The organism is Lysobacter sp. K5869, assembly GCF_018847975.1.
Lineage (GTDB): Bacteria > Pseudomonadota > Gammaproteobacteria > Xanthomonadales > Xanthomonadaceae > Lysobacter.
On record NZ_CP072597.1, the window covers coordinates 3,351,466 to 3,575,743 of the forward strand.

Annotated in this window: 202 protein-coding genes, 12 tRNA genes and 4 pseudogenes (2 of these 218 running past the window's edge); 116 read left to right on the forward strand and 102 right to left on the reverse strand. The window is 69.3% G+C overall.

Going from position 1 to position 224,278, the window contains the following annotated elements:
* From J5226_RS14500 to J5226_RS14515, 4 genes are all read right to left on the reverse strand, one after another.
* A protein-coding gene (locus tag J5226_RS14500) for an NAD-dependent protein deacetylase (RefSeq protein WP_215835181.1) crosses the window boundary here: on the reverse strand, positions 1-254 show its start. 586 nt of this gene lie to the left of the window's left edge; the window shows 254 of its 840 coding nt (coding positions 1-254); it begins with the start codon at positions 252-254; the stop codon falls past the left edge of the window.
* Positions 255-521: 267 nt separating this feature from the next.
* On the reverse strand, positions 522-3,857 hold the full coding sequence (locus tag J5226_RS14505) for a YadA family autotransporter adhesin (protein ID WP_215835182.1): 3,336 nt from the start codon (positions 3,855-3,857) through the stop codon (positions 522-524).
* Between the two features lie 332 nt (positions 3,858-4,189).
* Positions 4,190-4,957, reverse strand: a complete 768-nt coding sequence (locus J5226_RS14510) for a winged helix-turn-helix domain-containing protein (RefSeq protein ID WP_215835183.1) — start codon at positions 4,955-4,957, stop codon at positions 4,190-4,192.
* A gap of 390 nt (positions 4,958-5,347) precedes the next feature.
* Positions 5,348-7,579, reverse strand: coding sequence for a M3 family metallopeptidase (locus tag J5226_RS14515; protein ID WP_215835184.1), 2,232 nt, complete (start codon positions 7,577-7,579; stop codon positions 5,348-5,350).
* Between the two features lie 193 nt (positions 7,580-7,772).
* Between J5226_RS14515 and J5226_RS14520 the strand changes: the two genes are divergently transcribed.
* From J5226_RS14520 to J5226_RS14535, 4 genes are all read left to right on the forward strand, one after another.
* Complete coding sequence (locus J5226_RS14520) at positions 7,773-8,162, forward strand: VOC family protein (RefSeq protein ID WP_215835185.1); 390 nt, start codon at positions 7,773-7,775, stop codon at positions 8,160-8,162.
* Positions 8,163-8,235: 73 nt separating this feature from the next.
* Positions 8,236-10,290 carry an amidohydrolase family protein gene (locus tag J5226_RS14525; RefSeq protein ID WP_215835186.1) on the forward strand — a complete coding sequence of 685 codons (2,055 nt, stop codon included), beginning with the start codon at positions 8,236-8,238 and terminating at the stop codon, positions 10,288-10,290.
* Positions 10,291-10,745: 455 nt separating this feature from the next.
* A complete protein-coding gene (locus J5226_RS14530) occupies positions 10,746-12,887 on the forward strand; it encodes a TonB-dependent receptor (RefSeq protein ID WP_255323115.1) in 2,142 nt (713 codons plus the stop codon).
* Between the two features lie 215 nt (positions 12,888-13,102).
* The gene (locus tag J5226_RS14535) at positions 13,103-13,588 is read left to right on the forward strand and encodes a glutathione peroxidase (protein WP_215835188.1); all 486 of its coding nucleotides are present in this window, start codon (positions 13,103-13,105) and stop codon (positions 13,586-13,588) included.
* A 111-nt stretch (positions 13,589-13,699) separates the two neighbouring features.
* Here the strand turns inward: J5226_RS14535 and J5226_RS14540 are convergent, their stop codons facing one another.
* Entirely contained in the window at positions 13,700-14,893 is a 1,194-nt protein-coding gene (locus J5226_RS14540) for an acyltransferase family protein (RefSeq protein ID WP_215835189.1), read from the reverse strand.
* A 154-nt stretch (positions 14,894-15,047) separates the two neighbouring features.
* On the opposite strand from J5226_RS14540, the gene J5226_RS14545 reads away from it, so the two are divergent.
* Positions 15,048-15,965, forward strand: a complete 918-nt coding sequence (locus tag J5226_RS14545; RefSeq protein ID WP_215835190.1) for a LytTR family DNA-binding domain-containing protein — start codon at positions 15,048-15,050, stop codon at positions 15,963-15,965.
* Positions 15,966-15,990: 25 nt separating this feature from the next.
* Here J5226_RS14545 and J5226_RS14550 read toward each other — a convergent pair whose 3' ends face one another.
* On the reverse strand, positions 15,991-16,581 hold the full coding sequence (locus J5226_RS14550; protein ID WP_215835191.1) for a TlpA disulfide reductase family protein: 591 nt from the start codon (positions 16,579-16,581) through the stop codon (positions 15,991-15,993).
* A gap of 4 nt (positions 16,582-16,585) precedes the next feature.
* Positions 16,586-17,395, reverse strand: coding sequence for a ferredoxin--NADP reductase (locus J5226_RS14555; RefSeq protein ID WP_215835192.1), 810 nt, complete (start codon positions 17,393-17,395; stop codon positions 16,586-16,588).
* 334 nt (positions 17,396-17,729) lie between these two features.
* On the opposite strand from J5226_RS14555, the pseudogene J5226_RS14560 reads away from it, so the two are divergent.
* Positions 17,730-19,919: pseudogene (locus J5226_RS14560) on the forward strand (Tex family protein); the annotation flags it as partial.
* Between the two features lie 270 nt (positions 19,920-20,189).
* On the opposite strand, the gene J5226_RS14565 reads toward J5226_RS14560, so the two are convergent.
* The 4 genes from J5226_RS14565 to J5226_RS14580 all read right to left on the reverse strand — a co-directional run bounded on the left by J5226_RS14565 (position 20,190) and on the right by J5226_RS14580 (position 24,386).
* Positions 20,190-20,582, reverse strand: coding sequence for a GFA family protein (locus J5226_RS14565; protein ID WP_215835194.1), 393 nt, complete (start codon positions 20,580-20,582; stop codon positions 20,190-20,192).
* Positions 20,583-20,654: 72 nt separating this feature from the next.
* Complete coding sequence (locus J5226_RS14570; RefSeq protein ID WP_215835195.1) at positions 20,655-21,845, reverse strand: PQQ-dependent sugar dehydrogenase; 1,191 nt, start codon at positions 21,843-21,845, stop codon at positions 20,655-20,657.
* A 195-nt stretch (positions 21,846-22,040) separates the two neighbouring features.
* Positions 22,041-23,927 (reverse strand): ABC transporter ATP-binding protein, encoded by a 1,887-nt coding sequence (locus J5226_RS14575; protein ID WP_215835196.1) that lies wholly within the window; start codon positions 23,925-23,927, stop codon positions 22,041-22,043.
* Between the two features lie 72 nt (positions 23,928-23,999).
* Positions 24,000-24,386, reverse strand: coding sequence for a RidA family protein (locus tag J5226_RS14580; protein ID WP_215835197.1), 387 nt, complete (start codon positions 24,384-24,386; stop codon positions 24,000-24,002).
* Positions 24,387-24,685: 299 nt separating this feature from the next.
* Here J5226_RS14580 and J5226_RS14585 point away from each other — a divergent pair, with 299 nt between their 5' ends.
* Together J5226_RS14585 and J5226_RS14590 are read left to right on the forward strand one after the other, a co-directional pair.
* Positions 24,686-25,117, forward strand: coding sequence for a hypothetical protein (locus J5226_RS14585; protein ID WP_215835198.1), 432 nt, complete (start codon positions 24,686-24,688; stop codon positions 25,115-25,117).
* A gap of 143 nt (positions 25,118-25,260) precedes the next feature.
* Positions 25,261-26,829, forward strand: a complete 1,569-nt coding sequence (locus tag J5226_RS14590; RefSeq protein WP_255322796.1) for a fumarate hydratase — start codon at positions 25,261-25,263, stop codon at positions 26,827-26,829.
* Between the two features lie 240 nt (positions 26,830-27,069).
* On the opposite strand, the gene J5226_RS14595 is transcribed toward J5226_RS14590, so the two are convergent.
* From J5226_RS14595 to J5226_RS14605, 3 genes are all read right to left on the reverse strand, one after another.
* On the reverse strand, positions 27,070-28,044 hold the full coding sequence (locus tag J5226_RS14595; protein WP_215835199.1) for a patatin-like phospholipase family protein: 975 nt from the start codon (positions 28,042-28,044) through the stop codon (positions 27,070-27,072).
* A gap of 210 nt (positions 28,045-28,254) precedes the next feature.
* Positions 28,255-29,412, reverse strand: a complete 1,158-nt coding sequence (locus tag J5226_RS14600) for a phospholipase A (protein ID WP_215835200.1) — start codon at positions 29,410-29,412, stop codon at positions 28,255-28,257.
* A 146-nt stretch (positions 29,413-29,558) separates the two neighbouring features.
* Positions 29,559-30,044 carry a DUF456 domain-containing protein gene (locus J5226_RS14605; protein WP_215835201.1) on the reverse strand — a complete coding sequence of 162 codons (486 nt, stop codon included), beginning with the start codon at positions 30,042-30,044 and terminating at the stop codon, positions 29,559-29,561.
* 215 nt (positions 30,045-30,259) lie between these two features.
* Here J5226_RS14605 and J5226_RS14610 point away from each other — a divergent pair, with 215 nt between their 5' ends.
* Positions 30,260-30,472: a cold-shock protein gene (locus tag J5226_RS14610; RefSeq protein WP_215835202.1), complete on the forward strand. Its 213-nt coding sequence runs from the start codon at positions 30,260-30,262 to the stop codon at positions 30,470-30,472.
* A 603-nt stretch (positions 30,473-31,075) separates the two neighbouring features.
* On the opposite strand, the gene J5226_RS14615 is transcribed toward J5226_RS14610, so the two are convergent.
* The 3 genes from J5226_RS14615 to J5226_RS14625 all read right to left on the reverse strand — a co-directional run bounded on the left by J5226_RS14615 (position 31,076) and on the right by J5226_RS14625 (position 33,610).
* Positions 31,076-32,185, reverse strand: a complete 1,110-nt coding sequence (locus J5226_RS14615) for a M35 family metallo-endopeptidase (RefSeq protein WP_215835203.1) — start codon at positions 32,183-32,185, stop codon at positions 31,076-31,078.
* Between the two features lie 221 nt (positions 32,186-32,406).
* Positions 32,407-32,913 (reverse strand): glycine zipper 2TM domain-containing protein, encoded by a 507-nt coding sequence (locus J5226_RS14620; RefSeq protein ID WP_215835204.1) that lies wholly within the window; start codon positions 32,911-32,913, stop codon positions 32,407-32,409.
* A gap of 244 nt (positions 32,914-33,157) precedes the next feature.
* Positions 33,158-33,610 (reverse strand): cytochrome c, encoded by a 453-nt coding sequence (locus J5226_RS14625; protein ID WP_215835205.1) that lies wholly within the window; start codon positions 33,608-33,610, stop codon positions 33,158-33,160.
* Positions 33,611-33,881: 271 nt separating this feature from the next.
* Between J5226_RS14625 and J5226_RS14630 the strand changes: the two genes are divergently transcribed.
* A complete protein-coding gene (locus tag J5226_RS14630) occupies positions 33,882-34,724 on the forward strand; it encodes a tRNA threonylcarbamoyladenosine dehydratase (protein WP_215835206.1) in 843 nt (280 codons plus the stop codon).
* 108 nt (positions 34,725-34,832) lie between these two features.
* Here J5226_RS14630 and J5226_RS14635 read toward each other — a convergent pair whose 3' ends face one another.
* A complete protein-coding gene (locus J5226_RS14635) occupies positions 34,833-35,594 on the reverse strand; it encodes a TatD family hydrolase (RefSeq protein WP_215840435.1) in 762 nt (253 codons plus the stop codon).
* 4 nt (positions 35,595-35,598) lie between these two features.
* Positions 35,599-35,823, reverse strand: a complete 225-nt coding sequence (locus J5226_RS14640) for a DUF6116 family protein (RefSeq protein WP_215835207.1) — start codon at positions 35,821-35,823, stop codon at positions 35,599-35,601.
* Positions 35,824-36,036: 213 nt separating this feature from the next.
* On the opposite strand from J5226_RS14640, the gene J5226_RS14645 reads away from it, so the two are divergent.
* From J5226_RS14645 to asnB, 6 genes are all read left to right on the forward strand, one after another.
* Positions 36,037-36,867, forward strand: a complete 831-nt coding sequence (locus J5226_RS14645; protein WP_304414051.1) for a glycine zipper 2TM domain-containing protein — start codon at positions 36,037-36,039, stop codon at positions 36,865-36,867.
* Between the two features lie 381 nt (positions 36,868-37,248).
* Positions 37,249-38,412 (forward strand): acyl-CoA dehydrogenase family protein, encoded by a 1,164-nt coding sequence (locus tag J5226_RS14650; RefSeq protein ID WP_215835208.1) that lies wholly within the window; start codon positions 37,249-37,251, stop codon positions 38,410-38,412.
* 174 nt (positions 38,413-38,586) lie between these two features.
* Positions 38,587-39,147: a GNAT family N-acetyltransferase gene (locus tag J5226_RS14655; protein ID WP_215835209.1), complete on the forward strand. Its 561-nt coding sequence runs from the start codon at positions 38,587-38,589 to the stop codon at positions 39,145-39,147.
* The gene (locus J5226_RS14660) at positions 39,144-39,794 is read left to right on the forward strand and encodes a glutathione S-transferase family protein (protein WP_215835210.1); all 651 of its coding nucleotides are present in this window, start codon (positions 39,144-39,146) and stop codon (positions 39,792-39,794) included. The genes J5226_RS14655 and J5226_RS14660 overlap by 4 nt, the downstream gene beginning before the upstream one ends.
* A gap of 81 nt (positions 39,795-39,875) precedes the next feature.
* A complete protein-coding gene (locus J5226_RS14665; protein ID WP_215840437.1) occupies positions 39,876-42,155 on the forward strand; it encodes a thiamine pyrophosphate-dependent enzyme in 2,280 nt (759 codons plus the stop codon).
* Between the two features lie 5 nt (positions 42,156-42,160).
* Positions 42,161-44,140 carry an asparagine synthase (glutamine-hydrolyzing) gene (gene asnB, locus J5226_RS14670; protein WP_215835211.1) on the forward strand — a complete coding sequence of 660 codons (1,980 nt, stop codon included), beginning with the start codon at positions 42,161-42,163 and terminating at the stop codon, positions 44,138-44,140.
* Between the two features lie 176 nt (positions 44,141-44,316).
* On the opposite strand, the gene J5226_RS14675 is transcribed toward asnB, so the two are convergent.
* On the reverse strand, positions 44,317-45,192 hold the full coding sequence (locus J5226_RS14675; RefSeq protein WP_215835212.1) for a folate-binding protein: 876 nt from the start codon (positions 45,190-45,192) through the stop codon (positions 44,317-44,319).
* 30 nt (positions 45,193-45,222) lie between these two features.
* On the opposite strand from J5226_RS14675, the gene J5226_RS14680 reads away from it, so the two are divergent.
* The 25 genes and pseudogenes from J5226_RS14680 to J5226_RS14800 all read left to right on the forward strand — a co-directional run bounded on the left by J5226_RS14680 (position 45,223) and on the right by J5226_RS14800 (position 65,682).
* Positions 45,223-45,441 carry a DUF1674 domain-containing protein gene (locus tag J5226_RS14680; protein ID WP_215835213.1) on the forward strand — a complete coding sequence of 73 codons (219 nt, stop codon included), beginning with the start codon at positions 45,223-45,225 and terminating at the stop codon, positions 45,439-45,441.
* Between the two features lie 103 nt (positions 45,442-45,544).
* Positions 45,545-45,940, forward strand: a complete 396-nt coding sequence (gene sdhC, locus J5226_RS14685) for a succinate dehydrogenase, cytochrome b556 subunit (protein WP_215835214.1) — start codon at positions 45,545-45,547, stop codon at positions 45,938-45,940.
* On the forward strand, positions 45,937-46,335 hold the full coding sequence (gene sdhD, locus J5226_RS14690; protein WP_215835215.1) for a succinate dehydrogenase, hydrophobic membrane anchor protein: 399 nt from the start codon (positions 45,937-45,939) through the stop codon (positions 46,333-46,335). The genes sdhC and sdhD overlap by 4 nt, the downstream gene beginning before the upstream one ends.
* Before the next feature lie 42 nt (positions 46,336-46,377).
* A complete protein-coding gene (sdhA, locus tag J5226_RS14695) occupies positions 46,378-48,132 on the forward strand; it encodes a succinate dehydrogenase flavoprotein subunit (RefSeq protein WP_218044348.1) in 1,755 nt (584 codons plus the stop codon).
* Positions 48,133-48,147: 15 nt separating this feature from the next.
* A complete protein-coding gene (locus tag J5226_RS14700) occupies positions 48,148-48,936 on the forward strand; it encodes a succinate dehydrogenase iron-sulfur subunit (protein WP_215835217.1) in 789 nt (262 codons plus the stop codon).
* Positions 48,937-49,141: 205 nt separating this feature from the next.
* The gene (locus J5226_RS14705) at positions 49,142-49,564 is read left to right on the forward strand and encodes an MAPEG family protein (protein WP_215835218.1); all 423 of its coding nucleotides are present in this window, start codon (positions 49,142-49,144) and stop codon (positions 49,562-49,564) included.
* Between the two features lie 32 nt (positions 49,565-49,596).
* Positions 49,597-49,869, forward strand: a complete 273-nt coding sequence (locus tag J5226_RS14710) for a succinate dehydrogenase assembly factor 2 (RefSeq protein WP_215835219.1) — start codon at positions 49,597-49,599, stop codon at positions 49,867-49,869.
* 178 nt (positions 49,870-50,047) lie between these two features.
* Positions 50,048-50,527 carry a hypothetical protein gene (locus J5226_RS14715; protein WP_215835220.1) on the forward strand — a complete coding sequence of 160 codons (480 nt, stop codon included), beginning with the start codon at positions 50,048-50,050 and terminating at the stop codon, positions 50,525-50,527.
* A 102-nt stretch (positions 50,528-50,629) separates the two neighbouring features.
* Complete coding sequence (locus J5226_RS14720; RefSeq protein ID WP_215835221.1) at positions 50,630-51,874, forward strand: lipoprotein-releasing ABC transporter permease subunit; 1,245 nt, start codon at positions 50,630-50,632, stop codon at positions 51,872-51,874.
* The gene (gene lolD, locus J5226_RS14725; protein WP_215835222.1) at positions 51,867-52,613 is read left to right on the forward strand and encodes a lipoprotein-releasing ABC transporter ATP-binding protein LolD; all 747 of its coding nucleotides are present in this window, start codon (positions 51,867-51,869) and stop codon (positions 52,611-52,613) included. Before J5226_RS14720 ends, lolD begins: the two co-directional genes overlap by 8 nt.
* A 328-nt stretch (positions 52,614-52,941) precedes the next feature.
* Positions 52,942-55,341, forward strand: coding sequence for a ComEC/Rec2 family competence protein (locus J5226_RS14730; RefSeq protein ID WP_215835223.1), 2,400 nt, complete (start codon positions 52,942-52,944; stop codon positions 55,339-55,341).
* Between the two features lie 27 nt (positions 55,342-55,368).
* Positions 55,369-56,028, forward strand: a complete 660-nt coding sequence (locus J5226_RS14735; RefSeq protein WP_215835224.1) for a MotA/TolQ/ExbB proton channel family protein — start codon at positions 55,369-55,371, stop codon at positions 56,026-56,028.
* 11 nt (positions 56,029-56,039) lie between these two features.
* Positions 56,040-56,507, forward strand: coding sequence for a biopolymer transporter ExbD (locus J5226_RS14740; protein ID WP_215835225.1), 468 nt, complete (start codon positions 56,040-56,042; stop codon positions 56,505-56,507).
* Positions 56,504-58,258 carry a lipid A export permease/ATP-binding protein MsbA gene (gene msbA / locus J5226_RS14745; RefSeq protein WP_215835226.1) on the forward strand — a complete coding sequence of 585 codons (1,755 nt, stop codon included), beginning with the start codon at positions 56,504-56,506 and terminating at the stop codon, positions 58,256-58,258. Before J5226_RS14740 ends, msbA begins: the two co-directional genes overlap by 4 nt.
* Before the next feature lie 238 nt (positions 58,259-58,496).
* Positions 58,497-59,534: a tetraacyldisaccharide 4'-kinase gene (gene lpxK, locus J5226_RS14750; RefSeq protein ID WP_215835227.1), complete on the forward strand. Its 1,038-nt coding sequence runs from the start codon at positions 58,497-58,499 to the stop codon at positions 59,532-59,534.
* 245 nt (positions 59,535-59,779) lie between these two features.
* Positions 59,780-60,556, forward strand: a complete 777-nt coding sequence (gene kdsB, locus J5226_RS14755) for a 3-deoxy-manno-octulosonate cytidylyltransferase (protein WP_215835228.1) — start codon at positions 59,780-59,782, stop codon at positions 60,554-60,556.
* A 3-nt stretch (positions 60,557-60,559) separates the two neighbouring features.
* Positions 60,560-61,036: a low molecular weight protein-tyrosine-phosphatase gene (locus J5226_RS14760; protein WP_215835229.1), complete on the forward strand. Its 477-nt coding sequence runs from the start codon at positions 60,560-60,562 to the stop codon at positions 61,034-61,036.
* A gap of 65 nt (positions 61,037-61,101) precedes the next feature.
* Positions 61,102-61,353 carry a hypothetical protein gene (locus J5226_RS14765; protein WP_215835230.1) on the forward strand — a complete coding sequence of 84 codons (252 nt, stop codon included), beginning with the start codon at positions 61,102-61,104 and terminating at the stop codon, positions 61,351-61,353.
* 449 nt (positions 61,354-61,802) lie between these two features.
* Positions 61,803-63,653 (forward strand): annotated as a pseudogene (uvrC, locus tag J5226_RS14770) (excinuclease ABC subunit UvrC); the annotation flags it as partial.
* 110 nt (positions 63,654-63,763) lie between these two features.
* Positions 63,764-64,336 carry a CDP-diacylglycerol--glycerol-3-phosphate 3-phosphatidyltransferase gene (pgsA, locus tag J5226_RS14775; protein ID WP_215835232.1) on the forward strand — a complete coding sequence of 191 codons (573 nt, stop codon included), beginning with the start codon at positions 63,764-63,766 and terminating at the stop codon, positions 64,334-64,336.
* Between the two features lie 140 nt (positions 64,337-64,476).
* Positions 64,477-64,552: transfer RNA gene (locus J5226_RS14780), tRNA-Gly, on the forward strand.
* 144 nt (positions 64,553-64,696) lie between these two features.
* Positions 64,697-64,770 (forward strand) — tRNA-Cys (locus J5226_RS14785).
* A 50-nt stretch (positions 64,771-64,820) separates the two neighbouring features.
* A tRNA-Gly gene (locus tag J5226_RS14790) sits at positions 64,821-64,896 on the forward strand.
* Between the two features lie 114 nt (positions 64,897-65,010).
* Positions 65,011-65,086, forward strand: a tRNA-Gly gene (locus tag J5226_RS14795).
* 257 nt (positions 65,087-65,343) lie between these two features.
* Positions 65,344-65,682, forward strand: a complete 339-nt coding sequence (locus tag J5226_RS14800) for a DUF5713 family protein (RefSeq protein ID WP_215835233.1) — start codon at positions 65,344-65,346, stop codon at positions 65,680-65,682.
* Between the two features lie 46 nt (positions 65,683-65,728).
* Here J5226_RS14800 and J5226_RS14805 read toward each other — a convergent pair whose 3' ends face one another.
* The 3 genes from J5226_RS14805 to J5226_RS14815 all read right to left on the reverse strand — a co-directional run bounded on the left by J5226_RS14805 (position 65,729) and on the right by J5226_RS14815 (position 68,025).
* Positions 65,729-66,412 carry an alpha/beta hydrolase gene (locus J5226_RS14805; RefSeq protein WP_255322797.1) on the reverse strand — a complete coding sequence of 228 codons (684 nt, stop codon included), beginning with the start codon at positions 66,410-66,412 and terminating at the stop codon, positions 65,729-65,731.
* Between the two features lie 235 nt (positions 66,413-66,647).
* Positions 66,648-66,734, reverse strand: a tRNA-Leu gene (locus J5226_RS14810).
* Positions 66,735-67,020: 286 nt separating this feature from the next.
* Complete coding sequence (locus J5226_RS14815) at positions 67,021-68,025, reverse strand: VOC family protein (RefSeq protein ID WP_215835234.1); 1,005 nt, start codon at positions 68,023-68,025, stop codon at positions 67,021-67,023.
* A 288-nt stretch (positions 68,026-68,313) separates the two neighbouring features.
* Between J5226_RS14815 and J5226_RS14820 the strand changes: the two genes are divergently transcribed.
* The gene (locus J5226_RS14820; protein ID WP_215835235.1) at positions 68,314-69,192 is read left to right on the forward strand and encodes an AraC family transcriptional regulator; all 879 of its coding nucleotides are present in this window, start codon (positions 68,314-68,316) and stop codon (positions 69,190-69,192) included.
* Positions 69,193-69,213: 21 nt separating this feature from the next.
* Here the strand turns inward: J5226_RS14820 and J5226_RS14825 are convergent, their stop codons facing one another.
* The 7 genes from J5226_RS14825 to J5226_RS14855 form a co-directional block, all read right to left on the reverse strand.
* Positions 69,214-69,675 carry a DNA-binding protein gene (locus tag J5226_RS14825; protein ID WP_215835236.1) on the reverse strand — a complete coding sequence of 154 codons (462 nt, stop codon included), beginning with the start codon at positions 69,673-69,675 and terminating at the stop codon, positions 69,214-69,216.
* Between the two features lie 10 nt (positions 69,676-69,685).
* Positions 69,686-70,348, reverse strand: coding sequence for a hypothetical protein (locus J5226_RS14830; RefSeq protein ID WP_215835237.1), 663 nt, complete (start codon positions 70,346-70,348; stop codon positions 69,686-69,688).
* Positions 70,348-71,967 (reverse strand): VWA domain-containing protein, encoded by a 1,620-nt coding sequence (locus J5226_RS14835; RefSeq protein WP_215835238.1) that lies wholly within the window; start codon positions 71,965-71,967, stop codon positions 70,348-70,350. The genes J5226_RS14830 and J5226_RS14835 overlap by 1 nt, the downstream gene beginning before the upstream one ends.
* A 385-nt stretch (positions 71,968-72,352) precedes the next feature.
* The gene (locus tag J5226_RS14840; protein WP_215835239.1) at positions 72,353-73,567 is read right to left on the reverse strand and encodes a toxic anion resistance protein; all 1,215 of its coding nucleotides are present in this window, start codon (positions 73,565-73,567) and stop codon (positions 72,353-72,355) included.
* 12 nt (positions 73,568-73,579) lie between these two features.
* Positions 73,580-74,707, reverse strand: coding sequence for a hypothetical protein (locus tag J5226_RS14845; protein ID WP_215835240.1), 1,128 nt, complete (start codon positions 74,705-74,707; stop codon positions 73,580-73,582).
* A 284-nt stretch (positions 74,708-74,991) separates the two neighbouring features.
* Positions 74,992-75,642, reverse strand: coding sequence for a response regulator transcription factor (locus tag J5226_RS14850; RefSeq protein ID WP_215835241.1), 651 nt, complete (start codon positions 75,640-75,642; stop codon positions 74,992-74,994).
* Positions 75,639-76,769, reverse strand: a complete 1,131-nt coding sequence (locus J5226_RS14855; protein WP_215835242.1) for a histidine kinase — start codon at positions 76,767-76,769, stop codon at positions 75,639-75,641. Before J5226_RS14855 ends, J5226_RS14850 begins: the two co-directional genes overlap by 4 nt.
* Before the next feature lie 157 nt (positions 76,770-76,926).
* Here J5226_RS14855 and J5226_RS14860 point away from each other — a divergent pair, with 157 nt between their 5' ends.
* The 6 genes from J5226_RS14860 (at position 76,927) to J5226_RS14885 (ending at position 81,799) form a co-directional block, all read left to right on the forward strand.
* Positions 76,927-78,036 carry a serine hydrolase gene (locus J5226_RS14860; protein ID WP_215835243.1) on the forward strand — a complete coding sequence of 370 codons (1,110 nt, stop codon included), beginning with the start codon at positions 76,927-76,929 and terminating at the stop codon, positions 78,034-78,036.
* The gene (locus J5226_RS14865; protein ID WP_215835244.1) at positions 78,033-78,629 is read left to right on the forward strand and encodes an HD domain-containing protein; all 597 of its coding nucleotides are present in this window, start codon (positions 78,033-78,035) and stop codon (positions 78,627-78,629) included. The genes J5226_RS14860 and J5226_RS14865 overlap by 4 nt, the downstream gene beginning before the upstream one ends.
* A 124-nt stretch (positions 78,630-78,753) precedes the next feature.
* Positions 78,754-79,737, forward strand: a complete 984-nt coding sequence (locus tag J5226_RS14870) for an NAD(P)-dependent oxidoreductase (protein WP_215835245.1) — start codon at positions 78,754-78,756, stop codon at positions 79,735-79,737.
* Positions 79,738-79,875: 138 nt separating this feature from the next.
* Positions 79,876-80,439: a 2-amino-4-hydroxy-6-hydroxymethyldihydropteridine diphosphokinase gene (locus tag J5226_RS14875; RefSeq protein ID WP_215835246.1), complete on the forward strand. Its 564-nt coding sequence runs from the start codon at positions 79,876-79,878 to the stop codon at positions 80,437-80,439.
* Positions 80,439-81,158 (forward strand): SDR family oxidoreductase, encoded by a 720-nt coding sequence (locus J5226_RS14880; protein WP_215835247.1) that lies wholly within the window; start codon positions 80,439-80,441, stop codon positions 81,156-81,158. Before J5226_RS14875 ends, J5226_RS14880 begins: the two co-directional genes overlap by 1 nt.
* 185 nt (positions 81,159-81,343) lie before the next feature.
* The gene (locus J5226_RS14885) at positions 81,344-81,799 is read left to right on the forward strand and encodes a macro domain-containing protein (protein WP_215835248.1); all 456 of its coding nucleotides are present in this window, start codon (positions 81,344-81,346) and stop codon (positions 81,797-81,799) included.
* A gap of 222 nt (positions 81,800-82,021) precedes the next feature.
* On the opposite strand, the gene J5226_RS14890 is transcribed toward J5226_RS14885, so the two are convergent.
* Together J5226_RS14890 and J5226_RS14895 are read right to left on the reverse strand one after the other, a co-directional pair.
* Complete coding sequence (locus tag J5226_RS14890) at positions 82,022-82,369, reverse strand: hypothetical protein (protein WP_215835249.1); 348 nt, start codon at positions 82,367-82,369, stop codon at positions 82,022-82,024.
* A gap of 207 nt (positions 82,370-82,576) precedes the next feature.
* Positions 82,577-84,079: a S8 family serine peptidase gene (locus J5226_RS14895; protein WP_215835250.1), complete on the reverse strand. Its 1,503-nt coding sequence runs from the start codon at positions 84,077-84,079 to the stop codon at positions 82,577-82,579.
* A gap of 405 nt (positions 84,080-84,484) precedes the next feature.
* Between J5226_RS14895 and J5226_RS14900 the strand changes: the two genes are divergently transcribed.
* The 4 genes from J5226_RS14900 to J5226_RS14915 all read left to right on the forward strand — a co-directional run bounded on the left by J5226_RS14900 (position 84,485) and on the right by J5226_RS14915 (position 89,190).
* The gene (locus J5226_RS14900; protein WP_215835251.1) at positions 84,485-85,552 is read left to right on the forward strand and encodes a diguanylate cyclase; all 1,068 of its coding nucleotides are present in this window, start codon (positions 84,485-84,487) and stop codon (positions 85,550-85,552) included.
* Entirely contained in the window at positions 85,549-85,860 is a 312-nt protein-coding gene (locus J5226_RS14905) for a hypothetical protein (protein ID WP_215835252.1), read from the forward strand. The genes J5226_RS14900 and J5226_RS14905 overlap by 4 nt, the downstream gene beginning before the upstream one ends.
* Before the next feature lie 94 nt (positions 85,861-85,954).
* A complete protein-coding gene (locus J5226_RS14910) occupies positions 85,955-87,244 on the forward strand; it encodes a nucleotide sugar dehydrogenase (RefSeq protein WP_215835253.1) in 1,290 nt (429 codons plus the stop codon).
* A 320-nt stretch (positions 87,245-87,564) separates the two neighbouring features.
* Positions 87,565-89,190 carry an FMN-binding glutamate synthase family protein gene (locus J5226_RS14915; RefSeq protein WP_215840439.1) on the forward strand — a complete coding sequence of 542 codons (1,626 nt, stop codon included), beginning with the start codon at positions 87,565-87,567 and terminating at the stop codon, positions 89,188-89,190.
* 243 nt (positions 89,191-89,433) lie between these two features.
* On the opposite strand, the gene arsC is transcribed toward J5226_RS14915, so the two are convergent.
* From arsC to J5226_RS14930, 3 genes are all read right to left on the reverse strand, one after another.
* A complete protein-coding gene (arsC, locus tag J5226_RS14920; RefSeq protein WP_215835254.1) occupies positions 89,434-89,799 on the reverse strand; it encodes an arsenate reductase (glutaredoxin) in 366 nt (121 codons plus the stop codon).
* Between the two features lie 160 nt (positions 89,800-89,959).
* Positions 89,960-90,034, reverse strand: a tRNA-Val gene (locus tag J5226_RS14925).
* 323 nt (positions 90,035-90,357) lie between these two features.
* On the reverse strand, positions 90,358-91,212 hold the full coding sequence (locus J5226_RS14930) for a hypothetical protein (protein ID WP_215835255.1): 855 nt from the start codon (positions 91,210-91,212) through the stop codon (positions 90,358-90,360).
* A gap of 171 nt (positions 91,213-91,383) precedes the next feature.
* Here J5226_RS14930 and J5226_RS14935 point away from each other — a divergent pair, with 171 nt between their 5' ends.
* Entirely contained in the window at positions 91,384-91,809 is a 426-nt protein-coding gene (locus J5226_RS14935; protein WP_215835256.1) for a hypothetical protein, read from the forward strand.
* An 87-nt stretch (positions 91,810-91,896) separates the two neighbouring features.
* On the opposite strand, the gene J5226_RS14940 is transcribed toward J5226_RS14935, so the two are convergent.
* Together J5226_RS14940 and J5226_RS14945 are read right to left on the reverse strand one after the other, a co-directional pair.
* Positions 91,897-92,523 carry a TetR/AcrR family transcriptional regulator gene (locus J5226_RS14940; RefSeq protein ID WP_078995832.1) on the reverse strand — a complete coding sequence of 209 codons (627 nt, stop codon included), beginning with the start codon at positions 92,521-92,523 and terminating at the stop codon, positions 91,897-91,899.
* A gap of 38 nt (positions 92,524-92,561) precedes the next feature.
* Positions 92,562-92,819, reverse strand: a complete 258-nt coding sequence (locus tag J5226_RS14945; protein WP_215835257.1) for an acyl-CoA-binding protein — start codon at positions 92,817-92,819, stop codon at positions 92,562-92,564.
* A 155-nt stretch (positions 92,820-92,974) separates the two neighbouring features.
* Between J5226_RS14945 and J5226_RS14950 the strand changes: the two genes are divergently transcribed.
* Complete coding sequence (locus J5226_RS14950; protein WP_215835258.1) at positions 92,975-94,963, forward strand: SDR family oxidoreductase; 1,989 nt, start codon at positions 92,975-92,977, stop codon at positions 94,961-94,963.
* A gap of 369 nt (positions 94,964-95,332) precedes the next feature.
* Here the strand turns inward: J5226_RS14950 and J5226_RS14955 are convergent, their stop codons facing one another.
* The 3 genes from J5226_RS14955 to J5226_RS14965 form a co-directional block, all read right to left on the reverse strand.
* Positions 95,333-96,397, reverse strand: a complete 1,065-nt coding sequence (locus tag J5226_RS14955; RefSeq protein ID WP_215835259.1) for a restriction endonuclease — start codon at positions 96,395-96,397, stop codon at positions 95,333-95,335.
* Between the two features lie 368 nt (positions 96,398-96,765).
* Complete coding sequence (locus J5226_RS14960) at positions 96,766-97,356, reverse strand: phasin family protein (RefSeq protein WP_215835260.1); 591 nt, start codon at positions 97,354-97,356, stop codon at positions 96,766-96,768.
* Positions 97,357-97,511: 155 nt separating this feature from the next.
* A complete protein-coding gene (locus tag J5226_RS14965) occupies positions 97,512-98,837 on the reverse strand; it encodes a patatin-like phospholipase family protein (protein ID WP_215835261.1) in 1,326 nt (441 codons plus the stop codon).
* 241 nt (positions 98,838-99,078) lie between these two features.
* Here J5226_RS14965 and J5226_RS14970 point away from each other — a divergent pair, with 241 nt between their 5' ends.
* Entirely contained in the window at positions 99,079-99,801 is a 723-nt protein-coding gene (locus tag J5226_RS14970) for a hypothetical protein (protein ID WP_215835262.1), read from the forward strand.
* A gap of 142 nt (positions 99,802-99,943) precedes the next feature.
* Here J5226_RS14970 and J5226_RS14975 read toward each other — a convergent pair whose 3' ends face one another.
* Both J5226_RS14975 and J5226_RS14980 read right to left on the reverse strand, forming a co-directional pair.
* Positions 99,944-100,252, reverse strand: coding sequence for a hypothetical protein (locus tag J5226_RS14975; RefSeq protein ID WP_215835263.1), 309 nt, complete (start codon positions 100,250-100,252; stop codon positions 99,944-99,946).
* 4 nt (positions 100,253-100,256) lie between these two features.
* Positions 100,257-100,532 carry a polyhydroxyalkanoic acid system family protein gene (locus J5226_RS14980; protein ID WP_215835264.1) on the reverse strand — a complete coding sequence of 92 codons (276 nt, stop codon included), beginning with the start codon at positions 100,530-100,532 and terminating at the stop codon, positions 100,257-100,259.
* Between the two features lie 154 nt (positions 100,533-100,686).
* Between J5226_RS14980 and J5226_RS14985 the strand changes: the two genes are divergently transcribed.
* Positions 100,687-101,490: an FHA domain-containing protein gene (locus tag J5226_RS14985; RefSeq protein ID WP_215835265.1), complete on the forward strand. Its 804-nt coding sequence runs from the start codon at positions 100,687-100,689 to the stop codon at positions 101,488-101,490.
* Between the two features lie 249 nt (positions 101,491-101,739).
* Here J5226_RS14985 and msrQ read toward each other — a convergent pair whose 3' ends face one another.
* Together msrQ and msrP are read right to left on the reverse strand one after the other, a co-directional pair.
* Positions 101,740-102,354 (reverse strand): protein-methionine-sulfoxide reductase heme-binding subunit MsrQ, encoded by a 615-nt coding sequence (msrQ, locus tag J5226_RS14990; RefSeq protein ID WP_255323116.1) that lies wholly within the window; start codon positions 102,352-102,354, stop codon positions 101,740-101,742.
* Positions 102,355-102,431: 77 nt separating this feature from the next.
* On the reverse strand, positions 102,432-103,403 hold the full coding sequence (gene msrP / locus J5226_RS14995) for a protein-methionine-sulfoxide reductase catalytic subunit MsrP (protein WP_215835267.1): 972 nt from the start codon (positions 103,401-103,403) through the stop codon (positions 102,432-102,434).
* 183 nt (positions 103,404-103,586) lie between these two features.
* Here msrP and serC point away from each other — a divergent pair, with 183 nt between their 5' ends.
* The 4 genes from serC to aroA all read left to right on the forward strand — a co-directional run bounded on the left by serC (position 103,587) and on the right by aroA (position 108,449).
* Positions 103,587-104,672 (forward strand): 3-phosphoserine/phosphohydroxythreonine transaminase, encoded by a 1,086-nt coding sequence (gene serC, locus J5226_RS15000; protein WP_215835268.1) that lies wholly within the window; start codon positions 103,587-103,589, stop codon positions 104,670-104,672.
* 65 nt (positions 104,673-104,737) lie between these two features.
* Positions 104,738-105,964 (forward strand): prephenate dehydratase, encoded by a 1,227-nt coding sequence (gene pheA, locus J5226_RS15005; RefSeq protein ID WP_215835269.1) that lies wholly within the window; start codon positions 104,738-104,740, stop codon positions 105,962-105,964.
* The gene (gene hisC / locus J5226_RS15010) at positions 105,961-107,130 is read left to right on the forward strand and encodes a histidinol-phosphate transaminase (RefSeq protein ID WP_215835270.1); all 1,170 of its coding nucleotides are present in this window, start codon (positions 105,961-105,963) and stop codon (positions 107,128-107,130) included. Before pheA ends, hisC begins: the two co-directional genes overlap by 4 nt.
* A complete protein-coding gene (gene aroA, locus J5226_RS15015; RefSeq protein ID WP_215835271.1) occupies positions 107,127-108,449 on the forward strand; it encodes a 3-phosphoshikimate 1-carboxyvinyltransferase in 1,323 nt (440 codons plus the stop codon). The genes hisC and aroA overlap by 4 nt, the downstream gene beginning before the upstream one ends.
* A gap of 153 nt (positions 108,450-108,602) precedes the next feature.
* Here the strand turns inward: aroA and J5226_RS15020 are convergent, their stop codons facing one another.
* Positions 108,603-109,196 (reverse strand): energy transducer TonB, encoded by a 594-nt coding sequence (locus J5226_RS15020; protein WP_215835272.1) that lies wholly within the window; start codon positions 109,194-109,196, stop codon positions 108,603-108,605.
* A 194-nt stretch (positions 109,197-109,390) separates the two neighbouring features.
* On the reverse strand, positions 109,391-110,053 hold the full coding sequence (locus J5226_RS15025; RefSeq protein WP_215835273.1) for an energy transducer TonB: 663 nt from the start codon (positions 110,051-110,053) through the stop codon (positions 109,391-109,393).
* A 176-nt stretch (positions 110,054-110,229) separates the two neighbouring features.
* Here J5226_RS15025 and serS point away from each other — a divergent pair, with 176 nt between their 5' ends.
* Complete coding sequence (serS, locus tag J5226_RS15030; RefSeq protein ID WP_215835274.1) at positions 110,230-111,522, forward strand: serine--tRNA ligase; 1,293 nt, start codon at positions 110,230-110,232, stop codon at positions 111,520-111,522.
* A 245-nt stretch (positions 111,523-111,767) separates the two neighbouring features.
* Positions 111,768-112,160 carry a hypothetical protein gene (locus J5226_RS15035; RefSeq protein ID WP_215835275.1) on the forward strand — a complete coding sequence of 131 codons (393 nt, stop codon included), beginning with the start codon at positions 111,768-111,770 and terminating at the stop codon, positions 112,158-112,160.
* Between the two features lie 174 nt (positions 112,161-112,334).
* Here the strand turns inward: J5226_RS15035 and J5226_RS15040 are convergent, their stop codons facing one another.
* Positions 112,335-112,913, reverse strand: a complete 579-nt coding sequence (locus J5226_RS15040; RefSeq protein ID WP_215840440.1) for an NAD(P)H-dependent oxidoreductase — start codon at positions 112,911-112,913, stop codon at positions 112,335-112,337.
* A 124-nt stretch (positions 112,914-113,037) separates the two neighbouring features.
* Here J5226_RS15040 and J5226_RS15045 point away from each other — a divergent pair.
* The 4 genes and pseudogenes from J5226_RS15045 to J5226_RS15060 form a co-directional block, all read left to right on the forward strand.
* A pseudogene (locus tag J5226_RS15045) lies at positions 113,038-113,916 on the forward strand (LysR family transcriptional regulator); the annotation flags it as partial.
* A 373-nt stretch (positions 113,917-114,289) separates the two neighbouring features.
* Positions 114,290-114,379, forward strand: a tRNA-Ser gene (locus J5226_RS15050).
* Positions 114,380-114,415: 36 nt separating this feature from the next.
* Entirely contained in the window at positions 114,416-115,321 is a 906-nt protein-coding gene (locus J5226_RS15055) for a trypsin-like peptidase domain-containing protein (protein WP_215835277.1), read from the forward strand.
* Positions 115,322-115,595: 274 nt separating this feature from the next.
* Positions 115,596-115,684 (forward strand) — tRNA-OTHER (locus J5226_RS15060).
* 145 nt (positions 115,685-115,829) lie between these two features.
* On the opposite strand, the gene J5226_RS15065 is transcribed toward J5226_RS15060, so the two are convergent.
* The 4 genes from J5226_RS15065 to J5226_RS15080 all read right to left on the reverse strand — a co-directional run bounded on the left by J5226_RS15065 (position 115,830) and on the right by J5226_RS15080 (position 120,839).
* Positions 115,830-117,230 carry a zeta toxin family protein gene (locus tag J5226_RS15065; protein WP_215835278.1) on the reverse strand — a complete coding sequence of 467 codons (1,401 nt, stop codon included), beginning with the start codon at positions 117,228-117,230 and terminating at the stop codon, positions 115,830-115,832.
* Entirely contained in the window at positions 117,227-117,574 is a 348-nt protein-coding gene (locus J5226_RS15070; protein WP_255322799.1) for a hypothetical protein, read from the reverse strand. The genes J5226_RS15065 and J5226_RS15070 overlap by 4 nt, the downstream gene beginning before the upstream one ends.
* 320 nt (positions 117,575-117,894) lie before the next feature.
* Positions 117,895-120,495 (reverse strand): zeta toxin family protein, encoded by a 2,601-nt coding sequence (locus tag J5226_RS15075; protein ID WP_215835279.1) that lies wholly within the window; start codon positions 120,493-120,495, stop codon positions 117,895-117,897.
* Entirely contained in the window at positions 120,492-120,839 is a 348-nt protein-coding gene (locus tag J5226_RS15080; RefSeq protein ID WP_215835280.1) for a hypothetical protein, read from the reverse strand. The genes J5226_RS15075 and J5226_RS15080 overlap by 4 nt, the downstream gene beginning before the upstream one ends.
* A gap of 177 nt (positions 120,840-121,016) precedes the next feature.
* On the opposite strand from J5226_RS15080, the gene J5226_RS15085 reads away from it, so the two are divergent.
* The gene (locus tag J5226_RS15085) at positions 121,017-122,045 is read left to right on the forward strand and encodes a saccharopine dehydrogenase NADP-binding domain-containing protein (RefSeq protein ID WP_215835281.1); all 1,029 of its coding nucleotides are present in this window, start codon (positions 121,017-121,019) and stop codon (positions 122,043-122,045) included.
* A gap of 13 nt (positions 122,046-122,058) precedes the next feature.
* On the opposite strand, the gene J5226_RS15090 is transcribed toward J5226_RS15085, so the two are convergent.
* The 11 genes from J5226_RS15090 to J5226_RS15140 form a co-directional block, all read right to left on the reverse strand.
* Positions 122,059-123,399 (reverse strand): HAMP domain-containing sensor histidine kinase, encoded by a 1,341-nt coding sequence (locus J5226_RS15090; RefSeq protein ID WP_215835282.1) that lies wholly within the window; start codon positions 123,397-123,399, stop codon positions 122,059-122,061.
* On the reverse strand, positions 123,396-124,136 hold the full coding sequence (locus J5226_RS15095) for a response regulator (protein ID WP_215835283.1): 741 nt from the start codon (positions 124,134-124,136) through the stop codon (positions 123,396-123,398). The genes J5226_RS15090 and J5226_RS15095 overlap by 4 nt, the downstream gene beginning before the upstream one ends.
* A gap of 441 nt (positions 124,137-124,577) precedes the next feature.
* The gene (locus J5226_RS15100) at positions 124,578-125,135 is read right to left on the reverse strand and encodes a thioredoxin family protein (protein WP_215835284.1); all 558 of its coding nucleotides are present in this window, start codon (positions 125,133-125,135) and stop codon (positions 124,578-124,580) included.
* A 31-nt stretch (positions 125,136-125,166) separates the two neighbouring features.
* On the reverse strand, positions 125,167-125,952 hold the full coding sequence (locus J5226_RS15105; protein ID WP_215835285.1) for an alpha/beta hydrolase: 786 nt from the start codon (positions 125,950-125,952) through the stop codon (positions 125,167-125,169).
* A gap of 31 nt (positions 125,953-125,983) precedes the next feature.
* On the reverse strand, positions 125,984-126,409 hold the full coding sequence (locus tag J5226_RS15110; RefSeq protein ID WP_215835286.1) for an organic hydroperoxide resistance protein: 426 nt from the start codon (positions 126,407-126,409) through the stop codon (positions 125,984-125,986).
* Between the two features lie 50 nt (positions 126,410-126,459).
* Positions 126,460-127,107: a ferric reductase-like transmembrane domain-containing protein gene (locus J5226_RS15115; RefSeq protein WP_255322800.1), complete on the reverse strand. Its 648-nt coding sequence runs from the start codon at positions 127,105-127,107 to the stop codon at positions 126,460-126,462.
* The gene (locus J5226_RS15120) at positions 127,104-127,889 is read right to left on the reverse strand and encodes a putative DNA-binding domain-containing protein (RefSeq protein ID WP_215835287.1); all 786 of its coding nucleotides are present in this window, start codon (positions 127,887-127,889) and stop codon (positions 127,104-127,106) included. The genes J5226_RS15115 and J5226_RS15120 overlap by 4 nt, the downstream gene beginning before the upstream one ends.
* Positions 127,882-128,739 (reverse strand): DUF692 domain-containing protein, encoded by an 858-nt coding sequence (locus J5226_RS15125; RefSeq protein ID WP_215835288.1) that lies wholly within the window; start codon positions 128,737-128,739, stop codon positions 127,882-127,884. The genes J5226_RS15120 and J5226_RS15125 overlap by 8 nt, the downstream gene beginning before the upstream one ends.
* Before the next feature lie 97 nt (positions 128,740-128,836).
* The gene (locus tag J5226_RS15130; protein WP_215835289.1) at positions 128,837-129,253 is read right to left on the reverse strand and encodes an EF-hand domain-containing protein; all 417 of its coding nucleotides are present in this window, start codon (positions 129,251-129,253) and stop codon (positions 128,837-128,839) included.
* A 107-nt stretch (positions 129,254-129,360) separates the two neighbouring features.
* Positions 129,361-130,047: a DoxX family protein gene (locus J5226_RS15135; protein ID WP_215835290.1), complete on the reverse strand. Its 687-nt coding sequence runs from the start codon at positions 130,045-130,047 to the stop codon at positions 129,361-129,363.
* Between the two features lie 291 nt (positions 130,048-130,338).
* Positions 130,339-130,956 carry a LysE family transporter gene (locus J5226_RS15140; protein WP_215835291.1) on the reverse strand — a complete coding sequence of 206 codons (618 nt, stop codon included), beginning with the start codon at positions 130,954-130,956 and terminating at the stop codon, positions 130,339-130,341.
* 65 nt (positions 130,957-131,021) lie between these two features.
* Here J5226_RS15140 and J5226_RS15145 point away from each other — a divergent pair, with 65 nt between their 5' ends.
* The 3 genes from J5226_RS15145 to J5226_RS15155 all read left to right on the forward strand — a co-directional run bounded on the left by J5226_RS15145 (position 131,022) and on the right by J5226_RS15155 (position 132,411).
* On the forward strand, positions 131,022-131,759 hold the full coding sequence (locus J5226_RS15145) for a LysR family transcriptional regulator (protein WP_215835292.1): 738 nt from the start codon (positions 131,022-131,024) through the stop codon (positions 131,757-131,759).
* A gap of 21 nt (positions 131,760-131,780) precedes the next feature.
* A complete protein-coding gene (locus J5226_RS15150; protein WP_215835293.1) occupies positions 131,781-131,951 on the forward strand; it encodes a hypothetical protein in 171 nt (56 codons plus the stop codon).
* A 67-nt stretch (positions 131,952-132,018) separates the two neighbouring features.
* Positions 132,019-132,411, forward strand: a complete 393-nt coding sequence (locus J5226_RS15155; RefSeq protein WP_215835294.1) for a DUF4180 domain-containing protein — start codon at positions 132,019-132,021, stop codon at positions 132,409-132,411.
* Positions 132,412-132,713: 302 nt separating this feature from the next.
* Here the strand turns inward: J5226_RS15155 and J5226_RS15160 are convergent, their stop codons facing one another.
* Positions 132,714-133,526, reverse strand: coding sequence for an isocitrate lyase/phosphoenolpyruvate mutase family protein (locus tag J5226_RS15160; protein ID WP_215835295.1), 813 nt, complete (start codon positions 133,524-133,526; stop codon positions 132,714-132,716).
* Between the two features lie 446 nt (positions 133,527-133,972).
* Between J5226_RS15160 and J5226_RS15165 the strand changes: the two genes are divergently transcribed.
* Positions 133,973-134,620 carry a response regulator gene (locus tag J5226_RS15165; RefSeq protein WP_207525036.1) on the forward strand — a complete coding sequence of 216 codons (648 nt, stop codon included), beginning with the start codon at positions 133,973-133,975 and terminating at the stop codon, positions 134,618-134,620.
* Positions 134,621-135,010: 390 nt separating this feature from the next.
* Here J5226_RS15165 and J5226_RS15170 read toward each other — a convergent pair whose 3' ends face one another.
* On the reverse strand, positions 135,011-138,781 hold the full coding sequence (locus J5226_RS15170) for an Rne/Rng family ribonuclease (protein ID WP_215840443.1): 3,771 nt from the start codon (positions 138,779-138,781) through the stop codon (positions 135,011-135,013).
* 508 nt (positions 138,782-139,289) lie between these two features.
* On the opposite strand from J5226_RS15170, the gene J5226_RS15175 reads away from it, so the two are divergent.
* Complete coding sequence (locus tag J5226_RS15175) at positions 139,290-140,249, forward strand: RluA family pseudouridine synthase (protein ID WP_215835296.1); 960 nt, start codon at positions 139,290-139,292, stop codon at positions 140,247-140,249.
* A 20-nt stretch (positions 140,250-140,269) separates the two neighbouring features.
* On the opposite strand, the gene J5226_RS15180 is transcribed toward J5226_RS15175, so the two are convergent.
* The 3 genes from J5226_RS15180 to J5226_RS15190 are packed head-to-tail and all read right to left on the reverse strand — an operon-like array spanning position 140,270 to position 141,609.
* Positions 140,270-140,830, reverse strand: coding sequence for a hypothetical protein (locus J5226_RS15180; protein WP_215835297.1), 561 nt, complete (start codon positions 140,828-140,830; stop codon positions 140,270-140,272).
* Positions 140,831-140,846: 16 nt separating this feature from the next.
* Positions 140,847-141,260: an energy transducer TonB gene (locus J5226_RS15185; protein ID WP_215835298.1), complete on the reverse strand. Its 414-nt coding sequence runs from the start codon at positions 141,258-141,260 to the stop codon at positions 140,847-140,849.
* Between the two features lie 7 nt (positions 141,261-141,267).
* A complete protein-coding gene (locus J5226_RS15190; RefSeq protein WP_215835299.1) occupies positions 141,268-141,609 on the reverse strand; it encodes a 4a-hydroxytetrahydrobiopterin dehydratase in 342 nt (113 codons plus the stop codon).
* A gap of 140 nt (positions 141,610-141,749) precedes the next feature.
* Between J5226_RS15190 and J5226_RS15195 the strand changes: the two genes are divergently transcribed.
* Both J5226_RS15195 and J5226_RS15200 read left to right on the forward strand, forming a co-directional pair.
* Positions 141,750-142,346, forward strand: a complete 597-nt coding sequence (locus J5226_RS15195; protein WP_215835300.1) for a NifU family protein — start codon at positions 141,750-141,752, stop codon at positions 142,344-142,346.
* A gap of 19 nt (positions 142,347-142,365) precedes the next feature.
* Complete coding sequence (locus J5226_RS15200) at positions 142,366-144,129, forward strand: hypothetical protein (protein ID WP_215835301.1); 1,764 nt, start codon at positions 142,366-142,368, stop codon at positions 144,127-144,129.
* Positions 144,130-144,639: 510 nt separating this feature from the next.
* Here J5226_RS15200 and J5226_RS15205 read toward each other — a convergent pair.
* The gene (locus tag J5226_RS15205) at positions 144,640-145,089 is read right to left on the reverse strand and encodes a cytochrome c (protein WP_215835302.1); all 450 of its coding nucleotides are present in this window, start codon (positions 145,087-145,089) and stop codon (positions 144,640-144,642) included.
* Between the two features lie 11 nt (positions 145,090-145,100).
* Positions 145,101-145,496, reverse strand: coding sequence for a cytochrome c (locus tag J5226_RS15210; RefSeq protein ID WP_215840444.1), 396 nt, complete (start codon positions 145,494-145,496; stop codon positions 145,101-145,103).
* Positions 145,497-145,877: 381 nt separating this feature from the next.
* Between J5226_RS15210 and J5226_RS15215 the strand changes: the two genes are divergently transcribed.
* The 3 genes and pseudogenes from J5226_RS15215 (at position 145,878) to J5226_RS15225 (ending at position 153,752) form a co-directional block, all read left to right on the forward strand.
* Complete coding sequence (locus J5226_RS15215) at positions 145,878-147,032, forward strand: efflux RND transporter periplasmic adaptor subunit (RefSeq protein ID WP_215835303.1); 1,155 nt, start codon at positions 145,878-145,880, stop codon at positions 147,030-147,032.
* 170 nt (positions 147,033-147,202) lie between these two features.
* Positions 147,203-150,661: pseudogene (locus J5226_RS15220) on the forward strand (efflux RND transporter permease subunit); the annotation flags it as partial.
* Between the two features lies 1 nt (position 150,662).
* Positions 150,663-153,752 carry an efflux RND transporter permease subunit gene (locus tag J5226_RS15225; protein ID WP_215835304.1) on the forward strand — a complete coding sequence of 1,030 codons (3,090 nt, stop codon included), beginning with the start codon at positions 150,663-150,665 and terminating at the stop codon, positions 153,750-153,752.
* A gap of 393 nt (positions 153,753-154,145) precedes the next feature.
* Here J5226_RS15225 and J5226_RS15230 read toward each other — a convergent pair whose 3' ends face one another.
* Both J5226_RS15230 and J5226_RS15235 read right to left on the reverse strand, forming a co-directional pair.
* Complete coding sequence (locus J5226_RS15230; RefSeq protein ID WP_215835305.1) at positions 154,146-155,357, reverse strand: TraB/GumN family protein; 1,212 nt, start codon at positions 155,355-155,357, stop codon at positions 154,146-154,148.
* Between the two features lie 94 nt (positions 155,358-155,451).
* Positions 155,452-156,054, reverse strand: coding sequence for a TetR/AcrR family transcriptional regulator (locus J5226_RS15235; protein ID WP_215835306.1), 603 nt, complete (start codon positions 156,052-156,054; stop codon positions 155,452-155,454).
* 129 nt (positions 156,055-156,183) lie between these two features.
* On the opposite strand from J5226_RS15235, the gene J5226_RS15240 reads away from it, so the two are divergent.
* Complete coding sequence (locus tag J5226_RS15240) at positions 156,184-156,828, forward strand: glutathione S-transferase family protein (RefSeq protein WP_255322802.1); 645 nt, start codon at positions 156,184-156,186, stop codon at positions 156,826-156,828.
* Between the two features lie 420 nt (positions 156,829-157,248).
* Here J5226_RS15240 and J5226_RS15245 read toward each other — a convergent pair whose 3' ends face one another.
* The 8 genes from J5226_RS15245 to ykgO all read right to left on the reverse strand — a co-directional run bounded on the left by J5226_RS15245 (position 157,249) and on the right by ykgO (position 163,060).
* Positions 157,249-158,175: an alpha/beta fold hydrolase gene (locus J5226_RS15245; protein ID WP_255322803.1), complete on the reverse strand. Its 927-nt coding sequence runs from the start codon at positions 158,173-158,175 to the stop codon at positions 157,249-157,251.
* Positions 158,176-158,215: 40 nt separating this feature from the next.
* Complete coding sequence (locus tag J5226_RS15250) at positions 158,216-158,833, reverse strand: TetR/AcrR family transcriptional regulator (protein ID WP_215835307.1); 618 nt, start codon at positions 158,831-158,833, stop codon at positions 158,216-158,218.
* A 544-nt stretch (positions 158,834-159,377) separates the two neighbouring features.
* Complete coding sequence (locus J5226_RS15255; RefSeq protein WP_215835308.1) at positions 159,378-159,950, reverse strand: GNAT family N-acetyltransferase; 573 nt, start codon at positions 159,948-159,950, stop codon at positions 159,378-159,380.
* Positions 159,950-160,837 (reverse strand): carbon-nitrogen hydrolase, encoded by an 888-nt coding sequence (locus tag J5226_RS15260; RefSeq protein WP_215835309.1) that lies wholly within the window; start codon positions 160,835-160,837, stop codon positions 159,950-159,952. The genes J5226_RS15255 and J5226_RS15260 overlap by 1 nt, the downstream gene beginning before the upstream one ends.
* Positions 160,838-161,014: 177 nt before the next feature.
* Complete coding sequence (locus J5226_RS15265) at positions 161,015-161,269, reverse strand: hypothetical protein (protein WP_215835310.1); 255 nt, start codon at positions 161,267-161,269, stop codon at positions 161,015-161,017.
* A gap of 86 nt (positions 161,270-161,355) precedes the next feature.
* The gene (locus J5226_RS15270; RefSeq protein WP_215835311.1) at positions 161,356-162,396 is read right to left on the reverse strand and encodes an agmatine deiminase family protein; all 1,041 of its coding nucleotides are present in this window, start codon (positions 162,394-162,396) and stop codon (positions 161,356-161,358) included.
* A 4-nt stretch (positions 162,397-162,400) separates the two neighbouring features.
* Positions 162,401-162,730 (reverse strand): hypothetical protein, encoded by a 330-nt coding sequence (locus J5226_RS15275; protein WP_215835312.1) that lies wholly within the window; start codon positions 162,728-162,730, stop codon positions 162,401-162,403.
* Positions 162,731-162,934: 204 nt separating this feature from the next.
* Positions 162,935-163,060, reverse strand: coding sequence for a type B 50S ribosomal protein L36 (ykgO, locus tag J5226_RS15280; protein WP_010342887.1), 126 nt, complete (start codon positions 163,058-163,060; stop codon positions 162,935-162,937).
* A 202-nt stretch (positions 163,061-163,262) separates the two neighbouring features.
* On the opposite strand from ykgO, the gene cmk reads away from it, so the two are divergent.
* The 8 genes from cmk (at position 163,263) to galU (ending at position 172,000) form a co-directional block, all read left to right on the forward strand.
* Positions 163,263-163,955 (forward strand): (d)CMP kinase, encoded by a 693-nt coding sequence (gene cmk / locus J5226_RS15285; protein ID WP_215835313.1) that lies wholly within the window; start codon positions 163,263-163,265, stop codon positions 163,953-163,955.
* Positions 163,956-164,159: 204 nt separating this feature from the next.
* Positions 164,160-165,848 carry a 30S ribosomal protein S1 gene (rpsA, locus tag J5226_RS15290; protein ID WP_215835314.1) on the forward strand — a complete coding sequence of 563 codons (1,689 nt, stop codon included), beginning with the start codon at positions 164,160-164,162 and terminating at the stop codon, positions 165,846-165,848.
* A gap of 333 nt (positions 165,849-166,181) precedes the next feature.
* Entirely contained in the window at positions 166,182-166,484 is a 303-nt protein-coding gene (locus J5226_RS15295) for an integration host factor subunit beta (RefSeq protein ID WP_057947915.1), read from the forward strand.
* A gap of 211 nt (positions 166,485-166,695) precedes the next feature.
* Positions 166,696-166,974 (forward strand): LapA family protein, encoded by a 279-nt coding sequence (locus J5226_RS15300; protein WP_215835315.1) that lies wholly within the window; start codon positions 166,696-166,698, stop codon positions 166,972-166,974.
* A gap of 4 nt (positions 166,975-166,978) precedes the next feature.
* Positions 166,979-168,157, forward strand: a complete 1,179-nt coding sequence (gene lapB, locus J5226_RS15305; protein WP_215835316.1) for a lipopolysaccharide assembly protein LapB — start codon at positions 166,979-166,981, stop codon at positions 168,155-168,157.
* A 3-nt stretch (positions 168,158-168,160) separates the two neighbouring features.
* Positions 168,161-169,129: a lipopolysaccharide biosynthesis protein gene (locus tag J5226_RS15310; RefSeq protein ID WP_215835317.1), complete on the forward strand. Its 969-nt coding sequence runs from the start codon at positions 168,161-168,163 to the stop codon at positions 169,127-169,129.
* 58 nt (positions 169,130-169,187) lie between these two features.
* Positions 169,188-171,098, forward strand: a complete 1,911-nt coding sequence (locus J5226_RS15315) for a nucleoside-diphosphate sugar epimerase/dehydratase (protein WP_215835318.1) — start codon at positions 169,188-169,190, stop codon at positions 171,096-171,098.
* The gene (gene galU, locus J5226_RS15320) at positions 171,098-172,000 is read left to right on the forward strand and encodes a UTP--glucose-1-phosphate uridylyltransferase GalU (protein ID WP_215835319.1); all 903 of its coding nucleotides are present in this window, start codon (positions 171,098-171,100) and stop codon (positions 171,998-172,000) included. The genes J5226_RS15315 and galU overlap by 1 nt, the downstream gene beginning before the upstream one ends.
* Positions 172,001-172,291: 291 nt before the next feature.
* Here galU and J5226_RS15325 read toward each other — a convergent pair whose 3' ends face one another.
* Positions 172,292-172,729 (reverse strand): hypothetical protein, encoded by a 438-nt coding sequence (locus J5226_RS15325; RefSeq protein ID WP_215835320.1) that lies wholly within the window; start codon positions 172,727-172,729, stop codon positions 172,292-172,294.
* Positions 172,730-172,830: 101 nt separating this feature from the next.
* On the opposite strand from J5226_RS15325, the gene J5226_RS15330 reads away from it, so the two are divergent.
* The 3 genes from J5226_RS15330 to J5226_RS15340 all read left to right on the forward strand — a co-directional run bounded on the left by J5226_RS15330 (position 172,831) and on the right by J5226_RS15340 (position 175,091).
* Positions 172,831-174,126 carry an FAD-binding oxidoreductase gene (locus J5226_RS15330; RefSeq protein ID WP_215835321.1) on the forward strand — a complete coding sequence of 432 codons (1,296 nt, stop codon included), beginning with the start codon at positions 172,831-172,833 and terminating at the stop codon, positions 174,124-174,126.
* Entirely contained in the window at positions 174,123-174,488 is a 366-nt protein-coding gene (locus J5226_RS15335) for a tRNA-binding protein (protein WP_215835322.1), read from the forward strand. The genes J5226_RS15330 and J5226_RS15335 overlap by 4 nt, the downstream gene beginning before the upstream one ends.
* Before the next feature lie 288 nt (positions 174,489-174,776).
* Positions 174,777-175,091 carry a hypothetical protein gene (locus tag J5226_RS15340; protein WP_215835323.1) on the forward strand — a complete coding sequence of 105 codons (315 nt, stop codon included), beginning with the start codon at positions 174,777-174,779 and terminating at the stop codon, positions 175,089-175,091.
* 382 nt (positions 175,092-175,473) lie between these two features.
* Here J5226_RS15340 and J5226_RS15345 read toward each other — a convergent pair whose 3' ends face one another.
* From J5226_RS15345 to J5226_RS15355, 3 genes are all read right to left on the reverse strand, one after another.
* Positions 175,474-176,679 carry an acetyl-CoA C-acyltransferase gene (locus J5226_RS15345; RefSeq protein ID WP_215835324.1) on the reverse strand — a complete coding sequence of 402 codons (1,206 nt, stop codon included), beginning with the start codon at positions 176,677-176,679 and terminating at the stop codon, positions 175,474-175,476.
* A 203-nt stretch (positions 176,680-176,882) separates the two neighbouring features.
* A complete protein-coding gene (locus J5226_RS15350) occupies positions 176,883-179,258 on the reverse strand; it encodes a 3-hydroxyacyl-CoA dehydrogenase/enoyl-CoA hydratase family protein (protein ID WP_215835325.1) in 2,376 nt (791 codons plus the stop codon).
* A gap of 166 nt (positions 179,259-179,424) precedes the next feature.
* Entirely contained in the window at positions 179,425-180,045 is a 621-nt protein-coding gene (locus J5226_RS15355; RefSeq protein ID WP_074869381.1) for a TetR family transcriptional regulator, read from the reverse strand.
* Positions 180,046-180,353: 308 nt separating this feature from the next.
* Here J5226_RS15355 and ndk point away from each other — a divergent pair, with 308 nt between their 5' ends.
* The 11 genes from ndk to aroQ all read left to right on the forward strand — a co-directional run bounded on the left by ndk (position 180,354) and on the right by aroQ (position 191,913).
* Positions 180,354-180,779: a nucleoside-diphosphate kinase gene (gene ndk, locus J5226_RS15360; protein WP_078995781.1), complete on the forward strand. Its 426-nt coding sequence runs from the start codon at positions 180,354-180,356 to the stop codon at positions 180,777-180,779.
* A 147-nt stretch (positions 180,780-180,926) separates the two neighbouring features.
* Positions 180,927-182,126, forward strand: a complete 1,200-nt coding sequence (gene rlmN / locus J5226_RS15365) for a 23S rRNA (adenine(2503)-C(2))-methyltransferase RlmN (protein ID WP_215840448.1) — start codon at positions 180,927-180,929, stop codon at positions 182,124-182,126.
* The gene (locus J5226_RS15370; protein WP_215835326.1) at positions 182,116-182,970 is read left to right on the forward strand and encodes a type IV pilus biogenesis/stability protein PilW; all 855 of its coding nucleotides are present in this window, start codon (positions 182,116-182,118) and stop codon (positions 182,968-182,970) included. Before rlmN ends, J5226_RS15370 begins: the two co-directional genes overlap by 11 nt.
* Positions 182,970-183,791: a RodZ domain-containing protein gene (locus J5226_RS15375; protein ID WP_215835327.1), complete on the forward strand. Its 822-nt coding sequence runs from the start codon at positions 182,970-182,972 to the stop codon at positions 183,789-183,791. Before J5226_RS15370 ends, J5226_RS15375 begins: the two co-directional genes overlap by 1 nt.
* A 142-nt stretch (positions 183,792-183,933) precedes the next feature.
* Complete coding sequence (locus J5226_RS15380) at positions 183,934-184,563, forward strand: tetratricopeptide repeat protein (RefSeq protein WP_215835328.1); 630 nt, start codon at positions 183,934-183,936, stop codon at positions 184,561-184,563.
* Positions 184,563-185,810, forward strand: coding sequence for an outer membrane protein assembly factor BamB (gene bamB / locus J5226_RS15385; protein WP_215835329.1), 1,248 nt, complete (start codon positions 184,563-184,565; stop codon positions 185,808-185,810). Before J5226_RS15380 ends, bamB begins: the two co-directional genes overlap by 1 nt.
* 306 nt (positions 185,811-186,116) lie before the next feature.
* Positions 186,117-187,517: a ribosome biogenesis GTPase Der gene (gene der, locus J5226_RS15390; protein ID WP_215835330.1), complete on the forward strand. Its 1,401-nt coding sequence runs from the start codon at positions 186,117-186,119 to the stop codon at positions 187,515-187,517.
* Positions 187,518-187,948: 431 nt separating this feature from the next.
* On the forward strand, positions 187,949-188,539 hold the full coding sequence (locus J5226_RS15395; protein WP_215835331.1) for a molybdenum cofactor guanylyltransferase: 591 nt from the start codon (positions 187,949-187,951) through the stop codon (positions 188,537-188,539).
* A gap of 49 nt (positions 188,540-188,588) precedes the next feature.
* The gene (glp, locus tag J5226_RS15400; protein WP_215835332.1) at positions 188,589-189,809 is read left to right on the forward strand and encodes a gephyrin-like molybdotransferase Glp; all 1,221 of its coding nucleotides are present in this window, start codon (positions 188,589-188,591) and stop codon (positions 189,807-189,809) included.
* A gap of 366 nt (positions 189,810-190,175) precedes the next feature.
* Positions 190,176-191,312 (forward strand): molybdopterin-synthase adenylyltransferase MoeB, encoded by a 1,137-nt coding sequence (gene moeB, locus J5226_RS15405; protein WP_215835333.1) that lies wholly within the window; start codon positions 190,176-190,178, stop codon positions 191,310-191,312.
* A gap of 31 nt (positions 191,313-191,343) precedes the next feature.
* A complete protein-coding gene (gene aroQ / locus J5226_RS15410; RefSeq protein ID WP_215835334.1) occupies positions 191,344-191,913 on the forward strand; it encodes a gamma subclass chorismate mutase AroQ in 570 nt (189 codons plus the stop codon).
* 88 nt (positions 191,914-192,001) lie between these two features.
* Here aroQ and J5226_RS15415 read toward each other — a convergent pair whose 3' ends face one another.
* Positions 192,002-192,382: a RidA family protein gene (locus J5226_RS15415; RefSeq protein WP_215835335.1), complete on the reverse strand. Its 381-nt coding sequence runs from the start codon at positions 192,380-192,382 to the stop codon at positions 192,002-192,004.
* Positions 192,383-192,462: 80 nt separating this feature from the next.
* Positions 192,463-193,260 carry an alpha/beta fold hydrolase gene (locus tag J5226_RS15420; protein ID WP_215835336.1) on the reverse strand — a complete coding sequence of 266 codons (798 nt, stop codon included), beginning with the start codon at positions 193,258-193,260 and terminating at the stop codon, positions 192,463-192,465.
* A 280-nt stretch (positions 193,261-193,540) separates the two neighbouring features.
* Here J5226_RS15420 and J5226_RS15425 point away from each other — a divergent pair, with 280 nt between their 5' ends.
* Positions 193,541-194,608 (forward strand): DUF2272 domain-containing protein, encoded by a 1,068-nt coding sequence (locus tag J5226_RS15425; protein WP_215835337.1) that lies wholly within the window; start codon positions 193,541-193,543, stop codon positions 194,606-194,608.
* A 51-nt stretch (positions 194,609-194,659) separates the two neighbouring features.
* Here the strand turns inward: J5226_RS15425 and J5226_RS15430 are convergent, their stop codons facing one another.
* Positions 194,660-194,950 (reverse strand): hypothetical protein, encoded by a 291-nt coding sequence (locus tag J5226_RS15430; RefSeq protein ID WP_215835338.1) that lies wholly within the window; start codon positions 194,948-194,950, stop codon positions 194,660-194,662.
* A 254-nt stretch (positions 194,951-195,204) separates the two neighbouring features.
* Positions 195,205-195,525: a DUF1244 domain-containing protein gene (locus J5226_RS15435; RefSeq protein WP_215835339.1), complete on the reverse strand. Its 321-nt coding sequence runs from the start codon at positions 195,523-195,525 to the stop codon at positions 195,205-195,207.
* A gap of 127 nt (positions 195,526-195,652) precedes the next feature.
* Here J5226_RS15435 and folD point away from each other — a divergent pair, with 127 nt between their 5' ends.
* The 5 genes from folD (at position 195,653) to J5226_RS15460 (ending at position 201,773) form a co-directional block, all read left to right on the forward strand.
* A complete protein-coding gene (gene folD / locus J5226_RS15440; protein WP_215835340.1) occupies positions 195,653-196,543 on the forward strand; it encodes a bifunctional methylenetetrahydrofolate dehydrogenase/methenyltetrahydrofolate cyclohydrolase FolD in 891 nt (296 codons plus the stop codon).
* A 436-nt stretch (positions 196,544-196,979) separates the two neighbouring features.
* Entirely contained in the window at positions 196,980-198,437 is a 1,458-nt protein-coding gene (gene guaB / locus J5226_RS15445; RefSeq protein ID WP_215835341.1) for an IMP dehydrogenase, read from the forward strand.
* A 167-nt stretch (positions 198,438-198,604) separates the two neighbouring features.
* The gene (gene guaA, locus J5226_RS15450; protein ID WP_215835342.1) at positions 198,605-200,173 is read left to right on the forward strand and encodes a glutamine-hydrolyzing GMP synthase; all 1,569 of its coding nucleotides are present in this window, start codon (positions 198,605-198,607) and stop codon (positions 200,171-200,173) included.
* 771 nt (positions 200,174-200,944) lie between these two features.
* Positions 200,945-201,103 (forward strand): hypothetical protein, encoded by a 159-nt coding sequence (locus tag J5226_RS15455; RefSeq protein ID WP_215835343.1) that lies wholly within the window; start codon positions 200,945-200,947, stop codon positions 201,101-201,103.
* A gap of 433 nt (positions 201,104-201,536) precedes the next feature.
* Complete coding sequence (locus J5226_RS15460; RefSeq protein ID WP_215835344.1) at positions 201,537-201,773, forward strand: hypothetical protein; 237 nt, start codon at positions 201,537-201,539, stop codon at positions 201,771-201,773.
* 79 nt (positions 201,774-201,852) lie between these two features.
* Here J5226_RS15460 and J5226_RS15465 read toward each other — a convergent pair whose 3' ends face one another.
* Positions 201,853-202,398: a TetR/AcrR family transcriptional regulator gene (locus J5226_RS15465; protein WP_215835345.1), complete on the reverse strand. Its 546-nt coding sequence runs from the start codon at positions 202,396-202,398 to the stop codon at positions 201,853-201,855.
* 273 nt (positions 202,399-202,671) lie between these two features.
* On the opposite strand from J5226_RS15465, the gene J5226_RS15470 reads away from it, so the two are divergent.
* Positions 202,672-203,181: a DUF1993 domain-containing protein gene (locus J5226_RS15470; RefSeq protein WP_215835346.1), complete on the forward strand. Its 510-nt coding sequence runs from the start codon at positions 202,672-202,674 to the stop codon at positions 203,179-203,181.
* A gap of 144 nt (positions 203,182-203,325) precedes the next feature.
* Positions 203,326-203,811 carry a tRNA adenosine(34) deaminase TadA gene (tadA, locus tag J5226_RS15475; RefSeq protein WP_255322804.1) on the forward strand — a complete coding sequence of 162 codons (486 nt, stop codon included), beginning with the start codon at positions 203,326-203,328 and terminating at the stop codon, positions 203,809-203,811.
* Between the two features lie 204 nt (positions 203,812-204,015).
* Here the strand turns inward: tadA and J5226_RS15480 are convergent, their stop codons facing one another.
* The 5 genes from J5226_RS15480 to J5226_RS15500 all read right to left on the reverse strand — a co-directional run bounded on the left by J5226_RS15480 (position 204,016) and on the right by J5226_RS15500 (position 207,777).
* A complete protein-coding gene (locus J5226_RS15480) occupies positions 204,016-204,630 on the reverse strand; it encodes a hypothetical protein (RefSeq protein ID WP_215835347.1) in 615 nt (204 codons plus the stop codon).
* A gap of 43 nt (positions 204,631-204,673) precedes the next feature.
* The gene (locus J5226_RS15485) at positions 204,674-205,810 is read right to left on the reverse strand and encodes a Cache 3/Cache 2 fusion domain-containing protein (protein WP_215835348.1); all 1,137 of its coding nucleotides are present in this window, start codon (positions 205,808-205,810) and stop codon (positions 204,674-204,676) included.
* 451 nt (positions 205,811-206,261) lie between these two features.
* The gene (locus J5226_RS15490; RefSeq protein ID WP_215835349.1) at positions 206,262-206,513 is read right to left on the reverse strand and encodes a hypothetical protein; all 252 of its coding nucleotides are present in this window, start codon (positions 206,511-206,513) and stop codon (positions 206,262-206,264) included.
* A 36-nt stretch (positions 206,514-206,549) separates the two neighbouring features.
* Positions 206,550-207,032 carry a DUF2721 domain-containing protein gene (locus J5226_RS15495; protein WP_255322805.1) on the reverse strand — a complete coding sequence of 161 codons (483 nt, stop codon included), beginning with the start codon at positions 207,030-207,032 and terminating at the stop codon, positions 206,550-206,552.
* A 256-nt stretch (positions 207,033-207,288) separates the two neighbouring features.
* Positions 207,289-207,777 carry a DUF2721 domain-containing protein gene (locus J5226_RS15500; protein ID WP_215835350.1) on the reverse strand — a complete coding sequence of 163 codons (489 nt, stop codon included), beginning with the start codon at positions 207,775-207,777 and terminating at the stop codon, positions 207,289-207,291.
* Between the two features lie 64 nt (positions 207,778-207,841).
* Here J5226_RS15500 and orn point away from each other — a divergent pair, with 64 nt between their 5' ends.
* A complete protein-coding gene (orn, locus tag J5226_RS15505; protein ID WP_215835351.1) occupies positions 207,842-208,426 on the forward strand; it encodes an oligoribonuclease in 585 nt (194 codons plus the stop codon).
* A gap of 280 nt (positions 208,427-208,706) precedes the next feature.
* Here orn and J5226_RS15510 read toward each other — a convergent pair whose 3' ends face one another.
* Both J5226_RS15510 and ppsA read right to left on the reverse strand, forming a co-directional pair.
* Positions 208,707-209,675: a mechanosensitive ion channel domain-containing protein gene (locus J5226_RS15510; RefSeq protein ID WP_215835352.1), complete on the reverse strand. Its 969-nt coding sequence runs from the start codon at positions 209,673-209,675 to the stop codon at positions 208,707-208,709.
* Between the two features lie 7 nt (positions 209,676-209,682).
* On the reverse strand, positions 209,683-212,061 hold the full coding sequence (gene ppsA / locus J5226_RS15515) for a phosphoenolpyruvate synthase (protein ID WP_215835353.1): 2,379 nt from the start codon (positions 212,059-212,061) through the stop codon (positions 209,683-209,685).
* 158 nt (positions 212,062-212,219) lie between these two features.
* Between ppsA and J5226_RS15520 the strand changes: the two genes are divergently transcribed.
* The 6 genes from J5226_RS15520 to J5226_RS15545 all read left to right on the forward strand — a co-directional run bounded on the left by J5226_RS15520 (position 212,220) and on the right by J5226_RS15545 (position 214,459).
* Entirely contained in the window at positions 212,220-213,041 is an 822-nt protein-coding gene (locus J5226_RS15520) for a pyruvate, water dikinase regulatory protein (protein ID WP_215835354.1), read from the forward strand.
* 320 nt (positions 213,042-213,361) lie between these two features.
* Positions 213,362-213,913, forward strand: a complete 552-nt coding sequence (locus tag J5226_RS15525) for a DUF1249 domain-containing protein (RefSeq protein ID WP_215835355.1) — start codon at positions 213,362-213,364, stop codon at positions 213,911-213,913.
* A 45-nt stretch (positions 213,914-213,958) separates the two neighbouring features.
* A tRNA-Ala gene (locus J5226_RS15530) sits at positions 213,959-214,034 on the forward strand.
* A 50-nt stretch (positions 214,035-214,084) separates the two neighbouring features.
* Positions 214,085-214,160 (forward strand) — tRNA-Glu (locus tag J5226_RS15535).
* Between the two features lie 89 nt (positions 214,161-214,249).
* Positions 214,250-214,325 (forward strand) — tRNA-Ala (locus tag J5226_RS15540).
* A gap of 58 nt (positions 214,326-214,383) precedes the next feature.
* Positions 214,384-214,459: transfer RNA gene (locus J5226_RS15545), tRNA-Glu, on the forward strand.
* Between the two features lie 296 nt (positions 214,460-214,755).
* Here J5226_RS15545 and J5226_RS15550 read toward each other — a convergent pair.
* The 7 genes from J5226_RS15550 to J5226_RS15580 all read right to left on the reverse strand — a co-directional run bounded on the left by J5226_RS15550 (position 214,756) and on the right by J5226_RS15580 (position 222,356).
* On the reverse strand, positions 214,756-215,493 hold the full coding sequence (locus J5226_RS15550; RefSeq protein ID WP_215835356.1) for a hypothetical protein: 738 nt from the start codon (positions 215,491-215,493) through the stop codon (positions 214,756-214,758).
* A gap of 93 nt (positions 215,494-215,586) precedes the next feature.
* Positions 215,587-216,438, reverse strand: a complete 852-nt coding sequence (locus J5226_RS15555) for an STM4011 family radical SAM protein (RefSeq protein WP_215835357.1) — start codon at positions 216,436-216,438, stop codon at positions 215,587-215,589.
* Between the two features lie 3 nt (positions 216,439-216,441).
* Entirely contained in the window at positions 216,442-217,818 is a 1,377-nt protein-coding gene (locus J5226_RS15560; RefSeq protein WP_215835358.1) for an STM4012 family radical SAM protein, read from the reverse strand.
* Positions 217,815-218,648 (reverse strand): STM4013/SEN3800 family hydrolase, encoded by an 834-nt coding sequence (locus J5226_RS15565; RefSeq protein ID WP_215835359.1) that lies wholly within the window; start codon positions 218,646-218,648, stop codon positions 217,815-217,817. The genes J5226_RS15560 and J5226_RS15565 overlap by 4 nt, the downstream gene beginning before the upstream one ends.
* On the reverse strand, positions 218,641-219,771 hold the full coding sequence (locus J5226_RS15570) for an STM4014 family protein (RefSeq protein WP_215840451.1): 1,131 nt from the start codon (positions 219,769-219,771) through the stop codon (positions 218,641-218,643). The genes J5226_RS15565 and J5226_RS15570 overlap by 8 nt, the downstream gene beginning before the upstream one ends.
* A gap of 25 nt (positions 219,772-219,796) precedes the next feature.
* Positions 219,797-220,708, reverse strand: a complete 912-nt coding sequence (locus tag J5226_RS15575) for an STM4015 family protein (RefSeq protein ID WP_215835360.1) — start codon at positions 220,706-220,708, stop codon at positions 219,797-219,799.
* Positions 220,709-220,958: 250 nt separating this feature from the next.
* Positions 220,959-222,356 carry a GntP family permease gene (locus tag J5226_RS15580; protein WP_215835361.1) on the reverse strand — a complete coding sequence of 466 codons (1,398 nt, stop codon included), beginning with the start codon at positions 222,354-222,356 and terminating at the stop codon, positions 220,959-220,961.
* 265 nt (positions 222,357-222,621) lie between these two features.
* On the opposite strand from J5226_RS15580, the gene J5226_RS15585 reads away from it, so the two are divergent.
* Positions 222,622-224,278: the 5' portion of a TonB-dependent receptor gene (locus tag J5226_RS15585; RefSeq protein WP_255322807.1), read on the forward strand. It continues 590 nt past the right edge of the window; the window shows 1,657 of its 2,247 coding nt (coding positions 1-1,657); it begins with the start codon at positions 222,622-222,624; its stop codon lies beyond the right edge, outside the window.

The window sequence follows — 224,278 nt, forward strand, 5'->3', positions numbered from 1 at the left end:
GCGCCGTCGAACGAAGGCCAACCGACGAAACTGCGCGCCCAGTAGCGCGACCGCGCGCGGGCGTCGCCGGTGAAGGCGCGGAAATCGATCGGCGGCTTGCGCTGCCACGCGCCGCTCTCGTCGCGGTAATGCGGAATCCCCGAGCCGGTGCTGATGCCCGCGCCGGTCAGCACGAACACGCGGCGGTGCGGGCGCAGCCAATCGCGCAGGCGTTGGGCGGCGTCGGAGTGGGACGGATCGGGCGTAGCGCTCATGACCACAGCATCGTTCAAAACTTCCGACTAAATAGCGACGCACCCCGCCTAAACCAAGCCCGCTCACGCCGCCTCACCGCCGCCGATCCGGGCATTCCGCGCGCTCGCCGTTCCCGACTCTCTCCATTTCGGCCTGCAAATAAAAAGCCGCCCGGATCGCTCCGGGCGGCTGGCTTCCCGCGGGCCGGGGGGCGGGCGGGTCGCCGGGGGGAGGTCCCAGTGTTCAGCGGCGAAGCCGCGTCGGCGCGCATCCGGCGGCCGGCGCGGTCACCACACGATGCCGGCGCCGACGGTCACGCCGACATCGCCCTTGGAGTTGCTGTTGCCCGAGAGCTTGTAGACATAGCGCCCGTCCTCGCTGATGGTGGAAATGCCGATGGCGAAGCCGCTTTCGCCGCGGAAACTGCTGGCCGCGACCGCCGCCATGCTCTTGCCGGGCATGTACGACTGCGGCAACCCGGCCACCGCCATCGCCGAGGCGACGCCGGCGCTGGCCTTGTCGTCGAGCCGGCCGATCTCGCGGCGCAGGCTGTTGCCCCAGTTGTCGGTGTACTGGTTCGAGGTGCTGATCGCGCGGTTCACGCCTTCGTTGAGCTGCTGCACGTTGACCGCGTCGGTGTTGGCGGTGCCGGCGCGGACGTTGCGGATCGTCACCGCCGCGCCGCCGTTGTTGAGCGTGACCTGGGTGTTGTTGACGCTGCCGTCGGGATTGCTGTCGTAGCGCACGGTGCCGCTCTGCGAGGCCTTGAGCTGGGCGACGTTGACCGCGTCGTTGTCCTGCGTGCCCGCGGCGACGTTGACCACTTGCCGCTTCTGCGTGGCGTTGCCCACCGACACCGTGTCGGCGCGGTCGGCCACCGCGCCCTGGCCGAGGGCGACCGCGCCGGACGCGCTGACGCTGGCGCTTTCGCCGACCGCGACCGCGTTGGTGGCGCCGGCGGCTACGGTGGAGTTCGCGCCCAAGGCGGTGCTGCCGTCGGCGTTGACCCGCGCATTGCCGCCGATCGCGGTGTCGTTGGCGCCGGCCGCGTAGCTGTCGCCGCCGATCGCGGTGGCATGGTCGCCGCCCGCGCTGGCGCTGGCGCCGACCGCGACGCCGCGCGAACCGTTGGCGACCGAGGCGTTGCCGGTGCCGTCGATGGCGATGCGCGGATCCGGCGTGGTCGCCGGCGGTAGATTGTCGATGCGGTTGTTGAGATTCGTGAGGCTGGCATCGACCGCGGCGAAGGCGGCGCCGATGTTGCTGTAGCTGCCGCCTTGCACGGTGTAGCTCGGCGCGCCGAACACGCCGCCGTTGAACAGCGAGCCGCCGCCGAAGATCGAGGCGATGGAATCGCCCATCGCGAAGATCTGCCCGCCGTTGATCGCTTGCAGGCTGCCGGCGGCGATTTGCCCGGCGGCGAGGTTGTCGAGCGTGGTGCCGGTGCCGGCCGGTCCGCGCAGGGTGATCGCCGCGTAGTTCGGATGGCCCGCGCCGTCGTCGTCGTACTGCACGGCGAAGGCGTTGCCGTTGCTCTGGCCGTTGTCGAGCGCGGTCAGCGCGGCGCCGACGTTGCTGTAGGTGTTGCCGCCGATGACGTAGCTCGGCGCGGTGAAGGTTCCGCCGGCGTTGAACACCGCGCCGCCGCCGAAGATGTTGGCGATGCCGGTGCCGAGGTTGAACAGCTGCCCGCCGTTGACCGCTTGCAGGCTGCCGGTGGCGATCTGCCCGGCGGCGAGGTTGTCGAGCGTGGTGCCGGTGCCGGCCGGTCCGCGCAGGGTGATTGCGGCGTAGTTGGGATGGCCGGCGCCGTCGTCGTCGTACTGCACCGCGAACGCGTTGCCGGCGTTGACGCCGTTGTCGAGCGCGCTCAGCGCGGCGCCGACGTTGGTGTAGGCGTTGCCGGCGATGACGTAGTTCGGCGCGGTGAACGTGCCGCCCGCGTTGAAGCCGGCGCCGCCGCCGAAAATGTTGGCGATGCCGGTGCCGAGGCCGAAGATCTGTCCGCCGTTGACCGCTTGCAGGCTGCCGGCGGCGATCTGCCCCGCGGCGAGATTGCCGAGCGTGGTGCCGGTGCCGGCCGGTCCGCGCAGGGTGATCGCGGCGTAGTTCGGGTTGCCGGCGCCGTCGTCGTCGTACTGCACCGCGAACGCGTCCAGGCTCTGCGCGTTGCCGTCGAGCGCGGCCAGCGCGGCGCCGACGTTGTTGTAGCCGTTGCCGGCGACGACATAGTTCGGCGCGGTCACCGTGCCGTCGGGCGCGACCGCCGCGCCGCCGCCCAAACGCTGCGCGTTGGACTGGCTGACCGCGAACAGTTGCGAGCCGTTGATCGCCTGCGTGCTGGCGGGATTGACCGCGCCGGCGCGCAGGTTGGACACCACGGTGCCGCCCGCGCCTTGCAGGGTGACGCTCTGCAAGTTCGGCGCGCCGCCGAGATCGTCGTACTTGACCGAGAACGGATCGCTCGCCGCGGTCGCCAACGCGCCCTGCAACTGGGCCAGATTGACCGCGTCGGTGCCGATGCTGCCGGGAGCGAGGTTGGTGAGCTTGCGCGGCGCGCCGGCCGCGCCGATCGAGACTTCGCCGGACGAGGTCTGCGGCGCGGCGAGGCCGAAGGCGGTGTATCCCGTCTGTGCGCCGACCTGGGTCGAGGAGCCGGCGCCGAGCGCGACGCTGTTGGCGTGGGTGGAGGTGGCGCCGAAACCGAGAATGGTCTGGCGGTCGGCGTTGCCGAAGCTGTTGTCGCCGATCAGCACCGAATTGCCCAAGCGCGCGGCGTAGTTGGTGTCCGGGCCGCCGGTGAAGCCGGCCGCGGCCGCGCTGATGGTCGGCAGCTGATGGCGCGCGTTGGTGCCCATGACGATGGTGTTGGAGCCGTTGGCGTAGCTGCCGTCGCCGATCAGCACCTGGTTGTTCTGCGCGGCGTTGGTGTGCCAGGTGCAGGCCAGGCCGATCACCACGCACGAAGCGTTGTTGTTGTTGCCGAAGTAGTTGCTGTCCTGGAATTGGATGTAGCTGTCGGATTGCACCGCGCCGATCAGGGTGAGGTGGTTGGCCGGCTGGTTGCCGTCCAGGTCGACCGCGTTGGGCGCTTGCACCAGATTGAGGATCAGCGAGAGGTAGGAGTAGTTGAAGTTGGCGCGGTCGATGGTCAGGCAGCCGGTGCCGAGCAAACCGCAGGCTTGGTAGTCGGCGCCGAGCAGCCAGTTGTTGAGGTACTGGACCAAGCCGGGCAGGGTGTTGTTGAGCGCCGGCGGCGGTTCGATGATGCTCATCGGCGAGACCATGCCGCCGTCGAATGCGCTGGCCGAACTCCAGGTGTCGGCGTTGGGCATGCCGTCGAGCACGAGCGGCAGCAACGGCGCGGGGCTGGCGAAGGGATCGGTGTCGCTGGCGGAGGGCGCGGCGGTGTCCTCGCTCGCCGTCGTCGCGGCGGTTTCGGCGGCGGCGAGTTCGGTCGCGGCGACATCGCCCGCCGCGGGTTCGGCGGCCGCGGCCGGACGCGCGAGCAAGGCCAGGGCCACGCAGGCGGCGAGCAGCGAGGCGCGCAGAGGGGTGAGGGAAAGGGATCGATCGGCGTGGGCGATGCGGGAGCGGACGTGACGCGGGTGGCGCTGGATCATGGCGGCCTCCGTCGGGTCGTGCGGATGTCGGGTGCGAGCCGATCGGCATCGCGGGCGCCAGGCGCGCGGCGCGGCCGCCTTGCGGCCGTGATCGAATGAGTCCTGATTCCCCCGGTGCCGGTGCCGTCCGGGTTCGCTGGCGCGAGCGGCGCATCGGCGAATGCAGGCTAGGCAGCGTTCGCTAACAAAGCACTCATGCTGCTTCACTCTCGCTCACTTGCGATCACCATCGCATTACGCATCGCCGCGTGCGACGGCGAAAAACGCAAACGGCGGCCGAAGCCGCCGTCGTTTCGCGTTCAAGCGCCGGGCTCACGCCGGCATCGCGCGCTTCAACCGTTCGCGCGCACGATCGTGCACAGGTAACCCATGCCGCGCACCGCGCGCAGCGGCAACGGCAGCGGGCTCATCAGCGCGACCTTCTTGCGCAGCCGGTAGATCAGCATTTCCAAACGATGCGGATCGAAGTCGTAGACGTCGTTGGTCAGCGAACCGATCAGGCTGTCGTGCGACACCGGATGGCCGCCGGCGCCGGTGTTGACCAGGCGCAGCAACACGCTGCGTTCGGGCGCGCTGAGGTCGATGCTGGCGCCGTCGGGCGTGCGCAGGGTCCAACCGTCCAACGCCAGCTCCCACTCGGGCTGGCCGCCGCCGGTGCGGGTGGGCAGGGCGCGCATGTGGTGCTGCAGGCTGTGCATCGCGGTGACGACGGTGGCCAGGCCGTCCAGGTCCACCGGCTTGCGGAAACAGGCGTCGGCGATCTCGTGGTAGGGGTCGGATTGGCCGCCGTAACCGGCGTCGGCATCGAGCACGATGATGCCGATGTCGGAATGCTGGCGCAGATGCAGGGCGACGTTGCGCGGGTTGTCATCGGGCAGGTCGCTGGCGATGACCGCGATGTCGCACGGCGCGCTCAGCAGGTTGCGGTACAACGCGGTGGCGTTGGCGCATTCGACGATGGCGAACTGGCGGCTGAGCAGGGAGTGCTGGATCTGCTGGCGCAGGTGGGGGTCGCGTTCGACGACGGCGACCCGGCGGCTGTTGCGGTGGTCGGCGCCGTTGGCGCCGGAGCCGGGGTGGACTGGTGAAATGGCGGCCATCCTGATGTCCCCTGTTGATCGAACTTCAAGCTGTTTTATGTGAGTAAAAACAGTGCCGTCGATATCCAATATCAGGTTAGTGGGGGTCCATTGGAATCTAATGTGACATAAATCTTTATTCGCCAAAAGTCCTCTAAAAACAGGCAATTAATGCTCAATATTTAGATCGTGATAACGGATCGAATGAGGTCCTTGTGCGCTCCAACGCAAGAAGGGCGGCGCACCGGACACGGTACGCCGCCCTTTTTGCGCCGGGCCGGCGGAAGCCGGTCCAGCGGGGTTTCAGCGGATATTTCGGCCGGCCCGCGAGGCCGGCGCGGAGCCGGCCCGGCGGGTGTTCGGCGCGCGGACCGGACCGGCGCGAGGCCGGCCCGGCGAGGCCGTCGGGACTTACTTGCCCTTGGCCGCGGGCTGGGTGGCCGGCGCGGTCAGGCCGCGGCGTTCCAGCAGCGGCTGGATCTGCGGCTCGTGGCCGGAGAAATCGCGGAACAGCTGCAGCGCGTCCTTGCTGCCGCCGCGCGAGAGCAGGGTGGCGCGGAAACGGTCGCCGTTCTCGCGGGTCAGGCCGCCGTGCTGCTTGATCCATTCCACGGTGTTGGCGTCGAGCACTTCCGACCAGATATACGCGTAATAACCGGCCGCATACCCGCCCATGATGTGGCTGAAATACGTGGTGCGGTAACGCGGCGGCACCGGCGGGTAGTAAATGCCGTCCTGCTTGAGCGCGGCGGTTTCGAACGCGATCACGTCCTTGGCCGCCGGCACTTTCGACAGGTCGCCGATCTGGTGGTAGTTCTGGTCCAGCATCGCCGCGCCGAGGTATTCGGTGGTGGCGAAACCCTGATTGAACTTCGACGCCGCCAGCACCTTGTCGAGCAATTCCTTCGGCATCGGCTGGCCGTTTTGGTAATGCTTGGCGTAGTTGGCCAGCACCGACGGCCAGTCGGCCCACATCTCGTTGACCTGCGAGGGGAACTCGACGAAGTCGCGCGGCACGCTGGTGCCGGAGAAGTAGGGGTACTTCACGTTCGAGAACATGCCGTGCAGGGCATGGCCGAACTCATGGAACATCGTGGTGACCTCGTCCCAGGTCATCAGCGTCGGCTTGCCGGCCGGCGGCTTGGGAATATTGAGATGGTTCGCGACCACCGGCAGGGTGCCGAACAGTTCGGACTGCTCGACGTAGGAGTTCATCCACGCGCCGCCGCGCTTGGAATCGCGCGCGTACATGTCGGCGATGAAGATCGCCAGCTGCTTGCCGTTGGCGTCGAACACGTCGTAGGCGCTGACGTCGTCGCGGTACAGCGGCAGGTCGGTGCGCTGCTTGAACTTCAGGCCGTAGAGCTGGCCGGCGGCGTAGAACACCCCGTTTTCCAGCACGTTCTTCATCTCGAAGTAGGGCTTGAGCTCGGCTTCGTCGAATGCGAACTTGTCCTTGCGCACCTTCTCGGCGTAGAACGCCCAGTCCCACGGCTCGAGCTGGAAGCTCTTCTCGCCCTTGGCGGCCTGTTCCTTGTCGATCATCGCCTGCAGGTCGGCGGCCTCGCGCTTGGCGTTGGCGACCGCGGCCGGAGCGAGCTGGCCGAGCATCTTGTTGACCGCCTCGGGCGACTTCGCGGTTTCGTCCTCGAGCACGTAGGCCGCGTAGTTCGGGTAGCCCATCATCTTCGCGCGCTCGGCGCGCAGGGCGACGACCTTGGAGACGATGGCGGTGTTGTCGTACTGGTTGCCGCGGCTGCCGCGGATCACCGAAGCCTTGTGCAGCTTCTCGCGCAGGGCGCGGTTGGTCAGGTCGGTTTCCGGCGGCTGGCCGGTGGTGTTGAGCAGGGTCAGCAGGTACTTGCCTTGCAGGCCGCGGCCCTTGGCGGCTTCGGCGGCGGCGGCGATGCGCTCGTCCGACAGGCCGTTCAATTCTTCCTTGGTGTCGACGACGATCGCCGAATCCTTGACCTCGGCCAGCACGTTGGTGCTGAACTTGGAACCCAGTTCGGCCAGCTCGGCGTTGATCGCCTTGAGCTTGGTCTTCTGCGCCTCGTCGAGGTTGGCGCCGGAGCGCACGAAATCGGAGTGGTAGCGCTCGATCAGGCGCACGCTCTCCGCGTCGAGGCCGAGCGAGGCGCGCTTGTCGAACAGGTCCTTGATGCGCGCGAACAGCTTCGGGTTCAGCGAGATCGCGTCGCGGTGCGCGGCCAGCTTGGGCGCGTAGGTCTGCTGCAGCTTCTCGCGGGTCGGGTTGGTGTCGGTGCCGGCGAGGTTGAAGAAGGTCGAGACGCTGCGGCTCAGGATCTGGCCCGAGCGCTCCAGCGCGACGATGGTGTTGTCGAAGGTGGCCGGCTCGGGGTTGTCGGCGATGGCCGCGACTTCCTTGAGCTGGTCGGCCATGCCGCGATCGAAGGCCGGGGCGAAATCGGCGTCCTTGATCTTGTCGAACTGCGGGAAGTGCAGCGGCAGCGGGCTGGGCTGGAAGAACGGATTCGCGCTCGTCTTGGCGTCGGCGGTCGATTTCTCGGTCTTGTCGGTCACGGTCTTATCGGTTTTGGCCTGGGCCTGGGCATTGTGGGCCAGGCCGGGGACGGTGGCGATCAGGGCCACGGCCAGCGCCACGGCGAGCGGGTGCTTCATGTGCTTCAACCTCGTCAAAGGGAACCTGGAAGCCTACCCGATGGCTCCCGGGCCAGCCCATGACGAAAGGCATAGGCCGCGCGCGGCGGGCGCCGCAGGGGAGAAACCGGCAGATCGCGCATGACCAACCGCCCGGGCGGGGGCCGGGCGGGGCGGTTTACACTCCGGCGACTTCACGCCGGGAGCCGCCAGGATGGGCCAGACCCCCAATGCGCAAGCCTTCGTGCCGATGGTGCACGTCGTCAGCGTCGCGCGCGCCGCCGAGTATTACGCCGTGCTCGGTTTCTTCATGGGCAACGTCCACCGCACGCCCGAATGCGGCGACGAGGTGGTGTGGGCCCGGATGCAAAACCCCGGCGGCGCCGAATTCATGCTGGTGCGCGCCGACGGTCCGATCGACGACGGCGTCCAGGGCGTGCTGTTCTACGTCTACTGCGACGACGTCGACGCCATGCGCGAGCGCGTGATCGCCGCCGGCTACGAAGCCGGCCCGATGGGCTACCCGTTCTACCGCCCCAAAGGCGAATTCCGCTCGCGCGACCCCGACGGTTATGTGCTGATGATTACCCACAGCCAAGACTGAGCCCCGACGCCCCGACTACGTTCCTCGTTCCTCTTCACTCGTTCCTCAACCCAACCCAGCGAGCCCAACCCCGATGACCTTCCCGCGTCCGAGCCTGCCGCGCCGCACCCTCGCCCTGACCCTGCTGCTGAGCCTCAGCGCCTCCGCGCTGGCGGCCGAAACCACGCGCTATCTGGCCCTGGTCGACGGCGGCAAGCAGGCCGGCCAGCAGGTGGTGACGCGCGCCGACGACGGCACCTACACCGTCGATTTCGTGTTCAAGGACAACGGCCGCGGCCCCGAGTTGAAGGAAACCTACACCCTGGCCGAGGACGGCACCTACCGCCGCTACGCGGTGCAGGGCACCTCGACCTTCGGCGCCAAGGTCGAGGAGAGCTTCGAGCGCGACGGCGACACCGCGCGCTGGAAGAGCAAGTCCGACCACGGCGAAATCAAGGTGTCCGGCACCGGCTTGTACTCGCCGCTGGGCGGCACCCCGGCCGGCATGTCGGTGGCGCTGGGCGCGCTGTCCAAGCGCGCCGACGGCAAGCTGCCGCTGCTGCCGGGCGGCAGCCTGAGCGCGCGCAAGCTCGGCGACGCCAAGGTGACCCGCGACGGCAAGAGCCAGACCGTGCAACTGCTGGCGCTGACCGGCCAGGGCTTCACCCCCAACTTCGTCTGGGCCACCAACGACGCCCAGCCGCGCGTGTTCGCGCTGATCTATCCCGGCTTCCTGCAGTTGATCGAGGAAGGCTGGCAGGCCAACGCCGGCGCGCTGGAAACCCAGCAGAAAGCCGCCGAAGGCGAGCTGCTGGTGGACCTGCGCAAGAAGCTCGGCCACGACTTCGCCGGCACCACGCTGATCCGCGACGTGCGCGTGTTCGACAGCGAGAAGGCGACGCTGGGCGCGGCCACCGACGTGCTGGTGCGCGACGGCAAGATCGTCTCGGTCGGCAAGGCGGGCAAGGACGTCAAGGCCGAGCGCACCGTCGACGGCAAGGGCAAGACGCTGCTGCCGGGCCTGTTCGACATGCACGGCCACGTCTCGCGCTGGGACGGCGGCCTCAACATCGCCGCCGGCGTGACCACGGTGCGCGACATGGGCAACGACAACGCCACGCTGCAGCAGATGATCGGCGAGATCAAGGGCGGCACGCTGATGTCGCCGAACGTGGTCCCGGCCGGCTTCATCGAGGGCGAGAGCAACTACTCCGCGCGCAACGGCTTCGTGATCAAGAACCTCGACGAAGCCAAGCAGGCGGTGGACTGGTATCACGAGCACGGCTACCCGCAGATCAAGATCTACAACTCCTTCCCCAAGGCGGTGCTGCGCGACACCGTCGCCTACGCGCACAGCAAGGGCATGCGCGTGAGCGGCCACGTGCCGGCGTTCCTGCGCGCGCAGGACGTGGTCGATCAGGGCTTCGACGAAATCCAGCACATCAACCAGCTGCTGCTGAACTTCTTCGTCGACGACAAGACCGACACGCGCACGCTGCAGCGCTTCTATCTGGTGGCCGAAAAGGCCGCCGACCTGGACCTGGATTCCAAGCCGGTGCAGGACTTCATCAACACCTTGGCGACGAAGAAGATCGCGATCGATCCGACCCTGGCGACGTTCGAATTCCTGCACCAGCGCGAAGGCGAACTGTCGCCGATCTTCGCCGCGGTCGACACGCACCTGCCGCCGGACGTGCAGCGCGGCCGCCGCGCGGCGGAGATGAACATTCCCGACGACGCCACCTGGCAGCGCTACAACAAGTCCTACGACAAGGCGGTGGAATTCGTCGGCCGCGCCTACAAGGCCGGCGTACCGCTGTTGGCCGGCACCGACGAGGTGCCCGGCTTCACCTTGCAGCACGAACTCGCGCTGTACGTGCGCGCCGGTCTGACCCCGGCGCAGGCGCTGCAGGTGGCGACCTGGAACGCGGCCAAGGTCGCGCGCGTGGACGCCGACCGCGGGTCGGTCGCGGCCGGCAAGCGTTCGGACCTGATCCTGATCGACGGCGATCCGACCCGCGACATCGGCGACCTGCGCAAGATTTCGCTGGTGCTGCAGGGCCAGACCGCGTACTACCCGAGCGAGGTGTACGCCGAGCTCGGGGTGAAGCCGTTCGCGCCGCCGGCGAAGGTGGTGTCGGCGAAGTAAGCGCGACGGGCGGGTAGCGCGTTCGTTTCCACACTGCCGCGCCGCCGCCCGGCCCAAGCGGCCGATCCGAATAGGGCCATCCCCAGCTTGCCCCCGTTCGAGTACAGGCTCTTTAATGATTTGGTAACATTCGCCGGTCAATGAGCCGACCACGGCGCGGGCCGATCCGCGTCAACGGCCGCCAAGGGGCGGTCCGATCGACCATCGCCGTCAGCCCGCGCCCCATCCCCCGTACGCCGGGAGCGCACGCCGCGGCGGTTTCCCAAGCACTGGCGCCGCGCGCGCCTCGTCCACCGAGAAACCCGACCATGTCCAAGCACCTTGGTGCTCCCCGTCGTCATGCCCTGGCCCTGGCCGTCGGCCTGACCTTCGTTTCCTCCGTCGCCTTCGCCCAGGACGCCCCGCCCGCCGCGGCCGCTCCCGCCGCCGGCGAAGCCAAGACCCTCGACGCGCTGATGGTGACCGCGCAGCGCAAGGTCGAACGCGCCAAGGACGTGCCGGTCGCGCTGACCACCGTGGACCGCGAAAAGCTGCACGTGCTCGGCTCCGGCGGCGGCGACATCCGCTTCCTGTCCGGCCGCCTGCCCAGCCTCAACATCGAATCCTCGTTCGGCCGCGCCTTCCCGCGCTTCTACATCCGCGGCCTGGGCAACACCGACTTCGATTTGAACGCCTCCCAGCCGGTGTCGCTGGTGTACGACGACATCGTGCTCGAGAACCCGCTGCTCAAGGGCTTCCCGGTGTTCGACCTGGAGAACGTCGAACTGCTGCGCGGCCCGCAGGGCACGCTGTTCGGCCGCAACACCCCGGCCGGCGTGGTCAAGTTCGAATCGGCCAAGCCGACCCGCGAGCTGGAAGGCTACGGCCAGATTTCCTACGGCACCTACGGCACCACCAACTTCGAAGGCGCGATCAGCGGCCCGCTCGGCCAGAACTGGTCCGGCCGCGCCTCGGCGCTGTTCCAGCGCCGCGACGATTGGGTCGACAACACCAACCCGAACGCGCGCACCAACAAGAAGCTGGAAGGCTACGACGAATCCGCGCTGCGCCTGCAGCTGCAGTACGACGGCAGCGACACCTTCCACGCGCTGTTCAACGTGCACGCGCGCCGGCTCAACGGCACCGCGCGCCTGTTCCGCGCGATGCTGTTCAAGAAGGGCACCAACGACCTGTTCGACGGCTTCGACGTCGACAAGGTCGGCATCGACGGCCGCAACTACCAGCGCCTGAAGACCTTCGGCGCCAGCGCCAAGCTGAGCTGGGACCTGTCGAACGAACTGACCCTGTACTCGATCACCGGCTACGAGACCGCCGATTCGATCAGCCGCGGCGACATCGACGGCGGCATCGGCGCGATGTTCCTGCCCGGCGGCAGCACCCCGGCCGGCATTCCGTTCACCGCCGAATCCGCCGACGGTCTGCCCGACCATCGCCAGATCACCCAGGAATTCCGCCTGGAATCCAACTACTCCGGCCCGTTCAACTGGCAGGCCGGCCTGTTCTACTTCGACGAAGACATCACCGTCGACAGCCTGAACTACGACACCCTGGGCGGCGGCGTGCAGGCCGGCCATGCGCAGCAGAAGCAGCGCAACAAGGCCTGGGCGGCGTTCGGTTCGGTCGAATACGCGGTGACCGAGCGCTTCAAGCTGCGCGGCGGCCTGCGCTACACCCAGGACAAGAAGGACTTCAGCGCCAGCGTGCTGCAGAGCGCGCCGTTCGGCGCGCCGGTGTCGGGCCCGTTCAAGGTCAACACCGATGTGGACGACGTCAGCTGGGACGTCAGCGGCGTGTTCCAGGCCACCGACGCGGTGAATCTGTACGCCCGCGTCGCCAAGGGCTTCCGCGCGCCCAGCATCCAGGGCCGCCTGCTGTTCCAGACCCCGCCGCGTCCGTCGGTGGCCGACGCCGAAAAGGTCATTTCGTACGAAGCCGGCGTCAAGGCCGACCTGTTCGACAAGCGCGCGCGCCTGGGCGTGGCGCTGTTCCGCTACAACGTCGACAACCAGCAGATCAACGCCGTCGGCGGCGCGCTCAACCAGACCATCCTGCTCAACGCCGACAAGACCGTCGGCCAGGGCGTGGAAGTCGACTTCGACGCGTACGTCACCGACAACCTGATGGTGACCTTCGGCGCCAGCTACAACGACACCGAGATCAAGGACGCCAATCTGTTCGTCGCTCCGTGCGGCGGCGGCTGCACCGTCACCGATCCGCTGGTGGTGCGCAACGGCCAGACCTTGGCGGCGATCGACGGCAACCCGTTGCCGCAGGCGCCGAAGTGGGTCTACAACCTGACCGCGCGCTACAGCCTGCCGCTGGCCAACGGCAACGAGTTCTACGTGTTCACCGATTGGTCCTACCGCAGCGAAGTGAACTTCTTCCTGTACGAGGCCAAGGAATTCCGCGGCAAGTCGCTGACCGAAGGCGGCCTGCGCGTGGGCTATATGTGGGACAACGGCCGTTACGACGTCGCCCTGTACGGCCGCAACATCCTCGATGAGGTGCGCGCGGTCGGCGGTATCGACTTCAACAACCTGGTCGGTTTCGTCAACGATCCGCGCATCGTCGGCGTCGAGTTCAAGGCGCAGTTCTGATCGCGTCGGCGTCCGCATGAATTGATTCGCGAACCTTCGCGAAAACGGCCCGCTTCGGCGGGCCGTTTTTTTTGCGCGGCGCCTCGCGCGCGGCGGCGGACCCGCGTCACCGAAGCGAAGCGTGACCGCCGTGGCCGTCCGCGCCGCGCGGCGGACAAAGCCCGCGCCGACGCGCTATCGTTCCGCCACCGCCCCTCCTCGCCGCGAGCGCCGCCATGACCACCGCCTACGATTTCTCCGCAACCGACATCGACGGCCACGACCAGTCGCTGGACCGCTACCGCGGCAAGGTGCTGCTGATCGTCAACGTCGCCTCCAAGTGCGGCTTCACCCCGCAGTACACCGGCCTGGAAAAATTGCAGCGCGACTTCCAGACCCGCGGCTTCGACGTGTTGGGGTTCCCCTGCGACCAGTTCGGCCATCAGGAGCCGGGCGACGAGGCGGAGATCAAGGAATTCTGTTCGCTGACCTACGACGTGACCTTCCCGATGTACGCCAAGGTCGACGTCAACGGCGACAAGGCGCATCCGCTGTGGAAGTGGCTGAAGGACGAGAAGGGCGGCTTCCTCGGCATCGATGCGATCAAGTGGAACTTCACCAAGTTCCTGGTCGGTCGCGACGGGCGCGTGCTCAAGCGTTACGCGCCGACGGACAAGCCCGAGTCGATCGTGGCGGATATCGAGAAAGCGCTGGCGGCTTGAGGCGGGCGGGGGCGCGCCGCAGGTGAAGCTCTGGATGCCCGCTTTCGCGGGCAGGACGGCAGGCGAGCGCGCCGCGCCTGCGTCGCGGCGCGCCAGGAACGACTTCGCGCTTCAAGCCGGTTCCGGCGCCACGGCCGGTCCGGCGCTCGCCGGCGCCGCCGCGCGCCCCTTGCGCGCCTTCAACCCGAAGCACGGCCGCAACAGCGGCACCCGCCGGATGATCTCGTGCAGCACGAAGCAGCCCGCCACGGTGCCGGTCAGCACGATCGCCGGTTCCGCCACCGGGCCGAACTTCAGCGGCAGCACCCAGTAGGCGATCAGCACGATCAGGCTCTGGTGCAGCACGTACCAGGGATAGACCGCCTCGGTCGCCCACGGCAGCCAGCGCAGCGGCCGGTTCAACAAGCGATGCGACCAGCCCAGGATCGCGCACAGCGCGGTCCAGATGTAGACGCTGCGCAAGGTCCAGATCAGGTACTGCACGCTGTCGGGCACGTCTTCCGGCAACAGCGTCAGCATCGCCACGTACACCGCGAACAGCAGCGGCGCCAAGGCCAGCGTGCGCCGGCGCAGGCGGGTCAGCTCGGCCCACAGGCCGGCGTCGTTGCCGAGCCAGTAGCCGTAGAGGAACACGGTGAAATAGATCGAGTGGCGGTACCCATCGTGGATGAGGTCGCCGGTGTCCTTGAAATGCGGCTGCAGCAGGATCGAGAACAGCGCCAGCGGCAACGCCGGCAAAAGCAGCAGCGCCCAACCGCGCAACGAGGCCAGCGCGGCTTGCAGGCGCTGGCCGGCGCGGCTGCGCAGCAGCGGCAGCAGCGCGGTCAGCGCCACCGTGTAGACCCACAGATAGACCAAGTACCACAGGTGGTTCCAGGTGAAGCCGTACTGCCAGCCGTCGAACGCGCCCTGCGGCCAAGGCTTGAATTGGTAGTAGCGCAGCAGGAACGCGCCGAAGCCCGGTTCGACCAGGCCGTTGGCCACGCCCTGGGCGTAGGGCTGGATCGGCACCACGAACAGGCAGCCGAAGGTCAGCGGCAGCAGCAGGCGCCAGCTGCGCTGGGCCAGGAAGCGGCCCGCGCCGGTGCCGCGCAGCAGGAAGTGCACCGACAGGCCGGAGATCAGGAAGATCAGGTCCATGCGCCAGCGGTTGACCAGCAGCATCGGCCACTGCAAGCCCTGCGACAGGTGCGGGCTCTTGAGGTGCCAGCCCCAGTCGGCGACGTAGAGCATGGCGCAGTGGTAGAGGATCAGCAGGCAGAAGGCGAGGGCGCGCAGGGCGTCGATGTCGTAGCGGCGTTGCATGGTCGGCTCGCGCTGGGAAGAGGAGCGAACCTTGCGCGTTCAAGCACTTGCGCGGCATCGCGGGGTGACCGGACGGGGCGAGGCGGGGACGGGACGCGGTCCGTGGGGACGGCCGGTTGCCGTCCCGGGCCGGTCGCGGGCGAGAATGCGCGGCATGAACGCCGAAGCGCCCGCGCCCCTCGCCGCCGTCCCGTCCGCCGCCGCGCCCGAGCGCAGCGCCTGGGACCGTTACCGGCCCTGGCGCCGGCCGGCCGAGATCGCCTTCTGGGTCGCGCTGTTCGCGGTCAACGCCGCTGCCGGCACCCTGACCGCGATCATCGACATCCACCGCTACGGCCTCCACATCCCCGACTGGGCGCCGCTGGTGTGGGAGACCAGCAGCTGCGCGACCGCGCTGGCGCTGGTGCCGGCGCTGGTCTGGTTCACCCGCGTGGTGCCGCTGCAGCTGGACGGCTGGCGCCGGGCGCTGGCCTTGCACTTGCTCGCCAGCGTGGCTTGGTCGGTGCTGCACGTGGTCGGCATGGTCGCGATCCGGCAGGCGGTCTACGCCAGCCTGGGCGAGCGCTACGAACTCGGCGGCTGGGGCCTCAATCTGGTCTACGAATACCTGAAGGACGCGCGGTCCTACGGCTACATGGTGCTGTGGATCGAGGGCTACCGGCTGCTGCTGCGGCGCTTGCAGGGCGAGGCCAGCGTGCTGGCGCCGCCCGACGATCTGCCCGCGCCGGCCCAGGCCGAGCGCCCGGAGCGCTTCTTGGTGCGCAAGCTCGGCAAAGAGTTTTTGGTCGCGGCCAACGAAGTGGAGTGGCTGCAGGCCTCGTCCAACTACGTCAACCTGCGCGTGCGCGGCCGCGACTACCCGCTGCGCAGCACGATGGCGGCGATCGAGGGCCAGCTCGATCCGGCCCGGTTCGCGCGCGTGCACCGCAGCTACATCGTCAACCTGGATTGCGTCGGCGAGATCGAACCGCTGGAGAGCGGCGACGCCCGCATCACCATGCGCGACGGCAGCCATGTGCCGTGCAGCCGGCGCTATCGCGGGGCGCTGCGGCGCGAGCGGCGGGCCGGGTAGGGCGCGGCGCGGTCGCCGCGCGGCGTCATGGGGCGGCTTTGCGCGCGGCTTGCGGCGGCAGCAGCGGCGCCAGTTCGCGCACGAACTGTTCGATCTTCTCAGGCGAATAGCCGCGGTGCGCCTGCACCAGTGTGCCGTCGCGGTCGACCACGAACAGGTTCGGCACCGTGCGCACGCCGTAGTAGCGCGCGGCGCTGCCGGGGTCGCGGACGAAGTTCAGGTCCAGCGACGGGTTGAGGCGCAGGAAGTCTTCGTAATCGCGCTTGGGTTCGTTGAGATTGACCGCGATCACCTGCAGATGCTCGCGGCCCACCGAGCGCTGCAGGGTCGAAAGCATCGGCAGTTCGCGCCGGCACGGCGCGCACCAGCCGGCCCAGAAGCTGATCACCACCGGCGTGCCGCGGTAATCGCTGACCTTGACCGGCTGGCCGCGGCGGTCGAGGCCCAGGAAATCCGGCGCGGGTTCGCCGAGCGCGGGCGCGGCGGACGCGGGACGGGCCGTCGTGGCAGGCGTCGCGGAAACGGCGCGGACCGAGGTCGCGGCCGTGGGCGCCTGCGCCCAGGCGGGCGCGCCCGCGAACGCGAGCATCAGGCCGGCGACGAGCGCGCGGCCCACGCGTTCACTTCTCGACGAACGCACGCTCGAACACATACTGCCCCGGCGTACCGATGCGCGGCGCGGCGGCGAAGCCGCGGCGGTCGAGCAGTTCGCGGAAGTCGGCCAGCATCTGCGGGCTGCCGCAGATCATCGCGCGGTCGTGCTCGGCGTCCAGCGGCGGCAGGCCGAGCTGTTCCATCATCCGGCCCGAATCCATCATCTGGGTCAGGCGGCCGCGCTGGTCGCGGCCGTCGAACACGAAGTCCTCGCGGCTCACCGCCGGGTAGTACTTGAGCTTGGCGGCGATCTGCTCGCCGAGGAACTCGTGCTGCGGCAGTTCGTGGACGATGTAGTCGCGGTACGCCAGATCCTGCTCGCTGCGCACGCCGTGGCAGAGCACCACGTGGTCGAAGCGCTCGTAAGTCTCGGGATCCTTGATCACCGACAGCCACGGCGCGAAGCCGGTGCCGGTGCCGAGCAAATACAGATTGCGGCCCGGATGCAGGTCGTGGATCAGCAAGGTGCCGGTGGGCTTGCGCCCGATCAGCACGCTGTCGCCGGGCTGGATCGACTTCAGGCGCGAGGTCAGCGGGCCGTTCGGCACCTTGATGCTGAAGAACTCGAGCTGCTCCTCCCAGTTGGCGCTGGCGATGGAATACGCGCGCAGCAGCGGCTTGACCACGCCGCTCTCGTTCGCGACCTGCAGCCCGATCATCACGAACTGGCCGTTCTCGAAGCGGAAACCGTCGTCGCGGGTGGTGGTGAAGCTGAAGTAGTCGTCGGTCCAGTGACGGACGTCCAGCACCGTCTCGGTGCCAAAGGCGGAGGACATTGCGCGGTGGGGTGGTGGAGCGGGGCGGCTAGTGTACTCGATGGGATGAGAGCGATTCTTATCTGGGGCAGGGGAAAGAAGGGAAAGAGGGGAACAGGGAAGGGCGGGGCGTCTCTGGATCGGGGGAAAGAGGGGAATGAAGGGAACGGGGAAGGGCGAGGACGTGGCGGCTCATAGGGCCCCCTTTCGACGATCCGCCCACAGCGCGGCGACCCCACCATTCCCTGTTCCCCTCATTCCCCCTTTCCCCTCTCCTGTCAACGGGTTCCCCATCCCCCCCAGCATTGCGACAATCCCCGCGCGCCCCGCGGTCGGGGCTAGACGATTGGAAACGATGCAAGACCAGAACGCGCAGTCCGCACAGATCGCCCGCAAGATCGCCCTGACCATCGCCGGCGAGATCGCCGCCCAGCCGTCGCAGGTCCAGGCCGCGGTCGGCCTGCTCGACGAGGGCGCGACGGTTCCCTTCATCGCCCGTTACCGCAAGGAAGTCACCGGCGGCCTCGACGACACCCAGCTGCGCGATCTGGAATCGCGCCTGCGCTACTTGCGCGAGCTGGAAGACCGTCGCGCCGCGGTGCTGGAAAGCATCGCCGAGCAGGGCAAGCTCAGCGACGAGCTGCGCGCCGACATCGAGGCCGCCGACAGCAAGGCGCGGCTGGAAGACTTGTACCTGCCGTACAAGCCCAAGCGCCGGACCAAGGCGCAGATCGCGCGCGAAGCCGGGCTGGAGCCGCTGGCCGACGCGCTGCTGGCCGATCCGATGCTCAAGCCGGAGGACTACGCCGCCGGTTTCGTCAGCGAAGAAAAGCAGGTCGCCGACGTCAAGGCCGCGCTCGACGGCGCCCGCGCGATCCTGATGGAGCGCTGGGCCGAAGACGCCAAGCTGGTCGGTGAATTGCGCGGCTGGCTGACCGAGGTCGGCGTGATCCGCGCGCGCGTGGCCGAGGGCAAGGAAAACGAAGGCGCCAAGTACCGCGATTACTTCGACCACGCCGAATCGCTGGCCAAGATCCCCTCGCATCGCCTGCTCGCGCTGTTCCGCGCGCGCCGCGAGGAAATCCTGTTCCTCGACCTCGACCCGGGCAGCGACGCCGAAGCCGGCCACCAGCAAGGCGAGGGCCGCGTCGCGGTCAACGCCGGCATCCGCGATCAGGGCCGTCCGGCCGACCGCTGGCTGCTCGATTGCTGCCGCCTGACCTGGCGCGCCAAGCTGCACCTGCACCTGTTGCTGGACCTGTTCGGTCAGGCGCGCGAGAAGGCCGAAGCCGAGGCCATCGACGTGTTCGGCGACAACCTCAAGGACCTGATGCTGGCCGCGCCGGCCGGTCCGCGCGCGGTGCTCGGCCTCGACCCGGGCCTGCGCACCGGCGTCAAGGTCGCCGTGGTCGACGCCACCGGCAAGTTCGTCGCCCACGACACCATCTACCCGCACGAGCCGCGCAAGCAGTGGGACCAGTCGCTGCACACGCTGCGCGCGCTGTGCCTCAAGCACGGCGTCGAGCTGATCGCGATCGGCAACGGCACCGCCTCGCGCGAGACCGACAAGCTCGCCGGCGACCTGATCAAGCTCATGGCCGAGGCCAAGCTGAGCAAGGCCGTGGTCAGCGAAGCCGGCGCGTCGGTGTATTCGGCGTCCGAATTCGCCTCGAAGGAGTTCCCGGACCTGGACGTGAGCATCCGCGGCGCGGTGTCGATCGCGCGGCGTCTGCAGGATCCGCTGGCCGAGCTGGTCAAGATCGAACCCAAGGCGATCGGCGTGGGCCAGTACCAGCACGACGTCGACCAATACCGCCTCGCCCGCGCGCTCGACGCGCGCGTGGAGGACTGCGTGAACGCGGTCGGCGTGCTGGTCAACACCGCGTCGGCGCCGCTGCTGGCGCGGGTCTCGGGCCTGTCCTCGACCGTGGCCGAGAACATCGTCCGCCACCGCGACGAGAACGGCCCGTTCAAGACCCGCAAGGAACTGCTCAAGGTGCCGCGCCTGGGCGAGAAGACCTTCGAGCAATGCGCCGGCTTCCTGCGCATCGTCGACGGCGACGAGCCGCTGGACGCCTCGGCCGTGCACCCGGAGGCGTATCCGGTGGTCGAGCGCATCGTCAAGCAGTGCGGCCGCGAGGTGAAGCAACTGCTCGGCGATCCGCAGTTCGTGCGCAGCCTGAAGCCGGAGCCTTACACCGACGAGAAGTTCGGCGTGCCGACCGTGCGCGACATCCTCAAGGAAATGGAAAAGCCCGGCCGCGATCCGCGCCCGGAGTTCAAGGCGGCCAAGTTCGCCGACGGCGTCGAGGACCTCAAGGACCTCAAGGTCGGCATGATCCTGGAAGGCGTGATCAGCAACGTCGCCGCGTTCGGCGCGTTCGTCGACATCGGCGTGCACCAGGACGGCCTGATCCACATCTCGGCGCTGTCGGACAAGTACGTCAAGGATCCGCGCGACGTGGTCAAGGCCGGCGACGTGGTCAAGGTGCGGGTGCTGGAAGTGGACATCCCGCGCAAGCGCATCGCCCTGACCCGGCGCCTGGACGACGCGGTGCCCGCGCCGCGCGCGCCGGGCGAACGCGGCGGCGGCAATGAGCCGCGCGGCAACGACCGCGGCCCGCGCGGCGGCGGCAACCGCCGCGATCAGCCGCAGCCGCGCGGCGGTTCGTTCGCGCCGCCGGGCAAGGGCTCGGCGCCGCTGGGCGGGGCGTTGGCCGACGCGTTCGCGCGGGCCAAGCAGAAGTCCTGAGCCGCGCGTTCGCGCACTGCGAAAAAGCCGCCTTTCGGGGCGGCTTTTTCGTTGCGGCGAGGTTTATTCCTCGGTGCGGCCGGTCGCTTCGCGATTGCGCTCGTAGCGCTTGGCGAGCGGAAACGGCGGCAGCCACGATTCGCGGCGGACCGTCCAGCTTTCGTAAGTCGGCCTCAGTTGGTCCGGCGCGTCGAGCGCGCCCAGATGCACCTCGATCTCGTCCCCGCACCGCGCGAACACCGAGGAACCGCAGCGCGCGCAGAAGTGGCGGTCCTGGTAGGCGCGGGTTTCGCCTTCGATGCGCACCGCGGTCTCGGCAAAGATCGCCGCCGCGTAGAACAGCGCGCCGTGATGCTTGCGGCAATCCAGGCAATGGCACAGCGCCACCCGGTACGGACGGCCGAAGGCCTCGAGGCGGACATCGCCGCACAGGCAACCGCCGGTGTATCGCTCCATCGCGCGTCTCCTTCGATGCCGCGCGGCGCGAACGGCGAGCTCAGGCCCGCGCGTTCGCGAACGCGCGCGGCGTCATTTCGCCTTCGGCGGCTCGATCCGCAGCAGCTTGCCGTCGTTCTCGTCGGTCAGCGCATACACCTGGCCGTCGGCCGACACGCGCACGTCGCGGATGCGCCAGCCCAGCGGTTTGAGCAGGCGCTCTTCCTCGACGATCTTGTCGCCGTCCAGACTCAGCCGGATCAAGCTGCCATCGGCGAGCGCGCCGAGGAACAGGCTGTCGTTCCAAGCCGAGCCCGCGTGCCCGGTGTAGAAAGCCATGCCGGACAGCGCCGGCGAGACTTCCCACACGTGATACGGCGATTCCATGCCGGGTTTTTCCTTGCCTTCGGCCTCGGCGATCTTGGAGCCGTTGTAGTCGATGCCGTACGTGACGATCGGCCAGCCGTAGTTCTTGCCCGGCTGCGGCCGGTTGATCTCGTCGCCGCCGCGCGGGCCGTGCTCGGCTTCCCACAGCGTGCCGGTGCGCGGATCCACCGCCAGCGACTGCATGTTGCGATGGCCGTAGCTCCAGATTTCCGGGCGCGCATCGCTACGACCCACAAACGGATTGTCGGCCGGCACGCTGCCGTCGAGATTGAGCCGCACCAGCTTGCCTTGCAGCTTGTCGAGCTGCTGCGCGGCCATGCGCTGCTGGCGCTCGCCCTGGGTGATGAACACGTGGCCCTGGCCGTCGAAGGCGATGCGCGAACCGAAGTGATTCGGGCCAACCAGCTTGGGCTGCTGCTGATAGATGCGTTCGACCTCGCTCAACGCGTCGGCGCCGAGCGTCGCCGACGCGACCGCGGTGCCGGCGCTGCCGTCCGCGCCGGGTTCGGCGTAGCTCAGATAGATGCGTCGGCTGCTCGCGAAATCCGGCGCCAGCACCACGTCGAGCAAGCCGCCCTGGCCCTGCGCCCAGACCTCGGGCACGTTCTTCAGCGGTGCGGAGACCGCGCCGTCGGCGCTTACGCGGCGCAGACGGCCCGGCCGTTCGGTGACCAGGAAGCCGCCGTCGGGCAGCAGCGCGACCGCCCACGGATGCTCGAAACCGCTGGCGACTTCGGTGATCCGCACGTCGCCCAGCTTGCTCGGCGAGGAATAGGTTTCGGCCTTCGCCGGCGCCGGTTTGGGCGCGGCGGCGTTGGCGTCGTTGCCGCGCTGGCAGGCGGCGAGGCTGAGCAGCAGCGCGGCGGCGAGGGCGGCGCGGGGTAGGGAGGCGGTCATGGATCGCTCCGAAACGGTGAGAACGTGGCCTCGACCATAGCCCGGCGCGGAGCACGGGACAATTCGACTTTGTTGGCGATTTGTGCGCTTGCGCGGTGGATGCGGTATGGCGGTCGCGGCTTGCGCCGCTCCTACAGGTGGCCCATGCAGGAGCGGCGCAAGCCGCGACCGCGAATCTTCACGCGCCGATGCGACTTACCGATACCCGGCCGCCTGCAACTCGAACAACTCCGCATACCGCCCGCCCTGCGCCAACAACGCCTCGTGCGTCCCGCTGGCCTCCAACCGCCCCTGCGCCAACACCAGAATCCGGTCGGCCATGCGCACGCTCGAGAACCGGTGCGAGATCAACACCGCGGTCTTCTCCTGCGACAACTCCTTGAACCGCTGAAACACCTCGAACTCGGCGCGCGCATCCAGCGCCGCGGTCGGTTCGTCGAGAATCATCACCTGCGCATCGCGCATGTAGGCGCGGGCGATGGCGATCTTCTGCCACTGCCCGCCCGACAGGTCCACGCCGGTCTTGAAGCGCCGCCCGATCGGCTGGTCGTAACCGCGCGGCAAGCCGTCGATGACCTCGTCGGCCATCGCGCGCCGCGCCGCCTCGCGGATGCGTTCGGCGTCGCCCATCGCATCGATCTGGCCGACGCCGATGTTTTCGCCGGCGGTGAGGTCGTAGCGGACGAAGTCCTGGAAGATCACGCCGATGCTCGCGCGCAGTTCGTCCAGGTCGTACTCGCGCAGGTCGCGGCCGTCGAGCAGGATGCGGCCTTCGTCCGGGTCGTACAGCCGCGCCAGCAGTTTGACCAAGGTGGTCTTGCCGGCGCCGTTCTCGCCGACCAGGGCCAGCACTTCGCCAGCGCGCAGCTCGAAACTGACTCCGCGCAGCGCCCAGCGTTCGGCGTCGGGATAGCGGAAGCCGACATTCTCGAACGCGAAGCCGCGCCGGATCGGCCGCGGCACTTGCGCGGGATCGGCAGGCGAGGCGATTTCCGGGCGGATGCGGAAGAACGAGAACAGATCGTCGAGGTACAGCGCTTGCCCGGCGACTTGCGAGAAACCGACCAACAGCCCTTCCAGCAATTGGCGCAGTCGACGAAAACTACCGGCCAAAAAGGTGAGGTCGCCGATGCTGAAATCGCCCTTCACCGTACGCCACGCGATATAGCCGTACGCGACGTAATAGCCCAACGTCCCCAACCCCGCCAACACCGTCCCCCACAGCGCGCGGCGGCGGGCGAGGGCGCGGTTGGCGGCGAAGAACTTGTCGGCCAACTGGCGATAGCGCGCGATCAGGAAACGATGAAGGTTGAAGATCTTCACCTCCTTCGCCGTTTCCACGCTCGCGCCCATCTGCCGCACGTATTCGAGCTGGCGCCGCTCCGGCGTCCAGGCGTAGTTGAGCGAATAGCTCAGCGCGTTGAAATGCGCTTCGCCGACGAAGGCCGGAATCAGCGCCACCGCCAGCAGCGCGATCAGCCACGGCGCGTAGACCAACAGGCCGACCGCGAAGCTGATCACGGTGATGGTGTCCTGCACCTGCCCGAACAACTGGCTCATCAGGCTCATGCGGCCGACGGTCTGGCGGCGCGCGCGGTCGAGGCGGTCTTGCAGGTCGGGGTCTTCGAAATCCTCCAGGTCCAGGGTCGCGGCGTGCTCCATCAAGCGCACGCTGGTGGCGTTGGTGAACAGCTCCGAGAGCATCTGGTCGCCGTAGCTGACCACGCGCCCGAGCAGGTCCGAGCCCACCGCCAGGCCGAATTCGAGCAGCAACAGCGCGGCCAGGGTGTCGAGCCGACCGCCGCTCCAGGCCTGGGCCAGCGAATCGACGTGCAGGCCGGAGGCGACCAGCCGCACCGCTTCGTCGATGATGAGCTTGCCGACGTACAAGGTCGCGATCGGCAGCAGCGCGCGGATCAGGCGCAGGCCGAGGGTGATCAGGGTCAGGGTCGGGCTGGTCGCCCAGATCTGCCTGAGGAACGGCGGCAGATTGCGCAGCGCGGCGAAGCGCTCGCGCAGGCTGGGCTTGCCGGCGTGGCTGTGCGGCGCGCGCGGCGCCGCGGTGTCGGCGGAGGAGGGCATGGCCGCGATTGTGCCGCCTGCGGCGTGAAGCGGCGAGGCGGCCGGCGCTCGCGGCGCGCCGTCCGTCCGCGCTCAGACCGCGGCCATCGCCTCCACTTCGAGCTTCCAGCGCGGATCGAGCAGGCGGCAGCACACGACCGTGGACGAGGGGCGGTGGCCGCCGAGGTACTTCAGCCGCAGTTGCACGTTGGCTTCGTCGTCGGCCGGGTCGGCCAGATACGTGCGCAGCGAGATCAGGTTGGCGTAGTCCATGCCGGCCGCGCGCAGCAGCGTGCCCAGGTGCTGCCAGATCAGCTCGCCCTGGGCTTCGAACGACTCGGGCATCGTCGCGCCGTCGGCGAGATAGCCGTTGAGCCCGCTGACGACGAGCAGGCGCGCCGGCCCGGCGACTTCGGTGGCGTGGCTGTAGCCGCGATAGGGCGGGAACAGTTCCGGCGGGTTGTGGCTGAGGATGGGCATGGCGGTTCCTGGAGGGCGAGGGCGGCGCGCGGATCGCGCCGATGCGGCGATCGCGGCCGATGGCGAGGGGTGGCGAGGCGCCGGACGTCGGGAGTCTGGCACGGGCGGATGACCGCGCGTTGTGCGGTGATTGCGGTGCGTGGCATCCGCGCTGCCGCTGGCGTAGGTTGGCGTCGGACCGGGATGCCGGACGCCGGGAACGGGCGGAAACGCCAGTTGCGCTTGTCGCATCCGAGTTCCCGTTGTGGCGCGCATCGTCGCGTCGTTTCCGGGGCGAACGACGAAGCAGGGAGGCGGGAATGGGTGACGCGTGGACGACGGGAAAGCGGGCGTGCGCTGCGGCGGTCGTCGCGATCGCGGTCGCACATCCCGAAGCCAGGGCCTCGGATTTTGCCAGCCTCTTCTACGCCATCGTGGTCGCCTTCTACCTCGGCTTCGCGGTGATCTATGCGTTGACCTGGTTTCTGGCGCGATTGATCCCGTCGCGCCCGTGGCGGCTGCTGCCGCATGCGCTGGTGTTGGCGACAATGTTCGCGCCCTCCGGGCGGGAGTGGTATCCGGCCGCGGTAATGATGGTCTTGGACGAGCAACGCCGGACGATCTGCCTGTTGAGCATCGGCGCGAGCGCGCTGATCGTCTGGCTGGTGCTGTGGGCGATGACCGGCCCGGCGAGCGACCGACTGGGGTTGCGGGGCGCAGCGGCCGACGAGGAAAAACCCGGCGGGGGTTGAGCAGATCGCGTGAGCGCGAGCCTTGGCTTTAGCCGCTGCAACGCGGCCGGCGCCTTCCCGATCAACAAGTTAGCGCCATCGTGGGGCAGCGGCCGGCCAGCCGGGTAGAATGGACGCCCCCACCGCCAGCCTTTACGCCCGCCGTGACCGCAACTCCGTCTTCGGCCGCCTCGCGCGGCCCCGTCGTCATCCGCCAGGACGACCTGATCCAGTCCGTCGCCGACGGCCTGCAGTACATCAGCTACTACCACCCGGTCGACTACATCAAGAACCTCGCCGCCGCTTACGAGCGCGAGGAGTCGCCGGCGGCCAAGGACGCCATCGCCCAGATCCTGATCAACTCGCGCATGTGCGCCGAGGGCCACCGGCCGATCTGCCAGGACACCGGCATCGTCACCGTGTTCTTGGAAATCGGCATGGACGTGCGCTGGAGCGGTGCCGATGGAGGCAGCGCGACCATGGGCGTGGAGGACATGGTCAACGAAGGCGTGCGCCGCGCCTACAACCACCCCGACAACAAGCTGCGCGCCAGCGTGCTGGCCGATCCGGCCGGCAAGCGCGCCAACACGAAAGACAACACGCCCGCGGTCGTCAACGTCAAGGTCGTGCCGGGCAATACCGTGGACGTGATCGTCGCGGCCAAGGGCGGCGGTTCGGAAGCGAAGTCGAAGTTCGCCATGCTCAACCCGTCCGATTCCATCGTCGACTGGGTGCTCAAGACCGTGCCGACCATGGGCGCGGGCTGGTGCCCGCCGGGCATGCTCGGCATCGGCATCGGCGGCACCGCCGAGAAGGCGATGCTGCTGGCCAAGGAATCGTTGATGGAGCCCATCGACATCACCGACCTGCAAGCGCGCGGCCCGAGCAATCGCGCCGAAGAGCTGCGCCTGGAGCTGTACGAGAAGGTCAACGCGCTCGGCATCGGCGCGCAGGGCCTGGGCGGCCTGACCACGGTGCTCGACATCAAGGTCAAGGATTACCCGACCCACGCGGCCAACCTGCCGGTGGCGATGATCCCGAACTGCGCCGCCACCCGCCATGCGCATTTCACCCTCGACGGCAGCGGCCCGGTCATGCTCGACCCGCCGTCGCTGGAAGATTGGCCGAAGCTGACCTACGACTCGTCCAAGGGCCGCCGCGTCGATCTCGACACCGTCACCGCCGAGGATGTCGCCAGCTGGAAGCCCGGCGAAGTGCTGCTGCTCAACGGCAAGCTGCTGACCGGCCGCGACGCCGCGCACAAGCGCATCGTCGACATGCTCAACAAGGGCGAGCCGCTGCCGGTCGACTTCAAGGGCCGCTTCATCTATTACGTCGGCCCGGTCGATCCGGTGCGCGACGAAGTCGTCGGCCCGGCCGGCCCGACCACGGCCACGCGCATGGACAAGTTCACCGAACAGGTGCTGGCGCAGACCGGCCTGCTCGGCATGGTCGGCAAGGCCGAACGCGGCCCGACCGCGATCGAGGCGATCCAGAAGCACAAGTCGGTCTACCTGATGGCGGTGGGCGGCGCGGCGTATCTGGTGTCGAAGGCGATCAAGGCCTCGCGCGTGGTCGGCTTCGCCGACCTCGGCATGGAAGCGATCTACGAATTCACCGTGCAGGACATGCCGGTGACGGTCGCGGTCGACAGCGCCGGCGAGTCGGTGCACAAGACCGGCCCGAAGGAATGGCAGTCGCGGATCGGCAAGATTCCGGTCGTGGTCGAGTAAGCCCGGCCACCGTGCGATACCCCCGACGCCCGGCACCCGCCGGGCGTCGTCGTTTCCGCGCGGCGTTCGTAGGAGCGGCGTGAGCCGCGACCGGAGCATCGCAACTGCGTCGAACGTTTCGCCGTAGCTGCGGATTCGCGGTCGCAGCTTGCGCAGCTCCTACATGGGCTACCTGTAGGAGCTGCGCAAGCTGCGACCACGCCAACACAACCACCGCGCAAGCTCGACCCGCCCCCGCACCTACAACTTCTTCACCAACTGCCCCAACAGCTTCTTCGTCGCCGGCCGGGTCAAATACTCCTTCGCCAACGTCTCCAACGCGAGCACGTTGGTCTCGCTGGTATCGTCCAGATCGTCCAACCCCACCAGCAGCTCCGCCTGCATCCGGTAATACCCGTCGCCGACCAATTGCCGGGCGATGTAATCCACCGAATCGGTATTGCCGTCGAACAGCACGTCGATGATCGGCACCGCCCACTCCAGCGCGCCCCAACTGCGCGCCGATTGCAGATCGATGCTGCGCGTGCGCTCGCCGGTGCCGACCGACAGCACCACCAGATCGCGGCTGTTGTCGACCCGCGCGTCCTTGCGCAGCGCCTCGGCGATCGCGCAGGCGGTGGGATTGTTGGCGACCACGCCGCCGTCGATCAGCGCGCAGTCCTTGTCCTCGACCCGCATCGGATGCGCCGGAAAATACGTCGGCGCGGCGGTGGACGCGCGGCAGACTTCCCACACCGGCAGATCGCGGTGCTTGGGATCGAAACTCTTGAAGATCACCGGCGTGCGCGAAATCGTGTCGTAGCTGGTCACCAGCACCGGCCGCTTGAGCTGGCCCAGCGTGGTCTTGCCGAACACCCGGCGCAGCACCTGCTCGATGCCCAGGCCGTCGTAGCGCGGCGCCGACATGCCGTCGCTGATCAAGCGATTGGCGCGCGACCACAGCCGCCCGGCGAGGTTGGGAAAAATCGTGTGGCGCTGATCGCGGTACAACTGCGCCAGCGTATCGGGGGTGAAGCCGGCGGCGAGCCCGCAGGCGACCAGCGCGCCGGTCGAGCTGCCGGCGAGCAGATCGAAATTGTCGAGCAGGCCGGTCTTGCTCCCGGCCGGGGTCTTTCCCGCTTTCGCCAGCGCGCTTTCCACGCCGGCCAGCCAATGGCAACTCACCAGCCCGCGGATGCCTCCGCCGTCCAGCGAGAGGATGCGCCGCATCTTCATCGGGGTCTCCGTTCGAGCGGGCCAGGGTAGCGCGGGCGCCGCGCGGGCCACGGCGGACGGCGTCGCAGTTTGCGGGTTCGAGTTCGCCGGCAGTTGCGCGCGCTACCTGTAGGAGCGGCGCGAGCCGCGACCGCGGCAACGCAGCTACGACGAAAATTACGGCGTGGTTGCGTTGCCGCGGTCGCGGCTCGCGCCGCTCCTACAAGGGCTTCAGTACCACTCGAGCAAGGAAATGCCCAAGCCGATGTAGGTGGCCTTGTGGTTGTAATCGATCAGGCTCTCGCCGTAACCGTCGAAGATCTGCAGATGTCCGCGCAGCTGATTGTGGATCGGAAACCCCCAATCGAACTGCAGCGCCCCGTGCGAACGGTCGCCGCCGCGCAGCGAATGCCGCGCCATCAGCGAGAACTCGTGGCCGCCGCGGCGATGGACCAAGGTCAGATCGCCCCGGCCCATGTAATCCTCGATGTCGGGATTGTCGTCGTCGTTGCCGTCGGAGATGCGGTACCACGGCCGCAGCATCAGCGCCCAGTTCTCGCGGTCCAGGCCGATGTTGAACATCACCCGGTTCCAACTGCGCGAGAACGGATCGGCGCGGCCGTTGGACTGATGGTTGAGCCCGACCGCGAACATGCGGCCCTTCCAATCGCCGATGCGGTAATTGTTGCGGAACACCAGCAACACTTCCGGCTCGTAATTGGTCTCGCGGAACGGACGCGAATCCTCGCCGTTGTAGACCTGCCAGCGCGAGGACTGGGTGTAGCCCATCCAAATGTCGCCGTTGTCGCCGAACAGATTCTCCACCGCCTTGGTCTTGAAGCTGATCTGGAACTTGGCCTCGACCTTGTCCAGCGACTGCGGCTCGGCGACCGTGTTGCGCGGATTGGGCGAGTGCGGCCGCACGTTCGGCGAATCGTTCCAGAACACCGGAAACAGGTACACCGGCTTGTAGGCGCGGAAATTGAACAGGCCGAGCTTGGAATCCTTGGCCAGCTCCCAGCGGCTGTCGAGCAGGCCGCCCTTGCCGGCGTTGGCGATGGCGTCGTTCAACGGCGCGTCGTGCGCGAACACGCTGCCGGCGGCGGCCTGCCGCGCGCGTTCGACCACGCCGGCCTTGGGCTTGCCGGCCAACTCGTCGCTGAGCTCCAGGTTCTGCTGGATCGCCTTGGCTTCCTTGGCCGCGATGTCGGCCTGACGCACGTCGCCGCCCTGGCGGCCGAGCGCGGCGTCGTAGCAGGCCAAACGGTCGGCGTCGACGGCGATCGCCAGACAGGCTTCGGGTGTGGCGGCTTTCGCCGCGGTCTGCGCGGCCGCCAGCCACGGCGTGGCGGCGAGCGCGGTCAACAGCAAGGTGCGGGCGTAGGGCATGGCGGAGTCCTGCGTCGGGGGCGCGTCCGTCGAACGAAGGCGCGGGACGGCAGCGGCACGGGCGGCTGCGCGAAGCGCCGCAGTCTTGCATCGCGGCGCGAATGGAGTGTGAACCTCGCGTGGCTCGGCGGTCCGGCCGCGCGGTCTCAGAAGAACCACGCGACCGCGAACACGCCGACCATCGCGAACGCGAGCCCGAGCTTGAACACCGTGCCCACGACGATGCCGACCCAGGTGCCGATGCCGACCTTGGTCGCTTGATCGAGCTGGCGGGTGTGGATCCATTCGCCGATCAGCGCGCCGAGGAACGGGCCGACGAACACGCCGATCAGGCCGAAGGCGAGGCCGGCGAAGGTGCCGATCACCGAGCCGACGATCGCCAGCTTGCTCGCTCCGACCCGTTTGGCCCCCATCGCCGTGGCGGCGAAGTCCACCACCATCGACAGCACGGTCAGCACGGCCAGGACCACGAGGGTGATCCAACCGACTTTCTCGAATCCGGACACCCAGGCCGCGAGCATCATCCCGCCGAACACCAGCGGCAGGCCGGGCAGCGCCGGCAGTATCGTTCCGACGATTCCGAGGATCACCAGCACCGCGGCCAAGATGTAATAAAACGTGTCCAGATTCATGCTTTCTCCCTGTCCGGACGGGCGGTCCGCAGTGGTTTGCATTTTGGCCGATGTCGGGGTACGTTGCGGGCGCTGCGTTTGCCAAGGGTCACCGTGAATCGTGGCCCGATGCGGTTGATCCACCGATCCGCTACATCGTTGCACCTCGCTTCCTCCTTGCAACCAGCACGCGCTAGTTCGCGCTAACAACACCACGTTTCAAGGAGAGAGTCGCGATGTCCGGTAATAAAGAGATCGGAACCGTCAAGTGGTTCAACGACGCCAAGGGTTTTGGCTTCATCAGCCGCGAAAATGGCGAGGATGTGTTCGTGCATTTCCGCGCGATCCAGACCCAGGGCTTCAAGAGCCTGAAGGAAGGGCAGAAGGTATCGTTCACCGTCGTCCAGGGCCAGAAGGGCCTGCAGGCCGACGCGGTCGAACCGATGTAATTCGCGTCAGGCTTTATGTTGCGGCGCCGCATATCCGGGCGGCCGCGAAGAAAAACCCGGCTCAGGCCGGGTTTTTCTTTACGTATACTTTCGATGGGTATCACAAATACGTTTTTCCGCGCGGCGCCGGTACCGATCCGGTCATGCGTCGATGCGCGCCGCCGTTCGCCGTGAGCGATGCGACGACCCGGCAAGAACGCCTCCGCGCCGCCATCGCGAAACCGACGCGGCGCGAGGACCGTCCTGGTCCCCGCGCGCGCCGCGACGGCCGTCCCTGGCCGCCCGCACGTCCGTGTGCCGGCCTCGCGATCCCGGCGACCCGTCCCGCCGCGCGCCGGTCACGCCGCGCGCCGCTCCGGGCGCGCCGAGCCTGCCGTCGAAGACGCGCGCGGGCCTCGTTCCCGCGCCGCCTTCGCCGCCGTCCTGGCGGACCTCGCGCCTCCCGCGCCGGCTCTGATGTCTTTCAACGCGCCGAGCGCGCGAGCGGGGTTGCGGCGCGCCGAAAAAAAAGACCCGCAAAAAAAAACGGCCCGCGCGAGGCGGGCCGTCGTCGGCGTCGGCGCGGCGTTCGCCGCGTGCGCCGGATCGGTTCTGAAGCGACGCTCAGTTCTGGAACGGGGTGTTCTCGGCGAAGTACTCGTGGTTGTCGGCGTTGTCGAGCGCGTTGGTCGGGTTGCTCGTCGCCAGGCTCTTGGCCGCGGACTGGCCGTAGGCGTGATCGTCGGTGCCGGCCACGACGGTGAAGTGGCTCATCTCGTGCACCAGCGTGCCGGCCTTGGAGTCGGTGCCGGTCAGCGGCGCGTTCCAGAACGCGTTGCACACGTAGATCTGGTACGGCTGGTTCGCATACACGTAGGCGTAAGCGCTGCTGGTGCAGCCGCAGTTGATGGTGATCTGGCCGCTGTTCTGATCCAGCGCGGTGTCGATCGCCTGGAAGTGCGAGCGCGCGGTCGAGTAGCGGCTGGAGGTGTAGGCGCCGAACCAGGTGGTGTAGCGCGGGCCGACGGTGCCGCCGTTGAGATAGCCCTTGGCGTTTTCGGCGTAGGCGCGCGCCTGCACCACGGCCTGACCGGCGCTGCTGGTGCGCGAGGTGGTGCAGCCGACGTAGTTGACGCCGTTGACCACCGCGGTCGCGCCGGCGTCGGGCTTCTTGGCCGCGGCGAGCTTGGCGCCGCCGAGTTGGTCGATGCCGTCCACCCACAGCTGCAGCGGCGCGCTCTGCGCGCTCATCGGCAGGCCGTTGGCCTGATGCAGCATGACCCGGTCGGAGGTCGAAGCGTGCTGCAGCGGCGCGCGGAAGGTCACCACGTACTGGCCGGTGCGCGAGAGGTCGTAGCCCGAGGACAGATCGACGGTGCGGCGATAGGTTTCGCCCGGCTGCAGGATCGCGAAGTCCGCCGCGCTCGGCAGGCCGCGCTTGACCATCTTGCCTTCGTACGCGACCGGCTCGCCGTTGTAGCTGATCGAGAACAGCTTGGCGTCGAACTCGTCCGACGGCAGCTGCCACTTCGGCAGGCGCACGGCCTTCTTGCCGGTGTTGGTGATGCTGATCTCCACCGCGCCGAGGAAATCGTCGGCGCCGCCGGTGGCGGCAACGATGCCGACGCGCAGCGGATTGTTCTGTCCGGCCGACGGCGGCGTGGCGACGGCGGCGGCGATCGCGCCGGACAGCACGGCGCCCACGGAAACCACATGCACGAAGCGAAGTTTCATTCCGATCTCCTGATCTTGCGATGACGAGGCCCGCGAAGCGGGGCGCAACGACGCTAGCGCAGGCGACGGCCGACGCGCAGGGCGATTAGGGCAATAGTTCCGCCGCTAATCGTGATGACGGTGGTGGAGTTGAAACATCGCGGACACATAAAAAAACGGCCCGTGATGCGGGCCGTTTTTTCTCGTTACATTGTTTCATCGCGCCCGACGGCGCGCGGCGGTCAGCGCACGTAGACGCGGCCGTTGGCGACGCGCACGTAGGTGTTCTCGCGGATGCCGTCGAGGTTCTTCTGGGTGACGACCTGGGTGCGGCCGTCGTCCATGCGCACGTAGACGTTGTAGCTCGGCGCGCCGACCCGGTTCTGGATCGCGTTGCCGGCGACCGCGCCGGCGACCGCGCCGGCCACGGTGGCGGTGTTCTTGCGGCCGGTGCTGTCGGTGTGGTCGTCGGCGATCTTGCGGCCGGCGACGGCGCCGACCAAACCGCCGAGCACGGCGCCGGTGGCGCTGGGGGCGGTGCTCTGGGTGCTGATCTGTTCGATGCGGGTGACCACGCCGCAGTCGTAGCAGCGGTTCTGGTCGCCGTAACCCGGCTGCGGCTGCTGCGGATAATTGTTGTAACCGCCGCCGCCATAACCGCCGCCGCCGTAACCCGAGGTGGCGCAGCCGGCCAGGGCCAGCGAAGCCGCCGCGGCGACGCCCAGCAAACGGATGTTCTTGGTATTCATGGCAGGCTCCTGCGTGTATGCGATGGGTAGTGGCGAACCGTCGCCACGCGCCTGCCAAGCTAAAAGCCGTCACGTGAACGGGTGTTCAATTCCGGTGCCGATCGGGCACAGGTTTGAGTGCACGTTCAGCTAGCGCGACGCCGGGCCGCGGGCGACGCGGAATCGATGCGGCGGCGCCGCAAACGACGACGGCGCGACCGCTGAGGGCCGCGCCGTCGTGGCGTCGCCGCGGTGCGCTGCGCGCTTAGCCGCGGAAGTCCTGATGGCAGGCCTTGCAGGCCTCGCCGATCTGCTCGGCCACCGTGGTCACGCCGGCGCAGCTCACCGGCGGATTGGTCAGCGCGTTGTCGAGCGCGGCGCGCATCTTGGCCGAATGCTGGGAGAAGCGCTGATCGTCCTTGAGCGAGGGGAAGGCCGGATCGAGATCGTCGGCCATCGTGCGCAGCGCCTTGATGTGCGGCAGCGTGTCGGTGGCGGCGCAGCGGTTCTGCTTGACCTTGCCGTTGAGCTCGCCCAGATGCCAGGCCTGCACGTGCATGACGCTGTCGGGGAAATGGTCCTTGCGTTGGTTCAAGGCGTTCATCGTCATCACCGTGGCGATGACGCCGCCGACCAGGCCGATCAAAAACAGGAACAGATACTTCGAACCATTGCCTTTGCGCTTCGGCGCGGCGGCGGTGGGCTGGGTGTCGCTCATTGCCTGGCCTCCATCCAAGATCGCGGCACGATAGCACGGGCGCTTGTGAGCTTGAGATCACGCGGGGCGCGGCGAAGCGCGGGCGGGAGGAGCGATGGGGCAGGGCGCCCGGCGCTCGCGGAAGGCCGGTTCCGCCGGTCGCGCGGGGCCGGCGGCGAGCGCGTCGCGCAGCGCCCGCGGCTCGCGACGCCATCGCGCCGGCGCGATGGCGGCCCGCTGTTTTCCACGCCCCGCGGCGGCGTACGCGGCCGCGCCGCTTACAATAGGCGCAATGAACGCCATCGCTTCCGAATCCCCCGTGTCTTCCGCCGACGCCGATGCCGTGTGGCAAGAACGCTTCTCCGGCATCGACCGGCTCTACGGCCAGGGCGCCGTCGCCCGCTTCCGCCAGTGCCGGATCGCCGTGGTCGGCATGGGCGGGGTCGGCTCGTGGGCGGTGGAGGCGCTGGCGCGCACCGGCATCGGCCACCTGACCCTGATCGACGCCGACGACCTGTGCGTGTCCAACACCAACCGCCAGCTGCCGGCGCTGGCCGGCCAGTACGGTCGGGCCAAAGTCGAGGCGATGGCCGAGCGCTGCCGCGCGATCAATCCGGCCATCGACGTCGACGCGGTGCAGAGCTTCCTGACCCCGTCCAACCTCAGCGAGCTGCTCGACCGCGGCTTCGATCTGGTGCTCGACGCCTGCGACAGCTTCCGCAGCAAGGTCGAGCTGATCGCCTGGTGCCGGCGGCGCAAGCTGCCGGTGATCGTGGTCGGCTCGGCCGGCGGCCGCACCGATCCCACCTTGGTGCGGATACGCGATCTCTCGCGCACCGAGCACGACGCGATGTTGGCGCTGATCCGCAAGAAGCTGCGCAGCGAATTCAATTTCCCCAAAAACGCGGGCCGTTACTTCAGCGTGTCGGCGATCTATTCGCTGGAGAACGTGAAGTACCCGCAGCCCGACGGCACGGTGTGCGGGCTGCGGCCCAAGCTCGACGGCGACGCCGCGCTCAAGCTCGATTGCGGCGCCGGGCTCGGCGCGGCGACCCACATCACCGGCGTGTTCGCGTTCGCAGCGGTGGCGCGGGCGTTGGAGATTCTGCTGAAGCCCAAGGCGACGAAGGATTGAGCCGAGGCCGGTAGTCGGTCGAAAGGTGTCGGAACTAAAGCGGTTCGCGTGAACGCCGCCGCGTCGCCGTCGCCGCTCGCGGGAATCGCTTCGATTCCGATGCGGCGCTTACGAATCCAATCCGAACAAGCGCCGCGCGTTCGCCGACGTCGCCTGCGCCACTTCTTCGGCCGTCGTCCCGCGCAATTGCGCGATGGTTTCGCAAATCCCGGTCAGTCGCGCCGGCTCGTTGCGCTGCCCGCGGATCCCCGCATCGGGCTGATCCGGCGCGTCGGTTTCCAACAGCAGGAACTCCAGCGGCATCGTCGCCACGATCCGCCGCAGCCGCTGCGCGCGCTCGTAGGTCACCGGCCCGCCCAGGCCGAGCAGGAAGCCGAGCTTCCACAACTGCTCGGCTTGCTCTTCGCTGCCCGAATAGCTGTGGACCACGCCGCGCAACCCGCCGACGCGGCGGATCGCGGCGAGGGTCGCATCGACCGCGTGGCGCGCGTGCACGATCACCGGCAGGTCGAACTCGCGCGCCAGTTCCAGCTGGCCGTCGAAGTAGAACGACTGGGTCTCGCGATCCAATCCTTCGACGTAGTAATCCAGCCCGCACTCGCCGACCGCGCACGGCCGCTCGCGTTGCAGCCATTCGCGCAGCAGCGGCAGGTGCTCGCGGCAGTGCGCATCGAGGAACATCGGGTGCAGGCCGTAGGCCGGGTGCAGCCCGGGCGCGGCGGCGCAGACCTCGCGCAGCTTGGGCCAACCGGCGGCGTCGATCGCCGGCACCACCTGCGCGCTCACGCCGGCGGCGCGGGCGCGCGCGACGACTTCGGCGCGGTCCGGGTCGAACTCCGCCGCGTCGAGGTGGCAGTGGCTATCGATCAGCACGTCAGCGCGAGGCCGGCGGCGGCTCGATGCCGGGCTGCGGCTGCTTGCGCTTCTTCCAGTTGGCCAGCAGCAAGGTGCCCAGGCCGAGCAGGAGTTCGTCGATGAAGGGGATGAAGTCGGGCACCACCAGGTCCAGCGCGAACAGGCCGGCGGTGAGCAGGAACAGCCGCGGATAGCTCAGGCGGCCGAGGAAACCCATCAGGGGAGCGAGCAGCGGATTGGCCATGGCGGTGAAAGGCTTGTGATGCAGTTGGCAAACACGCTAGCACGCGGCCGGCGCGGGGTTCATTCCTCGGACAGATTGGCGCGAAAAAGCCCCGATTCAATAGGCACCGGTTCAGCTTTCCGGTGGTGGAATTAGCTCGCCCAACGCGATCTTTACGTTTTGTAAGGATCGTACCGACGACCACCGCGGTTCCCCCGCTGCAGGAGGCTCCAAATGAACAAGAATATGATCGCCGTCGCTATCGCGTCGCTGCTGGTAGGCGGCGTGGCGGTAGCGGCTTTCCAGAGCTTCCGCGGTCCCGCCGCTCCGGCCGCCGCGCTGACCCCGGCCCCGCTCCAGCCGGTGCCCGGCGCGGTCAACGGCGCCACCCCGGCCGGCGACCTCGCCTCCAGCGGCGCGATCAACACCCAGCCGCAGGTCGATTACGCCGACGTGGTCAACGTCAAGCCGATCAACCAGAAAGAAAAGCTCTACGCGACCGTGATCGGCACCGACCCGGTGCGCGAGACCAACACCGTCTCGACCCCGCGCGAAGTGTGCGAGGACGTGGTCGTGCAGGAGCGCCTGCCCGAGCGCGACGGCAACGTCGGCGGCACCGTGGTCGGCGCCGTGGTCGGCGGCCTGCTCGGCAACCAGATCGGCAAGGGCAACGGCCGCAAGGCCGCGACCGCGGCCGGCGCCGTGGCCGGCGGCTTCGTCGGCAACCGCATCGACCGCAACCACGTCGGCGGCCGGGTGGTGAACCGCACCGAGCGCCAGTGCCACACCATTTCCGACACCTCGCAGTCGAGCAAGGTGGTCGCCTACAACGTGACCTACCGCAATCCGGACGGCACCACCGGCACCATGCGCACCGAGTCCAAGCCGGGCAGCCGCATCTCGCTGGGTTCGGAAAACAAGGTGGTGGGCTACGACGTGACCTACCGCTACCAGGGCCAGGAGCAGACCGTCCGCATGGACGAGCGTCCGACCCAGCGTCTGCCGGTGGTCAACGGCCAGGTCGTGACCCAGACCGCCGCGCTGGCCGCGCCGAGCCGCGGCTGAGTTCCGCCGGGTCCGCGCGAGCGGATCGGACATCGCAAAAACGGGGCCGGTTCGCCGGCTCCGTTTTTTTTTGCGCGAAGGGTGGCGCTAAAGAATAATTTTTCTGCGGCGCGCGCGCGGACGCGGCGATTTCGTTTATCGCGCCGAGCGATTTTCGGTGCGCGGAATCGATCGCGGCGGGTTTCCCGCGGGGTGAAGAAAACGCCTTGAAAACAGGCCTTTCGCGCATCGCGGCGAACGCGCGCCGGCGCGCGCGGAAACCGCTTACGTTCGCCGTTTCCGCGCCGCGTTCCCGATCATTCGCCTGTCCCGGCCTTACCCCGGCTTCGCGCGCCCATTACAATGGCCGTCTTTCTGCCCAAAACAGGTCTCCAGCGCGCCATGGCCCTGCATCCCTACGATCTTTACGACGTCCGTTCCCTGCTCAGCGAAGAGGAGCGCGCCGTACAGGACACCGTGGCCCGCTTCACCGACGAGCGCGTGATTCCGATCATCGGCGACGCCTTCGACCAAGGCCGTTTCCCCAAGGAGCTGATCCCGGAAATCGCCGACCTCGGCCTGCTGGGCTCTTCGCTGCCGGAAAAATACGGTTGCGCCGGCCTCAACGCGGTCAGCTACGGCCTGATCTGCCAGGAACTCGAGCGCGGCGACAGCGGCATCCGCAGCTTCGTCAGCGTGCAGTCCTCGCTGTGCATGTACCCGATCTACGCCTACGGCAGCGAAGAGCAGCGCCTGCGCTGGCTGCCGGGCATGGCCAAGGGCGAGATCATCGGCTGCTTCGGCCTGACCGAGCCGCACGGCGGCTCCGATCCGGCCAACATGAAGACCAACGCCAAGCGCGACGGCGGCGACTGGATCCTCAACGGTTCCAAGATGTGGATCACCAACGGCAACCTCGCCGACATCGCCATCGTTTGGGCGCAGACCGAGGACGGCATCCAGGGCTTCGTGGTCGAGAAGGGCATGCCCGGTTTCGCCGCCCAGGAAATCAAGCACAAGATGAGCCTGCGCGCGTCGGTGACCTCGTCGCTGTTCTTCGACAACGTGCGCGTGCCCGACGCCAACCGCCTGCCCAACGTCAAAGGCCTCAAGGGCCCGCTGGGCTGCCTGACCCAGGCGCGCTACGGCATCACCTGGGGCCCGATCGGCGCGGCCATCGCCTGCCTCGACGAAGTGCTGGGCTACACCAAAGAACGCATCCTGTTCGATCGCCCGGTCGCGGCGACCCAGTCGGCGCAGATCAAGATGGCCGAGATGGCCCGCCGCATCACCCTGGCGCAGTTGCTGGTGGTGCAGCTCGGCCGCCTCAAGGACGCCGGCAACATGCAGCCGACCCAGGTCAGCTTGGCGAAGTGGAACAACTGCCGCATGGCCATCGACATCGCGCGCGAATGCCGCGACCTGCTCGGCGGCGCCGGCATCACCACCGAGCACGGCGCGATCCGCCATGCGCTGAACCTGGAATCGGTCATCACCTACGAGGGCACGGAGACCGTGCACCAGCTGGTGGTGGGCCGCGAGCTGACCGGGATCAACGCGTTCTGATCCGGCGCTCCCGTTCGCGGGAGCGCGATGCGTTTCCTGCTCCCGCCTGCGGGAGCAGGTGGCCCGAAGGGCCGGATGAGGGCGCGCCTCGCGCCCCTCACCCCAACCCCTCTCCCGCAAGCGGGAGCGGGGCTTCATGAAGGCTAGCGAGCCCAGGGGACAACCGAATCCATGATGACGATCGCCGACATCGAACTGGAAACCCCGCGCCTGCTCCTGCGCCCGCCGCGCCTGGAGGATTTCGACGCCTGGGCGGCGTTCGCCGCCGGCGGCGAGTACTTGCGCTACATCGGCGGCCCGCAGCCGCGGCCGGTGGCCTGGCGCGGGATGATGTCGGTGATCGGCTCCTGGGCCGCGCTCGGCTACGGCTTCTTCTCGGTCTACGAAAAAGCCAGCGGCCGCTGGATCGGCCGGCTCGGCCCGTGGCAGCCGGAAGGCTGGCCGGGCACCGAGGTGGGTTGGGGCATTCTCGAAAGCGAAGGCGGCAAGGGCTACGCCAGCGAAGGCGCGGCCGCGACTATCGACTGGGCCTTCGATCACCTGGGCTGGAGCGAGGTGATCCACACCATCGACTCCGACAACCTCGCTTCCAAGGGCGTGGCCAAGAAGCTCGGCTCGCGCTATTTGCGCCAGGACCGCTTGCCCGAACCCTTCCACGAGAAGGAAATCGAAGTGTGGGGGCAAAGCCGCGAAGAGTGGCGCGCGCGGCGCAAGGCCGGGACGCCGTCGGCATGATCACCGTCCACGGCTTTTCGCCCTCGGGCAATTGCCACAAGCTGCGCTTGCTGCTGGAACAACTCGGCGAACGTTATCGCTGGGTCGAAGTCGACAGCAGCCGCGGCGAAACCCGCACGCCGGAGTTCCTCGCGCTCAACCCCAACGGCAAGGTGCCGGTGGTGGAGTTCGGCGACGGCCGCACGCTCAGCGAATCCAACGCGATCCTCTACTACCTCGCCGACGGCAGCGAATTCCTGCCGGCCGATCTGTGGCAGCGCGCGCAGGCGCTGAGCTGGATGAATTTCGAGCAATACAGCCACGAGCCCTGCATCGCCGTGGCCCGCTTCATCGCCGGCTGGACGCCGCTGGACTCGCCGCGCCGCGCCGATTTGCCCGCGCTGCGCGAACGCGGCCATCAGGCGCTGGCGGTGATGGAGCGCCATCTTCGCGACAACGCGTGGTTCACCGGCGACGGCTACGGCATCGCCGACATCGCCTTGTTCGCCTACACCGACGTCGCCCCGCACGGCGGCGTCGCCCTGGACGCGTATCCGGCGGTGCGCGAATGGCTGGCGCGGGTGCGCGCCACCCCGGGCTTCGTCGGCTTGCCCGAACCCGACGCGCAGGCCGCGCAACGCATCGCCGCCAGCAACACATCCCCCTGAATTCCCCCTAATCGTGCCGGCCCGAACCGGGCGGCGGAGTCTCCGATGTCAGCGCAACCGCAGTCTTCGATCTTCAGCCAGATGCCGAACTTCAACCCGGTCGCCAGCCCGATTCCGGCGCGCATGAAGGGGCTCAACCGGGCCGAGATCTGCGACGTCAATTTCGTCGAATTCGTGAAGGCCTGGAACGGCCGCAGCGACGCGCGTCCGGCGCCGAACGAAGCCATCCTCGACGGCAGCGCGCTCGACGCGCGCGGCTTTCGCGAGCTGTTCGAATCGCAGCTGATCAGCCGCCACCTCGATCTGATGGCGCGGGTGCTGCGCGTGCAGAACAAGGTCTTCTACACCATCGGCTCCAGCGGCCACGAAGGCAACGCGATGGTCGCGCGCGCGGCGCGCCACACCGATCCGGCGTTCCTGCATTACCGCAGCGGCGGCTTCATGGCCGAGCGCTTCCGCAAGCTGCCGGGCATGGATCCGGTGATGGATTCGGCGCTGTCCTTCGCCGCCAGCGCCGAAGATCCCGCCTCCGGCGGCCGCCACAAGGTGTGGGGCAGCAAGCCGTTGTGGGTGCTGCCGCAGACCTCGACCATCGCCTCGCATCTGCCCAAGGCGCTGGGCACCGCGGTCGCGGTGGAAACCGCGCGCCGCCTCGGCCACAACCTGCCGATCCCCGACGACAGCATCGCCATCTGCTCCTTCGGCGACGCCTCGGCCAACCACGCCACCGCCCAGACCGCGTTCAACGCCGCCGCCTGGACCGCCTACCAGAAGCTGCCGGCGCCGGTGCTGTTCGTGTGCGAGGACAACGGCATCGGCATCTCGGTGAAGACGCCGGGCGGTTGGATCGGCAACCGCTTCCGCACGATGGACGGGCTGGATTACTTCACCGCCGACGGCCTGGATCTGGCCAACGGCTACGGCGACGTGCAGCGCGCGGTCGAGCATTGCCGCAGCACCCGCCGCCCGACCTTCCTGCACCTGCGCACGACCCGCATCATGGGCCACGCCGGCACCGACTTCGAAATCGAATGGCGTTCGGTCGAGGAACTGTGCGCGGTTGAGGCCAGCGACCCGCTGCTGCGCTCGGCGGCGATCGCGATGGAATCGGGCCTGATGTCGAAGGACGAGGTGCTCGAACTCTACGAAGCCACGCGCAAGCGCTGCTTCGCCGCGGCCGAAGAGGCCGACCGCCGGCCGAAGATCGAAACCCTGGCGCACGTGATCGCGCCGCTGGCGCCGTACACGCCGGCCGCGGTCCAGGCCGAGGCCGAACGCGCCGATTACGCCGAGCGCCGCCTGCAGGCTTTCGGCGGCGAAGCCAAGCTGCCCGAGGCGCAGCCGCCGCGGCATCTGGCGATCCAGATCAACAACGCGCTGCACGATTTGTTCGCGAAGTACCCGGAAACTTTGCTGTTCGGCGAGGACGTGGCGCAGAAGGGCGGCGTCTACACCGTCACCAAGGGCCTGCAGAAGGCGTTCGGTCCGCGCCGGGTGTTCAACACGCTGCTCGACGAGACGATGATCCTCGGCCTGGCCCAGGGCTTCGCCAACGTCGGCCTGCTGCCGTTCCCGGAAATCCAGTACCTGGCGTACTTCCACAACGCCTGCGACCAGTTGCGCGGCGAAGCGGCCTCGCTGCAGTTCTTCAGCAACAACCAGTATCAGAACCCGATGGTGGTGCGCATCGCCGGCCTGGGCTATCAGCGCGGCTTCGGCGGCCACTTCCACAACGACAACTCGATCACGGCGCTGCGCGACATCCCCGGCCTCGTGGTCGGCTGCCCCTCGCGCGGCGACGACGCGGCGACCATGCTGCGCACGCTGACCGCGCTGGCCAAGGTCGACGGCCGCGTGGCCGTGTTCCTGGAGCCGATCGCGTTGTACATGACCAAGGACCTGTACGAAGCCGGCGACGGCCAGTGGCTGACCTCGTACCCGTCGCCGGATCAGGCCATGCCGCTGGGCGAGGGCCGGGTGTATGGTGAGGGCGACGATCTGGTGATCTTCACTTACGGCAACGGTGTCCCGATGAGCTTGCGCGCGGCGCGCCAGATCGAGCAGAGCCACGGCTGGAAGGCCCGCGTGGTCGACCTGCGCTGGCTGGTGCCGCTCAACGATGCGTACATCGCCGAGCAAGCGCGCGGCGCCAAGCGCGTGATCGTGGTCGACGAAGGCCGCCGCAGCGCCGGCGTGGGCGAGGGCGTGATCACCGCGTTGGCCGAGGCCGGCCTGGGCGGCGTGCCGATGCAGCGCGTGGTCGGCGTCGACACCTACACCCCGCTGGCCGGCGCGGCGTTCCTGGTGATCCCGGGCGACGACGACATCGTCCGCGCCGCCGACGCGCTGGCCAAGGGCTGACGCCGATGTGCGGACTGGCCGGACTGCTGCGTCCGCGCAACGATCTCGACCAGGAGCACCTGCACGCGCTCGCCGCTTCGATGGGCGAGGCGCTGCACCATCGCGGCCCCGACGACGACGGCGTCTGGGCCGATCCGCAGGCCGGCGTCGCGCTCGCGCATCGCCGGCTCAGCATTCTCGACCTGTCGCCGCTGGGCCATCAGCCGATGCCCTCGGCCGACGGGCGCTACGTGATCGCCTACAACGGCGAGATCTACAACTTCGCCGAACTGCGCGAGCAACTGCTCGGCCTGGGCCACGGCTTCCGCGGCCATTCCGACACCGAAGTGCTGCTGGCGGCGGTGTCGCAATGGGGCGTGGAGGCGGCGATCGCGCGCTGCAACGGCATGTTCGCCATCGCCTTGTGGGACCGCGAGCGCGGCGAGCTGTGGCTGGCGCGCGACCGGGTCGGCAAGAAACCGCTGTACTACGGCTGGGCCGGCGACACCTTGGTGTTCGGCTCCGAACTCAAGGCGCTGTGGCGGCATCCGCAGTTCGACAACGGCGTCGACCGCGACGCGCTGGCGCTGCTGCTGCGTTACGACTACGTGCCGTCGCCGTACTGCATCCATGCCGATACCTGGAAACTCGCGCCCGGCGCGATCGCGCGCTTCGACGCGGCGAGCGTCGCGCGCGGCGCGGGCGGGCACGATCCGGCGCGCGATCAGCGGCGCTATTGGGACGCCACCGAGCGCATGCGCGCGGCGCTGGCCGATCCGTTCGACGGCGACATCGACGCGGCCGAGGATCGCCTCGACGAACTGCTGCGCGAAGCGGTCGGCCTGCGCATGGTCGCCGACGTGCCGGTCGGCGTGTTCCTGTCCGGCGGCACCGATTCGTCGGTGGTGACCTCGCTGATGCAGGCGCTCAGCGCCAAGCCGGTGCAGAGCTTCACCATCGGCTTCGAAGGCTCGCACCACGACGAGGCGCCGCTTGCGCTCGAGGTGGCGCGGCATCTGGGCACCGCGCACACCGAGCTCTACGTCAGCGGCGGCGACGCGCTGGCGGTGGTGCCGCGCTTGCCGGCGATGTTCGACGAACCCTTCGCCGACGCCTCGCAGGTGCCGACCGCGCTGGTGTGCAAGCTGGCGCGCGATCTGGTCACCGTGGCGCTGTCGGGCGACGGCGGCGACGAATTGTTCTTCGGCTACAAGCGCTACGAACGCGCGCTGCGCAATCTCAACCTGCTGCACCGCGTGCCGGCGCCGCTGCGGCGCTGGCTGGCCGGGCGCGCGCAGGGCCACGGCGAAGCCTCGCGCGCCGGCGGGTTCGCCGCGTTCGCCGCGGAAATGGGCGCGCGCGGGATCGGCGACGTCTACCGCAACCGCATCGTACGCTGGCGCTTCCCGCAGGCGGCGGTGCCGGGCGCGCGCTTGCCGCCGACGCTGTACGACTTGGCCGAACCGCTCGACGGCCACGGCACCGCGGCCGACGCGATGATGCTGGCCGACTACAGCGTGTACCTGCCCGACGATCTGCTGTGCAAGGTCGACCGCGCCAGCATGGCGGTGGGGCTGGAAGCGCGCGCGCCGCTGCTGGATACGCGCGTGGCCGAGTTCGCCTGGTCGCTGCCGCTGCACTACAAGCGCGGCGACGACGGCGGCAGCAAGCATCTGCTCAAGCGCGTGCTCAAGCGCTATTTGCCCGACGCGATGGTCGACCGCGGCAAGCGCGGTTTCGGCGCGCCGGTGTCGCAGTGGCTGCGCGGCGACCTGCGCGAGTGGGCGGAGGCTTTGCTCGATCCGGACACGCTGCGCGCGCAAGGCTATTTCGACGTCGATCTGGTCGCCGGACTGTGGCGCTCCTTCGTCGACGGCGAGAAACGCTGGCACACGCATTTGTGGAACGTGCTGATGTTCCAGGCCTGGCACGAGCATTGGCGGTCGCAGCGCGACCATGCCGGGGATGCGTTGGCGCAGGCGACGAGCGGCGAGGGCGGGTTGTAGCCCGCCGCGTCGCGGCTGCGCACGTCCCGTGCGTAGGAGCGGCGTAAGCCGCGACCGCGCCAATCCAACTACGACGACACGCTCCATCCCGTCGCACGCGGCACGACGTTCGAGATAGGCAATTCGCGCCGCGATTGCATTGGCGCGGTCGCGGCTTGCGCCGCTCCTTCAGGGAGTTAGCGGGCCAGTCCGTCGAGCAGGGGGATTTCCTGCACGGGCTGTGCGTCGATGAACGCCGCGCCTTCCGCGCGCTCCAGCGGCAACACCGCCAACGCCAGATGGGTCGCGCCGTCGCTCGCGCTCGCCGCCACGGTTCCCAGCGCCGCGCTCTCGCCGCGCACTTCCGCGCCGGCCTCGACCGGGGCGGGGCAGGCGAACAGCGCCAGCCCGCGCTTGGCTTTGCCGAGGAAATGGGTGCGGGCGACGATTTCCTGGCCCGGATAGCAGCCCTTCTTGACGCTGTAGCCGCGCAGCCGGTCCAGCGACAACTGCTGCGGGGTCCATTGCTCGGCCTGCGACGCGGGCAGGCGCGGCAGGCCGTGGCGCAGATCGGCCAGCGCCCACTGCGCGGCCAGCGCCGCGTCGGCGGCCGCGGCCTGCGCGGCCGGCACGATGCGCAAAGCGCGCGCGGCGCCGTCCGCGCTGAGATCGATTTCGACGGGGCCGTCGCCGTCGCCGGCGATGGCCGCGCCCGCGGCGCGTTCGGGCGCGCCGAAGCGGCCTTCGATCACAAGATCTTCACGCACGCCGAGCGCGAGCTTGCTGCGGAACACGAAACGCTTGAGCGCCTCGACCAGCGCGGCCGCGTCGGCATCGGGCACGGCCAGCCAGATGCGCTGATCGGACAGGCGCAGCAAGGCGAACAGGGCGATCGCGCGGCCTTTGGGCGTGAGCCAGCCGCTCCATTGCCAGTGGCCGTCGGCCAAGGCTTTGACGGCGTTCATGAACTGCGCCTGGGCGAAAGCCGCGGCGTCGCGGCCCTCCAGAGCGATGAGTCGCTGGCCGGGCAGGGCGAAGGCCTGTCCGGGCAAGGCTTGCGGGTTGTCAGGCATGGGGGCCGGGAATTAATATTTAACGCTGTGATGATAGGCGAAACCACCCCGGAAGCACGTTCGGACGACGCGTCCGAGACCCCGGCGACTCCCGTTTCCGAAACGGGAGGCCACTCGCCTTCCGCCAAGGACGTTCCCGACGATGCGGCCGACAAGCAGCCGCTTCCGAAGGAGCACGGTGGTCGCGAGGGTCTCGAACCGACCCGCTACGGCGACTGGGAAAAGAACGGACGTTGCATCGACTTCTAGTCGATAAGTCCGCTCGGCTCGTTTTTCAACAGCACCCCACACCGGCGTTCCACACGCCCCCCGCCACGCGGCGCCGCCGCCCAGCCGAGATTGCCATACCCTCATGGCGAACCGCGAACGACCTTTGTCGCCACACCTGCAGGTTTACCGCTGGCAGGTTCAGATGGTGACCTCGATCCTGCACCGCGCGACCGGTGTCATCCTTTCCATCGGCGCCCTGCTGATCGCCTGGGGCCTGACCGCCCTGGCCGCCGGGCCGGACGCATGGGCGACCTTCACCGCCTGCGCGCGCTCGCCGCTGGGCTTCCTGATCCTGTTCGGCTGGACCTGGGCCTTCGCCTTCCACCTGATCAACGGCATCCGCCATCTGATCCAGGACGCGGGCTACGCCTACAAGATCCAGTCCTTCGTCCGCAACAGCTGGATCAGCGTCATCGGCAGCCTGCTGCTGACCGCCGCGATCTGGGTCGTCGCCATGATGTCGCGAGGTGGCGCATGAGCATCTTCAGCCAAAAGCAACTGCGCACCCCGCTCAAGTCCGCGCGCGGACTGGGTTCGGCGAAGGACGGCACGCACCACTTCGTGGTCCAGCGCGTCACCGCGATCGCGCTGATCTTCCTGTGCCTGTACGTGATCGGCCTGATCGTGTCGTGGATCGGCGGCGACTACGCCAGCGTCCGCGCCAGCGTCGCCCATCCCTGCAACGCGGTGCTGCTGAGCGCGTTCGTCGTGGCGATGTTCTGGCACGCCAAGCTCGGCCTGCAGACCGTCATCGAGGACTACGTCCACGCCCCGGGCCTGGCGGTCGCTTCGCAGATCGCCGTCGTTTTCGTTTGCGCACTCGCGGCCCTGGCCAGCGTGCTCGCCATCATCCGCATCGCGCTGGGAGCCTGATCCGTGGCCTCTGCCTACAAGATTCACGAACACACCTTCGACATGGTCGTGGTCGGCGCCGGCGGCGCCGGTCTGCGCGCCACCTTCGGCCTGGCCCAGAAGGGCCTGAAGACCGCCTGCATCACCAAGGTGTTCCCGACCCGTTCGCACACCGTGGCGGCGCAGGGCGGCGTGGCCGCCGCGCTCGCCAACATGGGCGACGACAACTGGAAGTACCACTTCTACGACACCGTCAAGGGCTCGGACTGGCTGGGCGACCAGGACGCCATCGAGTACATGTGCCGCGAAGCGATTCCGGCCATCATCGAGCTCGAACACTACGGCGTGCCGTTCTCGCGCACCGACGACGGCAAGATCTACCAGCGTCCGTTCGGCGGCATGACCACCAAGTTCGGCAAGGGCCCGCCGGCGCAGCGCACCTGCGCCGCGGCCGACCGCACCGGCCACGCGATCCTGCATACCCTGTACCAGCAGTCGCTGGCGCACGACGCGCAGTTCTTCATCGAATACTTCGCCCTCGACCTGATCATGGACGAGCACGGCGCCTGCCGCGGCGTGCTCGCGCTGGACATGGCCGAAGGCACCCTGCACCTGTTCAAGGCGCAGGGCACGGTGCTGGCCACCGGCGGCTACGGCCGCGCCTACTTCAGCGCCACCTCGGCCCACACCTGCACCGGCGACGGCGGCGGCATGGCCCTGCGCGCCGGCCTGGGCATGCAGGACATGGAGTTCGTGCAGTTCCACCCGACCGGCATCTACGGCGCCGGCTGCCTGATCACCGAAGGCGTGCGCGGCGAAGGCGGCATCCTGCGCAACAGCAGCGGCGAGCGCTTCATGGAGCGCTACGCGCCGAGCGTGAAGGACCTCGCCCCGCGCGACATGGTCAGCCGCGCGATGACCATGGAAATCCGCGACGGCCGCGGCGTCGGCGAGCACAAGGACCACATCCTGCTCGACCTGACCCACCTCGGCCCGGAAGTCATCCACAAGAAGCTGCCGGGCATCGCCGAATCGGCGCGCATCTTCGCCGGCGTGGACGTGGAGAAGCAGCCGATCCCGGTGATTCCGACCGTGCACTACAACATGGGCGGCATCCCCACCAACTACCACGGCGAAGTGGTGCAGCTGCGCGACGGCAACCCCGACGCGGTGGTCCCGGGCCTGTACGCGATCGGCGAAGCCGCCTGCGTGTCGGTGCACGGCGCCAACCGCCTGGGCTCGAACTCGCTGCTCGATCTGGTCGTGTTCGGCCGCGCGGTCGCCAACCGCTGCGCCGAAACCATCGTTCCGGACGGCAAGCAGGCGCCGCTCGCGGCCGATGCCTGCGACGTCGCCCTGGCGCGCCTGGACAAGCTGCGCAACGCCAGCGGCAGCACGCCGACCTCGGTCATCCGCGACAAGATGCAGCGCACCATGCAGGCCGACGCGGCGGTGTTCCGCACCAGCCAGACCCTCGCCGAAGGTGTGGCCAAGATGCGCGACATCCATGCCTCGTTCGCCGACGTCAAGGTCACCGACCGTTCGATGGTGTGGAACTCGGACCTGATCGAAACCTTCGAGCTGGCCAACCTGCTCGATCAGGCGCTGGTCACCATCGTGTCGGCCGAGAACCGCAAGGAATCGCGCGGCGCGCATGCGCACGAGGACTTCCCGGAGCGCGACGACGCGCACTGGCAGAAGCACACGCTGTGCTGGGTGGACGAGAAGGGCAATACCCGCATCGACTACCGCCCCGTCCACATGCAGCCGATGACGGGCGATGTCGAATCGATCCCGCCGGCCAAGCGCGTCTACTGATCAGGAGCCGCCGACATGGCCGAATTCTCACTGCCGAAGAACTCCAAGATCCAGAAGGGCCGCCACTGGGCGACGCCGGGCGCCAAGCAGCCGCGCACCTTCAAGGTCTACCGCTGGAACCCCGACGACGGCATGAACCCGCGCGTCGATACGTACGAGGTCGATCTGGCCTCGTGCGGTCCGATGGTTCTGGACGCGCTGATCAAGATCAAGAACGAGATCGACCCGACCCTGACCTTCCGCCGCTCCTGCCGCGAAGGCATCTGCGGTTCGTGCGCGATGAACATCGACGGCACCAACACCCTGGCGTGCACCCGCGCCATCGCCGATTGCGGCGACGCCAAGGGCGAAGTGCCGATCTATCCGTTGCCGCACATGGACGTGGTCAAGGATCTGGTCCCGGACCTGACCCACTTCTACGCCCAGTACGCCTCGATCCGCCCGTGGCTGCGCACCCAGAGCCCGACCCCGTCGGACCGCGAGCGCCTGCAGACCCCGGCCGACCGCGAGAAGCTCGACGGCCTGTACGAATGCATCCTGTGCGCGTGCTGCTCGACCAGCTGCCCGAGCTACTGGTGGAACGGCGACCGCTACCTCGGTCCGGCGATCCTGCTTCAGGCCTACCGCTGGATCATCGACTCGCGCGATGAAGACACCGGTGCGCGCCTCGACGATCTGGAAGACCCGTTCAAGCTCTATCGCTGCCACACCATCATGAACTGCGCGCGGACCTGCCCGAAGGGCTTGAATCCGGCGCAGGCCATCGGCGAGATCAAGAAGCTGATGCTGCAGCGCCGGGTCTGATTCCGAGCCGGCTTGTCGGCGCGGGTCTTGAGCGACATTGACGCCGCCGTCCGCATCGCGGGCGGCGGCGTTTTCGTTGGCGCCGCGCATCGGCCGCAGGTGCAGTGGCGGCGGCGCCGCGTTTGACGGAGGATGCGCGCTGGCGCGGTTCGCCGCGCTCCATCCACCGCCGCGCCCGCGCGGCCCGCCACGGAGTGCAGCGACGATGCAGAGCAAGGCGATCTTCCTTCCCGCGCTGGCGATGGCCGCGCTGACCTGCGCGGTGTGGCTGCGCATGTTCTACGTGCGCATCGGCCAGATGCGGCGCGACCGCATCCATCCGCAAGCGGTGGCGACCTCGGCGCAAGCGGTGGCGAAGCTGACCGAATCCAAGGCGGCGGACAATTTCCGCAACCTGTTCGAGCTGCCGGTGCTGTTTTATTTCGCGCTGACCGTGGCCGCGTTCAACGGCTTCGACGACGCGGCGACCTTGGCGCTGGCGTGGCTGTTCGTCGCCTTGCGCATCGCCCACAGCGCGATCCAGTGCGGCTACAACAAAGTGATGCACCGCTTCTACGCCTACGCCGCCGGCGGCTTGGCGCTGTGGGCGTTGTGGGCGCGCATCGGCGTCGGCTTGCTGACGCAGTGACGCGCGCGGACCGGTAATCGCAGGAGAACACGATGAGCGACACCCCCTCGGCCGAAGAGCGCGACGAACTCGAACTGCGCCGCCTGCGCTGGCGCTGCCGCCGCGGCATGCGCGAGCTCGACCAATTGCTCGGGCGTTATCTCGACCGCGTGTGGCGGCAGTCTTCCGAAGACGAGCGCGGGGTTTTCCTACGGCTGCTGGAAACCGAGGACGATAAGCTCTGGCACTGGTTCATGGGCCACGAGGAAGCGCAGGATGCGCGGTTGCAGGGGCTGGTGGAGAAGATCCGCAACATCCCGGTGTGAGGCGGCGCGACGCGGCGGCCGGTTGGGCTGGGTCGGCGCGCGCGATGCGGCGGCGGTTCGATCGGCTTGCGCGCGCGACGCGGCGGCGCTGAGCCGGCGCACGGCGCGATGGTTGGTCGAACGATGGAGGGTCGCGCGCGTGGCGCGACGGCGGGTAGCGCGTTCGACGGCCGCGCGCGTGGCGCGCCAATTCGTCGAGCGTCGGACGGCCGAATGCGCGCTTGCGTCGCATGCCGACGAACTCGCGCCCGGTTGCGTCGTCTGGCGCCCGTCGCGGCTGCTGGCCGCGGGGCTGGTCCTGATCGGCTGGCTGGCCGCCTGCGCCACGCTCGCCAGCGAACTGCCGGCGTGGCTGGCTTGGCCCGTCGCCTCGCTCGCGGCGGGGTGGGGCGCGGCCCTGGCCCGGCGCGAACTGCGCCGCCCGCCGCGCCGGCTGCGCTTCGCCGGTCCGCGCGTCTGGCTGGACGGCGCGCCCCTCGCGCGGGCGCGCCTGCACTGGCGCGGGCCGCTGGCGAGGCTGGAGTTCCGCGCCGCCGACGGCGCCCGCGGCCGCCTGCTGTGGTGGCCCGACCGCCTGGACGCCCGCGCCCGTCGTGAACTCCGGCTGGCCGCCGCGGTCGCAAACGCTGCGCCCACGGCGCGTTCGGTGGCACCATGAGCGGGGCTCAGGAACCCGGAACGCGAACGTAGGAGCGGCAGCGCCGCATTCCGCCGCCGATTCCCTCCCGATCCCCGATCCCCATCTCCCAGTCCGGGCTCCATGTTCAAACCCATTTCCGTCGCCATCGGCCTGCGCTACCTGCGCGCCAAACGCCGCAACGGCTTCATCTCCTTCATCTCGCTCGCCTCCATCGCCGGCATCGCCCTGGGCGTGACCGCGCTGATCACCACGCTGGCGGTGATGAGCGGCTTCCAGCGCGAAATCCGCGACCGCATGCTGCAGATGGCCGCCCACGCCACCGTCAGCGCCTACGGCGAACCGCTGGAGGACTGGCGCCACGCGGTCGATCTGGCCATGGCCGACAAGCGCGTCGCCGGCGCGGCGCCTTATGTGGAGAAGGAAGCGCTGCTCTCGGCCGCGCGCCAGCAGCCCGCGGTGGTGCGCGGCATCGATCCGGCGCTGGAGCGCCGCGTCTCGGTGCTGGCCGACAGGATGGTCGAGGGCAAGCTCGACGCGCTGGAACCGGGCAGCTTCAAGATCGTGCTCGGCAAGGAACTGGCGCTGTGGATGGGCGCGCAGGTCGGCGACAGCGTGGTGGTGATGACCGCCGACGGCCGCAGCACGCCGATGGGCGCGATGCCGCAGCTCAAGCGCTTCACCGTCAGCGGCATCTTCGAGGCCGGCTACAACGAATTCGACCGCGGTCTGGCCGTGGTCAACATGCAGGACCTGCAGCGCGTGCTGCGCATGGGCGAGGGCGTCACCGGCGTGCGCCTGAAGCTGCACGACATGGATCAGGCCTGGGATGTGGCGCGCGAGCTGTCGGTCAACCTCGGCGGCCCGTACCGGGTCAGCGACTGGAGCAGCGACAACGCCAACATGTTCCGCGCGCTGAAGATGGAGAAGACGGTGATGGCGATCCTGCTGTCGCTGATCATCGCCATGGGCGCGTTCAATCTGGTGTCCTCGCAGGTGATGCTGGTCACCGACAAGCAGGCCGACATCGCGATCCAGCGCACCCTCGGTCTCACGCCGATGAGCGTGATGCGCATCTTCGTGGTCCAGGGCACGCTGATCGGCATCATCGGCACGGTGATCGGCGTGATCGGCGGCATCGTGCTGACCTTGAACCTCGAACGCATCCTCAAGGCCATCGAGACGGTGCTCGGCGTGCAGCTGATGCCGGAGGACGTCTACTACATCACCGGCCTGCCGACCGATCTGCAGACCAGCGACGTGACCATCATCGCCTGCGTCGCCCTGGCCATGGCGTTCCTCGCCACCATCTATCCCGCCTGGCGCGCCGCGCGCACGGCCCCGGCCGAGGCGCTGCGCTATGAATGACGCCACCGCGAACCGCGCGGACGCCTCCGCGTCCGCCGCCGAGACCGTGCTGAGCTGCCAGGGTCTGGCGATGACCTATTCGGAAGGCAAGCTGCACACGCCGGTGTTCAACGGCCTGGACTTCGACGTGCGCCGCGGCGAGACCGTCGCCATCCTCGGCGCGTCCGGCGCCGGCAAGAGTACGCTGCTGCACCTGCTCGGCGGCCTGGACACGCCGACCGCGGGCGAGGTCTACGTCGCCGGCCAGCGCATGAACTCGCTGTCCGACCGCGCGCGCGGCCTGCTGCGCAACCGCGCGCTGGGCTTCGTCTACCAGTTCCACCACCTGCTGCCCGAATTCACCGCGCTGGAGAACGTGATGCTGCCGGTGCTGCTCGGCGGCCGCGATTCGCCGTCGGTGAAGGAAGCCACCCAGCGCGCGACCGCGCTGCTGGAGTCGGTCGGCCTGAGCCATCGCCTGGGCCACAAGCCGGGCGAACTGTCCGGCGGCGAACGCCAGCGCGCGGCGGTCGCGCGCGCGCTGGTCAATCGTCCGGCCTGCGTGCTGGGCGACGAACCCACCGGCAACCTCGACGAGAAGACCGCCGCGACGGTGTTCGAGCTGATGCTCTCGCTCAACCGCGATCAGGGCACGAGCCTGGTGATGGTGACCCACGACCGGCGTCTGGCGCGGCGCCTGGATCGGGTGATGGAGCTGCACGAAGGCAAGCTGCGCGAATTGGCGGCGGGCGAAGTCTGATCGCCCGCTCCGCGCCAGCCGCGTAACCCGACTGTAGGAGCGGCGCAAGCCGCGACCGCGACAACACGCCGACGCCGAAACCTTCGATGCGAGCGGCTTCGCTCCGGCGACGATTCGTGCCTGCGCTGCGCGATCGTCCGCGTGATCGCGGGCATGAAGGCTCCGACCGGCATCCGCGTCGATGGCCTACCCACCGTTCGGATTTTTAGCAATGTCCGCCGACTGGCCGCGGCCCTAAGATTCGTTGAGCCGACCGAAGCGAATGCGACTCCGCAGCCGGAGCGCGACCCGGCGGCGCAATCCAATTCAGCGGCGAAGGAGTATCGCCATGTTCTATGCGGCAAGGACGCCGCCGTTCGGAAAACTCGTAGCGCTCGCCTTGCTGGCCGGCATCGGCGCCGCACTGGCTTGGCCGGGGTTGCTGCCTTGGCAGGCGTCGGCGCCGCTTGCCGCGTTCGCCGCCGCCGGTTGGTGGCGACTGCGGCGCGCCCGCACGCTCGCAACCTTCGTCTTCGGCTTCGCGCTCGCGAGTCTGCACGCGGCGTACGCGCTGTCGCTGCAATTGCCGCCGAACTGGGAAAAGCGCGACGTCGTCCTGAGCGGCCGCATCGTCGATTTGCCCCAGCACGAGCCGCGCCGCAGCCAATTCCGCTTCCGCGTCGACGGCGATGCGTCGCAACCCGAGCCCTTGCGCGGACGATTGCTGCGGCTCGCGTGGTACGACGACGATCCCGCCGCGCGCGCCGCGCTCAAGGCCGGCCAGCGCTGGCGCCTGCAGGCGCGGGTGCGCGCGCCGCGCGGCTTGCGCAACCCGGGCGGTCCCGATGCCGAGAAGTACGCCTTGGCGCAGCGGCTCGGCGCCAACGGCTATCTGCGCGATCCGCAAGTCGGCGCGCATTTGCTCGCGCCGCCCTCCGGCCTGGACGCATGGCGCGAAGCCATGTGCGCGCGCATCGCCGCGGCGGTGACGACGCCCGGATCGCGCTTCGTGCGCGCACTTGCGCTCGGCGATACGCGCGGTCTCGACGATGCCGATTGGGACGTCCTGCGCGCCGACGGCCTCACCCATCTGATCGCCATTTCCGGTTTCCACGTCGGCCTCGTTGCCGGTTTCTTCGCCTTGTTCGCGCGCGGCGCGTGGTGGCTGTGGCCGCGCCTGGGGCGTTACGTGCCGGCGGTCGTCGCGGCATCGATAGCGGCGATGCTCGGCGGCTTGCTGTACGCCGCGGCGGCCGGTTTCGCGCTGCCGACCGTGCGCACGTGGCTGATGATCGCGATCGTGGCGGCCCTGCGCCTGATGCGGCGGCCGGTCCACGGCGTCGATGCCTTGGCGCTGGCGGCGATCGCGGTATTGCTGGCCGATCCGCTCGCGCTGCTCGGCGCCGGTTTCTGGCTGAGCTTCCTCGGCGTCGCGTGGCTGCTGTGGTGTTTGCCGGCGGCGGGCGAGGGCGGCTGGCGCGAGCGCTTGGGCGGCTTCGTCTCGGCCCAGGGCGTGGCCAGCCTGGGCTTGCTGCCGTTGTGCGCGGCGCTGTTCGGACAAGCGTCGTTGGCGGGGCCGCTGGCGAATCTGATCGCGGTGCCTTGGTGGAGTCTGATCGTCGTGCCGCTGGCGCTGATCGGCACGGGCCTGGAAACCGTCCACCCCGGTGCGGGCGAATTCGCCTGGCGCTGGGCGGCGGCTTGCTTCGAGCCCGGTTGGCCCGGATTCCAAGCGCTGGCCGGCAGCGGTCTGGCGCTGTGGTGGTTGCCCGAGCCGCGCTGGTTCGCGCTGCCGCTGGCCCTGCTCGGCGCGTTCTGGCTGTTGCTGCCGCGTGGGACGCCCGGCAAAGCGCTGGCGCTGTTGCTATGGCTGCCGCTGCTGTACCCGGACCGGCATCTGCCCGAGCCGGGCGAGGCCGAACTGGTCGTAATCGACGTAGGGCAGGGGCTGTCGGTATTGGTGCGCACCGCTCATCACAGCCTGCTGTTCGACGCCGGCCCCGCGGTGCGCGACGGCTTCGACGCCGGCGAGCGCGCGGTGGCGCCGGCGCTGCACGCGCTCGGCGTGCGCCGGCTCGATGCGGCCGTCGCCAGTCACGGCGATCAAGACCATGCCGGCGGCTGGGCCGCGGTGCTGCGCGCCTTCCCCGCGCCGCTCAGATTCGCGCCGTCCGGCATCGAAGGCGAAGCCGTGCGCGGCCTGCAGCCGCACGTCTGCGAAGCCGGCCGCGAATGGCGCTGGGACGGCGTGCGCCTGCGCTTTCTGCATCCGCCCGCGCACTTTCCCTACCTGCGCAACGAATCCAGTTGCGTGCTGCGCATCGACAGCGAACACGGCAGCGCGTTGCTGACCGGCGACATCGGCGAGGTGATCGAGCGCGATCTGGTCCGGCGCGCCGCGCAATCGCCGGACGACACCTTGCGCGCCGACGTCGTTCTGGTCGCCCACCACGGCAGCGCCGAATCCTCCGATCCGGCCTTCGTGCGCGCCACCGGCGCCCGCTACGCCCTGGTCTCCAGCGGCCACGGCAACCGCTTCGGCCATCCGCGCGCGGCGGTGGTCGAGCGCTGGCGCCGGGCCGGGGCGGAGGTGGCCGACACCGCCGCCGGCGGCGCCCTGCGGATCGGGCTGCGCGCGCCGTCCGGCGGGGACGGGCCCGGGCCGCGCCTGGAAACGCGACGTCAGGCACACCCAAGGCTGTGGGACGCGAGCCGGCGCGCGCCTGGGCTATCCTATCGGCCGGATTGAAGTCGGCCACGGGCCGGAGGTTCGCGAGTGCTGGAACTGGTGAAGGCCGGCGGTTGGCCGATGATTCCGTTGTTGATCCTGTCGGCCCTGGCCCTGGCGATCATCATCGAGCGGCTGTGGACCCTGCGCCGGCGCGCCGTGCTGCCGCCCAACCTGGGCCAGGAAGTGCGCGCCTGGGCCGCCGGCGGCAAGCTCGACCCGGCCCACATCGAGTCGCTGCGCTCGACCGCGCCGCTGGGCGCGCTGCTCGCCGCCGCGCTCGACGTGCGCGGCCGCCCGCGCGAGGAAATCCGCGAACGCATCGAGGACGTGGGCCGGCATCTGGTCCACCGCATGGAGCGTTACCTGAACACGCTCGGCACCATCGCCGCGGCCGGCCCGCTGCTCGGCCTGTTCGGCACCGTGGTCGGCATGATCCAGATGTTCCTGGTCATCAACGACCACGGCATCGGCGACGTCAACCAGCTCGCCGGCGGCATCGGCAAGGCGCTGGTGTGCACCGCCACCGGCATGATCGTGGCGATCCCGGCGCTGATCGCGCACCGCTGGTTCCGCGGCCGCGTGTCCGAATACATCGTGGCGATGGAGCACGAGGCCATCGCCCTGGTCGATGTGCTGCAGCAGCATCCCGGCGAAGGCCGCGCCAGCGAGCCGCGCCCGGTGCGTCTGGCCGGCGGCCAGGGCTGAGGCGCCGCCGCATGCGCATCCGCGACCACCGCGCCGACGACGAGCCGGAGATCAATCTGGTTCCGCTGATCGACGTGATCCTGGTGTTGATCATCTTCTTCGTGGTCACCGCCACCTTCGACGCGCGCTCGGTGCTCAAGCTCGAGTTGCCGCGCGCCACCGGCGAGCCGTCCGGCGACGCCAGCCAGGCGCTGGTGGTGCTGGTCAACGCCGAGGGCCGTTACTTCGTCGGCGACCGCGAGGTGCTGCGCGACGATCTGGAATCGCTCAAGAGCACCATCGCGGAGGTCGCCGGCGACAACCGCGACCGCACCGTGATGCTGCGCGCCGACGCGCGCACGCCGTATCAGGCCGTGGTCACCGTCTACGACGCGCTCGGCCAGCTCGGTTTCCGCAAGATCATGAGCGCGACCGCGCCGCCGGCGCCGACCGCCGCCAAGCCCGCCGCGGCAGCGGCGTCCCCGGGAGCGACGCGGTGACGGCGAACGCGACCGCCTCGCCGTGGCAGACCTACCGCCGCCTGCTCCGCTTCGCGCTGCCTTACCGCGGCCTGCTGTGGCTGGCGGGCATCGGCATGCTGATCGAAGCGGTCGCCGGCGCGGGCTTCACCAAGTTGATGGACCCGATCATCAACCAGACCTTCATCGCCAAGAACACTACGGTGGCGGTGTGGTTGCCGGCGGCGATCGTCGGCCTGTTCGTGCTGCGCGGGATCGCGGGTTACATCACCGACTACTACATGGCCAAGTCCGGTCGCGGCGTGGCCCGCGATCTGCGCGTGCAGGTGCTGGCCAAGTACCTGCGCCTGCCGGGCTCGCGCTTCGACAGCGAGCCGGTGCCGTCGATGCTGGTGCGGCTGGGTTCCGACAGCGATCAGGTCGCGCAGGCCTCGGTCGACGCTTTGAAGGTGATGGTGCAGCAATCGACCCAGGCGCTGGCGCTGCTGGTGGTGATGCTGTGGACGAGCTGGCAGGTCACCGTTGCGGTGTTCCTGATGGCGCCGCCGCTGGCCTGGGTCATGGACAAGGTCGGCCGCCGTTATCGCCGCATCAGCCACCGCATCCAGGAGAGCGGGGCGCAGTTGCTGCTGGCCGCCGATCAGGCGCTGTCGAACCAGCAGGAAGTGAAGATCTACGGCGCGCAGAAGTCCGAGCTCGACCGCTATGGCGCCATCGCCGATCAGTACCTCAAGCTCAGCCTCAAGGTCGAATCCACGCGCTCCATCGCCTCGGGCATGGTCCAGCTGATGGGGTCGGTCGGCCTGGCGATGCTGCTGTTCGTGGCCGGGCGCGAGGCCTTCGCCGGGCGCCTGGACGCCGGCGGTTTCGTGACGCTGATGGTGTCGATGATGGCGATCATCCCCAACCTGCGTCAGCTCACCAACGTGCAGAACATGCTCCAGCGCGGCGTGGCCTCGGCCGAGCGCCTGTTCGAGGTGCTCGACGCGGCCGAAGAGCCCGACAGCGGCGGCCGCGATCTCGCGCGCAGCCAAGGCTTGATCGAGTTCCGCGAGGTCACCGCGCGTTATCCGGGCCAGGAGCGTCCGGCGCTCAGCGACATCAGCTTTATCGCCCGGCCGGGCACGGTCACCGCCATCGTCGGCCGCTCCGGCAGCGGCAAGTCGAGCCTGATCAAGCTGATCCCGCGCTTCTACGATCCCGAGGCCGGGCAGATCCTGCTCGACGGCCACAGCCTCACCGACTACAAGCTGGCCGACCTGCGCCGCCAGATCGCCTTGGTCGGCCAGCAAGTGATGCTGTTCGACGGCACCATCGCCGCCAACGTGGCCTACGGCGAGATGCAGAGCGTCGACGCGGCCGCGCTGGAGCGCGCGATCCAGGGCGCCAACGCGGCCGAGTTCGTCGACAAGCTGCCCGACGGCTTGAACGCGGCGATCGGCGCCAAGGGCGGCAAGCTCTCCGGCGGCCAGCGCCAGCGTCTGGCGATCGCCCGCGCGATGCTCAAGGACGCGCCGATCCTGATCCTCGACGAAGCCACCGCGGCGCTCGACACCGAGTCCGAGCGCTTGGTCCAGGACGCGCTGGAACGGCTGATGCCCGACCGCACCACGCTGGTCATCGCGCATCGCTTGTCGACCATCGAACACGCCGATCAGGTGTTGGTGATGGATCAGGGCCGCATCGTCGAGCGCGGCTCGCACAGCGAACTGCTCGCGCAGGGCGGCTTGTACGCGCATCTGCACCGCATGCAGTTCCGCGAGGCCGAATGAAGGGCGCGCTCGAATGCTCGGCGGATCGTGCGACCGGTCGGGTGGCGGTGCGGCCAGCCGCTGCGGATTCGGCGGCGCGCCGCGCGAAGCAAGCGTTCGCGCGCGCGAGCGGCCGCGATGCGGTCGACGTTGCCGCCAACGAAGACGCTCGTTACGGTGCGGCGGACATCGCTGCGGCGCGGCGCGCGGCGCATCGTTGTGTCCCGGCCCGACGCACCGCCCCTCGGAGCGCGCGCCGATGACCACCGAACACCGCGGCGGCCCGCCGGCTTACTGGTACGACGAAAGCCCGGTGCCGGCGCACGCGCGCCTGCTCGCCGCGCTGTACGGCGCCGTCACCAGCCTGCGCCGCGGTCTCTACCGCAAAGGCCTCAAGCGCAGCCGCCATCCCGGCGTGCCGGTGCTGGTGGTCGGCAACATCACCGCCGGCGGCGCCGGCAAGACGCCGCTGACCATCGCGTTGGTCCAGCGCCTCAGGCAGGAAGGCTGGAACCCCGGCGTCGCCACCCGCGGCTACGGCCGCGACGACGCCGCGACGCCGTTGTGGGTCGAGCGCAACACCGACGCGCGCGTCGGCGGCGACGAGCCGGTGCTGATCGCGCGCCGTACCGGCGCCAAGGTCCGCGCCGACCGCGACCGCGCCAGCGCCGCGCGCGCGCTGGCCGAGGCCGGTTGCGATCTGGTGATCTGCGACGACGGCCTGCAGCACTACCGGCTGGCGCGCGATATCGAAATCGAAGTGGTCGACGGCCGCCGCCGCTACGGCAACGGCCAGTTGCTGCCGGCCGGTCCCCTGCGCGAACCGCCCGAGCGCGGCGCGCAGTGCGACTTCCGCGTCGTCAACCTGCCGCAGCCCGCGCCCGGCGAAGCGGCGGCCAACGCCGGCTTCGGCGAATGGCCGATGCGTCTGGTCGCCGATCAAGCGCTGCCGCTGCTCGGCGCGCGTCCGCTCAAGCTCGACGGCTTCGCGGGGCAGCGCGTGCACGCGGTCGCCGGGATCGGCGACCCGGAGCGCTACTTCGCCATGCTGCGCGGTTTCGGCATCGCCGTGGTTCCGCACGCGTTCGCCGACCATCACCGCTACGCCGCCGCCGATTTCGCCTTCGGCAGCAAGCTGCCGGTGCTGATGACCGAGAAGGACGCGGTCAAGATCCCGCTGGACGGGCAGGGCGGGTTCGATCCGGAGTCGTACTACAGCGTACCGGTGCGGGCCGAATTGCCGGAGGCGTTCTGGGTGTCGTTGTTGGACAAGCTGCAGGCGCTCAAACGCAAGTGACGCCGTAACCGCATTGGCGCGGTCGCAGCTCGCGCAGCTCCTACGGGTAGCCCATGTAGGAGCTGTGCAAGCTGCGACCGCGAACCTTCGCCGACCGCGCCACCCGCTTCCGCGCCGCGCAACCATCACGCCGAATCGGCAATACTCGACCCGCACACCGCACACCGCACACCGCACACCGCACACCGCACCTCGCACCTCGCACCTCGCATCAAGCGCCACGCCTCACCGCTCCGGAGCCGAACATGAGCCAGGACTTCGTCGTCGCCATCCCCGCCCGTTACGCCGCCTCGCGTCTGCCCGGCAAGCCGCTGCGCGAGCTCGCCGGCGAACCGCTGGTGCTGCACGTCGCCCGCCGCGCGCTCGCCGCCGGCGCGCGCGAGGTGTGGATCGCCACCGACGACGCGCGCATCGCCGACGCGCTCAAGGACAGCGGCGTGCAGATCGCGATGACTTCGCCCGACCACGCCTCGGGCACCGACCGTCTGGCCGAATGCGCCGACCTCGCCGGTTGGCGCGACGACACCGTCGTGGTCAATCTGCAAGGCGACGAACCCTTCGCCCCGGCCGCCGGCATCGTCGCCGTCGCCGAGACCCTGCGCGACAGCGGCGCCGAGATGTCGACCCTCGCGGTCGCGGTGACCGAGGTCGAAACCCTGTTCGACCCCAACGCAGTCAAGCTGGTGCGCGCCGGCAACGGCGACGCCTTGTACTTCAGCCGCGCGCCGATCCCATGGCCGCGCGACGCCTTCGCCAAGGACCGCGAGCGCATGCCCGGCGGCGGCGAATGGCTGCGCCACATCGGCATCTACGGCTACCGCGCCGGCTTCCTGCGCAAGTTCGCCAAGATGCGTCCGGGCCGGTTGGAGCAGATCGAATCGCTGGAGCAGTTGCGCGCGCTGGAAGCCGGCTACCGCATCGCCGTCGGCATCACGCCCGAGGCGTTCCCGCCCGGCGTGGACACGCCGGAGGATCTGGCCCGCGCCGAGGCCTTCCTGGCCGCGCAAGGCGAGGGCGGCTGAGCCGTGCGCTTGCTGGTGGTGTGCCTGGGCAACATCTGCCGCTCGCCGGTGGCCGAGGGCGTGCTGCGCGCGCGCATCGAGGCCTCGTCGCTGCGCGGCCTGATCGAACTCGACTCGGCCGGCACCGGCGACTGGCACATCGGCGAACCGCCGGACCGGCGCTCGATCGCCAACGCCGCGCAGCACGGCGTCGACATCTCCGGCCTGCGCGCGCGCCAACTCGCCGCCGCCGATTACCGCGAATGCGACTGGCTGCTGTGCGCCGACCGCGCCAACCTGCGCGACGTCCGCGCCCGCGCGCCGGCGAACGCCACCGCCCAGAGTGCGTTGCTGCTCGATTGGTGCGGCACCGTCGCCGACAGCGAAATCCCCGATCCCTACACCGGCGGTCCTGCGCAGTTCGAGCACGTGTTCCAACTGCTGGACCGCGCCGCCGACGGCGCCATCGCGCGGCTGCGGCGGGAGTTGCAGCTGCGTTGAGTGCGGTGGGAGCGGCGTGCGGTTTTCCTGCCGAACCGGGCCGCTTCGTATCGAAGCGCAAAACCATGCAGGCGATGCAGCTCCGCGGCGGGACGGTGCCTTCGCGTGCGACGATTTGCTGCCGGATTGCCGTGTCGGCGCCGACGCGTCCGCGTGGCCGCCGCGCGGTTTCGACGCGAGCGGCCTGCCGGTTCGATGCGGTCCCGCCGGATCGCGGCATCCGGGCGCTTGCGCTGCGCCGCTTCGACGAGGGATGCGCTCCGCCGGGCTCGCTGCTCTTCTATCGGATCGCTGCCCGCGAAGACGAAGCGTTTTAAGGGCAAACCTCTCCCGACCGACGCACGGCTTTGCGCAGGCAGGAGTTTTTCGATGTTTGCTTGTCGACTCCCGCGCCGGCGCTTGCGCCGGAGAGGCCGGGCGGAAGTCCCGTCGTTATGGATGGACCGTAGAACCGCCCGACTCGACGCTTTCCGCGAGGGCGGTCCGCCAGAGCGGACGACTTCGGCCCTAAAGCGTCGCCCGCGCCCTACCGCCGCGGCAAAAAAACCAACGCATTCAGCCGCCCATCCCATCGCCGCCCCTTGCGCTCGCGCATAATCGACCCAATTCAGTTCCCGCCCCGATCCGCCGGCCGCCGTGCCGGCCGCCAGCCGCCGCCGATGCTTTCTCCCGCGACGCCCGCCATCGCTTCCGCTCCTTCGCCCCGCCGCGCACGCGCGGTCGCGCCTCGCCGCATCCGCGCGGCCATGCCCCGGAGCGCGCGCGCATGAGCGCCGACCCGCCCGCCGCCAAGCCCGCGCCGTTCGACGGCAAGGCCTTCGTCAAGCAGCTGAGCACCGCGCCCGGCGTCTACCGGATGCTCGGCGCCGACGACAAGGCGCTCTACGTCGGCAAGGCCGGCGCGCTCAAGAACCGGGTCTCCAGCTACTTCAACGCCACGCCCAAATCGGCGCGGATCATGTCGATGCTGGCCCAGACCGTGCGCATGGAAGTCACGGTCACCCGTACCGAGGCCGAAGCGCTGATCCTGGAAAACCAGCTGATCAAGTCGCTCAAGCCGCGCTACAACGTGCTGCTGCGCGACGACAAGAGCTATCCCTACGTGCTGATGACCAGCGAGGCGTGGCCGCGCATCGCCATGCACCGCGGCCCGCGCGCGGTCGCCGGACGCTACTTCGGCCCGTACGCCAGCGTCGGCGCGGTGCGCGACACGCTCAACCTGATGCACAAGCTGTTCCGCCTGCGCAGCTGCGAGGACAGCGTGTTCCGCAACCGCTCGCGGCCGTGCCTGCAGCATCAGATCGGCCGCTGCAGCGCGCCCTGCGTCGGGCTGGTGCCGGCGCGCGACTATTCCGAAAGCGTGCGCCGCGCCAGCCTGTTCCTGGAAGGGCGCAGCGACGAGCTCACCGACGAACTCGGCCGCGACATGGAAGCGGCCAGCGCGCGCCTGGATTTCGAGGACGCCGCGCGCGTGCGCGACCTGATCGCCAGCATCCGCAGCCTGCAAGCGCGCCAGTATGTGGACGGCCGCGCCGCCGACCTCGACGTGCTGGCGCTGGCGATGTCCGGCGCCGCCGCCTGCGTGCTGCTGCTGGCCTTCCGCGACGGCCGCAACCTCGGCACCCGCGCGTTCTTCCCGAAGACCAACGGCAGCGACAACCCCGAGGAAGTGCTGACCGCCTTCATCTCGCAGTACTACGGCGAGCAGACCCCGCCGCGCGAGATCGTGCTCGACCGCGATCTGCCCGACCGCGAACTGTTCGAGCAAGCCTTCTCCGCCGCCGGCGAGCGCCGCGTGCAGATCAAGAGCAACGTGCGCGGCGAACGCGCCGGTTATCTCGACTTGGCCCGGCGCAACGCCGAAATGGCGCTGGCCACCGAAATGACCAGCCACGCCGCCCAGCAACTGCGCGCCGAAGCGCTGCGCGACCTGCTGAAGATGCCGGCGTTGCCGCAGCGCATCGAGTGCTTCGACATCAGCCACACCATGGGCGAGGCCACGGTCGCCTCGTGCGTGGTGTTCGACGCGCAAGGCCCGGTGCGCAGCCAGTACCGCCGCTACAACATCGCCGGCATCGTCGAGGGCGACGACTACGCGGCGATGAATCAGGCCATCGCCCGGCGCTTCCGCCGCGCGGTGGAAGAGGACGGCGTGATGCCGGACGTGCTGCTGATCGACGGCGGCGCCGGCCAGGTCGCGCAAGCGCGCGCCGCGCTGGACGAACTGGGCGTGGACGGGGTGATCCTGGTCGGCGTGGCCAAGGGCCCGGCGCGGCGTCCCGGCGACGAGGAACTGCTGCTGCCCGACGGGCGCACGGTCCACCCCGGCGCCGAGTCGCCGGCGCTGCAATTGGTCCAGCAGGTCCGCGACGAGGCGCACCGTTTCGCCATCACCGGCCATCGCGGGCGCCGGCAGAAGGCGCGCAACAGCAGTAGGCTGGAAGATATTCCCGGCATCGGCCCGCGCCGACGCGCTAATCTGTTGCGGCATTTCGGCGGCCTGGGCGGGCTCAAGGCCGCCGGGGTCGAGGAGATTTCCCGGGTCGAGGGCGTCAACGAGGCCTTGGCCGAGCGCATCTACGCCGCCTTGCACGGCCTGGACGCGCCGGACGAGGCCCCGGCGGCCGCCGCGGCGGCGGGAGCGGGAACGACGGACGCCCCCAAGGCGTCCAAGGGCAAGAAGCAGCGTGCGGCCGCCGAGCCGGCGGAACCCAAGCGGAGCGAAGGATGAAGTTGACCATACCCACCATGCTGACCCTGGCGCGGATCGTGCTGATCCCGGTGCTGGTGGTGGTGTTCTTTCTCGACTACACCTGGACCAATTTCGCCGCCGCGTTCATTTTCGCCTTCGCCTCGGTCACCGACTGGCTCGACGGCTGGATCGCGCGCCGTTACGACCAATATTCGGCCTTCGGCGCCTTCCTCGATCCGGTCGCCGACAAGCTCATGGTCGCCGTGGCCCTGTTGCTGATCGTGCAGAAGCACCCGACCGTGTGGATGACGCTGTGGGCCGCGGTCATCGTCGGCCGCGAGATCGCGGTCTCGGCGCTGCGCGAGTGGATGGCCGAGCTCGGCCAGCGCGCGGCGGTCAAGGTCGCCGCGATCGGCAAGATCAAGACCATCGTGCAGATGGTGGCGCTGGTGTGCCTGCTGTACCAGGAACGCATTCTCGGCCTGCCGGTGTTCCAGATCGGCGAATGGCTGCTGGCGGCCGCGGCGCTGCTGACCTTGTGGTCGGGCCTGTCGTATCTGCGCGCGGCGTGGCCGATCATGAGCGCCGACACCGGCGGTCCGCGCTGAGGCGGCCCGGCGCCGGTTTCCGGCGCCATCGGCCGTTTTCCGGCATCGGGGCAGGGCGTCGTCGCGGGTTTTCTCGCCCGGCCCCCGTTAAGAAAGCAGTTGACAGTTTTCTTTCGATGCCTAAAATATCGCTTCCCTCAGCGGGAATAGCTCAGTTGGTAGAGCACTACCTTGCCAAGGTAGATGTCGCGAGTTCGAGTCTCGTTTCCCGCTCCAGATTTGAAAAGGGTTTCGGCAACGAAGCGCTTTGAAATCAAACCCCCTCGCGGGGGTTTGTTTTTTTAGACGAAGGCCGCGTCGTCCGCGAAGTTCGGGATTGCCAGCCGCCGTAGTGTTAAGGCAACATGTGTGGACGTCACCGGCCGGGTGGCAGAGTGGTTATGCAGCGGACTGCAAATCCGCGTACGCCGGTTCAATTCCGACCTCGGCCTCCAAACATCGCGGCATCGGTCAGCGCCATCGACCGGAGCCGCCAGCAAGATCAGCGGGAATAGCTCAGTTGGTAGAGCACTACCTTGCCAAGGTAGATGTCGCGAGTTCGAGTCTCGTTTCCCGCTCCAATCCGATGCGTCGCCCCGGCGACGCATCCGCGGTACCCAAGGCGCCCGGTTCGGCCGGACGCCTTTTCTTTCCCCGGCGCGGCGTCGTCCGGTTCGCGGGAAGGGCGAAAATCAGCGGGAATAGCTCAGTTGGTAGAGCACTACCTTGCCAAGGTAGATGTCGCGAGTTCGAGTCTCGTTTCCCGCTCCAAACCGACGCGACGCCAGGGCGGCGCGGATGCAGCAAACGAAGCGGTCGGCGCAAGCCGGCCGCTTTTTCTTTGTGCGTTCGATCCGGATGGCGATGCCGGCGAGCGACGCCGAGCGCGCATCGGCTTAGAAGGCCGGTGCTCTTTTCGTCGCTCCGCGGCGACGGCGCCGCGCTCGCGCGAGGCTCTCGTTCGCGAGATGCCGTGCGTCGTCCCAACGTCGTATCCTCGCGCCATCGACCGACGCAAGGACCGCCGCATGAGCATCGCCAACCCGCAGCTGCAGCAGTACGACTTCCTCGCCGAGATGCAGCGCGACGCTTACTTCCCGCCGCAGTTGGTGCAGAAGGGACGGCAGATCCTCATTCGCTTGTGCGAAGCCATCGAAGCGCAAAAGCCGCAATCGCTCGATGCGCTGTACGCGCTGACGCACGCGGCGACCGATGAGTTCAACGCGCTCGCCGAGGAGTTCTACGAACACGACAGCGAGATCGAAACCGCGGCGCGCGAGAACATCGGCCTGGATTTCGAGACGATCGCCAAGGCCTACGGGTTCGAGGCGGATGTCGAGGAATTGATCGCCACGCGCGATTGGTGACGGCGCGTGCGCCGCCACATCGCCGCCGATCGGTCCGATCGGGCCTTCACGAACCCGCGTCGCGCGGCGCTTGCGCCGGCGCGTGAATCCAATCGAGCGCCGGCTCCAGCCATTCGCGCCGCGGCAGGTAGAACGCGCCGTGCGACTTGCCGGTGGAGAGGCTCAACTCCTCGAACGACACCGGGCGCTCGCTGCGTTCGGCCAGCGAGCGGCAGCTTTTGCCGGCCAGATCGTCGCTGGTTTCGCGCATCGCCAGCACCCGGCCGGTGAGGCGCAGCTGCGGTTCGTCCTGACGGTCCCAGCACGCCGCCAGCAGCACGTAGCGCACGCCCGGGCGGCGCAGGAAGCTGGAGACATGGGTGGCGATCATGCCGCCCTTGGAGAAACCCACCACGACGATGCGCTGCTCCGGCACGCCCGCGCGCAGCAGGCCTTCGATCTGGGCGACGACCCGGCCCGCGGATTCGTTCACGTCGGCGTCGTGCGGCCGTTGCGAGGACACCACGGTCGCGCCGCGCGCGGACAGCGCATCGAGAATGGCGGGATAGTCGTACAGGCCGAAACGCGTATCGACCGGGCGCACGCCGCGGTCCTCGACGATGCGGCCGTGCAGATAGAACACGTAGGTGCGGTCGCGCTCGGGCCGTTCGGGCGGCACGCTGAGCACGGTGCCGGCGTGGGCGCTGCCGATCAGCAGCAGCGACAGGATGAGGCAGAGGCGTAAGCGCACGCGAAGCTCCTTGAGTGCGTCGGGATGCGGGCGTCTGGCGACGCATCGGCGATGGATTCGCCGTCGGGCGCAAGCGTAGACAGCGCGTCGGCCGCGAACCAGAAAATGCTTCTCGCGCTTGCCCCTAGAAAAATTTGTCCGGCCTCGCGGATGCGCGGACGCGACGCGCCAGCGACGGCGCGGCGCGATGAAGATCGATACGGAAGGATCGCAAGCGCCGCAACGGCGCGGACGCTGGTGCCCGGAGCCGGACTCGAACCGGCACGGCCGCGAAGCCGGCGGATTTTAAGTCCGCTGCGTCTACCGATTTCGCCATCCGGGCAGGATGCGGTGACGGGGCTAGTTTAGCCGATCCGCCCGCGGCGCAGGTTCGCCGGGCGGGGCGGCCGGTTTCGGCGCCGCGGCCGCGCTCGGCGCGGCCGCGGCGCGATACAGCGCAGCGTGGGGCCGCGGCTCGACGCGGCGGCGACGTTGCGACGAGACAGCGCTTCGCTGCGATCAAGCCGCGATACGGCGACGCTGCGAACGGCGGTGCAGCGGCTCCGCGGCGCGGCGGCCCCGCGTCACCGCAGCCCGCATCGCCGCACCCCGGCCGCGCGGAACGCGGCTCAGCCGCCGGCGACCGCGCCGCAAGCCGCGCCGGCCTTGCCGCGCTCATGGAACTCGATCCACAGCCCGAGATCGTCCTGGCTCGGCGCCAGGAACGACGCGCCCGACAGCCCGGCGTAACGCGTCAAGGTCTGTTCGTAGCCGCGCTCGACCCGCCGCTGCGCGCGGTCGAGATCGCTCACGCCGAGGCTGATCCCGGCGATCTGCGCACCGCCGCGCTTGAGCGCTTCGGCCGCGGCGCCGTCGCCGTCGGGCTGCAAGGCCAGCAGCCGGGTCGGGCCGACCGCCACGCAGTACCCGCGCGCGGCGATCTGCGGCAGGCGCACCGGCGTGGCGCGGTCGTAGCCGAGCTTGGCCAGTTGCGCGCGGTCGGCGTCGGCATCGGCCGACAGCAGCCACAAGCCCGACAACTCGCGCGCGCCGTTGGGATGCTCGCGGGCGATGCGGCGGTCGGCGGCGATGTCGGCGCGCACCGGCGCGTAGTGGATGTAGAACAAGCGGCTCGACAGCGGCGAGGGATCGAGCGCGAACAGGCTCCAGCGCGGCGCGGTGCCGGGGCCGGTGCCGTCGGGGTCGTTCGCCGCGGCGGAGAACACCGGCGTGGTCTGAATGCCTTGCGCTTGCAACGCGGTGCGCGCGGCGTCGAGCGCTTCGGTGTGGAGGCCGAACATGCGCGCGCCGGCGGCGCCGCGCAGTTGCGCCTGATCGGCCTGCGCGCCGGGATCGAGCGCGCGGCCGTTGCCGTTGAGCGCCAGCAGTTCGATGAAGCGTTCGTCGTCGAGGCGCACATAGCGGTTGGTCAGGCCGTCCTGTTCGCGGCCGGGCGCGACCTGGAAGCCGAGCTTGACCGTCATCGCGGCGACGATCTGGTCGAGGCTGCGGCCCCACAGCAGCGTATGGTCGAGGCGTTCGCGCGCGGCCTCGCGCGCGATGGGCGCGGCGACGGCGAAGGTGGACAGCGAGAAGGTCAGAACGGCGGCAGCGAGAGAAGTGAGCAATCGCACGGTAGTCGGGCTCGGTTGGGGAAGGGGAGAGTCGGGCGTCGCGTCGCTGCCGCGGCGCCGGTTCGGCGCTGCGGTCGGGGCGCTCTTCAGGGAAGGGCCGCTCGGCGCAGGGCGGGCGGCGCCCCAGTCAGCTGCGGAAACGTTCGTCGGCGCATCGCGGCGATCCGTGAGGAGGCGCCCAGCCTCGCGTCCAGGCGCCCGCAGCGCGCGCAGAAACGGCCGGCCGTCAGCACGAAAGGATGACTTTCGCCTCTGTCGGCCGCGGCCGCCCAGGCCGAGGATCGCCGCATGGCCGACCGTCCCTCGTGCTATCCCGAACCGCCGCGCGCCGCCAAGCCGCGCGAACACGCCGATTTCGGCGCGCCGCGCCTGGACGTGCTGACCGTGCCGGTGCCGCAGGGCTTGTTCGACACTCCGTTCGATCCTCGCCATGTGCTGTGCCTGCACCAGGGCGGCCCGGTGCCGGTGAGCTATCGCGAAGGACGCTTTGATCGCAGCGGCGTGCGTCTGCAAGGCCAGTACTGCGTGTCGCCGGCCAACGGCAGCACCCGTTGGACCATGTCGGGGCCGGCGATCTCGCTGCTGCTGCGGATGACGCCGGAGCTGCTCGACGACACCGCGCAAGCGATGGGTTCCGGCGGCGGCCCTATCGAACTGGCGCCGGCCGCGCATCTGCGCGATCCGCAGATCGAGCGCATCGGCGCGATGATGCAGGCCGAGGACCGCGACCGGTATCCGAGCGGACGCCTGTTCGTCGATGCGCTCGCCGACGCCTTGGCCGCGCGCCTGCTGTCGCTGCAACAGCGCAGCTTCGCGGCCGCGTCCGGCGCGCCCGTGCGGGCGTTGCCGGCATGGCGCTTGCGGCGGGTGATCGACTACATCGAAGCGCACCTCGACGCCGATCTGAGCTTGGCCGAACTCGCCGCCGTCGCCGGTTTCAGCGTGTCGCACTTCAAGCCGCTGTTCAAACGCGCTACCGGCGTGCCGGCGCATCGCTTCGTGCTGGCGCGGCGGGTCGAGCGCGCGCGCGAGCGGGTGCTCGACGGCGCGACGGGATTGAGCGAAATCGCGCTGGAAACCGGCTTCGCCGATGCCAGCCACATGGCGCGGTGCATGCGACGTTTGATCGGGATTACGCCGATGCAGTTGCGGCAGAGCCGCGAATGACGCGCGGATGGGTCGCGGCGGTCACTCCGCCGGCGCGTCGCCGCGGGTTTCGCCGTGCTCGCGCCGCAGCCGCTTGAGCTTGCGCTCCAGCGCGGCTTCGCGTTTTTCCAACTCGGCCACGCGCAGACGCAGTTCCTCGGCCTGCGCATCGTGGCGTTCGCGCACCGCGTCGCTGGCCAGATCCAGCGCCTGCAACCACAGTTGCCGCAACGGCGTGGGCACGTCCTCGGCCACCGGCGCCAGCTGCAGGCGCGTGGCCAGGCCGGCGTAGAAACGCCGCAGCATCGGGTGCAGGCGATTGGGCGAGCCGCTGCCGTACACCGCGCGGATGCCTTCGACCGTGGGCTGCACGCCGGCGCGCAGCATGCGCCAGGCGATTTCCTCGAGCTGCGCTTGCTCCAGCGGCGCGCGCCGGCCGGGCAGGCGGCCTTCGTCGGCCAGCGACTGGCGGATCTTCCACAGCGCGTCGTGGTCGGTCGCCATCGCCGCGCGCCTAGGCCAACTCGAACGCCGCGGCGGCGTCGAATTTTTCCTTGAGGAAACGCTCGCTCAGCAGCAGCGATTCGGCGTCGCCGGCGAAGGCTTCGCGCGAGATGCGCTGCAGCGATTGATCGAGCAGCGCCAGTTGCTGCGACAGCGTCTGCGCCGCGGTGCGGCCGTCCTTGAGCGCCTGGGTGCGGGCGAACACCGGCGGCAGTTTCAGATAGCCGCCGAGCATGTCGGGCAGATAGCGGCGCAGGCTTTCCTGCACGGCGAACGCGGCCGAGGCCGACAGCGCGCCGGATTGGCGCAACTCGCGCAGGCGCGGCAGCAATTCGTCGAGCGTCTGCTGGATGCTGCGCAAGCTCGCCAGCGCTTCGGCCGGCACGCGCTTGGCGACCTCGCCGATCAAGCGGTCGAGGTGTTCGATCAAGGCCTCGACCGGCAACTCGGCTTCGGCGATGCGTTCGCCGAGCCGGTCGCGCGGCCACGCCAGCGCGCCGACGCCGTACAGGCCGAGCACGATCAGCGGCCAACCGCGATCGATCACGCCGGCGAACAGCAAGCTCAAACCGATCAGCCCGCACACGCAGCCGGCGATGTTGCGGTTGCCGTACAGATACAGCCGCAGGCGTTGGCCCAGGCCCGGCGTGGTGGGAGCGACCGGCAGCGTCATCACTGGTATCCGCGGATGTCCTTGAACACCAAGGTCAGCGATTTGCTCTTGGCGTCGAAGACCTGGCCGCCGGTGGCTTGCGCCAGCGCCTTCATTTCGTCCGGATCGGCGTCGCCGAACAGGATCGGGAACACCCGGATCGAGCGCAGCGCCTCGTCCTGGGCGGCGTGCCAGGCCAGGAACTCGCGCAGGTCGCTGCCTTCGGTGTTCTCGCCGTCGCTCATCAGCACCACGGTGTAGTAGCGCGGCTCGCGCGCGGCGCGCTTGTCGGCGGCGAGTTCTTGCAGCGCCTGGCGCACGCTGTCGAAGATCGCGGTGCCGCCGTCGGGGCGCATCGGCGCGATGTCGGCGCGGATCGCGGACAGCGTGGCGGCGTTGCTGGCGGCGTCGGCGCCCATGTCGAACGAGCGGGTGCGGCCCGGACGCGAGGAGAAGGTCAGCACGCCGATGCGCTCGCGGTTTTGGAAGCGCGCGTAGCGATCGGTGAGGCTGTCGGCGCTGCCGCCGGCGAGGGTGGTCATCGCCGCCTTCATCGCTTCCATTCGGCCGTCGTTGCCCATCGAGCCGGACAAGTCGAGCACGTAGCGCGAGGTCGCGGGAATGCGCATGTCGGCGAGGAAGCCTTGCAGCAGGCTTTCGATCACCTGCGGCTGGCCGGGAAAGGGCAGTTCGATCAGCGTGCGCTGCGGGATCGCCGCCGCGGCCTGCGCTTCGGGATTGACCGGCCGGCGCAGCGTGGCCGCGGACAAGCGCGTCTGGAACGCGGGCGAGCGCAGGAACGCGATCAGCTTGTCGTAGTCGGCGCGCTTGCCGGCCTCCAGCAGCATCAGCGGATAGTCGGCGGTGACGATGCCTTCCTTCGGATAGACCAGACTCAGCGGTTCGCTCAGGCGGCCGTCGCGGTTGAGGCTCAGCAACACCGATTCGTAATTGATCAGGCCGTCGACCTTGGCTTGCTCGCGCGCATACGCCTCGGCCAGCCAGCCCGACGAGCCGGCGGTCATGCGCTGGCCCTGGAAAAAAGCCTTGAGCGCGGGATTGGCGACGTCGGCCTCGGTCAGCGCATCGGGATTGGCCGCCAGCGCGGCGGCGATGCCGATCAGCGCGGTGAAGCCGGTGTTGCTTGAGGTCGGGTTGGTCATGCCGAAGCTGAAGCGGCCCGCGCGCGAGGCTTCGGCGATGTCCTTCCAGGTCGGATCGCTCTTGTCCCAGCCCAGCTCGCGCGCCTTGGAGGCCTTCACCCCCAGCACCACCGGCGACAGCATGATTTTTTCTTGCGCGAGCAACCGCTGCTTGAGCGCGGGATTCATCGCCAGATACTTGCCGTGACTGACCCAGACCGCGTCGAACTTTTCGCCCGCGGCGAGGCGGTCGATGGCGTCGAGGGTACCGGCGTAGGTGAAGCGCAGGCGCACACCGGTGGCCTTGGCGATCTCGTCGCCGAGCTGGGTGTCGACGTCCTTGAGTTCGGAGCCGGCCAGGACGGTGAAGGCGGTGGCATCGTCGGCGCGGGCGGCGCCGCCGTCGCCGGCGTTGTCGCCGGAGCCGTTGCCGCCGCCGCAGGACGCGAGCAGCAGCGCGGCGAAGGCGAGCAGGGCGCGGTGCGCGAATCGGGTCATGTGGGCCTTCCTGTGGCGGGTGGTTACTGACGCTGCAACGGTGGGAACGCGAACCGCCGAAACCGAGCCTTCCACCCCGTCGTTCCGGCGAAAGCTGGAGTCCATACCCTTCACCCCGTCATTCCGGCGAAAGCTGGAGTCCATGCCCTCCACCCCGTCATTCCGGCGAAAGCTGGAGTCCATACCCTCCACCCCGTCATTCCGGCGAAAGCCGGAATCCATTTTGACGTTGCTCTTTTTCGTACTCGCGAAGGCAGAAGCAACGGCAAGATCAAAATGGATTCCGGCTTTCGCCGGAATGACGGTGTGAGGGGTATGGGTTCCGGCTTTCGCCGGAACGACGGGGCGGGGAAGGTGCGGGGTCATTGGGGGACGCGCGGCCGGGTTACAGCGAAACCGGCCCCGACGGCGCGGCGATGCTGCGCTGCACCGCCGTCACCGCCTCGCGTTCGCGGTTCATGCGCGCCTCGCCCTTGGCGATCAGGCCGCGCAGCTGTTCGATGTTGCTGCCCATCGCGCCGATCGCCTTGCTGCGGAACTCGTCCATGCGGTCGAGCGCGGCGAAGGTGGTGTCGAAGGCGTTCTGCAAGGTCTGCACGCCGATCAGCGGATTGCTCTGGAACTCGGCGACGCGGTCCACGTGCTGGCCGAACTGGGCCGAAGTCGAGGCGATCAGGCCCTCGATCGCGCGCGAGGACGACTTGAGCGCGTCCATCACCTGCAATTGATAGCCCTGCGCGCGCGCCAGGGTCGCGGCGATCGACAGGCTGGACATGCCGATGGTGGCCATGCGGTCGCAGCCGTTGCGCAGCTCGCGCCCGGTCTTGCGCAGGCCTTCGAGCATCTTGTAGCCGTTGATGCAGACCAGGATCTGGGTCTTGATGTCGACGCTGGCCTGACGCACGTAGAACAGCACTTCCTGCTCCACGGCCTTGGCCCGCGCGGGATCGGAGGCCTTGAGCGACTCCAGCGCCGCGCTGAGCTTGCCGTCGAGCTGCTCGGCGAACACGTCGGCGGCCTTGAGCCGGGTCAGCGCTTCCAGCAGCTTCTGCATGGTCGCGTACAGCGCCTGATCGTCGCGCGCCAGTTCGTCCTGCACGCCGTAGAGGTTGTCGATGGTCTTGCGGATCGATTCGCCGGCCGAGTCGAAACGCTGCAAGTAAGCGCGCAGCTTGTTGCCGAACGGAATCAGGCCGAGCAGCTTGTGCGCGGCCAGCAGGTCGCCTTCCTTGGACGGGTTGAGGTCCTCGAACAGGATGCGCATCTCGCTCATCACCTTGAACGCCGGGCTGTCGGCGTCGGCGACGAAGTTGCGGTCGAGGAATTTGTTGGTCAGCAAGGTGCTGTCGCCGATTTCCTTGCGGCCGAGGCGGAACGCGCTGTCCACACGGCTGCGGAAGTCTTCCGACTGCGGGTCGAGCGCGAGCAGGTCGGCGATGAACTGGTCGGCCTGGGACAGCACCTGGGTGCGGGTTTCGTCCTTGAACGGGATCATCGCCGCGGCCTGGTCGGGCTCGGCGACGGTCATCGCCGGCTCGGGCATTTCCAGGGTCAGCGGGGCGACGGGTTCGGCGAGGGCGGTGGTCTGGGTCGTGCTCATGGCGGCGTTCCTTCAGTGGCCCAGCCGCGATTCGATGCGGCCGATCATGCGTTCGAGGAGGTCGTAGGTCGGCGGATCGACCACATCGACCAGTTGTTGCGGCATCTCGATGCCGCGCTTGGCGGCGTCGGCGAACAAGGCGGCGTTGTCGGGGCCGCGCAGGCCGTAGCGCGCGGCGATCTCGCGCACCTTGGGATTGCGCTCGAACGCCTCGGCGAAGCGCGCGCCCTTGTCGCTGAGCGCGACCAGGGTGTGCTTGGTCAGCACCGTGGGTTGCGGGTACAGCAGCACCATCTCCGGGTCCACGCGCGGGTGCTTGAACGCGTACTCCAGGAATTGCTGCTCGTAGATCATCACCAGCGGCGACTTGCCCATCTTCATGGTGACGTAGTCCTCGAACGGGCCGGAGGAACTCGATTCCTGATAGCCCTGCTTGGAGAACAGATGCACGAGCCGGTCGGCGACCTGATCGGCGGCGCTTTCGCTGGCGACCACGTCGTCGCCGTTGGCCAGATAGCTCGCCAGCGCCAGATACATCGCCGCCGAGTTGCTGGTGCGCACGTCGGTGCTGGTGATCAGCACGGATTTGCCGACCGCGTAGTTCGGATTGGGCTGCAAGTCCTTCCAGCGCGCGCCGCTTTCCATCAACGCCACCAGCTTGCGCATGTCGACGATGAAGTAGGCGTTGCCGCGCTTGCCGACGATGCCGTTGGCTTCCAGGGTCGGCAGCAGCGGTTTCCAGCTGGCCACCGTCATCGGCGTGTAGAAGCTGTTGTAGATGCGGCGCGAACCGGTGGCGTCGGCGATCTTGCGCGCGGCGGCGGTGCCGGCGGGGTAGGCGACGTCGAAGCTTTTCAGGTCCGGGCGGGTGGCGATCTCGCGCGAGCCGGCTTTTTGCACGTCCAGCACGAGGTTGTCGGCCAGCAAGGCCTGGGCGAGTTCGGGGTCGCGCAGGAAATCGAGCTTTTCCGAACCGGTGAGCACGCGCACGGTGACCCGGGCGGCGGCATCGGCGCTTTGTTTGCGCGCCGCCGCGTCGGCGCGGTCGTCGGCGCGCTTGCCGTTGAACGACACCACGATGCCGGCGATGACGCCGAGCAACAACACCGCCGCGAACGCGGGGCCGAGGATCTTCCTCATTGGCGAACCTCCTTATTCGCGGGCAGCGTATGGCCTATGTATGACCTATGTTTGACAGTCGGGGCCGGGGCGCGGGGATTCGGACCGGCGGCATCGGGGCCGATGGCCGGTTCGTGGCGGGGCATCGCCGCGACGCCGGCGTTCGCGGGTAAGCCTTCGCGGCCGCGGGTTTTCGCCCGGAGGCGGACGATCCGGCCCTGCGAACGGGCCGCCGCCGCGCCTTGGTCATCCGTCGCCGCCCCACTGCCGCACGGCCCGGCGCTGTACGCCGTGCCCGCGCAGGCTCAGATGATCTTCAAGGTGATCGCCTTGAGCACCGCGCGGGTGCGGTCGCGGGTGCCGAGCTTGTCGAAGATTTCGATCAGATAATTCTTCACCGTGCCTTCGGTGACGTGGATGGCTTGGCCGATCTCGCGATTGGTGTACCCGCCCGCCAACAACCTCAGGATCGCCAACTCGCGCTTGTTGAAGCCGGCGCTGGGCGCGCTGCGTTCGGCGTAGGCGTAACGCTCGCGCACCGCGTCGGTCGACAGCGGCGACAGCGCGCGTTCGCCGCCGGCGACCGCTTCGATGGTGTCGACCAGTTCCATCGGCGAGGCGTGCTTGAGCAAGAAGCCGCGCGCGCCGCTGGCGACCGCTCGCAGCGCCAGTTCGGGATCGTCGAAGGTGGTCAGCAAGATCACCGGCGGCGCGCCGGCCGCGTAGCGCAGCCGTTCGCACACGCCGAAGCCGTCGAGCAGCGGCATGCGGATGTCGCACAGCACCACGTCCACCGGCGTCGCGGTCAGCGCGGTCAACAGCGCTTCGCCGTCGCCGGCCTCGGCGACGATGTCGAAGCGGGCGAAGCCGCCGAGCAGGGCTTTCAAGCCGCCGAGGACCAAGGCCTGATCGTCGGCGAGCGCCAGCCGCAAGCGCGCGGGCCGCAGCGCGCTCATCGCGCCGGCAGCCAGCCGAGCAGGCGCACGCCGCCGTCGGCGTCGCGGCCGACGTCGAGGTCGCCGCCGAGCGCGCGCAAGCGCTCGCGCATGCCGGTCAGGCCGTGGCCGGCGCGCAGTTCGCCGTGGCCGCGGCCGTCGTCGCGCAGTTCCAGCAGCAGGCGCTCGCCGTCGCGGCGCAGGCTCGCCCACAGGTTGCGCGCTTCGCCGTGGCGGGCGGCGTTGGTCAGGCCTTCCTGGAACGCGCGCAGCAAGGCCTCGGCTTGCTCCAGGTCGGCCGCGCGCGCGTCCGGCTCGATGCGCAGATGCACCTGCGGGCGCGGGAAGGCGGCGGCGACGCGCTGCAAGGTCGCGCCGAGGTCGAGCCCGTCGTGCAGGCGCAGCTGCCGCGCCAGCGCGCGCAGGTCGTCGAGCAGTTCGTCGGTGAGCCGCGCGCACAGCGCGATCGCGGCCGGCGCGTCGAGGTCGCGGTTGTACTGCAGCGCGGCCAGATTGAGCTTGAGCGCGGCGAGCTTGTGCCCGGCCACGTCGTGCAGTTCGCGCGACAGGCGCAGGCGTTCCTCGCTGCGCGCGGTCTCGGCCAGCAGCCCGCGCGCGGCCAGCAGCTCGGCGTGGGTGCGCGCCAGCGCCGCGCGCGCGGCTTCGCTGCGCCGGTGCGCGCGCACCAGCAGGATCGCGAACAGCTGCAGGCTCGCGTGCAGTGCGACGTGGGTGTAGGGCGCGTCCATGCCGCGCCAGAGCAGCACGATCGCCAGCAGCGCGGCGTTGTTCAGCGCATAGGCGGCGGTCAAGGCCGGCAGCGGCAGCAGCGCGGCGAATTCCAGCATCGGCAGGATCAGCAGCGCGGCCGCGGAGTTGTAGCGGTACAGCGCGACCAGGGTCAGCGCCAGCGCGCACAGCGCCGCCGCGCAGGCCAGCCGCGCGCCGCGCGCGCGCCAGCGCAGCGACACCGCGTAGAGCAAACCGAAGCCCAGATGCAGGCCGCGCGCCAGCGCCGCCACCGGCAGCCCGGCGGCCGCATCGGTGGCCTGCACCGGGCCGGTCCACAGTTCCAGCCCGACCGCGGCCCAGGCCAGCAGGCCGGCCAGGATCGCGACGGGGTGGCGCAGGGGCGCGATAGCGGACATGGGCGCAGCTTCGCGCCGGCGCGGGGCCGGTACAAGCGCGGCGCCGGCTCCTGGGCGAATCGATGACTTTCGTCACCGCTTCGGCTGACTTGCGCTATCTGCCGGACGCGGCGGCCGCGGCCGAGACTGCGCCGCACCCCGTCCCGGAGCCGCGCCGATGATCCGCCGAAACCGTTTCGCCCGCGTCCTGCTGGCCGCGCTCGCCCTCGCCGCGGCTACGGCCGCGGCCATCGCCGCGTGGCCGGCGATCCGCATCGGCGCAGCCAACGCCACCGCCACGCCCTTGCCGCGCGAACGTCCGGCCGATCCGGCCGCGGTGCGCGAGGCCTATGCCTATCTGCCGGCGCACACCCGTTTCGACGCCTTCGTCGCCCTGCATCGCGGCCGCGAACTCGCGCGCTGGGGCGAGGCCGATCTGCCGATCAACACCCATTCGGTGCGCAAGAGCCTGCTCAGCGCGCTGTACGGCATCGCCATCGCCCGCGGCTATGTGCGGCCGGAGCAGACCTTGGCTGAACTCGGCATCGACGACCGCGTGGTGCCGCTGACGCCGATGGAGAAAACCGCGACCGTGCGCGACCTGCTGATGTCGCGCTCGGGCATCTACATCGAAGCGGCCGGCGAAGCGCAGGGCATGAAGGACGGTCGCCCGCGCCGCGGCTCGCACCGGCCGGGCGAGTTCTTCTACTACAACAACTGGGACTTCAACGCGCTCGGCACGATCTTCGAGCGGCGCACCGGCCTGAGCATCGGTGAGGCGCTCGAGCAATGGATCGCGCGGCCGCTGGGCATGACCGCGTTCAAGGCCGCGCACGTGATCTACGACCAACCGTCCTACAGCGAACACCGCCAGTTCGTGATCTTCATGTCGGCCGCCGATCTGGCCCGCTTCGGCATGCTCTACGCCGACCAGGGCCGCTGGAACGGGCGCCAAATCGTCCCCGCCGATTGGGTGCGCGACAGCACCCGCGCCTGGTCGCCCGTGCCCGACCGCGATCCGTTCGACGCCTACGGCTACCTGTGGTGGCTCGACCGCGACGCCGACACCGTGTGGGCCGACGGCTGGGGCGGGCAGTTCATGATCGTCGACGCGCGCCGCCACCTGGTGCTGGTCTCGCGCAACGACACCGGCCGCAGCCTGCTGCAACTGGGCTGGTTCGCGCTGTTCGACGGCGACGGCTGGCGCAGCCATCACCAGCATCTGCACGCGCTGATGATCCGCGCGGCGGGGGAGGCGGCGTCGCCGGCGGCGGAGCCCTCGCGATGATTGCCGACGTGGCCGGATTCGCGCGGGTTTTGCGTCAAGATGGCTTCCCTCCCGCCGCCGAGGTCCGTATGTTTCCCGCCGATACCGAACAAGCCATGCGACTGATCCGCTCCCTCGGCGCGCCGGCGCGACTGCAGCGCCACGTCGAGTTGGTCAGCCAGGCCGGCGAAGCACTGCTGGCCTTGCTGCGCGAGCAAGCCATCGAAGTGGATGAAGCCTTCGTCCGCGCGGGCATCGTTTTGCACGACGCCGGCAAGATTCGCCATCCGGCCGAATTGCACGGTCCGGGCAGCGAGCACGAGCCCAGCGGCGAAGCCATGTTGCGAGACGCGGGCGTATCGCCGGAACTGGCGAGGGTCTGCCTGTCGCACGCGCGATGGGCGGCGATGGAATGCCGACTGGAAGAGCTCGCCGTCGCGCTCGCCGACAAGTTGTGGAAGGGCGTGCGCAAGACCGAGTTGGAGGAACGCTTCATCGAAGCGGCCGCGGCGGCGAGCGGCCAAGACCGCTGGGCCATGTTCGTGGCCCTGGATTCGGGTTTCGAACGTATCGCGGCCGACGGTCCGCAGCGGCTCGCGCGCAGCGCGGTGTGACACTTGTCGGTGGTCTCAGGAGGAGGGCGGTTGTACCCTGAGGCCATACTCCCGCCCTCGCGCCGACGTTGCCCGCAACGCCGGCGCGGCGGCGTTTACGCCATTCCGACCAAGAGTCCATCGCATGACGCTCATCGTCACCGGCAGCGCCGGCCACCTCGGCGAAGGTTTGATGCGCCTGCTGCGCGCTCAGGGCCGCGAGGCGCGCGGCATCGATATCAAGCCTTCGGCGTTCACCGACCGGGTCGGCTCGATCGCCGACCGCGAGTTCGTCGCTGAGGCTGTGCGCGGGGCGAGCGGGGTGATCCATGCCGCGACCCTGCACAAGCCGCATGTCGCCACCCACAGCTATCAGGATTTCGTCGACACCAACATCACCGGCACGCTCAATCTGCTGCAGGCCGCGTGCGAGCAAGGCGTGGAGTCGTTCGTGTTCACCAGCACCACCAGCGCGTTCGGCGCGGCGCTGACGCCGGCGCCGGGCGAGCCGGCGACCTGGATCGACGAGCGCGTGGCGCCGATTCCGAAGAACATCTACGGCGCCACCAAGGTCGCCGCCGAAGGCTTGTGCGAGTTGTTCCACCGCCGCCACAGGCTGCCGGTGCTGGTGCTGCGCACCTCGCGCTTCTTCCCCGAGGACGACGACGACGCTGCGCGGCGCGGCGAGTACGACACCGCCAACAGCCAGGCCAACGAACTGCTGTACCGCCGCGCCGATATCGACGATGTGGCCCAGGCCCATCTGCGCGCGATCGAACGCGCGCCGGCGCTGGGCTTCGGCCGCTACATCGTCTCGGCGACCACGCCGTTCGCGCGCGAGCATCTGGCCGAACTCAGCGTCGACGCGGCGGCCGTGGTGCGGCGCTTGTTCCCGCGTTGCGCCGAGTTGTACGCGGCGCGAGGCTGGAAGCTGTTTCCGCATCTGGACCGGGTCTACGTCAACGCCGCCGCGCGCCGCGATCTGGGCTGGGAGCCGCGCTACGGCTTCGATTACGTGCTCGATTGCCTGGAGCGCGGGCTGGACTTCCGCAGCGCGTTGGCGCACGAGGTCGGGGTCAAGGGCTATCACCCGCAGCGCTTCGACGACATGCCCTATCCGGTGGCCTGAACCGCCGCCACGGCGCCGTCGCGGCGGCCGGCTACAATGCCCGCACGCGCCGCCGTTTCCGCGGCGCAGGAGCCGCCGAATGCCAGGGAGCGCCGCCATGCCCACACCGATTCCGCCGTCCACGCGAGCGCCGCGCGCATGAGCTGGACCGCGCTGATCTGCCTGGGCGCCAGCGACGGCCCGCGCGCGGAGAATCTGCTCGACGCCGCCGCGCAGTTGCTGGCCGAACCCGATGCGGCGCTGGCCGCGGCGTCGGAGCTTTATGGCGATCGCCATCGCCTGCACGCCGGCGGCGCCACCTTGAATCTGGTGCTGGCGGTGGAGTGGCAGGGCGCGTCGCAGCCCGAAGCGCTGGAGCGCCGGTTCAAGCGCATCGAAGCTGGTTTCGGCCGCGAGCGCGATCCGCGCCGGCGCATGCCGGTGCCGCTGGACATCGATCTGCTCGGCGCGCTCGACGCCGGCGGGTCGCGCTGGCAGGCGCGCTACGATCCCGGCCGCGGCTATCTGTTCCATGGCCTGAGCCAGTTGCCGTTGCCGCCGCTGCAAGCCGCGCTCGACGCGCTGCAGCGCCAGCGCGGCTTCCGCGGCGAAGACAACGCACACGGCTTCTACGCGTACGCCGGCGCGGCTTTCGTGCGCCGCTATCTGCTCGAACGCGCCGCGCAATTGCGTGCGGCCGACGGCCAACGGGAGACCGGTTGATGAGCGCGACGACCACGACCTTGGTCACCGGCGCTTCGCGTCGGATCGGCCGCGCCTTAGCCGAAGCCTGCCTCGCGCGCGGCGAGCGCGTGGTCGCGCACCGCCGCAGCGCGGCCGCGACGCCCGAGCCGTATTCGGCGCCGGTCGAGGCATGGTGCTGGGAGATGCAGGAGCCGCTGACCGAACTGCCGGCGCAAGACATCGATCATCTGATTCTCAGCGCCTCGCTGTTCGAGCGCGGCCATGCCTGGAACGCGCTCTCTGCCGACGCCGGCCCGGGCAGCGCCAGCGCCGACGAGCGCGAGCGCTTCGCCCGCCAACTGCAGGTCAATCTGTTGGCGCCGTGGGAGCTGGCGGTGCGCCTGCACGCGCGGCGGCCGCTGCGTTCGGTGGTGATGCTGCTCGACACCTATCTGGACCGCTCGTTTCCCGGCCACGCCGCGTATCAGGTCAGCCGCGCCGCCGGCGCCGGGCTGGTGCGCGGATTGGCGGCGGAACTGGCGCCGTGCCGGGTCAACGCGGTGGCGCCGGGCACGGTGTTGCCCTCGGTGCGCGATCCGGCGCAGCGCGCCGAACAGGAAGACGCGATCGCCGCGCGCACGCTGCTGGGCCGCATCGGCGCGGTCGAGGACGTGGTGGGCGCGGCGATGTATTTGCGCGATGCGCCTTACGTGACCGGCGAAATCCTGCGCGTCGACGGCGGACGCTTCAAACTCTAACGAGGCCGTCTGTTGTCCTCCTGTAGGAGCGGCGCGAGCCGCGACCGCGACAACGCAACTGCGTCGAAACTCGCGCAATAGTCGCGTCGTCGCGGTCGCGGCTCGCGCCGCTCCTACAGGGAACTCGCCGGCGTTCGCGGAGCCGCGGGCGCCGATATCGCTCTCCTCCCGAATCAAGGAAGACCATGAAGATCATCCAGGGCGACTTGCTGCAACTCGCCGCCGACGGCCGCTTCGACGTGATCGTCCACGGCTGCAATTGCCAATGCCGCATGGGCCGTGGCATCGCGTTGAGCATCCGCGAGCGTTTCCCCGCCGCCTGGGACGCCGATCAGCGCACCGTGCCGGCGGATCGCGGCAAGCTCGGTACCTACAGTCAGGCGTCAGTGGAGGAGAACGGCCACCGCTTCGTCGTCGTCAACGCCTACACCCAGTTCCATTGGCAAGGCGAGGGCGTGCTCGCCGACTACGAAGCCATCGGCCGGGCGATGCGTTCGATCGCGCGCGAGTTCCACGGCCAGCGCATCGGCTATCCGCTGATCGGCGCGGGCCTGGCCAAGGGCGATTGGAAGGTCATCGCGCCGATCATCGACGAGGCCTTGGCCGGCGAGGATCACACGCTGGTCGAGTTCACCGGCTGAGCGCGCGGGGCGGCGTGGGTCGAGGCCGAAGCCGCGCGTCCGCCGAATCGCGACGTTAGCCGTCTTCCTGCCCGCCATGCCCGCGAGCGCGCGCTTGGTTTTGTTTCGCCGCCGCCGAACATGCGCGGTCTTCGGCTGCGGCTGCGAGCGCTGCATCGCGGAACCCGCTCACGAAAACGCCCGCGGCGCGCCGCGGGCGTTCTTACGATCATCGGCCGCGCCTCAAGCCTGCGCGGCCAACTCCGCCATGCGCTGGGCGATGCGCCGGCGCGCATCCTCGGAATTGCTGCGCGCGCGCTGCCAGGCCGAGCGCGCCGCGCCCTGCGCCTGTTCCCAGTTCAAGGCCGAACCCAGGCGGATGCGCTGATAGCGCCCGCGCAAGTCCAGCCCGGGATCGTCGAAATCGCGGTCGGGGTGTTCGAGTTGGATCGAGATGCCGACATAGAACGCCGGCGCGTAATCGCTGAAATGCAGTCCTTCGCGATAGAACTCCGCTTCGCGGTAGTGGCTGGCCCAATAGCTCAGCCCGGGCGTGGTCGGAGTGGGGCGGCCTTGCAGGGTGGTCGTCATCGCTCTGGCTCCGCTTAGGAACCCCTGTGCGCGCACCCTAGCCCACGGCGATGTTAGTTGTCCGTTACGGATGATGCGCGTTGCGTGAAGTGTGAATGGGGAAGCGCTTCCTTGCGCGCAATCGCCCGGCGCGGAAAAGTCCGGCCGGGCGAGGGTTTACGCGAGCGAGCGTGAGGCCGGCGGCGCGGCCTCGCGCCGACGCCGCGCTTACGGCCCTTGCGCCGCGGTCACCGCGGCATTGGCGTCGATCAAGCCCGGCCCGCAACCGCCCGGACACTTGGCCGCAACGATCGGCCGCGCGGTGTTGGTCAGGATCGTTTGCACCTGCGCGGTGTTGAGCGCCGGCTTCACCGACTTGATCAGCGCGACCACGCCGGCCACGTGCGGCGCGGCCATCGAGGTGCCTTGATAGAAGTCGTAGCCGTTGGCGTCGACGGTCGAGAGCACGCCGCGGTTGGCGTGGTTCTGCGTGCATTTGCCGCTGACCGATTCGCCCAGGGCGAGGAACTCGGCCGCCGGCGAGCAGGTTTCGCCGCCCGGCGCGGTGATGTCGATGCCGGCGCCGTAGTTGGAATACCACGCGCGGTTGCCGTTGATGTCGCTGGCGGCGACGGTGATGGTGTTCGGGCAGCTGGCCGGAGTGAAGCCGGACACGTCGTTGTTGCTGTTGCCGGCGGCGACCACGACGATGGAACCGTTGGCGGTCGCGGCGTTGATCGCGTCGCGGTACGCCAGGGTCTGCGTGCAGGCTTGCGCGCCGCCGAGCGACAGATTGATCACGTCGGCCGGATTGGGATTGGCCGGAATGCCGCTGACCGTGCCGCCGGATGCCCACACGATGCCGTCGGCGATGTCGGAGGTGGCGCCCACGCCGCTGTTGCCGAGCACGCGCACCGGCAGGATCTTGGCGTTGCGCGCCACCCCGGCCACGCCGGCGCTGTTGTTGGTGACCGCGGCGATGGTGCCCGACACATGCGTGCCGTGCTTGACGTTGGACGAATCGGTGGCGTTGTTGTCGCGGCCGTTGCCGTCGTTGCCGCCGCCGCAGTTGTACGGCAAGCCCGCGAACAGGCAAGCCAGGCCGAGGCCGTTGACCGAGGCGACGAAGTCGTAGCCCGGCAACAGATTGGCGTTGAGGTCGGTGTGCGAGAGGTAGCCGCTGTCGACCACCGCGACCACCACGCCGGCGCCGTCGGCCTTGTCCCAGGCGCTGGGGCCGTTGATGCCGACCGCGCTGTCGGCGTAATGCCACTGCTCGTTGTAGCGGGTGTCGTTGGGCGTGAGCTGGGCGCTCATCAACAGGTCGGGTTCGACGTATTCCACGCGCGGGTCGGCGGCGATGCGCTTCATCAGCGCGATGGCGTCGCTGCGGTCGAGGCCGCGGTCGGCGCGGATCACGTCGGCGCCCATCGACATGCGGCGCAGGTGCGACAGGCCCAGGCGCGGCTGGCCCTTGGCCGCCGGCAACGCGGCGGCGGCGCGGCCGAGCGCGGCGTCGAACTCGGCGGCGCTGGCGCGGGCGCTGCTGCCGGCGCGGTATTTGACGATGAATTGATCGTAGCTGCCGCCGGCTTGCAGGCCGGCGATATTGACGGTGGCGGCGACCGCGGGCGCGGCGCAGACCGCGGCCAGGGCTGCGGCGGTGGCCAGGGCGAGCGGGCGCAGGGCGCGGGCAGCGGCGTGGAGGCGTGGCAAGGTCGGGTACGACATCGGCGAAGTCCTCACGTTGGATAGGCCGCGAAGGGCGGCGGGGACGGGCCGGGCCCGGTCCGAAGCAAGGGGCATCGCATGCGCGCGTACGGCGGATCGGCGATGCCGGCGGGGTTGGCCCGGGTCCACTGTAGGCGCGGGCGCCGCCGCGAAAATCGGCAGAAATGCCTGTAAAACAAGCTGAATCAGTGATCGCGCGCACCGTTGGACGCTGCCGCCAAGTTTCGGTTGCGGGCCGCGGCCGCCGCCGCCGCGCGTTCGGCACGACCGTGCGGGGCCATGCGCGGGCGTGCGGGATTGGGCCGATGCGCCGCCGCCGTCTGTCTTGCGCCTTCACCCGCGCGGGCGCAGGCTGTACCCGCCGCGCCCACGCCGCGCGGGCAACCGACCGCCGTGGGAGCGCGCGTGACGGCAAAGAACGACAGCGCTTACGACCCCAGCCGCGCCAGCGAGCATCTGCGCTTCGTCCGGCGCATCTACCAAATGCGCACCTTGGGCCTGGGTTTCGGCTTCTTCGCGGTGGGCGGCGCGCTCTACGAACAAGGCGCGGCGTGGTGGGTCTGGGCGGCGCTGTTCGCCAACGGTTTCCTCTGGCCGCCGGCGGCTTACTTCACCGCTTCGCGCAGCCGCGATCCGGAATTCAGCGAGTACCGCAATCTGGTGATCGACTCGGTCCTGGGCGGCGTGTGGATCGCGGTGATGCAGTTCAACGTCGTGCCCAGCGCCTTGCTGGCGGTGATGCTGTCGGCCGACAAGATCGGCGTCGGCGGCTGGCGTTTCCTGGTGCGCACCGCCAGCGCGCAGGCCGTCGCCTGTCTGGTCGCGTGGACCGCGCTGGGCTTCGGCTTCGCGCCGCACAGTTCGATGTTGGTGATCCTGGCCTGCCTGCCTTTCATGTTCGTCTATCCGATGGCGATCAGCAGCGCGGCGTATGGGCTGGCGCGCAAGGTGGTGCGGCAGAACCGCCAACTCGCATTGCTCAGCCGCACCGATCCGCTGACCGGGCTGCAGAACCGCTTGCACTGGGACGACGCGGCCAGCGCCACCATGACCCACTGCGCGCGCAGCAACAAGCGCGCGGCGCTGGTGGTGATCGATGTGGACCGATTCAAGCAGATCAACGATTACCACGGCCATCTGATCGGCGACGCGGTGCTGCGGCGGGTCGCCGACGTGCTGCACCGCGCCGCGCGCATGACCGACACCGCCAGCCGCATCGGCGGCGACGAGTTCGCGCTGATCCTCATGGACACCGACGCCGACAGCGCCCGCGCCATCGCCGAGCGGCTGCGCCGCGCGGTCGAGGAAGCGCGCTTCGACGACGCGCCGGAGTTGCGCTGCACGGTCAGCATCGGCGTGGCCGGCACCGGCGCCAAGAGCTACACCGCGGCGATGTGGATGCGCCACGCCGACGCGGCGCTGTACCGGGCCAAGCAACTGGGCCGCAACGCGGTCGAGGTGGCCGAGGAATGAGCGCGCCGGCCTGGGACGACTGGGCCCCGGCGCAAGGCTGGGACGCGTTCGCCGCGCACGCCGCGCTGTCGGACGCGCTGTGGGACGGCCTGAGCGAAGGCGAGGGCGGCTGGCATTACCTCAACCCGACCAGCGAGCTGTCGATCTGGGAATGCGAGGCCGACGGCAGCGCGCTGCTGATCGAGTACCGCGACGAGCGCATCGTGCGCCTGCAATGCGACGGCGGCCGCGCGCGGGCGCATCTGGCCGCGGTCGCGGCGGCGTTCGGCCTGCGGGCCGGCCAGGCCGCTTCCCCGCCGGCCGACTGAGACGCCGCGCGCGCAAGCGCGGCGCCAGGCCTGCGCCGCGCGCCGCAGTTCATTAGAATCCGGCCGACGTACTCAGCGCGGACCCGGGCGGACCATGGCAGCACACCTCGATTCAATCGCGCAGGCGCGCATCGGCGTGATCGGCCTGGGCTATGTCGGCCTGCCGCTGGCGCTGGAGTTCGGCAAGGTCTACGACACCGTCGGCTACGACATCGACCCGGTGCGCGTGGCCCAGCTCAGCACCGGCGAGGACCGCCACCACGAGCACGACGCGGCCGAAATCCAGGCCGCCTCGCGCCTGCGCTTCAGCGCCTCGCTGGAAGACCTCGACGACCGCGACACCTTCGTGGTCACCGTGCCCACGCCGGTGGACGAGCACAAGCGCCCGGACTTCACCCCGCTGATCCTCGCCAGCCGCGCGCTCGGCGGCGTGCTCAAGCGCGGCGACACGGTGATCTACGAATCCACGGTGTATCCCGGCGCCACCGAGGAGATCTGCATTCCCGAACTCGAGCGCGTCTCGGGCCTGCGCTGCAACGAGGATTTCTTCGCCGGCTACAGCCCGGAGCGGATCAATCCCGGCGACCGCCAGCGCAAGCTGGTCGATATTCCCAAGGTCACCTCGGGCTCCAACCCGGAGACCGCCGAGCGCGTCGACGCGCTCTACCGCAGCATCATTCCCGCCGGCACCCACCGCGCCTCCAGCCTGCGCGTGGCCGAGGCGTCCAAGGTCATCGAGAACACTCAGCGCGACGCCAACATCGCGCTGATCAACGAGTTCGCGCTGATCTTCCAGCGGCTGGGCATCGACACCACCGAGGTGCTGGAAGCGGCCGGGACCAAGTGGAATTTCCTGCCGTTCCGCCCGGGTTTGGTCGGCGGCCACTGCATCGGCGTGGACCCGTACTACCTGATCCAGAAGGCGCAAAGCGCGGGCTATTACCCCGACATCCTGCTCGCCTGCCGGCGCATCAACGACGCGATGGGCGGGCACGTGGCGGCGGAGGTGATCAAGCGCATGATCCAGCGCGGCATCGCCGTGGCCGGTTCGCGCATCCTGATCCTCGGCCTGACCTTCAAGGAAAACTGCGCCGACCTGCGCAACACCCGGGTGATCGATCTGGCCCGCGAGTTCGGCGAGTACCGCGCCCGGGTCGAGATCTGCGACCCCTGGGCCAACGCCGAGGAAGCGCGGCGCGAGTACGGCCTGGACATGGTCGAGGCGCCCGAGCGCGGCGCCTACGACGCGATCGTGATCGCGGTGGCGCACGAGCAGTTCCGCACCCTCGGCGCGGCCGGTGCGCGCGCCTACGGCAAACCCGGGGCGCTGCTGTACGACATCAAGAGCCTGTATCCGCGCGACGAGGTCGACGGGCGGCTGTGAGGCCGCGGGCTTGAAGGCCTCGCCGCGAGTGCGCTGTCGCAAGTAGAGGTCGCTGTCCGGGAGCGCGGGCCGCGTAAGACCGGACGCTTCCCGCCAAGCACGTCATCCCCGCGAACGCGGGGAGCCAGAGCCTTCAGCGCGAACCGTCCCGCGGGCCCGCGCCGGCCGTACTGCGCCCGCGAGCGCTCATCGCGCAAAGCCGCGATGCCGAAACGCGCCGGCCCATCGGCGCCTGCCAGCCAAAAACCGCCCGGCCCCGTACAGACCCTGCACGCGGCCGCGGTTATGCTCGGCCCCAGCCCGTGAACTCTCCGATCGCCATGATGCGCTATGCCGTCTACGTCGCCAGCCTGATCCTGACCTTGGTCTGCGCGGTTCTGGTTTTCCTGCATCACCCGTACTGGCTGTGGGGCGTGGCCGCGTTCGGCGCGATCGCCGCGCTCGGCACCGCCGACCTGCTGCAGACCCGCAGCACCCTGCGCCGCAATTACCCGGTGCTCGCGCATTTCCGTTACGGCCTGGAATCCATTGGCCCGGAAATGCGCCAGTACTTCATCGAGGCCGATACCGCCGAGGTGCCGTTCTCGCGCCAGCAGCGCGCGTTGGTCTATCAGCGCTCCAAGTCGGTCAACGACGTGCGCCCGTTCGGCAGTCAGGTCGACGTCTACGGCCTGGACTACGAATGGATCAACCATTCGCTGGCGCCGACCGCGCACGTCGCCCACGATTTCCGCGTGACCATCGGCGAGAACACCGCGCAGCCGTACGCGGCCAGCGTGTTCAACATCTCGGCGATGAGCTTCGGTTCGCTCTCGGCCAACGCGATCCGCGCGCTCAACAAGGGCGCCAAGCTCGGCGGGTTCTATCACGACACCGGCGAGGGTTCGATCTCGCCGTATCACCGCGAGAACGGCGGCGATCTGGTCTGGGAAATCGGCTCGGGCTATTTCGGCTGCCGCGACGAGCGCGGTTTCTTCAGCGAAGAGCGCTTCGTCGCCAACGCCGGCGACGCGCAAGTGAAGATGATCGAGATCAAGCTCTCGCAAGGCGCCAAGCCCGGCCACGGCGGCGTATTGCCGGCGGCCAAGGTCAGCGCCGAAATCTCGGCCACGCGCGGCGTGCCGATGGGCCAGGACTGCGTCTCGCCGGCCGCGCACACCGCGTTCGATTCGCCGTTGGGGCTGCTGAAGTTCGTGGCGCGGCTGCGCGAACTGTCGGGCGGCAAGCCGGTCGGCTTCAAGCTCGCCATCGGCCATCCCTGGGAGTGGTTCGGCATCGCCAAGGCCATGCACGAAAGCGGGTTGCTGCCGGACTTCATCGTCGTCGACGGCGCAGAGGGCGGCACCGGCGCGGCGCCGGCGGAGTTCATCGACCACGTCGGCGTGCCGATGCACGAGGCGCTGATGCTGGTGCACAACACCTTGGTCGGGCTGGAGCTGCGCGACAAGATCCGGGTCGGCGCGGCCGGGCGCATCACCAGCGCGTTCGACATCGCCCGCACCTTGGCGATGGGCGCGGACTGGTGCAACGCCGCGCGCGGCTACATGTTCGCGCTGGGCTGCATCCAGGCGCAGAGCTGCCACACCGACCGGTGCCCGACCGGCATCGCGACGCAAGATCCCAGTCGCTGGGGCAAGCTCGACGTGCCGGACAAATCCGCGCGCGTGTTCCACTTCCACGAGAACACGCTCAAGGCACTGCGCGATTTGCTGTGCGCGGCGGGGCTGCGGCATACCTCGGAGATCGGGCCCGAGCACATCCTGCGCCGGGTCACGCCGACCGAAGTGCGTTCGCTCGGCGCGCTCTACAACTTTCTCGCGCCCGGCGACCTGCTCGGCAAGATTCCGGCGCACGCGGTGTTCCAGTCGTTCTGGGCGGGCGCGCGCAGCGATTCGTTCTCGGCGCCGGAGCGGGTGTTGGCGATGCGGACGAGCAAGTCGTTTTGATCGCGCGGGCCGCGGCGCGCGGCGGCGGCGCGGTGGCGATGGGGGCGGGCGGCGTTCGGTCGCTCGCGTAAGAGCAACGTCAAAATGGATTCCGGCTTTCGCCGGAATGGCGGGAGTTGAATGGGTTCCGGCTTTCGCCGGAATGGCGGATCGCGAAGCTGCGCAGCTTCAAATCCCGTCATTCCGGCGAAAGCCGGAATCCATTTTGCTTTTGCGTCGTCGAGCCCGAATGCCGCCCGCGGCTTACAACAGCGCCAACACCCGCTCCGGCGGCCGGCCGATCACCGCGCGTCCGCCGTGCACGAACACCGGCCGCTCGATCAGCCGCGGATGCGCGACCATCGCCGCGATCAACGCGTCCTCGCTCAGCGCGGCATCGTCGAGCCCGGACTGCTTGTATTCGTCTTCGCCGGTGCGCAGCAGTTCGCGCGCGCCGATGCCGAGTAAGCCCAGCAGTTCGCGCAGTTCCGCCGCGTCCGGCGGCGTTTCCAGATACGCGATCACCACCGGCTCGACGCCGCGTTCGCGCAACAGCTCCAGGGCGCCGCGCGACTTGGAGCAGCGCGGGTTGTGATAGAGGCGAGTAGGGGCGCGATGCGCGTCGGTCATGACGGACTCCTCGGGACGAAGGCGGACGTAGCGAGCGCGTCGGCGAGAGCGCACGAGCACGCATGAGCACGCATGAGCGCATGTTCGCGCGACGACAAAACGACGCGCGCGCCGCGCCGCAACGAAAAAAGCCGGCTTTCGCCGGCTCGTTTCTTGCAACTGGTGGGCGGTGCAGGGTTCGAACCTGCGACCCTCGCCGTGTGAAGGCGATGCTCTACCGCTGAGCTAACCGCCCGATGTAATCGGGTCGCAAATTGTAATCGGGCCTTCGCGAACTGACAAGCCTTTTGGCCGTCGATGTTCGGATGTCCCGTCCGGCCGGGTTTCGTCTGCGAAAACGGGGCCGGAGCGGGGCCGTCTTCGCCGCGGATCGCCCTGAAAACGGGGCGAAACAGGCTGAAACGGGCCGATTGCCGCGCGCCGGGCCGCAAACCGGGCCGGTCGGCCGCCCCGTCGAGCGGGCCGGTCGCCGGCGCACGAAGCTGAAGGCTGCGCTGCGCGGCCGCGCATCCTAGCCGAATGCGCGCGCCGGCTCCAGCGCGCGCATCGGCGCGGCGTTCACTCCAACTGTTCCTTGGCGTAGGCCGCGTCCAAGGCTTCCATCGCATCGACGGGCTTGAGCTTGGCGGCCTTCTCGTACGCCGCCGCGGCCGCGGCCTCCTGCTTGTGGCCGTGCAGCAGCATCAGCACATTGCCGTGTTCGATATGGGCGATCGGCGAATCCGGCGTGAGCTTGAGCGCGGTCTTGATGTGCTTCTCCGCTTCGCTGGCCTTGGCGCCGTAGGTGAGGCCGCCGATCATGCCGCCGATCTTGTCGATGATCTCGGCGTGGTACAGCGCCATCGCGGTGTGCGCTTCGGCGTGCTTGGGTTCGAGTTCCAGGGTCGCGTCCAGCGCGGTGCGGACCTTGCCGGCGATGCCGTCCTTGAGCGCCTTGGCGATGCTCAGGCCCTGGCTGTAGCGGCCGAGCGCGAACGCGTAGCGGTAGTGGCTGTTGGCGTCGTCGGGCAGCGCGGCGACCGCGGCTTCTGCGACCTTGGCCGCTTGCTGGTAACGCTTGAGCTGTTCGGCTTCGTCCTCGACCAGATACGTCGCATGAATGCCCAAGGCTTTGACCGCCACCGACGCGCCGACCGCGCCGAGTTTCTCGCCCGCGTCGAAAGCGGTCTTGAAGTCGCCGCGATGGAACGCGCGCCACGCCTCCTGCAACGCCTCGGCCAGCGCGTCCGCGTCCACGCCCTTGGGCGCGGCCTTGCCGGCGGCCTTGATCAGCGCGGCGGCGCGCTTGGCGTCGGGGAAGGGTTCCGCGTCGCCCGCGTGCAGCTTGGGCCAGGCTTTCTTGAGGGCGTCGCCGGCGTAGGCGTAGGCCTTGGCGTCGTGCGGAAAAGCGGCCCAGGCGGTCTTGGCGGCCATGTACTGTCCTTGTTCCAACGGGATCGGACCGGCAGCATCCCGCCGCGGCGGGGGCGCTGGCAAGAGGGGCGCGCTGTGCGCCGGCGACGCGGCTAGTGCCATTGCTCAAGGCGCGCTGGCGATAGTGCGCGGGCGAAACCGTCCATTCCGGGCGGTCGACGGAGCGCAAGCATGGCAGTGGGCAAACGCAACAAGCAGGCGGCGGCCAATCCGACCACGACGCAGGCCACCACGCTGCGCCATCTGTGGCTGGCCGGGCTGGGTCTGGCGGTGGTCGCGCGCCGCGAAGCGCTGGCCGGCGCCGGCCGCGCGGCGGGGCAGGTCGAGGCGCTGCAGCGGCGCGTGCGCGATCTGGCTTCGGACGCGCGCGGCAACGTGGTCGGCGGGATCGAGAACGTGCGCGGTCAGGTCGAGCCGAAGGTGGTGCAGTTCAGCGCCGAGGTCGAGGCGCGGCTGGCGCCGGTGCTCGACAAGCTCGGCCTCAAGGGCCAGCGCAAGCCGCGCGCGCAGCGCAAGGGCCGCAAGCCGGCGGCGAAGAAGGCCGCGCCGCGTCGCGCCCCGCGCAAGCCGGCCGCGCGCCGCGCGCGCAAGGCCTGAGGCAAGCAGAAAGGGCGCCGCGAGGCGCCCTTTTTCGTCGTTGCCGAAGCCGGTGTCGCGCCGGCTGCCGCGTTCAGCCGCGGATGTTCAGTCCAGATACGCGCGGATCAGCGTGTTCAGGTGCAAGCGCTCGGCGTCGCGCAGGAACGGCGACAGCAGCATCATCACCTGGACGATGCCGTCGCGGATCGCCGCGTGCTCGTCCTTGTCGCCGCGCGCGGCGGCGTAGTTGAGCCAGAACGTCGCGATCACCAGCACGTTGGTCGCGGTCGCCGCCAGTTCGTCGCCCGAGGCGCGCATGACCCCGGCCTGCGACAGCCCGCGCATGACCAGATGCGCCTGCTCATCGGCGCGCTTGAGGATGCGCGCGAAGCGCATGCGCAGGCGGCGGTTGCGGCTGAGGATTTCGACCAGGTCGCGGTAGAGGAAGCGGTAATCCCAGATGCACTCGAACACCAGGTGCAGCTGCAGCCAGATGTCTTCCAGCCCCGGCAGGCGCCCTTGCGGCGCGGCCAGCGCGGCGTCCATGCGCTCTTCGAATCGAGCGAACAACTGCTCGATGATGTCGTCCTTGTTGCGGAAGTGGTAGTACAGATTGCCGGGGCTGATCTCCAGCTCGTCGGCGATGTGGTTGGTGGTGACGTTGGGTTCGCCCTGCGCGTTGAACATGATCAACGCGGCATCGAGGATGCGTTGGCGGGTCTGTTTCGCCATCGTGCGGCCGGCGGGGGAAGGGCGGGCGCGGCGCGGCGTCAGCCGCGCAGTTTCTTGACGAGGTCCACGTACTTCTTCTTGGCCTCGGTTTGATCGGTGCCCTTGAGCTTGTCCCAGGCTTCGTACTTGGCCGTGCCGACGAAGTCGAAGAAGCCGGGCTTCGGCCCGCTGACGTCGCCCTCGGCGCCCTGCTTGTACAGCGCGTACAGGCGCAGCAGCGTGTCGTTGTCGGGGCGATCGGGCAGGGACTGGACGTCCTTGGCGGCTTGTTCGAATGCGGCTTGGATATCGGACACGGCGGGCCTCTCCTGGGCACCAGGGTGAGGCGGCATCACACCATGCGTATCGGGGTGGGTCAATACGGAAAGGAATTGTTACCGCGCCCGCGCTCTGGCACCGTAGCGGCATGCCGCCGCGACGGCGGCCGATCGGGGCCATCCAGGAGAGGGGTATGAGCTATTTCGTCACCGGCGCGACGGGTTTCATCGGTCGCTTCCTTGTCGGCAACCTGCTGAAACGCAAGGGCACGATCCACGTGCTGGTGCGCAAGGATTCGCAAAAGAAGTTCGAGGCCACGGCCAAGAAGATGGGCTGGGATCCCAAGCGGGTGATCCCCGTGGCGGGCGACATGACCCAGCCCAAGTGCGGGCTGACCGCGGCGCAGATCCGCGCGCTCAACGGCAAGATCAAGCATTTCTTCCATCTGGCGGCGATCTACGATCTCACCGCCAGTCCGCAGGCGCAGCGCGCGGCCAACATCGACGGCACCCAGCACGCGCTGGACCTCGGCGCCGCGCTCAACGTCGGCTGCTTCCACCACACCAGTTCGATCGCCGCCGCTGGCATGTACCCGGGCGTGTTCCGCGAGGACATGTTCGACGAAGCCGAGGGCCTCGACGATCCCTACCTGCGCACCAAGCACGATTCGGAAGGGCTGGTGCGCGCGGAGAAGCGGATCAAGTGGCGGATCTACCGCCCCGGCATGGTCGTCGGCCATTCGCAGACCGGCGAGATGGACAAGATCGACGGTCCGTACTACTTCTTCACCTTCCTCAAGAAGCTGCGCGAGATGCTGCCGCCGTGGATGCCGATGCTCGGCGTCGAGGGCGGGCGGATCAACATCATTCCGGTCGATTACGTGGTCGATGCGATGGACCACATCGCGCACAAGCCCAAGCTCGACGGCCATTGCTTCCATCTGACCGACCCGGAGCCGCAGCGCGTCGGCGAGGTGCTCAACACTTTCGCCCGCGCCGGCCACACGCCGGAGATGACCATGCGCATCGACGCGCGCATGTTCGCCTTCGTGCCCAGCGGCATCCGCGGCGCGGTCGGCAACCTGCCGCCGGTGCGGCGCTTCGTCGGCATGCTGCTGCGCGACTTCAAGATTCCCAAGGAAACCTTGAAGTTCATCACCTATCCGACCCGCTTCGACAATCGCGAGACCGAACGCGCGCTGCGCGGCAGCGGGATCAAGGTGCCGCGTCTGGACGATTACGCGTGGCGCTTGTGGGATTACTGGGAACGCCACCTCGACCCGGATCTGTTCGTCGACCGCACGCTCAAGGGCAAGGTCCGCAACAAGGTCGTGGTGATCACCGGCGGTTCCTCGGGCATCGGTCTGGCGACGGCGGAGAAGGTGGCCGCGGCGGGTGCGGTGACGGTCATCGTTGCGCGCGGCGAGGAGGAATTGTTCAAGGCGCGCGACGCGATGAAGGCCACCGGCGGCAAGGTGTTCGCCTACACCGCCGATCTGGCCGACATGGCCGATTGCGACCGCTTGGTGAAGACCATCCTCGCCGAGCACGGCCACGTCGACATCCTGGTCAACAACGCCGGCCGTTCGATCCGCCGCTCGATCGAGCTCAGCTACGACCGCTTCCACGATTTCGAGCGCACCATGCAGCTCAACTACTTCGGCAGCCTGCGCCTGATCATGGGCTTCATGCCGAAGATGACCGAGCGCCGCAAGGGCCACATCATCAACATCTCCTCGATCGGCGTGCTGGCGAACTCGCCGCGGTTCTCGGCCTATGTGGCCTCCAAGGCCGCGCTGGACGCGTTCAGCCGCTGCGCGCAGGGCGAGTTGTCGGGCAAGGGCATCAGCTTCACCACGATCAACATGCCGTTGGTGAAGACGCCGATGATCGCGCCGACCAAGATGTACGACAGCGTGCCGACGCTGACGCCCGACGAGGCCGCCGATCTGGTGGTCAAGGGCATCATCGAAAAGCCGAGTCGCATCGCCACGCGTTTGGGCATCTTCGCCTCGGTGGTCAACGCGCTGGCGCCGAAGGCGTACGAGGTGGTGATGAGCACCGCGTTCGAGCTGTTCCCCGACTCGGCCGCGGCCAAGGGCGACCGCAAGGGGCTCAAGGACGAGCATGCGAGCAACGAGCAGATCGCGTTCGCGGCGTTGATGCGCGGCGTGCATTGGTGAGCGCGGCGTAAGCCAAGGCGCGCGAAGCCCGGCGATTTCGCCGGGCTTCGTCGTTTCGGCGCGCAGCGCAGGTCGCATGGCCTCCCCGTAGGAGCGGCGTAAGCCGCGACCGCGGGGCCGCGAGGCCGCGTCGTCAGCGCGGTGTCGCGGTCGCGGCTCGCGCCGCTCCTACAAGGGGCTGCGACGATTCGCCGCGCAAAAAGAAGAAGCCCGGCATGGCCGGGCTTCTTGTTGTTCGACACTCGATGATGCCGCGTCCGCTCCGTGTAGGAGCGGCGTAAGCCGCGACCAAGACACCACGCTTGCGACGCAAGCTTGCAACCCCGCGGTCGCGGCTTACGCCGCTCCTACGCGAGGCTCACGAAGGCCTCAATACGCCTTGCACTGGAAGAACCGCACCCGGCTGCTGCTGCCCGGCGGCGGCTGCAACTGTACGCGCGAGGAACGCAGTTCCGGATAGCGCTCCAGCACTTGGCAGATCGCGTCCACGTCCTGTTTCTCCGCGTCGGTGAGGCGGTAGATCAGCAGGTTCGACGGCGTCGACCACAGCGCGCGTTCGGTGCCGGGCAGGCGGGCGACGGTGCGGATCACTTCGGCGCGGTCGGCCGATGCGTCGCCGCTGGAAGCCGACGGCACGGGTGCGGCCGGATGCGGCGCGGCGGGCGCGGCGGGCGCCGGCGTCGCGGCGACGGCCGGCGGCGTATGGGTTTCCGGCGGCGGCGCGTGGGACGGTTCGGGCGCCGGCGTCGGGGCGGCGGGCTGGGCCGGTTCGGCGGCGTCGCCACTGTCGTTGTCGGCCGGGGCTTGCGCCGTGGCCGGCGTGGGCGTTTCGTCGTCCGGCAGGATCTGCGGCACCACGAAGCCGACGATCAGGCCCAGCGCGATCGCCGCGCCCCAGGCGCCGACGATGGTCTGGATGCTGCGCTTCTGCGCCGCGGCGATGACTTCGTGCCGGGTCGAGGCGGGCAGCTGCGGTTCGACCAGTTCCCACAAGGCCTCGCCGCTGTAGAGATCGAGCCCGTCGGCGACGCGTTCGGAGTGGGTGTCGAAGCGGCCGGTGGTGACCAGCAGGCCGCCGGCGGCGCCGTGGAAGCGCACCGCGTCGGCCAGTTCGGCCACGGTCGCGGCGGGCACCTTGTAATCGCCGTCGCCGAGCTTGCACGACAGCAGCCAGGGCTTGCCGGCGCGCACCAGGCGCAGTTCGGCCTGGGTGCCGCGGGCCAGCGATTCCTCCACCGATTCGGCCTCGAAGCCGCGTTCGCGCAGGGCCTCGACGATCAGGCGCGCGAATTCGCGCCAGCGCATCTTGGCCAACCCGGCGATGCCGGTGGCGACTTCAGTGCGATGGCGGCGGTACGACCACAGGTAGGCGGTGGACCCCAGCCCGATCGCGAGCGCGACGGCGGCAGCGGACCACAGGGAGAAACTCGACATGCAACGCTAGGCCCATAAAAGACGCTGAGGATATACGGCTTCAGACATGTGAACTCCACACGAAATGCGACGTTCGTCGCGAAAACGGTGTGTGCGGAGTTTGCCGTTCATGACAGAACGTAACGGCGGAGCGGGCGTGAAATGCGCGCAAAACCAGCGCAAAGCCCGTGTTCTGAGGTCATTCCGCAGGCATAAGAAAGCCCGCCAGTCCGAAACCGTAAGGGGAGGGGAGCATACGGAAGCGCGGACTGGCGGGCTTAAGCGGGCCTCGCGCCGAGGCGGCGCGAGGCGGTGAAGCGGGTGGAGCGGTAGTGATAGCGCGGGTACGTGTCAGCGGTTAGGACGCCGACGCGGCCGCGGCGTGAAGCTCAGGGGGCGACCGGCGGCTTGGGCTTGGCCACGGCCTTGCGCGGCGCTTTGGCCTTGGCCGGCTTGTCGGCGGCGGCCTTCTTGGGCGCAGCGGCGGTCTTCTTGGCGGCCTTGCGGGCCGGGACGGCGCCGCCCTGGCGGCGCAGCTCGGCGGTCAGCGCGTCGACGCGCTCGCTGAGTTCGGCCAGATCGTCGCGGCCCGGCACGCCGAGCTTGACCAGGGCGCGCTGCACGCGTTCCTCGAACACCTTCTCCAGGCGGTCCCAGGTGTCGGTCGCGCGCTCGCGCGCCTGACCGACCTTGGACTCGACCGCATCGCGCAGCGCGCCGGCTTGGCCGCCGGTGAACTTGCGCGCGGTCTGCTCCAGGCTCAGGCCTTCCTTGACGAGGCCTTCGAACAGCTTGGTGCCCTCGGCCTGAGCGCGGCCGAACGCGCCGACGCCGGCCAACCAGATCTGCTGCGCCGATTCGCTCAGGGTCTTGGACAGGCGCTCGGCCTGTTCCTGCGCGCCCGCGCCCTTGCCGGCGGCGCCGGCGGAGCGGGTCTTGCCCGAGGTCTTCTTCGCGGTCTTCTTGAACTTGGCGGCCATGGACGTCCTGTGAGTGGGATTAGTGCTGTGCCGTCACGATGGGCTCGCTGTCTAGAGTATTCACACCAGCGAGGAGCAGCAGATAGCGAATAGGAGTTAGGAGATAGCGAAAGCGCTTTCGCTATCTCCTAACTCCTATCCGCTAACTTCTGGCTTCAGGCGTGCTTGCGCGGCCGCTTGCGCGCGACCAGGCGATCCACATCGTCCAGCGCGCGCCGCAGCCGCGCCGTGGTTTCGCTGTCGCGCGCGGGCGGGGCGATGCCGTCGAGGATCGAGCGCTCGGGGTCGGCCAGGACCTCTTCGCGCAGGCGCAGGCCGTGCGCGGCCAGGATCGGCGCCAGTTGTTCGGCGCGCGCGCGCAGGTCGGCCAGGGTGTTGCGGTAGGCGATCTCGCAGATGCGCCGGCGCGCGGAGAAGCTGAAGGCGTTGGTGAAGAACAGTTCGCGGTCTTCGGCGTTGGGTTCGAACACCAGTTGGTCGATGTCGGGGTACTGCTGGGCGTAGCGCGCCAGTCCGACCTGCATGCGCGATTGCAGCAGGGTGCGGAAGGTCTGCGACAGCACCGCGGGCAGGCCGCCGGCGGCGAGGCTGTTGTCTTCGCTGACCGCCGCGCCGTGGTTGTGGTTGAACGGCACCAGCGGGTTGAGGCCGATCAGCAGGTCGATGCCGCGGTCGAGCACGACCGAGGCGTGCATGGTCCGGCGCAGCGCGCCGTCGACGAAGTGGCGGCCTTCGATGTCGACCGGCGGGTACAGGCCGGGCAGGGCGGCGCTGGCTTGCACGGCCTTGGAGATCGGCACGTCGTCCCAGCCTTCGTCGCCGAAGCGCACGGCTTCGCCGCTGTCGATGTCGACGGCGACGACGTAGAGCTCGGCGTCGAGTTCGCGAAAGTCGTTGCTGCGGCCGCGGCGGGTGAACACTTCGCGCAGGAAGCGTTCGACTTCGCTGTTGTCGAACAGGCCGTTGGGGATCAGGCCGCCGAAGCGGGTGATCAGGTCCGACCAGCGCGCTTCCAGCGGCGAGAACAGCAGTTCGCGCCACCATTCGGTGGCCAGTCGCGGAAAGCTGGCGGCGCGCTTGAGGTATTCGACGAAGGCCGGGCGCATGAAGGTTTCGGGGCGGAATTCGACGTCGGCGCTGTCGCCGGTGACGAAGATCCGGCACATCTCGGCCGTGTCCATGCGGTTGGCGAGGCCAGCGGCGAGGAAGGCGCCGCTGCTGACGCCGACGTAGCAGTCCAGGCGGGTCAGGTCGAGGCCTTCGATGGCTTCGTCGAGGGCGCGCAGGGCGCCGAGTTCGTACATGCCGCCGATGGGGCCGCCGCCGGCGATGGCCAGGCCGATGCGCGGGCCGTCGCCGCGGGCGGTGCCGTTCTTGGCGGTCTCGGGTTTCGCGGTGGTTTTGGCGGCGCCGCGGGTCTTGCTTCCTTTCGCCGCCGGCTTGCGGCTCGCCCGGTGGCGGGCGGAATGAAGTGACAGCATGTGATCGGCGGCACGGCCCTGGCGGTAGTCGGTCGAGTGTAGCCGAGCGGGGCGAGGCGTCCAGCGGGGGTGTACGAAGGTCGAAGGGGCGCGCTTCGGGGGGGGCGCATCGGGTCCGGGAGCCTCCCCACGGACGCGGGCCTTTGGCAAGGTCCGTGGGGAGGCTCCCGGACCCGATGCTTCGTCGGTGCTTGAAAGCGGTGCTTGCGGGCTTGCGGGGCTGCCGCGATCATCGGCCCCGATGTCCAGAACATCCGACCTCAGCCGCCGCATGGCCTGCCTGCTGACCCGCCATCAGGCCTTGCACGATCCCGAGCGCGAGCCGCGCAACCGCCTGCGTTGGCTGCCAGAGCTGCGGCAATGGCAGGCGCGCCGGCTGGAAGCCAGTTTCGACCGGTTCCTGCGCGATCCGCGCCGGCGTCCGGCGGCGCAGTTCTTCCTCAGCGACGTCTACAACGACCGCGACTTCAGCCGCCGCGACGCCGACATCGCGCGGGTGTTGCCGATGATGCAGAAGCTGCTGCCCGGGCCGTTGCTGGCGACGGTGGCCGATGCGATCGAGCTGGGTTTGCTGACCCAAGCCTTCGACCTGCGCATCAGCGAACGCCTGCACGAGCTGGCGCCGCGCCGGCGCAAGCTCGACGGCGCGCTGTACGCGCAGGCGTATCGCGCCTGCGGGCTGCCGCGGCTGCGCGAGCATCAGATCGTGTTGATCGAACACGTCGGCTTGGGGCTGGGCAAGGCGGTGCGGATGCCCGGCATCCTGACCTTGCTCAAGCTCTCGCGCGGACCGGCCAAGGCGGCCGGGCTCTCGGAATTGCAGGGGTTTTTGGAGCGCGGCTTCGCCGCGTTCGCGCAGTTGGGCGATGTGCGCGAGTTCATCGCCGAGATCGGTTCGGACGAGCGCGAGGTGGCGCAGCGTCTGTTCGACGGCGACGAGGATCCGTTTCCGGATTTGGATTAGCGCCCCGGGCTCGGCGTCCGCGAATGCCGCGTCCGCCCCCTGTAGGAGCGGCGCGAGCCGCGACCGCGACACCACGCCTACGGCGCAACCTGCAACCCCGCGGTCGCGGCTCACGCCGCTCCTACAGGGGCTTGCGTTCGGCTCAGCCCAGCGCGCGCACGAACGCGGGCAGATTCTCGCGCCACTGCGCGCTGCGGATCTTGTCGAAGTACAGCCGCTGCCCGCTCGGCTGCGCGTCGACGTGGGCCAGGTCGGCCAGGCGCTCGGTCGGGCCGCCGAGCGCGGCGAACAGGACGAAATCGAGTCGTTCGCGCGCGTCGCCGCGGCTCAGCTGCCAGACGATGCGGTCGCGCTCGACGTAGAACAGTTCGTCGGCGCCGAACTCGCCCTCGATCCGCCAGCCTTCGCGTTCCAGCGCGTCGCGCAGTTCGGTCAGGCGGGCGCGGGTCATGCGCTTACTTGAACTTCTCTTCCAGCACGCGGCGGATCTCGGCCTCGATCGGCCCCTTCATCGCGCCGAGCAGGAACCCAAGCTGCGCGGTCACGCGCAGATGCTCCGGGGCCACCGCGATCTTGCCGTCGACGCCGCTGCGGGCGAAGTTGAGCACGTCGCCGTCCCAGTTGTATTCGACGTCGAAGCGTTCGGCGAGCTTCTTGGCCACCTCTTCGACGGCTTTGCGCGCCTTGGCCGGGGCCAGCGAATGCGGGTGGCGGATATCGATGCTGGACATGTCTGGGTCTCCCTGGAAGCCGGCTATTGTGCGGGCAGGGACGGGCGCATCCAAGCCCGCCGCGGCGTCGGCGATAGCGATGCCGGACACGCCGCGCGCGCCTGGGTTCGCAGCAGGGTGTGCCTGGCGCTGCAACCTGCTAGATTCCCGCCGGGTGAGCGTCCTTAAACTGCGATACCCCAACCGCGAGCACGGCGACCTGGCGTTGAAGCCGGGCGTGCACGCCATCGGCCGCGATTCGGCCGGCCGCACCGTGCTGGTCGAGGACTCGGACGCGGCCATCGCGCAGTTCAGCGTCGACCGCCGCGGCGTGTGGCTGCAGGTGCGCGACAGCCTGCACGGGCTGCACGTCAACGGCCGCCCGGTGCGGCGCATGGCGATGCTGCGGCCCGGCGACGCGATCTTCATCGACGGCGTCGAGCTGCTGCTGGTGGCCGACAAGCCCGAGCCGGCGCCGCCGTTCGGGGTCGAGATTCCGGCCGATTCGCGCATGGTCGTGCGCGGCGTCGGCGGCGTGCATCACGGCCGCTGCTACACCCTGGAACAGCCCAAGGTGATCGGCCGCGCCGGCGACTGCGACATCCGCATCAACGAACCGGCCTTCGCCGATCGCCACGCGCGGCTGGAAGCGCACGCCGACGGCGTGGTGCTGCGCGACGTGGGTTCGCTCGACGGCAGCGTGGTCAACGGCCAGCCGGTGCGGCATGCGCTGCTCAAGCCGGGCGATCAGTTGCTGCTCGACGGCCAGCACCGTTTCGTGATCGAAGCGCCGACCCGGCGGTTGAGCGCGGCCGATGCGCTGCAGGCGCAGTTGGCGCAGGAGCAGGCGGCCAACGAAGACAAGGCCACGCCGCCTTCGGCGCTGCCCTCGTCGGTGCGGCGCATGCCGTGGCTGTTGCTGGCGGCGGTGGTGATGGCGGGGTTGTTGGGGTTGTTGCTGCTTTACGGGGTGCGGTAAGGCCGGAGCGCTTCGGGGTCGGGCGGCGTTGGGTAGCGGCGGCATCGTGCTTGCGGCGCGATGTGTGAGCGCGCGGTCGCGGCTCGCGCCGCTCCTACCGTCGGCTGCGGCCGTTTTCGCGTTGGGCTTGGAATCTCGCGGGACGCGCGGAACTCTCGATCGCTCCCTGTAGGAGCGGCGCGAGCCGCGACCGCGACCTCTCGCTTACATCGAAACCTTGCGGCCCCGTGATCGCGGCTCACGCCGCTCCTACACGGGTTGCGGCCGTTTCGGCTTGGGCTTGGACACGCGCTTCCACACCCGCCACCCCAGCAACGCCGCGAGGATGCCCGCGTACAGCGCGGGCTCGCGGATGTCGGATTTCACCAGCCACCAGAAGTGCAGCACCGCCAGCACGGCGATGGCGTAAACCAACTGGTGCAGCCGCCCCCACAGCCGGCCCAGGCGCCGCATCATGCCCTGGGTCGAGGTGAGCGCCAGCGGCACCAGCAGCAGCCACGCGGCGAAGCCGACGGTGATGTAGGGACGTTTGGCGATTTCCTCGAAGATTTGGGTCCAGTAGCCGCGCAGGTCGAGCACCAGATAGGCGGCCAGATGCAGGCTGGCGTAGAAGAACGCGTACAGGCCCAGCAGGCGGCGGAAGCGCAGCAGCACGGCTTGGCCGGTGAGTTGCCGCAGCGGCGTCACCGCCAGCGCGATCATCAGGAAACGCAGCGCCCACAGGCCCAGGCGGTGTTCGATCGCGGCCACCGGGTCGGCGCCCAGGCCGCCGCTGCCGGTCAGGAATTCGGCGCGGATCTGCCACGCCAGGATCGCGGCCGGAGTCAGCGCCAGCAGATGCGCCAGCGTCTTGGCGGCGATCACGCCGGGCGGGGTCTTGCGCGGTGCGGCGGTGCGGCGCGCGGCGGGCGCCGCGGCTGCGGGAACGGCGTCGCTCATGCTCAGAACCACGTCTTCAGGTTCATGCCGGCGTACAGGCTGGCGACTTGCTCGCCGTAGCCGTTGAACAGCCGGGTCGGAATGCGTTCGGCGAACAGCTTGCTGCCGGTGCCGGCGATGCGGCGCTCGGTCTTCTGGCTCCAGCGCGGGTGGTCGACGCTGGGATTGACGTTGGAGAAGAAGCCGTACTCCTCGGGCTGCAGCGAGTTCCAGGCGGTGGCCGGGCGGCGCTCGACGAAGGTGATGGCGACGATGGACTTGATGCTCTTGAAGCCGTACTTCCACGGCACCACCAGCCGCAGCGGCGCGCCGTTCTGCTGCGGCAGCGGCTTGCCGTACAGGCCGGTGGCGAGCAGGGTCAGCGGGTGCATGGCTTCGTCGATGCGCAGGCCTTCGCGGTAAGGCCAGTTGATCGAGGGATAGCCGATGCCGGGCATCTGCTGGCGGTCGGCGAGGGTGGTGAAGGCGACGTACTTGGCGTTGGCGTTCGGCTCGAAGCGCTTGAGCGCCTCGCCCAGCGGCACGCCGAGCCAGGGGATCACCATCGACCAGCCCTCCACGCAGCGCAGGCGGTAGATGCGTTCCTGCGGCGCCAGTCCCTTGATCAGGTCCTCCAGCGACAATTTGCCCGGCTTGGCGCATTGGCCGCCGACCGCGACCGTCCACGGGCTCAGGCGCAAGGTCTTGGCCGCCGCCGACGGGTCGCCCTTGCCGGTGCCGAACTCGTAGAAGTTGTTGTAGCTGGTGATGTCGGCGTAGGTGGTCGGTGTCTCGTCGGTGCGGAATCCGGCCTTGAGCTGTTCCGGCGTGGCCGGCTTGGCCGCCGACGGCGGCGGGGCCTCGGCGCCGGCGCAGCCGGACAGGCCCAGGGCCGGGCTCAGCGCCAGGGCCGCCAGCAGGCGCCGGCGGTCGCGGTAGACGGCCTCGTCGGTGATCTGGGAGGCGGGCAGGTTGAGGGCATCGCGCAACGACATGGGACGGCTCCGAAGGCTTCGCGGCAGGGGGCGCCGGGTGGGTACGGTCGTATGACGTCTTAGCGACCGTTTCATTCCCTAGAGGCGGCTTGAGCGGCAAAAGTTGCGCGGGTAACGACACGTACACACGGTGCTGCACTGCGGCATACTGCGGGGCCACCCCCTCACACCACGGAGCTACCGATGTCCCGCGCTTTCAACTTTAGTGCCGGTCCCGCGACCCTGCCCGAACCGGTCCTGCTGCAGGCGCAGTCGGAGCTGCTGGAGTGGAACAACGCCGGGGCCTCGATCGTCGAACTCAGCCACCGCGGGCCCGAATTCATCCAGGTCGCCGCCGAGGCCGAGCGCGACCTGCGCGCGCTGATGTCGATCCCGGACGACTACGCCGTGCTGTTCCTGCAGGGCGGCGCGACCGCGCAGCAGGCGCTGATCGCGCTGAACTTCGCCAACCCCGGCCAGGCCGTGGACTACGTCGTCACCGGCCACTGGGGCAAGACCGCATTGAAGCAGGTCAAGCCTTATGTGAGCGCGAACGTGGCCGCCAACGGCGAGGCCGGCGGTTTCCGCGACATTCCGGCGCGCGCCGAATGGAACCTGAGTAAGGACGCCGCCTACGTCCACTACACCGCCAACGAAACCATCCACGGCGTCGAGTTCCGCGATATCCCCGACACCGGCGACGTGCCGCTGGTGGCCGACTTTTCGTCGTCCATCGCCGCCGAGCCGGTGGACGTGTCCAAGTTCGGCGTGATCTACGCCGGCGCGCAGAAGAACCTCGGCCCGGTCGGCGTCAGCGTCGTGATCGTGCGCCGCGACCTGCTCGAACGCGCCGGCCAGCCGCGCGCGGACATCTTCGACTACCGCTCGCACGTCAAGGGCGAGTCCATGCTCAACACCCCGCCGACCTGGAACTGGTATCTGGCCGGGCTGGTGTTCAAGTGGATGCTGGCCGAAGGCGGCGTCGAAGAGTTCGCCCAGCGCAACGCGCGCAAGGCCGAGCTGCTGTACGGCGTGATCGACAACTCCGGCGGCTATTACCGCAACGAAGTCGCCCCGGCCGTGCGCTCGCGCATGAACGTGCCGTTCTTCCTCAAGGACGAAGCGCTGGACAAGCCCTTCCTCAAGGAAGCCGAAGCGGCCGGGCTGATCTCGCTCAAGGGCCACCGCGCCCTCGGCGGCATGCGCGCTTCGATCTACAACGCGATGCCGGAGGCGGGCGTGCAGGCGCTGGCTTCGTTCATGCGCGACTTCCAACAAAGACATGGCTGAGCGACCGCGCTGGCCGGCGCCCGAGCGGGCGCCGGCTGCGGTCGCCGTAGACAAGACTTAAGGCAATGACCACCAAATCCAGCAAGACCAAGCCGGCCGCCGGCAAGACCCAGGCCGCCGCCGACAAGAGCGCGGACAAGAAGAAAGCCGCCGCCAAGCCCAAGGCCAAGGCCGAAGCGGCGGCGCCGGCCGCGGCCGCCGAGCCCGCCGCCGGCGTCCCCGACCTCGCCACGCTGCGCACGCGCATCGACGGCATCGACCGCCACATCCAGCAGCTCATCGCCGAGCGCGCCCAGTTCGCCAATCAAGTCGGCAAGGCCAAGGGCAAGCTGGCCGCCGCGGTCGATTACTACCGCCCCGAACGCGAAGCGCAGGTGCTGCGCCGGGTGGTGGACCGCAACGACGGCCCGCTCAACGACGAAGTGCTGGTGCGGCTGTTCCGCGAAATCATGTCGGCCTGTCTGGCCCAGCAGGAGCCGCTGAAGATCGGCTTCCTCGGCCCGGAAGGCACGCACTCGCAGCAGGCGGTGTACAAGCACTTCGGCCATTCGATCCACGGCCTGCCGTTGGCCAGCATCGAGGAAGTGTTCCAGGAAGTGGAAGCCGGCAGCGCCGACTTCGGCGTGGTGCCGGTGGAGAACTCCACCCAGGGCACGATCCAGTCCACGCTGGACATGTTCCTCACCTCCAAGCTCAAGATCTGCGGCGAAGTCGAGCTGCGCGTGCACCAGCACCTGCTCTCGCGCAGCGGCCGGATCGAGGACATCGAGCGGGTCTACTCGCATCCGCAGTCGTTCGCGCAGTGCAAGGCGTGGCTGCGCCAGTACCTGCCGAAGGCCGAGAAGATTCCGGTGTCGAGCAACGCCGAGGCCGCGCGCCGCGCGCGCAACGCCGACGACGCGGCGGCCATCGCCGGCGTCGCCGCGGCCAACGTGTACGGGCTGCGCAGCGTGGCGGGGCCGATCGAGGACCGTCCCGACAATACGACGCGTTTCTTGGTCATCGGCCGCGAACTGTTCTCGCCCTCGGGCAACGACCGCACCTCGCTGCTGATCTTCATCAAGGACCAGCCCGGCGCGCTGTACAACGTGCTCTCGCCGTTCGCCAAGCGCGGGCTGAGCATGAACCGCATCGAATCGCGTCCCGGCCACACCGGCCGCTGGCAGTACGCGTTCTTCGTCGACATCGGCGGCCACGTGCAGGAAGACGCGATGCGCGAAGCGCTGGAGGAACTGGAAGAGCTGGCGCACGAGGTCAAGGTGCTCGGCTCCTACCCGGTGGCGATCGCATGAGCCAGCCGGCCCCGCAAGCGCCGTCGGACGCGGGCGCGCCCGCGTTCGACGAGGCGTGGTTCGCCGCGCGCGCCCAGCCGGGCGTGCAGCGGCTCAAGGCCTACGATCCGGGCCACGATCTGGTCGCGCTGCGCCGCCAGTACGGCGAGGCGCATCTGGTCGAACTGGGGTCCAACGAGAATCCCTACGGCCCGTCGCCGGCCGCGCGCGAAGCGATCCTGGATTCGCTGCACGCGCTGCATCGTTATCCCGATCCGCTCGGCGGCGACCTCAAGCGCGCGCTGGCGCGCAAGCACGGCGTCGACACGAAGCAGATCCTGCTCGGCAACGGCTCGCACGAACTGCTGATGCAGCTCGGCCAGGTGTTCGCCGGCCCCGGCGAGGAGGTGGTGTTCTCGCGCTACGGCTTCGCGGTGTTCGCGCTGTCCACCCAGGCGGCCGGCGCGCGCATGAACATCGTCGACGCGCTGCCGCGCGAGGCGGCGATGCCCTGCGGCCACGACCTCGACGCCATCGCCGCGGCGGTGAGCGCCGACACCAAGCTGGTCTACATCGCCAATCCGAACAATCCCACCGGCACCTGGTTCGGCCGCGACGCGTTGGTCGCGTTCCTCGACAAGATTCCGCCGCACGTCATCGTGGTAATGGACGAGGCCTACGCCGAAATGGCCGACGCGCCGGATTACGCCAGCGCGCTGAGCGTGCTGGCGCGGTATCCCAACGTCGCCGTCACCCGCACCTTCAGCAAGGCCTACGGGCTGGCCGGTTTGCGCGTCGGCTATCTGATCGCCCAGCCGGGCCTGATCGCGGTGATGGACCGCTTGCGCGAGAGCTTCAACGTCAACGGCCCCGCGCTCGCCGCGTGCGAAGCCGCGCTCGGCGACGAAGATCATCTGCGCTGGGCGTGCGCGCGCAACGCCGAACAGCGCGCCGTGCTCGACGAGGCGCTGCGCAAGCGCGGCCTGCGCACGTTCCCCTCGCAGACCAATTTCGTGCTGGCCGAATTCGGCGCGCGCACGCCGCAGGTGGAAGCCGCGCTGGTCGAGCGCGGGGTGATCCTGCGGCCGATGGGCGGCTACGGCCTGGGCGACTGCATCCGCATCAGCGTCGGTTCGGCCGACGAGAACCGCCGCCTGCTGGCGGCATTGGACGAAGTGCTGGCATGAGCGCGAGCGAATCTTCCCAGGCCTGGACCGCCGGTCCGGGCGCCCCGTTGCGCGGTTCGATCCGGGTGCCGGGCGACAAATCGGTATCGCACCGGGCGGTGATGCTCGGCGCGCTGGCCGAAGGCGTCACCCGCGTCACCGGCTTTCTCGAAGGCGAGGACACCCGCGCCACCGCGCGCGTGTTCGAGCGGCTCGGCGTGCGCATCGAAACGCCGAGTGCGAGCGAGCGCATCGTCCACGGCGTCGGCCTGCGCGGTTTGCGCGGCAGCGACGCGCCGTTGGACTGCGGCAACGCCGGCACCGGCATGCGCCTGCTCGCCGGCGCGCTGGCGGGGCAGGCGTTCGACAGTGTGCTGATCGGCGACGCCTCGCTGTCCAAGCGGCCGATGCGCCGCGTGACCGAGCCGCTGGCGGCGATGGGCGCGCGCATCGACAGCGAGGACGGCGGCTTGCCGCCGCTGCGCATCCACGGCGGCCGCGCGCTCGCCGGCATCGAATACACCTTGCCGGTCGCCAGCGCGCAGGTGAAGTCGGCGCTGCTGTTGGCCGGCTTGTACGCGCAGGGCGAAACCGTGGTGCACGAACCGCATCCGACCCGCGACTACACCGAGCGCATGCTCGCCGCGTTCGGCTGGCCGATCGAGTTCTCGCCCGGCTACGCGCGCCTGAGCGGCGGCCACGCGCTGCGCGCGACCGATGTCGCGGTGCCGGCCGACTTCTCCTCGGCGGCGTTCTTCCTGGTCGCCGCGAGCGTGATTCCGGGGTCGGAGTTGCTGCTCGAAGCGGTCGGCATGAATCCGCGCCGCACCGGCTTGCTCTCGGCGCTGCGTCTGATGGGCGCGGACATCGTCGAAGAGAACCCGCGCAGCGAAGGCGGCGAACCGGTCGCGGACCTGCGCGTGCGCTACGCGCGCCTGCGCGGCGTGGACGTGCCGCAGGCGCTGGTGCCGGACATGATCGACGAGTTCCCGGCGCTGTTCGTCGCCGCGGCCGTGGCGCAGGGCCGCACCGTGGTCAGCGGCGCGGCGGAGCTGCGGGTCAAGGAGTCCGACCGCATCGCGACCATGGCCGCGGGCCTGCGCGCGCTCGGCGCGAAGATCGAGGAAACGCCCGACGGCGCGATCATCGACGGCGGCTCGTTCGCCGGCGGCGCGGTCGAGAGCCACGGCGATCACCGCATCGCGATGAGTTTCGCGGTGGCGGCGCAGCTGGCTTCCGGCGAGGTGCGCATCGGCGACGTGGCCAATGTGGCGACGTCGTTCCCGGGGTTCGAGGCGCTGGCCGCGAAAGCGGGCATGCGGGTCGGCGCGGCGGCTTGAGGTTCGCGGCTGATGTTCGCGGTGCGAGCCGCGGGCCGTTGCAGCCGAACCCGAACGAAGAACGGCGGCCTCGAGGCCGCCGTTCTTTTTGAGTCTAAGCCGCGATCGTCGATTCGCCCTTATGGCCGAACGACTCGGCCGCGGACGAGTCTTTCACTGCAGCGGCCGGAACTCGACCGGCTGCTGCACCACCGACGCCACTTCGCGCCCGTTGCGCGTGGCCGGCTTGAAGCGCCAATCGCGCACCGCGCTCAGCGCGGCGCGGTCGAGATCGCGCGAACCGCTGCGGCGGGTCACCGCGACCTCGTCGGCGCGGCCGTCGGCGCCGACGTTCACCCGCAACACCACGGTGCCGCCTTCGCCGCGGCGCAGCGCCGTGGCCGGGTAGCGCGGCGCCGGATTGCGCGCGAGCGCCACCGCGTCGGTGGCGCGCGGCTTGGCCGGCGCGGCCTTCTTCTCCGCCGAGGCCTTGGCGACGTTCTTGCTCGCGGCCGCGTTGGCCTTGCCGGCGGCGTCCTCGCCCGTGGCCGGCGTGCGTTCGACCGGCGGCAACGCCAGCACCGGCGCCAGCGGCGCGGACATCGGCGGCGCCGGCCGCTTGCCGTACAGATACCAACCCAAGAACGCCGAACCCAACAGGATCAGCAACAACCACAAGCCCGTGCGGCCCGCGGATTCGCCGGTAGCGGCCTGCGGTGCGTCGGATTGATGCGCCTGAGATTCGATGGAATGTGATGCAGTGCTCATGCCGACCTCCTTGCGACGAACCCGGGGGACGGTTCGCGGAGGGCGAGCTTCGAAGCGGCGGCGTTACCCGCGGGTGAACGGTGGGTGATTTTGGTTCAGTACCCGTTCAAGCCTAGGAGATAGCGGTTAGGAGTTAGCAAAAGCCGCTTTCGCTAACTCCTAACTCCTAACCGCTATCTCCCAGCACCAAAGCCTCACTGATTCGGATTGAACGTAACCGGCACCAACACCGTATCCGCCACCGGGCGCCCGCCGCGCGTGGCGGGCTTGAAGCGCCAGCCGCGCACGGCGCTCAGCGCGGCGCGGTCGAGCGCGCGCGAGCCGCTGCCTTGGACCACTTCGGCCTCGGCGACCTCGCCTTGTTCGGTGATCTGCACCTGCACCCGCACCGTGCCGCCTTCGCCGCGGCGCAGCGAGGCCGCCGGGTACTGCGGGGCGCGGTTGCCCGGCAGCGGGGCGGCGCCGACGTGGGCGCCGCTCGGCGCGGCCGGCGCCGGTGCCGGCGCGCTCGGCGCGGCTTGCGGCGGGGCCGGCGGGTGGGGGTTTTCGACCAGTTGCGGGCGCTCGTCGCCCGCGGCCGGCGCGGCCTCGGGGACCTGCTGCGGCGCGGGCGCGGGGGCGGCGCTGCCGTCGGCCGCCGCGGGCGCCGGCAGCGGCGCGTAGAACGGCTGCTCGCTGGTCGGCGGGGTGCCGCCGGCGCGGTAGAAATCGTCCTTGCCGCGATTGCTCTGCCAGACCCAGGCGAACAGCGCCAAGCCGATCGCGAACGCGCCCAACACCCACAGCCAGGCCTTGCCCGAGGGGATCCAGGCGGCGAAATCGAAGGAACGGCGCGGTGCGGGGGAGGGCGTCGACATGGGGCGGCAGGCTCGCAAGTCCAATGCGTGATGGCGTGCATTCTGCAACGAAACGCCCGGCCGCGTCGGCCTCGCCGACGCGCGCGCGCCGCGCCGGAAGCTCGCGATTCGCGAAAAAGCCCGCGCGACGCGATAATCTGCGGTTCTTCCCGCCACGCATCCCTACCGGCTACGCCATGCTCGATCCGAACCTGCTGCGCCAGCAACCCGCCGAAGTCGCCGCCCGCCTGCACGCCACCCGCGGCTATTCCCTGGACGCCGACGCGCTGGCTTCGCTGGAAAGCGAACGCAAGATGGTGCAGGTGCGCACCCAAGAGCTGCAGGCGCAGCGCAACAAGCTGTCGGCCGAAATCGGCAAGCGCAAGAGCAAGGGCGAGGACACCGCCGAGCTGATGGCGCAGGTGTCGGCCTCCGGCGACGAACAAAAGCGCGGCGAAGCGCGGCTGGACCAGATCAAGGCCGAGATCGAGGCGATCGCGCTGACCATCCCGAACCTGCCCAACGAATCGGTGCCGCTGGGCCCGGACGAAAGCGGCAACGTCGAGGAGCGCCGCTGGGGCAGCCCGCGCGAATTCGATTTCCAGGTCAAGGACCACGTCGAACTCGGTGCGCGCCACGGCTGGCTGGATTCGGAAACCGCGGCCAAGCTGTCGGGCGCGCGCTTCACCGTGCTGCGCGGCGGCCTCGCCCGCCTGCACCGCGCGCTGGCCCAGTTCATGCTCGATCTGCACGTCGAACAACACGAGTACCAGGAAACCAACGTGCCGCTACTGGTCAACGCCGACTCGATGCGCGGCACCGGCCAGTTGCCCAAGTTCGAGGACGACCTGTTCGCGACCGTGGTCGGCGAGGGCGAGGCGGCGAGCAAGCGTTATCTGATCCCGACCTCGGAAGTGCCGCTGACCAACGTGGTGCGCGACGAGATCGTCGAGGAAGGCGCGCTGCCGCTGCGCATGACCGCGCACTCGATGTGCTTCCGCGCCGAAGCCGGCAGCGCCGGCCGCGACACCCGCGGCATGATCCGCCAGCACCAGTTCGAGAAGGTCGAACTGGTCACCATCGCGCGCCCGGAAGACAGCTACGCCGAGCACGAGCGCATGACCCGCTGCGCCGAAGTGGTGCTGGAAACCCTCGGCCTGCCGTACCGCCGCATGCTGCTGTGCACCGGCGACATGGGCTTTTCCGCGGCCAAGACCTACGACCTGGAAGTGTGGCTGCCGAGCGAGAACCGCTACCGCGAGATCTCCTCGTGCTCCAACTGCGAGGCGTTCCAGGCCCGGCGCATGCAGGCGCGCTGGCGCAACTCAGCCACCGGCAAGCCCGAGCCGGTGCACACGCTCAACGGCTCCGGCGTCGCCATCGGCCGGGCGATGATCGCGGTGATGGAGAACTATCAGAACGCCGATGGTTCGATCGCGGTGCCCGAGGCGCTGCGTCGTTACATGGGCGGGGTCGAGGTGCTGGCCTGAGTGGGTTCGGTCCGGGCGGGGCTGCTGTGAGCGGCTCCGCTCTGGGCAAGGCTGATTCGAGCAAAACCGATTCGAGCAAAACCGATTCGAGCAAGACCGCCCCGAGCAAGATCGCCCCGAGCGAGTCCGCTCCTGGCAACACCGATCCGGGCGAAACGGATCGCGCGGCATAAAGCGACACCGAACCGGGCGGAACGATCTCGGCGCCGCCGCCCGCGCCACGCGGCACCAAGGAGGGTTGCGGCATGGAGTCGTTGTTCTTCATGTTCCTCATCGCGGGCAAGGTCCTGCTCGCGCTGGCGCTATGGAGCGCGGTGCAGTACGCCGCGCTCGGCGCGGCCAATCGCCGCCGCGCCGAGCCGCTGACGAACGCGCGCCTGTTCGCGCGCGCGCTGCTCGGCGTCGTCGCCGGCGTCGCGCTTGGCGCCGCCTCGATCGCGCTGATCGCGGGTTCGGTTTTCTCGCTCGGCAACGACGTCAGCGACGCCGGCTTTTTCCTGATCCTGCTGTCGCTGCCGGCCGGCGCGGCGGCGGCGATGGTGTGCGGGTTCCGCCTGGCCCGCCGCTGGGTTTCGCGAGCGCAGCCTGGAGCCGCGCCCGCGGCCGAGCCCGCCGCGCGCGAGGCCGGCGAGGCCTGACTGTCGGTGGCGTAGCGGTCGCTGCGGGCCGCGCGCCCGGCCTCGGCCACCGTGGCCGGCGCAATAAAAAAGCCGGGCCCGTGGGGGCCCGGCCAATGCCGGCGTGGGGGAGGGGTACGCCGTAATCGGGTCGCGTCCGTTTCGGCCCTGGGGGCGGGCCGAAGCACGCCGTGCTCAGGCCGCCAGACGCTGCGGCCGCGGAATCGAGGCATGCGCCGCGGCCAGCGCGTCGGCGCGGTGCTGCGGCGAATACGACACGCCCTCGGCGCGCACGAATTCCACATCGGTGACGCCGATGAAGCCCAGCACGTGGCGCAGATAGGTCTCCTGGAAGTCGCTCGGCTGGCCGCTGTGCAGGCCGCCGCGGCCGCTGGCGACGATGGCCTTCTTGCCCTTGGCCAGGCCTTCCGGGCCATTGGCGGTATAGCGGAAGGTCTTGCCGGCCACCGCCACGCGGTCGATCCACGCTTTCAGCGTCGAAGGGATGCCGAAGTTGTACATCGGCGCGCCGATCACGATCACGTCGGCTTCCAGGAATTGTTGCAGGATGCGCTCGGATCGCTCGGATTCGGCCGGATCGTCCTTTGCCAGGGAACGCCCGGTAAGATGGGGGATCGGGTCGGCGTCCAGATCGAGATGTTCGACGTTCAGGCCCGGCAGATCGTCCTGCCAGCGCGCCGCCACCGCCGCGGACAGTTCGCGAGTCACGGAATTTGCGCCCAGAGCGCTTGAATCGATGTGCAGAAGCTTCATGTCGGGACCTCGTCGGGTCGTTCGGATGCGGGCGTTGCCGCGTTGAGGCAAAGTCTGGATCGTTGCGGCTATGGAATAAAGCTGGTTCAATATCACTCGCTGTTCTAATTTTGGAACTATCGTCATGCACGATCTGAATGACCTGTACTACTTCGCGATGGTCGTGGACCACGCCGGTTTCGCCGCCGCCGAGCGCGCGCTGGGCATTCCCAAGTCGCGTCTGAGCCGGCGCATCAGCCAGTTGGAAACCGATCTGGGCGTGCGTTTGCTGCAGCGTTCCACCCGCCGCTTCGCGGTCACCGAAGTCGGCAACAGCGTGTATCGCCACGCCCAATCGATGCTGGCCGAGGCGCAGGCCGCGCGCGAAGTCGTCGACCGCCTCAGCGCCGAGCCGCGCGGCGTGATCCGCGTCAGCGTGCCGGTCGGTCTGGCTCAGCAGCACATTCCGCGGCTGTTGCCCGAGTTCCTGGCCAAGTACCCGCAGGTGCGCGTGCAACTGCACGTCAGCAACCGCCGCGTCGACATCATCAACGAAGGCGTGGACGTGGCCTTGCGCGTGCGCTCCAAGCTCGACGACGACGGCAGCCTGGTGATGCGCAGCTTCGGCCAGATCCAGGAATTGCTGGTCGCCAGCCCGAAGTACCTCAACCGCATGGGCCGCCCGACCAACCCGGACGAATTGTCCGAGCACGTCACCCTGAGCATCAGCGAAGACGACGCGCGCCAGCGCTGGGAACTGCACGGTCCCGACGGCGAAGTGCGCAAGGTCGAGCTCAAGCCGCGGGTGATGGGTTTCGATTTCCCGATGCTGATGGCGCTGGCCGAGCAGGGCGTGGGCATCACCCTGCTGCCGGAAACCGTGTGCGCCGAAGCGGTGCGCCGCGGCGAGCTGGAAGTGGTGCTGCCGAACTGGCGCCTGCCGCAAGGCATCTTCCACGCCGTGTTCGCCTCGCGCCGCGGCCTGCTGCCGGCGGTGCGGGTGTTCATCGACTTCCTCGCCGAAAAGGCGCCGTCGCTGGTCGAATCCGCGCGCCTGCAATGCAGCGACATCAAGGGCCAGCCGTGCCCCGACAGCATCGCCGGCAAGGCCGCGAAGAAGGCCGACAAGAGCCCCAACATCGCCGCCCAGGCGTGAGACAATGCCGCGCCCGGCGCAAGGCCGGGCGCGTCGCCGCGCAGGGCGGCGGCCGGGTCGGACGATCCGGCGACGATGCGTTTACGGAGAGATGGCCGAGTGGTTTAAGGCAGCGGTCTTGAAAACTTATGTTCAGGCGGTGCGCGAGCAGAAAAAACAAAGTAAAAACAACGTGTTAGTGTGTTCGCATTGGCGCTGTGGCTTGCGCCGTTTAGCGGATTCCTAGCACGTCACGAAATACGGTGGGTTGGCCGAGCGGTTGAAGGCACTAGTCTTGAAAACTAGCAAGGGGGTGACCCCTTCCAGGGTTCGAATCCCTGACCCACCGCCATCAAAATAGCGCAGCGCCGTAACACAGGGAGCGTGCATGCAGCCCAAGACCATCGCCGAACAGCTCTTCTTCACCACGGTGCGAATTGACACCGTTGCGGCGAATGGCGCTCAGGGTTCCGGTACGGGCTTCTTCTTCAATCACAAGATTGGCGGCAACGAGTATCTGTTCGTCGCAACGAACAAGCATGTCGTGATGGGCATGAGAGAGGGGCGCTTTTCGTTCCTGAAACAGAAGGATGGGCAACCCACCCTTGGCGACGGGTTCAATCTGCACATGGGGCAGCAGGACTGGCCGAAGATGTGGTTTGGTCACCCAGACGCGAATATCGACATTGCCGTTTGTCCGCTGGCGCCACTGCTTGAATTTGTGAAGAAGCAGCACGGCACGGACTTGTTCCTACGGGCCGTGAATACAAGCATGATTCCAACGCCGCAGCAGGTGACGGAACTGGATGCGGTGGAGTCCGTGACGTTCATCGGCTACCCGAATGGTGTCTGGGACAGCAAGAACCTTCTGCCAGTTGCGCGCCGGGGTACTACTGCCAGTCCTATCGAAGTGGATTTTGAGGGCACGCCGCGTTTTCTCATTGATGCGTCGGTGTTCGGTGGGTCTAGTGGCAGCCCGGTCTTCATTCTGAATCACGGATCATGGGCGACCAAGGAAGGCGGCCTCGTAGCTGGCACTCGGTTCTACTTCGTCGGCGTGATCGCCGCAGTGTTCTTCCGCACCCATCTGAACCAGATCATTCCGGTGCCGATTCCCACACAGGTTCAGCCGATGGCGCAGCAACAAGAGATGATCGACCTCGGAATCGTGTTCAAGGCACGTACCGTTGTCGAGACCATCGAAGCATGCCTCAAAGCGCACAACGTCGATACGTCGGCACCTGCACCAATACCAGCACCGCAAGCCGCGCCCGATCCAGCACCGCAGGCATAGTAGCTGGAGGGCTGCGCGCAACGCTCGCGCCTGCTCGCAATGGGCTAGACCGCAGCCAGCCCAACCGACCTAACCACAAGGGCAGCAATCGGTTAGCTGGCAAGCCCGCCTAATTCCGGGCTTGCTGTTCCTTGCTCGCAGGCAAGCGCGCCGCTACAGGCCGCGCAACGGTGCCGCCAGTAGCAATCTAGGCTAAGTTACGATAAGCCACGCCAAACATGCAACGACGATAAGCCGTTGTTTTACAAAGGCGTGGCGGGCTAAACAAAGCAGCGGAAAGCTAGGTAAAAGCAGCCTCCGCAAAACTTGAAAACCGCCGAAGGGTCAAACCTTCCGTGGGTTCGAATCCCACTCTCTCCGCCACCTAGTCCGAAACGAAGATCGCGCGGCGGACGGTAGTTCGCCGCAGGTTCTGGCGCGCGCGGGAACCCGCGTTGCATCCGCATGAGGTGCGCGACGCGCACCTCATGCGTTTCGGCGGCGGTAGCGGCCCGCCGCCTTCGGCCGATCACATCGTCTTCGGGTTTTGCTGCTGCTGCGCCTGCTGCTGTGCCTGCGCGTTGGGCGGCGTTTGGCCGCTCGGCGCCTGTTGCAGCAGTTCGCTGGTCGGCGGCGCTTCCTTATGGGCCTCGACGACGGCCCGGAAGCCTTCGGTCTTGCCGGAAACGACGATCTTGTCGCCGACCACATCGGCCTTGGCGAGTTGATCGACCGTGCCGATCCCGCCTTGCTTTTGAGCGGCGACCGTCGCTTCCAAGGCCTTGTGGTCGGAGACGCTCGGCGGCAACTGTTTGCGGATTTCGCCGTACAGCGCCTGGGTGTCCGGGTGCGCGCGCGACAGGTCGATCGAGGTCGACGACGAGGACGGCGAGCTTCCGGGAGCGGACGCGAGCGACGGGACGGAGAGGCCCGGCGCGATGCTGATCGACGGCGTTTGCGCGCGCGCCGCGATCCTGGCCGCGTCTTGCACCTCGTCCAGGTTGCGGGTCGCCGCGCTGGCGTTCTTGGCTACGCCCGCGACGATTCCGTGGTCGGCGCGTTCGTCCAGCAACGGCTTGCGGCAATCGCTCGCCGGATGCTTGGGGTCGGCATCCGGCGCCAGCCGGGCTTCCAGTTTGGCGTGCCAGCCGACCTGAGCGTTCCAGGCCTCATGCTGCTTCGCCGCGATGGTCGGATCTTTGATGCGCTGCTCGCGCGCGTCGGTGAGCGCTTGGCTCGGCAAGCGATCGGTGTCGACGGTGCTGTCGTACAGCTTGTCCGCTTCGCGGTTGTAGATGCGGATCGGGACCGGATGGTCCTTGGTCTGAGCCTGCACGTGATCGAGATTGGCAGGCAGATCCTGGTAGACCTGATCGCGGATGTTCGGCGGAACGAAACGGCCGAAGCCGTTGCGGTCGAGCGAACCGGTGAAGCGCGCGTCCACGCCCAACTCGCTTTCCAGGCGATGGGTGGCCAGCGCGCGGATCTCGACGTTGTAGCCGGCCTTTTGCAGCCCCTCCACGAGTTCGACCGCCTTGGGGCCGCTGCCCAAGGTGGTGTCGATGACCAGGTTCTTGCGATCGCCGATGGCTTTATCGCGCAATTCCTTGGCCCACTGGCTGGCGTCCTTGTGGGTGTCGTCGGCCCAGTTGTACGGCGAAGCCTTGCGGAACTCGTCGACTTTCGGATGGAAGTCGCGCATCGCGTCGGGATCGACCACGATGGCGTTCATGCCGCCGCCGAGATCTTGTTTCGCGCGCTCCGCCACGCCGCTTTTGCCCGCGCCGGGTTGGCCGGCGAGGATGATCGCCGTGGGATTCTGGCCTTCGGGGACGGAGGGGATGCTGTCGTAGTTGACGCTCGGCAGGACGCGCCGCTCGAATTCTTCCTTATGGGTCTTGTCGTCCAGCGGCGGGGCGAGAGGCCTCATGCTTGCGCCTCCCGCTTGAGGTCGAAGTGGTTCCACAGCTCATTCAAATCGGCCAAGCCGCCGTTCTTGGAGCGCGCCTTGAACATCAGATCGAGCTTGGCGTCGGCGCGCTGCAGCGCCTGCGCGTCGCCGCCGGCTTCGGCCGCGTTGCGCTCCGCGCGCGCTTCGGAGATGAAGCTGCTGAGAGCGTCTTCCAGCGCCGACACCGCGGTCTCGAACGGCGGGCTGCCCTTGGGCTGGGCCGCGGCATCGCGCAGCGTGGCCGCGAGCGCGTCGAGTCGATCCGGATACTCTTTCAGCAATTCCCGCAAGGCCTGCGGGACGGGGGGCGACAGGGTCGTCATGTGATGGCTTCCTTGTTTCGTGAAACGCGTGGGGTAAAAACAAATCTTATAACCGACGCGATCGCACTTGCCGTGACGCGCGCCGGGTCTTGGACGTTGGAGACGGTGCGTGAGCGGCATCGCGCGCGCGATGCGCGTCGGATCGAAACGCAAACGTCGAATGCGGACGCGAGCGGTCAAGCCGGCTGCCGTCGGGCCGTCGCGAACGGCCGGCGATTCGGGCGCCGGCGCGATGGATTTTCATCGGCGTGCGCGCGTCGCGATCTTGTCGCGAACGCGGCCGCCGCCCCCGTCGATAGAGGGCGGCGCAACGCGGATCGTCAGCGCTGTTGGCCGGGCGCGCTCTGGTTCTGCGACGGCTGCGGGTGCTGCTCGCGCGACTGCGCGTGCTGTTGGTCGAACGCTTCCGACCGCTGCAGCGACTGCTGCATGCTCGGCGCCGGCGTCGCCAGCTCCACCGACGCCACCGAACCGGGCACCTTGCCGGAAACGAACAGGCGGCCGTTGGCGGATTCGACGTGCTGGATGTCGCCGGGCTCGCGGATGTAGCCGGCGACCTTGGCCGCGACCACCGCCTCCATGACTTTTTCGTTGGACACGCCGGTCGGCGCGCGCACGCGCACGCCGTCGAACAGCTTGCGGTCGGCGTGATCGGCCGGCGGCGCTTGCAGGTCGGCGGAGGGCGCGGCGCTCAGGTTGCGCTTGGCTTGTTCGATGTCGGCGCCGGTCGTGGTCGCCTTGGGAACGTAGACGCCCTTGCCGTCGTCCTGCAGCGTGACCAGATGGCTGTTGGCGCTGGGCGCGCGTTCGCCCGGCGCGGCCTGGACCTGGATGGCGTAGCCGCCGGCGGGCACGTGTTGTTCGGCGTGCTTGCGTTCGACCGCTTGCGTCGCCGCCTCCAGATGCTGTGGCGTGACCGCGATACCGGCGCTTTGATAGACCGTGGCGAGCGTTTCGCGCAGGGAGTCGTGCGCGCTGACCGGGCCGCGCGCGGGCGCCTGCGGTTGCTGCGCGAGCGCCGCGCGCAGCTGCGTCTGGGTGGCGTCGAGTTCTTGGCGGGTCTTGCCGTCGGCCTTGCTGTCGTACAGCCAGCCGCTGCTGATCCATTCGTTCTTGTCGTTGCGGCGGTAGACGTCGCCGTCGGAGGCTTGCAAGGACTCGACCTGTCCGCGCGCGTGCTCCACCGGTTCCGGCGGTTTTCCGTATTGGGACCAGCCATAGGCGGCATAGGCCGCGTCGTAGCGCGCGGCCATCGCCGCGGGCGTGCGCAGCGCGTTGTCGGCGATGACTTGCTGCGATTGCCGGTCCAGTTCGGCGGCGCGCTGCGGCGTGGCGGCTTCGTGGTGGCTGAGCTTGATGCCGTGCTCGACGTAGCCGTCGACGATCTCGCGGTTCCACTTGCCGTCTTCGCTGCGCTTCCAGTCGGTCTTGCTCGCGCTGTGCGCGTCGCCGGCGGCGCTGGGGATCGAATAAGGATCGACCGGCGCGGGCGGCGTGGCCAGACGCAGCTGGATCGCCTCGTTGCTGGCCTTGTAGTTGAGGTAGTTGGCCAGTTCCGGCGAGGCGACGAAGGTCTGCTCGGTGGTGGTGACCTTGCCGGTGGCCGGATCGGTGCGCGCCACGTCTTCGCTGCGGTGCCAGCCTTGGTCGGGATGCTTGGGATCGATGCGCCAGGTGTTGCCGTTCTGATCGTCCTGGCGGTTGATGCGGCGGTTTTCCAGCCACTGCGCCAATTCGTTGCCGGCGACCGCGCCGACCACGCCGCCGATGGCGCCGGTGACCAGCAAGCCGGGGCCGGTTTCCACGCCGGCCACGCCGCCGGCGAACGCGCCCAGCGACGCGCCGCCCCAGGCGCCGAGGTTGGTCGCGCCGAAGCGCACCACTTCCGAACGGATGCCGGCTTCGTTGCCGGTTTGGCTGAGCTGATGCACGCGGTAGCCGGTGGTCGCCGCGTCGTAGGCGGTCGCGGCGACGCCGAGCGCGGACAAACCTTTGACCACGCCCGGACGCACCCGCACCGCGTGGTCGATGCCGGCGGCTTGGCGCGCGCCTTGGGCGACGTCGTCGGCGATGTTCAGCGCCTGCCGTTCGGCGAGCAGGCGCTCGGCGGTCTTGGCGTCGATGTTCGGATTGGCCTTGAGCCGCTCGGGCAGTTGCTCGTGCCACTGCTGGCGCTGCGCCCATTGCTCGCCTTGGGCTTGGGTGATCGCCGGATCGCGCATGCGCGCTTCGCGCGCCTGATGCAGCGCTTCGCCCGGCGTCTGGGTGTTGAGCCGGCTGTCGTAGAGTTCGACGCCTTCGCGGTTGAAGATGCGCACCGGGGTGCCGGTCTCGGTGCGCACGCGGTCGAGATTGCCGGGCAGGTTCTGATACACCTCGCGGCGGATTTCGGCCGGCACGTAGCGGCCGAAACCGTTCTTGTCCAAGGAGGCGGCGAAGCGCGCGTCCACGCCGAGCTCGCTTTCCACGCTGTGGGTGGCGATGGCGCGGATTTCGACTTCGTAGCCCTTGGCCTTGAGGTCCTTGACCAGATCGACCGCGCTGTTGCCGTTGCCGAGCGTGGTGTCGATGATGATGTTCTTGCGTTGGTCCACCACCGCCGCGCGCAGTTCCTTGGCCCACTGGCTGGCGTCCTGGTGGGTGTGGTCGGCCCAGGTGTAGGGCGAGTTGGCGCGGAATTCGTTGACCCGGGGATGGAAGTCGCGCAAGGCGTCGGGATCGACCGGGACGACGTTGCCGCCCAGTTCCTGCGTCGCGGTCGCGACCAGGCCGCCTTTGCCCGCGCCGGGCTGGCCGGCGAGGATGATCGCCTTGGGATGCGCCTGCGCGGTGGCGTGGTCGATGCCGCTGGCGGGCAGGATCTGGTTCTTGAGGATCTTGGCGTGGGCCGTCGGATCCAGACGGTCGGCGGGGACGCTCATGCTTGCCGCTCCTTGGCTTGCTCGAAGTAGGCGCGCAGTTCGGACAGGTCGCGCAGGCCGACGCCGGGCGAACGGGCGCGGAACATCAGGTTGAGTTTGTCGTCGGCGCGTTCGATCCGCGCGGCGTCGCCGTGAGTTTCGGCGGCGTCGAGTTCGTCGCGGGCGTCGGCGATGAAGCGGCTGAGCAGGTCTTCCAGCGCCCATTTGGCGGTTTCGAACGGCGGCGCGCCGGCCGGATCGGCGGCGGCGCCTTCGAGCGCGCCCTCGATGCGGGCGATGAGGTCCGGGTAGTCCTTGAGCAAATCCTGCAGCGGCTGCGGAACCGGGGGCGAAAGCGCGGCCATGGCGTCGTTCCTTGATCGGGGCGGGGGAATGATCCGCATCCTACCGCCGCCGCGGCGCGGCGGATGAGAAGACGCCGGCGGACCGACCGGCGGCGCGGACGCTAAAGATTCCGACAGCGCGGCGGGCCGGCCCGGGTTGAACTGTGCGCCACTTCGACGAGCCCCACGGATTCCGCAATGACCCAGCAACACGAGCGCGCCATCGCCGTCTTCGGCGCCTACGGCCACACCGGTCGCTTCGTCGCCGCGCGCCTGCGCGAGCGCGGCTGGCGGCCGCGCCTGTGCGGGCGCGACGGTCAACGGCTGGCGGAGCTGGCCGCGCATTGGCCGGACAGCGAAACGCGGGTGGCGAGCGTGGACGCGCCGGCCTCGCTCGACGCCGCGCTGCGCGGCTGCGCCGCCGTGCTCAACTGCGCCGGTCCGTTCGGCGATACCGCCGCGCCCTTGCTCGAAGCGGCCTTGCGCGCCCGCATTGCTTATCTCGACACCGCCGCGGAGCAGCAGCCCGTCCTGGCCGCGTTCGAGCGCTACGACGCCGCGGCGCGCGCGGCCGGCATCGTCGCGATTCCGGCGATGGCGTTCTACGGCGGCCTCGGCGATCTGCTCGCGACCGCGGCGATGGGCGATTGGGCGCAGGCCGACGCGGTCGAGATCGCGGTGGCGCTGGACGGCTGGCATCCGACCGCCGGCACGCGCATCACCGGCGAGCGCAATACCGCCAAGCGCCTGGTGATCGAAAACGGCGTCCTGGCCGAGGCGCCGAGTCCGTCGCCGACGCGCGATTGGGCTTTCGGCGAGCCGTTCGGCACGCAGCCGGTCGCGGCCGTGCCGATGAGCGAGATCGCCTTGCTGTCGCGGCATCTGCGCACGCGCGGCGCGGTCGCTTATCTCGATCCGGGCTCGCTGCGCGACGTGCGCGATCCGGCCACGCCCGCGCCGGTCGCGGCGGACGACAGCGGACGCTCGGCGCAGGTGTTCGCGATCGAGGCGCGGGTGCGGCGCGGCGGGCAAGCGCGCGGGCTCGGCGCGTCGGGCCGCGATATCTACGCGGTGACCGCGCCGTTGCTGGTCGAAGCGATGGAGCGCGCGCTCGACGGGCGTTGCCGCGGCCACGGCGTGCGCGCGCCCGGCGACGCGTTCGATGCAGCGGACTTCCTCGCCGCGTTGGCGCCGGAGCCGCTGCGTTTGTACTTGCGCGACGAATGAAACCCGTCGCGGCTCAGTCGTGCGCCTGCGCGGGCAGCCACAGCGCGGCGCGCAGGCCGCCGCCGTCGCGCGGCGACAAGCTCAGGCGTCCGCCCAGCGACAAGGCCAGTTGCTGGGCGATGGCGAGCCCGAGTCCGGTGCCGCCGGTATCGCGGTTGCGCGAGGCTTCCAGGCGATAGAACGGCTGCATCACCGCGTCGAGTTCTTCGACCGGAATGCCCGGGCCGCGGTCCAGCACTTCGATCAGGAAGCCGCCGTCGGCGGGCGCGACGGTCACCTCGGCGGCGCCGGCGTACTTCACCGCGTTGTCGATCAGATTGCTCGCCACCCGCCGCAGCGCATGCGCGCGCGCGACCATCGGTGCGCCGGCGCGGCCGGACAGGGCGACGTCCTTGCCGGTGTCCTGGTAATCGCAGACCACGCTGTCGAGGAAGGCGTCGAGGTCGAGCCGGATCGCCGGCTCGGCGGTGCTGTGGGCGCTGCGCGCGTAGGCCACGCCTTCGCGCACGAGGTGCTGGATCTGCTCCAGATCGTCGAGCAGCCGCGCGCGTTCGGGCGACTCGTCCATCGCCTCGGTGCGCAAGCGCATGCGCGTGATCGGGGTTTGCAGGTCGTGCGAGATCGAGGCGAGGATCTGCAAGCGCTCGCGCAGGTAGGCGGCGATGCGGTCCTGCATCGCGTTGAACGCGGCCGCGGCCTGCGCGACCTCGGTCGGCCCGGTTTCGCCCAGACGCTTGCCGGCGCCGCCGGGGCTCAGCGTTTGCGCGGCCTGCGCCAGCTGCTCCAGCGGCCGCGTCGCCAGCCGCACCGCCAGCCACGCGCACAGCACCAGCAGAGCGAGTTGCGCGGCCAGCACATACGGCAGCCATTGCGCGATCGGCATGGTCGAGGGCATCACGTCGATGGTCAGCGGCTGGCCGTCGCTGAGCTTGAGGTGGACCTGGAAGCGCTCGGGCCGCTCGCTCACGGTTTCGGCGCGGATCGGATAGCGCGCGCCGAGCACGCCGCCGATCAACTGCGCGATGTTCTGCGCGCGCTCGCTGAGCTGCGGCGCGCCGGGTTCGCCGGGGCCGAGCACGTACTGATAGGTGCGGCGCTTGAACTGCGGCAGCCACTGCGCGCGTTCCTCCGCGGGCAGGCGGTCGAGCACGGCGACCGCGGTGCGCACGTCGAGCTCGAGATTGCCGAGCATCATCGAGGTCGCGGTGACGTAGCGCTCGTAGAACAACAGGCTGAAGGAGAGCGTGTGCGCCAGCGCCAGACCGGCGAACAGGATCAGGTACAGCCGCGAGGCCATGCTGCGCGGCAGCCAGCCGCGCGCGGGCTTGGCGGCGACGGCGGCCGGCGCGTTCATGCGTCTTCGCCCACCAGCGTGACCGCTTGCGAGAACACATAGCCTTCGCTGCGCACGGTCTTGATGTAAGACTGGTCGCGCGCGTCGTCCTGCAAGCGTTGGCGCAGGCGGCTGACCAACAGATCGATGGAACGGTCGAAATGCTCGGCGTCGCGGCCCTGGGTGAGGTTGAGCAACTGGTCGCGGCTGAGCACGCGCTGCGGATGGTCGAGGAACACCCGCAGCAGGCGGAACTCGCCGCCGCTGAGCGCGATGGCGGTGCCCTCGGGATCGAGCAGGTGGCGCGCGGTGGTGTCCAGGCGCCAGCGGCCGAACGCGATCAAGCGCACGGCCTCGCTGACCCGCAGGTTCGGCGGCAGCATGCGCGTGCGCCGGATCACCGCGTTGATCCGCGCCAGCAGTTCGCGCGGCGCGAAGGGCTTGGCGAGGTAGTCGTCGGCGCCCATTTCCAGGCCGACGATGCGGTCGGTGGCGTCGTCGCGCGCGGTCAGCATCAGCACCGGGATCGCCTTGTGCGGGCCGGCGCGCAGGTTGCGGCACAGCACCAGGCCGTCGTCGCCGGGCAGCATCAGGTCGAGCACGATCAGGTCGATGTCCTGCGCTTCCAGCGCCGCGCGCATCTCGCGGCCGTCGGCGGCGGTGCTGGCGCGCAGGCCGTTCTTGCGCAGGTAGTCGGCGATCATCTCGCGGATGTCGCGGTCGTCGTCGACGATCAGGATGTGGTCGCTGGGTTTCATTGCGGGTCCTGTGGGGCGATGCGGGGGCGATGCGGGGGCGATGCGGGGCGATGCGGGGCGATTATGCGCTTGGGCGGGGTGGAGCGAGGGCGGCTCGGCTCCGCTCGCCCTGTAGTTGCGATCCTCCCAAACCCGTCATTCCGGCGAAAGCCGGAACCCATCTTGATCTTGCTTTCTGTAGTCGCGATCCTCCCAGGCCGTCATTCCGGCGAAAGCCGGAACCCATTTTGATCTTGCTTTTTGCTGGTCGCGTACGAAAGCGCGGAGCGAAAGTCAAAATGGATTCCGGCTTTCGCCGGAATGACGGGGTGAGGGAGTGCGGATCGGGTGAGGGAGTGCGGATCGGGTGAGGGAGTGCGGACGGGGGAATGGAGCGCAGATGGGTAAGGGGGCGCGGACGCGGCGGGAGGAGCGCGACGATCGCCGGACAACCGTCGTGCCTCACCCCCGCGCCAGCAACTCCCGGATCATCGCCTCGGTCTGCGCGTAATCGCCTTCGCCGTAATGCCGGTACACGATGCGCCCGTCGCGGTCGATCAGATACAGCGCCGGCCAGAACCGATTGCCGTAGGCGTTCCAGGTCGCGTAGTCGTTGTCCTGCGCGACCGGATAGCCGATGCCCAAGCGCTTCACCGCCGCCTGCACGTTGCCGCTCAGGTGCTCGTACTCGTATTCGGGCGTATGCACGCCGATCACCGCCAGCCCCTGGCCGGCATAACGCTGATGCCACTCGTTGACGTGCGGCTGCACGTGCAGGCAGTTGATGCAGGCGTACGTCCAGAACTCGACCAGCACCACCTTGCCGCGCAACTGGCTCATGCGCAGCGGCGGACTGTTGATCCAGCGGTGGATGCCCTGGAAATCGGGCGCCGGCGGCGCCGGCTGGCGCGCGGTCGGCTGGACCGGTTCGGCCTGCGCGCCGGGCGCGCAGGCCACCGCGCCCAGACACAGGCTCAGCGCCAGCAACAACGGTTTGATCGCGAAAGGAGTCTTGAGCATGACGGTTCTCCGGTGGCGCGGACGCGACGGCTCAGCCGCCGCTGTGCGCTGGGTCTTGGGTGGGGATGCCGGCGGCTTCGAGAATGGCGAGGGCGACTTCGCGCGGCCGCGCCAGCGGCACGGCGTGGCCGGCGTCGACGATGCGCGTTTGCGCGCCGATGCGGCGGGCGGTGTCGGCCTGCAGCTGCGGCGAGAGCATGCGGTCGTTGCGCGCGATTACGTACCAGCTCGGCTTGCCGCGCCACGCCGCCTGCGTCGCCGGTTCGGCGAAGGCGCTGGCCTTGATCGGCGCCTGCAGGCTCGCCAGCACCTGCGCTTGCCGCGGCTTCAGGTCCGGCGCGAAATCGCGCACGACGTTGGCTTCGTTCAACCACAGCCAGCCCTCGCGCTCTTGCAGGCCCGACAGCCCCGGCGGTTGCGGATAACCCTGGCCCTGGCCCGCGCTGTTCTGGCCGACATCCGGCGCGAACGCGGCGACGTAGACCAGCGCCTTCACTTTCGGATCCGCGCCGGCTTCGGTGATGACGCTGCCGCCCCAGGAATGGCCGACCAGCACCACCGGACCCGGCGCGGCGCGGATCGCGCGGCGCACGGTATCGGCGTCGTCGGACAGCGAACTCAGCGGCTCGTGCACGGCGACGGCGCGCATGCCCCAGTTGCGCAGGATCGGCACGACCTTGTCCCAGCTGGCGCCGTCGGCGAAGGCGCCGTGAACGAGGATCGCGGTCGGAGCATCGGGCTCGCGCGGCTGCGCGGCGGTGGCGGGCGCGACGGCGGCGGTCGCGGCGAGGGCGAGGAACAACGCGGTGCGGAGCATGGAAAGGGTCTCGATGAAGTGGGGGGAAAGGTCAGATCAGCTCGAACTCGACGTCGATGTTTCCGCGGATGGCGCGCGAGTACGGACAGGTGTCGTGCGCGGTTTCGATCAACGTGCGCTTGAGCGCTTCGTCCAGGCCGGGCAGGGCGATGCGCAGCTTGGCCGCGAGTTGGTAGCGCGCGCCGCCGTCGGTCTTGCCGAGGCTGACTTCGGCTTCGATCGCCGTATCGGTGGGCAGGCGCACGTTGTGGCGCGCGGCGGCGAGCTGCATCGCGCCGATGAAGCAGGCCGAGTAGCCGACCGCGAACAACTGCTCGGGATTGCTGCCGGGGCGGTTGGAGCCCGGCGTGGACAAGCGCACGTCGAGCGCGCCGTCATCGCTGCGGCCGCTGCCGTCGCGGCCGCCGGTGGTGCGGGTGCGGGCGGTGTAGAGGGTTTGTTCGAGGGCGTTGGTCATGGTTGCGATTCCTGGTTGGGGTGGAGAGCGGGGAACGAGGGATGGGGCGATCAGAGCGAGCGCGGCGCGGCCGCCAGTTGGGACGCCGCGCGTTGGCGGCGCTTGTTGGCGAGGGAGAGCTTGCCGACCAGCCGCACCGCCACCGCCGCGATCAGCGCGGCGAACGGCAGCGCGTACGCCGGGTTCATCGGGATGCGCTTGAAGTAGGACAGCGCGAACACCGCGGCGAGCACCCACATGCCGGCGGTGTGCAGGCGCTTCCACGCGGTCGCGCTCATGCGCCGCGCGACCGGCTTGAACGAGGTGACGGTCATCGCCAGCAAGAACAGGTAGCCGATGCTGCCGGGCACGTTCGTCAAGCCGGTGCGGCTCGGCCAGAATTCCGGCGCGAGCCGGCCGTAGGCGTAGATGACGATCGCGTGGACCCAGTGCGAGAACGCGAAGCCCAGGCCGATGTAGCGGCGTTCGCGCAGCAGCGCCGAACTCGCCGGGCCCGGCAACAAGGTGGCGAAGGCCGAGGCGGTGAAGGCCAGCAGGAACAGCGCGAACGAGCTGCGCGCGGTGGCGCGCACGGCGCTGTGCACGCCTTCTACCAAGTCGGCTTGCGAGACGACGGTGAGGCCGGTCATCGCCAGCACGGCGACGGCGATCAGGCTCCACAGCGGCCAGCCGCTGAAATAGGGACGAGGGTGGTTCACGGGCGGCTCCTGGGGGCGGACGGTTGGGAAGCGGGGATGTCGTGGGCGGTGCCGAGCACGACGCCTTGCGCGCGCCACTGTTCGAGCGCGATGCGTCCGTCTTCGAGCAACGCGTCGGCGGGCGCGCCGGCTTCGGCGGCGAGCGCGCGCAGGTGCGCGGCGCCGCTGCGGCGCTGCGTGCGCAGCGCATCGAGCAGGCGGTAGGACAGCGGCGCCAGCTCCGAGAACTGCGCGTCGCCTTCGCCGTCGCGATGCACGAGCAGCAGCGTCGGCGCGTTCGGCGCGCGACGCGGCTGGTACTCCGGGCCGATGCGCTGCACCGGCCAGCGATAGGCCAGCGGCTGCGCCCACGGCGCGAGCAGCGGCGCGCCCGCGAGCAGATCGCCGTCGCGGTCGTGCGCCGGCGTCGCGTCGTCGCAGGACAGCACCGCGGCTTCGGCCCATTCGTAATGCGCGAGCTCGGCCAGCCACGGCAGGCCGCGCACCGCGCCGCGGCGGCTTTGCAGGAACTGGACGAACTCGCCGCCGACCTGCGGGAACAGCGGCGTGGCGCAGCGGTGCGCGGCGTAGAAGCGCCGCACCAGCGCGCGCCACGAGGCCTCGCCGAGAGTCGCGCGCAGTACCGGGAAACCGCCGGCCAGCAGGCCTTCGACCGAGCCGATCAGCAATTCGCGATAGATCCGCAGGCGGCGCTCCTCGATGCCGGGCGGCGGCGCGTAGCGGTTCGGATCGCGCAGGTGCCGGGTCAGGGCGAACTGTTGGCGGCGCAGGCGCTCAGACATGGGCCGGCTCCGCGCGTTCGGCGACGCGTTCGGCCGCGGCTTGCAGCGAGCGGATGCGTTCGACTTCGGCCAACAGCTCGCCCAGCGGCGGGAATCCGAAGTCGCGTTCCAGCAGGGTGGGACGCACGCCGAAGCGCGCATAGGCCTGCGCCAGCAACTGCCACACGTCGCCGCGCACCGGCGCGCCGTGGGTGTCGATCTTCAGGCCGCCTTCGTCGTCGTAATGCCCGGCGATGTGCAGAGAAGCGATGCGCGCGGCCGGCAGCCGCGCGAGGAAGGCGCGCGCGTCGTAGCCGTGGTTGTGCGCGTTGACGCAGAGGTTGTTGACGTCCAGCAGCAGGTCGCAATCGGCTTCGGCGAGCACCGCCAGAATGAAGTCGATCTCGGCCAGCGCCTGATGCGGCGCGGCGTAGTAGGACACGTTCTCCACCGCGATGCGGCGGCCCAGCGCGTCCTGGGTCTGGCGGATGCGCGCGGCGACGTGGCGCACGGCTTCGTCGGTGAACGGAATCGGCAGCAGGTCGTAGAGGTGGCCGTCGTCGCTGCAGTAGCTCAGGTGTTCGCTGTAGAGCGCGACGTCGTGGCGGTCGAGGAACTCGCGGGTGCGGCTCAGCAACTGCGTATCCAGCGGCGCGGTGCCGCCGAGCGACAGCGACAAGCCGTGGCAGGTCAGCGGAAAGCGCGCGGCCAGCTGCGCCAGCGCCGCGCCGTTGCGGCCGCCGACGCCGATCCAGTTGTCGGGCGCGCATTCGAGGAAGTCGACGGCGCCGTCGTCCATCGCCGCGAGCTGCGGGAGCAGGGCGCGGCGCAGGCCGAGGCCGGCGTGCGAAGGCGTGTGGGATGCGGTCATGGCGGGCTCGCGTGGCGGAGAAAACGCCCCTTCCCCGGGGAGGGAGAGGGAAGGGGCGAAGCGGTTCAAAAGGCCGGGTTACGCGATCGGATCGGGCTCAGTGCTTGCCGCCGCACTTGCCCTCGCCGCACTTGCCTTCGCCGATGGGCTTGCCGGCGGCCTTGCGCGCGGCCTTCACCGATTCCAGCGCTTCGGGCAGCGAGATCGAGCCGTCGTGGTTCTTGTCGATGCCGTCGAACTCGGCGGCGCGGGCCGGAGCGCGGGCGACGAACTCTTCGCGCGAGACCTTGCCGTCGTGATCGGCGTCGGTCTGGGCGAAGCTCTCTTCGCCGCATTTGCCCTCGCCGCACTTGCCTTCGGCGGCCTTGGCCGCGGCGTGGCCGGCGGAGACGAGATAGCCCTGCGCCAGCGGCTGCGAAGCGAAGGCTTGGCCGGCGAGCAGCAGGCCGCCGCCGAGGGCGACGCCGAGCAGGCCGAGAGCGCGGGCGGGGTGGGGGTTGCGGTTGCGCGACATGGTGGTACTCCTGAAAGGTGCGGACGGGCCGCGGGAAAGAGCGCCGCGGTGGCGGCGCGGAAGCGATGCGGAATCGGGCAGGGACGGCGTCGGTCGGCGCTGCGGCGTCAGCCGCGCGCGGCGGCGTGTTGCGGGGTAGCGCGGCGCAGCGTCGCGGCCATCGCCAAACCCGCGGCGGCGACGATCAGCGCGCCGCCGAGCCAGGGCAGCAGCAGCGCGGTGGGCAGGCCGAAGCCGAGCGCGACCAGCGCCCATACGCGGCCGTCGCCGGCGGCGTCGCTGGAGGAAGAACGGAACGAGCGCGCGATCAGATGGTCCAGGCTCAAGCGCCCGCCGCCGCCGAGCGCGAGCGGCAGCAGCATCGCCAGATAGATCAGCGGCAGCTTGTAATTGCCGTGGCCCTGGTCGCTGATCGCATAGCCCTGCCACAGCTCGGCGAGGCTCGACCACTGATCGGGCCAGTGCACGGTGTAGATCGCGACCACGGTCAGCACCCACAGCGCGAACGCGGCGTAACGCGTGCCCAGGCCGAGCAGCAGGGCGAGGCCGCCGATCAACTCCAGCCAAGTGGCGGCGAACCACGACGCGTCGGCGCCGAGCAGCGAGAACGGCCAGGGGAATTTGTCGCCGAGTTCGGCGAACCAATTCTCGCCGTTGAACTTCTCCAGGCCCGACTCGACGAATTCCCAGGCCAGCAGCGCGCGCAGCGCGGCCGGCGCGATCCAGGCGCCGACCGAGTCGACGCGCGAGAACAGCGGGGTGGCAATGGCGGGGGAAACGCTGGAAGACCGCATGATTCGCTCCTGAAGATGGCGCCCGGTGGGTGTGGCGCTATTTCGAAGCGGCGGGGTATCGGCAGCGTGTCGGCGCGGCGGCGGTTTTGTCGCCTACTGTGGCGTGGGGGCGGGCGGATACATTGCGATACAAACCGGCGGCGGGGCCGGTTTCGGGTTCGGCGTTATCGGTTCGGGGCGGCGACGGGCGGTCGCGAACCGGCCGGCGCGGAACGGGCCGGGCGCGCCGTCGCCTTTGCGCTGCTGGAAGAGGTCGGGCAGTCGCACGCGGCGTGAACGTATGCGGCAGGCTCAGCGCCGCAAGGCCGAACCCGCCAGCAAGGCGCCGAATCCGATCAGCAGCGCGCCGAACGCGCGGTCGATGCCCCGTCGCCAGCGCAGCAGCCGCGCGCGCACCGCGCCTTGCGAGAACAGCAGCGCGACCAGGGCGAACCACAGCAGATGCGCGCCGGAGACGAAGGCGCCGTAGCCGAGCTTCGCGCTCAACGGCGTGTCCGGCCCGACCACTTGCAGGAACAGGCTGACCACGAACACCGTGCACTTGGGATTGAGCGCGTTGGTGAGAAAACCGGTGCGCAGGGCGGCGCAGTCGCCTTGCGCGGCCGGCGCCGTCTGCGCGGGTTCGTCGGCGGCGCGCGTGCGCAGCATCTTCACTCCGAGCCAAAGCAGGTACAGCGCGCCGAGCAGCTTGAGCGCGGCGTACAAGCGGATCGATTCGCGGATCACCAGCCCGACCCCGAGCAAGGTGTAGCCCACATGCACCCACACGCCCAGGGCGATGCCCAGCGCGGTCAGCACGCCGGCGCGGCGCGATTGCAGCAGGCTGTTGCGCGAGACCATGGCGAAGTCGGGGCCGGGGCTGATCACCGCCAGAGTGGTGATGGTGACTACGGCTAACAGTTCCTGCATGGTCGGTTCGCGCGGGTAGGGCGGTTGGCGGCTAAATTAGGCGTGGATACCCGGAGCCGCAAACGATGAATCCTCACGACGATGGTGAGCCCGGCTCACTACCTGCCTGGCGGTCGCGGGCCGCGCTGCCGCCGCTGGGCGCACTGCGCTGCTTCGAGGCGGCCGCGCGCCTGGGCAGCTTCACCCGCGCGGCGCAGGAACTGCATCTGACCCACGGCGCGATCAGCCGCGCGGTGCGTTCGATCGAGGACGCGCTCGGCGTCGGCTTGTTCGAGCGCCGCAGCCAGCGCGTTCACCTCACCGCCGCGGGCGAGCGCTTGCGCGATGCCGCGGCCGGCGCGTTCGAGCTGCTCGCCGCGACCGTGCGCGAACTGCGCGAGCCGTCGCGCAAGCCGGCGCTGGTGTTGTCGTGCGAACCGAGCTTGCTGATGCGTTGGCTGATCCCGCGCTTGCCGGCGTGGCAGGCCGCGCATCCGCGCATCGCGCTGCAACTGGTCGCGGGCGGCGGGCCGGTCGGGTTCGGCGAGGTGGATCTGGCGATCCGCCGCAACGACTTCGCTTGGGAACGCGGCGTGCATGCGCTGCATCTGTTCGACGAACGCGTCGGCCCGGTGTGCAGCCCGGCCTATCGCGACGCGCAGGTCGGCGGCAGCGGGCGCAACGCGCGCTTGGCCGCGGGTTCGTGCCTGCTGCACAGCGCCACCCGCGCCGGGGCTTGGGACGCGTGGGCGCGCGCGGCGCGGCGCAAGTTGCCGGCGGACGCCACGGCGCAGACGTTCGAGCACTTCTACTTCAGCTTGTAGGCCGCGGCGGCCGGCGTCGGTTTGGCGATCGGCCCGTGGCAGTTGGTGCGCGACGAGGTCGCCTCGGGCGTGTTGGCCGCGCCGCTGGGATTCGTCGCCGACGGCAGCGCTTACTACTTGCTGTCGCCGACGCCCGCGCGCGCGGGTTCGCCCGCCGCGTCGCTGGCCGCGTGGTTGCGCGAACAGGCGTGAGCGCCGCCGCGCTTGCGCCGGTTGGCGGCTTGCCGCAACGTGCCCGCTTTCGCATCGAGGGATCGCCGTGAACGACGCCGCCGCAGAATCCGCCTTCACCGTGGTGTCGTTGGGCGCCGAACGCGTGCTGCTGTGCGCGCAGGCGGGCGAAGCCATCGCCGACGCGCGCGCGGCCACGGATCTGATCGGCGAAGCCTCGTTCGCCGGCGCGACGGTGCTGGCCTTGCCAGTGGCGCGGCTGGATCCTTCGTTCTTCCGCCTTGCCAGCGGCTTCGCCGGCGAGGTCGCGCAGAAGGCGGTGAACTATCGGCTCAAGCTGGCGCTGATCGGCGACATCCAGGCGCATCTGCAGCACAGCGGGCCGCTGCGCGATTGGGTGCGCGAATGCGGCGAAGGGCGTTCGGTGTTGTTCGTCGCCGATTGGGACGAATTGGCGCGGCGGCTCGGCGCCGACGATTGATCGATGCGGCGAGGGTGGGGCGAGGATCCGGTGTTGCGGGCGCCGTTCGACCAGTGGGTGCGCCCCCTCACTCCGTCATTCCGGCGAAAGCCGGAATCCATTTTGACGTTGCTTTGCTTTTCGCAAGCCAGGCGAGAGTCAAGATCAAAATGGATTCCGGCTTTCGCCGGAATGACGGAAGCGGGTGGTGGCGCGAGCGAAGCCGCGAAACCTGGGCCGTGGCGGGTGCGAGCGCGCGCAGGTCGCGAAACCCGAGCCGCAGACGGCGGGCGCGTCGCCCGCCGCCCTCCGGGCCCGCGCGCTCAGCGCCCTTCGAACAAGGCGTTGAGCTCGGGATAGGACATCGCATCGGCCGCCAGCGGCCGGCTGTCGCCGTCGCGCAGGAACCCGCCGGCGAGCGTGCGCAGGCGCGCGTGGACCGACTGGGCCAGATCCGACCCGGCGCTGAGCCGGCGCACGCCCCAGTCGCGCAGTTCCGCCGCCGGCGGCAGCGCGGCGCGCGCGAGCAGGTTCAACGGCAGCCCGGCGTCGGCGGCGATGGCGCGCGCGTGCGCTTCCTCGGTCAGGCCCGGCACGAACAAACCGTCGGCGCCGGCCTCGCGGTAGCGCGCGGCGCGCGCGAGGGTTTCCTCGACCCGCCGCTCCGGCGGCGCGAGCCCGCGCAGGTAGACGTCGGTGCGCGCGTTGACGAACAGCGCCACGCCCAGGTTCGCCGCGGCGCGCTTGATCCGTTCGATCTTGGCGCACAACAACTCCGGCGCGGCGGCGCCGTCTTCGATGTTGATGCCGACCGCGCCGACGTCGATCACCCCAGCGACGTGGTCGGCGACGGCGGCCGGATCCTCGGAATAGCCGCCTTCCACGTCCACGCTCAGCGGTACGCGCACGGCGCGGGCGATGTCGGCGACGGTGGCGATCAGGCGCGGCACCGGCAAATGGTCGCCGTCGGCGAAGCCGTGCGCCCAGGCGACGCCGGCGCTGGTGGTGGCCACCGCGCTCGCGCCGAGGCTTTCGATCAGGCGGGCGCTGCCGGCGTCCCAGGCGTTGGCGAGCAGCAGCAAGCCGTCGCGGTGCAGGCGGTGGAAGGTCTCGGCGCGTTGGTTTTGCGCGGTCATCGGGCGGCCTTTGCGGAAGAAGGCGCCCAGCTTCGCACGCGCGCGCCGGCGCGACCGGCCGTTTTCGGACAACAACGGCGCCCGCCCGCGCAGCGCAGGTTTTTTCCCGCTTTGCGCGGCCGATTGCGTTCAATCGCGCGGCGCTGAGATACCATTGCCGCACGCTCGCACTAGCAACTCAGCCTAGGGATTGCCAAGTTGTGACCCAGTTCATCGGTTGCGGGCGCCATGGCGGCCGCGGCGCGCCTTTTCGGCGCAGGCGATGACGGGCCCGGTGCGAGTGCGGGCGCCGGCAGTGAGCCAATAAATATCAATGCCTTGCGCGCCCAGGGGGCGCCGCGTAGCCTCGCGGGCAGGAGCCTGATGCAGGCTCTGCTGCGGGCTTGGCGTAAACGGGCCCCGCTTCGAAAAACGGGCATGAGCTTCAAGGCAGTTCTGGGGACGGTATGACCATCCGTGTATTCATCGTGGACGACCATGCGCTGGTGCGTACGGGCATGCGCATGATTCTGTCGGCGGAGACGGATATCGAAGTGCTGGGCGACGTGGAGAGCGGCGAGGAAGCGCTGCCGTTGATCCGCAAGCTCAAGCCCGACGTGGTGCTGTGCGATCTGCATCTGCCCGGCGTCAGCGGGCTGGAGGTCACCGAGCGCATCGTCAAGGGCGACCACGGCACCCGCGTCATCATCGTCTCGGTGCTCGAGGACGGGCCGATGCCCAAGCGCCTGCTCGAGGCCGGCGCCTCCGGTTACGTGGGCAAGGGCGGCGACGCCAGCGAACTGCTGCGCGCGATCCGCGACGTGGCGCGCGGCAAGCGCTATCTGGCCAGCAACATCGCCCAGCACCTGGCGCTGTCCACGCTCGACGGCGGCGCGTCGCCGTTCGACGAGTTGTCGCCGCGCGAGTTGGAGATCGCGCTATTGCTGGTGCAGGGCTTCCGCCAGGAAGAAATCGCCAAGCGCCTGAGCTTGAGTGCGAAGACCGTCAACACGCATAAGACGCGGTTGTTCGAGAAGCTGACGATCACCGACACCATCGCCTTGGCGCGGTTGGCGGCGCAGTACGGGTTGGCCGATCCGGCGCATTCGTTGTGAGGGCGGGGCGGGGTTAGGCCTCGCCGGGTAGTTCCTGAGCGCGCGGGGTAAGCGCGAAAGTCAAAATGGGTTCCGGCTTTCGCCGGAATGACGGAACTGGAGAGTGCGCTCCCCCGACACCGTCATTCCGGCGAAAGCCGGAACCCATTTTGATTTTGCTCGCCGCCATCCGCCATCCGCCATCCGCCATCCGCCACTAGTCACTCGCCCAGCGCCCGCCGCTTGCGCGCAACCCTAGCGCGCCTCCACCGCAAACCCGCGGCGACCGCGACGCTTCGCATCGCCCAGCCTCGGCGACGCAACTGGCGGGCAACAAAAAACCGGCCGCTTTCGCGGCCGGTTCTTTCATTCCGATAAAGCGCAGGGCGGCCGCGAGGACCGCCCCCACGCTCAGGCGCGGCGTTCCTGCGAACCGTCGTCCTTGTCGCCGCCGTCTTCGGCCTTGGCCTGAGCGTCGGCTTCGGCGTTGTCGGCGATCGGCGCCGGCGCGACCGGGTGCGGCAGGCCGTCGAACAGGCCACCGGTGCGCGGCAGCAGCGAAGCGGCTTCGTCGGCGACGGTGTCGGCGTTGGCCTGAGCCGGCTCGACCGGCGCGGCGGCCGCGGCTTCCGGCGGCGCGGCGAAGGCGAAGCCCGGCACGGCCTGGGCGGCCTCGCGGGCCGGCGAGGCGGCGGCTTGGGCCGCGGCTTCGGCCTGCGCCAACTCGGCTTCGGACGGCTGCACGGTCTCGGCGACCGCCACGACCGGCGCGGACACCGGGGCCGGCTCGGCGACCACCGCCGGCTCGACCGTCGCCGGCTCGATCACGGCGGCTTCGACCGGCGCGGCGGCGACCGGCACGACCGCGACGGCTTCCGCCTGCGGCTGAGCCTGGATCGCGCGCTCGGCGGCGACGGCGGCCGGAGCGGTCTCGGCGCGGACCGGGGTTTCGGTCTGGACCGGGGCGGCCTCGGCGGATGCCGGCGACACGGCGGCCGCCTGCGGCTGCGCGGCGACTGCGATTTCGCTCTTGGCGCCGAAAGCGTCGGCGGCTTCGTGCTTCACCGCAAACGCGTTCTGGTCTTCGGCCTGGGCGGCAACGACGTCGCTCGCTTCGGACTTCGCCGGAGCGGCGTGAGCTTCCGCCTCGGCCTTGGCCGGAGCGGCGTCAGCTTCGGCCTCAGCCTTGGCCGGAGCGGCGTGAGCCTCGGCCTCGGTCTTGGCCGGAGCGGCGGGAGCCTCGGCCTTAGCCGCAGCGGCCTCGTCCGTGGCGGCGGCCTTGAACCCGGCCGGTGCGGCAGGGCTCGGGGCAACCGTTTCGAACTGGGCCGGCGCAGCCTCGCTGGCGGCTTCGAACTTAGCCGGCGCGGCGTGGCTGCCCGCGGCGGTTTCGGCCTGAACCGGCGCAGCGCCGCCACCGGTCGCGGCTTCGTGCTTAACCGGCGTCGCGGCTTCGTTCGCCGCGGCGTCGGCCTTCACCGGCGCGACGGCTTCGCTGCGGACCGGAGCGGCGGCGATCGCCGCGGCTGCGGCCGCGACGTTGGCCTGCGACTGCGGCGCGGCCGCGACGTCGTCGAAGTCGAACTCCGGCTGCGAACGATGCGCGGCGGCCGGGGAGGGCTGGCCCGGTTCGGCGCCGATGTCGTCTTCGTCGTCGAACCCGCCGTCGGCGTCGAGCGCGCCGTCGGCGCCGCCCTCGGCACCGGCGTTCTCGCCGTTGCCGCGACGGCGGCGGCGACCGCCGCGACGGCCGCGACGGCGACGTCCGCCGCCTTCGCCGGCGGCATCGGCCGCGGCGTCGGCCGGGGTGTCGCCGGTCGCCAGCGCGTCGGCGGCGACGGCCGCTTCGGCGGTTTCGGGCTTAACGGTGTTTTCGGCAGCGACCGGCGCGGCGGCGGCCGGCGCGGTGGCGGCGACGGCCGCCGGGACGGCGACCGCTACAGCGGCCGCTGCGGCGGTTGCGGCCGCGGTCTCGGCGACGGCGGCGTCCTGACGCGGCGGCTTGGGCTCGCGCGGCGGGCGCGGCTGGCCGTTGCCGCCCTGGGCGTTGGCGTTGCCGCCTTGCGCGGCCGCGTCCTGCTGCGGCTTGGGCGGGTTCTGGTTTTGACCCTGACCTTGAGCTTGCTGCTTGGGCTGCTGCGGTTGCTTGGGCTGCTGTTGCTGCTGCGGGTTCTGCGCCTGCGCCTGCGGCTGCTTGGGCTGCTTCTGCTGGCCCTGCTGCTGCGCCTGCTGGCCGCCGCTCTGCGGCTGGCCCTGGTTCTGCGGCTGCTTCTCGCGGCGCTGCTGATCCTGCTGGCGCGGCTCGTCGCGGCGGCCGTCGCGGCCGCCCTTGCCGTTGCCGCGACTGTCGCTGCGGCGCTGGCCGTTGCCGCGGTCGTTGCGCTCGCCGCGGCCGCCGTTGCCGCGGCCTTCCTGGCCGCGCGCCGGTTCCGGCGCGGCCGGAGCCGGCTGCGGGGTGCCGCGGAAGATGCGCAGGATGCGTTCGACCAGACCGACCGAGTGGGTCGGCGCGGCCACCGGCGCGGGCGTCGGAGCGGGGATGGGCGCGGGCGCGGCGGCCTGCGCTTCGCGCGGCTCGCGCAGCGGCGCGGGCTGAGTCGGACGCACGTTGGTGACGGCCGGCGCTTCGGGAATGTTGAGGTGGGCCTTGGTCAGCGCGTGGACCGGCAGCTTGCGCTGGGTGCCGCGCTGGTAGCTGGGCTTGCTGGTTTCCTCGCCGACTTCGTTCTCGCGCACGCGCGTGACTTCGTAGTGCGGGGTTTCCAGGTGCTCGTCGGCGACGATGACGATCGGCGCGTCGTGGCGCGCCTCGATCTCCATCAGCGCGCGGCGCTTTTCGTTGAGCAGGAAGTTGGCGATCTCGGTCGGCGCCTGCACCAGCACCTGCCCGGTGTTCTCCTTCATCGCGTGCTCTTCGGCGACGCGCAGGATCGACAGCGACAGCGACTCGACGCTGCGCATGCGGCCGTGGCCTTCGCAGCGCGGGCAGACCAGCTGGCTGGATTCGCCCAGCGACGGGCGCAGGCGCTGGCGGCTGAGTTCGAGCAGGCCGAAGCGCGAGATGCGGCCGATCTGCACGCGCGCGCGGTCCTGCTTGAGCGCGTGCGACAGGCGGTTCTCGACCTCGCGCTGGTGGCGGTTGGACGACATGTCGATGAAGTCGATCACCACCAGGCCGCCCAGGTCGCGCAGGCGCATCTGGCGCGCGACTTCCTCGGCGGCTTCCAGGTTGGTGTTGAACGCGGTCTCTTCGATGTCGCCGCCCTTGGTGGCGCGCGCGGAGTTCACGTCGATCGCGGTCAGCGCTTCGGTCTGGTCGATGACCAGGGCGCCGCCGGAGGGCAGGCGCACGGTGCGCTCGTAGGCGTTCTCGATCTGCGATTCGATCTGGAAGCGGTTGAACAGCGGGGTGTCGTCGGCGTACTTCTTGAGCTTGCGCAGGTTGTGCGGCATCACCTGCTCGACGAACTGGCGCGCCTCGGCGTACATCTCGTCGGTGTCGACCAGGATCTCGCCGATGTCCGGGCGCATGTAGTCGCGCAGGGCGCGGATGATCAGGCGCGACTCCTGGTAGACCAGGAACGGCGCGGGCTTCTTCAGCGCCTCGTCGGTGATCGCCTTCCACACGCTGACCAGGTAATCCAGGTCCCACTGCAGCTCTTCGGCGTCGCGGCCGACGCCGGCGGTGCGGATGATCACGCCCATGTCGTCGGGGATGGTCAGCTTGTCCATCGCCTCCTTGAGCGCGGCGCGGTCGTCGCCCTCGATCCGGCGCGAGACGCCGCCGGCGGTGGGCGAGTTCGGCATCAGCACCATGTAGCGGCCGGCCAGGGAGATGAAGCTGGTCAGGGCGGCGCCCTTGTTGCCGCGCTCTTCCTTATCGACCTGGACCACGATCTCCTGGCCTTCGCGCAGCAGTTCGCGCAGGCCGGCCTTGTTGTGGTCGACGCCGGGCTGGAAGTAGTCGCGGGAGATTTCCTTCAGCGGCAGGAAGCCGTGGCGGTCGGCGCCGTAATCGACGAACGCCGCTTCCAGCGAAGGTTCGAGCCGGGTGATGCGGCCCTTGTAGATGTTGGACTTCTTCTGTTCCTTCGACGGCTGTTCGATGTCGATGTCGTACAGATTCTGGCCGTCGACGATGGCCACGCGCAGTTCTTCCGCCTGCGTCGCATTGATCAGCATGCGCTTCATTGTTGCGTTCCTCGCGCGCTCTACCGCGCGGAACGCCGTGGCGTTTCGCTATCTGGGAACTGAGTCCGCGCCGTCGCGTTCGGCGCCCGAACCGGGCCGCCCGCCGCGCCGGCGAGGTCTCCACTACCAGCGCTACATCACCACGGCACGCCGCGGGAGCGCTCTCAATACCTTTACTCAACTTCGGGCCGGCGGCGCGAACGCCGCACGGGACGGGCGACGGCTGCTTCGAGGGGTCTCTCGTTCGTGTTCGAGGACGGACTCTGGCGCCGCACGGGTGTTCATCGCGACGGGGTGTCCGTCGGCGAGGGCGGGCTCCGCCGGTCCGTCGCTGCTAACATGGCTGCCCCGTGGGCAGTGGTTAGACGCGGACCGGAATCGCGGGAGGGGCTTTCGGCCCCGTACCGGGCCGCACGCCGCGAGGCGTACGACCGGGTGCAACTCCCAGCGAAATCAAAACCTTATCTCGCGTCGCGAGTGTAACAGATAACGCTTCGGGATGACCCAATCAGCAAACTCCGGCAATGCCGGCGCCCGCACCGTGCGCGTGCCCGACGATCGCGACGGCCAGCGCCTGGACAACTTCCTGCTCGGCCAACTCAAAGGTGCGCCCAGGTCCTTGATCTACAAGCTGGTCCGCTCCGGACAGGTGCGCGTGAACGGGGGGCGGGCCAAGGCCGAGCGCAAGCTCGAAGCCGGCGACGAGGTGCGCATCCCGCCGGTTCGTCTCACTGAAGCTGGCGACAAGCCGGCGCCGCCCAAGGGCTTCCTGGACGCGATGGAGCGCTCGATCGTGTTCGAGGACGCCCGCCTGCTGGCCCTGAACAAGCCCTCCGGCGTGGCCAGCCACGGCGGCAGCGGGATCAGTTTCGGCGCCATCGAGACCCTGCGCGCGCTGCGCCCGAACCAGGGCCTGGAGCTGGTCCACCGGCTCGACCGCGACACCTCCGGCCTGCTGATCGTGGCCAAGAAGCGCTCGGCCCTGACCGAGATGCAGGCGCTGATGCGCGAAGAGGGCGGTATCGCCAAACGCTACCTGGCGCTGCTGACCGGGCGCATGCCCGACGGGATCATGACGGTGGACGCGCCGCTGCACATCGGCCTGCGCCAGGGCGGCGAGCGCCACGTCCAGGTGCACCGCGACGGCAAGGCCTCGCTGAGCCACTTCAAGGTGTTGGAGCGGCGCGGCGGGCAGTCGTATTGCGAAGTGCGGATCGAAACCGGCCGCACCCACCAGATCCGCGTGCATTCCCAGCACATCGGCCATCCGGTCGCCGGCGACGATAAATACGGCGAGGCCGAGGTCAACAAGAAGCTGCGCGATCAGTTCGGTTTGCGCCGGCTGTTCCTGCACGCCTCGACTCTGGAGTTCGCCCTCGACGGCGGGCGCGAGCGGTATTCGCTCAATGCGCCGCTGGCGCCGGAGTTGGTCGAGGTGTTGGACCGGCTCGGCGGCTGAGCGGCCGAAGCGGCGGCAGGTTACGCCAGAACCTTCTGCCGGCGCCTGTGCGCGTAACGCTCGTCCTGCTCGAACCAGCGCAGATAGGTGCCGTCGTCGTCGTAGTCGATCACGCGGCCGTCCTTGACGATCACGCTGACCAGATTGTCGGCGACGGTGAGGTATTGCAGCCGGGCGAAGCGCGCGGCGAAGCCGTCGTCGACCTGGATCTCGCGCAGCCGCGCTTTGGCCAGCGCATCGGCGGGGCCGCTCACGCCGAACTCGCGCAGATGCGCATCCAGCGAGCTTTCGCCGGGCAGCGCGTCGACGCCGTAATCGGCGACCTGGAACGAAAACAGGCACTCTTCCCACAGCAGCGTTTCGATCGCGGCGAGGTCGGCCGCGCCGAGCGCGAGCACATCGGCGATGGTCCGTCCCATGCGCTCGGTCGCCTGCGACGGCGCGCCGTCGGCGGGAAACAACACGAATTCGTGGCGTTCGCCGAGCATCGGCATGGGCAGCGTCAGCCGGCCCAGGCCGTCGTAATCGGTCCACTCGATTCGTTCGGCCCAACCGGCCGGCGGTGCCGGAGGCGGTTGCACGGTCCGGGCCGTCGCGTCAGCGCGCGCTGACGGCCTGCCCGCAATGCTCCGGCCGCTCGGTCGGCGCATGGAACGTCACCGGCACCTGGATGTCGGTCGACACCGGCTTGCCGTTGCGGGTCGCCGCTTCGAAGCGCCAGCGCTGCACGCCCTTGGTCGCGGCCGCGTCGAGCGCGGGGATGCCGCTGCCGGTCATGACGTGGGCGCGGGTCGGCTTGCCTTCCGGGCCGACGGTGAGCTGCAGCACGACCTTGCCGCCGACCTGATCGCAGCCGATCTCCAGCGGATACTCCGGCGGCGGCGTGTCGACCGCGCGCAGCGGCGTGGACGGGATGATCGGTTCTTCGGCGGCGCGCTGGCCGCAGCCGGCGAGGGCGGCGCTCAGGGCCAACACGGCGAGCGCGGCGTGGGGGCGAAAATTCGCTTTCATGACGTGATCAACCTATCAGGGCTTCGGCCTTGGCCGCGCAGATGAAGTCGTTCTCGCTCAGCCCGCCGACGTCGTGGGTGGAATAGCGCACCACGCAGCGGTCGTAGTGCACGCCGAGGTCGGGGTGATGATCCTCGCGATGGGCCATGAACGCCAGTGCGTTCACGAACGCCATGGTCCGATAGTAATCGTCGAAGCGGAACGTTTTGGTGAGGGCGTGGCCGTCCTCGGCCAGTTCCCAGCCCGGCACCTGCGGCAGCAGTTCGCGCACGCGCGCTTCGCTCAAGCGGTGCTCGCTGCCGCGCAGGAGGACGCAATGGGCCTGGACGAGGGGAATGAGGTCGTTCATGGGGGACTCCTGGCGGCCGGGCGCGGGCGCCGCGGCGTTGCGTCTGGCCGCGCCGGCCCCATGTGAATGGAACCGTATCCGCGGCGGTCGTAGGCTGCATGCGCGACATCAGGCCGCGCCGTCCCCGTTAGAATAGCCCGATGATCAATATTTCCGAATCCGCCCAGGCGCACTTCCGCAAGCTGATCGAACGCGAGGCCTTGCCGGGCCTGGGCGTGCGCTTGTCGGCGGTCCATCCCGGCACGCCGCGCGCCGACGTGCGCCTGGAGTTCGCCGAACCCGCCGATCTGGCCGGCGACGAGTGGGCGATCGACTGCGAAGGCTTCACCTTGTGGCTGCGCGCCGACAGCGTGAAGTACCTCGACGGCGCCGAGATCGATTACGAAACCCGCGCCACCGGCGGCCAACTGCAGATCCGCGCGCCCAAGATCAAGGGCGAGGCGCCGCAGGATTCGGCCTCGCTGGTCGAGCGCGTGCACTGGATCGTCGAGAACGAAATCAATCCGCAGCTCGCCCAGCACCGCGGCCACGTCTCGGTGCAGGAAGTCACCGCCGACGGCGTGGTGCTGCTGCGCTTCGGCGGCGGCTGCCACGGCTGCGGCATGGCCGACGTCACCCTCAAGCAGGGCATCGAAACCACCTTGATGAGCAAGGTGCCGGGCGTGACCGCGGTGCGCGACGCCACCGACCACGACACCGGCCAGGCGCCGTACATTCCGCGCGACAGCGCGGCCTGACCCCGCCGCGGCGCCGCCTGTGCCCACCGCCGCATCGATCATCGAAGCCCTGCAGCGCCGGTTGCGGCTGACGTTGCGCCGCGACTCGCCCGAACCCGGCGAATTCCCGGCGCAGTGGCAAGGCTGGCTGGACGCGCAGAGCGCGCGGCCCGGCGCGGTGACCGGCGCGACCGCCGAGGCGTGGATGGCGGTGTTCGTCGAACGTCCGCTGGCCGCCGCGCCGCGGCGCACGCCCGCGCTCAACCGCTGGCAAGCCTTCGTCACCTTGTGGCGCCAGCAATGGCTGCCGCCGGAACCCGAGGACCGCCGCCTGCGCTGGGGCGCGGGCGTGGTCTCGCTGATGTGGCATCTGCTGTTCGGCGGATTGCTGGTGTGGCTGATGTACCTGCAGTACTTCGCCACCCGGCCGCCGCCGCCGGGCGAGACGACGGTGACGATGGTCGAATACGTCGGCAAGGGCACGCCGGCCGAACCCGGCGGCGGCGCGCAGCAGCCCAGCGAACGGCCGCAGCCGGTCGCGCAGGCGCAGCCGGCCGAACCTTCGCCGCCGCAACCCAGCGCGCAGCCCGCGCCGGCCGAACCGTCGCCGCCCGCGCAAGTCGCGGTCGCCGCGCCGCCGACGCCGCAACTGCAAGCGCAGCTGCCCGACGTGGCGGTGCGCGACGTGCCCGAACCGCAGCTGCCGCCGCCGACGGTCGAGCAGCCGGTGATGGTCAGCAAGGAAACCCCCGACGCGCCGCAAGTGTTCGTGCTGCCGCCGACGCGCAAGCGCGTCGACGACAGCGTGCGCGCGCCGCAGATCCAGGCCGCGCAGCAGCCGCTGCGCAGCGTCGATGTGCCCGCGCCGGTGCAGCCGCCGTCGCTGCGCGTGCCGCAGCGGGAGATCGCGCTGCCGAGCGTGCGGACGCAGCCGCGCGAAGTCGCCGTGCGCGATGTGCCGGCGCCGGCGCAATTGCCGCAGTTGCAGGTGCGCGAGGTGCCGCAGCGGCCGGTGGAAACGCCGCAGCTGAGTTCGACCGCGCCGCAGGTGCGCGTCGCCGAGATTCCGACGCCGCCGACGCCCGCGCTGAGTCCCGCGCCCGCGGCGGCGACGCCCGCGCCGTCCGCGCCGGCGCAAGCGCAGACCGCGGCGCCTTCGGCCTCGATCACGCCCAGCGCGAGCGCGGCGGCGACGGCGTCGTCGTCCAACGCCAAGCCGGCCGCCTCCGCCGCGCCCGCCGCCGGCCCCAGCGCGGCCACGCCCGCGCCGCCGGCCGCGACCGCCGGCGCCGGCCCCAAGCCGACCCCCGCGCCCGGCAGCTGGTCGACTCCGCGCCGCGGCGACGATTGGGGCGACTCGGCGCGCAACCGGCCGGGCGGCCCGCCCGGCCTGTACAACCCCGACGGCAGCGTGCGCATCGCCGACGCGCCGGGTTCGGCCTCGCCGGGCTTCCCGCCGGGCACGGTCACCCAGGAGATCAAGAACCTCGACCGCGCCGGCACGTGGCTGCGGCGCAAGCCGACCGACTACGAAGCGACCACGCTCGACAAGTACTGGCGGCCGGACGAAACCCTGCTGGCCGAGTGGGTGAGGCGCAGCATCAAGAACGTGGCGATCCCGATTCCGGGCACCCGCAAGAGCATCCAATGCTCGGTCGCGCTGCTGATGCTCGGCGGCGGCTGCGGCATCAGCGACCCCAACCTCAACGACCAGCCGGCCGAAGCGCGGCCGCCGCCGGACGTGCCGTTCAAGCCGCACCTGCAGGAAGACAACGGCAGCGTGCGGCCGCCGCCGGGCGGGTGAGGGCGCGAGTGGGTTAGGTAGGAGGGCGCGGCTGCGTACTCGCGGCGCTTGGGGCGAATCGATCGCGACGATCTGAGCGCATGCCCGCGGATGCGGGCATCCAGGGCTTTATCGCGGCATGGCTCTGAAGTCTTTGGATCCCCGCGTTCGCGGGGATGACGTTCTGGGAAGACGCGCGACGCCTGCCTGGATTCAACCGGAGTCCGTCGGAGTTCAACGGTCGCGAAACCGCAGGAGGTCGTCATGTCCGCGGATGCGGGCATCCGGGGCTTTCTCGCGGCACGGCCCTGAAGTCTTTGGATCCCCGCGTTCGCGGGGATGGCGTTTCTTGTCTTGAGCGCGGCGACGCTCGCGCTAATTCAACGGCTGCGAAACCATCCGCCGTCAGGCCCGCGAAGGCGGGCATCCAGGGTTTTCTCGCGGCAGGGCCCTGAAGCCCTCAAAAACGAACGGCCCGCGAGCGCGGGCCGTTCGTACAAGCGAGCCAGCGCCGCGCGGCGGCGCGAGCGCTCAGTGGACGCCGTGCAGATCGTGCAGCGTGCCCTTGTCGCGCGAGCCGAAGTAGGCGGCCAGATCGGCGATCTGCTGGTCGGTCAGATCCTTGGCCTGGGCCGACATCAGCGCGTGTTCGCGGTCGCCGTCGCGGTACATCTGCAGCGAGTGGGCGATGTAGTCGTGGTACTGGCCGGCCAGCTTGGGGTAGGTCGGGTCGATCGGGGCGTTGCCTTCGGCGCCGTGGCAGTCCACGCAGGACTGGCCGGTGGCCTTGCCCTTGGTGCTGGCGAGCTTTTCGCCGGCGACGTGGTTGCCGGACGGCAGGCCCGAGGACGAAGACGTGTGGCCTTCGTTGCGGTCGGCCGAGGAATGGCCGGCCGGGGCGTCGCCGGAGTTGGAGCAGGCGGCCAGGGCGAGGGCGAGCGAGGCGATGGCGAGACCGCGCAGGATGCTGGGATTCGTCATGGGTCGGCGGCTCACTTGGCGCTGGAGAGGAAGGCGGCGATGTCGGCGATGTCCTGGTCCGAGAAGCTCTGGGCCTGGGCCTGCATCGTCGGGTGCTTGCGCGCGCCCTTCTTGTATTCGGTCAGCGCGTTGACCAGGTATTCCTGCGACTGGCCGACGATCTTGGGAACGTGATAGTTCGGATACGCGTTCTTGTAGCCGATGACGCCGTGGCAGCCCTGGCAGGTGTAAGTGAGCTGGCGCCCGGTTTGGGCGTTGCCAGAGACGCTGGCCGGCGCGGCGGCCGCCGGCGCCGCAGCGGCGGCGGGAGCCGCGGGCGCGGCCTTGGCGGGTTCCTGGGCGGCGGCGTTCGCGGCGGCCAGGGTGAAGGTCAGGGCGAAGCAGCAGGCGATCGTCAGCGGTCGCATCATGTCGTAGTCCGCAATCTCGAGTGGCTAGCGAAAAGTGGTGGCTGGCTCCGCGCGGCCAAGACCGCGCACAAGTCGGCGAGTATAGCCGTCGCAGCGATTGCAACGAAGCCGTCCTTGGATGCATCCATACTGACGCCGGTCGCGGATTCGCGGCGGCGTCCGTCCGGGGAGCGGTCGCAGACGGATCGAAAAGGCGGTCGGAGCGCGCGGACACTACGAAACTTGCGCGCACCTTGCCTCAGATCCGATCCGTGGCTCCAGTCATCATGACCTTCGGCGGATGTTGCCTCGCTGGGGCGGTGATATACCTATATACAACACCGGCATACGACCGGTAACCGTCGAATTTTCTAGCACTTTTTTTTGGGGTCGTCTCGAATGCGTCAACTCGACAACAACCGGCAGGGCGGTCCGGCGGCGCACCGCACGGTGGCGCTCGCGGCACTCGCGCTGGCCTGCGCGCTGGGCCTGTCGGCCTGCAAGGGCGGCGCCGGCGCCGCCGAAGCGCAGGCCAAGGAAGCCAAGGACAAGGTCTCGGACGCCGTGCCGGTGGAAGTGGCGGTGGCGGGCCGGCGCGCGATCGCCGCCAGCTACACCGGCACCGCGCCGCTGGAAGCGCGCGCCGAGTCGCAAGTGGTGGCCAAGACCTCCGGCGTGGCGCTGGAGGTGATGGTCGTGGAAGGCCAGCAGGTCAAGGCCGGGCAGGTGCTGGTGCGGCTGGATTCGGCCCGCGCCGAGCAGCAGGCCGCGCAGACCGGCGCGACCTTGCGCAAGCTCGAGGCCAACTACGCCCGCTCCCGGCAGCTCGCCGAACAGCGCCTGCTCAGCGCCAACGACAACGACCAACTGCGTTACGACATGGAGAACGCGCGCGCGGCCAACCGGCTGGCGATGCTGGAACTGTCCTACGCCAAGGTCGAGGCGCCGATCTCCGGGGTGATCGCCTCGCGTTCGATCAAGCCGGGCAACTTCGTCCAGATCAACTCGCCGATCATCCGCATCGTCGACACCTCGCACCTGGAAGCCGTGCTCAACGTGCCCGAGCGCGAACTGGCCACGCTGAAGTCCGGCCAGCCGGTGCAGATGACGGTGGACGCGATGCCCGGCAAGAGCTTCGCCGGCAAGGTCGACCGCATCGCCCCGGTGGTGGATTCGGGCAGCGGCACCTTCCGGGTGATTTGCTCGTTCGAAGGCGGCGGCGTGCTGCAGCCGGGCATGTTCGGCCGCCTGCGCATCGATTACGACAGCCGCGCCGACGCGCTGGTGGTGCCGCGTGCGGCGCTGCTCGACGACGAGGGCGATCCGGCGGTGTTCGTGGTGCGCGGCAATAAGGTCGCGCGCACGCCGGTCAAGCTGGGCTACCTGGACGGCTCCTGGGCCGAGGTGCGCAGCGGCGTGAAGCTCGGCGAGCAGGTCGTGGTGGCGGGCAAGACCGCGTTGCGCGAAGGCAGCGAAGTGCTGGCGATCAACGCCAAGCAGGTCGCCAGCGCCGCGCCGGCCGCGGCGCCGAACGCCGCGCCGGTCAAGCAATAAGCGCCGCACGGCGATAAGCCCGGGCAGCGGCGTCTCGACGGCGCCGCGCGCGGGGACTACGGCGGCGCGAGCCGCCACGTCGCGGCGTGGGCCCAAGGCCGCGCCGCGCAATCCAAACCGAAAACCGGGGATCGGCTGTGGCTCAGCTTCCGGACGCGACGTCCTTCAATCTGGTGGAGTTCTCCACCCGCCGCCGCGTGACCGTGGCGATGGTCACCATCACCTTCCTGCTGTTCGGCGTGATCGCGCTGAACAGTCTGAAGGTCAATCTGCTGCCGGATCTCAGCTATCCCACGCTGACCGTGCGCACCGAATACACCGGCGCCGCGCCGACCGAGATCGAAACCCTGATCACCGAGCCGCTGGAAGAAGCGGTCGGCGTGGTCAAGGGCTTGCGCAAGCTCAAGTCGGTCTCGCGCACCGGCCAGAGCGACGTGGTGCTGGAGTTCGCCTGGGGCACCGACATGGACCAGGCCAGCCTGGAGGTGCGCGACAAGATGGAAGTCGTGCAGCTGCCGCTGGAGGCCAAGAAGCCGGTGCTGCTGCGCTTCAATCCCTCGACCGAGCCGATCTTGCGCATCGCGCTGTCGAACAAGGGCGGCGAAAAAGCCAGCGACAGCGAGGCGATCCGCCAGCTCACCGCGCTGCGCCGCTATGCCGACGACGATCTGAAGAAGAAGCTCGAACCGGTCGACGGCGTCGCCGCGGTCAAGGTCGGCGGCGGTCTGGAGGACGAGATCCAGGTCGATATCGACCAGCAGAAGATCTCCCAGCTCAACCTGCCGATCGACACCGTCATCCAGCGGCTCAAGGCCGAGAACGTCAACGTTTCCGGCGGCCGTCTGGAAGAAGGGCAGCAGCGTTATCTGGTGCGCACGGTCAACGAGTTCGCGACCGTGCCGGAAATCCGCGAGATGCTGGTGACCACGCAGAAGGCCGGCGGCAACGCCGCGGCCGAGGCCGCCGCGCAGATGGCGCGCGTGGCCGCGGCCTCGGGCTCGGCCGACGCGATGGCCGCGGCGGCGTCGGTGGAAAGCGCCAACTCGGGCGATCAGGCGGTCGCCGCCGGCGGCAAGCCGGTGCGGCTCAAGGACATCGCCGAGGTGCGCCAAGGCTATAAGGAACGCGAGTCGATCATCCGCCTGGGCGGCAAGGAAGCGGTGGAGCTGGCGATCTACAAGGAAGGCGACGCGAATACCGTAGCCACCGCCGACGCGGTGCAGGCGCGGCTGGCGCAGATCAAGTCGCAGATTCCGCCGGACGTCGAACTCACCACCATCGACGACCAGTCGCAGTTCATCCGCCACGCCATCGCCGACGTCAAGAAGGACGCGGTGATCGGCGGCTTCCTGGCGATCCTGATCATCTTCCTGTTCCTGCGCGACGGCTGGAGCACGTTCGTGATCGGCCTGTCGCTGCCGGTCTCGATCGTCGCCACCTTCTTCTTCATGGACCGGCTCGGCTTGAGCCTCAACGTGATGTCGCTGGGCGGCCTGGCGTTGGCGACCGGTCTGGTCGTGGACGACTCCATCGTCGTGCTCGAATCCATCGCCAAGGCGCGCGAACGCGGCCTGGGCATCCTGGAAGCGGCCGTCGCCGGCACCCGCGAGGTGAGCATGGCCGTGGTCGCCTCGACCCTGACCACCATCGCGGTGTTCCTGCCGCTGGTGTTCGTCGAAGGCATCGCCGGCCAGCTGTTCCGCGATCAGGCGCTGACCGTGGCGCTGGCGATCGGCATCTCGCTGATCGTGTCGATGACTCTGATCCCGATGCTCAGCGCGTTGCGCGGGCGGCCGGCGCTGGGTTTCCAGGAAGAACCGCCGCATCCGCGCTGGGAGCCGAAGAATCCGCTGCTGCGGGTGCTGGCGTGGATTCCGCGCGGCATCGGCATCGCGGTCAGCTCGGTGTTCTTCGGCATCGCCTGGGCGGTGACGCGGGTCTGGCGCCTGCTCGGCGCCGTGGTCGGCCCGGTCATGGGCAAGGCCAGCGACATCGCGATGGCGCCGTACGGCCGCGCCGAACGCGGCTACCTCACGCTGCTGCCGGCGGCGCTGGCGCATCGCGGGCTGGTGCTGACCCTGGCCGGCGCGGCCTTCGTCGCGACCTTGGCGGCGGTGCCGCTGCTCGGCGCCGACCTGATCCCGCAGCTCGCCCAGGACCGCTTCGACATGACCGTCAAGCTGCCGCCGGGCACGCCGCTGCGCGAAACCGATTCGCTGGTGCGCGAGATCCAGTCCAAGCACGAGAAGGACCCCGGCATCCGCGCCTGGTTCGGCGTCAGCGGCAGCGGCACGCGGCTGGACGCGAACCCGACCGAGAGCGGCGAGAACATCGGCAAGATCACCGTGGTGATGGCCGACGGCGGCAGCAAGCAGGTCGAGGCGCAGGAAACCGAACGCCTGCGCCAGACCATGCGCACCCATCCGGGCGCGCAGGTCGACTTCGCCCGCCCGCAGCTCTTCAGCTTCTCCACGCCGCTGGAAATCGAGCTGCGCGGGCAGGATCTGGAAACCATCCAGCGCGCCGGCCAGCACATGGCCAAGCTGTTGCGCGGCAACGCCCACTTCGCCGACGTCAAATCCACGGTCGAGCAGGGCTTCCCGGAGATCCAGATCCGCTTCGACCAGGACCGCGCCGGCGCGCTCGGCCTGGCCACGCGCGACATCGCCGACGTGGTGGTGAAGAAGGTGCGCGGCGACGTCGCCACTCGTTACAGCTTCCGCGACCGCAAGATCGATGTGCTGGTGCGCGCGCGTCAGGCCGACCGCGCGTCCATCGAGAGCATCCGCCGCTTGATCGTCAATCCGGGCAGCAACCGCCCGGTGACGCTGGAGTCGGTGGCCGAAGTGGTCGCCACCACCGGCCCGAGCGAGATCCACCGCGCCGATCAGGTGCGCGTGGCCATCGTGTCCTCGAACCTGCGCGACATCGACCTGGGCGGCGCCATCGCCGAGGTCGAGAAGATGGTGCGCGAGAAGCCGCTGAGCCCCGAGGTGCGCATGCACATCGGCGGCCAGGGCGAGGAGTTGCAGCAGTCGATCAACTCGCTGCTGTTCGCGTTCGGTCTGGCGATCTTCCTCGTCTACCTGGTGATGGCCTCGCAGTTCGAATCGCTGCTGCACCCGTTCGTGATTCTGTTCACCATCCCGCTGGCCCTGGTCGGCGCGGTGCTGGCGCTGTTGCTGACCAATTCGACCGTGTCGGTGGTGGTGTTCATCGGCCTGATCCTGCTGGTCGGGTTGGTGGTGAAGAACGCGATCATCCTGATCGACAAGGTCAACCAGCTGCGCGAACACGGCATGGCCAAGCGCGAAGCGCTGATCGAGGGCGCGCGCTCGCGCCTGCGCCCGATCATCATGACCACGCTGTGCACCTTGTTCGGCTTCCTGCCGCTGGCCATCGCCACCGGCGAAGGCGCCGAGGTGCGTTCGCCGATGGCGATCACGGTGATCGGCGGCCTGCTGGTGTCGACCCTGCTGACCTTGGTGGTGATCCCGGTGGTGTACGACTTGCTCGACCGCCGCGGCGACGCCTACTACCGCGAACGCGTGCGCAAGGCCAAGCGCCGCGACGAAGCGGTGGCGGACAAGCTCGGCCACGACAACGACCCGCTGAGCGAGGCGCACTGACATGAGCGGCGTCGCCGAGATCAGCATCAAGCGGCCGATCACGACCATCATGTTGTTCGTGTCGATGTTCGTGATCGGCCTGATCGCGGCCGTGCGGCTGCCGTTGGAGTCGCTGCCGGACATCACCGCGCCGTTCCTGCTGGTGCAGCTGCCCTACGACGGCTCCACGCCGGAAGAGGTCGAACGCACCATCCTGCGCCCCGCCGAAGAGGCGCTGGCGACGATGACCGGGATCAAGCGCCTGCACGGCACCGCCAGCTCGGACGCGGCCACGATCCAGATGGAGTTCAAGGACTGGGACCGCGACGTCGCCATCGCCGCCTCGGACGCGCGCGAGCGCATCGACGCGATCGTCGACGACCTGCCCGACGGCTTCCAGCGCTACTTCGTGTTCAAGTGGTCCAGCGCCGATCAGGCGATCCTGCAGGTGCGTCTGGCCGGCGACATGGACCTGAGCCATTCCTACGATCTGATCGACCGCGAGTTCAAGCGCCGGCTCGAACGCATCCCGGGCGTGGCCAAGGTCGAGATCGGCGGCGCGGCGCCCAACGAGGTGGAGATCGCGATCCTGCCCGACCGCATGGTCGCCCACGACGTCGATCTCAACACCCTGACCAAGCGCTTGCAGGCGCTGAACTTCTCCATTTCCGCCGGCGAGATCGAGGACGGCGGCCGCCGCCTGCGCGTGCAGCCGATCGGGCAGGTCGCCGACCTGGAGCAGTTCCGCAACCTCAGCATCAACACCAGCGGCCTGAAGCTGCGCGACATCGCCGACGTGCGGCTGAAGCCGGCGCGGCTGGAAACCGGGCGCCGCCTGGACGGCCGCCCGGCCATCGGCCTGGACATCTTCAAGGAGCGCAGCGCCAATCTGGTCGAGGTCTCGCGTCTGGCGCTGGCCGAGGTCGAGGCGATCCGCGCGCAACCCGAGCTGCGCAACATCGAGATCAAGGTGGTGCGCAATCAGGGCGAGGACGTGACCAGCTCGCTGCTGGAGCTCGCCGAAGCCGGCGGCATCGGCCTGCTGCTGTCGGTCGCGGTGCTGTTCTTCTTCCTGCGCCATTGGCCCTCGACGCTGATGGTGACCCTGGCGATTCCGATCTGCTTCGTGATGACCCTGGGCTTCATGCACTTCGTCGGCGTGACCCTCAACGTGCTGTCGCTGATGGGCCTGCTGCTGGCGGTGGGCATGCTGGTGGACAACGCGGTGGTGGTGGTGGAGAGCATCTACCAGGAACGCGAGAAGATGCCCGAGCAGCCGGAGCTGGCTTCGATCCTGGGCACCCGCCACGTCGCCATCGCGCTGTCGGCCGGCACCTTGTGCCACTGCATCGTGTTCCTGCCCAACCTGCTCGGCGAAACCAACGACATCAGCATCTTCATGTCGCAGATCGCCATCACCATCTCGGTGTCGCTGCTGGCCTCGTGGCTGGTCGCGGTGAGCCTGATCCCGATGATCTCGGCGCGGCTCAAGACCCCGCCGGCGGTGGCCAGCGACCGCGGCCTGATCCCGCGCCTGCAGCGCTCCTACGCGCGCTTCCTGCGCTGGACCTTGGAGCATCGCGGCCTGAGCGTGATGGGCATCGTCCTGGTCGTGCTGATCAGCTTGGTCCCGGCGATGAAGACCAAGTTCGACATGTTCGGCAACGAAGGCGGCAAGGAAGCCTTCATCCAGTACCACTGGAAGGGCAGCTACACCCGCGAGCAGATGTCGCAGGAAATCCTCAAGATCGAGAAGCACCTGGAAGCGCACCGCAAGGACTACCACCTCAAGCAGATCTACTCGTTCTTCAGCGAGCAGGGCGGCGGCGACGCCGGCACCCGCTTGCAGTTCCACGAAGAGGAAGTGGAGAACACCAAGCCGCTGGTGGAGAAGATCGCCAAGGCGCTGCCGAAGTCGGCCAAGGCCGAGATCAGCATGGGCCAGGACGAGGGCGGCGGGCAGAACGGCAACAAGAACGTGCAGGTGCAGTTGGTCGGCGATTCGACCGAAACCCTGAGCGAACTGGCCAACGATATCGTGCCGATCCTCGGCCGCCGGCCGGAGCTGCGCGACGTGCGCGTGGACATCGGCGACCGCAACACCGAGCTCAACGTGCGCGTGGACCGCGAGCGCGCGGCCTCGTTCGGCTTCAGCGTTGAGGAAGTCTCGCGCTTCGTCGGGCTGGCCCTGCGCGGCGCCCAGCTGCGCGATTTCCAGCGCGGCGAGACCGAGGTGCCGGTGTGGGCGCGCTTCGCCGGCGCGGAGAGCTACGGCATCGAGAACCTGTCGGAGTTCACCGTGCGCGCCGCCGACGGCCGCAGCGTGCCGCTGCTGGCGATGGTGGACGTGGCGGTGCGCCCGACCGCGAGCCAGATCAACCGCAACAACCGCCAGACCACGCTGACCATTCAGGCCAGCCTCAACGGCAAGGCCACCACGCCCGAGGCGCGCAAGGCGATGGAGGAAACGCTCAAGACCGTCGCGTTCCCGGCCGGCTACAACTACAGCTTCGACGGCAGCTCGTTCGAGCGCGACGACGACGCCGGCAAGCAGATGATGTTCAACCTCATCATCGCCCTGGTGATGATCTACGTGGTGATGGCCGCGGTGTTCGAATCGCTGCTGTTCCCGGCGGCGATCATGAGCTGCGTGGTGTTCTCGATCTTCGGTGTGTTCTGGCTGTTCTGGCTGACCGGCAGCTCGTTCACGGTGATGGCCTTCATCGGCATCCTGGTGCTGATGGGCGTGGTGGTGAACAACGGCATCGTCATGGTCGAGCACATCAACAACCTGCGCCGGCGCGGCCTGAGCCGCAACGAAGCGCTGGTGGAAGGCAGCCGCGAGCGCTTGCGCCCAATCATGATGACCATGGGCACGGCGATCCTGGCGATGATCCCGATCTCGCTGAGCGACACCGTGGTGCTGGGCGGTTTGGCTTACTCGCCGATGGCGCGCGCGGTGGCCGGCGGGCTGGCGTTCTCGACCGTGGTCAGCCTGCTGTTCCTGCCGACGATCTACGCCATCCTCGACGACCTGCGCGCCGGCAGCGGCAAGCTCGTGCTTCGCGCGCGCGGCGTGGCCGCGAACGGCGCGGCGACGGCGCAGGCCTGAGCGACAAGGGGGCGACGCGCCCCCTTGAGGCGGTGACGCGCTTGCGGCGCGATCTGCCGCAACGCGGTCGCGGCTCGCGCCGCTCCTACAAGGGGCGCGCCAGCTTTCGCGCAGGTCCGGATGCCGACTGTAGGAGCGGCGCGAGCCGCGACCGCGACACCGCAAAGGCGACGCGACCGTTCCCGCGCGGCCTGCGCACGCGCTCGATCGACTGCCGCCGCACCTGTAGGAGCGGCGTAAGCCGCGACCGCGAAACCGCACCCACGACGAAACACTCCCCGTGCGAAACGCACGCGGCCGCTGTCGAATTCGTCCCATCGAACGCCGCCGAACGCGGCGCCGCACACCGAAAGGCGAGGGCGCGCGCGCCTCTCGCCCCGGCGTCTTAAAACCTCACCCCACCAACTTGCTGGCGATCCGGAACCCCGCCAGCCACACCCCGATCCCGGTGCCGATGTTGGTCAGCATGAAGTTGAGCACCACCCGCGCCACCCGGTTGCGGTACCACCCGCGCACCGTCTGCGCATCGTCGCGCAGCGCCATGAAGTCGCCGTACGCCGGCTTGCGCCGATGCACTTCCACCAGCGCGCTGACCGCGCCGGCCGGCACGCCCGGACGGAACGGCTTGAGCGGCGCCACCAGCGCCGCGGTGAGGATGCTCAGCGGATGCCCGCCGGCGAGCAGACAGCCCAGCGCGGCCAAACCGCCGGTGTACATGACCCACTGCAGCAGCAGGTCCGCGCCCATCGCCGCGCCGCCCTTCCAGAAGCCCCAGGCGATGCCGATCAGGATCAGCGAGGTGATCGCGATCATCACCCACGGCACCTTGCTCTTGGTCTTGACCTGTTCCAGCTCTTTGCGCTGCGCGACCGGGTCGCCCTGATCCTCGCGCAAGTGCTTGGCCAAGCCTTGCAGATGGCCGGCGCCGACCACCGCCAGCACCTCGCGCGACTCGCCCACGGTCTCGCGCAGGCGCGCGGCCATGTAGCGGTCGCGCTCGGCGATCACGGTCTCGTACAGCTGCGGGCTTTCCTTGGCGAACTCGCCGAAGCTCGATTCGAGCATGTCGCCTTGCTTGAGCTTCTCGATTTCGTCCTCGCCGACCTCGTCGGCGGCGAACAGGCTGGTGACCAGACCGACGCCGAGCTTGGCCCGGCCCCAGAAGCCCAGCGACTGCGAGGCGCGCTTGAAGGTCAGGCCGACCTCGCGGTCGATCAGGTGCACCGGCAGCTCGCGCTCGCGCGCCTCGGTCACCGCGCGCTTGAGCTCGGCGCCGGGCTCGATGCCGAGCTGCTCGGCGAGCCGGCGCTGGTAGGCGGCGAGGGCGAGGTTGGCGGCGAACAGCGCGGTCTTGCCCGAGCGGATCACCTGGATCAGGTCCAGCCGCGCCAGCGCGTCCGGGTCGGTCAGCGCCTGCAGGCGCTGCGGGTCCAGCTCGACCGCGACCGCTTCGAAGCGGCCGCTGCCGACCGCCTCGCGCACGGCCTCGACGCTGGCCTGGGACACGTGGGCGGTGCCCAGCAGGGTGAAGCGGACCCCGTCGCGTTCGACGATGGCGTGCGGTTGGCCGTGCAGGCCGTCGGGGACGAGGTGGGGTTCGTTCATGCGGGTTCGGGCGGCTCGCGGCGGCTGTGCCGGAGCACAGAAAGGCCCGCAGCATAGAGGCTGCGGCAGGTGCCGGCAAACCGCCGCCGGGCGCTCAGGCGCGGCGCCGGCGCGCGCCGGCGGCGGCCGCGGGCGGGGCGCTTCGGACCAGGGCCAGCACCTGGGTCAGGGCGACGCCGCGGATCTCCTTGCCCAGTTCGGGATCGTCGACCGCGCGCGCCAGCAAGGCGCCGCCGACGCACAGCGTGGCCATCGCCACCGCCCGTTCGCGCGCCTCGTCGCCGGGGCCGAGCGAGTGCTGCAGCATCCCGATCAGGCTGTCGAGCACCTGTGCGTAGGCGCGCTTGACGCAGTCGTCGCCGCGGCCGACGTCGGAGGAAAACGCCACCAGCGGGCAGGGAGTGTCGAAATCGGCGACGTGGCGGTCGGACAGGTACTCGCGCGCCAGATGCGCCGGCCCGGGCGGGGCCGCGTCGCAGTCGGGCCCGGGCATGCAGCCCAGGATGTGTTCGACCGCTTCGGCGTACAGATCCTGCTTGCGCTTGAAGTGGTTGTAGAAGCCGCCGCGGGTCAGTCCGGCCTCGGCCATGATCTGGTCGATCGAGACCTCGGCGAAGCCGCGGCGGGTGAACAGGCGCCGCGCGGTGGCGACGATGCGCGCGCGGGTCTGGGCTTTGTGTTCGCTGGTATAGGGCATGGCGGGGCCCTTGGGCGGGGTGGGGACCGGTTTAGCACGATTCTAAATATGTTCTTGAACATATTTACCCGGCTCGCAGAATCGTCCGCGCAGCACCTCCCCGCACTCCCACGCCACGAGGACACCGCGATGAAGCCCATGCAGCTGTACTACTACGAATCCCCCAACGCCCGCACCGCCTGCGCGATCGCCCGCCACCTGCGCGCGCCGGTCGAGTTCGTCCGGGTCGAGCTCAAGCAAGGCGAACACCGCCGCCCCGAATTCCTGGCGATCAATCCCAACGGCAAGGTGCCGGTGCTGGTCGACGGCGACACCGTGATCTGGGAGTCGCCGGCGATCGCGGCGTATCTGGCGCAGAAGACCGGCTCGGAGCTGTGGCCGGCGGCGCCGGCGCAGCAGGTCGAGGCCTTGCGCTGGATCCACTGGGGCGCCGCCCATTTCAACCGGCACGCCGGCACGCTGTTCTTCGAGCGCGTCGCCAAGGCGATTTTCGGCCTCGGCGAGCCCAACGCGGCCGCGGTCGAGGAGGCGACCAAGCACGTGCGCAACTTCGCCAAGGTGCTCGATGGGCATCTGCAGGGCCGGCGTTACCTGCTCGGCGACGCCTTGAGCGTGGCCGATTTCTCGGTGGCGTCGATGCTGCCGTGGAAGCGGGCCGCGCAACTGCCGCTACACGACTACCCGCACTTGGACGAGTGGTCCGCGCGGATCGAGGCGCTGCCGGCGTGGCGCGAACCGTATCCGAACGCGGACGCGGTCGATATGGCCGCGTGATTGCGCGGCGGATTCGATGGACGAGCCCGCGCGCGGCGGATCGCGCCGCGCGTGGGGCGAACGGTCCGGCCGAAGCGGGAGGGGTGAGCTTCGGCCGGACCGGTTCGCGCTTGCTCTGGACGTGCGGCGGCGCCTCGCGGGTTCGAGCGCGGGATATCGGGATCGATGTTGCTCTCGCAAGCGCTGCGCGCTTTTCGGTGTTGGGGACTTCGTTCTTGCCCTGAAACTTGCGGCGATGGAGGTTCGCGCTTGAGCGAAGGATCGAGCCCTCGCGCGCGTACCGCAGATGCCGCGCTTTTCTCGCCGCGCTCGCGGGATCGATTCCGCGAGCGGCACCGCAAGCGATCCCGGCTCGCGAAACAATCCGCGCGGAACGCCTCGCACGAGATCCGTGCGAAACACCCCGCGCGGAGCTCGCCCTTACGCCAACCCGTAAGGCAAATTCCCGCTCGACACCACCTTGTCGCCGACCGCCTCCCCGCGCAGGAACCGCAGCACCTCGGCGATCACCGCGGTGTCGTCGGCGATGCGGTTGTGCCCCAGTCCTTGCGTGGTCAGCAGCCGCGAATCCGGCCAATAGCGCGCGTAACGCTCGCCCTCGGCCCAGGGCACTTCGCGGTCGCCCAGGTCGTGCACGATCAGCGCCGGCTTGGCGATGTTCGGCGCGTTGCGGTGCGCCTGCTGCGAATCGAAGCTGATGCCGATGCGCGCCTCGAAGTAGGCGAACATGCGCCGGCACAGATCCTCGCCGACCCACAGGAAACGGGCGAAGCGCTTGACCGCGGCGACCGGGTCGGCCGCCGGCGCGATCAGTACCGCGCGTTCGGCGCGCAGCCCGCGCGCCATCGCCAGCAAGGTCGCCGCGCCGCCGAGCGAATGCCCGATCGCCACCGCCGCCGGCCCGTAATGCGCGCCGACCGCATGCAGATGGCGGGTGAAGTCGGGCAGGGTGGCCAGCCGTCCCTCGCTGCGGCCGTGGCCGAGCTGATCGAACGCCACCACCGCGTACCCGGCCGCGCGCAGCGCCGGCAGCCACTTGGCGACGCGGGTGCCGTGGCTGGACCAGCCGTGGGCGAACAGTACGTACGGCTGCCGCTGCGGATCGCCCCAGACGTAACAGGCGATGGCGTGGCCGTCGACCTGCAGGCGCTCCTCGCGCGCTTCCAGGGTCGGCGCGGCCAAGGCGCGGCGGCGGCTGGAGGCGAACGGGGTGCAGAACAGGTCGGCGGCGCGGCGCATCGTCGCGTCCGGCGCGAGCCAGCCGCCGACGGCGAAGCCGATGCGCAGGCCGTAAAGCTGAGCAAGATGACGAACGGTCGTGCTAATTTTGCCGATAGCGGTAGGCATGGCGGGCCTCGTGGGAGAGGATCAGATCAGGCGGGAAGGTTCAGGCGGGGAGAGCGGCGGCCGCGTAGGAGCGGATCAACCGCTCGTAGGCGCGCAAGCCGCGGACCAGGGCGGCGTCGTAACCGAACAGACCAGCGTCGTGATGCACGACCAGGGCCAGCCCGTAGATCTCGAACGCGAGCTGGGCGGTGTCGGTCTCGGCGTCGAGTTCGCCGGTGTCGATCGCCAACTGCACGGCGCGGCCGAGTTCCTGGTGCCAGCGCTTTTGTTGCTCGACCACGCACTCGCGCAGGGCGCCGGGGCGGTCGTCGTACTCGTTGACCGCGGCCAGCAGCACGCAGCCGCCGTCGGTGTGGCGCGACCAGTCGAACCAGGATTCGACGATGCTGCGCAAACGCGCCAGACCGCGCGGCCGCTGCAGCGCCGGCAGCAGCACATACGCGACGAAGCGCTCGCTGGCCTTGTCCAGCACCGCCAGCTGCAAGTCCTCGCGCGAACCGAAGTGGGCGAACACGCCGCTCTTGGACATGCCCACCGCGGCCGCCAACGGGCCGATCGACAAGCCTTCCAGCCCGGCCGAACAGGCGATGCTGTAGGCCTGGTCGAGGATGGCTTCGCGCGTGGCGGCGCCTTTGTGGGTAGCGGTCAGGGAGGACATAGAGCGCAAATTAGCACGTCCGTTCGTTTTATTGGAGCCGTTCGTCGGCCGGATTCGAGAGAGCCAATGGGCCGGCCGGCGCCGAAACTTCCCGCCGCCGGGCGCGGCGACCCGCGGCGCCCTTGTTCTTTTGACCGAAAAGCGCCGGCATCGGGGTTTCAAATTGTGTTTTTCGGGCCGGCGGCGCGGCGCGGGCCCCTTTACCAGCCCCAGAGCCCCGCCGGCCCCTGTAGGAGCGGCGTAAGCCGCGACCGCGCCATCGCGATAACGATGAAAGCCTCGGCGCAGCCCGCGGAGCTCGTCGCAGCTGCGTTTTCGCGGTCGCAGCTCGCGCAGCTCCTACAGTCGGAAACGAAGCTAGCCCCCCCTTGTAGGAGCGGCGTAAGCCGCGACCGCGCCAACAACGCGCCGGCGAACCCAGAAAACCCCACGACCGATCCGCAGCGCTCGGACCCAATGCCCGCGCCATCGCGAAAATCGTCGTGGATTCATTGCCGCGGTCGCGGCTCACGCCGCTCCTACACAAGGGCGGCCGCAGATGCGCTCAGCGCAAGCCCGGCACGTCCTGATCCGGCTCGCCGACATTCCCGTCGCCCAGCGGCAACACCATCTGCACCGTATCCAGCCAGCGCCCGTGCTTGCGCCCCAGTCCCGGAAACACGCCGGCCAGTGCGAACCCGAGCCGCTCGTGCAGCGCCACCGACGCGGCGTTGCTGCCGTCGCCGATCACCGCGACCATCTGCCGGAACCCGAGCGCGGCGCAGTCCTCGATCAAACGCCGCATCAGCGCGCCGCCGATGCCGCGCCCGTGGCAGGCCGGTTCGACGTAGACCGAATTCTCCACCGTCCAGCGATAGCCGATGCGGGTGCGGTACGCGCTGGCGTAGGCGTAGCCGGCGAAACGCGCAGCGCCGTCTTCGATCAGTTCGGCGACCAGATACGGATAGCCCGCGTCGGCGATCGCGCGCCAGCGCCGGCGCATCTCGGCCAAATCGGGAACCTCGTATTCGTAAGTCGCCACGCCCTCGCGCACCTCGCGCGCGTACAACGCGGCGATCGCGTCCAGATCGGACTCGACCGCCGCGCGCAGGCGCAGCGCGGACGCGGGCGCCGGCATCAGTCGCGGTAACGCTTGAGCAGGTCGGCGTAGGCGTCGATGCGGCGGTCGCGCAGGAACGGCCAGATCCGCCGCACGTGCTCGCTGCGGCCCAGATCGACCTCGGCCATGACGATTTCCGGTTCGGCGGTCTTGGCCTCGGCCAGATACTCGCCCTGCGGCCCGAGCACGTGGCTGGACCCCCAGAACTGGATGCCCGACGCGCCGAGCGGCGAGGCCTCGAAACCGACGCGATTGACGCTCAGCACCGGCAGCCCGTTGGCGACCGCGTGGCCGCGATGGCTGAGGATCCATGCATTGCGCTGTCGGTCCTTCTCGTCCTGCGCATCGTCCGGGTCCCAACCGATCGCGGTCGGATACAACAGCAATTCCGCGCCGGCCAGCGCCATCAGCCGCGCGCCTTCGGGATACCACTGGTCCCAGCACACCAGCACGCCGAGGCGGCCGACCGAGGTCTGGATCGGCTCGAAGCCGATATCGCCCGGCGTGAAGTAGAACTTCTCGTAGAACCCCGGATCGTCGGGGATGTGCATCTTGCGGTACTTGCCGGCGATGGAACCGTCGGTTTCGTAGACCACCGCGGTGTTGTGGTACAGCCCGGCCGCGCGGCGCTCGAACAGCGAGCTGACCAGGACGATGCCGTGCTGCTTGGCGAGCGCGCCGAGGCGCTGCGTGCTCGGGCCCGGAATCGTTTCGGCCAGATCGAATTCGCTGACCGACTCGTGCTGGCAGAAGTACGGGCCGTTGTGCAGTTCCTGCAACAGCACCAGTTTGGCGCCTTGCCGGGCGGCCTCGCCGACGCGCTGCTCGATGTTGGCCAGATTGGCCTCGCGCGAGCCGTGGTCGCGGTCCTGGATCAGGGCGACGGGGAGGGTGGTCTTCTTCATCGGGGGCACGGGTCCGGCTGTGGGGCGTGGGCCTATTGTAGGACCGCGCCGTGACGGGAGGCGCTGCGGGCGGCAGCGTCGTGGAGATCGGGGCGGAAGGGGCGGAACCAAACCCGCGCGGCTTCGGATGAGGTTCCCGCGCACCGCCATGGGCTTGAGCGGGCTTGCTCTCACCCGTCATTCCGGCGAAAGCCGGAATCCATTTTGCTGTTGCCTTGCTGCGGCGAGCATGGCGAGCAAAATCAAAATGGATTCCGGCTTTCGCCGGAATGACGGGGTCAGAGAGGCGATGCGGGCTGTGAGGTCGCGCGGATCGCGCGGGTCGAGCGCCGGCGAACTCGGCGAATGGCAAACAGCAAACAGCGAACAGCGAACAGCGAATGCGGCAATCGCAACGAACCGCACGTGCGAGGACGAGTCGCGCGCCGGCAAGAGCCACGTGCGAGGACGAGTCGCGCGCGGCAAGACCCGCGCGCAAGGAACGGCGCGAAGCGCAACCGCGCCTCGCGCCGAGCGGTTTACGCCACCACGCCCCGCGGCAACTGCATGGTCACGCAATGCAGGCTGCCGTTCTGCCAGATCAGCGACCGGCATGGCACCGCGACGATCTCGCGGTCCGGGAAGGCCTGCGCCAGCACCGCCTGCGCGGCCGCGTCGGCGGCGTCGCCGTAGGCCGGCATCAGCACCGCGCCGTCGACGATCAGGAAGTTGGCGTAGCTGGCCGCCAGGCGGCGGTCCTCGTCGATGATCGGCTTCGCCCACGGCAGCACGAACAGGCGGTACGGCTGGCCGTCGCGGGTGCGCAGCGCGGCCAGTTCGGCGCCCATCGCCTGCAGCTCGGCGTAGTGCGAATCGGACGGGTCGTCGCAGCCCTGGTAGACGATGGCGTCGGCCGCGGCGAAGCGCGCCAGGGTGTCGATGTGCGCGTCGGTGTCGTCGCCTTCCAGATAGCCGTGATCGAGCCACAGCACCCGGTCCTGGCGCAGCCAGCCGGCGAGCTTGGCGGTGATCTCTTCGCGGCTGAGCGTCGGGTGGCGCTCGTGCAGGCAGCGCCAGGTCGTCAGCAGGGTGCCGGCGCCGTCGGTTTCGATGCCGCCGCCTTCCAGCGCGAAATCGATGCTCTCGCGCTCGCTGCCGGGCGCGAACACGCCTTGCTCATGCAGGCGCTCGACCAGCAGATCGTCCTGGCTGGCGTCGAACTTGCCGCCCCAGCCGGTGAAGCGGAAATCCAGCAAACGGAAACCGCCGTCCTCGCGCTTGAGCGTGATCGGGCCGGAATCGCGCAGCCAGGTGTCGTCGTAGGGCGCGTCGATGAAACGCACCCGGTCCATGTCGATCCGGGCCGAGGCCAGGCGCGCGCGGGCATAGGCCTGGACGTCGTCGTCGGCCACGCAGATCAGCGCCGGCTGGAAACGGGTAATGGCCGCGACCAGGGCGATGTAGGTCTCTTCGACCTCGCCCAGGCGGTCGGCCCAGTCGGTGTCGGCGTTCGGCCACGCGATCAAAACCGCGGACTGGGGTTCCCACTCCGCGGGGAAGCGCAATGCGTTGTTGGTCATAACCTCAAAGGATAGGCGGTTTCGGCCCGATTTCGCCGGTACCGGCCTTGTTCGCCACCACGTCGATCACCCGGCTCTTCTCGAAGTACACGGTGAAGGCCGGATACACCCAGCGGTTGATCTGCGGCCAGGCTTTCTTCTGGCCGCCGCGCGAATCCAGGCGCTGGGCCGGCTCGCCGTAGCGCGCCTTGATCTGGTCCATGCTCTGGCCGCGCGTCGGCAGGGCCGCCTTGCTTTCTTGCTGCACGCGCTGGATCAGCAGGGTATCGGCCGAGGCGGCGCCGGACAGGGCCAGCAGGGCGAGCAGGGGTGCAACGGCAACGCGCAGCTTCATGGCGAATTCACCTAGGCAAAGGACGCGGGATTCTAGGCACAAGGTGACGCTCAGCGGCAGGGTGCGGCCGTCACGGTTTGGCGAAACAGGGCCGGCCACGACGCGAACGCGGCCGGTGGAGGGAGGGCTGGAACGAAGAAAGCCGCCTTTCGGCGGCTTTCGACTTGAACCTCTGGCGGCGGATGTCGCATCCGCTGCCGCGGATCAGCGCTGACGCGCCTTGAAACGCGGGTTCGACTTGCAGATCACGAAGACCTTGCCGCGGCGGCGAACGACTTTGCAGTCGCGGTGGCGGGCCTTCGCCGACTTCAGAGAGGACAGGACCTTCATGAGAGATCTCGGCTGGTTGAGTGGATGGGATGGGTTGGGAAAAGCTAGCCCGCGATTCTAGCGGACAAAATGCCGGCCGATCAAGTGGTTGCGCACTCGGACGCAAAAATCGGCCGCGATCGGGGCGTTCGGCGCCGGCCGGGCGGCGGGCGAGGGCGCTCGCCGGGACCGCTGCGGGCGCCGCGGCCGCATAATGCGGCGCATGAATAGCGCATCTTCTCAGAACTCCTCCGTCCCCGTCCTCACCATCGACGGCCCCTCCGGTTCCGGCAAGGGCACCATCAGCCGGCTGGTCGCCCAGCGCCTGGGCTGGCATTACCTGGACTCGGGCGCCCTGTACCGGGCGGTCGGCGTCGCCGCCGGCTGGGCCGACCTGGACCTGGCCGACCCGGCCGCCCTGGTCCGCTGCGCCTTCGACACCCACATCGGCTTCCGCGACGACGCCTCCGGCGAGCTGCGGGTGCTGGTCAACCAGGTCGACGCCACCGACGAGCTGCGCACCGAGACCGCCGGCGCCGCCGCCTCGGCCATCGCCGCCATTCCCGAGGTCCGGGCCGCGCTTAAGGACCGCCAACGCGCATTCAGGCAGCCCCCGGGGCTAGTCGCCGACGGCCGCGACATGGGCACGGTCATCTTCCCGGACGCCCAATACAAGGTGTTCCTGACCGCCAGCGCCGACGAACGCGCGGAAAGGCGCTATAAGCAGTTGAAGGACAAGGGGGTTTCGGTTACTTTAGACGGTCTGCTGCGGGAGATTCTCGCCCGCGACGCCCGTGACGCCCAGCGCGCGGTGGCTCCCTTGCGCCCGGCCGATGACGCCGTCCGCATCGATACCACCGGTCTTGGAATCGACACGGTAGTCGAACAGGTGTTGGCTTTGCTGCCCGCGCGCTGAACGGCGCGGCGCGACGAAACCTCCGCAGCGGAACGTTGCAAACGTACAAGCCCCGGCGCAGTCCCGCGCCGGATCAACCACAACACATGATGCGGCTGCATCGCATCACATAACGGGTGGGTCGACCACGTTCTGCTTGCGTTGCCACGACGGCAACGATGTCAAACGGTGCGATCCGTGTGTTCAACCGAGATATTCAATCCAATGACCGAATCATTTGCCGAACTGTTCGAACAGAGCCAGCAGTACCTGGCCAAGCTGAAGCCGGGCGCCATCGTCACCGGCGTCGTCGTGGAAGTCCGCGGCGACGTGGTGGTGATCAACGCCGGCCTGAAGTCCGAAGGCATCGTGCCGATCGAACAGTTCCGTAACGACGCCGGCGAAATCGACGTCGCCGAAGGCGACGAAGTCAAGGTCGCCCTCGACTCCATCGAGAATGGCTTTGGCGAAACCGTGCTGTCGCGCGAGAAGGCCAAGCGCGCGATGGTGTGGGACGAACTCGAGCAGGCGCTCGAGAAGAACGAAACCATCACCGGCCGCATCAGCGGCAAGGTGAAGGGCGGCTTCACCGTCGACATCAAGGACGTCCGCGGCTTCCTGCCCGGTTCGCTGGTCGACGTGCGCCCGGTGCGCGACTCGGCGTACCTGGAAGGCAAGGAGCTGGAGTTCAAGCTCATCAAGCTCGACCGCAAGCGCAACAACATCGTCGTCTCCCGCCGCGCGGTGGTCGAGAGCGAGTACAGCGTCGAGCGCGAACAGCTGATGGAGAAGCTGCAGGAAGGCGCGATCCTCAAGGGCGTGGTCAAGAACCTCACCGATTACGGCGCGTTCGTGGACCTCGGCGGCATCGACGGCCTGCTGCACATCACCGACATGGCGTGGAAGCGCGTGCGTCACCCGTCGGAAGTCGTGGAAGTCGGTCAGGAACTCGACGTCCGCGTGCTCAAGTACGACCGCGAGCGCAACCGCGTCAGCCTCGGCCTCAAGCAGCTGGGCGAGGATCCGTGGGACAACATCGCCCGCCGCTACCCGGCCAACACCCGCGTGTTCGGTAAGGTCAGCAACGTCACCGATTACGGCGCGTTCGTCGAGATCGAGCCGGGCGTCGAAGGCCTGGTGCACGTGTCGGAAATGGATTGGACCAACAAGAACGTCAACCCGTCGAAGATCGTGCAGGTCGGCGACGAGGTCGAGGTCATGGTCCTGGACGTGGACGAAGAGCGTCGCCGCATCTCGCTGGGCATGAAGCAGGTCACCTCGAACCCGTGGGAGACCTTCGCGGCCATCCACAAGAAGGGCGACAAGGTCGAAGGCCAGATCAAGTCGATCACCGACTTCGGCATCTTCATCGGCCTGGACGGCGGCATCGACGGCCTGGTCCACCTGTCCGACATCAGCTGGAACACCACCGGCGAAGACGTGGTCCGCAACTACAAGAAGGGCGACACGCTGGAAGCCGTCGTTCTGGCCGTGGATCCGGAGCGCGAGCGCATCAGCCTGGGCGTCAAGCAGCTCGAGCAGGACCCGATGGGCCAGTACGTCGCCTCCAACGCCAAGGGCTCGATCGTCAAGGGCAAGGTGAAGGAAGTCGACGCCAAGGGCGCCGTGATCGAACTCGCCGACGGCATCGAAGGCTACGTCGCCGCGCGCGACATCGCCAAGGAGCGCGTCGAGGACGCGTCGCAGTACCTGAAGGTCGGCCAGGACGTCGAGGCCAAGATCATCGGTACCGACCGCAAGGGCCGCAGCATGCAGCTGTCGATCAAGGCGAAGGACGAGGCCGACCAGCAGGAAGCCATGGCGGACTACAACCGTCACGCCGGCGACGCTGCCAGCGGCACCACCAGCCTGGGCGCGCTGCTGCGCGAGCGCCTGAGCGGCAAGTCCGAGTAATCGCGTCACGTGGTACCGCCGCCGCTCCGGTTCGCCGGAGCGGCGGCCATCCTCCGCGGCGCCGCTCGCCGGCGCCGTCGGACGATGGGCGACACAGGCTTCTGCTCCAAACGAAGCATGCTCCAAGCGAACCACGCTCCAAACGAACCACGCACCACCGTTTCGCGCTTCACACGATTTTGCGATGCCGCTTCCGGCCATCCGGGGTGCGGCATCCTGGCCCGGCGGGCCGGCAAGGGCCGGCGTACGCTCGGGCAAGCGGCAGGGGATCGCGCGCGGCGCGAGGCCGCATCTTCAGCAAAGACCTTTTCATAAGGCCAGGCAACACTGCGCATGACCAAATCCGAGCTCATCGAGATCCTTTCCCAGCGTCAGGCCCACCTCAAGGGCGACGACGTGGATCTGGCGGTGAAAGCCCTGTTGGAAATGATGGGCGGCGCCCTGTCGGCCGGCGAGCGGATCGAGATCCGCGGCTTCGGCAGCTTCTCGCTGCACTACCGTCCGCCGCGCCTGGGCCGCAACCCGAAGACCGGCGAATCCGTCGCCTTGCCCGGCAAGCACGTGCCGCACTTCAAGCCCGGCAAGGAATTGCGCGAGCGCGTCAGCGGCGTGACCCCGCTGGACGAAGAAGGCTGAGCCCGTCGCCGCCGGCGGCCGCCACGGCGGTCCGCGCGCGCGGCAGCCGATCCGCTTCGTCGGCCCGATCCGCCCCGCGCGGCGACGGGCATCGCGTTGCGCCGCGACCGTCGTCCCGCCGCGCCGCCGCCCTCTACGCGGCATCGCGCCGCGTCGGCTACTCTTTAAGCCTGCCGCACGCATCGCGCGTACACGAACACCGGGAGTCCTCATGCGCCTGATCCGCGTACTCATCGCCGTGCTGTGCCTGGCCGCCGGCGCGGTCCTGGGCGCCCTCAACCGCCAGAGCGTCAGCATCGACCTGGGCTTCGGCTTCGTCCCGGCGACCTCGCTGGGCATCGTCCTGATCGTGTCGCTGTTGGCCGGCGCGCTGATCGGCGGGCTGGCGATCAGCGCCAGCGTGGTGCTGCCCTTGCGCCGCCGCCTGACCCGCGCCGAACGCGCCGCCGCCGGTTCGTCCTTGCCGGCCGTCACCGCTCCCGAGAATTGAGCGCATGGAATTCATCAGTCAGTGGTTCTGGTTCTTCCTGTTGTTGCCGATCGCCGCGCTCAGCGGCTGGGTGATCGGCCGTCGCGGCGGCGAGCGCCACAGCGACAATCAGGTCAGCCACCTGTCCACCACCTATTTCCGCGGTCTGAACTACCTGCTCAACGAGCAGCCGGACAAGGCCATCGAGTTGTTCCTGCATATCGCCGAACTCGATAAGGACACCTTCGAGACCCAGGTCGCGCTCGGCCATCTGTTCCGCCGCCGCGGCGAGGTCGACCGCGCGATCCGCCTGCATCAGGCGCTGGTGCAGCGGCCGGGCCTGAGCGATCAGCAGAAGGTCCAGGCGCTGCTGGCGCTGGGCGAGGACTACATGCGCTCGGGCCTGCTCGACCGCGCCGAGACGGTGTTCAGCGATCTGGTCGCGCTGGACATGCGCGCGCCGCTGGCGCTGCGCCATCTGATCGGCATCTACCAATCCGAGCGCGACTGGGACAAGGCGATCGAAAACGCCCAGCGCTTCGAGGCCGCCACCGGCGAGCCGATGGGCAAGCTGATCGCCCAGTTCGAATGCGAACTCGCCGACCGTCACCGCGCCGCCGGCGACGCCCAGGCCGCGCGCGACGCGGTCAAGCGAGCCTACGAGGCCGACGCCAACTCGGTCCGCGCCGGCATGCTCGAAGGCCGGATCGAAGTGGAGGCGGGCAACGACGCCGCGGCGATCCGCGCGTTCGAACGCGTCGCCCGCGCCGACCCGGACTACCTGCCCGAAGTGCTGCCGGCGCTGCTGAGCTGCTACGAGCGCAACGGCGACCCGACCGGCGCGCGCGCGTTCCTGGCTGAGATGTGCGAGCACTACCGCGGCATCTCGCCGGTGCTGGCGCTGACCCGCATGGTCGAAGCCGAGGACGGCGTGCCGGCGGCGCGCGCGTACCTGGCGCGCCAGCTCAAGGACCGGCCGTCGGTGCGCGGCGAAGCGGCGCTGATCGACCTGACCCTGGCCGAGGGCGCCGACCCGCTGGCGACCCTGCACGACCTCAAGCACATCACCGACCAACTGCTGGTGCGCAACCCGAGCTACCGCTGCAACCGCTGCGGCTTCGGCGCGCGCAGCCACCACTGGCAATGCCCGAGTTGCAAGGAGTGGGGCACGGTCAAGCCGCTGCTCAACTACGCGGTGGTCTGAGCGATGTGGGCGTGGATCGGCATGCACGCCGCGCTGGCCGCGGCCGGCACTTGGCTCGCGCGCGCGTACGCGTTGCGCAGCCGCCTGATCGATCAACCGGGCGAACGCCGCAGCCATAGCGTGGCGACGCCGCGCGGCGGCGGCATCGCCATCGTGATCGCGTTGCTGGTGGCGACCTTGTCGCTGGCGCTGAAGTTTCCCGCCTACGCCGGGCTGGCGTCGGCGTTCGGGATCGGTTTGCTGCTGGTCGCGGCGATCGGCTGGGTCGACGACCACCGCCCGCTGTCGCCGTGGCTGCGGCTGGCCGTGCACGTGCTGGCCGCGGCGGTGCTGGCGGCGGGGATCTGGCTGCTGCGCGGCGAGGCCTGGGTGGCCCTGGCCGCGTTCGTGTTCGCGGTCGGGCTGACCAACGTGTGGAACTTCATGGACGGGATCAACGGACTGGCTGCCTCGCAGGCCGCGCTGGTCGCGCTGGCCCTGGCCGGATTCGGCGGTCCGGTCTGGAGTTGGCTGGCCCTGGCCCTGCTCGCGGCCTGCGTGGGTTTCCTGCCGTTCAACTTTCCGCGCGCGCGGATCTTCATGGGCGACGTCGGCAGCGGCGCGATCGGTTACGCCGTCGCCGGCCTCGGCGCCCTGGCCGCGACCGGCCTGGACGCATGGCACGCCGCGCTGATGCTGATCCCGCTGGCCGCATTCATGGTCGACTCCAGCCTCACTTTGCTGCGCCGCGTGCGCCGCGGCGAACGCTGGTGGACCCCGCACACCCAGCACGCCTATCAGGTCTGGGCGCGCCGCGCGGGGCATGTCCGCGTCACCCTCGCTTATGCGATTTTCACGTTGCTGTCTTTAGTCTCGCTGCACCTTGTGACCGAAGTCCGGATCGGTTTCATGCTGTGTATGGGAGGCGGATGGTATATATCCGCCGCTTTTTTTTGGTGGCTGATCCAGCGGACCGAACGGTCCGCAACGTAGGGCGGCCGGACTCCATCGACCGAACCGCCCGAACCGCGGATTCACAAGCGAGGCAGGAATGAGCTCATTGCGCGATCGACTCAAGAGCGGCCTGCCGCGGCTGGCCGTGGTCGCGCACGATCTCGCGATGGTCTGGCTGGTCTGGCAGGCGCTGCACAAGCTGCGCTTCGGCGTGATCGCGCAGCCGCCGCCGCTGCCGCTGTGGTCGACCGAGATCGCCCTGGTGCTGGCCGCGCAAGGTCTGGTGTTCTGGCAGGTCGGCCTGTACCGCGGGCTGTGGCGCTTCGCCGGCGTACCCGATCTTTGGAACATCTTCAAAGCCTGCATGCTCGGCCTGTTCGCCATCGTGCTCGGGCTGTTCCTCTACAACCGCGTCGACCAAGTGCCGCGCACCGTGCTGGTGCTGTACCCGCTGGTGCTGATGGGCATGCTCGGCGCGCCGCGCCTGCTGTACCGGGCCTGGAAGGACAGCCGCATCGACAGCGCCAACGCGGTCTCGGTGCGGATCCTCATCCTCGGCGCCGGCCGCGCCGGCGAGGCGCTGGTGCGCGACCTGCGCCGCTTCGGCACCTATCACCCGATCGGCTTCCTCGACGACGCCGCGCGCCTGCGCGGCAGCAAGGTCCAGGGCGTGCCGGTGCTGGGCAAGGTCGACGACGTCGCCGACATCGCCCGCGAGACCGCGGCCAAGCTGCTGGTCATCGCCATGCCCTCGGCCGACGCCAACGCGATGCAGCGCATCGTCATGGCCTGCGAGCGCACCGGCCTGCCGTTCCGCATGGTCCCGCGCCTGCAGGACGTGCTGGAAGGCCGTTCGTTGCCGGGCGAACTCAAGGAAGTCGCGATCGAAGACCTGCTCGGCCGCAAGCCGGTGCTGCCGGACTGGAAGGCGATCCGCGGCTGGCTCGGCGGGCGCTCGGTGCTGGTCACCGGCGCCGGCGGCTCGATCGGTTCGGAGCTGGTGCGCCAGTGCGCGCGCCACGGCGCCAGCCGCATCGCCCTGATCGAAATCGACGAACTCGCCCTGGTCACCAGCGAGACCGCGCTGCGCCGCGATTTCCCCGACGTCGAATTCATCCCGATCCTGGGCGACTGCGGCGACCGCGCGGTGATCGAATACGCGCTCAAGCTGGCCGAGCCCGACGCCGCCTTCCACGCCGCCGCTTACAAGCAGGTGCCGCTGCTGGAAGCGCAGCTGCGCGAAGCGGTGCGCAACAACGTGCTGGCGACCGAAACCGTGGCCCGCGCCTGCCGCGCGGCCGGGGTCGGCACCTTCGTGCTGATCTCCACCGACAAGGCGGTCGACCCGGTCAACGTGCTCGGCGCGACCAAGCGCCTGGCCGAGATGACCTGCCAGGCCCTGGCCGACCAGCGCAAGACCCGATTCGTCACCGTGCGCTTCGGCAACGTGCTCGATTCGGCCGGCAGCGTGGTGCCGCTGTTCCGCGAGCAGATCCGCGCCGGCGGCCCGGTCACCGTGACCGACCCGGAAGTGACCCGCTTCTTCATGACCATCCCGGAAGCCTGCCAGCTGATCCTGCAGGCCTCGGCGATCGGCACCCACGAGGCGATCTACACCCTCGACATGGGCGAGCCGGTGCCGATCCGCCTGCTGGCCGAGCAGATGATCCGTCTGGCCGGCAAGCAGCCGGGGCGCGACGTGGCCATCGTCTACACCGGCCTGCGTCCGGGCGAGAAGCTGCACGAGACCTTGTTCCACGCCGACGAGCGCTACCGCCCGACGGTGCACCCCAAGATCCTGCAGGCCGAGCCGCGCGAGGTGACGATGAGCGCGCTGGAGCACTCGCTGGTGCAGCTGCGCGAGGCGTCGATCCGCTACGACCGCGACGCCCTGGGCGCGTTGCTGCGCGTCGCGGTTCCGGAGTTCCAGCCCATCGGCGAACACCCGGATTACAAGGAATCGGCTACCGTGGTGGCCTTTCCCGCCCGTAACGCCAGGAAGATTTAATGGCTGCACGCATCCGCAAGGCCGTATTCCCCGTCGCCGGCCTCGGCACCCGATTCCTCCCCGCGACCAAGACCGTTCCGAAGGAAATGCTGCCGATCGTGGATCGGCCGCTGATCCAGTACGCGGTGGACGAGGCCGTCGAGGCCGGTTGCGACACCTTGGTGTTCATCACCAACCGCTACAAGCACGCGGTCGCCGATTACTTCGACAAGGCCTACGAGCTCGAACACAAGCTCGAGCGCTCGGGCAAGACCGAGCAGTTGGAGCTGATCCGCGACGTGTTGCCGCGCGGCGTGCGCGCGGTGTTCGTGACCCAGGCCGAAGCGCTGGGCCTGGGCCATGCGGTGCTGTGCGCCAAGGACGTGATCGGCAACGAACCCTTCGCCGTGCTGCTGCCGGACGATCTGATCTGGAACCGCGGCGGCGCGGGCGCGCTCAAGCAGATGGCCGACGCCTCCGAGGCCAGCGGCGCCAGCACCATCGCCGTGCAGGACGTGCCGCGCGAGCAGACCGGCAGCTACGGCATCGTCGCCACCTCGAACTTCGACGCGCGCCAGGGCCGCATCACCGCCATCGTCGAAAAGCCCAAGCCCGAGGTCGCGCCGAGCAATCTGGCCGTGGTCGGCCGCTACGTGCTCAACCCGCGCATCTTCGAGCTACTGGAAAGCACCACGCCGGGCGCCGGCGGCGAGATCCAGCTGACCGACGCGATCGCCACGCTGCTGCAGCAGGAGACCGTCAACGCCTACCGCTTCCAGGGCACGCGTTTCGACTGCGGCACCCACATCGGGCTGATCGAGGCGACGATTCGCTACGCGCTCGATCACGAGAAGCTCAGCGACTCGGCGCGGCAGATGATGCAGAACGCGCTCAACGAGCTTGGCGTCGAAGACCTCGCCTGAGGTTTTGCCGGCGCAAGACAACGAAGGCCGCCGTCCGCGAGGATCGGCGGCCTTTTCGTTTGCGGCGGGCGCACCCGCAAGGCGCGAGTTGGCGCGGGGCCGGTGAAGGTTTCGGCGTAGTCGTCAGGTCGCGGTCGCGGCTCGCGCCGCTCCTACAGTCGCAAACGGAACCGGCCGCAGCCCCTGTAGGAGCGGCGCGAGCCGCGACCGCGCCAATCGGGCGCGGCAGGAAGCGGCGATACGAGCGACGACCGCCAGAGCGCCACTAACCCGCGCGCCAGGGCAGGGCGCTTACGCCAACCACCACCCCACCGCCAGCGCCGCCGCGATGCACGCCAGTGCCGCATGCTGGGCGTACCGGCCCAACCGCGCGGTGCGCCGCGCCCAGGCGTCGGCGGCGGCGTCGCGCAGCACGCGCACGTCGCGGTAGGTCTTCCAGTCGCGCGGCGGGAAGCGCCGTTGCTCGGCGGCGGCGCGGCCGAGCGCGCGCAGGCCGCGGCCCCACAGCCACAGCGGCGCTACCGGCGCCAGCGCGAGGCCGGCCAGGGCGCGTCGCAGCCAGCGCCGCGCTTCGAGCGGATCGGCGCCGGCGATATGGTTCTGCACGCCCTGCAGCCAGCCGTGCAGTTGCCACAGCCCGAGCGCGCAGCCGGCGGCGATCGCCAGCAGCAGCCACAGGCTGCGTCTGCGGTAGGCTAGGTCGGCGCGGTGGATTTCCATCGTCTGCATCGAATTCGTCCGGCGGTCGGGCGGCGGCGCGCTTGCGCGAGGGCCGCGCCGGATCGTCCCGTCCGCGTCCTGAGCCGCCATCAAAGCGCCGTCGTCCGCCCATGTCCATACTCGCCGACCACTACTACCGCGCCAGCCTCGCCAGCGACCGCGACTGGCCGGCGCTGGAACAGCCGACGCGGGCGCGGGTGTGCGTGATCGGCGGCGGTTTCGCCGGGCTCAACACGGCGCTGGGACTGGCCGAGCGCGGCGTCGGCGAGGTCGTGCTGCTGGAGGCCGAACGGGTCGGCTACGGCGCCTCCGGCCGCAACGGCGGCTTCGTGTTCGGCGGCTTCTCGCGCGGCGAGGACGCGCTGCTGCGCGAGCTCGGGCCGGCGCGGGCCCGGGCCCTGTACCAGGGCACGCTCGACGCGGTCGAACTGATCCGCGCGCGCATCCGCCGCTACGGCATCGACTGCGACGCCACCGAGGCCGGGGTGATCTGGGCCAACTGGTTCGCCGATCCCGAAGTGCTGCGCGCGCGCCAGCGCCTGCTCGCCGAACACTTCGGCGTGGAGTGGCAATGGTGGCCGCGCGAACGCCTGCGCGAACGCGTGCGCAGCCATCGCTACCACGACGCTTTGTTCGAGCCGCAGGCCTTCCATTTCCATCCGCTCAAATACGCCCAGGGCATCGCCGCGCAGGCGCAGGTGCTGGGCGTGCGCGTGCACGAAGGCTCGCCCGCGCTGGCGCTGGAGCGCGACGGCGAAGGCTGGCGGGTGCGTACCGAGCGCGGCGAAGTGCGCGCCGAACAAGTGGTGCTGGCCTGCGGCGGTTATCTGGCCGGACTGCGGCGCGAAGTCGATGCGGCGGTGATGCCGATCGCGACGTATGTGATGGTCACCCAGCCGCTCGGCGAACTGCTCGACGGCGCGCTGCAAACCCGCGCGGCGGTCTACGACAGCCGTTTCGCCTTCGACTACTATCGGCCGCTGCGCGACGGGCGTTTGCTGTGGGGCGGGCGCATCTCGGTGCGCGACCGCTCGCCGCGGCAGGTGCAGCAGCTGCTGTATCGCGATGTGCTGCGGGTATTCCCGCAGCTGTCGGGCGTGCGCATCGACTACGCGTGGTCGGGACTGATGAGCTACGCCCGCCACCAGATGCCGCAGATCGGCCGCATCGACGACGGCCTGTGGTTGGCGCAAGCCTTCGGCGGCCACGGCGTGGCGCCGACCACGTTCGCCGGCGAGCTGTTGGCCGCGGCCATCGCCGACGGCGACGAGCGCTGGCGCGAGCTGTCCGGCTACGGCCTGGTGTCGGCGTTCAAGCCCGCGGGCCTGGCGGCGGCGCAAGCGAGCTACGCCTGGGCGCAGTTCAAGGATTGGTTCAAGGACAAGAGCGAGAGACGCGATCGATGAGCGAGAACGAACACGGTGCCTCCCCGGCGCACGAGCCGATCACCTGGGGCGATTTCGAGAAGGTGGTGATCTGCGCCGGCACGGTGACCCAGGTCGAGGAGTTTCCGCAGGCGCGCAAGCCGGCGTGGAAGCTGTGGGTGGACTTCGGGCCGTACGGGCTGCGCAAGACCAGCGCGCAGATCCGCGATCTGTATTCGGCGCAGGAACTGGTCGGGCGGCAGATCGTCGGGGTGATCAATTTTCCGCCGAAGCAGATCGGGCCGTTCGTGTCGGAGTTTCTGCTGACCGGGTTTCCGACAGAAGAGGGCGTGGTGGTTACCGCGGTGGAGCGGCCGGTGCCCAACGGGACGCGGTTGGCGTGAGGCGGGTGGGGCGGCCGTGAGGTTGCGGGCGCCTCGGTTCGAGCGGCGACGGGCATCGGTAATTGCGACGCAGGCGTGGTTTCGCGGTCGCGGCTCGCGCCGCTCCTGCAGGGCGAGCCCGTTGCTGCGATACCGACGGTAGGCGCGGCGCGAGCCGCGACCGCGAAGCCACAACCACGCCGCATCTTCATTAAGTAAATTTAATCCCCCAAACACACCCCGACGCACACAGCGGCGCTAGCATCCCCCTGCGATCCACATTCCGGTCGCCTTCTTGGGAGTCTCGCCATGCGCCGCACGCTCGCCGTTTCGCTCGCTTCCGTCCTGCTGTCCCTGAGCCTGGGCGCGATCGCCGCGCCGCAGCCCGCGCCCGCCGCGCAGCCGACCCCGGCCGCCAAGCCCGCTGCGACCATGCCCGCCGCCAAGCCGGCCGCGACCCCCGCGCCCGCCGCCGCCGCGGCTCCGGCCAAGGCCGCCCCGGCCAAAGCCGCGACCGAGCGCTGCCGCGACCCGAAGGGCAAGTTCATCGCCTGCGCGACCAAGAAGGCCGAGACCAAGCACTGCCGCGACGCCAAGGGCAAGTTCACCGCCTGTCCGAAGTAAGCCTCGCCCGCGCGCGGCCGCCGCGAGCCGGCGGCCGCGCAGGCTTCGACGCGCTCCCGTTTCGTCGTTCGCGCGCGCCTGTCTTGTGGGTGGCGTCGCGCGACCCCGGTGCATGGCTTAGCCGGCGCCGGGTTTTTTGTTTTTCCGAATCGTCGGTGGCTTCCTGTAGGAGCGACGCGAGTCGCGACCGCGCCAACGCAACGACGACGGAAGCCGCGAGCAGCACAAAAGCCCCCGATCATTGCCGCGACGCAGGCGTCGGAATCGTTCGTCGTGGTTGCGTTGGCGCAGTCGCGGCTCGCGCCGCTCCTGCAGGGGGCAATTGAAACAACAAAAAACCCCGGGAAATCCCGGGGTTTTTCGTGTCGCGAAACCGCTTGCGTTACAGCGCTTCGAAAATCCCCGCCGCGCCCATGCCGGTGCCGATGCACATCGTCACCATGCCGTACTTCTGCTTGCGGCGCTGCAGGCCGTGCACGATGGTCGCGGTGCGGATCGCGCCGGTGGCGCCGAGCGGGTGGCCGAGCGCGATCGCGCCGCCGAGCGGGTTGACCTTGGACGGGTCGAGCTGGCTGTCGCGGATCACCGCCAGCGCCTGCGCGGCGAAGGCTTCGTTGAGCTCGATCCAGTCCAGCTGGTCCTTGGTCAGGCCGGCCTGCTTGAGCGCCTTCGGGATCGCGGCGATCGGGCCGATGCCCATCACTTCCGGGCGCACGCCGGCGACCGAGAAGCTGACGAAGCGCGCCAGCGGGGTCAGGCCGTAATCCTTCACCGCCTGGCCCGAGGCCAGGAGGATCGCGGCGGCGCCGTCGCTCATCTGCGAGCTGTTGCCGGCGGTGACGGTGCCGCCGAACTGGCCGTTGCGGAACACCGGCTTGAGCTTGGCGAGGCCTTCGGCCGAGGTGTCGGCGCGCGGGCCTTCGTCGTTTTCGACCAGCAACTGGCGCAGCTTGATCGCGTTCGACGACAGATCCGGCACGTGCGAAATCACTTCGTACGGGCTGATTTCGCGCTTGAACTCGCCGGCGGCCTGCGCGGCCAGCGCCTTGAGGTGCGAGGCCGCGGCGAACGCGTCCTGCTCCTCGCGCGAGACCTTCCATTCCTCGGCGACCTTCTCGGCGGTAATGCCCATGCCGTAGGCGATGGCGACATGGTCGTCCTTGAACACCGACGGCGACAGCGCGACCTTGTTGCCCATCATCGGCACCATCGACATCGACTCGGTGCCGCCGGCCAAAACCAGATCGGCGTTGCCCAGGCGGATTTCGTTGGCCGCCAGCGCCACGGCCTGCAGGCCGGAGGAGCAGAAGCGGTTGATGGTCTGCGCGGCGACGGTGTCGGGCAGGCCGGCCAGCAGCACGCCGATGCGCGCCACGTTCATGCCTTGCTCGCCCTCGGGCATGGCGCAGCCGATGATCGCGTCGTCGATGCGGCTCAGATCGATGCCCGGCGCCTGCGCGACCACGGCCTTGAGCACGTGGGCGAGCATGTCGTCGGGACGGGTGTTGCGGAACACGCCGCGCGGAGCCTTGCCGACCGGGGTGCGGGTGGCGGCGACGATGTAGGCGTCTTGGACTTGTTTCGTCATGGTCGTTGTCTCGCTGGTTGGAGCGGGGAACGGGGAATGAGGGGACTAAGGGAATGGCGGGGGCGCGAGGTTGGGTCGCTGCCGGTCGTTGCCGTTTCCTTTCTCGCTTCCGGTTCTACCGCTCGAATACTTGGGGGCTCGCAGATTCAGGGCAGAGGAGGGCGCATCCATTCCCCGCTCCCCTGTTTCCCTTCATTCCCTGCTCAATTGCGCAACGGCTTGCCGGTCTTGAGCATGTGCGCGATCCGCTCCTGCGTCTTGGGCATCTGCGCCAAGGCGACGAAGTGCTCGCGCTCGAGCTTGAGCAGCCATTCCTCGTCGACCAGCGCGCCGCGGTCGACTTCGCCGCCGCAGATCACGGTGGCGATGCGGGTGGCGATTTCGTAGTCGTGCGGGGAGATGAAGCGGCCTTCCAGCATGTTCACCAGCAGCATCTTGAAGGTGGCGATGCCGACGTCGCCGGCGGCCTGGATGCGGCGCGCCGGCAGCGGCGGACGGTAGCCGGCCTCGGCCAGGCCGCGCGCCTGCGCCTTGGCCGCGTGCAGCAGTTCGAAGCCGTTGAACACCACCACATCGTCGGCGCGGGCGAGCTTGAGCTCGCGCGCTTCGAACGCGGACGTGGACACCTTGCCCATCGCCACGCTCTCGAACGCGGTCTTCAGGTGCGCGAACACGTCGCCGCCCGGACCGGCCGCGTCGGAGGCGCGCACCGCCAGTTCCTTGAGGCCGCCGCCGGCCGGCAGCAGGCCGACGCCGGCTTCGACCAGACCGACGTAGCTTTCCAGCGAGAACACCGCGCGCGCCGAATGCATCTGGAACTCGCAGCCGCCGCCCAGGGCGAGGCCGCGCACCGCCGCGACCACCGGCACCAGCGAGTACTTGATGCGCTGGCTGGTGGCCTGGAAGTTGGCGACCATCGCCTCGAAGCCCTGGATGTCGCCGGCCTGCAGCAGGCCGAGCGCGCCGGACAAGTCGGCGCCGGCCGAGAACGGCTCCTTCGGCTGCCAGATCACCACGCCCTTGAACTTCTTCTCGGCGATGCCGATGGCTTCTTGAATGCCGTTGAGCACGTGGTCGTTGACCGTGTGCATCTTGGTCTTGAAGCTGATCACCGCGATGTCGTCGCCTTCATCGGCCCACAAGCGGATGCCGTCGTTCTCGAACACGGTCTGGCCCTGCGAGAACTTCTCGCCGAGCAGCGCGTCGGGGAAGCGCTGGCGCGCGTAGACCGGGTTGGACGAACGCGGCACTTGGGCGTTGCGGCCCGGGCTGTAGCTGCCCTTGCCGTCGTGCACGCCGTCGCGGCCGTCGAACACCCAGTTCGGCAGCGGCGCGCTGGCCATGGCCTTGCCGGCGACGATGTCCTCGGCGATCCAGTCGGCGACCTGCTTCCAGCCCGCGGCCTGCCAGGTTTCGAACGGGCCGAGCGACCAGCCGTAGCCCCAGCGCATGGCGAAGTCGACGTCGCGCGCGGTGTCGGCGATGGATTCCAGGTGGAACGCGCTGTAGTGGAAGGTGTCGCGGAACGCCGCCCACAGGAACTGCGCCTGCGGGTTGGCGCTGGCGCGCAGCGCGGCGAACTTCTTGGCCGGGTCCTTTTCCTTCAGCATCGCCGCGACCTCGGCGTCGAGCTCGCCGGCGGAGACGCGGTAATCCTGCGCCTTCAGGTCCAGCACCAGGATGTCCTTGCCCTTCTTGGTGTAGAAGCCGGCGCCGGCCTTCTGGCCCAGCGCGCCCTTCTCGACCAGCGCGCTCAGCCACTTCGGCGCCTTGAAGTACGGGTGCCACGGGTCTTCGGGCAGGGTGTCGGCCATGGTCTTGATGACGTGGGCCATGGTGTCCAGGCCGACCACGTCCGCGGTGCGGTAGGTCGCCGACTTCGGCCGGCCGATCGCCGGGCCGGTCAGCGCGTCGACGGTGTCGAAGCCCAGGCCGAACTGCTCGGTGTGGTGCATCGCGGCCAGCATCGAGAACACGCCGATGCGGTTGCCGATGAAGTTCGGGGTGTCCTTGGCGATCACCACGCCCTTGCCCAGGGTCGTGGTCAGGAAGGTTTCCAGGCCTTCCAGCACTGCCGCGTCGGTGGTCTTGGCCGGGATCAGCTCGGCCAGATGCATGTAGCGCGGCGGGTTGAAGAAGTGCACGCCGAGGAAGCGGTGGCGCAGCTGCTCCGGCAGCACTTCGGCGAGCTTGTTGATGCCCAGGCCGGAGGTGTTGGAGGCCAGCACCGCGTGCTCGGGCACGTAGTCGGCGATCTTCTTGTACAGGTCCTGCTTCCAGTCCATGCGTTCGGCGATGGCTTCGATCACCAGATCGCAACCGCGCAGCTGCTCCAGGCCGGTGTCGTAGTTGGCCGCGGTCAGGCGCTCGGCCAGCGACTTGCTCGCCAGCGGCGCCGGGCTGAGCTTGGTCAGGTTGGCGATGGCCTTGTCGACGATGCCGTTCGGCGCGCCCTCTTTGGCGGCCAGATCGAACAGCACCGTGTCGACGCCGGCATTGGTCAGGTGCGCGGCGATCTGGGCGCCCATGACGCCGGCCCCGAGGACCGCGGCGCGACGGACTAGCAATTGGTTGGACATCGTCTACAACTCCTTGGAAGGAATAGAGTTTTATCGAAGCAGGCCGCGGTGGGCGGCGGCCTGGAAAGCGAAGCGTGCGTGGCGGGGGAGTTCAGCGGCGGGACGTACGGGACCGGGCGCGAGGCTCCGGCGGCGCGGCCCCCGCCGGGGCCGGCGCCCGCGCCGCTCAGCTCTTGAAGCCGGCGGCGGCGAATCGGATCAGTTCGCGCGCGGCGCGTTCACGGTGCGCCTGCTCGGTGACACCGGCGGGACGCTTGATCAGGCCGAAGTCGGCCATGGCGTAGGTCAGCGAGCCGGCGAGGAAGTCCAGGCGCCAGTACAGCTCCTCCTTGCTCAGCCCCGGCACCGCGGTGGCGATGGCCTTGGCGAACTCGCGCAGGACGTGGCCGTAGTGGTCGGACAGGAACTTGCGCAGGCTGTCGTTCTTCTCGGCGTAGGCGCGGGCGATCACGCGCACGAAGGCGCCGCCGCCGTTGCGGTCCTGGGCCAGGGCCAGGGCGGGTTCGACGAAGGCGGCCAGGATCGGCTCCAGCTCGCCCGGATGCTCGGCGAGCGCGGCCTTGAGCGCGCTCATGCGCTGGGTCGTCATCTCGTCCATGCGCCGGCGGAACACCTCGTTGACCAGGTTTTCCTTGCTGCCGAAGTGATAGTTGACCGCGGCGATGTTGACGTCGGCGCGGCTGGTGACCTGGCGCAGCGAAGTGCCGGTGAAGCCGAACTGGGCGAACAGTTCCTCGGCGGCGCCGAGGATCCGGTCCTTGGTCGAAAAATGGGCGGTGCTGGACATGCGGGCGGGCGACTCCGGGACGCGGCCTGAGCGGGTGGAAAGGCAGGCATGAATCAAACGCTTGTTTGATGCTAGTCCCGAGCGCGGCTCCGGGTCAATCCGGTGGCGTATGTCGGCCCGCCGACGGCGGCGAACGGCAAAGCCGGGGAGGGCGGGAAACCTCCCGTTCGCGCGTCGTCCCCTCTCCCGAATCGCCGCGCTTGCATGTAGAATTACCGCAGCCATATCGGCTAAACCCGCGTCCCGTCGCGGGTTTTCTGTTATTCTCAGGGCCGACCGCAAGCGGCCCGCCTACCCGGAGAGATTCCATGGCGCTGGAGCGCACCCTGTCCATCATCAAGCCCGACGCCGTCGCCAAGAACGTCATCGGCGAGATCTACACCCGCTTCGAAAAGGCCGGCCTCAAGGTCGTCGCCTCGAAGATGAAGCACCTGTCGAAGCAGGAAGCGGAAGGTTTCTACGCCGTGCACCGCGAGCGTCCGTTCTTCGCCGCCCTGGTCGAGTTCATGATCAGCGGTCCGGTGGTGATCCAGGCGCTGCAGGGCGAGAACGCCGTGCTCAAGCACCGCGAACTGATGGGCGCCACCAACCCGAAGGACGCCGCGCCGGGCACGATCCGCGCCGACTTCGCCGACAGCATCGACGCCAACGCCGTGCACGGTTCGGACAGCCTGGAGAACGCCGCGATCGAAATCGCGTACTTCTTCCCGGCCACCGACGTCTACGCGCGCTGAGCCCATAGCGACACACACGAGACCGCAGTGAACGATATCCGCGACAACGCGAACGCCGCTTCCGCTGCCGACCCGCAGACGGAAACCGCCGCGCGCGCGGACGTCTCCGCCGCGGCCGGCGCCGATCCGATCGGTGCCGCTCCGGTCATGGCGGCGGCCAAGCCCGCCGCCGTGCCCGACAACGGCAAGACCAACCTGTTCGACCTCGACCGCATCCAGCTCGAGGATTTCTTCGAACAGACCCTGGGCGAAAAGCGCTACCGCGCGCACCAGGTGATGAAGTGGATCCACCACCGCTACGTCACCGATTTCGCCGAGATGACCGACCTGGGCAAGGCGCTGCGCGCCAAGCTCGAGGCCAACGCGCAAGTGCGCGCGCCGATGGTCGTGTTCGACAAGCCCTCCGCCGACGGCACCCACAAGTGGCTGCTCGGCATGGACCCGAAGAACGCGATCGAGGCGGTCTACATTCCCGACAAGGGCCGCGGCACGCTGTGCGTGTCCTCGCAGGTGGGCTGCGCGCTCAACTGCCAGTTCTGCTCGACCGCGACCCAAGGCTTCAACCGCAACCTGTCCACCGCCGAGATCATCGGTCAGGTGTGGGTCGCGGCGCGCCACCTCGGCAACGTCCCGCACCAGCAGCGCCGCCTCACCAACGTGGTGATGATGGGCATGGGCGAGCCGCTGGCGAACTTCGACAACGTGGTGCGCGCGATGAGCATCATGCGCGACGACCTCGGCTACGGCCTGGCCAACAAGCGCGTGACGCTGTCGACCGCGGGCATGGTGCCGATGATCGACAAGCTCGGCGAGGTGTCGGACGTGTCGCTGGCGGTGTCGCTGCACGCGCCCAACGACGAGTTGCGCAGCGAACTGGTGCCGCTCAACAAGAAATACCCGATCGCCGAATTGATGGAAGCCTGCGTGCGCTACGCGCTGCGCAAGCGCGGCACCTCGGTGACCTTCGAATACACCCTGATGAAGGGCGTCAACGACCAGCCGCAGCACGCGCGGCAACTGGTGCGGCTGCTGCGCCAGTTCGACAACGCGGTGCAGATGAAGGACGCGGCCAAGGTCAACCTGATTCCGTTCAACCCGTTCCCCGGCACCCGTTTCGAGCGCCCGGACGACGCGGCCATCCGCGCCTTCCAGAAGCTGCTCAACGAGGCCGGCATGATCGCGCCGGTACGGCGCACCCGCGGCGACGACATCGACGCCGCCTGCGGACAGCTCAAGGGGCAAGTGATGGACCGCACCCGGCGTCAGGCCGAATTCCGCAAGCGCCTGCAAGCGCAGGGGCTCGACGACGGCCAGGGCGGCGGCGGGGAGATCGGCGATGCCGCTTGACCGGCCGGCGTTCTCGGCCCGCGGCCGACGGCTGTTGCGCGGCGCGCTGGTGTCCGCGCTGGTGCTCGCCGGCACCGCCGGCTGCAACCGGCTGACCTTCATCAAGCCCAACATGGAACGCAAGGGCTACGACCAGACCGGCCCGACCTACAACTTCAAGAGCGACCGCCCCGCGGCCAGCGGCGCGACCGCCGCCAGCGGCCGGGTGCTGGCCGCGCAGCGTTACCTGCAGGGCGGCGAAGACGCCAAGGCGCGCGAAGAGCTGCGCCAGGCGCTCAAGCTGGATTCCAAGTCGGTCGAGGCCTACAGCCTGATGGCGGCGCTGGCCCAGCGCGACGGCAAGAGCGCCGAGGCGGGCGGTTACTACCGCAAGGCCGCCGAGCTGGCGCCCGAGCGCGGCGCGGTGCTCAACAACTACGCGGTGTGGCTGTGCGCGAACCAGCAGCCGGCGCAGTCGCTGGGCTATTTCGATCGCGCCCGGGTCGATCCGACCTACGAAGACCTCTCCTTGCTGCTCGCCAACAGCGGCGCCTGCGCCGACCGCGCGGGGCAGGGCGAGCGCGCCGAGCGCGACCTGCGTCAGGCGCTCGCGCTGGAACCGGACAACGCCACCGCGCTCAGCGCGATGGCCAAGCGCCAGCTGCGCCTGGGCAACGCCTTCGAGGCGCGCGCCTTTTCTGAACGCCGTCTGGCCGTTGAGCCTATTTCAGCTGAAGCGCTGATGACTGCGTCACAAATCGAAGAAAAACTCGGCGACAGGGCTGCCGCCGCGAGATACGTTCAGCGAATGAGGGCGGAGTTCCCTGACGCGCAGGGCTCCGAATCGGGGGATGGCGGTAAGTGATGATGCAGTCGAACGAATTCGCGCCTGACGTCGGCGGAAGCTGCGGCGCGCGTCTGAAACAGGCCCGCGAGTCGGCGGGGCTGTCCATCGAAGACGTGGCCGCGAAGCTGAAAATGCCGGCGCGCGCGATCCAATCGCTGGAACGCGACGACTTCGCCCGCATCGGCGCGCCGGTGTTCGTGCGCGGCCAGCTGCGCAGCTACGCGCGCCTGCTCGGCATCGATCTGGAAGACCAACTGGTCGCCAGTCCGATCGCTTCGACCGCTCCGTCCGAACTGATCAGCCACACCCACACCCCGCGCTACCGCCGGGTGTTCGAGCAAACCACCCGCCGCGCCGTCTACATCGTCATGACCGCGGCGATCGCGGTGCCGATCTGGATCGCCACCCGCCATCCGGCCAGCAACTCCGCCGTGCAATCGCTGGACATGGCCGCGGTGCCGACCGGCGATGCGGCCCAGGTCGCGAGCCCGGCGAGCGAACCGCCGCAGCGCACGCCCGTCATCGCGTCCATCGGCCCGAGCCTGCCGCAAGCCGCGCCGGCGCCGGCCGCGGCGAAGTCGCTGACCTTCAAGTTCAGCGGCGACAGCTGGGTGCAGATCGTCGGCAACGACGGACGCAAGCTCGAGGAAGGCATCCTCGGCGCCGGCCAGGAACGCAACTACGCCCCGGGCGAAGTCGCCAACGTCCGCCTCGGCAACACCTCGGCGGTGGAAGTCCTCAACGCCGGCCAACCGGTCGATCTGACGCCGTTCAGCCGCGCGAACGTCGCGCGCTTTACGCTATCCTCTGACGGTTCCCTCGCGCCGGTCTCCGACTGACCCGCGCCGCGGGTCCGCGAACGTTCCGTACCGGGCGCCACGCGTCCGGTTCCCCGGCCTGTTTCCCTAACGGCCCGTTCGGCCCCGCTTGCCGCGCCGCGCGCGGCGTCGGGCCGTCCAGGCAGCACAACCACGGCGCATCATGGCGATAGACGACCTGCTCGACGAACACGAACAAAGCGAACGCGTGCTGTCCTGGCTGCGCGCCAACGGCGCGGGCCTGATCGGCGGCATCGCGCTCGGTCTGGCCGCCATCGGCGGCTGGAAATGGTGGGGCAACCAGCAGCTCGAGCACAGCGTCCGCGCCGCCGGCCAATACCAGGCCGCGGTCGACGCGATCCAAGCCAAGGACAAGGCCGCCGCGGCCAAGGTCCAGGCGCTGCCGGACAGCATGTACCGCACCCTGGCCTCGCTGGATCTGGCCAAGATGCAGGTCGACGCCGATCAGCGCGACGCCGCCATCGCCACCCTGCGTTCGATCAAGACCGGCGATGCCGCCATCGCCGAGATCGTGTCCCAGCGCCTCGCGCGCTTGCTGATCGACGCCAAGCAGCCGGCCGAAGCGGTCAAGGTGCTGGCCCAGTCGACCCAGCCGCTGGCGATGGAAGTGCGCGGCGACGCGCAGTTCGCGCTCGGCAAGCAGGATCTGGCGCGCAAGGAATACACCGCCGCGTTGGGCAAGCTCGATGAAGCTTCGCCGCGCCGCCGCCTGCTCGAACTCAAGCTCACCGAAGCCGGCGGCACGCCGGCCAAGCCCGAGGCCAAGTCTTAATGATCCAAGCCCAGAAGAGGTCTTCCGGCGGCGCCTATGTGCGCGTCGCCGCCGCCGCCGCGTTGTGCGTGTTCGCCCTGAGCGGATGCTCGACGGTCAAGGGCTGGTTCGGCGGTAGCAAGAAGAAGGACGACGCCAAGCCCAGCGAGCCGACCGAGCTCACCGATTTCGCGCCGAGCGTCAAGGTCGACAAGATCTGGTCGGCCGGCGCCGGCAAGGGCGAGGACCGCATCGGCGTGCGCCAGGGTCCGGCGGTGGCCGACGGCCGCGTCTACGCCGCGGCGATCCGTGGCGGCGTGCACGCCTACGACCTGCAGACCGGCAAGGAAGTCTGGCACTTCGTGCCGACCCGCAAGGACAAGAAGGACCGCGAGAAGAAGGACAAGGACATCCGCCTGTCCGGCGGTCCCGGCGCCGGCGACGGCCTGGTCGTGGTCGGCGGCCTGGAGGGCGAGGTGATCGCGCTCGACGCCGCCACCGGCACCCAGAAGTGGACCGCCAAGGTTCCCAACGAAGTCATCTCCGCGCCGGCGATCGGCCTGGGCATGGTGTTCGTGCGCTCCAACGACGGCCGCGTGACCGCGTTCGACGCCGCCAGCGGCGAGCGCCGCTGGTTCTGGACCCGCGACGTGCCGATCCTGTCGGTGCGCGGCAACAGCTCGCCGACCCTCGGCCCGGGCTATGTGTTCGTCGGCAACGACGACGGCACGGTCGCGGCGCTGGCGTCCAGCGACGGCCACGCCACCTGGGACCTGCCGGTGGCGCAGCCCGAAGGCCGCAGCGAGCTCGACCGCATGGCCGACATCGACGGCACGCCGGTGCTGGAAGGCGCGGTGCTGTACGTGTCCAGCTTCAAGAAGCAGACCGTCGCCATCGACGCGCCGACCGGCCGGCCGATGTGGGCCAGCGAACACGGCGGCGTCGGTCGCCTGGGTCTGGCCAGCGACAAGCTGATCGTCGCCGATCCGTCCGGCACCGTGTACGGCCTGGACAAGAACAGCGGCAGCGCGCTGTGGTCGCAGCCGTCGCTGGCGCGCCGCGATCTCAGCGGCGCGGCGGTGCAGGGCGATTACGCCGTGGTCGCCGACTACAAGGGCTACGTGCACTGGATGAAGCTGGCCACCGGCGAGTTCGCCGCGCGCGAACGCGCCGGGCGCAAGCCGGTCAAGGCGGCGCCGGTCGTGGCCGACGGCATCTTGATCGTGCAGAACGTCAAGGGCGATCTGACCGCGTTCAAGCTGCAGTAAAAGCAGGGAGCCGGGAACGAGGGGAGCGGGGATCGGCGGCGACGCCGCGTCCTCGAAGCCTCGCCCGGCGTCCTGAAGCATCGCGGCCCGGGCGGCGTTCAGCCGTTCCGGGCCGTTCGTTTGCGGCGGCCCGATCCGTCATCCGGGTCGGCCGGCGCCGCGGGCGAAGAGGGCGCGAAGGCAGCTTCGCGCCCGCTCTGGCACTATGTCGGCCCGGTACGGCCGCATAGCCGGCGCGTCGGCCCCAGGCCCGCGTCGCCGCCATCGCCCGCTCCCTCTTCCTCTTATTCCCGGCTCCAAACCATCATGCTTCCGTTAGTCGCCCTCGTTGGCCGCCCCAACGTCGGAAAATCCACCCTGTTCAACGCGCTCACGCGCAGCCGCGACGCGCTCGTCCACGACGAGCCGGGCGTCACCCGCGACCGCCATTACGGCGTGTGCCGGCCCGAGGGCCAGCGCGCGTTCGCGGTGGTGGACACCGGCGGCATCGCCGGCGAGGAGCAGGGGCTGGCCGGCGCCACCGCGCGTCAGGCGCGCGCCGCGGCCGAGGAGGCCGATCTGGTCCTGTTCGTGGTCGACGGCCGCGAAGGCGCCTCGGCCCTGGACGACGAAATCCTGGCCTGGCTGCGCAAGACCGCGCGGCCGACCCTGCTGGTGGTCAACAAGACCGACGGCCTCGACGCGCGCGCGGCGATCAACGACTTCGCCCGCTACGGCATCCGCGACGCCGTCGCCATTTCCTCCGCGCACCGCCAGGGTCTGGACGAACTGCTGGCCGAAGTGCTGACGCGCGTGCCCGAAGAGGGCGCGACGACCGAACTGGACAACGACCCCAACCGCATCCGCGTGGCCTTCATCGGCCGCCCGAACGTGGGCAAGTCGACCCTGGTCAACCGCTTGCTCGGCGAGGAGCGGATGATCGCCTCCGACGTGCCGGGCACCACCCGCGACTCGGTCGCGGTCGACATGGAGCGCGACGGCCGCCTGTACCGGCTGGTCGACACCGCCGGCGTGCGGCGCAAGTCCAAGGTCGAGGAAGCGGTCGAGAAGTTCTCGATCATCAAGACCTTGCAGGCGATCGAGCAGTGCCAGGTCGCGGTGGTCATGCTCGACTGCACCGAGGGCGTGACCGACCAGGACGCCAGCGTGCTCGGCTACGCGCTCGACGCCGGCCGCGCGCTGGTGGTCGCGGTCAACAAGTGGGACGGGCAAACCGAATACCAGCGTCAGCAGACCGAGAACCTGCTCAAGCGCAAGCTCGCCTTCGTCGAGTGGGCCGAGCCGGTGCGCATCAGCGCCAAGCACGGTTCGGGCCTGAAGGAACTGTTCGCGGCGATCCACCGCGCGCACGCCTCGGCCACCACCGAGATCGGCACCAGCGAAGTCACCAAGGCGATGGAAATCGCTTATGAAACCAACCCGCCGCCGGTGGTGCGCGGGCACGTGGCCAAGCTGCGCTTCGCCCATCCGGCCGGGCTCAACCCGCCGACCTTCGTCGTCCACGGCACCCGCCTGCGCACGCTCAGCGACAGCTACAAGCGCTATCTGGAGAACTTCTTCCGCAAGCGCTTCAAGCTGGTCGGCACGCCGGTGCGGTTCGTGTTCAAGGAAGGCAGCAACCCGTACGAAGGCAAGAAGAACGTGCTGACCGAGCGGCAGGTGGCGAAGAAGAAGCGCTTGCTGCGGCATGTGAAGGGCAAGAAGTAAGCGCGGGCTCGCTGGCTGGGTGTTCGGCTTGCGAAGGGAACGCGGAGCAAAGTCAAAATGGGTTCCGGCTTTCGCCGGAATGACGGATTGGGGAGTGCCATCGCAGCCCCCGACACCGTCATTCCGGCGAAAGCCGGAACCCATTTTGCTTCGGCTCTTCGCGCGAGCGCGGATGCTGCGCAAACGACGGGTTCCGAGACTACGACCGAGTCCTAGCCCCGTCATTCCGGCGAAAGCCGGAACCCATTTTGCTTCGGCTCTTCGCGCGAGCACCGATACTGCGCAAACGACGGGTTTCGAGACTGCGCATGCCCTCAATCCCGTCATTCCGGCGAAAGCCGGAATCCATTTTGCCTCGGCTCTTCTCACCCGCACCGCCGCAAGCGCGCCGAAGCGCGCACAATGGCCGCTCTCAAGCCTTCGATGCGCGCATGCTCCTCGCTCCCTCCGACGTGACTCTAGGCCTGCTCGCCGGCGGCCGCGCCACGCGGCTGGGCGGGATCGACAAAGCCTGGCTGCTGCGCGACGGCGAACCGCAAGCGCTGCGGCTCGCGCGCGCGTTCGCGCCGGTCGTCGTCGCGACGGCGGTCAGCGCCAACCGCGATCTGCCGCGTTACGCGCGCTACGGCCTGCGCGCCGTCGCCGACCGCGTGCCCGACCTCGGCCCGCTCGGCGGTGTGGACGCGCTGGCCGCCGCCGCCGATACGCCGTGGCTGCTCACGCTTCCCGTCGACGCGCTCAACGCCGAGGTTGCGCTGCTGTCCGCCCTGGCCGCCGCGCAGAACGGGCAGGGCGCCTATGCCGTCGACGACGACGGCGTGCAGCCGCTGTTCGCGCTGTGGCCCGTGGCCGCGCTGCGCGCCGCGCTCGCGCCGGCCTTGGCGCAGCGGCGCCTCGCGGTGCGCGAGTTGCAGGCCGGGCTAGGCATGGCGGCGCTGCGCCTGTCCGGACTACGCTTGGGCAACCTCAATACGCCCGCGGACCTCGCCGCGGCCGGCATCGCCGCCGGTGCGCCCGAGTGACCGCTCCGCGCCGGCGCGATCCGGCCTGCCTTCCGAGTTCGAGCCTTCCATGACCGATTTCCCCACCGGCCTGCTGTTCGACGAGGCCATGCGCCTGACCGCCGAAGTCGCCGCCGCCCATCGCCTCGAAACCGAACACCCCGCGCTGCCGCGCTGCCACGGCCGCGTGCTCGCCGGCGACGTGGTCGCGCCGCTGTCGTTGCCGCCGTTCGACAACAGCGCGATGGACGGCTTCGCCTTCCGCCACGCCGATCTGCACGGCGCGCAGACGGAACTGCGCCTGATCGGCGAGCAGTTCGCCGGCCTCGCCCTCGACCTGCGCCTGGGCGCGGGCGAATGCGCGCGCATCACCACCGGCGCGTCGCTGCCGGCCGGCGCCGACACCATCGCGATCAAGGAGAACGTGCGGATCGAAGGCGAGCGCGTGTTCGTCCCCGAAACCCAGCGCGGCCACCACGTGCGCTACGCCGGCGAGGACGTGGGCGAGGGCGAGACGGTGCTGCGCGCCGGGCAGACGCTGACCCCGCCGCGGGTGTCGCTGGCCGCGTCCTTGGGCCTGTCCTCGCTGCCGGTGCGGCGCCAGCCGACGGTGGCGGTGTTCACCAGCGGCGACGAACTGGTCGAGCCGGGCATGCCGCTGCGGCCGGGGCAGATCTACGACAGCAACCGCGACCTGCTGATGGGCCTGCTGCGCGCCGACGGCCTGGAGCCGACCGCGTGGCCGCGCCTGCCCGACGACGCCAAGCAAGTCGAGATCGCCTTGCGCGACGCCGCCTGCGCGTTCGATCTGGTGTTCACCTGCGGCGCGGTGTCGGCCGGCGAGAAGGACCATATTCCGGCGGTGCTGGGCCAGTTCGGGCAGATCCACTTTTGGAAGGTGAAGATGCGGCCCGGCATGCCGCTGCTGCTGGCGAGCATGGATCAGGCGCGCTTCCTCGGCCTGCCGGGCAATCCGGTGTCGGTGCTGGCGACGTATCTGAGCTTCGGACGCGCGGTGATCGACGGCTTGCAAGGCCGCGCCGAGCCGCGGCCGAAGCTGCGCGCGCGCTTGGTCGGCGGGATCGAGAAGACCCACCCGCGCCGCGAGTTCGTGCGCGCGCGCCTGCGCAGCGACGACGACGGCGTGCTGTGGACGGACCCGAACCCGGCCACCGGCTCGCACCGGCTGCGCGCGGCGGCCGATTCGGACGCGCTGATGGTGGTGCCGGAAGGGCCGCAGCAGTTGCGCGAGGGGGCGGTGGTGGAGGTGTGGCCGTACGCGCTCGGGTGAGGGAGTGCTTCGACTTCGTCGTAGGGAATGAGGGGAATCAAGGGAAAGAGGGGAAGGGTGGGCGCGCCGGTAAGGCGCTGTCTCGTGTTCGAGTTTCCTCATTCCGACGGCGGAACAGGACGAAGAAATGGGTGGCCGTCCCCGCGTTCCCGCCATTTCCCGTTCCCCTCGTTCCCTTGATTCTCCTGCTTCCGGCCCACCGCGCGTTATAGGGCGAAGAAGTGGGCGCGGCCGCCCCGCGCTCCCGCCATTCCCCATTCCCCTCTTTCCCTTTATCCCCTTGCCTCAAAGCCACCCGCCAACCCACGCAACACTCCATCCCCGCATCCAACTGCCCCCGCGCCCGCGAAAGCGGATAATCGCCGCATGAGCATCGAACAGATTCCCCCCGCGCAGGCGCGCGCCCGCCAGCAGGCCGGCGCGATCCTGATCGACGTGCGCGAGGCGCACGAACGCGCGACCGGGCAGGCCGAACATTCGCTGGGCGTGGCCAAGGACGCGCTCGAGGCCGATCCCGCGGCCGCCGTCGCCGACCGCGAGGCGGCGATCGTGCTGATCTGCCAAAGCGGCGCGCGCTCGCTGCGCGCCGCGCAGGCCTTGCTCGACGCCGGCTACGCGCGGGTGGCCTCGGTCGACGGCGGCACCGCGCGCTGGATCGCCGAAGGCCTGCCGTTGGCGGAGCTGCACCAATCCGCCGACGAGATCGATTTCTACGACCGCTACTCGCGCCATCTGCGCCTGCCCGAAGTCGGCGAAGCCGGCCAGCGCAAGCTGCAGGCCGCGCGCGTGGCGATGGTCGGCGCCGGCGGTCTGGGTTCGCCGGCGGCGTTCTATCTCGCCGCGGCCGGCGTGGGCACGCTGGTGTTGGCCGACGACGACGTGGTCGACCGCAGCAACTTGCAGCGGCAGATCCTGCACACCGAGGACCGCATCGGCACGCCCAAGGTCGAGTCGGCCAAGATCGCGCTGCAGGCGCTCAATCCGCGCTTGCGGGTGGAGACTTTCGCCGAGCGCATCGCCTCCGACAACGTCGAGCGCTTGATCGGCGCGGCCGATGTGGTGTTCGACGGCGCCGACAACTTCCCGGTGCGCTATCTGCTCAACGACGCGTGCGTGAAGCTGGCCAAGCCGCTGGTGTACGGCGCGATCCACCGCTTCGAAGGGCAGGTGAGCCTGTTCGATGCCGGCCGCCATCGCGGCGCATGCCCGTGCTACCGCTGCCTGTTCCCGGAACCGCCGCCGCCGGAAGCCGCGCCCAACTGCGCCGAGGCCGGCGTGCTCGGCGTGCTGCCGGGCGTGATCGGTTTGGTCCAGGCGACCGAAGTGGTCAAGCTGATCCTCGGCATCGGCGAATCGCTGGCCGGGCGGCTGCTGCATTTCGACGCGCTGGGCATGCGCTTTCGCGAAACCCGCCTGCGGCCGGACCCGGAGTGCCCGGTGTGCGCGGCGGGGCGCGCGTTTCCCGGTTATATCGACTATCAAGCCTTCTGCGCCGCGCCGTAAGCGCGGCGCGAGCAACGAGGAGACGCACCGCATGCCCGCACACCGCGGTTTCGACCTTTTGCGCCCGGTGCTGATCGTAGCGGCGTGTTTGATCGCCGCGCCCGCGCTGGCATCGCCGCCGCCGGCGCCCGCGCCAGGGATCGGCCGCATCGCCGATCTCAGCGCGCAACGTCTCCTGCTGGCCGATCGGGTCGCGGCGAGCAAGCGCGCTTCGGGCAAGCCGGTCGAGGACGTCCAGCGCGAAAGCGAGCAGTTGGCGAAGGTGCGCGAGCAAGCCGCGTCGCGCGCGCTGCCGCCCGAACGCGCGGCGACGTTCTTCCAGGCGCAGATGGAAGCCAACAAGCTGGTGCAGTACCGCTTGCTGGCCGAGCCGGCGCGCGCGGGCCAACCGGTCGACCTAGGTCCGGTCCGGGACAAGTTGGACGCGATCAACAAAGAACTCTTGGACGCCTTGCCCGCCGCGCTGACCGAAGCGAGCGGCGAACGCTGCGAGCAGCGCGCGTTCGACGCGCAAAAGCGCGCGGCCAAGCGCTACCGATTGGACGAACTGCACCGCACCGCGCTGGCGCGCGCCTTCGGCGATCTGTGCCGCGTTCCCTGAGCGGAAACCGGCGCATAGCGAAGAGGAGTTAGGAGATAGCGAAGCCGCTTGCGCTATCTCCTAACTCCTCTCCGCTACCTCCTGCCTCTCAGTCCGCCGCGATCGCCTCGATCTCGACCATCCAGCCTTCCTCGTACAAGTCGGCGATGATGACCGTCAGCGCCGGCGTGTACTCGCCCAGCACCTCGCGGCGGATCTCGTAATTGCGCTCGCGCAGCCGCCGTTCGCTGAGATACGTGGTGACCTTGACCAGATTGGACAGGTCCATCCCGGCCTGCTTGAGCTGATGCTCGACGTTGGCCCACGCGCGCCGGCACTGGCCCTCGAAGTCCTTGGGCAGGATGCATTTCTCGCACTGCGGCAACTGCCCGCTGATGAACAACAAACGCTTGAAGCCGCTGATCTCGTGCGCTTGCGCGTACGACACTTCATTGGGTTGGATCGCCCGGCGTTGCATCTGCATTTGCATCTTGCGTCCTCCAAGTGAGGCGCGAGCGGCCGCGGGCGATCGGCGGGCGCGTGCGTCGCCCGTGCCCGTAGAGTCCCGCGCTAGTCGATGAACTCTCTCAAGGCTTGTCCGTATTCGGGGTAGGCGCCGATGTTGTGGTGATCGGCGCCCTTGAGCTGGACCACCTCCACGCCTTGCGGGCGGGTTTGCAGCGAATGCACCAGCCGGCTGGTGTTGGCCGGCGGGATCACGTCGTCGTCGCTGGCGCGCACGACCAGGATCGGGCCGAAGTAGCCGCGCAGATTGCCGATGGAGTCGTAGCGGTCGCGCACCAGCCAGCGCGTGGGCAGCCAGCGGTAATGCGCTTGCGCGGTGTCGCTGAGGCTGTCGAACGGGGTCACCAGCGCCAGCCGTTCGACCGGGCGCTTGCCGGCGACGTAGCTGGCCACGCCGCTGCCGAGGCTGCGGCCGATCACCGAGACCGGTTGGTGCGGATGCTCGCGCGCGACCTGGTCGAACACCGCCAGCGCGTCGGCGAACAGTTCCGGCTCGGCCGGCGCGCCGTCGCTGGCGCCGAAGCCGCGGTAGGAGAGCAGGTAGATGGTGCGGTCGGGGAACCACTGCGCCAGGGTTTCGCGCATGTTCTCGATGCGCTCGGCGTTGCCGCCGAAATAGATCAGCGCCTTGCCGCGACCGGCGTTGAGGCGCCAGCCGCGCAGCACCGCGTCGCCGCGTTCGACCGTGTAGTCGGTCATGTCGGCGCCCAGGCGGGTGTTCTGCGGGAAGTACATCAGTTCGCGCTGCTTGAAGTACATCCAGCCGCAGATGCTGAGGTAGCCGGCGGCGGCGACGCCGGCGACCGCGGCCAGGGACTGGAACAAGCGTGGATTGCGTGCCATCGATTCGCGGGCCTTTCGTATGCGGAGCGGGAAAGCGCCGGCCGGACCGCAAGCGGCCGCGCGGCGCGTAGTGCGTGCTGCGACGATACCCCGCACACGCGCGCGCCGCCAGCGGCGCGCGGCGGCGGTGTCGGGTCGTCTCGCGCTCACGCGATTTGCACGCAAGACGGCTAGGCTGGCGCAGGCGGGTTCGTCGCGTTCGTGCCGTACCTTCCTGCATGACAAGCTTGGCGTTCCGCGCCCCCGCGCGAACGCTTCGATGGACCGGAGAACGCCCCCAATGCCCCGCCGTATCGCTTCCGTTTTGCCCATCCTGGCCGTTGCCGCCGCGCTGGTCTGGCCATGGGCCGGCGCCCGCGCCGCCGACGTCTGCCCGAGCCTGCGCGACCAAGGCGGCGCGGCGCAGGCCGCGACCCGCATCGCCGCGGCCGCGTGCAACGAAAATCTGCTCTGGTACCGGCCTTTCATCGACTTGCAAGGCCGGCTCGCGAGCGCGTCGGTGAGCGAGTCGGAAACCTCGCGCCTGGCCGACGGCGCCACCGAAACCTGGCGCCGCACCGCCGGCTATTGGCGCGAGACCGGCCTGCTGCAGCGCATGAGCGGTTTCGCCGGCGCCAGCCAGTGCTTCGATCCTTACGGCAGCGCGTATTCGACCCAGGCCTGCCGCGCGTTCCTGGTCGACAACCCGTGGTCGGCCGCGTTCGTCTCTTACGTGATGATGAAGGCCGCGGTGCCCGGCTTCCGTCCTTCGGCCAGCCATTACGACTATGTGCGCGAGGCCTACCGCAATCCGGACCAAAGCCCGTTCCTGTATCTCGACCCCGCGAGCGCGGCGCCGGCGCCGGGCGATCTGCTGTGCGCGGTGCGTTCGAGCACGCGCGTGTACGGCTACCAGGGCTTGATGGCCGCGCTCGACGGCGGCAACGGTTCGCTGGCGATGCATTGCGACGTGGTCGTCGCGGTCAATCCGGGCAACGACGGCAAGGCGTATCTGATCGGCGGCAACGTCCAGCAGGGCGCGACGATGCGGATGATGGCGGTCAACCGCAACGGCCAGTTCTGGCCGCTGCCGCTGCGCAGCGAGACGCAGGTGGAGTGTTCGCCCGACACCGCCGCGGCCTGCGACATGAACAAGCTCGATTGGGCGGCGCTGCTCAAGCTCAAGCCCGACGCGAGTCTGGCGGCGCTGGCGCCGCCGCAGCCGTTGTTCGCGCCGCAACAGGCGCCGCCGTCGCAACCGTCGGGGTGCTGCATCAACTGCGTGGTGGGTTCGGGGATTCCGCGTTGTCCGAATCCGAACGCGCCGGCGTTGCAGCCGCAGGGGCAGCCGCAGCCGGTGCAGGATTGAGGTTGGGCGGTTTGGGTGGGGTAGTTCGCGGCGGGGCCGCAGGCGGCGGCGTCAATGGGCGTTGGCGGTTGCCGGCGTGCTCGCGATCGCGGCCGTTGCGCCGATCTCATTGCGGACGTTGTCTGCACCGCGACCATCGCTGCGTCGCGACCATCGCTGCGTCGCGACCGTCGCTGCACCGCGATCAAAGCCGGCCGCCTGACCACCGTCATTCCGGCGAACGCCGGAATCCATTTTGCTGTTGCTGTTCACGCGGTGCGTTGCGTGGATGGAAGCAAACGCTGCACCACGACCAAAGCCGGCCGCCTGGACGCCGTCATTCCGGCGAAAGCCGGAATCCATTTTGCTGTTGCTCTTCGCGCGGTGCGCTGCGGGGATAGGAGCAAGATCAAAATGGATTCCGGCTTTCGCCGGAATGACGGGATTTGGGAGGCGGCGCGGAGCTGGTGCGGCGTTGGGCTAAGCCGGTGTTGCGCGGCGTTGCGGGCGGGCGCTTCGTGCTTGCGCGGTCGTTCGGCTGTCGCGGTCGCGGCTTGCGCCGCTCCTACAGGGGGCAGACCGGGGCCGACGTTGGGCAGGGGCGGCCTGAGTCGCGCTCAGGCGTGGCGTTTTTGCGCGGCCTCGAACGCGGCCAGCTGCTCCGGCGTCGCGTCCTTCTGGAATTGCGCTTTCCATTGCGCGAACGGCATGCCGTAGATCGCTTCGCGCGCCTGATCCTTGCTCATCGCCTGGCCGCGTTCGACGGCGGCGTCGCGGTACCAGTCCGCCAGGCAGTTGCGGCAGAAGCCGGCGAGGATCATCAGGTCGATGTTCTGCACGTCGGTGCGCTCGTGCATCAGGTGGGCGAGCAGGCGGCGGAAGGCGGCGGCCTGCAGGGCGAGGGTGTCGGCGTCGGGGGCGGGATCGGTCTGGCTCATAAGGGGCTCGGTGCGGCGGTCGGTCGGGCGGGGCGCGCGGCGCCTGGGCGAAATGCGCGGCGCGGCGAAATTCGGGGTGCCGGATCGGCGATAATGCGCGGCCCGACTCTACCGCAGCCGAGCCCGCATGACGCCTCCCTCGCACCCGGCCCGCATCCTCGACGGCAAGCGCATCGCCGAGGAACTGCTCGACAACCTCAAGGCCCAGGTCGACCGCCGCGTCGCCGCGGGGCTGTCGCGGCCGGGGCTGGCGGTGGTGCTGATCGGCAACGACCCGGCCTCCTCGGTGTACGTGCGCAACAAGCGCCGCGCCGCGCAGAAGGTCGGCATCCGCGCGATCGACTACGACCTGCCGGCCGATCCCGGCGACGAGGCGCTGCTGGCCCTGATCGACAAGCTCAACGCCGATCCCGAGGTGCACGGCATCCTGGTCCAGCTGCCGCTGCCCGACCGCCGCGACGCCACCGCGCTGATCCACCGCATCGACCCGCGCAAGGACGTCGACGGCTTCCACCCGGAAAACGTCGGCCACCTGATGCTGCGCCAGTTCGGCCTGCGCCCGTGCACCCCGCGCGGCATCACCACGCTGCTGGGCTACACCGACCGCCCGGTGCGCGGGCAGAGCGCGACCATCGTCGGCGTCAGCAACCACGTCGGCCGGCCGATGGCGCTGGAGCTGCTGATCGCCGGCTGCACCGTCACCAGCTGCCACAAATTCACCCCGATGGCGGTGTTGGAGCAGTCGGTGCGCAACGCCGACATCCTGGTGGTCGCGGTCGGCCGCCCGGGGCTGATCCCGGGCGAATGGGTCAAGCCGGGCGCGGTGGTGATCGATGTGGGCATCAACCGCCTCGACGACGGCCGCCTGGTCGGCGACGTGGGTTTCGCGGCGGCGGCTGAGCGCGCCAGCTGGATTACGCCGGTGCCGGGCGGGGTCGGGCCGATGACGGTCGCCACGCTGATGCAGAACACGCTGGAAGCGGCCGAGGCGGCGGACAAGGCGGCCGGGCGGGGCTGATCCGGTCGGTTGGGGTTGCGGTCGATGTCGGTGAACCCCAGCGCGTAACCGCGTACGTCTCAGCACGTCGTTCCCGCGAAGGCGGGAATCCAGGGCGTTTCGAGCGAGAACGCCGGAGGTTTGGCGCGGCGCCCGTTTTTCGGAAACGGCCGGGCGAGGTCTCCGGTTCCCCGCGTTCGCGGGGATGACGGGCAGGCAAGAACGCTGAACTCCCCGACAGGCGAGGGCGCCCGCCGCCGAAGCCCGAGCGGCGGCTCCGGCCGGCAGGTTTGCGCCCCCGAAGCCGGCCCGGGCCGGACTGCGTCCCGAGCCCGCCCCGCGAGGCTTAACGGCCCCAGCGCACCCCACCCGCGGAACGCCCCTTTCCGTCCGCGCGGCGAGCGGAGCGGGGCGCTTTCGGGTTAGAATGGCGCGCTTCATCCTCCCGGGCCCGCCTATGCTGCGCATCCAGGCTGAAGCGCTGACTTTCGACGATGTGTCTCTCGTCCCCGCGCATTCGATCGTCCTGCCTAAGGACGTAAACCTCTCCACCCGCCTGACCCGCGATCTGTCGATCCGCCTGCCGATCCTGTCGGCGGCCATGGACACCGTCAGCGAGGCCCGTCTGGCCATCGCCCTGGCGCAGCTCGGCGGCATCAGCATCATCCACAAGAACATGAGCCTGGAGGCGCAGGCCGCCCAGGTCGCCCAGGTCAAGAAGTTCGAGGCCGGCGTGATCAAGGAGCCGTTCACCGTCGGCCCCGAGACCACCATCGGCGAAGTGCTCAAGCTGACCCGCGCGCGCAACATCTCCGGCGTGCCGGTGGTCGACGGCGGCCAGTTGGTCGGCATCGTCACCAGCCGCGACATGCGCTTCGAGAAGAAGCTCGACGATCCGGTCCGCCACATCATGACCAAGCGCGACCGCCTGGTCACCGTGCGCGAAGGCGCCGACGACGAAGAAGTGCTGCAGCTGCTGCACAAGCACCGCATCGAGAAAGTCCTGGTGGTCAACGACGGCTTCGAGCTGCGCGGCCTGATCACGGTCAAGGACATCCAGAAGAAGACCGACAACCCCAACGCCGCCAAGGACAGCGCCGAGCGCTTGCTGGTCGGCGCCGCGGTCGGCGTCGGCGGCGATACCGAGGCGCGCGTGGAAGCGCTCGCCGCGGCCGGCGTGGACGTGATCGTGGTCGACACCGCGCACGGCCATTCGCAGGGCGTGCTCGACCGCGTGCAGTGGGTCAAGAAGCGCTTCCCGCAGCTGCAGGTGATCGGCGGCAACATCGTCACCGGCGATGCCGCGCTGGCGCTGATGGATCACGGCGCGGACGCGGTCAAGGTCGGCGTCGGCCCCGGTTCGATCTGCACCACCCGCGTCGTCGCCGGCGTCGGCGTGCCGCAGATCACCGCGGTGGCGATGGTCGCCGAGGCGCTGCAGGACCGCATCCCGCTGATCGCCGACGGCGGCATCCGCTACTCCGGCGACATCGGCAAGGCGCTGGTCGCCGGCGCGTCGACGGTGATGGTCGGCGGCCTGTTCGCCGGCACCGAGGAAGCGCCGGGCGAAGTCGAATTGTTCCAGGGCCGCAGCTACAAGAGCTACCGCGGCATGGGCAGCATCGGCGCGATGGAACAAGGCTCGAAGGACCGCTATTTCCAGGACGCCTCCGACGCCGACAAGCTCGTGCCCGAAGGCATCGAAGGCCGCGTGCCGTACCGCGGCCCGCTGCGCGGCGTGGTCCACCAGCTCGCCGGCGGCCTGCGCGCCACCATGGGTTACGTGGGCTGCGCGACCATCGAGGAGATGCGCAAGAAGCCGAGCTTCGTGCGCATCACCAACGCCGGTTCGCGCGAGAGCCATGTGCATGATGTGCAGATTACGAAGGAACCGCCGAACTATCGCGCCGGCTGAGGGGAAAAGGGATTAGGGAATGAAGGGAATGGCGGCCGCGCGATCGCTTTGGTTCGTGCGCGGATTCGCCGGCAGCCATTCCTCATGATGCGTATGACCCGCAGCGGCCCCCATCCCCGACACCCGCCATTCCCCTCGTTCCCTTCAATCCCTTCATTCCCCGCCTCATGACCGACATCCATAGCGACAAAATCCTGATCCTCGATTTCGGCGCGCAGTACACCCAGCTGATCGCCCGCCGCATCCGCGAGCTCGGCGTGTATTGCGAAATCTGGGCCTGGGACCACGATCCGGCCGAGATCGAAGCCTACGGCGCCAAGGGCATCATCCTGTCCGGCGGCCCCGAATCGACCACGCTGCCGGGGGCGCCGCGCGCGCCGCAGCAAGTGTTCGACGCCAGCCTGCCGATCCTGGGCATCTGCTACGGCATGCAGACCATGGCCGCGCAGCTCGGCGGCGCGACGGAGGCGGCGGACCAGCGCGAGTTCGGCCACGCCGAGGTGCAGTTGGTCGCGCAGGACCGCTTGTTCGACGGCCTCAAGGATCACCCGGGTTCGCCGCCGCGCCTGGACGTGTGGATGAGCCACGGCGACCACGTGTCGAAGGCGCCGGACGGTTTCGTCGTCACCGCCAAGACCGACCGCATCCCGGTCGCCGCCTTCGCCGACGACGCGCGCCGCTGGTACGGCGTGCAGTTCCACCCGGAAGTGACCCACACCAAGCAGGGCCAGACCCTGCTGCGCCGCTTCGTGGTCGACATCTGCGGCTGCCAGACGCTGTGGACCGCCGCGCACATCATCGACGACCAGATCGCGCGCGTGCGCGAGCAGGTCGGCGGCGACGAGGTCATCCTCGGCCTGTCCGGCGGCGTCGATTCCTCGGTGGTGGCGGCGCTGCTGCACAAGGCCATCGGCGATCAGCTCACCTGCGTGTTCGTCGACACCGGCTTGCTGCGCTACAACGAAGGCGACCAGGTGATGGCGATGTTCGCCGAGCACATGGGCGTCAAGGTCGTGCGCGTCAACGCCGCCGACCGTTATTTCGAGAAGCTCAAGGGCGTCAGCGATCCGGAAGCCAAGCGCAAGATCATCGGCAACCTGTTCGTCGAGATCTTCGACGAAGAATCGCAGAAGCTCGGCAACGCCAAGTGGCTGGCGCAGGGCACGATCTACCCGGACGTGATCGAGTCCGCCGGCAGCAAGACCGGCAAGGCCCACGTCATCAAGAGCCACCACAACGTCGGCGGCTTGCCCGAGGACATGAAGCTCGGCCTGGTCGAGCCGCTGCGCGAACTGTTCAAGGACGAAGTGCGGCGCCTGGGCGTCGAACTCGGCCTGCCGCGCGAGATGGTCTACCGCCATCCGTTCCCGGGCCCGGGCCTGGGCGTGCGCATCCTCGGCGAGGTCAAGCGCGACTACGCCGACCTGCTGGCCCGCGCCGACCATATCTTCATCGACGAACTGCGCAAGGCCGGCCTGTACGACAAGACCAGTCAGGCCTTCGCGGTGTTCCTGCCGGTCAAGTCGGTCGGCGTGGTCGGCGACGCGCGCGCCTACGAGTGGGTGATCGCGCTGCGCGCGGTGGAGACCATCGACTTCATGACCGCGCATTGGGCGCACTTGCCGTACGACTTCCTCGGCACGGTGTCCAACCGGATCATCAACGAGCTGTCGGGCGTGTCGCGCGTGGTGTACGACATCAGCGGCAAGCCACCGGCGACGATCGAGTGGGAGTGAGCCCGCGGGCTCGCTGAAGCGACGAAAGGCCGCGCGCGAGCGCGGCCTTTTCGTTTGCGGGCGTTCGGTCGCGGGCGGTGTTCGCGGTGCGCGGATCGAGCGTAGGGCGATGTCGTGGGCGCGGGCTCGCTCGCTGCGTTCGCAGGACTTCGCCGCGATCGCGCGGCGGTGCGGACCTTCCTCGGCGCGCGCGCCGAGCGGACGCGGCGCTTCGATGCCGAATGCGCAGCGAGCGTTTTGCAGTGCGGCAATTCCCTGCGCCGGCAGGCTTTGCGCGGCGCCGAAGAGTCTGCGGCGAGCGAAAAACTGTGCGCATCGCGGCCGATGCTTGCCCATCGCGGCCGCACGAGCGCGGCGTGGCCGCCCGCGCGTTCGCCCGCGCCGCATTGTGTGATGGATAACGCGTTACCGTCGCGACGTCGGGCGTAGCGTTCGCCTTCGTCCGCGCGCAGGCCGCCTGCGACGCGACGCCGGAGGACCATGGATGTCCGCAGTCGCAGCGACCTCTTGCATCGGTTTGCGCGCCCGTTCCTACCGGTGCGCGGGCAACGCCCGCGCCGCGTCGAATTTCTTACTCAACTCGCCCGCCGCCGCGCGCCGCGGCGTTCGCCCCCATCGACTCGCATCGCCTGTCGGCCCCGCGCCGGGCGCGATGCACGGCCGCGGACGGACCCGCGGCGTTCGCGCCGGACGGCAGCCGCCGCCGGCTTCTCCGCCGCGCGCCGCCGGATGCGCGCGCCCGGCCATCGCCACCGAAGACAGGAGTGCGTCATGCAGAGGATGTCCCGCGCCAAGCTGTTCCTGACCTGCTGTGCGTTCGCGTTCGGCCTGACCGTCAGCTTGTCCGCGTTCGCGCGGCCGTGCTGCAGCAGCTGCGACGAGAGCCAACCCGATTCGCGTTGCTGGGCGATCTGCACGCCGGGTTGCTGAGCCCGGGTTGCGCGATCGAAGGGGGCGGGCGACCGCCCCCTTTTCGTTGCGGGCGGCGCGAGGGTGCGCGGCGCGAATTCGCCGTGCCGCCTCGTGCGTGGGCGCCTGCGACGGCGGCTCAAACGGCGCTTTGCCGAGGAAGCCCGACCGGCGCCGAATCCGTATCGCTCGATGGCCCCGCACGCCGACTCCGGCCCGCCTCGGGCCGGCTTCGCGCCCTTGTCTATGCCGATCCCGACGATTCGCGCCGATTGCCTGAATTAGGACAATTCCAGGCCGCAATGCCCCGTAGCCTGATCGCGCTGGAGGCAGTCCCGGCGCTCGCCCCGCGCGCCGGCCGGCGGCGTTGTCGAATCCGCGCCCTCCGGTTCGTCGTCTTGTCGTAAGCCGGCCGCTGCCCCGCCGCCGGCGCGAGTCCGATCAGGAGATACGTATGGACAGGTACCTGCCGTTGGCCGCGGCGCTGCTGGCGCTGCCGCATTTGTTGTCGATCGCGATCCGCGACGAACCGGCCGCGGCGGCCGTGGCGCGCACGCCGCGCGCGGTGGCGGCATCGGCGCCGGCCGCGACCACTGCGCGTTGCGCGCTGACGCTGCCGCGCACGCTCGCGCGGGTACCGGCGCGGGCCGGCGTGGCCGCGGCGGCGCAGCAGATCCACTTGCAGCGCTGAGCTGCGCTCAACGCCACGCGGACAGGCGCGCGTCGACGACGCGGCGTTTCGCGCGGCGATGGCGCGAAGCGAGGCCGGCTCAAGCCGCCGGCCACATCCGCAGCGCCGTGCGCAGCACCTCGCGCAGCTGCTGCGCGCTGGCGCCGTCGCGGGCCTGGATCGACAAGCCTTGCACCACGGTCGAAAGGAATTTGGCCAGCGCCGCGGCGTCCGCATCGGCGGCGACGTCGCCCTCGCGCTGGCCGCGCTCGATGCGTTCGCGGAAACCCGCTTCGATGCCGGCGCGGTGCGCGGCCAGTTCCTCGCGCAACTGCGTCGCCGCCTCGCCGAAGCCGCCGGTTTCGGCCGACACCAGCATGCAGCCCGAGCGGGCGGGGCAGTCGGCGAACCCGTCGGCGATGGCGTCGAACAAGCGCTCGAAGGCTGCGCGCGCACTCAATCCGGGCAGCGCCAGCGCTTGTCCACGCTCAAGTCGGAACTGTTGCAGATAGCGCTGCAGCGCGGCGCGGAACAACTCTTCCTTGCTGCCGAACACCGCATAGAGGCTGGGCGCGCTGACACCGACGGCGGCGGTGAGCTCGCTGATCGAGGTGGCCTCGAAGCCGCGCTGCCAGAACAGGCGCATCGCCGTTTCCAGCGCTTGCTCGCGGTCGAAGCCGCGCGGGCGGCCGCGCGGTCGGCGCGGCGCGGGCGCGACCGTTTCGCCGGGGGGCGAAACGGCCTCGGCGGCGGGCACGGAGCCGCCGCCGGATCGCTGCGGATTTGCAACGCCGAATTTCATAACGATCGATAGTAAATTCATTGACCCGCGCCGGGCAAGCGCTCAGACTCGGCCGGCCCGCGCGCTGCGCGGGTCGTCCACGACTTCTGTTTCCCCGCCACGCAAACAGGAAACCCCATGAGCCTCTCGCTCTACGACATCTCCGTGCCCGCGTTCCAGCGCGGCCTCGACGTGCTCTCGCACCTGCTCGACAAGGGCGTCGCCCACATCCGCGAACAGGGCGGCGACCCCGCGCAGCTGCTGACCGGCCGCCTCGCGCCGGACATGTACACCTTGATCGGCCAGGTCCAGTCGGCCAGCGACGCGGCCAAGTTCGGCGCCGCGCGTCTGGCCGGCATCGCGCCGCCGAGCTTTCCCGACACCGAGACCACGCTGGAGGAACTGCGCGAGCGCATCGCCAAGACCCAGGACTTCCTGCGCAGCGTGAGCCCGCAGAGCATGGACGGGCAGGAAGAGCGCGAGATCGTGATCCGCCCGGGCGGCCGCGAGCTCACCTTCGTCGCCCGCGACTACATCCGCGGTTTCGTGCTGCCGAACTTCTATTTCCACCTCACCACCGCCTACGGCATCCTGCGCCACCTCGGCGTGCCGCTGGGCAAGATGGACTATCTGCGCGGCGCCGCCTGAGCGCGCGCGGTCGCCGCGCCCGCATCCGTCGAACGCGTCGCGCCTGCGCACCCGCCGCCCGCGCGCGGCGGGTGCGGCCGGCGCGCGGCTGCACCATAATCGTCTCCGGGCGCCGCGCGGCTGCGGCGCCGGAGCGCGAACAACGTGAGCGAGCCCCAACAGGACGAGATCGACCGCTACTGGATGCGCCGCGCGCTGGATCTGGCCGAGCGCGCCGAGCGCGAGTACGACGAGATCCCGGTCGGCGCGGTGCTGGTGTCGGCCGCCGGCGAAATGCTCGGCGAGGGCTGGAACCGCAACATCGGCCAGCACGATCCGTCCGCGCACGCCGAAATCGTGGCGATGCGCGAAGGCGGCCAGCGCATCGGCAACCATCGCCTGATCGGCAGCACCTTGTACGTGACCCTGGAGCCGTGCGCGATGTGCGCGATGGCGATGGTGCACGCGCGCGTCGCGCGGGTGGTGTTCGGCGCGTTCGATCCCAAGACCGGCGCGGCCGGCAGCGTGTTCGATCTGCTCGGCGATCCGCGCCACAACCATCGCGTGATGGTGCAGGGCGGGGTGTTGGGCGAAGAGGCCGGCGCGCGGTTGAGCGCGTATTTCCGGCGCAAGCGCGGCAAGCCGGTGTAAGCGCGGATCTGGGGTTCTGCGCGAACGGAGACTGCGCGGTCGCGACTCGCGTCGCTCCTACAGGGGCTCGGCGCGACTACGGGCTCGCCGTGTAGGAGCGACGCGAGTCGCGACCGCGCCAACGACGAACCCCGCGATCCGCGCGCAACCGCCGGCCCGAACGCGCGCAACCGCCGGCCCGAACGCGCGCAACCGCCGCGCGCCTCAACGCAACGCGGCCAACGCCTTGCGCGCTTCCTCGCTGAACCGCTGCGCTTCCTGCTGCGAATACAACTGCCCGGCGAGCTGCGAGATCGCCCGCTGCGGATCGCCGCCGGCCGCGTCGAAGGCTTCCTGGCACAGCATCCCGGCGATCGGCCCGAGATAATTCAGCGCGACCTGCTCCACCGCCTGCCGCACATGCGGATTCACCACGATCGCTTCCGCCGCGGCGGGCGCGGCGGCGCCGTTGGACGCCGGCGGCGGCGAGGGCGTCGCCGCGGGCGCGTACTGATACTGCTGCCCGCCCAGATCGTGCTCGAACCCGCCGAGGATCCATTCCACCGACCCCTCGCTCAGCGGCGCGCGCCCGGGCGGCAGCGCGGCGACGCCGCTGCTCTCGAAACGCACCTTGGCCGCCGACACCATCGACAAGCGCTGCACCGCTTCTTCGTTGCGCAGCATGCGGTAGACCACTTCCTGCACCTGGCCCTGATGCAGGCGCACGATGCAGGAGTGGTTGTCCTCGGTGACGATGTAGGCGAAGCCGGACGAGCGCTTGTGCGCCAGCGACTTGAGCTCGCGCAGCACCTGCACCAACGGGCGGAATTCGTTGCTCATGCCGGGCTCCCTGACTCCCTAGGTTCGGCGTGGAAGGGCGGCGTCAGCGCGAGAGCTTGGCCAGCCGCTCCATCGCCACGCGCACGCTGTAGGACAGCCGCGAGATGGCGCGGGCGAGTTTGCCGATTTCGTCCTTGAGTTCGGTCTCCTCGATGGTGTGGCCCCACTTGCCCACGCTCAGTTCTTCGGCGACCACGGTGAGGTGCTGGATCGGCTTGAGCACGCGGTTCCAGATCAGTCCCCATTGCAGGCCCAGGATCAGCGCGCACACCAGCAGGCCGATGCCGCCGATCCACAGCGACTGGCGCGCGATCGCCCTGTCCACGTCGCTCTTGGGATAGGCCGCGACCAGACTGAAACCCCAGCCCGGCACTTCCTGCTTGTCGACCACCCAATCGCTCGGCAGTTCGTGAGCGATGCGCTCGATCAGCGCCGGATCGCTGGTGGCGCCGGTCTTGGACGAGAAGCGCAGCTTGTCCTTGCCGTCGAATACGGCGATGAAGCCCGAGTCCAACACCTGGCTGGCGTCGACCACTTCCGACAGCGCCTTCAAATCGGTCTTGTAGCCCACGTACCACACGCCGATCGCGCGCTGGCTGTCGGTCTCGGCGAAGATCGGCTCGTAGCCGGTGACGTAAGGCGTGCCGAGGATGTCGACCACGCCGTAGAACGCCTCGCCCTTGCGCATGTGCGGAATCACCTGGCCGAGCGGATCGAGCTGGGTGCCGATGGCGCGGCTGCCGTCGTCCTTGCGCACGTTGGTGGCGACGCGCACGAAGTCCTCGCCGTCGCGCGCGAACAAGGTGGCGGTGCCCTGGGCGATGGCGGTGACGCCGTCGACGAGGGCGAAGTTGTTGGCCTGCGACACGCCGCCGAGCACCAGATCGTTGGCGGCGCGGCCGCCGACGGTGACGCGGCCGCCGAGCGTGGCCGCGCCGAGCCGGCGGCCTTCGCTGCGCAACAGGCGCATGGCGTCGTGGGTGCGGTCGAGCATCACCGAGCGGGTGACCGAGAACAGGCTTTGCAGCGCTTGCGTGCGCCGTTCGATGGATTGCGACGCATCGGCGCGCACGTGGCGCGCCTGAGTCATCGCCAGCGCGACGGTCAGCACGACCACCGACACCAGCACCAGCGCCAGCACGGGCAGCAGCAGGCGCACCCGCAACGAGTGAAGAAACATCGGATTTATTCCCCTGGAGCGCGTTGAAGAACGAATGCGTAGGCCGCCGCCGCGCGCGGGCGCGGACGATGCGGTAAGGCGCTCCATGCCCGATGCGCGCAGCCGCGGCCGATCGGCGGCCGCCAGGGTGCGTCATCGTTTTTTCTTTCACAATGCGCCGACGCCGCGCGCGGCGCGCGCAGCGGAGCGGCCGGCCAGCGAGGCCGGCGCGGATTCGATGCGGTGGGTAAACGGTGGGAGTGGATTCGGTGCGCTGCGCGCGTGAGGCGGAAGAGTCGGTCGGTCACGCGGAGCTGCAGGTTCGTGTCGTTCGTGGGCGCAGCATATCGGGCGCGCCGCGTCGCGATTCGTGCGGGCAGTCGCAGAAGGATTTGCTGTCGGACAGCTGTCGCGCGCGAACGCTGCGAAGTGTGCGGGGCGCTTGATCGGCGTGTGCTGAGCGACACGCGGTTCAGAAAACGACGTCGGCGGTATCGTGTATACGCCTGTATTTCGCGCGCACCGTTTGCGCTAAATCCATGTCGTAGCGATTGCGAAAACGATGCCTCTTTCGCTCAGCGATGCGCGCGGCGCGGATCGGGTTCGGGTTCGCGTTGTCGCGGACCATGCGCGCGATGGCCTGCGCAACGCATAGGTGCACGAAAGTTGCGTACGCGGACTTCGTTGCGCGCAGCGGCGCGCCGCGATGCAAGTTGTGACGCAATGCCGTTTTGCCGCGAGCGGTGCGGCCCGCCGCGTTTCAACCGCGCTTCTTGCGCCCGGCGTCGCGGTCGAACTCGCGCTTCACTTCGGAGTCGAGCATGCTCACGCTCATGCGCGCCTCGCGGCCCATGTTGATGCAGGCGGCGAGCACCAGCAGCACGCCGCACATCGCCAGTCCGGTCGGCACGCCGCGCAGGCGGTAATCGGTGAACTGGTCGATGCCGATGGCCAGGCTGGTGCCGACGAACGCCGTCATCGCGCCGTACAGCAGCTGCAGGCAGGTCAGGATCAGGCGCACGCGGCGGCGGTGCAGGATGATGCGCGCTTCCAGGTACTGGCGCGCGTCCTCGTCGACGGTCTCCTCCAGCGTCGCCAGTCGCTGGCGCATGCGGTCGACCACGCGCGCGAGGCGATTGTTCGACGACACCAGCAGCGAGGCGGTGGCGGTGAGGAAGAACGCCGGGGTGATCATCGCCGAGACCACGGCGTAGTGCGTACTCAGTTGCAGCGGATCGGTCATGGCGGAGGCGCGGCGCGCGGGTGGCGGATGTGGCGGGCGGAGCGGGCCCGGACCCCATGATGCCGCAAGCGCGATGGCCGGGCGCTTTGCGGTTGCGTTGCCTCATCGCGCGGCCGGGCGGCGCGGAGGGCGGCGGTTCGGGCTTCGGCTATCGCAGGGCCGGCGTCTCGACCGCGGGGCGATCGGCATGCCGCCGCTCGGTGGCGCGTGGCTCGGCCGGCTGCGGATCGAAAGATCACGGCCGACCGCCGACGGCTCAGCGCCGCGGCGGCTGCGCCCAGCGCTTCACCGCGCTGGCATGGCCGTGATCCATCTCCTCGTTGACCGCCTCCACCGCCAGCGAGGACTCGCGCGCCAGCAGCAGGCTGGCGGCGAACATCGACAGCACCCCGAGCGCGGCCAGGACGGTCGGGACCAGCCCCAACCGGTAGCCGAGCACGGCGTCGCCGGCCACGGTCAGGCTGGTGCCGACGAAGAAGCTGATCGCGGTGTAGAGCAGCTGGCTGCCGCGCAGGATGATCCGGCTGCGCTTCTTCTGGCGCAGGATGTGGCGCTCGATCAGTTCGCGCTCCTCGGCGTCCTCGGTTTCGGCCAGTTCTTTGAGCAGCACCCGGGCGCGGTCGATGACCCGGGCCAGCCGGTTGTTGGCCGACAGCAGCAGCGAGGCGGTCGCGGTGAGGAAGAACGCGGGCGCCAGCATCGCGGTCAGGATGGCGTAGTGGACGTCGGGGGCGTTGGCGGTCATCGCGGCGCGGCCGTCGGGGCGGGGTGGGCTATCATGCCGCGACACGCATACGCACGGCGAGGCCATGAGCGAACACCCCGGACACGAGCGGCACGGACACGAGCACCGGCTGATCTGGATCGACCTGGAGATGACCGGCCTGGACACCGACCGCGACTCGATCCTGGAGATCGCCACGGTCGTCACCGACGCCCAGCTCAACGTGCTCGCCGAGGGGCCGGAACTCGCCATCGCCCATCCGCTGGAGCGGCTGCAGGCGATGGACGAATGGAACCGCAACCAGCACGGCAAGTCCGGGCTGTGGAAGCGGGTGCTGGAGCAGGGCGTGGCGATGGACGAGGCCGAACGGCTGACGCTGGAGTTCCTGGCGAAGTGGGTCGCGCCGAACGCCTCGCCGATCTGCGGCAACTCGATCTGCCAGGACCGCCGTTTCCTGCACCGCTGCATGCCCAAGCTGGAGAAGTACTTCCACTACCGCAACCTCGACGTCAGCACGGTCAAGGAGCTGGCGCGGCGCTGGTCGCCGGAGGTGCTGGCGGGGGTGAACAAAGAAAGCAAGCACACCGCGCTGAGCGACGTGCACGATTCGATCGCCGAGCTGCGGCATTACCGCGGGTTCATGGGCAAGCTGGGCGGGCTCGGCGGCTGAGCTTTTTGCCACGGCCTCGCGCGAGGCCGCAACGCAGCGACTGTAGGAGCTGCGCAAGCTGCGACCAACCGCAGCGATTGACGCAAGCGCGCCTGCCCGAAGCCCGGTCAATCGGCCGGCGCTTTGACGCGTTGTTAGAAAAGGGGAACGTGAGCTTGCCTAGCTTCGGATAGCTGCGCTGGCGTCAACCGCTGCGGTTGGTCGCAGCTTGCGCAGCTCCTACAGGGGGAGACCCACTGGCGCGGCGAAGGGGGAGGGCGTGCGCTCCCCGGCGAACGACTCAGCTCTTGGGCTTGGCGCCCGCCGCCGCCACGTCGCCATCGTCGGCCACCGCCTTGGTCAGCACTTCGCCGATCGGCCGCCCGTCGGCGTCGTGGTGGTAGACGTGCAGATCGCGCTGCGGGTACGGGATGTTGAGGCCCTTGCCGATCAGCTCGTTGCGGATGCCTTCGACCAGATCGCTCTTGGTGTGGACCAGATCGCCGGTCTTGGCCCAGGCGCGCAGTTCCAGGTTGACGCTGCTTTCGGCCAGCGCGGTCACCAGCACTTCCGGCGCGGGTTCCTTGAGCACCTTGGGATGCGCCGCGGCCAGCGCCAGCAGCGTGTCCTTGGCCACGCGCAGGTCGTCGTCGTAGCCCACGCCGACGGTGAGGTCGATGCGGCGCTTGGGATTGGCGGTGAAGTTGATGATGACCGCGGTGGTGATCAGGCTGTTGGGCAGCACGATCACCCGGTTGTCGACGGTGCGCAGGCGGGTCTGGAACACGCGGATCTGCTCGACCGTGCCCTCGATGCCGGCGGCCTGCACGTAGTCGCCGGCGCGGAACGGGCGCAGCACGATCAGCATCACGCCCGAGGCGATGTTGGACAGCGAGTCCTTCAGCGCCAGACCGATGGCGAGGCCGGCGGCGCCGAGCACCGCCAGCACCGAGGTCATCGGCACGCCGAGCTGTTGCAGCGCGGCCACCGCGACCACCACCACCATCACCGCGTAGGCGATGTTGCGCAGGAAGCCGCGCAAGGTGACTTCCATGTTGGCGCGGGTCATGACCCGCTCCAACGCCCGCGACAGGCGCTTGGCGATCCACAGGCCGATCAGCAGGATCGCCAGCGACGCCAGCAGCTTCAGGCCCTGGGTCTGGGCCCATAGCATCAGCTTGTCGAAGTCGAAGCCGGCGCCGAGCCCCAACAGGGACTCGGACGCCTGCGTCTTGGCGGCCACGGCTTGAGCGGCGTCGGGTTTCGCCATGCCGGACTCAGGCCTGCGCCTTGACCTTGGCCAGACGCAGCCAGGTGTCGACGACCGTGTCGGGATTCAGCGACACCGACTCGATGCCTTGCTGCATCAGCCACTCGGCCAGATCGGGGTGATCGCTCGGGCCCTGGCCGCAGATGCCGACGTACTTGCCCTTGGCGCGCGCCGACGAGATCGCCATCGCCAGCAGCTTCTTCACCGCCGGATCGCGTTCGTCGAACAGCTGGGCGACGATCGCCGAGTCGCGGTCCAGGCCGAGGCTGAGCTGGGTGAGGTCGTTGGAGCCGATCGAGAAACCGTCGAAGATCTCCAGGAACTCGTCGGCCAGCAGCGCGTTCGAGGGGACCTCGCACATCATGATGATCTGCAGGCCGTTCTCGCCCTTCTTGAGGCCGTTCTTTTCGAGCACCTCGATCACGCGGCGGCCCTCGTCGAGCGTGCGCACGAACGGGATCATGATCCAGCAGTTGGTCAGGCCCATCTGCTCGCGCACCTTCAGCACCGCCTGGCATTCCAGGGCGAAGGCGTCGGAGAAGCTCGGATCGACGTAACGGCTGGCGCCGCGGAAGCCGATCATCGGGTTCTCTTCGTGCGGCTCGTAGCGCGAGCCGCCGATCAGGTTGGCGTATTCGTTGGACTTGAAGTCCGACAGGCGCACGATCACCGGGTTCGGCGCGAACGAGGCCGTGATGGTGGCGATGCCCTCGGCCAGGCGGTCCACGTAGAACTGCACCGGGTCGCCGCCGTAGCCGGCGATCTTCTCGTCGATCTTCTTCTTGGTCGCCGCGTCCTGCGCGGCGTATTCCAGCAGCGCCTTCGGGTGGATGCCGATGTGGCTGGCGATGATCATCTCCAGCCGCGCCAGGCCGACGCCGGCGTTGGGCAGCATGGCGAAGTCGAACGCGCGCTCGGGGTTGGCGACGTTCATCATCACCTTGAGCGGCGCCGGCGGCATCTTGTCGAGATCGGCGACGTGGCGCTCGAAGGGCAGGGCGCCGCCGTAGATGTAGCCGGTGTCGCCTTCGGCGCAGCTGATGGTGACGGTCTCGCCTTCCTTGATCGTGTCGAGCCCGTTGCCGGTGCCGACGACCGCCGGCACGCCGAGTTCGCGCGCGATGATCGCCGCGTGGCAGGTGCGGCCGCCGCGGTTGGTGACGATCGCGGCGGCGCGCTTCATCACCGGCTCCCAATCGGGATCGGTCATGTCGGCGACCAGCACGTCGCCCGGCTGCACCCGGCTCATGTCGTCGAGGCTGCGCACCACGCGCGCCACGCCGCTGCCGATCTTCTGGCCGATGGCGCGGCCTTCGGCGATGACGGTGCCGCGCTGGCCGAGCTGGTAGCGCTCGATCTGGGTGGCCTTGGCGCGCGACTTCACCGTTTCCGGGCGCGCCTGGACGATGAACAGCTTGCCGCTGACGCCGTCCTTCGCCCATTCCACGTCCATCGGGCGGCCGTAATGCTTTTCGATCACCAGCGCTTGCTTGGCCAGTTCGTGCACGTCCTCGTCGGTGATCGAGAACTTCGCGCGCAGCTCGGCCGGCGTGTCCTCGGTGCGCACGCGCTCGCCGGGCTGGCTGGAATAGACCATGCGCAGCTGCTTGGCGCCGACGGCGCGGCGCAGGATCGCCGGCTTGCCCTGGCTCAGGGTGGGCTTGTAGACGTAGAACTCGTCGGGATTGACCGCGCCCTGCACGACCATCTCGCCCAGGCCGTAGCTCGAGGTGATGAACACCACGTCGCGGAAGCCCGACTCGGTGTCCAGGGTGAACAACACGCCGGACGCGCCGACGTCGGAGCGGACCATCAGCTGCACGCCGGCGGACAGGAACACGTCCTCGTGCTTGAAGCCGTGGTGCACGCGGTAAGCGATGGCGCGGTCGTTGTAGAGGCTGGCGAAGACTTCCTTGACCTTGTGCACGACGTCGTCTTCGCCGGTCACGTTGAGGAAGGTTTCCTGCTGGCCGGCGAAGGAGGCGTCGGGCAGGTCTTCGGCGGTGGCCGAGGAGCGCACCGCGACGGCGACGTCGCCGCCGCCGTTCTCGTCGCAGAGCGTGCGGTAAGCCGCGCGGATGTCCTTGTCCAGATCGGGCTGCAACGGCGCGTCGATGACCCAGCCGCGGATTTCGCCGCCGGCCGCGGTCAGCGCCGGCACGTCTTCCACGTCGAGCGTGGCGAGCTTGTCGTAGATGCGCTGGTGCAGATCGTTATGCGCGATGAAGGCCTTGAAGGCCTCGGCGGTGGTGGCGTAACCGCCGGGAACCGATACGCCCAGGTTGGCCAGGTTGCCGATCATCTCGCCAAGCGAGGAGTTCTTGCCGCCGACGCGGGCCAGGTCGTGGAGGCGCAGCGCGTGCAGCCAGAGGATGTTCTCGTTCAAGACACACTATCTCCGAGGGGGACTAGGACGCGTGGGAGCGCGGCCAAGACGATATGATCGCCCGTGCGTCCGGGGCATACAAGCTTGATCCGGCGGGCTTTTTGTACTGGCCCCCGGGCTTTTTCCGACTGGCACCGTTTTCTTAGACGAGGTTATCGATGGCAGGAACCCGCCCGGTCTTCTACGTTTCCGACGGCACCGGCATCACCGCCGAGACCATCGGCCACAGCCTGTTGACCCAATTCACCGACACCCGCTTCGTCACCGACCGCATCGCGTTCGTGGATACCGTCGAGCGGGCGCAGGAGGCGGCCGGCAAGATCCGCGAGGCCGCGGTGAGCTACGGGGTGCGCCCGGTGGTGATCAATTCCTGCATGGACGGCGAGGTCGGCGCGGCCCTGGCCGAGAGCGGGGCGCTGATGCTCGACGTTTTCGCGCCGTTCATCGAGCCGCTGGAGCGCGAGCTGCACGAGACCCGCCAGCGCCGCATCAACCAGGCCCACGGCATCGTCGATTTCGACACCTATCACCGCCGCATCAACGCCATGAACTACGCCCTGACCCACGACGACGGGCAGAGCGTGGACTACAACGAGGCCGACCTGATCCTGGTGGCGGTCTCGCGCGCCGGCAAAACCCCGACCTGCGTGTATCTGGCCCTGCACTACGGCGTGCGCGCGGCCAACTATCCGCTGACCGAGGAAGACCTCGAACACGACCGCCTGCCGCCGCGGCTGCGGCCGTTCCGGCAGAAGCTGTTCGGGCTGACCATCGATCCGGTGCGCTTGCAGCAGATCCGCCAGGAACGCCGGCCGAATTCGCGCTATGCCAAGTTCGAGACCTGCAAGAGCGAGGTCGCCGCGGCCGAAGCGATGTTCCGCGCCGAGCGCATTCCCACGCTCAGCACCACTCATACCTCGATCGAGGAGATCGCCAGCAAGGTGATGACCACGCTGGGGATCCATCGCGAGATGTTCTGAACGAGGCGTTCAGGCCCGGTGCGGCCTGGGCGATGCGAAAAGCCCGGCGCGCGCAGGCGAGCCGGGCTTTTTTGCGTTGTGCGATGGCGTTCGCGCGGCGTCGCGGCCGGCGCGATGCGCGTGGGCGAGGCTGCCGCATCGAGGCGGCGGAGCAGGGACGTCGTGGGGATGCGCGATGCTGAATGGAGGCGGGCGGGGCGGCCGTTCGCGGAGCGATTCCGCCGTGCCCGCCGACATCGCGAAAGAGCCTATAAATTAAGGGTTTTTCGTCATTCCGTCAATCCTGCCGCGAACGCCTCCAGGCGTGTAGGATCGCGTGCATGACGCAAGCCGCCTCCCGTTTCGCGCGCATCCCCAAGCTCAGCCGTTTCGGCTGGCTGATGGGCCTGTACGCGGAGAATCACGAACGCCTCACGCGCATGTTCGAGCCCGCCGGGCTCGCCCGCGGCGTGTATCTGTCGCAGGTCGGCGACGGCCTGGATCTGCGCCTGGACGTGCTCGAGCAGCATCGCTACACCACCGAGTTGCGCTTGACCTACGCGGTGCTCGATCCGCTCACCGGCGAGCCCGATCCTTCCGCGTATCTGCGCCTGTACCACGACGCGCATCAGCTCGAAGCCACGCACTGCTACGTCGGACGGCGCTGGCAGGACGTGATCGGCATGTACCCGCCGCCCGCGCAAGTGCTCGGCCATCGCATGCGCATGAATACTTTTTTAGGAAAGTGGCTCGAGTATCTAGCCGAACGCGGGCATGGCATGACAAGATTGCGCCCCGTCGAACTCGACCCGGTGTCGCCGGCTCCCGATGAGGACAATCCTCTCGGAGCAGGGCACAACGGAGCGGCAAAAAATTCAGCGATGAACGCTTGACGACTTCGCTGAACGCCCGCTAAGATGTTCGTCTTTCCAGCCCGTGGGGCCATAGCTCAGCTGGGAGAGCGCCTGCATGGCATGCAGGAGGTCGCCGGTTCGATCCCGGCTGGCTCCACCACTCCTCGAACTGGTGAAAGGGTTTCGAGGGGAATGAAGTTTCAAAGGTTTGTCCCCATCGTCTAGAGGCCTAGGACATTACCCTTTCACGGTAGCGACCGGGGTTCGAATCCCCGTGGGGACGCCACTTAAACAAAACCCCCTGGCCAGGGGGTTTTATGTTGAAGCCCTGCGGTTTTGGGGTTTTTGATGTTGCACAGAGAGTTTCCAGCGCGTGGGGCCATAGCTCAGCTGGGAGAGCGCCTGCATGGCATGCAGGAGGTCGCCGGTTCGATCCCGGCTGGCTCCACCAACTTTTCGAACGCGTGAAAGGGTTTCGAAAAGCCGCAGGGATACTTCAAACCAGCTTTGTCCCCATCGTCTAGAGGCCTAGGACATTACCCTTTCACGGTAGCGACCGGGGTTCGAATCCCCGTGGGGACGCCAAATAAATACCCCCGGCTCGAAAGAGTCGGGGGTTTTTATTTTGTCCGGCGAATATCGTCGGCTCGGATGGCGGGGCGGGGAGATTCGTCGTGGGTGCGTTGTCGCGGTCGCGGCTCGCGCCGCTCCTACAGGGGTTGCGGACGGTTCGTCTCCGACTGTAGGAGCGGCGCGAGCCGCGACCGCGACGACGCGATTACGCCGAAACTCCGTCGTTGCTGCGTACCGCAGGGCGCCTGCGAACCTCCGCCCGCACCGCCGCCACCCGGCGGCGATGCGCGCTTCCCGCAACGCCGGCCTTACTCCGCCGGCGCGTACATGCCGTTGTGCACCGTCTCGACGATGTCCTCATACCCGCCGGTCGACCACGGCTTGCCCTTGCCGTCGGCGTACAGCGTCATCGTCGCCTCGATCGCGTGGCTGCCGGCCTGGCCGAGCGAACGGTCGAACTCGGCGACGCCCTCGAGCAGCTTCTTGGTCTTGAGCTTGGCCGGATCGCCCTTGCCCGCCAGCACTTCCTGCAAGCGCTTGCCGATCAGCGGCACCGTGCATTCCATCGCGACGTCGGCGATGCGCGCGTTCTTGACGTGCTCGTTGGCGTATTCGCGGTTCGACACGCCGCGGCATTCGGCGCCGGAGGCGAGCACGTTGACCCGCTTGATCGCCGCGGCCAAGGCCGGCTTGGCCTTCTTCTTGTCGACCTTGGGCATGTCTTCGAGGATCGCGTCGGCGAAGCCGTCGTACTGCGCGTCCATGCCGGCTTCGTCGTGCAGGGCGATCGCGTTCTCGCCGTTGGAGTACAGCGGGCGCAGATAGTCGTTGATCCGCGCGGTCGCGTCGGCGTCGTGCTTGAGCGCGATGCGCGCGTAAAGCTCGGCGACCTGCTCGGGCTTGAGCGTGTTCTTGGGCGCGGCGGCCTTGGCGGCCTTGGATTTGGACGGCTTGGCGGCTTCGGCCGGGGCGAAGCAGGCCGGCGCGAGCACGGCCGGAATCAACAAGGCGGCGAGAAGGGCTTTGGACAGAGGGGAGGCGGTCATGTTGCGGTCCTTTGCGGAAGTGGAGGCCGGGGCCGCTCGGTGCGGCGGCGGGTCGATGGCCCGGGGCGGCCGCGAGGGCGACCGCCGCTACAGCTAGACGAACGAGGGCACGCGTTCCAGTACGCCGCCGGCGTAATCGCGCTGGAACGGCAGGTCCGGGCGGTGGGCGTAGCCGATGTAGCAGTCGCAGCGCGCGTTCGGGCAGGCGCGGGCGCGCAGGTGGGCGGCGAAGCTGCCGTCGTAGAGGTTGCCCAAGGGCTCGGCGACGAAATGACAGCGGCGCACCGCGCCGTCGCCGTCCACCGACACCACGGTGTCGCCGGTCAGGCAGGGCGCGCCGAGGCTCGGCGAGGGCGCGAGGTTGTAGCGGAAGTGCGGGTCGATCGCCTCGATCCGGGCGATCTGCGCGGCGTCGTAGTAATCCGGCGGGCGCGGGTCGAAGGCGTTGACCCACATCGGCGTCGCGGCCGGCAGTTCGCGCCGCATCGCCTCGATTTCGTCGAGGTCTTCGATCAGCCCGACCATGCCGACGCTGTGGCGCACGCCGCGCCGGCTCAGCTCGCGGCAGCGGGCGAGGAAGGCGGCGCGGGTCACCTGGGTCGGGTGGTAGGTACACCACAGCGCGAGCTTGCTCAGATCCGCGTCTTCCAGCCAGCGCAGGCCGACGCAGAGATTGGTCTGGATCGCGACCCGGCGCAGCCGCGGCAAGCGGCTCAGCGCGATCATCGCCTCGCGGTAGTGGCGGCGCACCAGGCCCTCGCCCCAGGGCGTGAACAGCACCGACAGTTCCATCTCTTGCCGCCCGGCCCACTCGACGAAGCGGGCGAGGTCGGCGGCGTCGCGGCGCAGCGCTTCGCGGCTGTCGTAGGTCTTGGCGAACGGGCAGTAGCCGCAATCGTAATTGCAACTGCTCAGGCGGCCGCGATAGAGCACGGACAGATGCATGGCTCAGCCCAGGCGGTAGTCGCGCATGCGCTGGACGATGGCGGACGAGGCCAGCCACGGGCCGATGGTGTCGGCGCGGGCGAGGCCGGCGTCGGTGAGCTCGATCAGCTCGCCGTTTTCGACCGCGAGGCCGTGGGCGAACAATTCGCGCAGTTGCGGCAGGTGGTCGAGGCAGTCGGCGCCGAAGCGGCGGCGGTAATCGGCGCGGTCCAGGCCGGGGCGGATCAACAGCGACTGGATCGCGTGGCGGCGCCGGCGTTCTTCCTCGCCCACGGCGATGCCGTAGTCGGCGACCGCGAAGGAGGCTTCGTCGCGTTCGAGGTAGTGATCGAGGATCTCGGCGACGCTGCGCCGGGCCACGCCGTACTCGCTGGAGTAATGCAGGCTCGACGCATACGAACGCGCGCCGCAGCCGATGCCGATCATGCCGTCGCTTTGGCAGCAATACACCGGCGCGGCAACGTCGGGCGCATGCGGCGCGCGGAACATGCGCATCGACACTTGCTGGTAGCCGGCGGCGAGCAAACGGTCGCGGCCGGCTTCGTACAAGGCGAGGCGCTCGTCCATCGGCTCGGCTTGCAGCGGCAAACGCGCGCCGGCCTTGGCTTCGATCCGGCCCAGGCCGGTCAGCGGCCGCACGTACAGCGGATAGAGATACAACTCTTCGGGACGGTGTTCGAGCGCGCTGTCGACGGAGGCGAGGAAGCTGGCGACCGTTTGCCCGGCGATGCCGTAGATCAGATCGAGATTGAGCGTGGCGATGCCGGCGGCGCGGATCGCGGCGATGGCCTGTTCGACCGTGGCGCGCTGCTGCGGCCGTACCAGCGCGCGCACTTCGGCTTCGCTGAAGCTCTGGATGCCCATGCTGACGCGGTCGATGCCGCGCTCGCGGCACAGCTGCATTTTCTCGGCGTCGACGGTTTCCGGCGACACCTCGATGCCGGCCGGGATCGCATGCAGATCGACGTTCGCGTGGCGTTCGACGAGATCGAACAAGCGCCGCAACTGCGCCGCGTCGAGATAGCTCGGCGTGCCGCCGCCGACCGCGAAGCGGACGAAGCGGTGTTCGCCCAGCGCCTGCGCGGTGGCGCGCAGTTGCCGCTCCATCTGTTCGAGATAGCGCTCGACCTTGGCCGGCTCCGGCCGCGCCAGCGCGAACAGATTGCAGAAGCCGCAGCGGTAGCTGCAGAACGGCACGTGCAGGTACAGGAACAGCGAATCGCGCGCTTCGCCGGCCCACAGCTCGCGCAGATCGCGCGGCGGCTGCAGGGGGCGATAGGCGGTCTTGTGCGGGTAGGAGTACGAATAGGCCTGATACGGCGGCAGGCGCAGCAGCTCGCTCAGGCTCGGGGCGGTGGGTTCGTGGACGACGGCGTTCATGGATCGAGGAGGAAATGCGCGTAGGGCACGGTCATCACCGTGTCGTGGGCGAGGCGGTGGCCGTGGAAGCCGTCCTCGCCGTAGGCGGTGCCGTGGTCGGAGCAGACGATGGCGAAGGCGCCGCCGCGGGCGCGCAGCGCGGCCAGCAGCGGCGCCAGCGCGGCATCGACGTAACGCAGCGCGGCGCGGTGAGTGGCGTAGCTGTCGGTTTCGCTGCCGGGCAAGTAGTGGCGGTTGGGTTGGTGCAGGGCGGAGACGTTGACGAAGACGAAGCAGCGCTTGTCGCGCAGTTCGTCGCTGCACAGGCGTTCGCAGGCCAGCGCGACCTGGCGCTCGGTCGAATCCGGCGCGGTCACGCCCAAGCCGGGATGCCAGTGGCTTTCGTCGAACAGGTTCGGAAACTGCGAGCCCAGCGGATTGCGCTTGTTGAAGAAGCCGACGCCGCCGATGCAGATCGCGTGATAGCCGGCGTCGCGCAGGCCCGAGACGATGTCGGCGCGGTCGCGGAACACATGGGTGCCGGCGGCGGTGGTTTCGCTGCCCTCGAACTCCAGCGCGAACAGGCGCGGGTGCGGGCCGGGGCGCGCGGGCGTGGGCAGGAAGCCGGCGAAGAACGCGGCGTGCGCGGCGTAGGTGAAGCTGCCCGGGGTGTGGCGGCGCTCCCAGCCGCCGGCGTGCAGGTGCTGCGACAGCACCGGCAGTTCGCCGGCGTCGAAGCAGGCTTGCGCCGCGTCGAAGCGCAGGGTGTCGAGCGTGATCAGCAGCAAGTCGCGCTGGCCGACCACGCCGCGCATATCGGGATTGTCGTAGCGTGCGCCGGCCTCAGGCATGGGCGGGCTCCGGCGCGTGCGGCGCTTGCGGCGAGTACGGCGCGGGCACCGGGCGCAGCAGCGCCTGATCCTGGTACGTGCTCAGGCCTTGCCACGGCAGATCGATCAGCAGATCGCCGAAGGCGTTGGCTTCCAGCACCCAACTGCGGCCTTCGCGCAGGATCAGGTCGAAGCCGATCATGCGGCTGCGCGGGAACGCCATCGCCGCTTGCTGGGTGGCGATTTCCAGCGCGTGCATGGCCGCGTCGTCGAGCCACTGCGCCAATGCGCCGCGGCGGTTGCCCAGGTGCAGGTTGGTCAGCGGGCCGGAGCCGACGCGGGCGACGCGGTGGCGCAGGAAACCGTCGAGCGCGACCGCGCGGATGTCGTAATGGCCGCCGTCGCCGTCCGGCGCGCGCGGCTTGGGAATCCAGCGCTCGACGTAGGCGCCTTGCGCGGCGATCGCGTCGATCAGCCGGGTGATGCGCGCGCCGTCGTCGTAACGGCGCGGCTTGAGCGAATTGAACACGCGGGTTTCGCCGCCGTCTTCGCTCAGCTCGGCCGAACCGTAAGCCGCTTCGCCGCCCGATCGGTTGCGCCGATACGCCAACACGCCCGCGCCGGACGAGCCGTAGCGGGCCTTGACGAAGACTTGGTCCGCGGCGTGTTCGCGCAGCAGCGCCTGCAGCGATTCGTAGCCGTCGATCTCGCCGAGCAGCGGCGGAATCGCGATGCCTTGCGCGCGCAGGCGGCGCTGGCAGGCGAGTTTGTCGCTCATGCCGGCGATGTCATCGGGCGGATTGAGGTAGCCGGCGCGCGCGGGCAGGGCGTCGAGCAGTGCGCGAAAACCGGCGTACCAGTAGTGCTGATGCGCCAATTCGCCATGCCGCAGCGGCCGCGGCGCCGCGCCGTCGCCGCCGAGCGCGCGCCAGCCGCGTTCGATCAGCGCCGCGTGCAGCGCCGGCGCTTCGCCCGGCGATTCGATCTTGACCAGCGCGCCGGGCCGCGCGTCGATGCGCTCGGCCGCGCGCTGCGGCGCGGCGAGCAGGTCTTCGTAATGCAGTTCCTCGGCCGCGGGCAGGCCGCGCTCGCGCAGGGCCTGTTGCAGCCCCCGCAGGCGGCGGCTGTCGCGCGGACCGATCAGCAGCCAGCCCGGCGGCGCCACGTCCTTACTCGGACACCGCCACGTAGCGGTCGCCGTCGTCCTCTTCTTCGGGATCGTCCAGCACCACCTGGCACGGCAGCGCGCGCAGCTTGGCCTGCCATTGCTCGGAGATGTAGTGATGGCTCAGGTCGATGCGTTCCAGCGCGCCCAGGTGCGGGCTTTCGGCCAGCGCCTGCGCGCCGACGTCGCCGATGGTGCCCAGCGACAGATCCAGGCTCTGCAGCGAGCCCAGCCACGGTTGCTGCGCCAGCCACACGGCCAAATCGTCGCTGATTTGCGAATCGCGCAGGCCCAGGTAGCGCAGGCGCTCGGGGCCGAGCTTTTCGAGCAGGTTCTGGTAGTCGGCGACGCTGCCGTCGAAACCGTAGTTGTCGCTGCCCAGCCACAGTTCCAGGTGCTTGAGCGCGGGCAGGGTGGAGCCGGCGAGGGCCTCGACGATCTTGCTCGGCAGGCCGCCGCATTCGATCGTCAGTTCCTCCAGCGCGGCGTGCGAGAACGCCTGCAGTTCCAGATTGCTGGAGCCGCGGATGCGCAGCGACTGCAGTTGCGGGAACGCGGCCAGCAGCGGGTTGTAGGAGGTCTGGATGATCCAGGAGATCTCGCAGTCCTCGTAAGTCATGTCGCCGATGAACAGCGCGGTGAGCTTGGGCAGCTTGGCGCGGTATTCGATCAGCGCGTCGAGATACCCCTGCGGGCCTTCGTCGTGGGCCTCGCTCCACGCGCCGACGATCAGCGCTTCCAGCCCGGCCGGATCGACCTTGGACAGGAAATCGTCGAGCAGGGCGCGCTGGCTCTCTTCGCTGTCGTAGTCCTGGGTCAGCCGGTAGACCACGTCGCCGCCGGCGGGCGTGGCGCCCATGCGGAATTCGACGACGCGTTTGCCGCGGTAGATCTGCGAGTACTCGCCGATGGTCACGTGGGGCTCCTTGCCTGCATTGGGGTAAACGAGGCCGAAGCATACCCAAGAGCGCTGGACGATGTAACCGTGGCTGCCTGTAGGAGCGGCGTGAGCCGCGACCAACCGCAGCGACGTACGCAAGCGGTCGATCCGAAGCCCGGTGAAGCGGAAAAGGCCGAAGCCCGATTGTCCGGGCTTCGGTGGGTTGAGTGGTATGGGCGTTGCTGCGGTTGGCCGCGGCTTACGCCGCTCCTACACGGGGCACGCCTCAGACCAGCCCGGTGGCGTAGAACGTCGCGATCACCACGAACACCGCCGCGGTCTTGATCAGCGTGATCGCGAAAACGTCCTTGTACGCCTGCCGGTGGGTCAAGCCGGTCACCGCCAGCAAGGTGATGACCGCGCCGTTGTGCGGCAAGGTGTCCATGCCGCCGGAGGCCATCGAGGCGACGCGGTGCAACACCTCCATCGGGATGTTGGCGGCGTGGGCGTTGGCGATGAAGGTCTCCGACATCGCCGCCAGGGCGATGCTCATGCCGCCGGAGGCCGAGCCGGTGATGCCGGCCAACGCGGTGACGGTCACCGCTTCGTTGACCAGCGGATTGGGAATCGCGCCGAGCGCGTTGGCGACCACCAAAAAGCCCGGCAGCGCTGCGATCACCGCGCCGAAACCGTACTCGCTGGCGGTGTTCATCGCCGCCAGCAGCGCGCCGCCGATGGCCGCCTTGCTGCCTTCGGCGAAGCTCGCCGTCACCGGCTTCCAGGCGAACGCCAGCACCGCGGCGATGCCGAGCAGCAGCGCGCCTTCCACCGCCCAGATCGCGGCGATCTTGGATACGTCCTGGACCACTGGCGCGGCGTCGCCGATCACCGCCGGGTCGAAGCTGTGCTGCTTGCCGTAGGCCTGCGGCAGCCATTCGCTGAAGAGCTTGTTGGCGACGCCGACGATGACCAGCGGCGCGACCGCGATCAAGGGATGGGCGAGCTGGCCGCCGGCGAACGGCGCGGGTTCGTTGACCAGATCGGTGCCGTAGCCTTCGCCGGCCTTGAGCGCGGCGCGGCGGCGCCAGTTCAGATAGAACAGGCCGACGATCAGGATGAACACGCCGCCGATGCAGCCGAGGATCGGCGCGGCCCAGGTGTTGGTGCCGAAGAACGCGGTCGGAATGATGTTCTGGATCTGCGGCGTGCCCGGCAGCGCGTCCATGGTGAAGGTGAACGCGCCCAGCGCGATGGTGCCGGGGATCAGCCGCTTGGGGATGTCGCTTTGGCGGAACAGCTCGGCGGCGAAGGGATAGACCGCGAACACCACCACGAACAGCGACACGCCGCCGTAGGTCAGCAGCGCGCACACCGCGACGATGGCGAGCATGGCGCGTTCGCGTCCGACCAGACGGATGGTCGCGGCGACGATGGATTTGGAGAAGCCCGAGGTCTCGATCAGTTTGCCGAAGATCGCGCCGAGCAAAAACACCGGGAAATACAGCTTGAGGAAGCCGACCATCTTGTCCATGAACAGGCCGGTGAACATCGGCGCGACCAGCGACGGGTCGGTCAGCAACACCGCGCCGAGCGCGGCGACCGGCGCGAACAGGATCACGCTGTGGCCGCGGTAAGCGACGTACATCAGGAAGCACAGCGCGGCCAGCACGATCAAAAACGCCATCGGTTCGGATTCCCCTCATTGCGGCGCGGGCGTCGGGCCCGGCTGCGCGCAGTGTCGGCAATGCGGCCGCGCGGCAGGCATTGTCCGAAGGTACAGCTGCCGGGCGCGGCGGCCGGCTCCTAGGCTGTGCGCCATGACGGGGGACTGCGCGGCGCCGACGCCGCGCGCGACTTCCGCGCACGCATTCGCCGGCGGCGGCGCAGCGCTTTGCATGCCGACGCTCGCATCGACTTAAGCATCGACTCCCGGGGGAGGGAACAGCATCGTGATCCGCATCAACCGACACTCCCGCGTCAGCGGCGCCCGCCGCGGCGCGCTCGCCACCGCGGTCGCCTTCGCCTTGTTGGCGCCGGCGGCCTGGGCGCAGGACGCCGCGCCGGCGTCGACCGACGCCAAGACCCTGGGCGGGCTGACCGTCACCGCGCGCAAGCGCGAGGAAACCCTGCAGGAAGTGCCGGTGGCGATCACCGCGTTCACGCCCGAGGCGCTGGACCGGCTCAACATCGAGGATCTCAGCGACCTCGACGCGCAGGTGCCGAACCTGACCATCTACGCCGCACGCGGTTCCAGCAGCACCATCACCGCCTACATCCGCGGCGTCGGCCAGTCCGATCCGCTGTGGGGCGTGGACCCGGGCGTGGGCATCTACATGGACGATGTCTACATCGCCCGTCCGCAAGGCGCGCTGCTCGACGTGTTCGACGTCGAGCGCATCGAAGTGCTGCGCGGCCCGCAGGGCACGCTGTACGGCAAGAACACCATCGGCGGCGCGATCAAGTACATCTCGCGCGGCCTGCCGACCCAGTTCGGCGGCTTCGCTTCGGTCACCGCCGGCAATTACGGCCAGCTCGACGTCAAGGCCGCGGTCGCCGGCCCGATCGGCGGCCCGACCCTGGGCGGCGACGCCACCTTGCGCGGCCGCTTGTCGGTCGCCAGCCTCAACCGCGACGGCTTCGGCAAGAACCGCTTCACCGGCCAGGACGTCAGCGACAAGGAAGTGCTGGCGCTGCGCGGCAGCCTCGGCGCCTACGTCAGCGATTCGCTCGACATCCAGTTCGCGTTCGACTGGATGGACGACCAATCCGGCGTGCGCGGCGCCAAGATGCTCGCGCCCAACCGCTTCGCCCCGGGCTTCGCGCCGCTGGACAGCCGCTACGACATCCGCAGCGGCATGCCCAACATCAACGACACCACGATCAAGGGCGCTTCGGCGGTGGTGAACTGGCGCGCCAACGAGGACTGGACGTTCAAGTACGTGCTGGCCAAGCGCGAGTCCGACACCGAGACCAACATCGACTTCGACACCTTGCCGAACAAGGTCGCCGACGTGAAGGCGTTCTACAGCGATCAGCAGGTCAGCCACGAACTGCAGGCCAATTACGATGCCGGCGGCCGCGCCCGCGGCGTCATGGGCATTTACGCCTTCGACGGCGAAGCCGGCGGGCAGGTGCTCAACAACTTCTTCAACCTCAGCTTCGGCGACACCCAGGGCACGGTCTACACCGAGTCGCTGGCGTTCTACGCCGACTGGACGTTCGACCTGACCGACAAGCTCAAGCTCGACGTCGGCGCGCGCTACACCGACGAGGACAAGCGCGCCAAGGTGTTCAACCAGGGCTATCGCGACCCGAACTTCACCATTCCCAGCGGCGTGATCGCGGCCAATTTCGACCGCAAGATCAACTTCAAGAACACCTCGCCGAAGGTGTCGCTGGATTACCAGATCACCCCGGACATCCTGCTGTACGGCCTGGCCACCCGCGGCTTCAAGTCCGGCGGCTACAACATCCGCGCCCAGGCCGCGGCGGTGCCGCGCTCGGCCGATCCGTTCGACGACGAGGTCGTCGACAGCTACGAACTCGGCAGCAAGATGGCGTTTTTCGATCAGCGCCTGTTCTTGAACCTGTCGTACTTCCACAACA

Excerpts from the sequence above, each read along its gene's own strand:
- J5226_RS14970 (WP_215835262.1), top strand. The coding sequence starts at position 99,079 with ATGTCCAGAACATCCGACCTCAGCCGCCGCATGGCCTGCCTGCTGACC.
- J5226_RS15100 (WP_215835284.1), bottom strand. The coding sequence starts at position 125,135 with ATGCTCAAGACTCCTTTCGCGATCAAACCGTTGTTGCTGGCGCTGAGC.
- hisC (WP_215835270.1), top strand. The coding sequence starts at position 105,961 with ATGAGCCAGCCGGCCCCGCAAGCGCCGTCGGACGCGGGCGCGCCCGCG.
- guaA (WP_215835342.1), top strand. The coding sequence starts at position 198,605 with ATGACCGACATCCATAGCGACAAAATCCTGATCCTCGATTTCGGCGCG.
- J5226_RS14660 (WP_215835210.1), top strand. The coding sequence starts at position 39,144 with ATGATCACCGTCCACGGCTTTTCGCCCTCGGGCAATTGCCACAAGCTG.
- J5226_RS14940 (WP_078995832.1), bottom strand. The coding sequence starts at position 92,523 with ATGGCGAAACAGACCCGCCAACGCATCCTCGATGCCGCGTTGATCATG.
- J5226_RS15190 (WP_215835299.1), bottom strand. The coding sequence starts at position 141,609 with ATGAACGACCTCATTCCCCTCGTCCAGGCCCATTGCGTCCTCCTGCGC.
- serS (WP_215835274.1), top strand. The coding sequence starts at position 110,230 with ATGCTCGATCCGAACCTGCTGCGCCAGCAACCCGCCGAAGTCGCCGCC.
- J5226_RS14625 (WP_215835205.1), bottom strand. The coding sequence starts at position 33,610 with ATGAGCGACACCCAGCCCACCGCCGCCGCGCCGAAGCGCAAAGGCAAT.
- J5226_RS14860 (WP_215835243.1), top strand. The coding sequence starts at position 76,927 with ATGATCCGCCGAAACCGTTTCGCCCGCGTCCTGCTGGCCGCGCTCGCC.
- bamB (WP_215835329.1), top strand. The coding sequence starts at position 184,563 with ATGATCCAAGCCCAGAAGAGGTCTTCCGGCGGCGCCTATGTGCGCGTC.
- der (WP_215835330.1), top strand. The coding sequence starts at position 186,117 with ATGCTTCCGTTAGTCGCCCTCGTTGGCCGCCCCAACGTCGGAAAATCC.
- J5226_RS15120 (WP_215835287.1), bottom strand. The coding sequence starts at position 127,889 with ATGTCTGAGCGCCTGCGCCGCCAACAGTTCGCCCTGACCCGGCACCTG.
- J5226_RS15485 (WP_215835348.1), bottom strand. The coding sequence starts at position 205,810 with ATGTTTCTTCACTCGTTGCGGGTGCGCCTGCTGCTGCCCGTGCTGGCG.
- pheA (WP_215835269.1), top strand. The coding sequence starts at position 104,738 with ATGACCACCAAATCCAGCAAGACCAAGCCGGCCGCCGGCAAGACCCAG.
- J5226_RS15195 (WP_215835300.1), top strand. The coding sequence starts at position 141,750 with ATGATCAATATTTCCGAATCCGCCCAGGCGCACTTCCGCAAGCTGATC.
- J5226_RS14845 (WP_215835240.1), bottom strand. The coding sequence starts at position 74,707 with ATGAGGAAGATCCTCGGCCCCGCGTTCGCGGCGGTGTTGTTGCTCGGC.
- J5226_RS14545 (WP_215835190.1), top strand. The coding sequence starts at position 15,048 with ATGAACGCCGAAGCGCCCGCGCCCCTCGCCGCCGTCCCGTCCGCCGCC.
- J5226_RS15040 (WP_215840440.1), bottom strand. The coding sequence starts at position 112,913 with ATGAAGCTTCTGCACATCGATTCAAGCGCTCTGGGCGCAAATTCCGTG.
- J5226_RS14595 (WP_215835199.1), bottom strand. The coding sequence starts at position 28,044 with ATGAAGATGCGGCGCATCCTCTCGCTGGACGGCGGAGGCATCCGCGGG.
- J5226_RS14915 (WP_215840439.1), top strand. The coding sequence starts at position 87,565 with ATGATGCGCTATGCCGTCTACGTCGCCAGCCTGATCCTGACCTTGGTC.
- J5226_RS14665 (WP_215840437.1), top strand. The coding sequence starts at position 39,876 with ATGCCGAACTTCAACCCGGTCGCCAGCCCGATTCCGGCGCGCATGAAG.
- J5226_RS14580 (WP_215835197.1), bottom strand. The coding sequence starts at position 24,386 with ATGCCCATCCTCAGCCACAACCCGCCGGAACTGTTCCCGCCCTATCGC.
- J5226_RS14585 (WP_215835198.1), top strand. The coding sequence starts at position 24,686 with ATGGGTGACGCGTGGACGACGGGAAAGCGGGCGTGCGCTGCGGCGGTC.
- J5226_RS15425 (WP_215835337.1), top strand. The coding sequence starts at position 193,541 with ATGCCCCGCCGTATCGCTTCCGTTTTGCCCATCCTGGCCGTTGCCGCC.
- J5226_RS14720 (WP_215835221.1), top strand. The coding sequence starts at position 50,630 with ATGTTCAAACCCATTTCCGTCGCCATCGGCCTGCGCTACCTGCGCGCC.
- J5226_RS15110 (WP_215835286.1), bottom strand. The coding sequence starts at position 126,409 with ATGACCAACGCCCTCGAACAAACCCTCTACACCGCCCGCACCCGCACC.
- J5226_RS15395 (WP_215835331.1), top strand. The coding sequence starts at position 187,949 with ATGCTCCTCGCTCCCTCCGACGTGACTCTAGGCCTGCTCGCCGGCGGC.
- J5226_RS15345 (WP_215835324.1), bottom strand. The coding sequence starts at position 176,679 with ATGACGAAACAAGTCCAAGACGCCTACATCGTCGCCGCCACCCGCACC.
- J5226_RS15160 (WP_215835295.1), bottom strand. The coding sequence starts at position 133,526 with ATGACCGCGCAAAACCAACGCGCCGAGACCTTCCACCGCCTGCACCGC.
- J5226_RS15135 (WP_215835290.1), bottom strand. The coding sequence starts at position 130,047 with ATGCGGTCTTCCAGCGTTTCCCCCGCCATTGCCACCCCGCTGTTCTCG.
- rpsA (WP_215835314.1), top strand. The coding sequence starts at position 164,160 with ATGACCGAATCATTTGCCGAACTGTTCGAACAGAGCCAGCAGTACCTG.
- J5226_RS15250 (WP_215835307.1), bottom strand. The coding sequence starts at position 158,833 with ATGTCCTCCCTGACCGCTACCCACAAAGGCGCCGCCACGCGCGAAGCC.
- J5226_RS15055 (WP_215835277.1), top strand. The coding sequence starts at position 114,416 with ATGCAGCCCAAGACCATCGCCGAACAGCTCTTCTTCACCACGGTGCGA.
- J5226_RS14850 (WP_215835241.1), bottom strand. The coding sequence starts at position 75,642 with ATGAGCGCGCTGCGGCCCGCGCGCTTGCGGCTGGCGCTCGCCGACGAT.
- J5226_RS14905 (WP_215835252.1), top strand. The coding sequence starts at position 85,549 with ATGAGCGCGCCGGCCTGGGACGACTGGGCCCCGGCGCAAGGCTGGGAC.
- J5226_RS14535 (WP_215835188.1), top strand. The coding sequence starts at position 13,103 with ATGACCACCGCCTACGATTTCTCCGCAACCGACATCGACGGCCACGAC.
- J5226_RS14540 (WP_215835189.1), bottom strand. The coding sequence starts at position 14,893 with ATGCAACGCCGCTACGACATCGACGCCCTGCGCGCCCTCGCCTTCTGC.
- asnB (WP_215835211.1), top strand. The coding sequence starts at position 42,161 with ATGTGCGGACTGGCCGGACTGCTGCGTCCGCGCAACGATCTCGACCAG.
- J5226_RS14835 (WP_215835238.1), bottom strand. The coding sequence starts at position 71,967 with ATGACCCGATTCGCGCACCGCGCCCTGCTCGCCTTCGCCGCGCTGCTG.
- J5226_RS15510 (WP_215835352.1), bottom strand. The coding sequence starts at position 209,675 with ATGGCGAAACCCGACGCCGCTCAAGCCGTGGCCGCCAAGACGCAGGCG.
- J5226_RS14865 (WP_215835244.1), top strand. The coding sequence starts at position 78,033 with ATGATTGCCGACGTGGCCGGATTCGCGCGGGTTTTGCGTCAAGATGGC.
- serC (WP_215835268.1), top strand. The coding sequence starts at position 103,587 with ATGTCCCGCGCTTTCAACTTTAGTGCCGGTCCCGCGACCCTGCCCGAA.
- J5226_RS15330 (WP_215835321.1), top strand. The coding sequence starts at position 172,831 with ATGTCCATACTCGCCGACCACTACTACCGCGCCAGCCTCGCCAGCGAC.
- J5226_RS15310 (WP_215835317.1), top strand. The coding sequence starts at position 168,161 with ATGTGGGCGTGGATCGGCATGCACGCCGCGCTGGCCGCGGCCGGCACT.
- ndk (WP_078995781.1), top strand. The coding sequence starts at position 180,354 with ATGGCGCTGGAGCGCACCCTGTCCATCATCAAGCCCGACGCCGTCGCC.
- J5226_RS14575 (WP_215835196.1), bottom strand. The coding sequence starts at position 23,927 with ATGCCCTCCTCCGCCGACACCGCGGCGCCGCGCGCGCCGCACAGCCAC.
- J5226_RS15165 (WP_207525036.1), top strand. The coding sequence starts at position 133,973 with ATGACCATCCGTGTATTCATCGTGGACGACCATGCGCTGGTGCGTACG.
- glp (WP_215835332.1), top strand. The coding sequence starts at position 188,589 with ATGACCGATTTCCCCACCGGCCTGCTGTTCGACGAGGCCATGCGCCTG.
- J5226_RS14615 (WP_215835203.1), bottom strand. The coding sequence starts at position 32,185 with ATGAAACTTCGCTTCGTGCATGTGGTTTCCGTGGGCGCCGTGCTGTCC.
- J5226_RS15550 (WP_215835356.1), bottom strand. The coding sequence starts at position 215,493 with ATGACCGCCTCCCCTCTGTCCAAAGCCCTTCTCGCCGCCTTGTTGATT.
- moeB (WP_215835333.1), top strand. The coding sequence starts at position 190,176 with ATGAGCATCGAACAGATTCCCCCCGCGCAGGCGCGCGCCCGCCAGCAG.
- J5226_RS15465 (WP_215835345.1), bottom strand. The coding sequence starts at position 202,398 with ATGCGCCTGTTCTGGCAGCGCGGCTTCGAGGCCACCTCGATCAGCGAG.
- J5226_RS14520 (WP_215835185.1), top strand. The coding sequence starts at position 7,773 with ATGGGCCAGACCCCCAATGCGCAAGCCTTCGTGCCGATGGTGCACGTC.
- J5226_RS15240 (WP_255322802.1), top strand. The coding sequence starts at position 156,184 with ATGAAGCCCATGCAGCTGTACTACTACGAATCCCCCAACGCCCGCACC.
- J5226_RS14645 (WP_304414051.1), top strand. The coding sequence starts at position 36,037 with ATGAACAAGAATATGATCGCCGTCGCTATCGCGTCGCTGCTGGTAGGC.
- J5226_RS15370 (WP_215835326.1), top strand. The coding sequence starts at position 182,116 with ATGCCGCTTGACCGGCCGGCGTTCTCGGCCCGCGGCCGACGGCTGTTG.
- J5226_RS15255 (WP_215835308.1), bottom strand. The coding sequence starts at position 159,950 with ATGCCGGCGCCCGCGTCCGCGCTGCGCCTGCGCGCGGCGGTCGAGTCC.
- J5226_RS15455 (WP_215835343.1), top strand. The coding sequence starts at position 200,945 with ATGCAGAGGATGTCCCGCGCCAAGCTGTTCCTGACCTGCTGTGCGTTC.
- ykgO (WP_010342887.1), bottom strand. The coding sequence starts at position 163,060 with ATGAAGGTCCTGTCCTCTCTGAAGTCGGCGAAGGCCCGCCACCGCGAC.
- J5226_RS14620 (WP_215835204.1), bottom strand. The coding sequence starts at position 32,913 with ATGAATACCAAGAACATCCGTTTGCTGGGCGTCGCCGCGGCGGCTTCG.
- J5226_RS15380 (WP_215835328.1), top strand. The coding sequence starts at position 183,934 with ATGGCGATAGACGACCTGCTCGACGAACACGAACAAAGCGAACGCGTG.
- J5226_RS15225 (WP_215835304.1), top strand. The coding sequence starts at position 150,663 with ATGAGCGGCGTCGCCGAGATCAGCATCAAGCGGCCGATCACGACCATC.
- J5226_RS15525 (WP_215835355.1), top strand. The coding sequence starts at position 213,362 with ATGACGCAAGCCGCCTCCCGTTTCGCGCGCATCCCCAAGCTCAGCCGT.
- J5226_RS14705 (WP_215835218.1), top strand. The coding sequence starts at position 49,142 with ATGCAGAGCAAGGCGATCTTCCTTCCCGCGCTGGCGATGGCCGCGCTG.
- J5226_RS15035 (WP_215835275.1), top strand. The coding sequence starts at position 111,768 with ATGGAGTCGTTGTTCTTCATGTTCCTCATCGCGGGCAAGGTCCTGCTC.
- J5226_RS14910 (WP_215835253.1), top strand. The coding sequence starts at position 85,955 with ATGGCAGCACACCTCGATTCAATCGCGCAGGCGCGCATCGGCGTGATC.
- J5226_RS14980 (WP_215835264.1), bottom strand. The coding sequence starts at position 100,532 with ATGTCCAGCATCGATATCCGCCACCCGCATTCGCTGGCCCCGGCCAAG.
- J5226_RS15325 (WP_215835320.1), bottom strand. The coding sequence starts at position 172,729 with ATGCAGACGATGGAAATCCACCGCGCCGACCTAGCCTACCGCAGACGC.
- J5226_RS15085 (WP_215835281.1), top strand. The coding sequence starts at position 121,017 with ATGACCCAGCAACACGAGCGCGCCATCGCCGTCTTCGGCGCCTACGGC.
- J5226_RS15460 (WP_215835344.1), top strand. The coding sequence starts at position 201,537 with ATGGACAGGTACCTGCCGTTGGCCGCGGCGCTGCTGGCGCTGCCGCAT.
- orn (WP_215835351.1), top strand. The coding sequence starts at position 207,842 with ATGAGCGAACACCCCGGACACGAGCGGCACGGACACGAGCACCGGCTG.
- J5226_RS14825 (WP_215835236.1), bottom strand. The coding sequence starts at position 69,675 with ATGGCGACCGACCACGACGCGCTGTGGAAGATCCGCCAGTCGCTGGCC.
- J5226_RS15170 (WP_215840443.1), bottom strand. The coding sequence starts at position 138,781 with ATGCTGATCAATGCGACGCAGGCGGAAGAACTGCGCGTGGCCATCGTC.
- J5226_RS14730 (WP_215835223.1), top strand. The coding sequence starts at position 52,942 with ATGTTCTATGCGGCAAGGACGCCGCCGTTCGGAAAACTCGTAGCGCTC.
- J5226_RS15175 (WP_215835296.1), top strand. The coding sequence starts at position 139,290 with ATGACCCAATCAGCAAACTCCGGCAATGCCGGCGCCCGCACCGTGCGC.
- J5226_RS15090 (WP_215835282.1), bottom strand. The coding sequence starts at position 123,399 with ATGAACGCGCCGGCCGCCGTCGCCGCCAAGCCCGCGCGCGGCTGGCTG.
- lpxK (WP_215835227.1), top strand. The coding sequence starts at position 58,497 with ATGACCACCGAACACCGCGGCGGCCCGCCGGCTTACTGGTACGACGAA.
- J5226_RS15230 (WP_215835305.1), bottom strand. The coding sequence starts at position 155,357 with ATGAACGAACCCCACCTCGTCCCCGACGGCCTGCACGGCCAACCGCAC.
- J5226_RS14820 (WP_215835235.1), top strand. The coding sequence starts at position 68,314 with ATGGCCGACCGTCCCTCGTGCTATCCCGAACCGCCGCGCGCCGCCAAG.
- J5226_RS15335 (WP_215835322.1), top strand. The coding sequence starts at position 174,123 with ATGAGCGAGAACGAACACGGTGCCTCCCCGGCGCACGAGCCGATCACC.
- J5226_RS14555 (WP_215835192.1), bottom strand. The coding sequence starts at position 17,395 with ATGTCCTCCGCCTTTGGCACCGAGACGGTGCTGGACGTCCGTCACTGG.
- J5226_RS15270 (WP_215835311.1), bottom strand. The coding sequence starts at position 162,396 with ATGACCAACAACGCATTGCGCTTCCCCGCGGAGTGGGAACCCCAGTCC.
- J5226_RS15500 (WP_215835350.1), bottom strand. The coding sequence starts at position 207,777 with ATGACCGCCAACGCCCCCGACGTCCACTACGCCATCCTGACCGCGATG.
- J5226_RS15205 (WP_215835302.1), bottom strand. The coding sequence starts at position 145,089 with ATGACGAATCCCAGCATCCTGCGCGGTCTCGCCATCGCCTCGCTCGCC.
- J5226_RS15080 (WP_215835280.1), bottom strand. The coding sequence starts at position 120,839 with ATGGCCGCGCTTTCGCCCCCGGTTCCGCAGCCGCTGCAGGATTTGCTC.
- J5226_RS14570 (WP_215835195.1), bottom strand. The coding sequence starts at position 21,845 with ATGACCGCCTCCCTACCCCGCGCCGCCCTCGCCGCCGCGCTGCTGCTC.
- aroA (WP_215835271.1), top strand. The coding sequence starts at position 107,127 with ATGAGCGCGAGCGAATCTTCCCAGGCCTGGACCGCCGGTCCGGGCGCC.
- sdhD (WP_215835215.1), top strand. The coding sequence starts at position 45,937 with ATGAGCATCTTCAGCCAAAAGCAACTGCGCACCCCGCTCAAGTCCGCG.
- J5226_RS15350 (WP_215835325.1), bottom strand. The coding sequence starts at position 179,258 with ATGTCCAACCAATTGCTAGTCCGTCGCGCCGCGGTCCTCGGGGCCGGC.
- J5226_RS14740 (WP_215835225.1), top strand. The coding sequence starts at position 56,040 with ATGCGCATCCGCGACCACCGCGCCGACGACGAGCCGGAGATCAATCTG.
- J5226_RS15295 (WP_057947915.1), top strand. The coding sequence starts at position 166,182 with ATGACCAAATCCGAGCTCATCGAGATCCTTTCCCAGCGTCAGGCCCAC.
- J5226_RS15555 (WP_215835357.1), bottom strand. The coding sequence starts at position 216,438 with ATGCATCTGTCCGTGCTCTATCGCGGCCGCCTGAGCAGTTGCAATTAC.
- J5226_RS14655 (WP_215835209.1), top strand. The coding sequence starts at position 38,587 with ATGACGATCGCCGACATCGAACTGGAAACCCCGCGCCTGCTCCTGCGC.
- J5226_RS15435 (WP_215835339.1), bottom strand. The coding sequence starts at position 195,525 with ATGAGCCAGACCGATCCCGCCCCCGACGCCGACACCCTCGCCCTGCAG.
- J5226_RS15430 (WP_215835338.1), bottom strand. The coding sequence starts at position 194,950 with ATGGATTCCGGCTTTCGCCGGAATGACGGCGTCCAGGCGGCCGGCTTT.
- J5226_RS15315 (WP_215835318.1), top strand. The coding sequence starts at position 169,188 with ATGAGCTCATTGCGCGATCGACTCAAGAGCGGCCTGCCGCGGCTGGCC.
- J5226_RS14800 (WP_215835233.1), top strand. The coding sequence starts at position 65,344 with ATGAGCATCGCCAACCCGCAGCTGCAGCAGTACGACTTCCTCGCCGAG.
- J5226_RS14610 (WP_215835202.1), top strand. The coding sequence starts at position 30,260 with ATGTCCGGTAATAAAGAGATCGGAACCGTCAAGTGGTTCAACGACGCC.
- J5226_RS15070 (WP_255322799.1), bottom strand. The coding sequence starts at position 117,574 with ATGACGACCCTGTCGCCCCCCGTCCCGCAGGCCTTGCGGGAATTGCTG.
- folD (WP_215835340.1), top strand. The coding sequence starts at position 195,653 with ATGACGCCTCCCTCGCACCCGGCCCGCATCCTCGACGGCAAGCGCATC.
- J5226_RS14675 (WP_215835212.1), bottom strand. The coding sequence starts at position 45,192 with ATGCCTGACAACCCGCAAGCCTTGCCCGGACAGGCCTTCGCCCTGCCC.
- J5226_RS15105 (WP_215835285.1), bottom strand. The coding sequence starts at position 125,952 with ATGCTCCGCACCGCGTTGTTCCTCGCCCTCGCCGCGACCGCCGCCGTC.
- J5226_RS15580 (WP_215835361.1), bottom strand. The coding sequence starts at position 222,356 with ATGGCGTTTTTGATCGTGCTGGCCGCGCTGTGCTTCCTGATGTACGTC.
- J5226_RS15520 (WP_215835354.1), top strand. The coding sequence starts at position 212,220 with ATGGCAGGAACCCGCCCGGTCTTCTACGTTTCCGACGGCACCGGCATC.
- J5226_RS14515 (WP_215835184.1), bottom strand. The coding sequence starts at position 7,579 with ATGAAGCACCCGCTCGCCGTGGCGCTGGCCGTGGCCCTGATCGCCACC.
- J5226_RS14870 (WP_215835245.1), top strand. The coding sequence starts at position 78,754 with ATGACGCTCATCGTCACCGGCAGCGCCGGCCACCTCGGCGAAGGTTTG.
- J5226_RS14530 (WP_255323115.1), top strand. The coding sequence starts at position 10,746 with ATGGTGACCGCGCAGCGCAAGGTCGAACGCGCCAAGGACGTGCCGGTC.
- J5226_RS14600 (WP_215835200.1), bottom strand. The coding sequence starts at position 29,412 with ATGCCCTACGCCCGCACCTTGCTGTTGACCGCGCTCGCCGCCACGCCG.
- J5226_RS14525 (WP_215835186.1), top strand. The coding sequence starts at position 8,236 with ATGACCTTCCCGCGTCCGAGCCTGCCGCGCCGCACCCTCGCCCTGACC.
- J5226_RS15495 (WP_255322805.1), bottom strand. The coding sequence starts at position 207,032 with ATGACCGATCCGCTGCAACTGAGTACGCACTACGCCGTGGTCTCGGCG.
- J5226_RS15020 (WP_215835272.1), bottom strand. The coding sequence starts at position 109,196 with ATGAGCACTGCATCACATTCCATCGAATCTCAGGCGCATCAATCCGAC.
- arsC (WP_215835254.1), bottom strand. The coding sequence starts at position 89,799 with ATGACCGACGCGCATCGCGCCCCTACTCGCCTCTATCACAACCCGCGC.
- J5226_RS15130 (WP_215835289.1), bottom strand. The coding sequence starts at position 129,253 with ATGTCGCGCAACCGCAACCCCCACCCCGCCCGCGCTCTCGGCCTGCTC.
- sdhC (WP_215835214.1), top strand. The coding sequence starts at position 45,545 with ATGGCGAACCGCGAACGACCTTTGTCGCCACACCTGCAGGTTTACCGC.
- J5226_RS15245 (WP_255322803.1), bottom strand. The coding sequence starts at position 158,175 with ATGCCTACCGCTATCGGCAAAATTAGCACGACCGTTCGTCATCTTGCT.
- J5226_RS15355 (WP_074869381.1), bottom strand. The coding sequence starts at position 180,045 with ATGTCCAGCACCGCCCATTTTTCGACCAAGGACCGGATCCTCGGCGCC.
- J5226_RS14680 (WP_215835213.1), top strand. The coding sequence starts at position 45,223 with ATGATAGGCGAAACCACCCCGGAAGCACGTTCGGACGACGCGTCCGAG.
- aroQ (WP_215835334.1), top strand. The coding sequence starts at position 191,344 with ATGCCCGCACACCGCGGTTTCGACCTTTTGCGCCCGGTGCTGATCGTA.
- J5226_RS15140 (WP_215835291.1), bottom strand. The coding sequence starts at position 130,956 with ATGCAGGAACTGTTAGCCGTAGTCACCATCACCACTCTGGCGGTGATC.
- J5226_RS15075 (WP_215835279.1), bottom strand. The coding sequence starts at position 120,495 with ATGAGCGTCCCCGCCGACCGTCTGGATCCGACGGCCCACGCCAAGATC.
- J5226_RS14505 (WP_215835182.1), bottom strand. The coding sequence starts at position 3,857 with ATGATCCAGCGCCACCCGCGTCACGTCCGCTCCCGCATCGCCCACGCC.
- J5226_RS14765 (WP_215835230.1), top strand. The coding sequence starts at position 61,102 with ATGCAGGCGATGCAGCTCCGCGGCGGGACGGTGCCTTCGCGTGCGACG.
- J5226_RS14885 (WP_215835248.1), top strand. The coding sequence starts at position 81,344 with ATGAAGATCATCCAGGGCGACTTGCTGCAACTCGCCGCCGACGGCCGC.
- J5226_RS15420 (WP_215835336.1), bottom strand. The coding sequence starts at position 193,260 with ATGGCACGCAATCCACGCTTGTTCCAGTCCCTGGCCGCGGTCGCCGGC.
- J5226_RS14700 (WP_215835217.1), top strand. The coding sequence starts at position 48,148 with ATGGCCGAATTCTCACTGCCGAAGAACTCCAAGATCCAGAAGGGCCGC.
- J5226_RS14630 (WP_215835206.1), top strand. The coding sequence starts at position 33,882 with ATGAACGCCATCGCTTCCGAATCCCCCGTGTCTTCCGCCGACGCCGAT.
- J5226_RS15340 (WP_215835323.1), top strand. The coding sequence starts at position 174,777 with ATGCGCCGCACGCTCGCCGTTTCGCTCGCTTCCGTCCTGCTGTCCCTG.
- J5226_RS14640 (WP_215835207.1), bottom strand. The coding sequence starts at position 35,823 with ATGGCCAATCCGCTGCTCGCTCCCCTGATGGGTTTCCTCGGCCGCCTG.
- J5226_RS14965 (WP_215835261.1), bottom strand. The coding sequence starts at position 98,837 with ATGCTGTCACTTCATTCCGCCCGCCACCGGGCGAGCCGCAAGCCGGCG.
- msrP (WP_215835267.1), bottom strand. The coding sequence starts at position 103,403 with ATGTCGTTGCGCGATGCCCTCAACCTGCCCGCCTCCCAGATCACCGAC.
- J5226_RS15185 (WP_215835298.1), bottom strand. The coding sequence starts at position 141,260 with ATGAAAGCGAATTTTCGCCCCCACGCCGCGCTCGCCGTGTTGGCCCTG.
- J5226_RS15025 (WP_215835273.1), bottom strand. The coding sequence starts at position 110,053 with ATGTCGACGCCCTCCCCCGCACCGCGCCGTTCCTTCGATTTCGCCGCC.
- J5226_RS15210 (WP_215840444.1), bottom strand. The coding sequence starts at position 145,496 with ATGCGACCGCTGACGATCGCCTGCTGCTTCGCCCTGACCTTCACCCTG.
- J5226_RS15565 (WP_215835359.1), bottom strand. The coding sequence starts at position 218,648 with ATGCCTGAGGCCGGCGCACGCTACGACAATCCCGATATGCGCGGCGTG.
- J5226_RS15480 (WP_215835347.1), bottom strand. The coding sequence starts at position 204,630 with ATGAGCAACGAATTCCGCCCGTTGGTGCAGGTGCTGCGCGAGCTCAAG.
- J5226_RS15145 (WP_215835292.1), top strand. The coding sequence starts at position 131,022 with ATGAATCCTCACGACGATGGTGAGCCCGGCTCACTACCTGCCTGGCGG.
- pgsA (WP_215835232.1), top strand. The coding sequence starts at position 63,764 with ATGAAGTTGACCATACCCACCATGCTGACCCTGGCGCGGATCGTGCTG.
- lolD (WP_215835222.1), top strand. The coding sequence starts at position 51,867 with ATGAATGACGCCACCGCGAACCGCGCGGACGCCTCCGCGTCCGCCGCC.
- J5226_RS14710 (WP_215835219.1), top strand. The coding sequence starts at position 49,597 with ATGAGCGACACCCCCTCGGCCGAAGAGCGCGACGAACTCGAACTGCGC.
- guaB (WP_215835341.1), top strand. The coding sequence starts at position 196,980 with ATGCTGCGCATCCAGGCTGAAGCGCTGACTTTCGACGATGTGTCTCTC.
- J5226_RS14960 (WP_215835260.1), bottom strand. The coding sequence starts at position 97,356 with ATGGCCGCCAAGTTCAAGAAGACCGCGAAGAAGACCTCGGGCAAGACC.
- galU (WP_215835319.1), top strand. The coding sequence starts at position 171,098 with ATGGCTGCACGCATCCGCAAGGCCGTATTCCCCGTCGCCGGCCTCGGC.
- J5226_RS14955 (WP_215835259.1), bottom strand. The coding sequence starts at position 96,397 with ATGTCGAGTTTCTCCCTGTGGTCCGCTGCCGCCGTCGCGCTCGCGATC.
- J5226_RS15375 (WP_215835327.1), top strand. The coding sequence starts at position 182,970 with ATGATGCAGTCGAACGAATTCGCGCCTGACGTCGGCGGAAGCTGCGGC.
- J5226_RS15300 (WP_215835315.1), top strand. The coding sequence starts at position 166,696 with ATGCGCCTGATCCGCGTACTCATCGCCGTGCTGTGCCTGGCCGCCGGC.
- rlmN (WP_215840448.1), top strand. The coding sequence starts at position 180,927 with ATGGCGGCGGCCAAGCCCGCCGCCGTGCCCGACAACGGCAAGACCAAC.
- lapB (WP_215835316.1), top strand. The coding sequence starts at position 166,979 with ATGGAATTCATCAGTCAGTGGTTCTGGTTCTTCCTGTTGTTGCCGATC.
- J5226_RS14890 (WP_215835249.1), bottom strand. The coding sequence starts at position 82,369 with ATGACGACCACCCTGCAAGGCCGCCCCACTCCGACCACGCCCGGGCTG.
- J5226_RS15470 (WP_215835346.1), top strand. The coding sequence starts at position 202,672 with ATGAGCCTCTCGCTCTACGACATCTCCGTGCCCGCGTTCCAGCGCGGC.
- J5226_RS15275 (WP_215835312.1), bottom strand. The coding sequence starts at position 162,730 with ATGAAGCTGCGCGTTGCCGTTGCACCCCTGCTCGCCCTGCTGGCCCTG.
- J5226_RS14950 (WP_215835258.1), top strand. The coding sequence starts at position 92,975 with ATGAGCTATTTCGTCACCGGCGCGACGGGTTTCATCGGTCGCTTCCTT.
- J5226_RS14895 (WP_215835250.1), bottom strand. The coding sequence starts at position 84,079 with ATGTCGTACCCGACCTTGCCACGCCTCCACGCCGCTGCCCGCGCCCTG.
- J5226_RS15065 (WP_215835278.1), bottom strand. The coding sequence starts at position 117,230 with ATGAGGCCTCTCGCCCCGCCGCTGGACGACAAGACCCATAAGGAAGAA.
- J5226_RS14565 (WP_215835194.1), bottom strand. The coding sequence starts at position 20,582 with ATGGAGCGATACACCGGCGGTTGCCTGTGCGGCGATGTCCGCCTCGAG.
- cmk (WP_215835313.1), top strand. The coding sequence starts at position 163,263 with ATGAATAGCGCATCTTCTCAGAACTCCTCCGTCCCCGTCCTCACCATC.
- J5226_RS15415 (WP_215835335.1), bottom strand. The coding sequence starts at position 192,382 with ATGCAAATGCAGATGCAACGCCGGGCGATCCAACCCAATGAAGTGTCG.
- J5226_RS15215 (WP_215835303.1), top strand. The coding sequence starts at position 145,878 with ATGCGTCAACTCGACAACAACCGGCAGGGCGGTCCGGCGGCGCACCGC.
- J5226_RS15560 (WP_215835358.1), bottom strand. The coding sequence starts at position 217,818 with ATGAACGCCGTCGTCCACGAACCCACCGCCCCGAGCCTGAGCGAGCTG.
- J5226_RS15095 (WP_215835283.1), bottom strand. The coding sequence starts at position 124,136 with ATGAAACCCAGCGACCACATCCTGATCGTCGACGACGACCGCGACATC.
- J5226_RS14855 (WP_215835242.1), bottom strand. The coding sequence starts at position 76,769 with ATGTCCGCTATCGCGCCCCTGCGCCACCCCGTCGCGATCCTGGCCGGC.
- J5226_RS14935 (WP_215835256.1), top strand. The coding sequence starts at position 91,384 with ATGGCAGTGGGCAAACGCAACAAGCAGGCGGCGGCCAATCCGACCACG.
- J5226_RS14880 (WP_215835247.1), top strand. The coding sequence starts at position 80,439 with ATGAGCGCGACGACCACGACCTTGGTCACCGGCGCTTCGCGTCGGATC.
- J5226_RS14930 (WP_215835255.1), bottom strand. The coding sequence starts at position 91,212 with ATGGCCGCCAAGACCGCCTGGGCCGCTTTTCCGCACGACGCCAAGGCC.
- J5226_RS14875 (WP_215835246.1), top strand. The coding sequence starts at position 79,876 with ATGAGCTGGACCGCGCTGATCTGCCTGGGCGCCAGCGACGGCCCGCGC.
- J5226_RS14650 (WP_215835208.1), top strand. The coding sequence starts at position 37,249 with ATGGCCCTGCATCCCTACGATCTTTACGACGTCCGTTCCCTGCTCAGC.
- kdsB (WP_215835228.1), top strand. The coding sequence starts at position 59,780 with ATGAGCCAGGACTTCGTCGTCGCCATCCCCGCCCGTTACGCCGCCTCG.
- J5226_RS15125 (WP_215835288.1), bottom strand. The coding sequence starts at position 128,739 with ATGACCGCATCCCACACGCCTTCGCACGCCGGCCTCGGCCTGCGCCGC.
- J5226_RS14830 (WP_215835237.1), bottom strand. The coding sequence starts at position 70,348 with ATGACGCTGCCGGTCGCTCCCACCACGCCGGGCCTGGGCCAACGCCTG.
- sdhA (WP_218044348.1), top strand. The coding sequence starts at position 46,378 with ATGGTCGTGGTCGGCGCCGGCGGCGCCGGTCTGCGCGCCACCTTCGGC.
- J5226_RS14605 (WP_215835201.1), bottom strand. The coding sequence starts at position 30,044 with ATGAATCTGGACACGTTTTATTACATCTTGGCCGCGGTGCTGGTGATC.
- J5226_RS14510 (WP_215835183.1), bottom strand. The coding sequence starts at position 4,957 with ATGGCCGCCATTTCACCAGTCCACCCCGGCTCCGGCGCCAACGGCGCC.
- J5226_RS15260 (WP_215835309.1), bottom strand. The coding sequence starts at position 160,837 with ATGAAGAAGACCACCCTCCCCGTCGCCCTGATCCAGGACCGCGACCAC.
- J5226_RS14975 (WP_215835263.1), bottom strand. The coding sequence starts at position 100,252 with ATGACCCGCGCCCGCCTGACCGAACTGCGCGACGCGCTGGAACGCGAA.
- J5226_RS14840 (WP_215835239.1), bottom strand. The coding sequence starts at position 73,567 with ATGAGCACGACCCAGACCACCGCCCTCGCCGAACCCGTCGCCCCGCTG.
- J5226_RS15235 (WP_215835306.1), bottom strand. The coding sequence starts at position 156,054 with ATGCCCTATACCAGCGAACACAAAGCCCAGACCCGCGCGCGCATCGTC.